163 protein-coding genes, 7 tRNA genes and 1 riboswitch are annotated in these 190801 nt (G+C 70.8%); of the genes, 50 read left to right on the forward strand and 120 right to left on the reverse strand.

Annotated features, from left to right (window positions below):
- Positions 1-390: 390 nt before the first annotated feature.
- Entirely contained in the window at positions 391-840 is a 450-nt protein-coding gene (locus AB0959_RS20195; protein WP_366827797.1) for a PTS glucose transporter subunit IIA, read from the forward strand.
- A 77-nt stretch (positions 841-917) separates the two neighbouring features.
- Positions 918-2588: a phosphoenolpyruvate--protein phosphotransferase gene (gene ptsP, locus AB0959_RS20200; RefSeq protein WP_366827798.1), complete on the forward strand. Its 1671-nt coding sequence runs from the start codon at positions 918-920 to the stop codon at positions 2586-2588.
- Between the two features lie 84 nt (positions 2589-2672).
- Here the strand turns inward: ptsP and AB0959_RS20205 are convergent, their stop codons facing one another.
- Positions 2673-3572, reverse strand: coding sequence for a hypothetical protein (locus AB0959_RS20205; RefSeq protein ID WP_366827799.1), 900 nt, complete (start codon positions 3570-3572; stop codon positions 2673-2675).
- A gap of 93 nt (positions 3573-3665) precedes the next feature.
- Positions 3666-5642 carry an acetoacetate--CoA ligase gene (locus tag AB0959_RS20210; RefSeq protein ID WP_366827800.1) on the reverse strand — a complete coding sequence of 659 codons (1977 nt, stop codon included), beginning with the start codon at positions 5640-5642 and terminating at the stop codon, positions 3666-3668.
- Between the two features lie 213 nt (positions 5643-5855).
- On the opposite strand from AB0959_RS20210, the gene AB0959_RS20215 reads away from it, so the two are divergent.
- Positions 5856-8222, forward strand: coding sequence for a TIM-barrel domain-containing protein (locus AB0959_RS20215; RefSeq protein WP_366827801.1), 2367 nt, complete (start codon positions 5856-5858; stop codon positions 8220-8222).
- A 1-nt stretch (position 8223) separates the two neighbouring features.
- Here AB0959_RS20215 and AB0959_RS20220 read toward each other — a convergent pair whose 3' ends face one another.
- Both AB0959_RS20220 and AB0959_RS20225 read right to left on the reverse strand, forming a co-directional pair.
- Complete coding sequence (locus AB0959_RS20220; protein ID WP_366827802.1) at positions 8224-8760, reverse strand: NUDIX domain-containing protein; 537 nt, start codon at positions 8758-8760, stop codon at positions 8224-8226.
- A 47-nt stretch (positions 8761-8807) separates the two neighbouring features.
- On the reverse strand, positions 8808-9632 hold the full coding sequence (locus tag AB0959_RS20225; protein WP_366827803.1) for a M15 family metallopeptidase: 825 nt from the start codon (positions 9630-9632) through the stop codon (positions 8808-8810).
- Positions 9633-9790: 158 nt separating this feature from the next.
- On the opposite strand from AB0959_RS20225, the gene AB0959_RS20230 reads away from it, so the two are divergent.
- The 6 genes from AB0959_RS20230 (at position 9791) to glpK (ending at position 17181) form a co-directional block, all read left to right on the forward strand.
- Positions 9791-10888: a class I SAM-dependent methyltransferase gene (locus AB0959_RS20230; protein WP_366827804.1), complete on the forward strand. Its 1098-nt coding sequence runs from the start codon at positions 9791-9793 to the stop codon at positions 10886-10888.
- Positions 10889-11093: 205 nt separating this feature from the next.
- Positions 11094-11540 carry a zinc ribbon domain-containing protein gene (locus AB0959_RS20235; RefSeq protein ID WP_366827805.1) on the forward strand — a complete coding sequence of 149 codons (447 nt, stop codon included), beginning with the start codon at positions 11094-11096 and terminating at the stop codon, positions 11538-11540.
- 4 nt (positions 11541-11544) lie between these two features.
- A complete protein-coding gene (locus AB0959_RS20240) occupies positions 11545-12747 on the forward strand; it encodes a lipid-transfer protein (protein WP_366827806.1) in 1203 nt (400 codons plus the stop codon).
- Positions 12748-12869: 122 nt separating this feature from the next.
- Positions 12870-14564, forward strand: coding sequence for a GGDEF domain-containing protein (locus AB0959_RS20245; protein WP_366827807.1), 1695 nt, complete (start codon positions 12870-12872; stop codon positions 14562-14564).
- A gap of 335 nt (positions 14565-14899) precedes the next feature.
- Positions 14900-15637: an MIP/aquaporin family protein gene (locus AB0959_RS20250; protein WP_366827808.1), complete on the forward strand. Its 738-nt coding sequence runs from the start codon at positions 14900-14902 to the stop codon at positions 15635-15637.
- Positions 15638-15660: 23 nt separating this feature from the next.
- Entirely contained in the window at positions 15661-17181 is a 1521-nt protein-coding gene (glpK, locus tag AB0959_RS20255; RefSeq protein ID WP_366827809.1) for a glycerol kinase GlpK, read from the forward strand.
- Between the two features lie 149 nt (positions 17182-17330).
- Here the strand turns inward: glpK and AB0959_RS20260 are convergent, their stop codons facing one another.
- Genes AB0959_RS20260 through AB0959_RS20280 form a run of 5 tightly spaced genes read right to left on the reverse strand, consistent with a single transcriptional unit; the run spans position 17331 to position 25247 of the window.
- Positions 17331-17936 carry an ATP/GTP-binding protein gene (locus AB0959_RS20260; protein ID WP_366827810.1) on the reverse strand — a complete coding sequence of 202 codons (606 nt, stop codon included), beginning with the start codon at positions 17934-17936 and terminating at the stop codon, positions 17331-17333.
- A complete protein-coding gene (locus tag AB0959_RS20265) occupies positions 17917-21549 on the reverse strand; it encodes a hydantoinase B/oxoprolinase family protein (protein WP_366827811.1) in 3633 nt (1210 codons plus the stop codon). Before AB0959_RS20265 ends, AB0959_RS20260 begins: the two co-directional genes overlap by 20 nt.
- A 24-nt stretch (positions 21550-21573) precedes the next feature.
- Complete coding sequence (locus AB0959_RS20270; protein ID WP_366827812.1) at positions 21574-21969, reverse strand: DUF742 domain-containing protein; 396 nt, start codon at positions 21967-21969, stop codon at positions 21574-21576.
- 18 nt (positions 21970-21987) lie between these two features.
- A complete protein-coding gene (locus AB0959_RS20275; RefSeq protein WP_366827813.1) occupies positions 21988-22419 on the reverse strand; it encodes a roadblock/LC7 domain-containing protein in 432 nt (143 codons plus the stop codon).
- Positions 22416-25247 carry a nitrate- and nitrite sensing domain-containing protein gene (locus AB0959_RS20280; RefSeq protein ID WP_366827814.1) on the reverse strand — a complete coding sequence of 944 codons (2832 nt, stop codon included), beginning with the start codon at positions 25245-25247 and terminating at the stop codon, positions 22416-22418. The genes AB0959_RS20275 and AB0959_RS20280 overlap by 4 nt, the downstream gene beginning before the upstream one ends.
- A 422-nt stretch (positions 25248-25669) precedes the next feature.
- On the opposite strand from AB0959_RS20280, the gene AB0959_RS20285 reads away from it, so the two are divergent.
- The gene (locus AB0959_RS20285; RefSeq protein WP_366827815.1) at positions 25670-26245 is read left to right on the forward strand and encodes a hypothetical protein; all 576 of its coding nucleotides are present in this window, start codon (positions 25670-25672) and stop codon (positions 26243-26245) included.
- 101 nt (positions 26246-26346) lie between these two features.
- On the opposite strand, the gene AB0959_RS20290 is transcribed toward AB0959_RS20285, so the two are convergent.
- The 4 genes from AB0959_RS20290 to AB0959_RS20305 form a co-directional block, all read right to left on the reverse strand.
- Positions 26347-31008, reverse strand: a complete 4662-nt coding sequence (locus AB0959_RS20290; RefSeq protein WP_366827816.1) for a hypothetical protein — start codon at positions 31006-31008, stop codon at positions 26347-26349.
- Between the two features lie 40 nt (positions 31009-31048).
- Positions 31049-31927 carry a hypothetical protein gene (locus AB0959_RS20295; RefSeq protein WP_366827817.1) on the reverse strand — a complete coding sequence of 293 codons (879 nt, stop codon included), beginning with the start codon at positions 31925-31927 and terminating at the stop codon, positions 31049-31051.
- 170 nt (positions 31928-32097) lie between these two features.
- Positions 32098-33624: a hypothetical protein gene (locus AB0959_RS20300; protein WP_366827818.1), complete on the reverse strand. Its 1527-nt coding sequence runs from the start codon at positions 33622-33624 to the stop codon at positions 32098-32100.
- Between the two features lie 192 nt (positions 33625-33816).
- A complete protein-coding gene (locus AB0959_RS20305; RefSeq protein WP_366827819.1) occupies positions 33817-34503 on the reverse strand; it encodes a GntR family transcriptional regulator in 687 nt (228 codons plus the stop codon).
- Between the two features lie 181 nt (positions 34504-34684).
- On the opposite strand from AB0959_RS20305, the gene AB0959_RS20310 reads away from it, so the two are divergent.
- The 5 genes from AB0959_RS20310 to AB0959_RS20330 all read left to right on the forward strand — a co-directional run bounded on the left by AB0959_RS20310 (position 34685) and on the right by AB0959_RS20330 (position 39226).
- Complete coding sequence (locus AB0959_RS20310) at positions 34685-36004, forward strand: MFS transporter (protein ID WP_366827820.1); 1320 nt, start codon at positions 34685-34687, stop codon at positions 36002-36004.
- Between the two features lie 89 nt (positions 36005-36093).
- Positions 36094-36918: a putative hydro-lyase gene (locus tag AB0959_RS20315; RefSeq protein ID WP_366827947.1), complete on the forward strand. Its 825-nt coding sequence runs from the start codon at positions 36094-36096 to the stop codon at positions 36916-36918.
- Positions 36919-36990: 72 nt separating this feature from the next.
- On the forward strand, positions 36991-37749 hold the full coding sequence (locus tag AB0959_RS20320) for a 5-oxoprolinase subunit PxpA (RefSeq protein WP_366827821.1): 759 nt from the start codon (positions 36991-36993) through the stop codon (positions 37747-37749).
- The gene (locus AB0959_RS20325) at positions 37746-38357 is read left to right on the forward strand and encodes an allophanate hydrolase subunit 1 (RefSeq protein WP_366827822.1); all 612 of its coding nucleotides are present in this window, start codon (positions 37746-37748) and stop codon (positions 38355-38357) included. Before AB0959_RS20320 ends, AB0959_RS20325 begins: the two co-directional genes overlap by 4 nt.
- On the forward strand, positions 38354-39226 hold the full coding sequence (locus AB0959_RS20330; protein ID WP_366827823.1) for a biotin-dependent carboxyltransferase family protein: 873 nt from the start codon (positions 38354-38356) through the stop codon (positions 39224-39226). The genes AB0959_RS20325 and AB0959_RS20330 overlap by 4 nt, the downstream gene beginning before the upstream one ends.
- 45 nt (positions 39227-39271) lie before the next feature.
- Here the strand turns inward: AB0959_RS20330 and AB0959_RS20335 are convergent, their stop codons facing one another.
- From AB0959_RS20335 to AB0959_RS20355, 5 genes are all read right to left on the reverse strand, one after another.
- Complete coding sequence (locus AB0959_RS20335; protein WP_366827824.1) at positions 39272-40117, reverse strand: SGNH/GDSL hydrolase family protein; 846 nt, start codon at positions 40115-40117, stop codon at positions 39272-39274.
- Complete coding sequence (locus AB0959_RS20340) at positions 40114-41283, reverse strand: glycosyltransferase (RefSeq protein ID WP_366827825.1); 1170 nt, start codon at positions 41281-41283, stop codon at positions 40114-40116. The genes AB0959_RS20335 and AB0959_RS20340 overlap by 4 nt, the downstream gene beginning before the upstream one ends.
- The gene (locus AB0959_RS20345) at positions 41280-42404 is read right to left on the reverse strand and encodes a glycosyltransferase family 1 protein (RefSeq protein ID WP_366827826.1); all 1125 of its coding nucleotides are present in this window, start codon (positions 42402-42404) and stop codon (positions 41280-41282) included. The genes AB0959_RS20340 and AB0959_RS20345 overlap by 4 nt, the downstream gene beginning before the upstream one ends.
- A 274-nt stretch (positions 42405-42678) precedes the next feature.
- Positions 42679-44097, reverse strand: a complete 1419-nt coding sequence (locus AB0959_RS20350) for a HEAT repeat domain-containing protein (protein WP_366827827.1) — start codon at positions 44095-44097, stop codon at positions 42679-42681.
- 300 nt (positions 44098-44397) lie between these two features.
- Positions 44398-44790 carry an ankyrin repeat domain-containing protein gene (locus tag AB0959_RS20355; protein ID WP_366827828.1) on the reverse strand — a complete coding sequence of 131 codons (393 nt, stop codon included), beginning with the start codon at positions 44788-44790 and terminating at the stop codon, positions 44398-44400.
- 340 nt (positions 44791-45130) lie between these two features.
- On the opposite strand from AB0959_RS20355, the gene AB0959_RS20360 reads away from it, so the two are divergent.
- Both AB0959_RS20360 and AB0959_RS20365 read left to right on the forward strand, forming a co-directional pair.
- Positions 45131-45325, forward strand: a complete 195-nt coding sequence (locus AB0959_RS20360; protein WP_152775053.1) for a hypothetical protein — start codon at positions 45131-45133, stop codon at positions 45323-45325.
- A 37-nt stretch (positions 45326-45362) separates the two neighbouring features.
- Entirely contained in the window at positions 45363-47051 is a 1689-nt protein-coding gene (locus tag AB0959_RS20365) for a hypothetical protein (protein ID WP_366827829.1), read from the forward strand.
- A gap of 22 nt (positions 47052-47073) precedes the next feature.
- Here the strand turns inward: AB0959_RS20365 and AB0959_RS20370 are convergent, their stop codons facing one another.
- Positions 47074-48582, reverse strand: a complete 1509-nt coding sequence (locus AB0959_RS20370; protein WP_366827830.1) for a PLP-dependent aminotransferase family protein — start codon at positions 48580-48582, stop codon at positions 47074-47076.
- Between the two features lie 102 nt (positions 48583-48684).
- On the opposite strand from AB0959_RS20370, the gene AB0959_RS20375 reads away from it, so the two are divergent.
- The 4 genes from AB0959_RS20375 to AB0959_RS20390 all read left to right on the forward strand — a co-directional run bounded on the left by AB0959_RS20375 (position 48685) and on the right by AB0959_RS20390 (position 52173).
- Positions 48685-49371: a hypothetical protein gene (locus tag AB0959_RS20375; protein ID WP_366827831.1), complete on the forward strand. Its 687-nt coding sequence runs from the start codon at positions 48685-48687 to the stop codon at positions 49369-49371.
- Positions 49368-50135 (forward strand): glycerophosphodiester phosphodiesterase, encoded by a 768-nt coding sequence (locus AB0959_RS20380; RefSeq protein ID WP_366827832.1) that lies wholly within the window; start codon positions 49368-49370, stop codon positions 50133-50135. Before AB0959_RS20375 ends, AB0959_RS20380 begins: the two co-directional genes overlap by 4 nt.
- A gap of 50 nt (positions 50136-50185) precedes the next feature.
- Entirely contained in the window at positions 50186-51532 is a 1347-nt protein-coding gene (locus AB0959_RS20385) for an MFS transporter (RefSeq protein ID WP_366827833.1), read from the forward strand.
- A gap of 266 nt (positions 51533-51798) precedes the next feature.
- Positions 51799-52173, forward strand: coding sequence for an RNA polymerase-binding protein RbpA (locus AB0959_RS20390; RefSeq protein ID WP_003977404.1), 375 nt, complete (start codon positions 51799-51801; stop codon positions 52171-52173).
- A gap of 325 nt (positions 52174-52498) precedes the next feature.
- Here the strand turns inward: AB0959_RS20390 and fxsA are convergent, their stop codons facing one another.
- The 4 genes from fxsA to AB0959_RS20410 form a co-directional block, all read right to left on the reverse strand.
- Positions 52499-53071, reverse strand: coding sequence for an FxsA family membrane protein (gene fxsA, locus AB0959_RS20395; protein WP_366827834.1), 573 nt, complete (start codon positions 53069-53071; stop codon positions 52499-52501).
- 91 nt (positions 53072-53162) lie between these two features.
- Positions 53163-53960: a polyprenol monophosphomannose synthase gene (locus AB0959_RS20400; protein WP_366827835.1), complete on the reverse strand. Its 798-nt coding sequence runs from the start codon at positions 53958-53960 to the stop codon at positions 53163-53165.
- Between the two features lie 705 nt (positions 53961-54665).
- Positions 54666-56270, reverse strand: coding sequence for an amidohydrolase (locus AB0959_RS20405; protein WP_366827836.1), 1605 nt, complete (start codon positions 56268-56270; stop codon positions 54666-54668).
- A gap of 143 nt (positions 56271-56413) precedes the next feature.
- A complete protein-coding gene (locus AB0959_RS20410) occupies positions 56414-56854 on the reverse strand; it encodes an Lrp/AsnC family transcriptional regulator (RefSeq protein WP_189859173.1) in 441 nt (146 codons plus the stop codon).
- A 268-nt stretch (positions 56855-57122) separates the two neighbouring features.
- Between AB0959_RS20410 and AB0959_RS20415 the strand changes: the two genes are divergently transcribed.
- Positions 57123-57560 (forward strand): hypothetical protein, encoded by a 438-nt coding sequence (locus AB0959_RS20415; RefSeq protein ID WP_366827837.1) that lies wholly within the window; start codon positions 57123-57125, stop codon positions 57558-57560.
- Between the two features lie 607 nt (positions 57561-58167).
- On the opposite strand, the gene AB0959_RS20420 is transcribed toward AB0959_RS20415, so the two are convergent.
- The gene (locus tag AB0959_RS20420) at positions 58168-59376 is read right to left on the reverse strand and encodes an acyl-CoA dehydrogenase family protein (protein WP_366827838.1); all 1209 of its coding nucleotides are present in this window, start codon (positions 59374-59376) and stop codon (positions 58168-58170) included.
- A 376-nt stretch (positions 59377-59752) separates the two neighbouring features.
- Between AB0959_RS20420 and AB0959_RS20425 the strand changes: the two genes are divergently transcribed.
- Positions 59753-60991, forward strand: a complete 1239-nt coding sequence (locus AB0959_RS20425) for a glycoside hydrolase family 18 protein (protein ID WP_366827839.1) — start codon at positions 59753-59755, stop codon at positions 60989-60991.
- Positions 60992-61105: 114 nt separating this feature from the next.
- Here the strand turns inward: AB0959_RS20425 and AB0959_RS20430 are convergent, their stop codons facing one another.
- From AB0959_RS20430 to AB0959_RS20440, 3 genes are all read right to left on the reverse strand, one after another.
- Entirely contained in the window at positions 61106-61744 is a 639-nt protein-coding gene (locus tag AB0959_RS20430) for a TetR/AcrR family transcriptional regulator (protein ID WP_366827840.1), read from the reverse strand.
- A gap of 128 nt (positions 61745-61872) precedes the next feature.
- Positions 61873-62013 (reverse strand): SCO1431 family membrane protein, encoded by a 141-nt coding sequence (locus AB0959_RS20435; protein WP_366827841.1) that lies wholly within the window; start codon positions 62011-62013, stop codon positions 61873-61875.
- A gap of 154 nt (positions 62014-62167) precedes the next feature.
- A complete protein-coding gene (locus AB0959_RS20440; protein ID WP_366827842.1) occupies positions 62168-63559 on the reverse strand; it encodes a peptidase C39 family protein in 1392 nt (463 codons plus the stop codon).
- 267 nt (positions 63560-63826) lie between these two features.
- Here AB0959_RS20440 and AB0959_RS20445 point away from each other — a divergent pair, with 267 nt between their 5' ends.
- Together AB0959_RS20445 and AB0959_RS20450 are read left to right on the forward strand one after the other, a co-directional pair.
- Positions 63827-64447 carry a hypothetical protein gene (locus AB0959_RS20445; protein ID WP_366827948.1) on the forward strand — a complete coding sequence of 207 codons (621 nt, stop codon included), beginning with the start codon at positions 63827-63829 and terminating at the stop codon, positions 64445-64447.
- A 433-nt stretch (positions 64448-64880) separates the two neighbouring features.
- Entirely contained in the window at positions 64881-66746 is a 1866-nt protein-coding gene (locus AB0959_RS20450) for an AAA family ATPase (RefSeq protein ID WP_366827843.1), read from the forward strand.
- A gap of 234 nt (positions 66747-66980) precedes the next feature.
- On the opposite strand, the gene AB0959_RS20455 is transcribed toward AB0959_RS20450, so the two are convergent.
- From AB0959_RS20455 to AB0959_RS20495, 9 genes are all read right to left on the reverse strand, one after another.
- Positions 66981-68069: a hemolysin family protein gene (locus AB0959_RS20455; RefSeq protein WP_366827844.1), complete on the reverse strand. Its 1089-nt coding sequence runs from the start codon at positions 68067-68069 to the stop codon at positions 66981-66983.
- Entirely contained in the window at positions 68066-69637 is a 1572-nt protein-coding gene (locus AB0959_RS20460) for a hemolysin family protein (RefSeq protein ID WP_366827845.1), read from the reverse strand. Before AB0959_RS20460 ends, AB0959_RS20455 begins: the two co-directional genes overlap by 4 nt.
- Positions 69638-69887: 250 nt before the next feature.
- Positions 69888-70352 carry a PH domain-containing protein gene (locus AB0959_RS20465; protein ID WP_366827846.1) on the reverse strand — a complete coding sequence of 155 codons (465 nt, stop codon included), beginning with the start codon at positions 70350-70352 and terminating at the stop codon, positions 69888-69890.
- Positions 70353-70383: 31 nt separating this feature from the next.
- The gene (hisG, locus tag AB0959_RS20470) at positions 70384-71241 is read right to left on the reverse strand and encodes an ATP phosphoribosyltransferase (protein WP_366827847.1); all 858 of its coding nucleotides are present in this window, start codon (positions 71239-71241) and stop codon (positions 70384-70386) included.
- Positions 71242-71352: 111 nt separating this feature from the next.
- A complete protein-coding gene (locus AB0959_RS20475; RefSeq protein ID WP_016434182.1) occupies positions 71353-71625 on the reverse strand; it encodes a phosphoribosyl-ATP diphosphatase in 273 nt (90 codons plus the stop codon).
- A gap of 33 nt (positions 71626-71658) precedes the next feature.
- A complete protein-coding gene (gene ribH / locus AB0959_RS20480) occupies positions 71659-72144 on the reverse strand; it encodes a 6,7-dimethyl-8-ribityllumazine synthase (protein ID WP_366827848.1) in 486 nt (161 codons plus the stop codon).
- A 65-nt stretch (positions 72145-72209) separates the two neighbouring features.
- Positions 72210-73499, reverse strand: coding sequence for a bifunctional 3,4-dihydroxy-2-butanone-4-phosphate synthase/GTP cyclohydrolase II (locus AB0959_RS20485; protein ID WP_366827849.1), 1290 nt, complete (start codon positions 73497-73499; stop codon positions 72210-72212).
- On the reverse strand, positions 73496-74131 hold the full coding sequence (locus AB0959_RS20490; protein WP_366827850.1) for a nicotinamide mononucleotide transporter family protein: 636 nt from the start codon (positions 74129-74131) through the stop codon (positions 73496-73498). The genes AB0959_RS20485 and AB0959_RS20490 overlap by 4 nt, the downstream gene beginning before the upstream one ends.
- On the reverse strand, positions 74128-74742 hold the full coding sequence (locus AB0959_RS20495; protein WP_366827851.1) for a riboflavin synthase: 615 nt from the start codon (positions 74740-74742) through the stop codon (positions 74128-74130). The genes AB0959_RS20490 and AB0959_RS20495 overlap by 4 nt, the downstream gene beginning before the upstream one ends.
- Before the next feature lie 150 nt (positions 74743-74892).
- Positions 74893-75023, reverse strand: a riboswitch (FMN riboswitch).
- Between the two features lie 439 nt (positions 75024-75462).
- On the opposite strand from AB0959_RS20495, the gene AB0959_RS20500 reads away from it, so the two are divergent.
- Positions 75463-76218, forward strand: coding sequence for an NAD(P)H-binding protein (locus AB0959_RS20500; RefSeq protein WP_366827852.1), 756 nt, complete (start codon positions 75463-75465; stop codon positions 76216-76218).
- A gap of 73 nt (positions 76219-76291) precedes the next feature.
- Here AB0959_RS20500 and AB0959_RS20505 read toward each other — a convergent pair whose 3' ends face one another.
- Positions 76292-77479: an ROK family transcriptional regulator gene (locus AB0959_RS20505; RefSeq protein WP_366827853.1), complete on the reverse strand. Its 1188-nt coding sequence runs from the start codon at positions 77477-77479 to the stop codon at positions 76292-76294.
- A gap of 176 nt (positions 77480-77655) precedes the next feature.
- On the opposite strand from AB0959_RS20505, the gene AB0959_RS20510 reads away from it, so the two are divergent.
- Positions 77656-78873, forward strand: coding sequence for an MFS transporter (locus AB0959_RS20510; RefSeq protein ID WP_366827854.1), 1218 nt, complete (start codon positions 77656-77658; stop codon positions 78871-78873).
- On the opposite strand, the gene AB0959_RS20515 is transcribed toward AB0959_RS20510, so the two are convergent.
- A complete protein-coding gene (locus AB0959_RS20515) occupies positions 78855-79979 on the reverse strand; it encodes a glycoside hydrolase family 6 protein (RefSeq protein ID WP_366827949.1) in 1125 nt (374 codons plus the stop codon). The genes AB0959_RS20510 and AB0959_RS20515 overlap by 19 nt on opposite strands.
- A 172-nt stretch (positions 79980-80151) precedes the next feature.
- Here AB0959_RS20515 and AB0959_RS20520 point away from each other — a divergent pair, with 172 nt between their 5' ends.
- Together AB0959_RS20520 and AB0959_RS20525 are read left to right on the forward strand one after the other, a co-directional pair.
- Positions 80152-80826 carry a DUF5995 family protein gene (locus tag AB0959_RS20520; protein ID WP_366827855.1) on the forward strand — a complete coding sequence of 225 codons (675 nt, stop codon included), beginning with the start codon at positions 80152-80154 and terminating at the stop codon, positions 80824-80826.
- 108 nt (positions 80827-80934) lie between these two features.
- A complete protein-coding gene (locus AB0959_RS20525) occupies positions 80935-81864 on the forward strand; it encodes an LLM class F420-dependent oxidoreductase (protein ID WP_366827856.1) in 930 nt (309 codons plus the stop codon).
- Between the two features lie 39 nt (positions 81865-81903).
- Here AB0959_RS20525 and AB0959_RS20530 read toward each other — a convergent pair whose 3' ends face one another.
- Entirely contained in the window at positions 81904-83616 is a 1713-nt protein-coding gene (locus AB0959_RS20530) for an NAD(P)/FAD-dependent oxidoreductase (RefSeq protein WP_366827857.1), read from the reverse strand.
- Between the two features lie 62 nt (positions 83617-83678).
- A complete protein-coding gene (locus AB0959_RS20535) occupies positions 83679-84488 on the reverse strand; it encodes a carbon-nitrogen hydrolase family protein (RefSeq protein ID WP_366827858.1) in 810 nt (269 codons plus the stop codon).
- A gap of 441 nt (positions 84489-84929) precedes the next feature.
- On the opposite strand from AB0959_RS20535, the gene AB0959_RS20540 reads away from it, so the two are divergent.
- Complete coding sequence (locus AB0959_RS20540; protein WP_366827859.1) at positions 84930-85478, forward strand: Repetin; 549 nt, start codon at positions 84930-84932, stop codon at positions 85476-85478.
- Here the strand turns inward: AB0959_RS20540 and AB0959_RS20545 are convergent.
- The 7 genes from AB0959_RS20545 to rpe form a co-directional block, all read right to left on the reverse strand.
- Positions 85462-86667 (reverse strand): MFS transporter, encoded by a 1206-nt coding sequence (locus AB0959_RS20545; protein ID WP_366827860.1) that lies wholly within the window; start codon positions 86665-86667, stop codon positions 85462-85464. The genes AB0959_RS20540 and AB0959_RS20545 overlap by 17 nt on opposite strands.
- A gap of 182 nt (positions 86668-86849) precedes the next feature.
- Positions 86850-87302 carry an Lrp/AsnC family transcriptional regulator gene (locus AB0959_RS20550; protein ID WP_366827861.1) on the reverse strand — a complete coding sequence of 151 codons (453 nt, stop codon included), beginning with the start codon at positions 87300-87302 and terminating at the stop codon, positions 86850-86852.
- 10 nt (positions 87303-87312) lie between these two features.
- Positions 87313-88779, reverse strand: a complete 1467-nt coding sequence (locus AB0959_RS20555; RefSeq protein ID WP_366827862.1) for an amino acid permease — start codon at positions 88777-88779, stop codon at positions 87313-87315.
- 244 nt (positions 88780-89023) lie between these two features.
- Entirely contained in the window at positions 89024-90466 is a 1443-nt protein-coding gene (locus AB0959_RS20560) for a GuaB1 family IMP dehydrogenase-related protein (protein ID WP_366827864.1), read from the reverse strand.
- Between the two features lie 133 nt (positions 90467-90599).
- A complete protein-coding gene (locus AB0959_RS20565) occupies positions 90600-90953 on the reverse strand; it encodes a barstar family protein (protein WP_366827865.1) in 354 nt (117 codons plus the stop codon).
- A gap of 252 nt (positions 90954-91205) precedes the next feature.
- A complete protein-coding gene (locus AB0959_RS20570) occupies positions 91206-92249 on the reverse strand; it encodes a sugar-binding domain-containing protein (RefSeq protein ID WP_366827866.1) in 1044 nt (347 codons plus the stop codon).
- Between the two features lie 225 nt (positions 92250-92474).
- Complete coding sequence (gene rpe / locus AB0959_RS20575) at positions 92475-93161, reverse strand: ribulose-phosphate 3-epimerase (RefSeq protein WP_366827867.1); 687 nt, start codon at positions 93159-93161, stop codon at positions 92475-92477.
- A gap of 71 nt (positions 93162-93232) precedes the next feature.
- Between rpe and AB0959_RS20580 the strand changes: the two genes are divergently transcribed.
- Entirely contained in the window at positions 93233-95419 is a 2187-nt protein-coding gene (locus AB0959_RS20580; protein ID WP_366827868.1) for an MMPL family transporter, read from the forward strand.
- A 38-nt stretch (positions 95420-95457) separates the two neighbouring features.
- Here the strand turns inward: AB0959_RS20580 and AB0959_RS20585 are convergent, their stop codons facing one another.
- On the reverse strand, positions 95458-96897 hold the full coding sequence (locus AB0959_RS20585; protein ID WP_366827869.1) for a transcription antitermination factor NusB: 1440 nt from the start codon (positions 96895-96897) through the stop codon (positions 95458-95460).
- A gap of 115 nt (positions 96898-97012) precedes the next feature.
- Complete coding sequence (fmt, locus tag AB0959_RS20590) at positions 97013-97945, reverse strand: methionyl-tRNA formyltransferase (RefSeq protein WP_366827870.1); 933 nt, start codon at positions 97943-97945, stop codon at positions 97013-97015.
- A gap of 292 nt (positions 97946-98237) precedes the next feature.
- Here fmt and AB0959_RS20595 point away from each other — a divergent pair, with 292 nt between their 5' ends.
- Positions 98238-98780: a hypothetical protein gene (locus AB0959_RS20595; RefSeq protein ID WP_366827871.1), complete on the forward strand. Its 543-nt coding sequence runs from the start codon at positions 98238-98240 to the stop codon at positions 98778-98780.
- Between the two features lie 260 nt (positions 98781-99040).
- Here the strand turns inward: AB0959_RS20595 and AB0959_RS20600 are convergent, their stop codons facing one another.
- Positions 99041-101200 (reverse strand): primosomal protein N', encoded by a 2160-nt coding sequence (locus AB0959_RS20600; RefSeq protein WP_366827872.1) that lies wholly within the window; start codon positions 101198-101200, stop codon positions 99041-99043.
- A gap of 325 nt (positions 101201-101525) precedes the next feature.
- Here AB0959_RS20600 and AB0959_RS20605 point away from each other — a divergent pair, with 325 nt between their 5' ends.
- The 4 genes from AB0959_RS20605 to AB0959_RS20620 are packed head-to-tail and all read left to right on the forward strand — an operon-like array spanning position 101526 to position 106608.
- Positions 101526-102845, forward strand: a complete 1320-nt coding sequence (locus AB0959_RS20605; protein ID WP_366827873.1) for a helix-turn-helix transcriptional regulator — start codon at positions 101526-101528, stop codon at positions 102843-102845.
- Positions 102846-102896: 51 nt separating this feature from the next.
- On the forward strand, positions 102897-103610 hold the full coding sequence (locus tag AB0959_RS20610; protein WP_366827874.1) for a toll/interleukin-1 receptor domain-containing protein: 714 nt from the start codon (positions 102897-102899) through the stop codon (positions 103608-103610).
- Complete coding sequence (locus tag AB0959_RS20615) at positions 103607-105496, forward strand: hypothetical protein (protein WP_366827875.1); 1890 nt, start codon at positions 103607-103609, stop codon at positions 105494-105496. Before AB0959_RS20610 ends, AB0959_RS20615 begins: the two co-directional genes overlap by 4 nt.
- Positions 105493-106608, forward strand: a complete 1116-nt coding sequence (locus AB0959_RS20620) for a hypothetical protein (RefSeq protein ID WP_366827876.1) — start codon at positions 105493-105495, stop codon at positions 106606-106608. Before AB0959_RS20615 ends, AB0959_RS20620 begins: the two co-directional genes overlap by 4 nt.
- A gap of 69 nt (positions 106609-106677) precedes the next feature.
- Here the strand turns inward: AB0959_RS20620 and metK are convergent, their stop codons facing one another.
- From metK to pyrR, 13 genes are all read right to left on the reverse strand, one after another.
- Entirely contained in the window at positions 106678-107886 is a 1209-nt protein-coding gene (gene metK, locus AB0959_RS20625) for a methionine adenosyltransferase (RefSeq protein WP_366827878.1), read from the reverse strand.
- A gap of 239 nt (positions 107887-108125) precedes the next feature.
- Positions 108126-109328, reverse strand: a complete 1203-nt coding sequence (gene coaBC, locus AB0959_RS20630; RefSeq protein ID WP_366827879.1) for a bifunctional phosphopantothenoylcysteine decarboxylase/phosphopantothenate--cysteine ligase CoaBC — start codon at positions 109326-109328, stop codon at positions 108126-108128.
- Positions 109329-109517: 189 nt separating this feature from the next.
- Entirely contained in the window at positions 109518-109790 is a 273-nt protein-coding gene (gene rpoZ, locus AB0959_RS20635; RefSeq protein ID WP_005319902.1) for a DNA-directed RNA polymerase subunit omega, read from the reverse strand.
- Between the two features lie 38 nt (positions 109791-109828).
- The gene (gene gmk, locus AB0959_RS20640; protein WP_366827880.1) at positions 109829-110386 is read right to left on the reverse strand and encodes a guanylate kinase; all 558 of its coding nucleotides are present in this window, start codon (positions 110384-110386) and stop codon (positions 109829-109831) included.
- Positions 110387-110422: 36 nt separating this feature from the next.
- On the reverse strand, positions 110423-110746 hold the full coding sequence (locus AB0959_RS20645; protein ID WP_003977346.1) for an integration host factor: 324 nt from the start codon (positions 110744-110746) through the stop codon (positions 110423-110425).
- 300 nt (positions 110747-111046) lie between these two features.
- The gene (gene pyrF / locus AB0959_RS20650; RefSeq protein ID WP_366827881.1) at positions 111047-111901 is read right to left on the reverse strand and encodes an orotidine-5'-phosphate decarboxylase; all 855 of its coding nucleotides are present in this window, start codon (positions 111899-111901) and stop codon (positions 111047-111049) included.
- A complete protein-coding gene (locus AB0959_RS20655) occupies positions 111898-113013 on the reverse strand; it encodes a quinone-dependent dihydroorotate dehydrogenase (protein WP_366827882.1) in 1116 nt (371 codons plus the stop codon). Before AB0959_RS20655 ends, pyrF begins: the two co-directional genes overlap by 4 nt.
- Before the next feature lie 76 nt (positions 113014-113089).
- On the reverse strand, positions 113090-116398 hold the full coding sequence (gene carB / locus AB0959_RS20660; protein WP_366827883.1) for a carbamoyl-phosphate synthase large subunit: 3309 nt from the start codon (positions 116396-116398) through the stop codon (positions 113090-113092).
- A complete protein-coding gene (gene carA, locus AB0959_RS20665) occupies positions 116391-117560 on the reverse strand; it encodes a glutamine-hydrolyzing carbamoyl-phosphate synthase small subunit (RefSeq protein ID WP_366827884.1) in 1170 nt (389 codons plus the stop codon). The genes carB and carA overlap by 8 nt, the downstream gene beginning before the upstream one ends.
- Complete coding sequence (locus AB0959_RS20670) at positions 117557-118126, reverse strand: hypothetical protein (protein WP_366827885.1); 570 nt, start codon at positions 118124-118126, stop codon at positions 117557-117559. The genes carA and AB0959_RS20670 overlap by 4 nt, the downstream gene beginning before the upstream one ends.
- Positions 118123-119409, reverse strand: coding sequence for a dihydroorotase (locus AB0959_RS20675; protein WP_366827886.1), 1287 nt, complete (start codon positions 119407-119409; stop codon positions 118123-118125). Before AB0959_RS20675 ends, AB0959_RS20670 begins: the two co-directional genes overlap by 4 nt.
- Positions 119410-119414: 5 nt before the next feature.
- Positions 119415-120410 carry an aspartate carbamoyltransferase catalytic subunit gene (locus AB0959_RS20680; protein WP_366827887.1) on the reverse strand — a complete coding sequence of 332 codons (996 nt, stop codon included), beginning with the start codon at positions 120408-120410 and terminating at the stop codon, positions 119415-119417.
- Between the two features lie 122 nt (positions 120411-120532).
- The gene (gene pyrR, locus AB0959_RS20685) at positions 120533-121105 is read right to left on the reverse strand and encodes a bifunctional pyr operon transcriptional regulator/uracil phosphoribosyltransferase PyrR (RefSeq protein WP_366827888.1); all 573 of its coding nucleotides are present in this window, start codon (positions 121103-121105) and stop codon (positions 120533-120535) included.
- 244 nt (positions 121106-121349) lie between these two features.
- Here pyrR and bldD point away from each other — a divergent pair, with 244 nt between their 5' ends.
- Positions 121350-121850: a transcriptional regulator BldD gene (gene bldD, locus AB0959_RS20690; protein WP_152772721.1), complete on the forward strand. Its 501-nt coding sequence runs from the start codon at positions 121350-121352 to the stop codon at positions 121848-121850.
- A 219-nt stretch (positions 121851-122069) separates the two neighbouring features.
- On the opposite strand, the gene nusB is transcribed toward bldD, so the two are convergent.
- The 21 genes from nusB to AB0959_RS20795 form a co-directional block, all read right to left on the reverse strand.
- Positions 122070-122507, reverse strand: a complete 438-nt coding sequence (nusB, locus tag AB0959_RS20695; RefSeq protein WP_366827889.1) for a transcription antitermination factor NusB — start codon at positions 122505-122507, stop codon at positions 122070-122072.
- A gap of 2 nt (positions 122508-122509) precedes the next feature.
- Positions 122510-123076 (reverse strand): elongation factor P, encoded by a 567-nt coding sequence (efp, locus tag AB0959_RS20700; RefSeq protein WP_280888353.1) that lies wholly within the window; start codon positions 123074-123076, stop codon positions 122510-122512.
- Between the two features lie 134 nt (positions 123077-123210).
- On the reverse strand, positions 123211-124320 hold the full coding sequence (locus AB0959_RS20705; protein ID WP_366827890.1) for an aminopeptidase P family protein: 1110 nt from the start codon (positions 124318-124320) through the stop codon (positions 123211-123213).
- Between the two features lie 564 nt (positions 124321-124884).
- Positions 124885-125745, reverse strand: coding sequence for a Pro-rich N-terminal domain-containing protein (locus AB0959_RS20710; RefSeq protein ID WP_366827891.1), 861 nt, complete (start codon positions 125743-125745; stop codon positions 124885-124887).
- Between the two features lie 169 nt (positions 125746-125914).
- Positions 125915-127006, reverse strand: coding sequence for a 3-dehydroquinate synthase (gene aroB / locus AB0959_RS20715; RefSeq protein WP_366827892.1), 1092 nt, complete (start codon positions 127004-127006; stop codon positions 125915-125917).
- Positions 127003-127530, reverse strand: a complete 528-nt coding sequence (locus tag AB0959_RS20720) for a shikimate kinase (RefSeq protein WP_366827893.1) — start codon at positions 127528-127530, stop codon at positions 127003-127005. The genes aroB and AB0959_RS20720 overlap by 4 nt, the downstream gene beginning before the upstream one ends.
- A gap of 8 nt (positions 127531-127538) precedes the next feature.
- A complete protein-coding gene (aroC, locus tag AB0959_RS20725) occupies positions 127539-128723 on the reverse strand; it encodes a chorismate synthase (protein ID WP_366827894.1) in 1185 nt (394 codons plus the stop codon).
- A 192-nt stretch (positions 128724-128915) separates the two neighbouring features.
- Entirely contained in the window at positions 128916-129374 is a 459-nt protein-coding gene (locus tag AB0959_RS20730) for a (2Fe-2S)-binding protein (RefSeq protein WP_366827895.1), read from the reverse strand.
- 21 nt (positions 129375-129395) lie between these two features.
- Positions 129396-131603, reverse strand: a complete 2208-nt coding sequence (locus AB0959_RS20735) for a molybdopterin cofactor-binding domain-containing protein (protein WP_366827896.1) — start codon at positions 131601-131603, stop codon at positions 129396-129398.
- Positions 131604-131736: 133 nt separating this feature from the next.
- On the reverse strand, positions 131737-132117 hold the full coding sequence (locus tag AB0959_RS20740; RefSeq protein ID WP_366827897.1) for a hypothetical protein: 381 nt from the start codon (positions 132115-132117) through the stop codon (positions 131737-131739).
- Between the two features lie 60 nt (positions 132118-132177).
- Entirely contained in the window at positions 132178-133017 is an 840-nt protein-coding gene (locus AB0959_RS20745) for a shikimate dehydrogenase (RefSeq protein WP_366827898.1), read from the reverse strand.
- On the reverse strand, positions 133014-134720 hold the full coding sequence (mltG, locus tag AB0959_RS20750) for an endolytic transglycosylase MltG (protein WP_366827899.1): 1707 nt from the start codon (positions 134718-134720) through the stop codon (positions 133014-133016). The genes AB0959_RS20745 and mltG overlap by 4 nt, the downstream gene beginning before the upstream one ends.
- A gap of 115 nt (positions 134721-134835) precedes the next feature.
- Entirely contained in the window at positions 134836-135300 is a 465-nt protein-coding gene (ruvX, locus tag AB0959_RS20755; RefSeq protein WP_366827900.1) for a Holliday junction resolvase RuvX, read from the reverse strand.
- A 35-nt stretch (positions 135301-135335) separates the two neighbouring features.
- Complete coding sequence (gene alaS, locus AB0959_RS20760; protein ID WP_366827901.1) at positions 135336-138008, reverse strand: alanine--tRNA ligase; 2673 nt, start codon at positions 138006-138008, stop codon at positions 135336-135338.
- Complete coding sequence (locus AB0959_RS20765) at positions 138008-138364, reverse strand: DUF6167 family protein (RefSeq protein WP_366827902.1); 357 nt, start codon at positions 138362-138364, stop codon at positions 138008-138010. The genes alaS and AB0959_RS20765 overlap by 1 nt, the downstream gene beginning before the upstream one ends.
- A gap of 3 nt (positions 138365-138367) precedes the next feature.
- Positions 138368-138811, reverse strand: coding sequence for a DUF948 domain-containing protein (locus AB0959_RS20770; RefSeq protein ID WP_366827903.1), 444 nt, complete (start codon positions 138809-138811; stop codon positions 138368-138370).
- Positions 138812-139032: 221 nt separating this feature from the next.
- The gene (gene rpsD / locus AB0959_RS20775; protein ID WP_322725212.1) at positions 139033-139647 is read right to left on the reverse strand and encodes a 30S ribosomal protein S4; all 615 of its coding nucleotides are present in this window, start codon (positions 139645-139647) and stop codon (positions 139033-139035) included.
- Between the two features lie 299 nt (positions 139648-139946).
- Positions 139947-141302 carry a replication-associated recombination protein A gene (locus AB0959_RS20780; RefSeq protein WP_366827904.1) on the reverse strand — a complete coding sequence of 452 codons (1356 nt, stop codon included), beginning with the start codon at positions 141300-141302 and terminating at the stop codon, positions 139947-139949.
- A 53-nt stretch (positions 141303-141355) separates the two neighbouring features.
- Entirely contained in the window at positions 141356-142036 is a 681-nt protein-coding gene (locus AB0959_RS20785) for a vitamin K epoxide reductase family protein (protein WP_366827905.1), read from the reverse strand.
- 198 nt (positions 142037-142234) lie between these two features.
- Complete coding sequence (gene hisS / locus AB0959_RS20790) at positions 142235-143497, reverse strand: histidine--tRNA ligase (protein WP_366827906.1); 1263 nt, start codon at positions 143495-143497, stop codon at positions 142235-142237.
- A gap of 12 nt (positions 143498-143509) precedes the next feature.
- On the reverse strand, positions 143510-144232 hold the full coding sequence (locus AB0959_RS20795) for an MBL fold metallo-hydrolase (protein ID WP_366827907.1): 723 nt from the start codon (positions 144230-144232) through the stop codon (positions 143510-143512).
- Between the two features lie 169 nt (positions 144233-144401).
- On the opposite strand from AB0959_RS20795, the gene AB0959_RS20800 reads away from it, so the two are divergent.
- Both AB0959_RS20800 and AB0959_RS20805 read left to right on the forward strand, forming a co-directional pair.
- A complete protein-coding gene (locus tag AB0959_RS20800) occupies positions 144402-145247 on the forward strand; it encodes a peptidylprolyl isomerase (RefSeq protein ID WP_366827908.1) in 846 nt (281 codons plus the stop codon).
- A 135-nt stretch (positions 145248-145382) separates the two neighbouring features.
- Entirely contained in the window at positions 145383-146612 is a 1230-nt protein-coding gene (locus AB0959_RS20805; RefSeq protein WP_366827909.1) for a DUF349 domain-containing protein, read from the forward strand.
- An 87-nt stretch (positions 146613-146699) separates the two neighbouring features.
- Here the strand turns inward: AB0959_RS20805 and AB0959_RS20810 are convergent, their stop codons facing one another.
- The 16 genes from AB0959_RS20810 to pgsA form a co-directional block, all read right to left on the reverse strand.
- Entirely contained in the window at positions 146700-149210 is a 2511-nt protein-coding gene (locus AB0959_RS20810; RefSeq protein WP_366827910.1) for a bifunctional (p)ppGpp synthetase/guanosine-3',5'-bis(diphosphate) 3'-pyrophosphohydrolase, read from the reverse strand.
- A gap of 239 nt (positions 149211-149449) precedes the next feature.
- Positions 149450-149872 carry a hypothetical protein gene (locus tag AB0959_RS20815; protein ID WP_366827911.1) on the reverse strand — a complete coding sequence of 141 codons (423 nt, stop codon included), beginning with the start codon at positions 149870-149872 and terminating at the stop codon, positions 149450-149452.
- Between the two features lie 294 nt (positions 149873-150166).
- Positions 150167-150706: an adenine phosphoribosyltransferase gene (locus AB0959_RS20820; protein ID WP_366827912.1), complete on the reverse strand. Its 540-nt coding sequence runs from the start codon at positions 150704-150706 to the stop codon at positions 150167-150169.
- On the reverse strand, positions 150703-151815 hold the full coding sequence (secF, locus tag AB0959_RS20825; RefSeq protein WP_366827913.1) for a protein translocase subunit SecF: 1113 nt from the start codon (positions 151813-151815) through the stop codon (positions 150703-150705). Before secF ends, AB0959_RS20820 begins: the two co-directional genes overlap by 4 nt.
- A 1-nt stretch (position 151816) precedes the next feature.
- Entirely contained in the window at positions 151817-153598 is a 1782-nt protein-coding gene (gene secD, locus AB0959_RS20830) for a protein translocase subunit SecD (protein ID WP_366827914.1), read from the reverse strand.
- A 143-nt stretch (positions 153599-153741) separates the two neighbouring features.
- Positions 153742-154236 carry a preprotein translocase subunit YajC gene (yajC, locus tag AB0959_RS20835; RefSeq protein ID WP_366827915.1) on the reverse strand — a complete coding sequence of 165 codons (495 nt, stop codon included), beginning with the start codon at positions 154234-154236 and terminating at the stop codon, positions 153742-153744.
- A gap of 164 nt (positions 154237-154400) precedes the next feature.
- Positions 154401-155495, reverse strand: coding sequence for a Holliday junction branch migration DNA helicase RuvB (gene ruvB, locus AB0959_RS20840; RefSeq protein WP_366827916.1), 1095 nt, complete (start codon positions 155493-155495; stop codon positions 154401-154403).
- Between the two features lie 31 nt (positions 155496-155526).
- On the reverse strand, positions 155527-156132 hold the full coding sequence (ruvA, locus tag AB0959_RS20845) for a Holliday junction branch migration protein RuvA (RefSeq protein WP_366827917.1): 606 nt from the start codon (positions 156130-156132) through the stop codon (positions 155527-155529).
- Positions 156129-156668 carry a crossover junction endodeoxyribonuclease RuvC gene (ruvC, locus tag AB0959_RS20850; protein ID WP_366827918.1) on the reverse strand — a complete coding sequence of 180 codons (540 nt, stop codon included), beginning with the start codon at positions 156666-156668 and terminating at the stop codon, positions 156129-156131. Before ruvC ends, ruvA begins: the two co-directional genes overlap by 4 nt.
- Positions 156669-156870: 202 nt before the next feature.
- Positions 156871-157623: a YebC/PmpR family DNA-binding transcriptional regulator gene (locus AB0959_RS20855; RefSeq protein ID WP_366827919.1), complete on the reverse strand. Its 753-nt coding sequence runs from the start codon at positions 157621-157623 to the stop codon at positions 156871-156873.
- Positions 157624-157672: 49 nt separating this feature from the next.
- Positions 157673-158281 carry a pyridoxal 5'-phosphate synthase glutaminase subunit PdxT gene (gene pdxT, locus AB0959_RS20860; RefSeq protein WP_366827920.1) on the reverse strand — a complete coding sequence of 203 codons (609 nt, stop codon included), beginning with the start codon at positions 158279-158281 and terminating at the stop codon, positions 157673-157675.
- 24 nt (positions 158282-158305) lie between these two features.
- Complete coding sequence (gene pdxS, locus AB0959_RS20865; RefSeq protein ID WP_366827921.1) at positions 158306-159229, reverse strand: pyridoxal 5'-phosphate synthase lyase subunit PdxS; 924 nt, start codon at positions 159227-159229, stop codon at positions 158306-158308.
- 194 nt (positions 159230-159423) lie between these two features.
- The gene (locus AB0959_RS20870) at positions 159424-159969 is read right to left on the reverse strand and encodes a hypothetical protein (RefSeq protein WP_366827922.1); all 546 of its coding nucleotides are present in this window, start codon (positions 159967-159969) and stop codon (positions 159424-159426) included.
- A 103-nt stretch (positions 159970-160072) separates the two neighbouring features.
- On the reverse strand, positions 160073-161233 hold the full coding sequence (locus tag AB0959_RS20875) for a glycosyltransferase family 4 protein (protein ID WP_366827923.1): 1161 nt from the start codon (positions 161231-161233) through the stop codon (positions 160073-160075).
- Positions 161230-162180 (reverse strand): phosphatidylinositol mannoside acyltransferase, encoded by a 951-nt coding sequence (locus tag AB0959_RS20880; protein WP_366827924.1) that lies wholly within the window; start codon positions 162178-162180, stop codon positions 161230-161232. Before AB0959_RS20880 ends, AB0959_RS20875 begins: the two co-directional genes overlap by 4 nt.
- Positions 162177-162902: a phosphatidylinositol phosphate synthase gene (gene pgsA / locus AB0959_RS20885; RefSeq protein WP_366827925.1), complete on the reverse strand. Its 726-nt coding sequence runs from the start codon at positions 162900-162902 to the stop codon at positions 162177-162179. The genes AB0959_RS20880 and pgsA overlap by 4 nt, the downstream gene beginning before the upstream one ends.
- Positions 162903-163211: 309 nt before the next feature.
- On the opposite strand from pgsA, the gene AB0959_RS20890 reads away from it, so the two are divergent.
- Together AB0959_RS20890 and AB0959_RS20895 are read left to right on the forward strand one after the other, a co-directional pair.
- Positions 163212-165407, forward strand: coding sequence for an elongation factor G-like protein EF-G2 (locus tag AB0959_RS20890; protein WP_366827926.1), 2196 nt, complete (start codon positions 163212-163214; stop codon positions 165405-165407).
- Positions 165408-165714: 307 nt separating this feature from the next.
- A complete protein-coding gene (locus AB0959_RS20895; protein ID WP_366827950.1) occupies positions 165715-167388 on the forward strand; it encodes a hypothetical protein in 1674 nt (557 codons plus the stop codon).
- A 96-nt stretch (positions 167389-167484) separates the two neighbouring features.
- Here the strand turns inward: AB0959_RS20895 and AB0959_RS20900 are convergent, their stop codons facing one another.
- The 4 genes from AB0959_RS20900 to AB0959_RS20915 all read right to left on the reverse strand — a co-directional run bounded on the left by AB0959_RS20900 (position 167485) and on the right by AB0959_RS20915 (position 171996).
- The gene (locus tag AB0959_RS20900; protein WP_366827927.1) at positions 167485-168045 is read right to left on the reverse strand and encodes an HIT domain-containing protein; all 561 of its coding nucleotides are present in this window, start codon (positions 168043-168045) and stop codon (positions 167485-167487) included.
- A gap of 73 nt (positions 168046-168118) precedes the next feature.
- Entirely contained in the window at positions 168119-170098 is a 1980-nt protein-coding gene (thrS, locus tag AB0959_RS20905) for a threonine--tRNA ligase (RefSeq protein WP_366827928.1), read from the reverse strand.
- A gap of 105 nt (positions 170099-170203) precedes the next feature.
- Positions 170204-171433, reverse strand: coding sequence for a hypothetical protein (locus AB0959_RS20910; protein ID WP_366827929.1), 1230 nt, complete (start codon positions 171431-171433; stop codon positions 170204-170206).
- The gene (locus AB0959_RS20915) at positions 171430-171996 is read right to left on the reverse strand and encodes a DUF4365 domain-containing protein (protein ID WP_366827930.1); all 567 of its coding nucleotides are present in this window, start codon (positions 171994-171996) and stop codon (positions 171430-171432) included. Before AB0959_RS20915 ends, AB0959_RS20910 begins: the two co-directional genes overlap by 4 nt.
- 165 nt (positions 171997-172161) lie before the next feature.
- On the opposite strand from AB0959_RS20915, the gene AB0959_RS20920 reads away from it, so the two are divergent.
- Positions 172162-172887, forward strand: coding sequence for a 3'-5' exonuclease (locus AB0959_RS20920; protein WP_366827931.1), 726 nt, complete (start codon positions 172162-172164; stop codon positions 172885-172887).
- Positions 172888-172987: 100 nt separating this feature from the next.
- Here the strand turns inward: AB0959_RS20920 and AB0959_RS20925 are convergent.
- From AB0959_RS20925 to AB0959_RS20965, 9 genes are all read right to left on the reverse strand, one after another.
- Positions 172988-173059: transfer RNA gene (locus tag AB0959_RS20925), tRNA-Val, on the reverse strand.
- Positions 173060-173098: 39 nt separating this feature from the next.
- Positions 173099-173557, reverse strand: coding sequence for an SRPBCC family protein (locus AB0959_RS20930; protein ID WP_366827932.1), 459 nt, complete (start codon positions 173555-173557; stop codon positions 173099-173101).
- 202 nt (positions 173558-173759) lie between these two features.
- A complete protein-coding gene (locus AB0959_RS20935) occupies positions 173760-176510 on the reverse strand; it encodes a Tat pathway signal sequence domain protein (protein ID WP_366827933.1) in 2751 nt (916 codons plus the stop codon).
- Positions 176511-176619: 109 nt separating this feature from the next.
- Positions 176620-177261 carry a hypothetical protein gene (locus AB0959_RS20940; protein ID WP_366827934.1) on the reverse strand — a complete coding sequence of 214 codons (642 nt, stop codon included), beginning with the start codon at positions 177259-177261 and terminating at the stop codon, positions 176620-176622.
- A 12-nt stretch (positions 177262-177273) separates the two neighbouring features.
- Positions 177274-178167 carry a carbohydrate ABC transporter permease gene (locus AB0959_RS20945; protein WP_366827935.1) on the reverse strand — a complete coding sequence of 298 codons (894 nt, stop codon included), beginning with the start codon at positions 178165-178167 and terminating at the stop codon, positions 177274-177276.
- Positions 178167-179171, reverse strand: coding sequence for a sugar ABC transporter permease (locus AB0959_RS20950; RefSeq protein ID WP_366827936.1), 1005 nt, complete (start codon positions 179169-179171; stop codon positions 178167-178169). Before AB0959_RS20950 ends, AB0959_RS20945 begins: the two co-directional genes overlap by 1 nt.
- Entirely contained in the window at positions 179171-180460 is a 1290-nt protein-coding gene (locus AB0959_RS20955; RefSeq protein WP_366827937.1) for an extracellular solute-binding protein, read from the reverse strand. Before AB0959_RS20955 ends, AB0959_RS20950 begins: the two co-directional genes overlap by 1 nt.
- A gap of 1057 nt (positions 180461-181517) precedes the next feature.
- A tRNA-Val gene (locus tag AB0959_RS20960) sits at positions 181518-181589 on the reverse strand.
- 87 nt (positions 181590-181676) lie between these two features.
- Positions 181677-182162: a TIGR02611 family protein gene (locus AB0959_RS20965; protein ID WP_366827938.1), complete on the reverse strand. Its 486-nt coding sequence runs from the start codon at positions 182160-182162 to the stop codon at positions 181677-181679.
- Positions 182163-182353: 191 nt separating this feature from the next.
- On the opposite strand from AB0959_RS20965, the gene AB0959_RS20970 reads away from it, so the two are divergent.
- Positions 182354-182767, forward strand: a complete 414-nt coding sequence (locus AB0959_RS20970) for an SsgA family sporulation/cell division regulator (RefSeq protein WP_004002642.1) — start codon at positions 182354-182356, stop codon at positions 182765-182767.
- A 532-nt stretch (positions 182768-183299) separates the two neighbouring features.
- On the forward strand, positions 183300-183860 hold the full coding sequence (locus tag AB0959_RS20975; protein WP_366827939.1) for a CGNR zinc finger domain-containing protein: 561 nt from the start codon (positions 183300-183302) through the stop codon (positions 183858-183860).
- 93 nt (positions 183861-183953) lie between these two features.
- Here the strand turns inward: AB0959_RS20975 and AB0959_RS20980 are convergent, their stop codons facing one another.
- Both AB0959_RS20980 and AB0959_RS20985 read right to left on the reverse strand, forming a co-directional pair.
- Positions 183954-184106: a hypothetical protein gene (locus AB0959_RS20980; RefSeq protein ID WP_189785967.1), complete on the reverse strand. Its 153-nt coding sequence runs from the start codon at positions 184104-184106 to the stop codon at positions 183954-183956.
- A gap of 180 nt (positions 184107-184286) precedes the next feature.
- Positions 184287-184739 carry a hypothetical protein gene (locus tag AB0959_RS20985; RefSeq protein WP_366827940.1) on the reverse strand — a complete coding sequence of 151 codons (453 nt, stop codon included), beginning with the start codon at positions 184737-184739 and terminating at the stop codon, positions 184287-184289.
- A 340-nt stretch (positions 184740-185079) separates the two neighbouring features.
- On the opposite strand from AB0959_RS20985, the gene AB0959_RS20990 reads away from it, so the two are divergent.
- Positions 185080-185610, forward strand: coding sequence for a DsbA family protein (locus tag AB0959_RS20990; RefSeq protein WP_366827941.1), 531 nt, complete (start codon positions 185080-185082; stop codon positions 185608-185610).
- Between the two features lie 72 nt (positions 185611-185682).
- On the opposite strand, the gene AB0959_RS20995 is transcribed toward AB0959_RS20990, so the two are convergent.
- The 3 genes from AB0959_RS20995 to AB0959_RS21005 all read right to left on the reverse strand — a co-directional run bounded on the left by AB0959_RS20995 (position 185683) and on the right by AB0959_RS21005 (position 188465).
- Positions 185683-186507: a GNAT family N-acetyltransferase gene (locus AB0959_RS20995; protein ID WP_366827942.1), complete on the reverse strand. Its 825-nt coding sequence runs from the start codon at positions 186505-186507 to the stop codon at positions 185683-185685.
- A 96-nt stretch (positions 186508-186603) separates the two neighbouring features.
- Positions 186604-187425 (reverse strand): aminodeoxychorismate lyase, encoded by an 822-nt coding sequence (locus AB0959_RS21000; protein ID WP_366827943.1) that lies wholly within the window; start codon positions 187423-187425, stop codon positions 186604-186606.
- Positions 187422-188465 (reverse strand): chorismate-binding protein, encoded by a 1044-nt coding sequence (locus tag AB0959_RS21005; RefSeq protein WP_366827944.1) that lies wholly within the window; start codon positions 188463-188465, stop codon positions 187422-187424. Before AB0959_RS21005 ends, AB0959_RS21000 begins: the two co-directional genes overlap by 4 nt.
- Before the next feature lie 157 nt (positions 188466-188622).
- On the opposite strand from AB0959_RS21005, the gene AB0959_RS21010 reads away from it, so the two are divergent.
- From AB0959_RS21010 to AB0959_RS21030, 5 genes are all read left to right on the forward strand, one after another.
- A tRNA-Gly gene (locus AB0959_RS21010) sits at positions 188623-188695 on the forward strand.
- A gap of 40 nt (positions 188696-188735) precedes the next feature.
- Positions 188736-188809 (forward strand) — tRNA-Cys (locus AB0959_RS21015).
- Between the two features lies 1 nt (position 188810).
- A tRNA-Val gene (locus tag AB0959_RS21020) sits at positions 188811-188882 on the forward strand.
- Positions 188883-188931: 49 nt separating this feature from the next.
- Positions 188932-189003: transfer RNA gene (locus AB0959_RS21025), tRNA-Val, on the forward strand.
- A 34-nt stretch (positions 189004-189037) separates the two neighbouring features.
- Positions 189038-189109, forward strand: a tRNA-Val gene (locus AB0959_RS21030).
- A gap of 82 nt (positions 189110-189191) precedes the next feature.
- Here the strand turns inward: AB0959_RS21030 and AB0959_RS21035 are convergent.
- Positions 189192-189488 carry a zf-TFIIB domain-containing protein gene (locus tag AB0959_RS21035; RefSeq protein ID WP_366827945.1) on the reverse strand — a complete coding sequence of 99 codons (297 nt, stop codon included), beginning with the start codon at positions 189486-189488 and terminating at the stop codon, positions 189192-189194.
- Positions 189489-189570: 82 nt separating this feature from the next.
- On the reverse strand, positions 189571-190515 hold the full coding sequence (locus AB0959_RS21040; protein WP_366827946.1) for an aminoglycoside phosphotransferase family protein: 945 nt from the start codon (positions 190513-190515) through the stop codon (positions 189571-189573).
- Positions 190516-190801: the final 286 nt, after the last annotated feature.

Genomic DNA, 190801 nt, shown 5'->3' on the forward strand with positions numbered 1-190801 from the left:
TTCTCAAGGAACGGACGCTTCCTTTGTACTCACCCGAGAGACTCTCTCGTGGCTTTCCTCCGGGCGCTTCCCTTCGGTGTTTCCGACTCTATCAGTGTTTTTCCGTCTCTCTGACCACCGTCCTGCGGACATGCAGGAGGACCCAGAGAAGGATCTGACAAGTTGGGTGCTGCCGGACTGGAACACTTGATCGTGTCGCTCGGCCCCAGGCAGGTGTACGACTCTACAACCGGGTCCGGAGCGGGCGCAAATCGATTACGCGGGGTCCCACGGCCGCCACCCCGTACGTCTCACGCGGAACCGGCAGTTCATATGACATACCCTGCTCCCCAGTGCGCCGTCCGGGACAGGCAGTGACGGCCCATATGAATCTCCCCTGGGAGGCTTCCCATGACCACCGTGACGTCCCCCCTAGCCGGGCGGGCCATCGGACTCGCCGCGGTACCCGACCCCGTCTTCTCGGGAGCGATGGTTGGACCCGGTACAGCAATCGACCCCGTGCGGGAGGCCTCCGAGGCCGTCGCTCCCGTGGACGGGGTCATCGTCTCTCTCCACCCGCACGCATTCGTCGTGGTCGACAGTGACGGCCACGGCGTGCTCACACACCTCGGCATCGACACCGTGCAGCTCAACGGTGAGGGCTTCGAGCTGCTCGTCACCAAGGGCGACACCGTGACGCGCGGCCAGGCCGTGATCCGCTGGAACCCTTCCGCCGTCGAGGCTGCGGGCAAGTCTCCGATCTGCCCGATCGTGGCGCTCGAGGCCACGGCCGACTCTCTCACCGGCCTCCGCGTCGAAGGGGACGTCAAGGCCGGCGACGAACTCTTCGGCTGGCAGTGACAGCGGCGCCGTACGAGACGGCGAGTCGGACAACCACCGCGGCGGTGGGACCCGCCGCACTATCGGAGACCGGTGAGATGGAAACAACGCTGAGGGGCGTCGGCGTGAGCCACGGTGTGGCGATCGGCGAGGTTCGGCATATGGGAACGGCGGTACTGGAGCCGCCCGCGAAGCAGATACCGACGGAGGACGCGGAGCGCGAGCAGGGTCGCGCCCGCAAGGCCGTGGAAGCCGTGGCGGCCGATCTGATGGCGCGCGGCAACCTGGCGGGCGGCGAGGCCCAGGCGGTGCTCGAGGCCCAGGCCATGATGGCGCAGGATCCCGAGTTGATGGCGGATGTGGAGCGCCGTATCGCGGTCGGCAGCACTGCCGAGCGTGCCGTGTACGACGCGTTCGCCGCGTACCGTGCGCTGCTCGCGGGTGCCGGTGAGTATCTTGCGGGTCGCGTGGCCGACCTGGACGACGTGCGGAACCGTATCGTCGCCCGGCTCCTCGGGGTGCCCATGCCTGGTGTGCCGGACAGCGACGAGCCGTACGTTCTTATTGCGCGTGATCTGGCGCCGGCCGACACCGCGCTGCTGGATCCGACGCTCGTGCTCGGTTTCGTCACCGAGGAGGGCGGGCCGACCAGCCACAGTGCGATTCTGGCTAGGGCGCTCGGGGTACCGGCGGTCGTCGCTCTGCCCGGTGCCGGTGAACTGGCCGAGGGCACGGTGATAGCTGTGGACGGCAGCACGGGTGAGATCTTCGTGGAGCCGAGTGCGGAGAGGAAGGCCGAGTTGGAGGCGGCTGCGGCCGAGCGCAAGGCGGCGCTGGCCGCTTCGACCGGCCCGGGTGCCACCTCTGACGGGCACAAGGTGCCGCTGCTGGCCAACGTGGGCGGGCCCGCCGATGTGCCGGCCGCCCTTGAGGCCGGGGCGGAGGGTGTGGGCCTCTTCCGTACCGAGTTCCTCTTCCTGGACGACAGCAAGAATGCGCCGTCGGAGGAGAAGCAATTCGAGGCGTACCGGCAGGTGCTCGAGGCGTTCCCCGAGGGCCGTGTCGTGGTGCGTGTGCTGGACGCGGGTGCGGACAAGCCTCTGGACTTCCTGACGCCGGCCGACGAGCCGAACCCGGCGCTGGGTGTGCGGGGGCTTCGGACTCTCCTCGACCACCCCGAGGTTCTGCGGACGCAGCTCGCCGCTCTGGCGAGGGCCGCGGAGGGGCTGCCCGTCTATCTGGAGGTCATGGCTCCGATGGTGGCGGACCGTACGGACGCCAAGGCGTTCGCGGACGCGTGCCGTGCGGCCGGGCTGCGGGCGAAGTTCGGTGCCATGGTGGAGATCCCTTCGGCGGCGCTGCGGGCGCGGTCGATCCTGCAGGAGGTCGAGTTCCTTTCGCTGGGGACCAACGACCTCGCCCAGTACACGTTCGCCGCGGACCGTCAGGTGGGCGCGGTGTCCCGGCTGCAGGACCCGTGGCAGCCCGCGTTGCTCGACCTGGTGGCGCTGTCCGCCGAGGCGGCGAAGGCCGAGGGCAAGAGCTGCGGTGTCTGTGGTGAGGCGGCGTCCGACCCGCTGCTGGCGTGTGTGCTGACCGGTCTGGGTGTCACCTCCCTGTCGATGGGCGCCGCGTCCATTCCTTATGTGCGGGCGACGCTGGCGAAGTACACGCTGGCGCAGTGCGAGCGTGCCGCGGCCGCGGCGCGTGCGGCGGACACCGCTGAGGAGGCGCGCAACGCGGCTCAGGCGGTGCTGTCCGGCGAGTGACACCGGCCTACGCTGCGCACCCGCCGACATGATCGGTGGTGGTCCAGGGGCGCTCCACGTTCGAGTGGAGCGCCCCTGGCGTGTTCAGTGGGTGTGGCCTCCCCTCGTCGTGTCCGTGTCGCCGAGGTCGGGTGGGGCGCAGTAGTCGACGCCGGATTCTGGGGAGACGAGGTCGCCGGATTCGATGTCCGTGCAGTAGGCGTCGAAGACCTCGCCGGCAGTCAGGGGCTCGAGTCCCTCGCCGCGCAGACGCCAGCCGTAGACGCGGTCGGTCGTCGTGTCGGGGGCGGTGGTGCGCATGACGAGGCCGCCGGCGGTCCGGGTGGCGAAGCCGACGGCCAGGATCGTGGTGAACTCGAGGCCTTCGGTTTCGTCGAGGTGGATGGTGCCGTCGGGCTTCTCCTGTGCCCACAGGGCGGCGACGAGTGGTTCGGGGGTGGCCGAGACGCTGCACACCAGGTGGCGTTCTCCCGGTCCCGCGGTGTCGAGGATGCGGGCGAGGAGATCCGTGGCCCGGAGGAAAGCGGCTCGCCCGATGTCCTCGCCGCAGGACGCGCAGGCGCCGATGCCGGCCAGGAGTGTGGTCGCGTAGTGCCATGTGGCCTGTCGGACGGCTTCGTCGACGAGGTCGGGCACGAGTGCGTCGAGGGGCTGCCCTTGGTAGGGGACGCTGGGGCCCAGGGCGGCCAGTTCGGCGGTGTAGCGGGTGCGGCTGGTCGGGGCGTCGGGGTCCAGACCGGTCTCGGCGCAGTACTCCGCGTACTCCTGGGGGTCGAAGAGGGCGACCGTGGTGTGGCTGCCCTGGGACGCGAGTGTCCTGAGCAGTGCCTCGACTTGGCGGAGATAGGTCGCGTGGTCGTCGAAGGTGAAGGTGCGGTAGCGGCGCATCGCCGTGAAGTCGTGCTCGTCCGTGAGCAGGCCGATGGTGCCGGCGATCTCGCGGCGCAGGACGCGTCGCATGGTCTGGTGCCGGGTGTAGGTCATTGTTCCCCCTGTGCGCAGTCGATCAATGCTCACTCACAGTAACCGGCGGCACTGACAACGCCCGTCGGGCAGGGGGAAGAAGGGTGGCGTGGGTCAGGCGCGTTTTCGGGCCAGGTCTTCGTAGAAGCGCAGCAGGTCGAGGTTGTCGATGGAGCCGGGGTTGACCGCCTTCTCCAGTGGGGTGCCCTGGAGGAGGCGTTTGACCGGGACCTCGATGCGTTTGCCGGTCAGTGTGTGGGGGACTCCGGGGACCTCGATGACCTCGTCGGGGACGTGGCGCGGGGAGAGCTGTTCGCGGATGCTCTGTTTGATGCGGTTCAGGAGGGTCTCGTCGAGGACGGCTCCGGGGGCGAGGTGGACGAAGAGGGGCATCCAGTAGCCGCCGTCGGGCTGTTCGATGCCGATGACGAGGGATTCCTTGATCTCGGGGAGCCTCTCGACGGCTTCGTAGATGTCGGCCGAGCCCATGCGGACGCCTTGGCGGTTGAGGGTGGAGTCGGAGCGGCCGTGGATCACGACGGAGCCGCGTGAGGTGACGGTGATCCAGTCGCCGTGGCGCCAGACTCCGGGGTAGGTGTCGAAGTAGCTGTCGTGGTAGCGGGTGCCGTCGGGGTCGTTCCAGAAGTGGATCGGCATGGACGGCATGGGGTTGGTGACGACGAGTTCGCCGACTTCGTCGGTGAGGGGTTTGCCGCTGGGGTCCCAGGACTGGAGGTCGGTGCCGAGGCCTGGGGCCTGGAGTTCGCCGATGTGGACGGGGAGCGTGGGGGCGGCTCCGGCGAAACAGGAGCACACGTCGGTGCCGCCGCTGACGGAGGCGATCCACAGGTCTGCTCCGGCCTCCGCGAACTCGTCGTGCAGCCAGCGGAACCCGTCCGGGGGCAGCGGCGAGCCTGTGGTGCCGACGCACTGAACGCGGGTGAGGTCGTAGTCGCGCGCGGGGTGGACGCCGGCCTTGCGGCAGGCCATGACGTATGCCGCGGAGGTGCCGAAGAGGGTGGCTCCGGTGCGTTCGGCGACGCGCCATTGGGCGCCTGTGTCCGGGTATCCGGGGCTGCCGTCGTACAGGACGATCGTGGTGCCGGTGAGCAGGCCGGAGACGAGGAAGTTCCACATCATCCAGCCGGTGGACGTGTACCAGAAGAAGCGGTCCTCGGGGCCCAGGTCGCAGTGGAGGCCGAGCTGTTTGAGGTGCTCGACCAGGATGCCGCCCTGGGACTGGACGATGGCCTTGGGAAGGCCGGTGGTGCCGGAGGAGTACAGGACCCACAAGGGGTGGTCGAACGGAACCTGTTCGAAGACCGGTTCCACGTCGGCGGAGGTGAGCGCGGACCACTCCAGGGCGCCGTCCGGGGCTTCGGTGCCCAGGAGCGGGATGTGGACGACGGCGCGCAGGGTGGGCAGTTCGCGGCGGAGTTCGGCGACGGTGTCGCGGCGGTCGTGCTCCTTGCCGCCGTAGCGGTAGCCGTCGACGGTGAACAGGACGACCGGTTCGACCTGCTGGAAGCGGTCGAGGACGCTTCGGGCGCCGAAGTCGGGTGCGCAGGAGGTCCAGACGCCTCCGACGGCGGCCGTGGCGAGGAGGGCGACGACGGCCTGGGGAACGTTCGGGAGGTAACCGCTGACGCGGTCGCCGGGGCGTACGCCGAGGGTGCGCAGCTCGGCGGCGAGGGAGGCGACCTGCCGGCGGAGTTCGGCCCAGGTCACCGGGCGCGGCTCGTGGGTCTCGTCGACGTGCAGGAGGGCCGGCTCGTCCGTGCGGGTGGCCGCGGCGCGGAGGGCGTGTTCGGCGTAGTTGAGGGTCGCTCCGGGGAACCACTGGGCGCCCGGCATGCTGCGATCGCCCAGCACGCGCGTGTAAGGAGTGGAGAACCGTACGTCGAACCACTCGGTGACAGCCTTCCAGAATGTCTCGAGTTCGTCGACGGACCAGCGGTGCAGGGTCGCGTATCCGCCCTGGGCCGGGGCGCCGTGGTGCTCGGCGGCCCATGCCTGGAACTTCGTGATCTGTGCCCGGGCGATGCGTTCCTGATCGGGCTGCCAGAGCGGTGCGGCGTTCGCTGAGGTCATGGGGCTGCTCCCGGGGCTCTGCGCGTCGTGTGCGGCTGTCGCGCACGGGCTGGGGTGTGCGCGTACGCGGCTGACACGGACGATGCCATGTGATCGACTTCTACACCAGGGTGCGCCGCACATGGTCGGCGCCGTGAAGATGTGCCCTCACCACGGGTGAACGGCAGTTGAACGACTCACCACGATGGGTGAGTCAGTGGCAGGGTGAGCAGCATGAACGGTCGTGACCTGGTGCGTTCGGTGAAGGCGGTCGGTTCGGCGGGGGCAGCGCAGGGTTTGCGCGCCGTGCGGGCCGCGTGGCGGAGGCGGCGTGCCGATGCCGCGGGGCTGCCCGAGCGGGGAGCCGAGCGGGCGAGGGTGCCCGGGCCCGTGCGGGAGGTGGAGCCGGGGCCCGGTGGTGGGGTCGTCCGGTTCGCGCGGTCCGAGCTGCGGGTCACGGTCACCACGGGCGGGGCCGTGTTCTGGGGCTGGGACGGCGCGGAACCGGAGCCCTCGTACGCGCTCGCGGACCGGTGCCCGGAGCCTGATCCGCGGGCCGTCCTGGAGCCGGACAAGGACGGTGCGTGGCGGGTGGTGGCGGAGCGCGTCACGGTCGTCGTGTCGCGGCACGGGGCCATCGAGGTGCAGACGCCCGGCGGGGTGCTCCTGCGGCGGGAGCTGCCGCCCCGCTGGTGGGAGCCGGCCGCCGGGGGCGGGGCGCGCTGGATGCAGCGTTCCGAGGTGTCGGCCGACGCGCGGTTCTTCGGTCTGGGCGGGCGCGCGTCGGGGTCTCGGCTGCGTGACGGAACGTACCGCTTGTGGAACACCGACCCCGGACACACGTTCGTTCCTGGTGATGATCCGCTGTACATCACCATGCCGGTGCAGATGGTGGTGGCCGACGCCGGCACGCACCTGGTGTTCCACGACACCTCGTGGGACGGCACGGTGGTGTTGCGGGAGGGTGAGGAGGGCGCCGGTTCCGGGCACGACCGGGCCGGGACGAGCGAGCTGCGCGTGGACGGCGGCCCGCTGCGCTGCTGGATGACGGTGGGCACCCCCGCGCGCGTGCTCCACACCTGGGCGACGCTCACCGGGGCGCCCGCCGTGCCGCCCGCGTGGGCGCTGGGGCACCATCATGCGCGGTGGGGCTTCGGCAGTGAGCAGGAGGTGCGGCGGATCGTCGCGGGTTACCAGGAGCACGATCTGCCGCTGGACGCGGTCCATCTGGACATCGACCACTACGACGAGCACCAGGTGTTCACGGTCGACAAGGAGCAGTTCCCGAAGCTGCCTGTGCTGGCCGAGGAGCTGCGCCGGGACGGGATCCGGCTGGTGTCGATCGTCGATCCGGCGGTGAAGGCCGAGCCGGGCAACGCGGTGTACGACAGCGGAACGGCCGAGGACGCGTTCGTGCGGGACGCGGCGGGCCGGCCCGTGGAGGGCGTCGTGTGGGCCGGGGAGTCGGTGTACCCGGACTTCACGCGCGCGCGTGTGCGCGAGTGGTGGGGCGGGCTGTACGAGGAGCGGCTGGCGCAGGGGTTCGCGGGGTTCTGGCACGACATGAACGAGCCCACGTCGTTCACGGCCTTCGGGGAGAACACGTTGCCCCGGTCCGCGCGGCACGATCTGGACGGCCGGGGCGGTGATCACCGGGAGGCGCACAACGTGTACGCGCTCTGCATGGCCCGGGCCGGGTACGAGGGCCTGCTGAGGCTCGTCCCCAAGGAGCGGCCGTTCGTCTTCTCGCGCTCCGGGTGGGCCGGCATGCAGCGCTACGGGGGCACCTGGTCGGGGGACGTGGCGACGGGCTGGCCCGGGCTGCGGGCGTCGCTGTCCCTGGTGATGGGGCTGGGGCTGTGCGGGGTGCCGTATTCGGGTCCTGATGTCGGTGGTTTCGACGGGAGTCCGTCCGCGGAGCTGTATCTGCGGTGGTTCCAGCTGGGCGCGTATCTGCCGCTGTTCCGTACGCACGCGAGTCTGCGGGCGGGGCGCCGGGAGCCGTGGGAGTTCGGCGAGGAGGTACTGGCCCACGCGCGCGTGGCGCTCGTCGAGCGGCGGCGTCTGCTGCCGTACTTCATGACGCTGGCGCATCTGGCACGGCGTACGGGGGCGCCGTATGTGCGGCCGGTGTGGTGGGGCGCGCCCGAGGACCGGGCGCTGCGTGACTGTGAGGACGCCTTCCTGCTCGGTGACGGTCTCCTGGTGGCGCCGGTGCTGAACCCGGGGGCCGACCGGCGCGCGGTGCAGCTGCCGCGGGGGCGCTGGTACGACACGGTGACCGAGGAGGCGTACGAGGGACCGGGGCAGGTGCTGGTCGAGGCCCCTCTGTCGCGGATCCCGGTGTTCGCGCGAGCGGGTGCCGTCCTTCCCGTCCGGGGCGCCGACGGCGGCCTGGAGCTGGAGGCGTGGGCGCCGGAGCACGGGCGGGCCGGGGGTGGGCTGGTGGTGGCCGACGCGGGCGACGGCTGGGACGAGCCCGAGGTCGAACGGTATGTGCCGCGCTGGAAGAAGCGGCGGGTGGTCGTGGAGCGGGAGGGGAACCGCGGACGGGGCGAGCCCCCGTACCCGGTGCGGGTGCGCGGGCTCGCCGGGTCGTGACTCAGACGTAGCGGCCCTCGAAGAACGCCTGGACCGCCAGTGTGTGCAGCGGGAAGGCGAGTTCGGCCGGCCTGTGCAGCAGGTGCCAGCCCTCCGTCTCGTCCGTGGCGGCGGACGGAGGGAGGCCGGCGGCCGGGCGCTCCGGGAGGAGCCCGAAGAGGAGCAGGTGGCCGTCGGGTGAGCTCATCGCGTCGGCGAGGCGGACATCCCGCTCGAGGGCGTCGATACCCGTCTCCTCCTTGAGCTCGCGGACGACGGCGCCGCGCCAGTCCTCGCGTTGATCGATGAACCCTCCGGGCAGGGCGATGCCCCCGCGCGCGGGGGCGATGGTTCGGGTGATGACGACCAGGGCGGTGCCTTTGGTGTCGTACACGGGCTGCAGCGCCACCGCGACGGGCAGCGGGTTGCGGTAAGCGACCGTGTGGCAGGCCGGGCAGGTGCGGGGCCAGCCGGAGACGCCCTCTCCGTAGGGCGCTCCGCAGCTCGAACAGTGGGAGTCCGGTGCGGAGTTGACGTTGGGGTGCTGAGTTGCGGACACGCGGCGGACTGTATCCGATCACGTTGAGGGCGTCTCCTGCGGGCGGCTCAATGTGCGTGGGTGAGGGATTTCGCGGTCACCGGGAAGTCGAAGTAGGTGTCCGGGTAGGACTCCGGCTTGTACGTGAAGTGCCACCATTCCTCGGGCAGGTTCACGAATCCGAGGGCTTCGAGGGTGTCTTTGAGGAGCTGCCGGTTGGCGCGTTGTGTGCCGGTGATCCGTGGGTCGTCCGTGTGGGAGAGGGTGTCGAAGCAGTCGTACCCCGTGCCCATGTCCACGGAGTTGTCGGGAAAACGCTCGCTCCGAGGGGCGTAGCAGGGCACCAGGGGCTCCCCCGGGTGGTACGGGCGGGTCGGCCTGGCGGGGAGTTCCACGAGTGTGAGGTCCATGGTCGAGCCACGGCTGTGGCCGGACTTCTCCGCGATGTAGCCGTCGGTGAACAGGCGGGTCTTGTCGACCTGGGGGTAGAACTCGGTTTTCATCAGCTGGTCGTCGAGGTCCTTGGCCCAGCGGACGAAGTGGTCCACTGCGCGCTGGGGCCGGTAGCAGTCGTACACCTTGAGCGTGTAGCCCCGCTTCAGGAGCTTCGTCTGGGCCTTGTGGAGTGCTTCGGCGGCGGGGCGGGTGAGGATGCACGTCGGCTGCTCGTAGCCGTCGACGCGCTCGCCCACGAAGTTGTGCCGGGTGAAGTAGCGGATGTCCTGGAGGATGGTCGGGTCGACGGTTCCGAGGGCGACGAAGTCCTTGGGGGCCTTGGGTTCGGATGCCGTGCGTTCGGGTGCCGCCTGGGCCGTGGTGGCCGTCAGTGTCAGGGCGAGCAAGGACATGGCGGCGGCGAGCAGGGGGCGCAACCTTACCGTGGGTCTCCTCATGCCCATCCATGTACCAGCCGACGGGGTTTTCCGACAGATGGCCTTGCGCGGAGGGCGCACGCCCGTTGTGCGTACAGCACGGTCGTGTGCTCTCGCGGGTGGTACGGCCCTGTGGGACGGTGGCGGTACCTGGCACGTCTGCGGAGGTCGGATCGATCATGAGCGTCCCACCGGAGCACACTCCCGATGCCGAACAGCTGGCAGAGGAGATCGTCTCGGGCCTTCGTGCGGCGCTGGAGGTCTTCACCGTCGACGTCGGTGTCCGCCGCGGTCTGTACGAGGCGCTGGCCTCGCACGGCCCCATGACGCCCCGCGACCTGTCCAAGACGTCGGGTGTCCACGCCCGGTACGCGCGCGAGTGGCTGGAGCAGCAGGCGGTGGCCGGCATCCTGACCGCCTCCGGGCCTGCCGGAGGCGACGGCTACGAGCGGCTCTTCGCGTTGCCCGCCGAGCACCGGCGCGTGCTGGTGGACCGGGACGACCCGCTGTATCTGGCCACGGGCCCCCAGTTCGTCGTCTCCCTCGCCGAGACCCTGCCCGAGCTGCTGGAGGCCTTCGCCACGGGCGCCGGCGTGCCGTACGAGCGCTACGGCCGGGGAACCCGCGAGGGCATCGCGGGGCTGAACCGGCCCATGTACCGGCCCGGGACGGTCGGATCCTGGATCGCCGCCATGCCGGATGTCCACCGGCGGCTCGCAGACGGCCCCCGCGCGCGGGTGCTCGATCTCGGCTGTGGGCTGGGCTGGTCGACGATGGCGTTGGCCCGCGCGTTCCCCGGTGCCCGGCTCACCGGCGTCGATCTGGACGCCGCCTCCGTGGACGAGGCGCGGCGCAACGTCCGGGAGGCTGGTCTGGACGATCGGGTGGCGTTCGCTCGCACGGACGCGGCCGGGATCGACATGGACGGTTCCGTGGACCTGGTCACCGTGTTCGAGGCGCTGCACGACATGGCCGATCCGGTGCGGGTGCTGGCCTCGGTGCGCCGGCTCCTGGCGCCCTCGGGTGCGGTGCTGATCGCGGACGAGAAGGTGAGCGAGGAGTTCACCGCCCCGGGCCCGGAACTGGACCGGATCAACTACGCCTTCAGTGTGCTGCACTGCCTGCCCGCGACCCGCGCGGAGGACGCCAAGGTGGAGGCCGGCACCGTCCTGCGGCCGGACACGGTACGCGCGTACGCGCGGGAGGCCGGGTACGGCAGTGTCGAGGTGCTGGACGTCGAGCACGAGTTGTGGCGCTTCTACCGGCTCAGTGTCTGATCCGCGGGCTACAGCGCCTGCGCCGCCGCCCGCCCCGTCGCGGACGGCGCGGAGGGACGGCCGGAACCACCCCCGTGGGCCCCGGCCGTCCCTCCTGATACTCCGACGCCGTTGAGGCGCGGTTGGTTCGCCGGGACGCCTGCCTAATTACGGTTGCCCATGGCACACTTCTGACGTTCCGTCAGATCCGGGCGTGGGAGGGGCTTTGGCGCGTACACGCACACCCGTTGTCTCGGGATGGTTCACCGGGGAGGGTGACGCCTTCCGACTCCTCGGCACACGCTGCTCGGCGTGCGCCTCGGTCTTCTTCCCGCGCGAGGACACCCACTGCCGCAATCCGGGATGCGGCGGAGGTGACATGGAAGAGGTGCCGCTGTCGCGACGCGGGCACGTGTGGTCCTACACGGACGGGCGCTACCGGCCTCCGTCACCCTACGTGTCCGATCCGGAACTTCCGTGGGAGCCTCGCACGTTGATCGCTGTGGAACTGGCCGCCGAGCGTCTGGTGCTGCTCGGGCAGGCTGCTCACGGGGTCACCGTCGCCGATCTGACGGTGGGTATGGAGGTGGAGGTCGTCCCTGGCGTGCTCAGTGAGGACGCGGAGACGACCTGGACGACGTGGCACTGGCGGCCGACGGGAACACGGGGGTGACGGCATGACGGGCGGGACGACGGGCGACGTGGCGGTCCTCGGCGCGGGCATGCACCCGTGGGGCAAGTGGGGCAGGAGCTTCGTCGAGTACGGGACGGTGGCCGCGCGCGCGGCGCTCACCGACGCGGGCGTCGACTGGCGGGAGGTCGGCTCGATCGTCGGCGCGGACACGGTGCGTGGCGGCTATCCGGGGTACGTGGCGGGGGCGACGTTCGCGAAGGCCCTGGGCTGGCAGGGGGCCCGTGTCACGAGCGTGTACGCGGCGTGCGCGTCCGGGGCGCAGGCCATAGCCACGGCACGGGCGCAGATCCTCGCGGGCCTGGCGGACGTCGTCCTGGTGGTGGGGGCCGACGCCGCGCCCAAGGGGTTCTTCCGGCCCGCCGGTGGGGACCGGCCCGACGATCCCGACTGGCTGCGCTTCCGCGTTCTGGGAGCGACGAACCCGACGTACTTCGGGCTGTACGCGCGCCGGCGGATGGCCGTGCACGGGGACACGGTGGACGACTTCGCGCAGGTCAAGGTGAAGAACGCCGCCTCGGGCGCGCTGAATCCCTACGCCCGCTATCGCAAGCGGGTCACCACCGAGGAGGTCGCCGCCTCCGCGGTGGTCGCCGATCCGCTGCGGTTGCTCGACATCTGCGCTACCTCGGACGGAGCCGCTGCGCTGGTCCTGTCCAGCATGGACTTCGCCCGCCGTCACGGGGCGGCCGACGCCGTACGGATCCGGGCGGTGTCCACGGTGACGCCGCGCTACCCCACCACGGTGCTGGACCTGCCGGACATCGCGACGGACTCGGCGGTCGCGGTGGAGCCCGTGCCCGAGACCTTTCGGGCGTCCATCGCGCGCACGGCCTATGAGGAAGCGGGGCTCGGGCCCGAGGACCTGTCGCTGGCCGAGGTGTACGACCTGTCCACGGCACTGGAGTTGCAGTGGTACGAGGACCTCGGGCTGTGCGGCGCGGGTGAGGCGGCGAAGCTGCTGCGGGAGGGCGCGACGGCCCCGGGCGGACGCATACCGGTGAACGTCAGCGGCGGGCTGGCCTCGTTCGGAGAGGCGGTTCCGGCGCAGGCGATCGCCCAGGTCTGCGAGGTGACCTGGCAGTTGCGGGGCGACGCCGGTGACCGGCAGATCGAGGGCGCCCGGGTGGGGATCACCGCGAACCAGGGACTGTTCGGGCACGGGTCGTCGGTGATCGCGGTGCGGTGACCCCTGAATGCCGACGCTGCTCGCGGGGACGCCTCGCGCACTCTCCGTGATGGGACGGGAATCCTGCGTGAACAGCTCATGAATCGCGCTTGGGCGTGCGCCGCCGGAGCCATCATGCTCCCGTGCACTCCTGGACGGACACTCTCCGCTTCGCCTTCCAGCCGGTCGTCAACCTGACGACCGGAGGGGTGGCGGCGCTGGAGATACTCGCCCGTCCGGAGACGGGTGACGTCCTCGCGCAGGCCCGCCGCGATCCCGAACTGGACGGCCGTCTGGCCGCGTTGGCGGTCCGTACGGCGGTCCGCAGGGAGACGCTTCTGCCCCTGCACGTCAATGTGTTCGCCGCGACACTCGCCGATCTGGGAGGTCTCGCCGCGCTGCGCGACGCCGTACGGGAGGCGGGGCGCATGCCGTGGGAGGTGACGGTCGACGTCGGTCCGCCGTACGCGCACGTGCCGCACCGGGCGCTGCTCGACGCGGTGGCGGTGGTGCGGGGTGAGGGCTTCCGTATCTGTGCCGATGGTGTCGGGGACGGCGACGTGCCGTTGCGGCTGCTCGTGGATCTCGCGCCCGATCTGGTGAAGCTCGACGCGTCCCTGCTGCGGAGGCCGACGGCGGTGCGGGCGATGAGGACGCTGTGCGAGCAGTCCGGCTCACTGCTGTCCGTGGAGGGCGTGGAGACGGAGACGCAGTGTGCCTCGGCGCTGGCGGCGGGCGCGCAACTGGCGCAGGGCGAACTCTTCGCGCCACCCGCGCGGTTGCCCAGGACGGACGTATATGTTCCGCCGCTGTCTCCCGTGGCCTTCGCACCCGTGTCGGGGCCGTCCGTGCGGCAGTTCGTGCGGCCGGCCGCACTGCTGCCCGTCACGGCGTCGGCGGGCGAGGTGCGGGCGCTGCTCACCGGCTCACCGGAGGTGTCCGGTGTGCTGCTCGTGGACGCCGCCGGGGTGCCGGTGCGGTCGGTGCACCGGTCGCGGTTCCTGCTGTCGCTGTCGGGACGGTACGGGCACGCGCTGTACGCCGACCGGCCGGCCGCGAAGCTGGGCGATCCGCCGCGCACGGTCGGCGTCGACGCGACCGCGTGGGAGGTACTGGACGTGGTCGCGGTCGGGGACCGGGACCGGACGTCCGACGACGTCGCCGTGGTCGACCGGTTCGGGCGGAGCGTGGGCGTCCTACGGCTGGCCGATCTCGTACGGGCACTCGCGGAGAGCCGTGTGGAGGAGGCCGCGGGGCTCAATCCGCTGACGAGACTGCCCGGTTCGGACGCCATCACCTGTGAGGTGGACCGGCGGATCGGGGACGGGCGCGCGTTCGCGCTGAGCTGGCTCGACGTGGACCATTTCAAGCAGGTCAACGACGGGGCGGGGTTCGCCGCGGGCGACGAGCTGATCCGTTCGGTGGCCAGGGCCCTGCGGCGCGCCGCGTCCGGAGCGACCCGGGTGGGCCACATCGGCGGTGACGACTTCCTGGTGCTGGCCGATCCGGACGGGCTCGATCCACTCGCCTCGGCGGTGCTCGACGCGCCCTGGTCGGCGGGTGGGCAGCAGGTCACACTCTCGCTGGCCACGGTCGTGTGCGGGCCCGGCAGCGTCACGGACCACCGTCAGGCCGCCGCAGCCCTGGCACCGCTCAAGAAGGCCGCCAAGGGCTTGTCGGGGGCCAGTTGGGTCGTGGGGCGCGCGGGTGTTGCTGGGCACCAGGTCCGGCGTGGGGCCGAGGTCGCCTCGGTGCGGGCCCTGTCACAACCTGCCGCCCCACAGCCGGAGTTGCCCCGAACCGGGTCCGGCGGCCGAACCCCGTCGCAAATGCCCTGAACCGCCGGAGGCCGACCCCGTCTCCCGCGCCGTCTCCCCCGCCGCCACCACCAACCGTTGTCGTCCGCGACCTTGACGCTCCCTGGGCGCCGGTGAACACTTCCGGGTGTCAGTCGGCATCGCCGCTTTCAAGTGACTTTGTGTACTGCGCCGCTCGGGCACCGCGCCTGCGTACGGGCCATCCCCCACGGGCGATTCGGCTGCGGTGGGACGCTCGTCACGGAGGCCGGGCGGGGCGCGAGATCCTCCCTGCCTTCGGCCGAAGCAGCCATGGGAAACGCACCCTGCACGGAGGACCGGGGTCGATCACCCCGGCCCAGGGCCTAGGAGCCGCCATGAGCAACGGAGACATTTTCGTCGGAGAACTCATCGGAACCGCGATCCTGATCCTCTTCGGCGCCGGCGTGTGCGCCGCCGTCACCCTCAGATACTCGAAGGCAAGGGCCTCGGGCTGGATCGTCATCGCCTTCGGCTGGGGCTTCGGCGTGCTGGCCGGGGCGTACACCGCCGCTCCCCTGTCGGGCGGCCAGCTCAACCCGGCCGTCACCATCGGCATCGCCGTGGACACCGGGAAGTGGGACAAGGTCTGGGTGTACCTGCTGGGTCAGATGGCCGGCGCCATGCTGGGCGCGGTCCTCGCGTACCTGGTCTACCTCGCGCAGTTCCAGGCGAACGTCCCCAAGGTGGGGTCGTCGGACGAGCCGTTGCCGACCCTCGGCATCTTCTCCACCATCCCGGAGATCCGGAACCCGGTCGCCAACCTCATCACGGAGACCATCGCCACGATCGCCCTCGTCCTTCCGGCCCTCGCGTTCGGACTCACCAAGGGCCTCGGCGAGTCCGGCACCCAGGTGCTGATCGTGTCCCTGCTGGTCGTCGGGATCGGTCTGTCGCTCGGTGGGCCCACCGGCTACGCCATCAACCCGGCGCGCGACCTCGGCCCGCGCATCGTGCACACCTTCCTGCCGATCCCCAACAAGGGCACCTCCGACTGGGGTTACGCCTGGATACCCGTCGTTGGACCGCTGCTCGGAGGGGCACTCGCGGGACTCATCTACAACGCAGCCTTCTGACGCATCTGACGTAAGGGGACGTCATGCCGGACAACGCCCAGAAGTACGTCGCCGCGATCGACCAGGGCACCACTTCGAGTCGCTGCATCATCTTCGACCAGGACGGCGCGATCGTCGCCGTCGACCAGCGCGAGCACCGTCAGATCTTTCCCAAGCCCGGCTGGGTGGAACACGACGCCACCGAGATCTGGTCCAAGGTGCAGGCGGTGGTCGCCGGTGCGATCGCCAAGGCGGGCCTGCGCGCCGACCAACTCAGCGCGCTCGGTATCACCAACCAGCGCGAGACGACGGTCCTGTGGGACCGTGCCACGGGCAAGCCCGTCCACAACGCGATCGTCTGGCAGGACACGCGTACGTCCGCGCTGTGCACCGAGCTCGGCGGCCCGGACGGGCAGGACCGTTTCCGTGAGCAGACGGGCCTGCCGCTGGCCAGCTACTTCTCGGGCCCGAAGGCGGCCTGGCTGCTGGACAACGTGCCGGGACTCAGGGCCCGTGCCGAGCGCGGTGAGATCGCCTTCGGCACGATCGACTCCTGGCTGATCTGGAACCTGACCGGCGGCACCGACGGCGGACGGCACGTCACCGACGTCACCAACGCCGGACGCACCATGCTGATGAACCTCTCGACTCTCCAGTGGGACTCCTCGATCCTCGCGGCGATGAACGTCCCCGAGGCGATCCTCCCGGAGATCCGCTCCTCCGCCGAGGTGTACGGCACCGCCGTGGGGCAGCTCGCGGGCGTGCCGGTCGCGTCGGCGCTCGGTGACCAGCAGGCGGCCGTGTTCGGGCAGGCCTGCTACGACGTGGGCACGGCGAAGAACACGTACGGCACCGGCAGCTTCCTGCTGCTCAACACGGGGAACCGGCCCGTGCCGTCGAAGAGCGGGCTGCTCACCACGATGGGGTACAAGATCGGCAGCGAGGCTCCGGTGTACTGCCTGGAGGGGTCGATCGCGATCACGGGTGCCCTGGTGCAGTGGTTCCGCGATCAGCTCGGCATCATCCGGACCGCCGACGAGATCGAGTCGCTGGCGGCGAGCGTGGACGACAACGGCGGCGCTTACATCGTGCCCGCGTTCTCGGGCCTGTTCGCGCCCTATTGGCGGTCCGACGCGCGCGGAGTCGTCACCGGACTCACGCGGTACGTCACGAAGGGACACCTCGCGCGCGCGGTGCTGGAGGCGACGAGCTGGCAGACGCGTGAGGTAGTGGACGCCATGTTCCAGGACTCCGGGGTGAAGATCACCACCCTGAAGGTGGATGGCGGCATGACCAAGAACAACCTCCTGATGCAGCACCAGGCGGACGTCCTCGACGTGCCGGTGATCCGCCCCATGGTGTCGGAGACGACCTGCCTGGGGGCCGCGTACGCGGCGGGGCTCGCGACAGGGGTGTGGAACGACCTGGACGAGCTGAAGTCGCACTGGCAGAAGGACGTCGAGTGGACGCCGGCCATGGAGGCGTCCGTCCGTGACCGCGAGTACCACATCTGGCGCAAGGCGGTGGAGAAGAGCTTCGGCTGGCACGAGGACGACGCGAGCTGAGAATCGAGGTCCACGCGCGCGTGCCGCTCGCGCACGCCCGTAACGCGGGTCCACGCGCGCGTGCCCAGGGCCCACGGCTCGTACCCCGGTCGGCGGGGGTACGGGCCGTGCTCGTGCGTCCGGCTCAGCCGTGGTGTCAGGCCATGGCCTCAGGTCGTGACGCTATGGCGGCGCTCGGCCGCCTGCGTCATGGCGTGCCGTACGACGGCGACGAGGACGTCCTTCACGGACTCCCGCTCACGTGCGTCGCACAGTACGACCGGGACGTGCGGGTCGAGGTCGAGGGCCTCGCGAACGGTTTCGGCCGGATAACGGGTGGCGGCGTCGAAGCAGTTGACGCCGATCACGAAGGGGATGGAGCGCCGCTCGAAGTAGTCGACGGCGGCGAAGCAGTCCTCGAGACGGCGGGTGTCGGCGAGCACGACGGCCCCCAGGGCGCCTGTGGCGAGTTCGTCCCACAGGAACCAGAAGCGGTCCTGGCCGGGTGTCCCGAAGAGGTACAGCACCAGGTCCTCGCGGAGGGTGATGCGCCCGAAGTCCATCGCGACGGTGGTCGTGTGCTTGCCTTCCACGCCGCTGATGTCGTCGACCGGGCGGCCCGCCTCGGTGAGCATCTCCTCGGTCCTCAGCGGTTTGATCTCGCTGACCGCGCCGACGCAGGTCGTCTTGCCCACGCCGAAACCGCCGGCCACCAGGATCTTGAGCGTGACGGGCTCGACCGGGGACTTGCCGCGCTCAGAACGCCCGAAGATCATCGGTCTCTCTTCCTGCTGGTTCGTGGTCACGCGGCGGGGGCCCGTAGCCTCCGCCGCCGGGGGTTTCGATGACTAGTACGTCGCCGGGGCCGACTTCCGCCGAATCACTTCCGCCGATTTGGACGACACCGCCGTCGGCGCGCTCCACCCGGTTGGCGCCCAGGGCTCCGGGTGCGCCGCCGGCCATTCCGTAGGGCGGGACCCTGCGGTGCTGGGAGAGCGTGGAGACCGTCATGGGTTCGTGGAAACGGATGCGGCGTACGGCGCCGTCCCCACCCCGCCAGCGTCCGTCGCCGCCGCTGCCGCGCCGGACCGAGAACTCGTCGAGCCGGACGGGCAGGCGCCACTCCAGGACCTCGGGGTCGGTGAGGCGGGAGTTGGTCATGTGGGTCTGGACGACGGGCGCGCCCGGGAAGCCGTCACCCGCGCCGGACCCGGAGGCGACGGTCTCGTAGTACTGGTGGCGCTCGTTGCCGAAGGTGACGTTGTTCATCGTCCCGGAGCCCTCGGCCTGGACACCCAGGGCGGCGTACAGGGCGCCGGTGATGGCCTGTGAGGTCTCCACGTTGCCCGCGACCACTGCGGCCGGGGATTCGGGGGCAAGCATCGAGCCGGGCGGGACGACGATGTCGAGGGGGCGCAGACAGCCGTCGTTGAGCGGGATGTCGTCGGCCACCAGGGTGCGGAAGACGTACAGGACGGCCGCGTTCACCACCGAGACGGGCGCGTTGAAGTTGGTGGCGAGCTGAGGGGACGTGCCCGTGAAGTCGACGGTCGCGGAGCGCTTTGCCCGGTCCACGCGTACGCGCACGCGGATGACGGCGCCGGAGTCGGTCTCGTAGGCGTAACTGCCGTCGTCCAGGGCGTCGATCACGCGCCGTACCGCTTCTTCGGCGTTGTCCTGGACGTGTTTCATGTACGCCTGGACCACGTCGAGGCCGAAGTCCTCGATCATGCGGGCGGCCTCGTCGACGCCCTTGTGGTTGGCGGCGATCTGGGCGCGCAGGTCGGCGAGGTTGGTCCCGGGGTTGCGGGAGGGGTGCGGGGCCTCGGTGAGCAGGCGGAGGGTCTCCTCCTCGCGGAAACGGCCGGCTTCGACGAGCAGCCAGTTATCGAAGAGGATGCCCTCCTCCTCGATGGTGCGGCTGTTCGCGGGCATGGAGCCGGGCTGGATGCCGCCGATCTCGGCGTGGTGACCGCGCGACGCCACGTAGAACAGGATCCGGTCACCCTCCGTGTCGAACACCGGAGTGATCACGGTGACGTCGGGAAGGTGGGTGCCGCCGTGGTACGGGTCGTTGACGGCGTACGTGTCGCCCTTGCGCATGCCCTCGCCGCGCCGCCGGATGACCTCCTTGACGCTGGTGCCCATGGAGCCCAGGTGGACCGGGATGTGGGGGGCGTTGGCGACCAGGTTGCCGTCGGGGTCGAAGAGCGCGCAGGAGAAGTCCAGGCGTTCCTTGATGTTGACGGACTGGGCGGTGGACTCCAGGCGGGCGCCCATCTGTTCCGCGATGGACATGAAGAGGTTGTTGAAGACTTCCAGCAGAACCGGGTCGACTGTTGTGTCGAGGTCGGAACTCTCCGTAACCGCCGTGCGTTCCATGACCAAGTGGCCGTCGCCGGTGACGGCCGCCTGCCAGCCGTCGTCCACGACCGTGGTGGCGTTGGCCTCGGTGATGATCGCGGGCCCGGTGACGGTCTCGCCGTGCGGGAGCTGCTCGCGGCGGTGCAGGGGTACGTCGCGCCGGGTGCCTCCCGTGTGGAGGCGGACTGTTTCGGGGGCGGAGGGCCGGGTGTCGGTGGTGGGGCCCTCGTAGGAGGCGAGGGCGGAGAGATCGGGGGGTTCGGTGATGCCGGTGGCTTCGACGGAGAGGGCTTCGACGACGACGGGGCGGTCGAGGGCGAAGGAGTACGTGGCGCGATGACGTTCTTCGAAGGCGCGCCGCATGGTGGTGGGCTCGGCGAGCTCGACGGTGAGGGTCGTGTCGGTCCCGTCGTAGCGGAGCTGGGCGCGGCGTGTGACGCGAATGCGGTCCTCGGGGACGTCCTCGGCGAGGAGTTCCTCGCGGGCAGCGCTCTCCAGGTCGTCGGCGGTCTTCAGGACGCCGGGCATCGAGGCGGGCTCCAGAGGGGCCTCGACGGACTGTTCGCGCATGGCCGTGGTGTCGGCGAGGCCGATGCCGAGCGCGGAGAGCACGCCGGCCATGGGTGGGACGAGGACGGACCGGATGCCGAGCGAGTCGGCGACCCTGCACGCGTGCTGGCCGCCCGCACCGCCGAAGGTGGTCAGCGCGTACCGGGTGACGTCGTGGCCCTTCTGGACCGAGATCCGCTTCACGGCGCCCGCGATGTTGGCGACGGCGATCTGCAGGTAGCCCTCGGCGACCTGCTCGGGCGTGCGGTGGTCGCCGGTCCGGTCGCGGATCTCACGCGCGAGGGCGTCGAACCGGTCGCGGACGAGAGCGTCGTCGAGGGGCTGGTCGCCGTCGGGGCCGAACACGCGCGGGAAGTGGCCGGGCTGGATGCGGCCGAGCATGACGTTGGCGTCGGTGACGGTGAGCGGGCCGCCGCCCCGGTAGCAGGCGGGCCCTGGGTCCGCGCCCGCCGAGTCCGGCCCTACGCGGTAGCGGGAGCCGTCGAAGTGGAGGATCGAGCCGCCGCCCGCCGCGACGGTGTGGATGTCCAGCATGGGCGCGCGCAGCCGGACCCCGGCGATCCGGGTGGTGAAGACGCGTTCGTACTCGCCCGCGAAGTGCGAGACGTCCGTGGAGGTGCCGCCCATGTCGAAGCCGATGACGCGGTCGAAGCCGGCGAGCTGCGACATGCGGGCCATGCCGACGATTCCGCCCGCGGGCCCGGAGAGGATGGCGTCCTTGCCGCGGAACTGACCGGCTTCGGCGAGACCACCGTTGGACTGCATGAACATCAGCCTTACGTCCCGGAGTTCGTCGGCGACGTGCTGGACGTAGCGGCGCAGCACGGGCGACAGATAGGCGTCGACGACGGCGGTGTCGCCGCGCGGGACGAGCTTCATCAGCGGGCTGACCTCGCTGGACAGCGAGATCTGCGGGAAGCCCGTGCGGTGGGCCAGCTCGCCGACGGCCCTCTCGTGGGCGGGGTGGAGGTGGCTGTGCATGCAGACAACGGCGACGGCGCGGATCCCGTCGTCGTACGCCTCCCGCAGGGGCCCCGCGAGAGCGTCCAGGTCGGGGGCGTGAAGCACGGTGCCGTCGGCGGCGATGCGCTCGTCGACCTCGACGACGCGTTCGTACAGCAGCTCGGGCAGTTCGATGCGGCGGGCGAAGATGCGGGGGCGGTTCTGGTAGGCGATGCGCAGGGCGTCGCGGAAGCCTCGCGTGATGACGAGGAGGGTGCGCTCGCCCTTGCGTTCCAGGAGGGCGTTGGTGGCGACCGTGGTGCCCATGCGGACGGTGTCGACGGGGTCCCGGGAGCCGTCGAGGAGTTCTCGGACGCCCGCGACGGCCGCGTCCGCGTAGCGCGCGGGGTTGTCGGAGAGGAGCTTGTGCGTGAGCAGGCGGCCGTCCGGGCGACGCGCGACGATGTCGGTGAAGGTGCCGCCTCGGTCGACCCAGAACTGCCAGCCCGTCACTTCTCCACTCCGCTTCCGCGCTGCTCAGAGCGCCCGGAGGCCGTTGATCACGTCGCGCAGAATACTCTCGTCGACCAGCTCGGCAGGGGGTACGGGGCGTGTCACGTGGACCATTTCCTCGTCCACGAGATCGCCCACGAGGACGCGTACGACCCCGACGGGCAGATCGAGCTCCGCGGCGAGTTCGGCCACCGACTGCGGGGTGTCACCGCAGAGCTCGACGATGCTCACGTGCTCCGGGGACAGCGAGTGGTCCGCCTCCTCGTCGTCCGCCCGGGTCTCCGCCACGACCACCGCGATGAGATCAAGGCGGTGCTGGACCGCGTGGCTGGTGCGGCCCCGCGTCATGGCGTACGGACGGACCACGGGTCCGGCGTCGTCGTCGAACCAGTGGCTTCTTCCCTGACCGTCTCCGCTCATGACATCCCACTACCCGTCCTAGGGCACATCGGTGCGCGGAGCGGCACCCAGATGTACACCGACGCGCTTCACGAGGAGCGTCATCTCGTACGCGATCTGCCCGATGTCCGCGTCGGCGTCCGCGAGGACGGCGAGACAGCTGCCGTCGCCCGCGGCCGTGACGAACAGGAAGGCGTCGTCGAGCTCGACGACGGTCTGCCGGACGTTGCCCGCTTCGAAGTGGCGGCCGACGCCCTTGGCCAGGCTGTGGAAGCCCGAGGAGACGGCCGCCAGGTGCTCGCTGTCCTCACGTGTCAGGTCCTTGGAGAAGCCGGTGGGCAGCCCGTCGCTGGAGAGCACGAGTGCCTTGCGGATGCTGCCGACCCGCTCCACCAGATCGTCCAGGAGCCAGTTCAGCTCCCTCGACTGCGAGCCGGCGGCGGTGGGCCCTGGGCCCTGCGGTGCGGTCATCGACCGTCCCCCTTAGTCGTTCCTCGTGCTGAGCCGTCCCGGGCGTCGTCGCCCGTGGCGTTCTCCTCGCGGCCGCGCCGCCAGCCCCGCTGGAGCGAGGCCATACGACTGCGTACCTCGTCTGCGTCGCGTTCGGCGACGTCCGCCCGGTCCTGGCGGTCCTTGTCGCGTTGCGCGCGCTGTGCGGGGCCGTCCTTCAACTGTGGAGCCAGGTTGGCCTGTCGTACGCGCCGGGGCAGCGGCCTTGTTCCCGATTCTGCCTCGCCGCCTGCGCTGTCCGCGCCCGGGGTGGCGCCGGCGGTGTGGGTCGACGAGGTCGTACGACGGCGCTGGGGCAGCGCGGGCGGCTCGTCCGTCGCGCGGGAGAGGGTTTCCCTGGGGTCGGCGGGCCGGAGAGCGGACGGCCCGGGGCGGTCGCCCCGTCGGGCCGGCAGTCGGTTCGGCTCCTCCAGGCCGCCCTGCGCCGGGTCGTGCCTCTCCGGGAACTCCTCGTCCTCGTGTCGGGGCCTGTCCGTGACGGGGCGGCCGTGGGAGCTGACGAGCTTGGGCACGCGCCGCCGTGGCAGCGCCGCGGGACCGCCCGGCTGGTCGGGCTCGGCGTCCGCGGGGCGGGCGGGTTCGCCCCGGCCCTCGCGACGCTGCGGCTGCTCGTTGGGGACACCGGCGATGGAGCGGCGTGGGCGGAAGAGACCGCCGTGTTCACGGTCCTCGTCGTCGAGGGCGCCCGGGAAGGCGCCGAAGGTGCGGTCCAGACCGACCGGGGCGTCGACGTCGACCGGTGCCTCCAGCTCGACCGGGCCGTCCAGCAGCGAGGCCGGGAGGCCGGGGAGCCGCACGGGGACGTCGGAGAGGGCCGCGCGGCGCTCCGCCTCGAGTTCGGCCTCCCTGGAGGGATGGGCCCGGTCGAGACGGAAGCCGATGCCGTTGGTGTCCGGGACGTCGTCCGTGAGCAGGGCGTCGGGGATGAAGACGACTGCCGTGGTGCCGCCGTACGGCGAGGGCTGCAGGGAGACGCGGACGTTCTGCCGCTGGGCCAGCCGGCTGACCACGAACAGGCCGAGCCGGTCGGTGTCGGACAGTTCGAACTCCGGGGTCTCGGCGAGCCGCAGGTTCGCCTCGAGGAGGGCCTCGGCGGCCATGCCCAGACCCCGGTCGTGGATCTCCAGGGTGAAGCCGTTGGCGACGCGCTCGCCCAGGACCTGGACGGCGGTGTGCGGGGGTGAGAACACCGTGGCGTTCTCCAGGAGCTCGGCCACGAGGTGGGTGAGGTCGGCGACCGCCGGTCCCGTCACCGCGACGCGGGGCAGTCGGCGGACCTCGATGCGCTCGTAGTCCTCGACCTCGGCGACAGAGGCGCGCACGATGTCCATGAGCTGGATGGGTTTGCGCCACTGTCGCGAGGGGGCGGCGCCCGAGAGGATGACCAGACCCTCCGCGTGGCGGCGCATGCGCGTGGTGAGGTGGTCGAGGCGGAACAGGTCGGCGAGTTCGTCGGTGTCCTCGGTGCGGCGCTCCATGGTGTCGAGGAGGGTGAGCTGCTTGTGGAGCAGGACCTGGCTGCGGCGGGCGAGGTTGACGAAGACCTCGGAGATCCCGTCGCGGAGTTCGGACTGCTTGACCGCGGCCTCGACGGCGGCGCGCTGGAGCGTGTTGACGGCCTGGCCGACCTCGCCCATCTCGGTCTTGGCGTACTCCAGGCGCGGGACCTCGGTCTCCACGTCGACCTTCTCGCCCGCGGACAACCGCCGCATCACGCTGGGCAGGCGGACACCGGCGGCCTCGTTGGCGTCCTGGCGCAGCCGACGCAGGTCACGGACGAGGGACCGGCCGATGCGAACCGACATGAACAGCGAGAACAGCAGGGCGAAGAGACCGAGGACGCCGGCGATGACGGCCTTGAGGACGACGTTGACGACGAGGGGTCGGACCCGTTCCTGGAACCGGTCGCCCGCCTGGACGTTGAGGTCCGCGAGTTCGTCGAGGACGTCACCCGCCGCGCTGTCCCAGGTCTTCGCGGTGACGCCGTGGGGTTTGCCGGGTTCGGCGTTGATGACGGACTGCTCGATCACCCGCAGCGGGCCGGTGCCCGCGTTGTTCCAGTAGCTCTCGAAGCGGTCGCGTTCCGTGGACGGCAGCAGCGGAAGGTTGGCCTCGTACATCAGCGTGCGCTGGGCGATCAGGTCGGAGACGTCCCGGATCTCGTCACGCGTGATGTTGCCCGAGACGAGCGCCGAGCTGAGAAGGGCGTCCTCGCGAGAGAGCAGTTCTCGGGCGAGGGCCACATTGACGAGGGCGCGGCCCTGTTTGTCCATCTCCACGTTGTCCAGGACGTGGAGGTTGGCCAGGAGGGCGTAACAGGGGTCCACGAGGCGGTTGTAGAGGTCGAGGGCCTGGGAGACGTTGACGGTGCCCTGCTCGACGCTGCTGCGCAGGGAGGTGAGGCCGTCGAGGGCGTCCAGGATCGCGGTGAGGCCCGTGGACGTGGCCTCATTCATCTCGCCCTGTATGTCGCCGTCCTCGGACTTCTCGCGGATGGTGGCGACGGTCTTGTCGGTGGCGGCCCGGCTGCGCTCCAGTGCGGTCAGCGCGTCCGAGGCGCGCGGGTCGGCGAGGTAGACGAGCGTCTGGCGGCGTTCCTCCTGGAGGACCTGGATGGTGTCCTCGGTGGGGTAGCCGACCTCCTCGACGACGTCCGAGACCGCGAAGAGCTGATTGACGTCGCGGACCGTGAGGTACGTGGCGAAAGCCCAGATGCCCGTCAGCGACAGCAGGGGCACGAGAAGCAGCGCCACGATCTTCCGGCGGATGGACTTCCCGCGAAAGCGCATGGCCTCCCCCAGCTCGGCCCCCACCGCACCGGGGGCACACACGTACGTCAACAAACTTGCGTGAGCCTACTACTGAGACACAGGTAACTCGAAGGCCAGTCCGGGTGCACGCCCTCTGTACGGGGAACGAGACATGGGGAGTTGTCCGTTCATTACGGGAGATTGCCTCCCGCTGTCCGGCTCTTGGGCCGATCACATCCCGTCGGGGAACTTTGTCTGTTGGCCGGAATTCTTCGTTCCCCGGGAATCTTCTTCGGACGTCGATCGTCTTTCTGTACAGGACGTGGGGGCGGAATCGGCCACAGGCGCCGCATGCCGCGCTCAGTCGGCGTAGATCAGCGCAAGCCGGGCAGCCAGAGGGGTGCCGGGGTCTCGTGATCCCGGAGAGAAAGCTGTGTGCCGGCGGTGGGGAGGACAGGTTGATGGGCACGGCGGAGCGGCGTGTGGCGCCCGGAGACGGCGTGACCGCGCCCGAGGCGGAAAACGGACCGGGGCCAGGCTCGGATCAGCGGATTCCGGCGGGTGTTGCGCCCCGGCGGGGCGGCCCGGCGGGCGAGGCGGCCCGCCGGCAGGACGAGGGGAGCGGGGGCGAAGAGCAGCCGTACTACCGGCCGTTGTGGATCGAGGAGCCCGCCCAGAAGCGCCGGTTGCCGGATCCGGTGCGGACGGCGGCCGTACGCGCGGTCCTCATCGCCGCGGTCACCCTGATCCAGGCGATGGTGGCGTTCCTGTGCACGATGGCGGGATCCTGGCTGGCGTTCCCCATGGTCCTCAGCAGTGTCGCCAGCACGGTCGTGGCGACCTGGGGCGTGCTGGACGTGTGGGTGACCCGACAGGTGTGGAACCAGCGCAACGGAGTGGTGTCGGCCCCCAGCAGCACGGCTCGTGCCCTGCGCCGGGAGCGCCGCCGGGTGCGGCGACAGGTCCGGGCGGCGGTGCGCAGTCAGGAGCGAATACGCCGGCGGCAGGGCAGGGCCGGGCAGTTGTCGCACTCGTAGGGCGCACGAGACCCGCGGGACCTACCGGCGAGACCCTCAAGGCCCCGCGGTCCGGCCGCCTGTGACCCCTCACGGAACTGCACGCCACGGAGGATCGGGGGCTACGGGGCGCCGGCCGGGCGTTTGAACATCCGGGTCGCCGTGATCTCGCTGTGGACCGCCTCTCCCGCCTGCGGCTGCTCGGGTAGTCCGGGGCGGAGGTGTTCCTCCACCCGGATGTACTTGAGGCCTGCTCGCAGATCGGCGTCGTTGCGCAGACGGATGACCAGGGGGAACTCGGCCAGCGCGGTCGTGTCGAAGAGTCCTGTGGTGTAGAGGAGTTGGACACCGAGGGCGTCGGACACGGCCCGCTGGAGTTCCAGCAGATACGTCGCGTTCGCTCGCCCGATGGGGTTGTCCAGGAACAGCGTGCCCGCGTGCCGGTGCTTGTCGCGTCCCCGGTCATTGCTTCGCAGGGCGGCCATCGTGCAGTACAGGGCGATGGCGGCCGTGAGCAGCTGACCGCCCGAGAACACGTCGCCCATCTGCCCGACGGGCACGCGCTCGGCGCGCAGCACGGCGTCCGGCTTGAGGATCTCGACGGCGACGCCCTTGGGCTGGAGGGCCGCGCTGACCCCCCTGAGCAGCAGGGACATGCCGTCGCGGCGCAGGTCGGAGTTCTTCTTGACGGCGGCGCGGGTGGCGTCGTCGATGACTTCGCCGAGGCGTTCGGTGAGGGTGGCCTGGTCAGGCTCGTCGAAGCGGATGCGCAGGAACTCCTGGCCGGACCACTCGCCGAGCCCCTCCGGCAGCCGGGACAGCCGCTGGGCGGACCGGAGGGTGGCCAGAGCCGACTCGACCAGCCCTCGCAGCCGGTCCACGATCGAGTCCCGGTTGCGCTCCAGCTGCTCCAACTCGTCCGTGAGGACCCGGAGTCGGGGGGCGAAGGCCACGGCCCACTTCTGGGCGTGCTCGGGGAGCGCGGACGCGGGCAGCTCACGGATCTGCTGGCGGGCGGGCGTGCGGACCTGCTCGTAGCGCGTGGAGTTGGCGTGCCGTACGAGCACGTCGCCGGCCTCGCGCACGGCGGTCTCGGCGGAGGACAGGTCGGCGGCACAGCCGCGCATCGAACGGCGGGCCTCCGCGGCCGCCTTGCGGGCCTCTTCCGGTCCGCCCGGGTACGGCTCGGGCTGTTCCTGCTCCTCGTCGGCCGCGTGCTCTCGCAGGAGGTCGCGGAGGAGGGCGGCCGTCTCGTCGAAGCCGCCGGCCGCGTCCTCGGCGGCGCGGTGGGCGTCGAGCAGTTCGGCATGGGCCTCGCGGGCCTGGGCCAACGCCTCGGTGTGGGAGGCGAGTTCCCCCGAGGCGGTGCGCAGCAGGGACTGGGCGTGGTCGGCGTCGCGCGGGACGAGTTCCTCGGGCAGCTCGGTGTGCGCCTCGCCGTCCTCGGGGGCGTGCCGCTCGGCCTCTCCGCGCAGCCGTCCGAGCTGCTCGCTCGCGGTGGACATGCGGGTCTCCAGGAGCTGCACCAGCTCCTCGGCGCGGGCGGCGGCGGCCTGCCGGGAGGGCCCGTCGGAGCCGTCGGGCGACTCTAGGAGCTGCTCGGCGCGGTTGCGGACCTTGTTGCTGAGCCGGTCGAGCTCCGTGCGTGCGGCGCTCTCGTCGCTTTCGGCCCGGGCCTGCTCGGCCCGCAGGTCGGCGCCGACGCCGACCTTCTCGTACACCTGGGAGGCGGCGCGGTACGCCTCGCGGAGGGCGGGCAGGGACGCCTTCGGCGCCTGTGTGCCGTCGTCCGGTACGTCGTCGGGTGCGCCCGCGATCTCGGCGCGCTCGGCGCGCAGGGCGCGGGCCGTGCGGCGGGCGTCGTCGGCGGCGCGCTGGGCTGCACGACGGTCCTCGTCGGCGGCGCGGGCGCGCTCCAGGCACACCTGGGCGCGGGTCTCGGACTCGGCGGCCTCGTCGGCGAGTTCGCGCACCTTGACCTGCCAGCCGGAGCGCTCGCGCAGCCGGTAGGCGAGGCCGGCGAGGGCGTCGGCGGAGCGGCGGGCCTTCTGCGCGGCCTCCTGTCGCTCGTCGCGCACCTGGGCGGCCTCGGCCGCGGCCTCCTCGGCCTCGACCCGCACGGTGCGGGCCTCGGTGAGCTCGGCCTCGGACTCCTCGGCGAACGCGCGCGTGTCCTGGGCGGCCGTGGCGAGCTCGGTGAGCCGTCCGGCCGGGCAGCCGGTGCGCCAGGAGGCGAGCCGTGCCGCCAGTTCGCGGTCCTTGCCGAGGCGCCCGGCGAGAGTGCGGATCTCCTCGTCCCGTTCGGTCGCCCGCGCGCGCAGTGCCTGCCGCTCCTCGTCGGCGGCGTGCTCGTCGTGCATGGCCGGGTTCGGCGGTACGAGGAAGACGCCGCCATCCCCCTCGTCGGGGGCCGGGGTCGGGGCGAGCAGCGCGGCGGCCGTGCCCACGGCCACGGCGGATCTCGGCAGCAGGGCCGCGTCGGAGAGCGCCGTGCGGGCCCGGGCGTGCGTGTCCGGGTCGGTGATGATCACGCCGTCGACGAGCTCCGGCCGCGCGGCCAGCACGCGCGCGTGATCGGTGGGGTCGACGGCCTGGGCGAGGTAACGCCAGCCGGGGAGCGCGGGGATGCCGTGCTCGCCGAGGAACTCGACGGTGGCCAGCACGTCCGGACCCGGCGGCAGGAGCCCGCCGTCACCGAGGGCGCCGAGGATCCGGGAATCGTCGGCGGCGGCCGTCCGCAGCTCGAAGAGGTGCCGCTCTGCGGAGGCGACGTTGTCGTCGAGCAGCTCGCGCAGTTCGTCTGCGCAGCGGTCCAGCTCTTCGGGGGTGAGGGCCCCTTCGTCAGTGGCGTGGAGCACGGGGTCCGAGGGGTCAGCCGGGCCCGCGGTCGTGATGTCGTCGCGCCGCTGCTGGGGCAGGCTCTTGCGCGCGCCCTTTCCGGCGCCGAGTCCCAGCAGCTCCGCCAGCCGCTCCTCCCCCGCCAGCGCTTCGGCGGTGCGCCGTTCGGCGTCGTACGCGCGCTCCGCGGCGGTCGCCGCGTCCGCCGCGCGGGCCGCGGTCAGCTCGGCCCGTGACTCGGCCGAGGCGGCTTCGCGGGCGTGCTCGGAGGCGCGGCGCGACGTCTCGCGCGCGGTGTCCCACGCGGCGACGGCCGTCTTCTCGGCGTCGCTCGCGGCGAGCGCGGCCCGCGCCGGATCGGCGTCCGGAGCGCTGTCGTCGAGCCAGCCCGCGCGGACGGCCTCGGCGGTCTCCTGCTCCACCTCGGTGAGCCGTTGCCGAAGGTGCCCGGCCTCGCTGCGGGCGCGCTGGGCCTCGGTGGCGGCGGCCGTCGAGTCCCGGTACGCGGCCTCGCTCACCTCCTGGAGGGCGGCGGACCGCTCCTCCTCCTCGTTGGCGTGGGTCTCGGCGCTCCCGGCGGCGCCGTGCAGGGCCCGTACCAGGTCAACAGCGGCCTTGGCGCGGGCGGCGAGTGCCGGCGCGGCGTCCCGCTCGGCCTCCTGGATCGCGGCGGCCACGCGCGCGACGCGGTCGGCTGCGGCGCGATGGCGCAGCACGGCCTCGGCGGCCTGCCAGGCGGAGTGCAGGGTGCGGGCGTCGGCGAGTTCGCGCTTCTGCGCGGCCGCGGACTTCTCGGCGGCGGCGAGCGCCAGCGACGCGTGCCGGTAGGCGAGTTCGGCCGCGATCAGCGCGCTGCGTTCGCGGGCGCCCTCGGCGTGCGTGACGGCATGGGAGGCGGCGGTGACCCGTTGGGCGAGGTGGGCGCCCCGCAGGCGCTCCTGGGCCGCTCGGGCGGACAGGCGCCTGGCCAGCGTCCGGGTGCGCCGCTCGGCGCCGGCGTGGATGTCCCGGGCGCGCTGCCGCGCCTCGGCGGCGTCGACGATCCGGCCGAGCAGGTCGACGGAGCCCGCCGTGAAGTCCCGCTCGGCGATCAGCTCGGCGCGCCGTCCCAGCTTGTTGCCGAAGCCGCTGACCAGGTCCGCGAGCCCGTCGGTGTCCCGCGTGTCGGTCACGGCCCGCAGCAGCAGGTCGGTGAAGTCGGAGTCCTTCTTGACCGCGAAGAGACCGGCGGCCTCGCCCTCGTCGGCGTTCATCTCCCGCTGGTAGCGGAAGAGTTCGGGGTCCAGGCCCAGGTCCGTCAGGTGTTCGTTCCAACGGTCGTGGATCTCCTCCCAGTGGACTTCGAGGTGCGGATACGCCTTGCCCGCCTCCGTGAGCGCGTCCCGGAAGCCCTTCATGGTCCGGCGCCGTCCCTTCGCGCCCGACTGGCCCTCGACGGGGGGCCGTACGGCGGTGGACTCGGCGACGGGCAGGTTGTCCAGGCTCAGCCCCGGCCCGGGCCGGAAGGAGTACCAGGCCTCGGCGAACTTCCGTGGGTCGTTGGAGACCTGACGCCCCCGCCACTCGCTCGCCTTGCCGACCACGACGCACTCACCGGTCAGCGTGTGCTGCCACTCCAGGGCGACGTGCCCGCAGTCGTCCGCGAGCAGGAACTTGCGCAGCACACCGGAGCTGGCACCGCCCAGCGTGTTGCGGTGGCCGGGCAGCATCACCGAGAAGATCAGCTTGAGCAGCACCGACTTGCCGCCGCCGTTCTCCAGGAAGAGCACTCCGGCGGGCGCCGGGCGGCGCGGCGGCCCGGTGGGCTCGTCCTCGAAGAACTCCGCCTGCTGGGGCGCGGGGTCGGGCACGGGCGCACCCACACCCCGCAGGTCCAGCACGGTGTCGGCGTAGCGCGCACCGGCCGGCCCGATGGAGTAGAGGCGGACCCGGGACAGCTCGTACATGGCGGCGGAACTCTCGCAGTCGTAACGGTGATTCGTGCGGTCAGGAGTGGAACGGCAGCCCGGCGTCGGCCACCAGCTCCAGGTCGTCGGTTTCCTCGGCGGGCATCAGTGTGGCCGTGCCGTCGGTCACCGGGACGACGCCCAGCTCCAGCAGTTCGGCCATGGCGGCGCTGCCCGCCATGTCGCGCACCTGGAGCTGGTAGCGGGCCGTCGTCCGGTACGTCCCGCCGTTGTCGTCACCGGTCCGCTGCAGGAACCCGGAGTCGGTGAGGAACGCGACCGCCTTGCCGACGATGCCGGTGGTCGAACCCGCCAGCCTTCGCGCGTCCTTGGTGGCACCGGTGGAGCTGCGCCTGACCCAGATCCGCCAGGCCGCCTCCAACCCCGGGGCGTCCGTGGCCGGGTCGGTGTTCTCCCCCTGCTCCTCGGCCCGCTCCTCCAGCCGCCGGCACGCCTGCCGCACGAAGGCGTCGACCCCGTTGACCGAGACGCGCCCGATGTAGCCGTCGTCGGCCAGGTCCTCCGGACGCGGGAACGCCAGGGCGGCGGCGGCGAGATGGGCCAGCCCGTGCAGGAACCGGTCCCCCGAGTCGGACGACGCACGACGCGCGTAGTCCCCCATGCGTACGGCGAACACGGAGTCCTCGGCCGCCGTGACGGCCATCCCCGCGCGCGGGGACACCTCCAGCACGACGAGCCCCAGTCCCGCGGCCACGGCGTCGGCGAGCCGCGCGAACGGCGGGTCCTCCCGGTACCGCCGCAGCAGCTCGCCGTACTCCTGGTCACGGGCGGGCTGCAGCTTGGGCTGCAGCCCGAACGCCACGAGCCGCGCCGCGTCGGCGGCGTCGGCGGGGGTGACGGCGGCGGGCGCCGGCGCGGCGACGGCTTCCGGCTCACTCCACTCGACGTGCTCGGTCACGGTTGGGGCTCCTTGGTCTGAGGTACCTGACATGCGGTGGTGAAGGGGGCGCGCCCCTCAAGGGGCGCGGGGCAGTGACATATGCGGCTCCGCCGCGTGGGCGCGAGCAGCCACGGACGCCCCGCAGCCAAGAAACAACCCGCACTCTCCCGGCTCTGTCGGCGGAGCGTTCACGCCGCCTCCGTACGATCCGCCGCCATCCCCACCGCGTCCAGCAGAGCGGTCCCCACGATCAGATCCGCCCCACCGAACTCCGGATCGTCCAGCTCGGTCCCGTCGTCCACGGCGAACAACAGCTTCTCCTCACCCTGCCGATACGCGGTACCGACCGGCGGACTGGCCGCGTGCACGGCCAACAATGCGACCAGGTAGGGCAGTTCGGAGTCCTGGCGTCGGGCCTCGGCGAGCAGCCCCGAAAGCCTGCGCGGCGCGTCCGCCGGCAAGTCCAGCAGCTCCATGGCCGCAGCCAGCTGCTCCTCGCTGAACCGGCTGTCGTCCGGCGTGGCGATGAGGTCCGGCTCCGGCATCTCCGCACCGAGGTGCTCCCGCTCGACCGGCGGGGTCAGCAACAGGTCGATGAGGTCCGCGACGCGCACGGAGGCCCGCGTGCGAAAGCCCGTACCGCGCCCGAAGAACGCGTCCGTGACTCGGACCGCCTGCTCCAGGGGGAGCGGGAGGACGGGTGCCACCAGGTGTCCGTAAAGGTCTATGCCCGACGTGGTCAGTGGTGTGGCGAAGGCCTGCCGGTCCTGCTCGGCACGGAAGAGCGGGCCGGCTTCCAGCAGCCTCGACTGCAACTGCGTGTGGCGGCGGATGCAGTCCTTCACGATGTCGACGAGCTCGGCGGCACGCCGCTTCTGCTCGGGGTCCTCGGACTCGTCGCGGGCCTTGCGGATGTTGGTGAGGATCGCGTTCTCGTGGCGGTACCGGTCGGCGACGTGGTCGAGGGCCTCGGCGATCATGTCGGGCACGGTCTGGAGCCAGTCCACCGCGCGTACGTTGCGCCGGGTGGCGTCCAGTGCCCTGCGCAGGGTTTCCGAGTACTGCACGGTGCGGTAGCGGGCCTGCTCGGCGGCCAGCTGGGCGTCGGCGAGCCGGCCGCGGCTGATCAGGACCTCCAGTTTGACCTCGGCGGCGATCTGCGCGCTGGTGACGTCGGTGTCGAGGGCGCCCACGAGGACGTTGACGGCCTCGTCGGTCGTACGGAGGTAGACGCCGCCCCCGTAGCCGGGGACCTCCTCGATCAGCTTGAAGTCGTAGTCACGGCGCACGTACGTGCCGTCGGGGGCGAACGTGCCGTACACGGCGCGGAAGCCTCGGTCGACACTGCCGACGTTGATCAGGTTCTCCAGGACCCAGCGGGCGACGCGCTCGTGCTCGGCGACGGGGCGCTGCGGGGCCTGGGCGGCGATGCGCGGGATGAGGCGGGCGACGATCTGGTCGTGGTCCGCGCCCGTGTCGAAGTCCATGTTCAGCGTGACCAGGTCGATGGCGGCGAGGGCGACCTCCGCCATGCCGTACACCGAGTACTCACCGGCGAGGTTGGCCTTGCGCGCGTCGAGGTCGTGCAGCGGCGCGGTGCAGGCGAGCGCGCGCAGGCGCCGCGCCAGGCCCTCGTCGGCGGCCGGGCCCGGAGCGGGGCGCGACCCCGCGCTGAGCTGGGGCGGAACACTGTCCGTCGATGCGGGTGAAGTCACGCTGCACAGATTAGGTCCTGGGTCTGACATCGACCCAAACGGTGGCGCTCCGCCGGGAGAGCCGGGGAACCGCGGGTCGTGGTGTACGTGCGGGTCCGTTGTGGCTGGTCGCGCCCACGAGGGGGGTCCCCCCGCTCGAGCGAAGCCGAGAGTGGGGGGGGAGGAGCCGCATATGTCACAGCCCCGCGCTCCTTACGGGGTCACCCTCCGCCCGTACACCTCGATCAGCCCCGTGCGTGAGTCGTCGAGGTAGGTCGCGAGCAGCCGCTCCGCCTCGTCGCGTTCCCCCGTCTGGAGGGTCTGCAGGATCTGGATGTTCCGTGCCAGGTACGGCTCGTGGAGGCCGCGGGGGTCGTCCACCACGTGGAAGGCCAGCCGGAGTTCGGCGAAGACGCTGCGCATCAGTTCGTCGGTGCGCTCGCTGCCGGCGAGGGCGACCAACTCGCGGTGGAAGTGGATGTTGGCCGTCGATACGCCTTTCCAGTCGCCTTCGCGCGCGGCCCTCTGCCCGTCCGCGACGGCCTTGGCCGGCCCCTCCACGGCGTACGGCGGCTCGCCGAGACCGCGGACGACGGCGCACTCGACGAGGCCGCGGACGCGGTAGATGTCCTCGACGTCCTCGACGGTCAGCACCCGGACGAAGACGCCGCGGTTCAGTTCGTGCACCAGCAGCCGTTCGTGGGTGAGCAGGCGGAACGCCTCGCGGAGCGTGTTGCGGGAGACGCCGAGCGCGCCGCCGATGCTGTCCTCGGACAGCCGCGTCCCTGGCGGGAAGAAGCCCTCGGCGATACGGCTGCGGAGGATGTCCGAGACCCGCTCGGCGGTGCTGGTGCGACCCAACAGCGCACGGTCGTCGGCGAGTCCCGTCAGTTCTGCCATGCCTCGAATTCAATCGCAGATACAAGAACGAGACAACATGGGTATTGAGGGATCGTTCAACGATCCTCTACCTTGCTGAGAGCGCGACGGCTCACCGGCCGCTCCACTCCGGCGTCCGTTGCCCGCGCACGGCACGGCTCGACTCCTCAACGCACCCTCCGTCCCTCATTGCGAGGTGCCCATGAGCACGACTCCTCCCTCTCAGGCCCTGACCGGTGACAATCACCCGAAAGCGGCCGAAATCGGCTCGGATGACGGCGCGTTCGCCTGGCTGCGGGCGCTCGGCCCCCGCGGCCGCCGTGCCTTCGCGGGCGCGTTCGGCGGCTACGCCCTCGATTCGTACGACTACTTCACGCTGCCCCTGAGCATGGTGGCGCTCGCGTCCTACTTCGGCCTGGACAGCGGCCAGACGGGCCTGTTCACCACGGTCACCCTGGTCGTCTCCGCGATCGGCGGGGCGGCCGCGGGCGTGCTCGCGGACCGGATCGGGCGTGTGAAGGCTCTGATGATCACCGTGATCACGTACGCCGTGTTCACGGTGGCCTGCGGCTTCGCGCCCAACTACGAGACACTGCTGGTCTTCCGGGCCCTCCAGGGACTCGGCTTCGGCGGTGAGTGGGCGGTCGGCGCGATCCTGGTCGCCGAGTACGCGAGCGCGAAGCACCGTGGCCGGACGCTCGGGGCGATCCAGAGTTCGTGGGCCGTCGGCTGGGGACTCGCGGTCGTCGTCTACACGCTGGTGTTCCAGTTCCTCGACGAGGACGTCGCCTGGCGCGTGATGTTCTGGACCGGCGCGCTGCCCGCACTGCTCGTCGTGTGGGTGCGGCGCCAGGTCAAGGACGCCCCCGAGGCGAAGGCGGCGCGTGAGAAGAGCAGCCAGAAGGGCTCGTTCAAGGCGATCTTCAAGCCGGCCACGGCCGGGGATCCGGGCATGCTGCGCACCACGCTCTTCGCCGTGCTGCTGTCCACCGGTGTCCAGGGCGGTTACTACACGCTGGCCACCTGGGTGCCCACGTACCTGAAGAGCGAGCGGGAACTGTCCGTCGTCGGCACCGGCGGCTACCTGACGTTCCTGATCTCCGGTGCCTTCATCGGCTACCTCACGGGCGGCTACCTCACCGACCGGCTGGGCCGCCGGCGGAACATCTGGCTCTTCGCGGTCCTCTCGGCGCTGTGCATCCTGGCGTACGCGAACATCCCCAGCGGCGCCAACACCCTGCTCCTCGTGCTCGGTTTCCCGCTCGGGTTCTGTATGTCGGCGATCTTCAGCGGCTTCGGCTCGTACCTGAGCGAGCTGTACCCGTCGGCCGTGCGCGGTACGGGGCAGGGCTTCACGTACAACACCGGCCGCGCCGTGGGCGCCGTCTTCCCCACCACGGTGGGCTTCCTGGCCGACAGCTGGGGTGTGGGTGGCGCGCTGGTCTTCGGCGCGATCGGCTACGGCCTGGCGGCGATCGCGCTGCTGGGGCTTCCGGAGACGCGCGGAAAGGAGCTCGTGTGAACCGCACCGCCACAGCCCAGGACCGGCCCACGGTCCTGGGCGCCCAGGACCACCCCACGACCCCGGTCACGCAGGACCGCCCCGCAACCCTGGTCGAGCAGGACCGACCTGTGACCCTCGTCGACGAGCACGCGCACGCGTGGACCCCCGGTGAGGCGCGCGCCCGGTTCCGTTCGGGCGTGTCGGGACCCACCGCCGGGGTGGCCGCCGGGCACACCCAGGCGAACCTGATCTCGGTGCCCGCCGACTGGGCGTACGACATGCTGCTGTTCTGCCAGCGCAACCCCAAGCCGTGCCCGGTGCTCGACGTCACGGACGCCGGCTCGTGGACGACCCCGCTCGCCGAGGGCGCGGACCTGCGCACCGACCTGCCGCGCTACCGCGTGTGGGAGCACGGCGAGCTGGTGGCCGAGCCCACGGACGTGGTGGACGTGTGGCGCGACGACCTGGTCTCGTTCCTGATCGGGTGCAGCTTCACCTTCGAGTGGGCGCTGACCGAGGCGGGCGTCCCGATGCGCCACATCGAGCAGGGCCGCAACGTCTCCATGTACGTGACCGGCCGCGAGTGCCGCCCCGCCGGTCGGCTGCGCGGCCCGATGGTGGTGTCGATGCGGCCGGTGCCGCCCGAGCACCTGCCGGCCGCGATCCGTGAGAGCAGCCTGCTCCCGGCCGTGCACGGCAGCCCGGTGCACTGCGGCGAGGCGTCGGGGCTGGGCATCGCGGACCTGTCCCGCCCGGACTTCGGTGATCCGGTGGACGCCGAGCCGGGCGACATCCCGGTGTTCTGGGCCTGCGGGGTGACACCCCAGGCGGCCGTGATGGCCTCGCGCCCGCCCTTCGCCCTCACCCACGCGCCGGGCCAGATGTTCCTCACCGACGCCCGCGACGAGCAGTACCGCGTGGCCGTGACCTGATACATGGCCCGATACGCGGCCTGGTACATGGCCTGATACACAAGGCGGACACACGGAGCAGAACGGAACACCATGACCTCGATCGACCTGAACGCCGACCTCGGCGAGGGCTTCGGCCGCTGGCGGCTCACCGACGACGAAGGGCTCCTGTCCGTCGTCACCAGCGCCAACGTGGCCTGCGGTTTCCACGCCGGGGACGCGGCCACGATGCGGTGGGTGTGCGAGCTGGCGGCCGAGCGCGGCGTACGGATCGGCGCGCAGGTCTCGTACCGCGACCTGGCCGGGTTCGGGCGGCGCGCGATGGACGTGCCGTCCGCCGAGCTGGCGGCCGAAGTGGCCTACCAGATCGGTGCGTTGGAGGTCTTCGCGCGGGCTGCGGGCGCCCGTGTGGCGTACGTGAAGCCGCACGGCGCGCTCTACAACCGTGTCGTGCGCGACGAGGAGCAGGCCGGTGCGGTCGTCGAGGGCGTCCGGCTCGCGGACGTCACGCTGCCCGTGCTGGGGCTGCCCGGCTCGCGTTTCCTCAAGCTGGCCGAGCAGGCCGGTCAGCCGGTGGTCACCGAGGCGTTCGCGGACCGCGCGTACACCGACGAGGGCACGCTGGTGCCGCGCGGCCAGGACGGCGCCGTGATCACGGACGCGGCCGCGGTGGTCGAGCGGTCGGTGGGCCTGGCGCGCGACGGGGCGGTCATGTCCCGGTCGGGGGACCGCGTCATGGTCCGCGCCCGCTCGTTGTGTCTGCACGGCGACACTCCGGGCGCGGTGGAGCTCGCCCACCGCGTCCGGGGCGCGCTCAAGTCCGCGGGCGTCCGCGTGGAGGCGTTCGTATGAGGGCGCTGCCGGTCGGGGACCGCGCGCTCCTGATCGAGGTCGAAACGGGTGAGGAGGCGCAGGCCCTGCACGCCGAGCTACTGCGCCGCCGTGCCACGGGAGACCTGGCGGTGGCCGAGATCGTCCCCGCGGCCCGCACGGTCCTCCTGGACGGCCTGCACGCCCCGTCCCGCCTCGCCGAGCGGCTCTCCTCCTGGGAGGTGCCGCCCGTGCCGCCACGCGCGGAGGACGTGGTGGAGATCCCCGTGCGGTACGACGGCCCCGACCTGGCGGAGGTCGCCGCACTCTGGGACATGGACGAGGCGGAGGTCGTCCGCACCCACTCCGCGGCCGAGTTCCGGGTCGCCTTCTGCGGGTTCGCCCCGGGCTTCGGCTACCTCACGGGCCTGCCTCGCGAGGTGCCGCGCCGGGCGACGCCGCGGACGGCCGTGCCGCCGGGGTCGGTCGCCCTGGCGGGTCCGTACACGGGCGTGTACCCGCGCTCCTCCCCCGGCGGCTGGCAGCTGATCGGCACGACGGACGCGGTGCTGTGGGACCACGCGCGCGTGCCGGCGGCTCTGCTGTCACCTGGTACCCGGGTCCGCTTCGTCCCGTTGGGGGCACCGTGACGGACCGCGCCCTCGTCGTCGTGCGCGCCGGGGCCCTCACCACCGTTCAGGACCAGGGGCGGCCCGGCCACGCCCACCTCGGCGTGCCGCGCTCGGGAGCACTGGACGCGCCCGCCGCCGCGCTGGTCAACCGGCTCGTGGGCAACGCCCCGGAGGCGGCCGTCCTGGAGACCACGCTCAACGGGTGTGCCGTACGGCCGCGTTCGACGGTCACCATGGCCGTCGGGGGCGCTCCCTGCACGGTCACCGTGGACGGGCGCCCGGCGGCCTGGGGCACTGCACTGCGGGTCCCCGGCGGGGCACTGCTCGACATCGGGCCCGCCCGGTCAGGAGTACGCGGCTATCTCGCCGTCTCCGGTGGCGTGGCCGTGGAGCCTGTGCTGGGCAGCCGCTCGACGGACCTGCTGTCGGGGCTGGGTCCCGCTCCGCTGACCGACGGCACGGTGCTGCCCCTGGGGCCGCCGACGACGGCCCACGCGCGCGTGGACGTCGTTCCGCACCCGGCGCCGCCCGCCGAGCTCGTCCTGCGCGTGACGCTCGGCCCGCGCGACGACTGGTTCACCACGGCGGCCGTGCGGGCGTTCACCACGCGCGCGTACACGGTGTCCACCGCGAGCAACCGCATCGGCCTGCGCACGGAGGGTCCCGCCCTGGAGCGGGCGGTTCCGGGCGAACTCCCCAGCGAGGGCATGGTGCTGGGCGCGGTGCAGGTACCGCCGGACGGCCGCCCGGTCGTGTTCCTCGCCGACCACCCGACCACCGGCGGCTACCCGGTGATCGCGGTCGTCCACCCGACGGACCTGCCCGCGGCGGCCCAGGCTGCGCCGGGTACACCGGTGCGCTTCGTCGCCGTACGCCGGCGGGGCTGAGGTCGCCGGAGGGGCCGAACCCCGCGCACATGGGCAGACGCACGCTCACGCCGCCTCCGGCCGCTCCCCCACCGTCAGCGCGGCCAGCGCCGACGCCACCGCGTGGGAGGCGCTGAGGTCCAGCCGGGCGCTGGTGCCACGGGCCTTGTGGCGGACCTCGGCCGCGGCGAGGGTGAGGAGCTGCGGCAGCAGGTCGGTGCACCGGCGGGCGACCCAGCCGGTGCCCTTCGTGGCGAGCCACCACAGGCCGGCCGACCGGGTGGGCACGGCGAACTCGGGCTCCGGAGACGGCTCGCTGCCTGTCGCGATGCCCGCCTCCGCGAGCAGTGCGTGGAAGCGGAGGGCGAGCTGCCGGTGCCCGCGTTCCCCCGGGTGGAGCCGGTCCGCGCTCCACATGGCGCGATCCGTGAGCCACGCGCCCTCGGAGGCGTGCAGATGAACCGCCTCGTACCGCTCGGACAGGGCGTGGACCACGGCGTTGACCGCGCGCTGCCGCCGGGCGAGCGGGCGGGCCAGGGCGCCGGGCAGACCGAGCATCGCCCCGGGGTCGGGCAGACAGGCGGTGAGCAGGAGGGCGCCCTGGGCGCGGAAGGCCGCGTACACCTCGTCGAGGCGGGCCGCGACGGCGTGGATGTCGAAGGTGCAGCGCAGGGTGTCGTTGACGCCGATGACGACGGAGACCACGTCCGGTCGCAGGGCCAGCGCGGCGGGGGTCTGCCGCTCCAGGACGTCGCGCGTCTGGGAGCCGCTGACCGCGAGGTTGGTGAAGTCCACGGCCGGGCCGAGCCCGCCGGCGAGGAGCGCGGCCCAGCCGCGCCAGCCGTCCCCGACGGGGTCCCCGATGCCCTCGGTCAGCGAGTCGCCGAGGGCCACGAACCGCAGGGGTCTCATCCCACGCCCTCCCGGACCGGGTCGGCACCCTCCCGAAGGGGCCACCGCGCGGCGGCGTCGTGCGCCTCGAGGAACGCCTCCACCGCGTTCTTCCACCCGAAGCACTCCGCACGCGCGCGTGCCGTCTCCCGGCGCTCGTGCTCCGGGCGCGCGAGGAGCATCTCCACGGCGTCGGCGAACGACGCCCCGTTGTCGGCGGCCGTGGCCCCGGCCGACCCGACGACCTCCGGGAGCGCGGACGAGGCGCTGGCCACCACGGGCGTACCGCAGGCCATCGCCTCCAGCGCCGCGAGCCCGAACGTCTCCGCGGGCCCCGGGGCCAGGCACACCTCGGCGGATGCCTGCAGGGAGCCCAGCATCTCCCGGTCGGCCACGTGCCCCAGGAAGGTCACCGGGAGCCCCTGCGCCCGCTGTTCGAGGCGGCTGCGCAGCGGCCCGTCCCCGGCGACGACCAGGGTGGCCCGTCGCCCGCGCCGCAGCAGCGCCTCCAGCGCCTCCAGCGCCGTACCGGGCCGCTTCTCGACGGACAGCCGGGAGCACATCACCAGCAGCACGTCTCCCGGGCGCGCGTGCCGGGCCCGCAGCCCCGGGTCCCGCAGCGAGGGATGCCGCCCCACCAGGTCGACGCCCAGCGGGGCCCGAACGACGTTGCGCGCCCCGATCCGCACGAACTCGCGCTCGGCGAACTCGGTGGTGCACACGACCTTCGAGTAGGTGTGGGCGGTACGGACGTTGAGGGCGTCGGAGGCTCGCCGTGCCATCGCCTCGGACATGCCCCAGGTCCGCAGCACGCCGTCGGCGGTCTCGTGGGAGACCATCACGGCGGGCACCCTGGCCCGGCGGGCCCACTTGCCGGTCCACCGCAGGGTGGTCCGGTCGGAGACCTCCAGGCGGTCGGGCGCGAGCGACTCAAGGAGCGCGGCCACGCGCCGCTTGTCGGCGAGGACGCGGTAGCCGCCGGTGCCGGGCAGCAGCGGACCGGGCAGGGTGATGACGCGGCCCTGCTCGGTCTCACGGTCGGTGTGGCGCTCGCCGGGCACGACGAGGACGGGTTCGTGCCCGGCCTGCTTGAAGCCCTTGCCCAGTTCGCGCAGCGCGGTGCGCAGGCCGCCCGAGGCGGGGGCGACGAAGTTCGCCAGCCGGACGATACGGAGCGACTCGCTCATGCCGCCACCACCGTCCGTGCGGACAGCACGTCGGCGTAATGCCCGATCAGCTGGTCACCGACGGCCTCCCAGGTGCGGCCCTCGACCATCGTCCGCCCCGCCGCGCCGTACTCGGTCCGCAGCACGGGGTCGGCGGCCAGGACCTCCACGGCGTCCCGTACGGCGTCCGCGTCGCGCGGCGGGACCAACAGGCCCGTCCGCCCGTGGGCCACCAGGTCCAGCGGTCCGCCGGCGGCCGGAGCGACGACGGGCACCCCGCTCGCCATGGCCTCCTGGACGGTCTGGCAGAAGGTCTCGAAGGGGCCGGTGTGCGCGAAGACGTCCAGCGAGGCGAAGATCCGGGCGAGGTCGTGGCCGGTACGGCGGCCCAGGAAGGCGGCGCCGGGCAGGGCCTCACGCAGGCCGGGATCGCTGGGTCCGTCGCCCACGACGACGACCCGGACACCGTCGAGGCCGCAGACCCCGGCCAGCAGTTCCACCTGCTTCTCGGGGGCGAGCCGGCCGACGTAACCGACGATCGTCTCGCCGTTCGGTGCCAGTTCGCGGCGCAGGGCCTCGTCGCGGTGACCGGGGCGGAAGCGGACGGTGTCCACGCCGCGCGGCCACAGCTTGACCCGGGGCACCGCGTGCGCCTCCAGGTCGTTCAGGGCCACGGTGGAGGGGGCGAGGGTGAGGTCGGCTGCGGCGTGCACGGAGCGGATGCGCCGCCAGGCGGCGTTCTCGCCCGCGTGCACGTAGGTGCGGGCGTAGCCCGCGAGGTCGGTCTGGTAGACGGCCACGGCGGGGATGCCGAGCCGGGCGGCGGCGGCCATGCCGCGGACGCCGAGGACGAAGGGGCTGGCCAGGTGGACGAGGTCGGCGCGGTGCTCGGTGATCGCCGCGGCGACGCGCCGGCTGGGGAGGGCGACGCGGACCTGGGGGTAGCCCGGGAGCGGAAGGGAGGGAACGCGGACGACGGGGCACGGCGCCTGGGCGTCGGCCGCGTCACCCGTGGCGGTGGCCGGGGCCACGACGAGCGGGGCGTGACCGCGCGCGGCGAGGTGCCGAGCGGTCTGCAGGGCGCAGTGGGCCACGCCGTTCACATCGGGGGGAAAGGACTCGGTCACGATGACGACACGCATACCCGTGTTGTCCTCGGGCTGGACGTGGCCGCGTCAACGTGGATCTTTCCGGGCGGGGAACGAAGCGTGAGCGTTACGCACCGCTCCCCTCCGGCTCCACACGCCTTTCCCCCAGGTCACCCGCTGTTCATACAGGTGTTCAATCATTCATGCGGTCGTTCGCCCGGTGGGTGTTGACAGATGCTCACGCAACCGGTGTTCACACGGCTGATCCTCACACAACCGGTGTTCACACGGCCTGTCCTCACGCAGCGGGTCTTCGCAGGGCGGGCGTTCACACGGTGGGTGTGTCCGGTCCGATCCGGCTCCGTACGGCTGTCTGGACCTCGGCCTCCTCGGCCGGATCGGCGGCGAGCCGGCGGAGCTGTTCGACGACGCGTGCGTCTCCGGTCTCCGCGTGCCGGGCGGCGATCTCGCGGGTGGACTCCTCGCAGTCCCACAGGCACTCGACGGCGAAGCCGGACGGGAAGGAGGGATCGGTGGCGGCGAGGGCGCGGGCGGCGCGGCCGCGGAGGTGGGAGGAGGCCGTCTCGCGGTAGATGTGACGCAGGACGGGTGCCGCGCACACGATGCCGAGCCGTCCGGTGCCGTCCACGAGGGTCCACAGCGTGGGGCCGTCGGGTCCTTCGCCGCGCACGGCCTCGCGGAGCGCGCCCAGGACGAGGTCGCTGTCCTGGATGCCGCCGCGGCAGGCGAGGGCGCGTCCGGCGGCGGCACCGAGCACATCGGGCCGGTGCACCCAGCGGCGCGCCCGCTCGACGGCCGCCATACTGCGCATCCGTTCGAAGGCGTCGACGGCGGCGTCCACGACGACCGCCGAACCGTCGGCCACGGCGTCCTCGATCAGATCGAGGACGTCGGGATCGTTGCTGTCGGCGAGGTAGCGCAGGGCGGTGCAGCGGGCGCCGTCGTTGCCGGCGCGGGCGGCTTCGAGGATCTCGGGACGGTCCTCGGGCCCGGCGACGGCCGTGAGACAGCGGGCGGCCGGCACGTGGAGCACGGCGCCGCGCTCGATGCCCTGCTGGGCCCACTCGAAGACGGCCCGCACGCTCCACCCCGGGCGGGGGCCGGACGGTCGCATCTGGCGCTGCCATCGGTCGAAGCTGCCGGTTTCCTGGGCGGCTCGCACGCGGGTGGCGATCGATTCGCGGGGGTCCTCGGCCCACAGCCGCCAGGGCCGTGGTTCGAAGGCGTCGCGGACGGTGGCGGCGAGCTCGGCCTCGCCCTCGGGATCGGTGGCGAAGCGCGCCAGCACGGGTGCGGCGAGGGCACGCAGGCCGGCGTCGTCGTCCCTGAGGGCGAGCTCGTCGAGGGCCCAGGCCCAGTTGGTGCCCGAGGCGGCGTACCTGCGCAGCAGGGCGAGCGCGTCCCGCCTGCCGTACGAGGCGAGGTGCCCGAGGACCGCGAGGGCGAGTCCGGTGCGTGACTCGCAGGTGTCGAGCACGTCCTCGGCGTCGAAGAGGTGCCGCTCGATCTCGTCCAGCTCGCCGTTCAGGTCGAGGTAGAGACGGGCGTAGTACAGGGAGCGGTTCTCCACCTGCCAGTCGTGGCGGGGGTCGCTCAGCACACAGTGGTTCAGTGCCGCGAGCGCCTCGGCCCGCGGGGCGGTGAGCGCGTGCAACGTACCGTCGCCGCGGCCCCGCTGGAGCAGGCCGAGCAGCGTACCGCTGGGTGCTATGAACGGTTCGAACATGGGAAACAGCCTCACATCAAGCGTCGACGCAACCGGGAATCCGCACTACCTGGCCGCGTGACAACACGTCGGAGCGCCCGCCGTCTCTTGCTTGCTGTAGACCATCTTCCTCTGCCTCTCGTCGGTGGCCCATGCGGACCGATCACGGCCCACGCGGTGCGGCAACACCTGCCCAGCCATCGTGTCCGTGAATCACGACGTCATGATGACTCGACGGTTCAACCTGCCGCGACCGAAATTTCCGGCGGCCCCGTACCGCCTCCCCCGTCTTCCGTGTTTTACCTGGTCAGAACAGTCGGATCAGTGTGCGCCGAACAGTTCGAGCAGTTGTGCCCTGCCGAACATCCGGGCGGTGTCGACGGCCGAGGGAGTGCCCGCGAGCGCGTCGGCGCCGCCCTCCAGGAGGACCTGGATGACCGCCTCCTCGCCCTTGAAAACCGCCCCCGCGAGCGGTGTCTGGCCCCGGTCGTTGACGTGGTCGGCCTCGGCGCCGCGCTCCAGGAGGGCGCGCACCGCCTCGGCGTGACCGTGGTAGGCGGCGAGCATCACGAGCGAGTCGCCGCGGTCGTTGGTGAGGTTGGCCGGAACGCCCGCGTCGACGTACGCCACGAGCGCCTCGGTCTCGCCCCGGCGCGCCAGATCGAAGATCTTCGTCGCGAGCTCCACGACCTCGGGGTCGGGGGCTTCACTCATGGGTCGGACCGCCTCTCACAGCGAGCGCGTTCGAGCCCGGGAGGGCTCCAGGGACAACTTCGGGCCGCGTACGACGGCGGATCGGTGCCCGCCGTACGAGTGAATCGCCAGAGTACTGGGCTTCGCGCGCACATGACCGGAGCCGCCCGAGGCAAAGTTCACAGCAGCCCCGTCAGGCGGAACGCCGCGGCTCGGACAACCCGGCGGGGACTGCGCCGCGGCTACACCGTTCGAGCGAAAACAGCCCCGAATAACCCATTTACCCCTTTTATCGTATAGATACATCTTGTGACCCTGGAAGAACTCATGGTGACTGTCCCCCTCGACCAGGAGAGCACACATGATTCTGTCCATCTCAGGCGTCGTCCTGCTCGGCACCATCGTCTTCCTCTACTTCCGGAAGGACAATCTCAAGGCCTCGCACGCCATCGTGGCCACGCTGTTCGGCTTCTACCTCGCCAGCACGGGCATCGCGCCGAGCATCGAGGCGGGCGGCGAGAGTCTCGCGAGCCTCCTTGGAGGCATCAAGTTCTGATCCCGACCCCGCCCGTACGCACCACGAGGAGACCGAAGTGGCCCGCCGCCCCCTCCCCCGCATCCTGAGCAACGGCAGTGCGCACCTCGCCCGAAGCCGGGAGCTGGCCCGGACGGCGGCCGACGGTGCCACCGACGTCCTCCACCCGCTGATCACGATCACCCGTGGACTGCGTCGCCTGGCGGCCGCCGGGCGACGCAAGTGGGCCGACACCGCGAAGGACCAACGGGCCTCGTTGTTCCTCGTGGCGGCGTCACTGGTGGTGGTGGTCGCCCTGGTGCCGTACGGACCGCTGCTCGCCGTCATCGCACTGATGGCGGCGGCAGCCTGGCACGGCCGCGAGGGTGCGGGGGCGCCCGCCGGCCCGGACGAGACACAGAAGCAGCGCCTCCAGGCGCTGTACGAGGCACTCGTGCCGTACTTCACGGCCGCCGAGGACCCCGCCCCCTTGTACGCCCACGGCGGCGACTGGCAGAAGGCGTTCCCGGAGTACGGCTTCGACGACTCCGGGCGCGTCCAGCGGCTGGAGATCCACTACCCGGCGTACTTCAAGGACGGCGAGGCCGAGTCCCGCGCGCGGATCGAGCAGGTGGTGCACTCCAAGTCGGGCCGCGGCCGCGAGTACCTGTTCGACTGGTACGAGGAGGGCAACCAGCTCACGGTCACGGTCCTGGCGCCGCTTCCCACCGACATCACCGCCCAGCGCTTCGTCACGGCACCGGGCGAACTGGTCCTCGGATTCACCGACGCGACCCACGTCCAGCGCACCCTGCCCGTGGAGCACCGCGAGGAGCGACGCGACGTCCCTCCGGTCGTCTGGCGCACGGGGACCCGCTCCACGGAACCGCACCTGCTGGCGGTGGGCGAGCCCGGCAGCGGAACGACGACATTCCTGCGCTCCCTCGCCCTCCAGGCCCTGCAGTACGGCGACGTCCTGGTCGTCGAGGGCACCGGCACCGACGAGTACGCGTGTCTGACCGGCCGGGAGGGCGTGCTGGCCGTCGAGTGCGGCCTCGCCGGGGCGCTGGCCGGCCTGGAGTGGGCGGCGCACGAGACGGAGCGCCGGCTGATCGCGGCGAACCGCGCCCGGCAGGCGGGCCACCCGCCACCGGAGGACACCAGGCGCCCCCTGTGGATCCTGCTGGACCGCCCGAGCGCACTGGGCCACGTGGCCGCGGCCGACGGCGGCCGGGACCCGCAGTCCCTGCTCCAGGTGCCGCTGCGCCACGGCCGCCCGGCCAACGTGACGATCGTCGTCGCCGAACAGTTCGACGGTCTGGACACCCTCTCCGAAGCGGTACTGCAGCACACACGCGCGCGCGTGCTCCTCGGCTCCGCCTCACCGGAGCAGATGGAGGAGGTCCTGGGCGGGCGCCCGCGCACCACGCCCACCCCGGACATCCCGCCCGGTCGCGGATACGCCCGCCTGGGCGCGGGTCCGGTCCACCGCCTCCAGGTCCCGGCCACCCCGGATCCGTACGACGACGCCACGACCGACAGCAACCGTCAGGCGGTGCTGGACCTGCTTCCCGCCCGCACCGCGCCGGTGGACGACGTGCCCGCCCGGACCGACGGGGCGCCGGCCGAGCTCGGAGCCGGGCTGGAGGCGGCACCGGCGGCGACCGGAGCAGCACAGGTGAAGACCGAAGCAGTGCGGGTGGGGACCGAAACGGTGCGGCTGGACAAGGACGTGATCCCGGCCAAGGCCGCGGTGGCCGAGGGCTGACCCACCACGTCGGGCGACGGCGTCAGGCCACGAACGTGCGCGGCGTCTCCGCGCCCCCGCCCGCCCCCTTCTCCACCAGCCGCGCCGCCGCCGCGAGACGCACGGCCGCCTCGTCCGCCACGGCACCGCCCACGGTGAACGGCAGACGCACATACCCCTCGAAGGCCCCGTCGACCCCGAACCGCGGCCCCGACGGCACGCGCACGCCGACCCGCTCCCCGGCCTCGGCGAGCCGCGAGCCCGACAGACCGCCGGTGCGCACCCACAGGGTGAGACCGCCTCGCGGCACCTCGAACTCCCAGCCGGGCAGTTCCCGGCGTACCGCGGCGACGAGCGCGTCCCGGTTCTCGCGCGCCTGGTCGCGCCGGATGTCCACGGCCTGCTCCCAACCTCCCGTGCTCATCAGCCAGTTCACGGCCAGCTGCTCCAGCACCGGGGTGCCGAGATCGGCGTACGCGCGGGCGGCGACGAGGCTGCGGATGACGTCGGGCGCGGCACGCACCCAGCCGATGCGCATGCCCGCCCAGAACGCCTTGCTCGCCGAGCCGACTGTGATCACGGTCGAGCCGGCCGGATCGAAGCCGCAGACCGGCCGGGGCATCGCGGCGTCGTCGAGTTCCGGGTCCAGACGCAGCTCGCTCATCGTCTCGTCGGCGACGAGCACGGTTCCAGCGGCCCGGGCCGCGTCCACCAGCCGCCGCCGCTGGTCCTCGTCGGCGAGCGCGCCCGTCGGGTTGTGGAAGTCGGCGACGACGTAGGCGAGCCGGGGCGCCGCGTCCCGCAGCACCTGCCGCCAGCGGTCCAGGTCCCATCCTTCGAGGCCCTTGGCCATGGCGACCGGCACCAGACGGGCGCCCGCCTCCCGCATCAGCTGGAGGATGTTGGCGTAGGAGGGCGACTCCACGGCGATGCGCTCGCCCCGCCCGGCGAAGAGGTGACAGATCGCGTCCATGGCGCCCATCGCGCCGGTGGTGACCATGACCTGCTCGGGCATGGTGGGGATCCCGCGCGCGGTGTACCGCTCGGCGATCATCGCGCGCAGCGCGGGCAGCCCGGCCGGGTAGTCGCCGTGCGTGTGCGCATATGGCGGCAGCTCCTGCAGCGCACCCTGCACGGCCTGGGTGAGCCAGGGCTCGGGGGCGGGCAGGGCCGCGCAGCCCAGGTCGATCAACGAGCCGAGTGCCTCGGGCGGCAGGGGTTCAAGACCGCGCGCGGGGAGCGGGTTCCCGGCGGGCACGGCGGTCCAGCTGCCCGCCCCCCTGCGGGACTCCAGGAAACCCTCGGCGCGCAGGGCCTCGTAGGCCGCCGCGACCGTCGTACGGCTGACGGAGAGGGACAGCGCGAGCTCCCGCTCTGCGGGCAGCCGGGCCGCGACCGGCACACGGCCCTCCAGCACCAGCACCCGGATGCCGTCGGCGAGGGCGCGGTAGGCGGGCGGACGGCGGGTGCCCGGGCCCGCGGGGCGCTCCTGCTGGGAGGTGAGCAGCCGCGCGAGCTGGGCCGCGCCCACCGCTGAAGTCCACTGAGTCATGGTTTCCAGTCCACCTTCCCCGAATTGGCCATGGATGGCGTGTCCCGCCAAGCCACAGGGTGTCATGAGTCAGGCCACCGCCACCACCTCAGGGGGAACGTCTTGTCCAGCGACCCGTCCACCGACCCGTCCAGCGCCCCGTCCACACAGCGTCGCCTGGGGCGACGATTGATCCAGCTGTACGTCGGTCTCGCGCTGTACGGCGCGAGCATGGCACTCCTCGTGGAGGCGGGCCTGGGCCTGGCGCCCTGGATCGTGCTGGACCAGGGGCTCTCCGAACTCATCGGGCTGTCGATCGGCGTGACGGTGATCCTCGTGGGGGTCGTCGTGCTGCTCCTGTGGATCCCGCTGCGCCAGCGGCCGGGGCTCGGCACGGTCTCCAACGTCCTCGTGATCGGCCTCGCGATGGACGCCACCCTCGCGGCGGTGCCCGCCGTGCGCACCCTGGCCATACGGGTTCTCGTGCTCGTCGCCGGCATCCTCCTGAACGGCGTGGCGACCGGCCTCTACATCGCGGCGCGCTTCGGGCCCGGCCCGCGCGACGGCCTGATGACGGGCCTGCACCAGCGCACCGGCTACCCGATCGGCCGGATCCGCACGGCGATCGAGGTGGCGGTCGTGGCGACCGGTTTCGCCCTCGGGGGCACGGTGGGCGTCGGCACGGTCCTGTACGCGCTGACCATCGGCCCGCTGGCCCAGCTGTTCCTGCGGGTGTTCGCCGTCCCCACGGCAACCGTCAGCACGGTCGTTGCCACCGGTCCATCCGAGCGAGCGATACTTCCCAGGTGACCACCTCGACACGCCACCCCTACCTCGACCACCCCGGTCCCATCGCCTTCGCCCACCGGGGCGGGGCGGCGGACGGGCTGGAGAACACCGTGGCCCAGTTCCGGCGCGCGGTCGAGGCGGGCTACCGGTACATCGAGACCGACGTGCACGCCACGGCCGACGGACGGCTCGTCGCCTTCCACGACGCGACCCTGGACCGCGTGACCGACGGCGCCGGCCGCATCGCGGACCTTCCGTGGAAGGACGTGAGCCACGCGCGCGTGGCGGGCGTCGAACCGGTGCCCCTCTTCGAGGAGCTGCTCGAGACGTTCCCCGAGGTGCGCTGGAACGTCGACATGAAGGCGGAACCGAGCCTCCACCCGCTGCTGAACCTGATCTCCCGTACCGGCTCCTGGGACCGCGTCTGCGTCGGCTCGTTCTCGGAGGCCCGCGTCGCCCGCGCCCAGCGCCTGGCCGGCCCGCGCCTGGCCACGTCGTACGGCACCCGGGGCGTCCTGGGGCTGCGACTGCGCTCGTGGGGCATGCCGGCGACGCTGCGCCGCTCGGCGGTCGCCGCACAGGTGCCCGAGTCCCAGTCGGGGGTCCCCGTGGTCGACCACCGCTTCGTACAGGCCGCCCACGCGCGCGGGCTGCACGTCCATGTGTGGACCGTGAACGAACCGCAACGCATGCACCGGCTCCTTGACCTCGGTGTGGATGGCATCATGACCGATCACATCGACACGCTGCGCAAGGTTCTGGAGGACCGGGGAACCTGGGTCTGACGCCGTTTCGGCCCTCGCGCGGCCCGTTCACGGGGAAGCGAGGGGCACGGGTGGGCACCGACACCGTGCGGACGGACTCGGCCGACGAGGCCGCCGGGCGACGGCGCGAACAACGCGGCTGGTACTTCTACGACTGGGCGTGCTCCGTCTACTCGACGAGTGTCCTGACCGTGTTCCTCGGCCCCTACCTCACCTCGGTCGCCGAGGCGGCGTCGGACGCGGACGGTTACGTGCACCCGCTGGGCATACCGGTCCGCGCGGGCTCCTTCTTCGCGTATTCGGTGTCCCTGTCGGTGATCCTCGCCGTCGTGGTGATGCCCCTGGTGGGCGCGGCCGCCGACCGGACGGGCCGCAAGAAGCCCCTGCTGGCGGCAGCGGCCTACGTGGGCGCGGCCGCGACGGCGGGCATGTTCTTCCTGGACGGCGACCGCTACCTCCTCGGCGGCCTCCTGCTCGTCGTCGCCAACGCCGCGCAGTCGGTCGCGATGATGCTGTACAACTCCTACCTGCCGCAGATCGCGCCCCCCGAGGAGCGCGACGCGGTCTCCTCCCGCGGCTGGGCCTTCGGGTACGCGGCGGGCTCCCTGGTCCTGGTACTGAACCTGGTGCTGTTCACCGCCCATGACAGCTTCGGTGTGTCGGAGAGCACAGCGGTCCGCATCTGCCTCGCCTCGGCCGGCCTGTGGTGGGGCGCCTTCACCCTCGTACCACTGCGGCGGCTGCGCGACCGCGCGGCCCCGGAGGGCAGGGCCACGGCTCCTGGTCTGCGCCAACTCGCCGCGACCATACGGGACATGCGTCGCCACCCGCTGACCCTGGCCTTCCTGTTCGCCTACCTCGTGTACAACGACGGCATCCAGACGGTGATCTCCCAGGCCTCGGTCTACGGCTCCGAGGAGTTGGACCTCGAGCAGTCGACGCTCATCGTGGCGGTGCTGCTGGTGCAGGTGCTCGCGGTGGCGGGTGCGCTCGGCATGGGCCGGCTGGCGAGGAAGTACGGCGCCAAGCGCACGATCCTGGGCTCGCTGGTGGCGTGGACGCTGACGCTGGCCGCCGGATACTTCCTTCCGGCGGGGGCACCGGTCTGGTTCTTCGTGCTCGCGGCCGGCATCGGCCTCGTCCTCGGCGGTAGCCAGGCCCTCTCCCGCTCACTCTTCTCCCATCTCGTTCCGCCCGGGAAGGAGGCCGAGTACTTCTCGGCGTACGAGATGAGCGACCGCGGCATGAGCTGGATGGGCCCGCTGCTGTTCGGTCTGACATACCAGCTGACCGGAAGTTATCGGGATGCGATCATCTCGCTCGTGGCCTTCTTCGTCCTGGGATTCGCCCTGCTCGCACGGGTTCCGGTACGGCAGGCGATCACTGCCGCGGGCAATCCGGTGCCGGAGAGGATTTAGCACCCGAGGCGAAAGGGCTGTAGTGTACGCGTTTGGCCTGCCAGGCGTACCGTTACTGCGCGTCAAAGATGCCGAAACGCTAGGTGACATCTGCTGTCAGATGTGACAAACAGGGCGCCGGTGGGTACAACAAGGGCGGCTACGACGGCGACGCATGACCCGGAACGGGACACGGGACGGGAATCTTTACCGCCGACCGGACGTTGACCGGATGACGACGACAGCGACACCTGTCCTGTGGGCGACAAGCCCGGGAGGCACGATTCATGAGTGAGCGAGCTCTTCGCGGCACGCGCCTCGTGGTGACCAGCTACGAGACGGACCGCGGCATCGACCTGGCCCCGCGCCAGGCCGTGGAGTACGCATGCGAGAAGGGGCACCGATTCGAGATGCCCTTCTCGGTCGAGGCGGAGATCCCGCCGGAGTGGGAGTGCAAGGTCTGCGGGGCCCAGGCACTCCTTGTGGACGGCGATGGCCCTGAGGAAAAGAAGGCCAAGCCCGCGCGTACGCATTGGGACATGCTGATGGAGCGGCGTACCCGTGAGGAACTCGAAGAGGTCCTCGAGGAGCGTTTGGCCGTTCTCCGCTCCGGTGCGATGAACATCGCGGTACATCCGCGGGACAGCCGCAAGTCCGCGTAGTCCCTCCGGGGGTTGGGCGGCATACACAGCGCAACCGAAGACCGCGGGCACCGTACGTGTTGTACGGGGCCTCGCGGTCTTCGTCATGTGCGGGTCGTCGTCCAGATGGCACCCGCTGGAGGCTGGCGGCGATGGGCCGCTTTTCAGGTGCGCGGGGAACTGCGCGGATTTCAGGGGCGCGGGGAACTGCGCGACCAGCCCCCACTCACCCGCACGCAACCCACCCACCCCAGACACCCCCACGGGGGCCTGAGGGGCGGAGCCCCCAGGGATGGGACGGGTAGGGGCGGCGGGGGCGGGAAAACCACCGCCAAACGCCACGAGCTCAACGGTTCAGCGGCGGCCGCGGGTCCCGCGGAGCGTCACCGGCGTCATCCCTGATCACCTCACCCGGCACCACCTTGCCGTCCGGCCGATGGATGCGGGCCTGCTGGAAGGCGTCACCAAGGCTCCCGGCATCCACTTCGCGGATCTTGCGCTCGAAGGCCCGCTCCGCATACCGCCCCAGCCCCTTCTGAAGCGGCGGAATCAGCAGGAGCAGCCCCACGGCATCGGAGACGAGCCCGGGCAGCATCAAGAGCAGCCCGCCCAGCATCAGAAAACCGTTGCCCTCGCTGCCGCCGCCGTCGGCGGGAACCTCACCACGCTGCTGCTGTTGCACCGCCTCGGTCAGCTTGCGGAACGCCCGCCGTCCGGCCCGCTTGACCACCACCGAACCGAGAACGAAACCGGCGACCAGCAGAAGGAAGACCGTGAAGCCGCCGGCCGCCCCCGCGACCAACGTCAGCAACCAGATCTCCAGCACCAGCCACGCGGCGATGCCCAGCGGCAGGAACGTACGCAGCCGTGACCGCCGCGGCCGGGCGGGGTACGTGGGACCAGGAGCTCCAGTCGTCATGGTCCCAGTGTGCCTGGCCCCGGCTCAGAGCGGGATAAGGGGCTGGTCGGAGCGGAGCGAACGTCGAAGCACCTTGATCCCGGGCCCGGACCTACGACGGCCTGCCGCCACGCCCCAGCACCTTGCCCACCCGCTCCCCCACACCCCACGCCGTGACCCGCCACAGTGCCTCCACCATGATGTCGCGGCTCATCTTGGAGTCACCGAGCTCCCGCTCGACGAAGGTGATGGGCACCTCGACGACGTGGTACCCCGCCTTGATCGCACGGCGGGCGAGGTCGACCTGGAAGCAGTAGCCCTGGGAGGCGACCTCGTCGAGGCCGAGGCCTTCGAGGGTCTCCCGGCGGAAGGCACGGTAGCCGCCGGTGATGTCGCGCAGCGGCAGATCGAGGGCGAGTCGCGAGTAGAGGCTGCCGCCGCGGGAGATGAACTCGCGGGACTTCGGCCAGTTCACCACGCGCCCGCCGGGCACCCATCGGGAGCCGAGCACCAGGTCGGCGCCCTTGAGGGCGGTGAGCAGACGAGGAAGCTCCTCGGGCTGGTGGGAACCGTCGGCGTCCATCTCGATCAGTACGCCGTAGCCGTGCTCGATGCCCCAGCGGAACCCCGCGAGGTAGGCGGCGCCGAGCCCCTCCTTGCCCTTGCGGTGCAGCACCTGGACGTGGTCGTCCTCGGCGGCCAGCTCGTCCGCGAGCTTGCCCGTGCCGTCGGGGCTGTTGTCGTCGGCCACGAGAACGTGCGCCTCGGGAACGGCCTTTCGCACCCGGCCGACGATCGCCTTGATGTTCTCCGCCTCGTTGTAGGTCGGGATGATCACCAAGGCCGTGCCGAGGGGACCGAACTGCCTCTCCTGGGCTCCTGCCGCGAGGGTCCCGTCGCCGTCGTTCACTGCCTGCCCCTTCATGTCCGTACGCAGGGGTCCACCATAATGGCCCTCGCCTGCACCGACGCGTCGGCACGTGCGGAGAGGGGTGTCGATTCCACGGGAGCCGGGTGAGACCGCTCCTTGAGCCTGCTGTGTGATGTCCAGGATGCGCCGTCGTGCTCCGGAATGCGCGCCCCGGATCGGGCAGGGCCGGGGGCCGCGGCCGAGTACGGGTCCTGGAGAGCCCACGCTACGGATCGGGGCCCGGCGCCCTTCGGGCCGACCTGGGGCCCGCTGGCTGCGGGTCGTCCGAAAGCCGTTGTCTACTGAGCGTCCGGGCCCCACCCGGGTCACACCGATCTCCCAGGCTCTCGGCGTCTCCCCCGCTCTCGGCTTCACTCGAGCGGGAGGGACCTCATGAGCAGGGAGGGACCCCCATTTCACTGAACATTCCCTCGCCGGGGCGGACTGCGCTGGGCCTGGCTCCCAGTGACGGTGCGCCGGTGCGGCACACCATCCCTGACCCAGCGGCGTCCCGACGACCGCGCGGAAGTTCCCCGGTCGGACGTCCGGTGGTGGACCCGGCCGAACCTACCCGCCCCCAGCCATTGGCTGTCAACAGCCGTTCGACCTGCGGCGTTTCAACGAAACCCCAGGTCAGCGCGGAGGATGCCCAGGTGGTACGACAGGGCGGCGGGCCTCCGATCGGGGCCGCGCCACCCCGGGAGATCACTCGCCCGGCCGTACGAACACCGTCCGTCCGCCCACGACCGTGCGCAGGCAGACGGGCAGGTCCGTGCCGGGGCTCAGGTCGGGCAGTCCGGGGGTGCCGGAGCGGGGGTCGGTGGACCAGCGGGCTACCCGGTCGTCGGGGGCCTGCACGACGAGTTCGCCGGTGCGCCAGACGGCGTAGTCGGCCGGCGCGCCCGGGACCAGAACACCCGCGTCGTCCCGTCCGACGGCCCGCCAGCCGCCCCGCGTGTGCGCCGTGAACGCGGCGCGTACGGACACCCGATGCTCCGGCGTACGGTGGAAGGCCGCCGCGCGGACCGTGCCCCACGGGTCGAGCGGGGTGACCGGGCTGTCGGAGCCGAAGGCGAGGGGGACACCGGCCCGCAGCAGGGCTGCGAACGGGTTGAGCGTACGGGCCCGCCGGTCGCCCAGGCGCTGGGCGTACATGCCGTCCTCGCCGCCCCACAGCGCGTCGAAGGCGGGCTGCACGGAGGCGGTGAGGCCGAGTTCGGCGAAGGCCGCGACCGTGTCGGGGGTGAGCATCTCGGCGTGCTCGACGCGATGCCGGGCGGCGCGGACGCGGGCGAGGCCGGCCTTCTCGGCGGCGGCGCGCACGCCCTCGACGACGGCGGTCACGGCGGCGTCCCCGATGGCGTGGAAGCCCGCCTGCAGGCCGGCCTCGGTGCACGCGACGACGTGGGCGGCCACGTCGGCGGCGTCCAGGTACGCGGTGCCCGTGTGGTCGGCGTCGGCGTAGGGCTCGTGCAGGCACGCCGTGTGCGAGCCGAGCGCGCCGTCGACGAAGAGGTCGCCCGCGGCGCCGACCGCCCCCAGGGCACGCGCCTTCTCGACGTCCCGTTCCGCCCAGTAGCCCACCACCCGGGGCCCCGGGTGGTGGGCGGCCAGTCGCAGCAGCCCCGTGAAGTCGTCCTCGGAGGAGATCTCCGGCCCCGCGCACTCGTGAACGGAGCCGATACCGAGCGAGGCGGCATGGGCGAGCGCCACGCGCTGGGCCTCGGCGCGCTGGGCGGGACCGACGGCGCCCAGCGCGGTGGCGCGCACGGCGTGGTGGTCGTCACGGGTGAGCGGTGCGTCCGCAAAGGCGCGGCCACCGGGGACCAGGTCGAGCAGCGCCGTCGTGACGACCGCCGAGTGCACGTCGATCCGCGAGAGATACAGCGGGCGGCCGCCGGCCGCCTCGTCGAGCTCGGCGCGCGTCGGGGGCCTGCCGCCCGGCCAGCGGGACGCGTCCCAGCCATGGCCGAGGAGAACGCGATCGCCTGGGCGGGCGGCCGTGAACTCGCGTACGAGGGTGAGCGCCGCCTCCAGCGAGGGCGCGTCGGACAGGTCGAGCCCGGTCAGCGCGAGACCGGTGGACGTGGTGTGCACGTGTGCGTCGGTGAACGCCGGGGTCACCAGGGCGCCGTCGAGGTCGATCACCTCGTCGACGCCCTCCGCGAAGGCGTCGGCCGCTCCCTCGGAACCGACCCAGGCGATCTGCCCGCGTTCCACGACCATCGCGGTGGCGAACGGGTCGGCGGGGCTGTGGACTTCTCCACCGCGCAACAGCACGGTGTCCGACGAAGCGGTGCTCTCACTCATGGGAACAGTCTCGCGCCTCGGTCGCACGGCCCGGCGCACGGGGCGTCCCAGCACCGGCGCACGCCCTCACAGCCGCCGTCACACGCCCCTACAGACGCGGACGCGGTCGCACGCGCCCTCGCGGACACCGCCGCACGCGCTCCTCAGATGCGCGGCGGCCGCGCCTCGTACGGCGTCGACAGGACCACGGTCGTCCGCGTCGAGACCCCTGCCAGGGTCCGCAGCCGCGCCAGCAGTTCCTCCAGTTCGTGCGGGGTCGCCACACGCACCTTGAGGATGTAGTTCTCGTCGCCCGCGACGCTGTGGCACGCCTCGATCTCCGGGACGCCGGCGAGGCGTTCGGCGATGTCGTCGGGGGCGCTGGGGTCGAACGGTTTCACCGAGATGAACGCGGTCAGGGGCAGCCCGACGGCCTCCGGGTCGACGACCGCGGCGTACCCGCGGATGACGCCACGCTGCTCGAGCCGGCGCACCCGCTGGTGCACGGCGGACGTGGACAGGCCCGTGGCCTTGCCCAAGTCGGTGTAGCTCATCCGCCCGTCCTCGACGAGCAGCTGCACGATCTGTCGGTCCAGCTCCTCCATGGCGCAAGAACCTACAGGGCGGGTGATCTCCTCGGATACCTGAGCGGCGCAGGTCATACCCGGTTTGTGATGTGGCTGAGAGCTCTCTGTGAGCCGCCCGGGTGATGAGCCGGGCCCAAAGGGCATCTGCGATTGGCATGTGACGAACGCCACAGTGCGCGAACAGGCTTCGTGATGTTCTCGTGATTACCGCCGAGACGGGACGGGAAGTGCTTGCTGTGGTCGAGGCCGCAGTGCCGTCCCGGCCCAGCCCGAGGGGGAGTTACCCATGCAGAGTCTTAAGCGCCCTGGTCGTACCGCGCCCAAGCGCCAGCAGCCGGTCGTCGAGCCCGAGCCGGAGGGCGTCGAACCGGACGACGAGTTCGACGCGTACGACACCTTCGAGATGTACCGGGTGATCTGCCCGGACTGCGCGCAGCCCATCGCGCTCCTCGCGGACGAGGAGGTCCTGCCCGAGCACGCGCTGTGCGCCTCGCCGTGGAACCCGTTCGGGCTCACGGTCTGCGCCGGTACGGGCCGCGCGGCGGCCGAGGCCCGGTCCGCCGACGAATCCGAGGAGCCCCAGGAGCAGGACACGGCCCTCCTGTTGACGCTCCCTCAGGGGCTCGACTGGCGGACGCAGCCCTTCTCGCACGTCGGTGGTCCGGGCTCGCGCCCTATCCGCGTTCCGGTGATGCGCCGGGTGGACCACCGCCAGGCCGCCTGAGCGCGGAAGTCGGCGCGAGAGCCGACGTGAGGGCTGTTCAGCCCGCCTCTTCCGAGTGACTGCCCCTGCACCGTGGCGCGCGAATGCCGTGGTGCAGGATCAGTGTGTCCGTGGCCACGGTTCATCGAACCGGGCGCCGCGCGCTCGATGAAGGATGACGGTGACAGCCCGTCAATCACTCATGTTCGCTGGGCGGGTTGAGCCACGCTCCTTGATGCCCTCGCCGGATACCCCGTACGTGACCGCAGTGGACACACACCCGATTCCGGGGAGTGGTGACCGGACCGCCCGCATCCGCGTTGCCCGGGTATGACCCCCACCTCCTCCACGACCGGGCGTCACCGTCACCTCTTCGTCCCGTCGCCGCCGGGAGAATCGGTTCCCCGGCGCCTCCCCCAGCCCCAGGACCCGCCCATCTACAGCGCCCTGATGCGGATCTGGGCGGACCGGGGCCGCACGCTGCCGGGGCGCCGCGACCCGGAGTGGACCCGGCTGGCGACACCCCCGGGCGGACTCGGCCAGTCCACCCGGCTTACGGACCCGTTCGGCGCGACGCGTGATCCGTTCAGCGCGACGCGTGATCCGTTCGGCGCGACGCGTGATCCGTTCAGCGTGACTCCGGACCCGCGAGGTGACGGGCGATGACGATCCGCTGGATCTGATTGGTGCCCTCGACGATCTGGAGCACCTTGGCCTCGCGCATGTACCGCTCGGCCGGGAAGTCCGCCGTGTAGCCGTACCCGCCGAGGATCTGGACGGCGTCCGTGGTGACCTTCATCGCGGTGTCGGTGCAGTGCAGCTTGGCCATGGCCGCCTGCTTGGAGAACGGCCGGTCGGCGTCGCGCAGCCGGGCGGCCGCCAGGTAGAGCGCCCGGCCCGCCTCGATCTGCGTCGCCATGTCCGCCAGCATGAAGCGCAGCCCCTGGAAGTCCGCGATCGGCCGGCCGAACTGCTGCCGCCCGGTGGCGTACTGGACCGCCTCGTCCAGCGCCGCCTGGGCCAGGCCGATCGCGCAGGCCGCGATGCCGAGCCGCCCGGAGTCGAGCGCGGACAGGGCGATGGCGAAGCCCTGGCCCTCGTCGCCGATGCGCCGGGCGTCGGAGATCCGCACCCCGTCGAAGTGGACCTGGGCGGTGGGCGAGCCCTTCATGCCCATCTTCTTCTCGGGCGCCGCGGCGCTCAGCCCCTCGGCGTCGCCGGGGACCAGAAAGGCCGTGATGCCCCGGGCGCCCTCGGCGCCGGTGCGCGCCATGACCGTGTAGAAGTCGGCGATCCCGCCGTGGGTGGTCCAGGCCTTGGTGCCGGTGATCACCCAGTCTCCCCCACTCTCGGCTTCGCTCGAGCGGGAGGTGCCCCCACCCTCACGCACGGCCTTCGTCCGCAGGGACGCCGCGTCCGAGCCCGAGGACGGCTCGGAGAGGCCGTACGCGCCGAGCAGGCCGCCGCCGAGCATCGCGGGCAGGTGCTCGACCTGCTGCTCCTTGGTGCCGTAGCGGGCGAGCGCGTGACAGGCCAGGGAGTGGACGCTGACGCCGAGGCCCACCGTGAGCCGGGCCGCGGCGAGCTCTTCGAGGGCCTGGAGGTAGACCTCGTAGGGCTGGTCGCCACCGCCGTACTCGGAGTCGTACGGCAGGCCGAGCAGGCCCGACTCCGAGAGCAGGGTGAAGAGTTCACGGGGAAAACGGCCGGCGTCCTCCTCCTCGGCCGCGTGCGGGGCGATCTCCCGCTGGGCGATCTCCCGGACGAGCGAGATCAGATCCCGGGCCTCGTCCGTGGGCAGTTGACGGTCCACCGGCTGCGGGGCGCGGTCGGGCATGGCGACGCTCTCCTCCCTGTCGGGCACTGCGGCGGACTCACCGGGGATGGGGTGACGCCACCGGGTCTCACTTGCCACAGCCGATGGTCGTCTTCCGGGTCACGGAAGCCGCTGACCAGCGGCTGCGGCGCTTGGAGTATGCCCGATCCGGCAGAGCAAGTCACTTGTTAACGGTCGTTCATTACAACACATTCGAGTGATCGCCCCCGGCGCCCCGCAAGGGTCATCCCACCCCAAACCAAATTGGTCCGAACCATTGACCTCACTGGTCTAGTCCTCCTACCGTTCCCCCCACAACGCATCTCCGCGTTCATGCCCATTGGCACAGCAGGTCCAGGCACGCCCCTCTCTCAGCTCCCGTCTCCACGGAGTAACGATGCACAGACCGCACCGCTCCCGTGTCCGCTTCCGGACGCCGCTCGCCGTCGCCTCCTGCGCCGCCCTCGGCGCCGGGCTCCTCGTCGCCGCGGGTACCGCGACCGCCACGCCCGCGAAGCCCTCCCCCACGGCCGGCGCCGCCGGCTCGAAGGTCGTCGGCTACTTCACCGACTGGGGTATCTACGGCCGCCAGTACTACGTCAAGAACATCGAGACGTCCGGATCGGCGGACAAGCTCACCCACATCAACTACGCCTTCGGCAACGTCGTGGACGGCAAGTGCGCGATCGGCGACTCCTGGGCGGACACCGACAGGCCGTTCAGCGCGGACGAGTCCGTGGACGGCGTGGCCGACACCGCGGACCAGTCGCTGAGCGGCAACTTCAACCAGCTGCGCAAGCTCAAGAAGCTCCACCCGAACCTCAAGATCATCTGGTCGTTCGGCGGCTGGAGCTGGTCCGGCGGATTCGGTGAGGCGGCCAAGGACCCGGGAGCCTTCGCGAAGTCCTGCTACGACCTCGTCGAGAACTCCAAGTGGGCGGACGTCTTCGACGGCATCGACATCGACTGGGAATACCCCAACGCCTGCGGCCTCACCTGTGACACCAGCGGCCCTGACGCGTTCAGGGACCTGATGGCGGCGCTGCGCGGCCGGTTCGGCAAGAACAACCTCGTCACCGCGGCGATCACGGCCGACGCCTCCAGCGGCGGCAGGATCGACGCGGCGGACTACGCGGGCGCCGCGAAGTTCGTCAACTGGTACAACCCCATGACGTACGACTACTTCGGCTCCTGGGACAACACCACGGCCCCTCACTCGCCACTGACCGCCTACCCCGGCATTCCGAACAAGGCGTTCAACACCGCGGCGACCATCGCGAAGCTCAAGAGCCTCGGCATCCCGTCCTCCAAGTTGCTGCTCGGCCTCGGCTTCTACGGTCGCGGCTGGACCGGTGTCACCCAGTCGGAGCCCGGCGGCACCGCGACCGGCCCGGCGCCCGCCACGTGGGAGGACGGCAACGAGGACTACAAGGTGCTCAAGAACACGTGCCCCCCGACCGGCACGGTGGGCGGCACCGCCTACGCCAAGTGCGGGGACCAGTGGTGGAGTTACGACACCCCGGAGACCATCAAGGGGAAGATGAAGTACAAGGACGCCCAGGGTCTGGGCGGAACCTTCTTCTGGGAGCTCAGCGGTGACACCCCGGACGGCGAGCTGATCAACGCGATCAACTAGCCGCGGGGACACGGCACTCGGGGTGGGACCGGTCGGCGGGTCCCACCCCGTCTCCGTCTCCGTCTCGGTCTCTGGCTGCGGCTGCGGCTGCGGGCACCCGGATGCCGTCGGCGCTCAGAGAGCGCGGCGGGCCGGCTCCGGGGCCAGGTACGCGGGGTCCAGCTCCTCGATGGCGCGCAGGGTGCCGCCCAGCGTCTTCACCAGCAGCTCCCGCATGGTGTCGCGGGGCAGGTCGGACCGGTCGATCCAGTCGAGGGTGGCGCCCTCGACGCTGCACACCCAGCCGAGCAGGCCCATACGGGCCAGCGGCGCGATCTCGCGCCGGCCGTACGCCCCCTCGGCGATGGTCGCGACGATCGCCTCGCGGACGCCGTCCCGGATGGCGTGCACCTGCGTGTCGAAGCCGACGCCGCCGCTGACGATCGTGCGGTACGCGGCCTGGTTGGCCTCGGCGTAGCGGAGATAGCCGTCGAGGGTGCGTTGCACCCGCTCCTCCGGCGGGAGTTCGAGACCGCTCGCCGCGAAGGCGACCAGATCGGTCACCGAGTCCTCGACGATCGAGAGGTAGTAGCCGCGCTTGGACTTGAAGTAGTAGTAGATCAGTCCCTTGGCGACATGCGCCTGGCGCGCTATGTCGTCCATCGACAGCGCGTCGTAGGAGATGTCGGCGAATAACCTCCGCCCGATGGCTATGAGTTCGGCGCGGCGGGCGAGGGAGCGGTCGGTACCGCGCGTCCTCGGGCGACCGACCACGTGTGTATGGCTGCTACTCAATTTCGGCCCAAGTCTCCAGCTGCCAGCGGGACATGCGCAGTATTGCAGACCGGTGCCACCTGCCTGTTCGACTCCGATCGACAGAGACAGGGCCGGAGTGGACCGGTTCAGAGCAGGCCGAGCCCCGTGAACAGCATCGCCAGGACGATGACGAGGACCCAGCCCGCGATGTGCTCGACGATCTTCGGTCCGTCGCCCCTGGGGCCGCCGGTGCGCGCACCGGCCGTGGGTGCTGTTGTCGCTGTCATGGCTTCTCGCTGGTGTCGGCGTGAACGGTGGACGTCCCCCGCCCTTGTGTCCACCACCTTGCCAGGGGGCGCGACGGCCGCCGCCGAGACGTTGCTCACACACCACGGCCCCCGGCGAACCGGGGGCCGTGGTGCACTCGTGCGGCGCCCCGCCTCAGCGCACCCCCACCGCGGCCAGCGCCTTGCGCTGCCGGGCGGTCGGGTGGGCCGGGAAGTACAGGTAGCAGACGCCACCGGTGCCGGAGACGACCTTGCCGGAGGCGTTGTACCGCTTGGTACGGAGCCAGATGTTCTCCCACTCGCGCCGCTTGTAGACCCGCCGTACCGCCTCGTTGGTCGGGGAGTTGGGGTCGTTGGCGATCACGTCACCGTCGGCGGTGAAGCCGATCACGGTCATCAGATGGCCGGCCGTTCCGTAGCCCGCCCCGGTCAGCTCGGTCGCGAGGAACGACTGTGACGTTATGGCCGGGATGCCCGCCGCGATCAGGGTCTCCAGGTCGGTGAGCGATCCGAGCCGGGTCACCACGCCCTGGAAGTCCTGGTACGTGGCGGCGTACGCGGCGTTGAAGGGCCAGTTGCCGCAGCCCTCGTACTGGTAGTCGTACGTGTACCGGGCCGCGTGGCACACCTGCGGGTCGGCGTAGTCGGGGTTGACCCAGGAGAGGTCCTGGGCGGTGGGCCTCCGTCCCCAGTACTCGATGATCATCTGCGAGGAGGTGGGGCTGCACCAGGCCTCACCGCCGTTGTCGTACTCGGGGTACTGGCCCTTGTGGGTCTCCTGCGAGTAGCGCGGGACGACCAGTTCCTTCACGAGCCCGGGGGTGGACTCCGGGACGGTGAAGCGGTCCGGGACGTCGGAGCCCATCGCGCCGAGCCGCCATACGGTGGGGGTGAGCTTGGTGCCGGGCTTGCGGTAAAGGGTGAGCCGCAGGCGGTACGAGGCCAGCCGCAGGCCCGTGGCCGGATCGTCCACGGCGAAGGTGTCCGTCCACACGCTGCTCTTGCCGTCGCTCTGGTCGTCGACGGAGGTGCGCCGGATGTCCTGGTCGCCGGCCGCCCACCGCCCCAGCACGTACCACGGCGTGGCCGTGCCGTCGGAGTACGCGCCCTTGAGCTCGACCTGGATCCAGGTGCCGGCCGGGGTGCGGGCGTTCCAGGAGGCGATGGCCTCGGTCGACGGGACGGCGAGCCGGTGGACGGCGGACGTCCAGGTCGCGTACTCCCAGGTGGAGGTCTTTCCGGTGTGCGGATCGGTGTAGTCGGTCGTACCGGCCGGCGCGGCGATCACCAGGCCGGGCCGCTTCCCCGCCACCGCGCGTGTGCCCTTCGCGCTGCCGCCGCGCCAGTCGTCGTACGAGGTCCAGGCGCGGTTGTCCACGAGGGATGCCGGTGCTTTCGCGGGGAGGTCGGAGTCCTTCGCGGGCAAGGCACCGCCCTGCTCGGGACGGTGCGGCGCGGCGGCGGCCGGGCCGGCGGCCCCCGCCGCGGCCGCTGCCACAGCGGCAGCCAGGACGGTTCTGCGGGACGGCTGTGAGGCTCTGGTCATGAGCGGATGACCCCCAGTGGTCCGAAGCACGGTTGGGACGACGGCTGTGGGCCAACTATGGACGCCGGAAGCCGACTTCTGCCAGCACCACGCGCCCCGCCGAACCCTCCAATATTGGTCGGGACCACTGACATCACCCGCGCGGCGGTAAGCCTCCTGGAGCGGCCCAGCCGCTCGTCGGCAGTAGAGTCGGCGACCGTGGCGCGCCCACCCGGGCCGCCTTCGGACCCACGTCGCACCGCCCACGCACCTCACCGGGAAATCGCCATTCACGCCCTAGCCGAAAGCCTGCGCGGACTGCCGCCCTCCTGCGGACCGGTTCGTCTGATCGGAATCGACGGCCACGCGGGCTCCGGGAAGACGACCTTCGCCGGGCGGCTGGCCGCCGCGCTCGACGACGCTCCCGTGCTGCATCTGGACGACATCGCCACGCACGAGGAACTCTTCGGCTGGACCGGGCGGCTGCTCAGCCAGGTGATCGAACCGCTCGACCGCGGCGAGACGGCGCACTATCTCCCCTACGACTGGCGCGCGCGGAACTTCGGCGCACCCCGCCCGTTGCCGCCCGCACCGGTCGTCCTGGTCGAAGGGGTGGGCGCGGGCCGCCGCGCGCTGAGGCCGTACCTGGCGCGGCTGCTGTGGCTGGAGGTGTCGAACGAGGAGGCATGGACACGGGGGCGCTCACGGGACGGGGAGGAGCAGCGGGAGTTCTGGGCCGGGTGGGTCGCAGCGGAGCGTCTGCATTTCACCGAGGATCCGTCCCGGCCCCATGCCGACCTTCTGGTTCAGCAGCGACCAGAGGGGTACATGTTGCTGCCGGGACCTGCCGGGACTGCAGAATCGACCTTGTTCCTCACGCACGGTAACGGCCCGTCCGCAGTGTGCTGAACTCGTGAAGAGCCTTGCGGAGGAACTTGTCCGAGTGCTTCAACTCGGCTTGACCCGGGGCCCGTACAGGACTTACGTTCTCAATGTGCGGTCATTCGAGACCGCCTCAGACGCGAAGCCCCCGGTTGTTCCCCCGTGATCGGGGGCTTCGTTCTGCCCGCACCCCTCCCTTCCGGGCCGCGCAGAACACAACTTGTTCACCCTCGGTCACCGAGCGCAGTGGGCACCCGTCCGCCCCCACCTCGCAAGACGGGCCGTGCGGCACCCTTCGATGGGCGACCGAGCCGCAGGTACGATGCCATCGGTGCGACCTTCGGACGGCTGCAGAAACGCACCGATGCAACTCCCGTCCGCGGCACAGCGGTTCGACGAAGGCTGCCACGGGCACCGGCCCGGCGGCATACCGACGGGGGCACGGTTTGTGGGGGACGTGATGGATTTCGGCACGCGGGGCCCCGAGGCCCCGGCCGACCTCGCCTGGCTGCGAGGTGTGGACGCCTACACGATGGGCGCCTATCCGCAGGCCGAGGAGGAGTTCCGCGCCGCGGTGCGGATGGATCCCGGGATGGCCGACGGCTGGCTGGGGCTCCACGCGCTGCGGGTGGACACGACGACCGCGCTGCTGAGGATGTTCCGGCACCGGGAGCGCTTCGGGGAACAGCGCGCCCGGCACCGGCGCACCCTCAACTCCTGGTACTGGCTGGGCTGGTGGGTGCAGCCGGTCCTGGAGAGCCCTCGCGATCTGTTGCTGGCCCACGCCTCGCACTGGCTGGACGGCCGCCACGTCCCGGAGCTGGACCGGGCGCTGGCCGGGCTGCCGCCGGTGGACACCGACACCCAGGTCCGCTTCCTGCACGCGTGCCGCGCCTATCTCGTCAAGGACTGGGAACAGCTGGTCCGGCACACGGACCCCTTGATCAATGACGCCATGCTCGGCATCGAGGCGGGACTCTTCGGCGGCATGGCCCGGGTCCGTCTGGAGATGTACGGCCAGGCGGAGCCGCTGCTGTCCACGGCGCTCATGCGCTGTCGCAGCGAACAGCCGCAGCGCAAGGAGCTGCGGTACTGGCTGGCGCGGGCGCACGAGGGGACGGGCCGGTCCGCCGCCGCACTCCCCCTGTACCGGGCCGTGCACCGGGTGGACCCCGCGTTCATGGACACCTCCGCCCGGCTCGCGGCGATCGCGGAGGGGGACGGGTACGACGACGCGACGGACCTCGCGGCGATGGCGCTGACCGGGGTCGGGGACATGATGGACGGGCCGGACGGCGTGGACCCGCTGTTCGGGGTCGACGGCCGGGACATGAAGCTCTCGGAGCCGGATCTGCCGCCGCCCGGTGGACTGCCGCCCGAGACGGTCGACACCGTGGTGCGGGAGAAGGCCGTGGTGCCCGTGCAGCCGCTGCCGGCCGGACCGACCGATCCGGCACTGCTGGAGGAGGCGCTCGCCGAGCTGGAGCGCATGGTGGGGCTGGAGCCGGTGAAGCGCCAGGTCAAGGCGCTCTCGGCGCAGCTGAACATGGCGCGGCTGCGGGCGGGGCAGGGCTTACCCGTCCAACCTCCCAAACGCCACTTCGTCTTCTCCGGCCCCTCGGGGACGGGCAAGACGACGGTCGCGCGCATCCTGGGCCGGGTCTTCTACGCCCTCGGTCTGCTCGGCGGCGACCATCTGGTGGAGGCCCAGCGCGCCGATCTGGTGGGCGAGTACCTGGGCCAGACGGCGGTGAAGGCCAACGAGCTGATCGACTCGGCGATCGGTGGCGTGCTGTTCGTGGACGAGGCGTACTCGCTGTCCAACTCCGGCTACGGCAAGGGGGACGCGTACGGGGACGAGGCGCTGCAGGTGCTGCTGAAGCGTGCCGAGGACAACCGCGACCACCTCGTCGTGATCCTCGCGGGCTATCCGGAGGGCATGGACCGGCTGCTCGCCGCCAACCCGGGTCTGTCGTCCCGCTTCACGACCCGCGTCGACTTTCCCTCCTACAGACCCTTGGAGCTCACGTCGATCGGTGAGGTGCTCGCCGCGGAGAACGGTGACGTGTGGGACGAGGAGGCGCTCGACGAGCTGCGCTCCATCAGCGGGCACGTCGTGGAGCAGGGGTGGATCGACGAGCTCGGCAACGGGCGGTTCCTGCGCACGCTCTACGAGAAGAGCTGTGCGTACCGTGATCTGCGCCTGTCGGGGTATCCGGGCATGCCGACCCGCGACGACTTGTCGACACTTCGGCTTCCGGATCTGATGCAGGCGTACGGGGAGGTTCTTTCGGGGCGGGGGCCTCAGGATCCGTCGGCGATGTGAGTGTGGCGGGGTGGGGGCCCCGCTCTCGGCCTGACGGCCTCGTCCTCAAACGCCGGAGGGGCTGGATTTTCCAGCCCCTTGGGGGCACCTCCCAGCGGTAGCTGGGGGAGTTCGAGGAGCGGGGTCCGGGGCGGAGCCCCGGATGGGGGTCCCCCCGCTCGAGCGGAGCCGAGAGTGGGGGAGGGACGGGTAGGGGCGGCGGGGGCGAGGAAAACCTCCGGCCGCCCCCGGCCGTTACGCCGTCAGCGCCCCCTCCGGGGCACCGCTGGGGCGGGGTTCCGTCACACGGGGCGGGGCCAGATCACGGTGGGCCGGATCCCGCACCTCGCCCACCAGCAGCTCCAGTACGTCCTCCAGAGCGACCAGCCCCACGATCCTCCCCGACGGATCGGCCACCTGGGCCAGATGCGTGGCAGCACGACGCATGACCGTGAGGGCGTCGTCCAGAGGGAGTTCGGAACCGAGCGTGGTCATGGGACGCCACACCTTCTGCGGAACCGCCCGGTCGGAGTCCTCCAGATCGAGGACGTCCTTGACGTGCAGGTAGCGGCCCATGAAGGCACCGTTCTCCGCCACCACCGGGAAGCGCGAGTAGCCCGTACGGGCCGTCAGCGCCACGATCTGTGCCGCTGTCACCGACGGACCCACCGTCACCAGGGACTCGCCGTTCAGCAGGACGTCCGTGACCGGGCGGGAACCCAGCTCCAGGGCGTCCTCCAGCCGCTCCTGCTCCTCGGGATCCAGCAGACCCGCCTGCCCGGAGTCCTCCACCAGACGGTTGAGCTGCTCGCTGGTGAAGACCGCCTCCACCTCGTCCTTGGGCTCGACGCGGAAGAGCTTCAGGACGACCCGCGCACAGGCACCGAGCCCCGCCGTCACCGGCCTGCACAGACGCGCGAACGCGACGAGCCCCGGGCTCAACCACAGCGCCGTCTTCTCGGGCGCCGCCATCGCCAGGTTCTTCGGCACCATCTCACCGATGACGAGGTGCAGGAAGACGACCACGGCGAGCGCGATCACATAGCCCAGAGGGTGGATCATGCCGTGAGGGAGGTGGATCGCCTCGAAGACGGGCTCCAGCAGCCGCGCCACCGTCGGCTCGGCCACCGCGCCCAGTGTCAGCGAGCACATGGTGATGCCGAACTGTGCGGCGGCCATCATCTGCGGCAACCGCTCCAGGCCGTACAGCACCTGCCGCGCCCGCGCGGTGCCCAGCGGTTCGATCTGGCTGCGGCGGACGGAGACCAGGGCGAACTCCGCGCCGACGAAGAATCCGTTGGCGAGCACGAGCAGCAGGGCGAAGAGAAGTTGGAGCACGCTCATCGGGCCGCCTCCGCGACAGGAGCGGGGGCGGGGGCCGGGGCGGGAGCGCTGTCCGTGACAGGCTCGGTGTCCGTGACGGGTTCGGTGTCCGTGACAGGCTCTGCGTCAGTGTGAGGAGCCGCATTCCCCGTGGAGGTCGTTCCGACGGCGGAGGCGCCCTCCGCAACAGGCGAAGCCTCCGCAACCAGGCCCTCCTCAGCCGACCCCTTCTCAGTCGATGCCCCTCCAGCCGGTCCAACCACAGCAGGCCCCTCCTCCGTGGCCGACGCCGTACGGACGAGCCGTACCCGCTCCGCCCGGTAGTGGTCGACCTGTCGCACCGACAGCCGCCAGCCGGGCAGTTCGGCCCTGTCGCCGGGGGCCGGGATACGGCCGAGCAGGTCGGCGACGAGGCCCGCCACCGTCTCGTAGGGGCCCTCGGGGACATCCAGGCCTATGCGCTGGAGCACGTCGACGCGGCAGCTCCCGTCGGCGTCCCACGCGGGGCGCCCGTCCTCGGGCGGGGCTACGGCGAGCTCGGGCAGGTCGTGGCCGTCGTGCTCGTCGCGCACCTCGCCCACCAGTTCCTCGACGATGTCCTCCAGGGTCACGACGCCGGCCGTGCCGCCGTACTCGTCGACGACGACGGCGATGGGTTGTTCGCTGCGCAGCCGGGCCAGGAGCGGCTGCACGGGCAGCGTCTCGGGAACCAGGAGAGGTGCTTGCGCGATGCGTCCGACCGGGGTGCGCAACCGATCCTGCGCGGGGATCGCGAGCGCGTCCTTCAGGTGCGCCATGCCGACGATCTCGTCGATGCGCTCCCGGTAGACCGGGAAGCGGGACAGACCCGTGGCGCGAGTGAGGTTGACGACGTCCTCGGCCGTGGCGGAGGACTGCAGCGCGCTCACCTTCACGCGCGGCGTCATCACGTTCTCCGCGGTCAGATCGGCCAGGGACAGCGTCCGTACGAAGAGGTCCGCCGTGTCCTGTTCCAGCGCGCCGGCCTGAGCCGAGTGCCGGGCCAGGGAGACGAGCTCGCCGGGGGTGCGCGCGGAGGCCAGCTCCTCGGCGGGCTCGACGCCCAGGGCGCGCACCAGCCGGTTGGCGACCGCGTTGAGTCCGGCGATCACCGGACGGAAGAGGCGGGAGAAGACGTGCTGGGGGCCCGCGACGAAGCGGGCGACCTGCAGCGGCCGGGACACCGCCCAGTTCTTGGGCACGAGCTCGCCGACCACCATCTGCACGGCCGAGGCCAGCAGCATGCCGACGACCACGGCGACACCGGAGACGGCGCCCTCGGGTATGCCGATCGCGGTGAAAGGGCCGTGCAGCAGCTCGGCGAGCGCCGGTTCGGCGAGCATGCCGACCACGAGCGAGGTGATGGTGATGCCGAGCTGGGTGCCGGAGAGCTGGAAGGACAGCTCCTTGAGCGCGCCCACGACCTTCTGGGCCCGCCGGTCGCCCTCGGCAGCCGCCTGCTCCGCGTCCGGCCGCTCGACCGTCACGAGGCCGAACTCGGCCGCCACGAAGAAGCCGTTGGCGAGAATCAGCAGGAACGCCGCTCCGAGGAGCAGCAGGGGGGTGGTCATGATGCCGCCGCCTCCGCACAGCCGATACGGACGCGGTCCGTGCTATGTCGGGAGGGGGCGGCGCAGGTACTGCAGGACGATCCGTCCATCGCCGGAGGGAGTCACTCCTCGGGTAGCAGGAACCCCTGCACGCCGGGCGGCGCTACAGGGGCGGTGGCGCAAAGGACACGCCTCCGCCACCAGATTAATCAAGACATGGGGTTGTACGGCAGGGGCGAATCCCCCAAGGCGACCCTGAACGTGCCATGAATTACCCCTGACGTGTCTCGCGGTCCCCGATCGTGCGGGCTTCCGCGAGCGCCCGCAGCGTGCGGGCGTCCTCGATCGCGCGCTTCTTGGCGATGCCCGGCTGGATGCCGAGCGCGGGCAGGCTGGTGCCGTCGCTGAGGTTGAGGAACACCCACGGGTCGCCGGGGCGGAGGTTCACCTGGACGATCTCCGCCCACGCCAGGCGCCGCCTGCCGACGATGTTGACCACGGTGACCCCGGACTCGTCGGCGACGACCTTGGGCCGGGACAAGAGGACCAGCACGCCGCCGAGCAGCGCGCCGGTGAAGACGAAACTCATCCGCTCCCCCGGACTGAGCTGCTCCAGCAGCATCGCGATCACCGTGATGACGGCGAAGATCGCGATGCTCGCCGTGAGCAGGACGGCCCGGGTGCGGCCCGGGCGGAACGTGACCGGGAGAGCGGGACGGTCTGGCAGATCCGACATCGTCAACGGGTCCTTCAACGGGTCCTCGAGGTCACAGACGGCAGGCGTGGATGGCCGTGGTCAGAATGGCCCGCGCGCCGAGGTCGTACAGGTCGTCCATGATCCGCTGGGCCTCCTTGGCGGGGACCATCGCGCGGACGGCGACCCAGCCCTCGTTGTGCAGCGGCGAGACGGTCGGCGACTCCAGGCCGGGGGTGAGCGCGACGGCCTTCTCCAGCTGCTCGACGCGGCAGTCGTAGTCCATCATCACGTACGTCCGGGCCACGAGGACGCCCTGGAGGCGGCGCAGGAACTGCTGCACCTTGGGCTCCGCCTCCCCCTCGGAGTCCGCGCCGACGCGGCGGATCACGATGGCCTCGGACTTCATGATGGGCTCGCCGAAGACCTCGAGACCGGCATTGCGCAGTGAGGTGCCGGTCTCGACGACGTCCGCGATGACCTCGGCGACACCGAGTTCGATGGCGGTCTCGACGGCGCCGTCGAGGTGGACGACGGAGGCGTCGATGCCGTTGTCGGCGAGGTGCTTGCCGACGATGCCCTCGTAGGAGGTGGCGACCGTCATGCCGTTCAGGTCCGCGAGGCCACTGGCCGCGCCCGGCTTGGAGGCGAAGCGGAACGTGGAGCGGGCGAAGCCGAGGGGGAGGATCTCCTCCGCGTTGGCGCCGGAGTCGATCAGCAGGTCGCGGCCGGTGATGCCGATGTCGAGCTGGCCGGAGGAGACGTAGATCGCGATGTCGCGGGGGCGGAGGTAGAAGAACTCCACCTCGTTCTCCGGGTCGACGATGCGCAGTTCCTTGGACTCGCGGCGCTGCTGGTAGCCCGCCTCATGGAGCATCTCCGCCGCAGGGCCGGAGAGTGAACCCTTGTTGGGGACGGCGATGCGCAACATGAGATGGCTTCCTTCGCGTGGTGCTGGACGGGGATGTGGTGCGGGTACGGCTCAGAGGCGGGCGGCTCGACGGTGGGCGTATCAGAGGCGGTCGTAGCAGCGGCGGTCGTATCAGAGGTGCGCGTAGACGTCGTCGAGGGAGATCCCGCGCGCGACCATCATCACCTGGACGTGGTACAGCAGCTGCGAGATCTCCTCGGCGGCGGCTTCCTTGCCCTCGTGCTCGGCGGCCATCCAGACCTCGGCGGCCTCTTCGACGACCTTCTTGCCGATGGCGTGGACGCCCTTGCCGACCAGTTCGGCGGTGCGTGAAGTGGCGGGATCGCCGTGGGCGGCCTTGTGCTGGAGCTCGGTGAAGAGCTCCTCGAACGTCTTCTTGGACATGGTGGCGCCCACTTTACGCGTGTGCCGCCGGACCTAACGCCAGGGTTCGGATACTGAGCGGAGCGTGGCGGCGGTCGCCACGGCCGCCGTGACCGCCTCGTGCCCCTTGTCCTCGTTGGAGCCCTCGATGCCGGCGCGGTCCAGGGCCTGCTCCTCGGTGTCGCAGGTCAGTACGCCGAAGCCGATGGGGACGCCGGTGTCGACGGAGACCTGGGTGAGGCCCTGGGTGACGCCCTGGCACACGTAGTCGAAGTGGGGGGTGCCGCCGCGGATGACGACGCCGAGGGCGACGATCGCGTCGTAGCCGCGGCCCGCGAGGACCTTGGCGACGACCGGGAGCTCGAAGCTGCCGGGGACGCGCAGGACGGTCGGCTCGTCGATGCCGAGCTCGCCGAGGGCGCGCAGGGCGCCGTCGACGAGTCCGTCCATGACCTTCTCGTGCCACTGGGCGGCGATGACCGCGACGCGCAGGTCGCCGCAGTTCTTCACGCTCAGTTCGGGTGCGCCCTTGCCGCTCACGTCTCTCCTCGGTGCCTTGCTCGGTACGACTCGTGTGGTTCTTCTGGGTACGGCTCTGGTGATGGTTACTGGTTGCCGCAGCTGGACACGGCGGGTGTGTCCAGCCAGGGCAGGTCGTGCCCCATCCGGTCCCGCTTGGTGCGCAGGTAGCGGAGGTTGTGCTCGCCCGCCTTCACGGGCATCGGCTCGCGGTCGGTGATCTTGAGTCCGTGGCGGGTGAGCGCGTCGGTCTTCTCGGGGTTGTTGGTCATCAGCCGCACGCCGTGGACGCCGAGGTCCTGGAGGATCTGGGCGCCGGCGCCGTAGTCACGGGCGTCGGCGGGCAGACCGAGTTCCAGGTTCGCGTCGAGCGTGTCGCTGCCGCGCTCCTGGAGTTCGTACGCGCGCAGTTTGGACAGCAGGCCGATGCCGCGGCCCTCGTGGCCGCGCAGGTAGACGACCACGCCCCGGCCCTCGGCCGCGATGCGCTCCAGCGACGTCTGAAGCTGTGGACCGCAGTCGCAGCGCAGGGAGTGCAGGACGTCACCGGTGAGGCATTCGGAGTGGACGCGGACGAGGACGTCCTCGCCGTCGCCGATGTCGCCGTGGACGAGGGCGACGTGCTCGACGCCGTCGACGGTGGAGCGGTAGCCGTAGGCCGTGAACTCGCCGAAGGCGGTGGGCAGGTGGGTCCTCGCCTCGCGGCGGACGGTGGGCTCCGAGGAGCGGCGGTAGGCGATCAGGTCCTCGATGGAGATGATCGACAGGCCGTGCTTGCGGGCGAACGGGATGAGTTCGGGCAGGCGCAGCATGCGGCCGTCCTCACCGGCGATCTCGACGATGGCGCCCGAGGGGCGCAGTCCCGCGAGCCGGGCGAGATCGACGGCGGCCTCGGTGTGGCCGTTGCGCACGAGCACGCCGCCGGGCCTGGCGCGCAGCGGGAAGATGTGGCCGGGGCGGACGAAGTCACTCGGCTGCGCCGTGCCGCTCGCCAGCAACTGGAGGGTGGTGGCGCGGTCGGAGGCGGAGATGCCCGTGGTGACGCCGTGCTCGGGTCCGGCGTCGACGGTGACCGTGAAGGCGGTGCGCATCGACTCGGTGTTGTGCTGCACCATCTGGGGCAGTTCGAGCCGGTCCAGCTCGTCGCCCTCCATGGGCGCGCAGATCATGCCCCGGCACTCGCTCATCATGAAGGCGATGATCTCGGGGGTGACCTTCTCGGCGGCGATGACGAGGTCGCCCTCGTTCTCCCGGTCCTCGTCGTCGACGACCACGACGGGGCGGCCCGCCGCGATGTCGGCGATGGCCTGTTCGACCGGGTCGAGCGCGAAGGACTCGATGGTGTCGGTGCGGTAGAGGATCGGCGCCGTGGTCATGCGGGTGCTCCTTCCAAGGTGGGCTGCCGGGAGCGCAGCCACCAGTCGCGCATGCCCCACAGGACCAGCGCGCCGTAGAGGACGTAGACGAAACCGGAGAAGGCGAAGCCGTTGGCGAAGTTCAGGGGCACGCCTACGAGGTCGACGAGCAGCCAGGCGAACCAGAACTCGACCATGCCGCGCGCCTGGGCGTACATGGCGACGATCGTGCCGACGAAGATGTACGCGTCCGGCCAGGGGTCCCAGGACAGGGTCGGGTAGGCGGTGAACAGGCCGCCGACGGCAAGGGTGCCGAGGGCGGCGGCCGCCGCCAGGTAGCCGCGCTCGCGCCAGGTGGCGAACCGTACGGCGATGGAGCCGTCCTGGGCCTGTCCCCTGCCGCGGTTCCACTGCCAGAAGCCGTAGACGGCGACGAGCATGACGACCACCTGCTTGCCGGCGCTGCCGGAGAGGTGGGCGGTGGCGAAGGCCGCGAAGAGGATGACACCGGACAGGAACTGCGCGGGCCAGGTCCACAGGGAGCGGCGCCAGCCGAGCGCGAGGGCGATCAGGCCGATCACGTTGCCGATCATGTCCGACCACTTGATGTGCTGGCCGAACAGCGCGAACGCCTCGGAGTTGAGCCAGTTCACCGGTCGGCCCCCTGACTGGTCCCGCGGTCGCCGAGGAGCCGCTCGACGTACTTGGCGATGACGTCGACCTCGAGGTTGACCGGGTCGCCGGCCTGCTTGTGGCCGAGGGTGGTGAGGGAGAGGGTGGTCGGGATGAGGCTGACCGTGAAGTAGTCGGGGCCGGCGTCGACGACGGTGAGACTGATGCCGTCGACGGTGATGGAGCCCTTCTCCACGACGTACCGGGAGAGGTCGGCCGGGAGTGAGATCTTCACGATCTCCCAGTTCTCGGACGGCTTGCGTTCGAGGACCGTGCCCGTGCCGTCGACGTGTCCCTGGACGATGTGGCCGCCGAGGCGGGCGCCCACCGCCATGGGGCGTTCGAGGTTGACCCGGGAGCCGACGGCCAGGGCGCCGAGGCTGGAGCGTTCGAGCGTCTCGGCCATGACGTCGGCGGTGAACCAGTCGTCCCCGTACTCCACGACCGTGAGACAGACGCCGTTGACGGCGATGGAGTCGCCGTGCTGTGCGCCCTGCGTGACGACGGGGCCACGCAGACGGAAGCGGGAGGAGTCGCCGAGATTCTCGACGGCGGTGACCTCACCCAGCTCTTCGACGATTCCGGTGAACACTTCCCGGGTCCTCCTGCCTCGTGGGGCACGGACTCCGGGGCTGTCGAAGACGACAGATAGAGCGGACTGCGGCACGGAGAGCGACGCCGCGTGGGACCCGTCCCGAGGACGGACCACAAACAGACGGCGGCGCGCACGTATGCCCGCCCGCCGCGCACTGCCTCCCATCCGGACTTTAACCGTCGGTCCAGGAATTTCACCTGGTCAACCGATCACTGGAAGCGATCGGGTCGCGGACTGTAACCGCCGGTTCGGACTTTCACCGACCCCGGAGTGCGCTGCTTCTGGTACAGGGCCAGTGTGCCACGCCTGATCGTCACTCATGCGGCCGAATCATGTGGGGTGGCTCACAGGCACCCGTTCTGGACTTCTCGGACGCCTCACCAGAGGGCCCAACTTCCGGACTTCAACACTCCGTTGAATTGGTACAGACCTCTTGACCGCCTGGTCTAGTCCTCTTAGGGTCTGCGATCACGGCGTCCGCCCGAAGAGCCACCCGGCGGCGGTGACGACGGCCCTTGCCCCGCCGCCGGGTCTGCCGGGTCTGCCGGGTCTGCCGGGTCTGCCGGGTCTGCCGGGTCTGCCGGGTCACGCTCGGCCCTCCCGCAGTCGCCAGGACATTTCCGGTCGACGATGTCACATTTTCCCCAGGCTGTTCGGTCCCAGCTGTTGCAGGGCGTTCCACGAGGGTGCGCCCGATGCCCGAAGGGACGGAACAGCATGACCACGATCCTGGTGACCGGCGGAACCGGAACGCTCGGCCGACTCGTCACGGAGCGGCTGCGCGGGAAGGGGCACGAGGTGCGCGTCCTCAGCCGCCGCACCCAGCCGTACGCCGTCGACCTGCGCGAGAGTGGCCCCGGACTGGACGCGGCCGTGGCGGGCGTGGACACGATCGTGCACTGCGCGAGCACTCCGCGCGGGGGCGACGAGCAGGCGGCGGCGAACCTGATCCGGGCCGCGCACAAGGCGGGCGTCGCCCATCTGCTCTACATCTCGATCGTCGGCGTCGACCGGGTGCCGTTCGGCTACTACCGGACCAAGCTGGCCGTGGAGCAGCAGGTCGAGCGGTCGGGGCTCGGCTGGACGGTCCTGCGCGCCACCCAGTTCCACGACCTGCTCGTGACGCTCTTCCAGGCGCTGTCCAAGTCGCCGGTCATACTCCTGCCGGCCGGGGTGAGCGACCAGCCGGTCGCCGTCGCCGAGGTCGCCGACCGCATGGCCGAGCTGGCCGCGGGCGGCCCCGCCGGGCGGGTCGAGGACATGGGCGGGCCCGAGGTCCGTACGCTCCGGGAGCTGGCCCACGCCTACCTGGCGGCCACCGGTCGCCGTCGGCCGATCATGAACGTCCCGCTCGCGGGGCAGGCATACCGCGACTTCCGGGCGGGCGGTCACCTGACCCCGGAACGGGCCGTGGGGAAGGGCACGTTCGAGGCGTACCTGGCCGACCGGTTCGCCACGGGACCGCGGAAGTGAGGGGGCTCGCCGACGCGACCCCTTGCTCCGACAGGACCCCTTGCTCCTCCAGACCCCCTCGTTCCAGGACTCCCTAGCGCACGGACGGCGACCCGAACAGCTCGTCCTGAGCGGCTTCCCGCGCCATCAGCAGCGCACCACGCACCACGGCATCCCCGCCGAGCGCACTCGCCCGCACCTCGGTCGGCAGCGGCGACATCCGCCCGAGCCGCTCGCCGACCCGGGCCGCGAGCGCGGCCCCGCCCGCCTGACCGACCTCGCCTCCGAGCACCACGCACCCTGGATCGAGGACGGCGACGACCGAGGCCACGCCTACGGTGAGCCGGTCGGCCAGGGCGTCGAGGAAGCGGGAGGCCTCTGCGGGCTCCTCCCCCACGGCTCGCCGAACGAGGGTCGCCGCGCGCACGCCGGCGCCCCTCCCCTCTTCCACCAACCCGAACTCACCGGCCAGTGCCACCACGGCCGCGTCGCCACCGAGCGAGTGGAAGCCCCCGGCACAGTCCGTGGCCGAGGGGAGCGTGGCCGTGCCGGGTACCGGGAGGAAGCCGATCTCGCCGGTGCCGCCGGAGGCGCCGCGGCGCAGGCGGCCGTCGAGGACGACGGCCGCACCGGTGCCGAGGCCGAGCCACAGCAGGACGAAGGTGTCGCCGGCCTGGGCGGCGCCGTCGCGCTGTTCGGCGAGCGCGGCGAGGTTCGTCTCGTTCTCGACGATCAACCGGGCCGGGAGGCGTTCGCCGAGAGCCGCGACCAGGCGGCGGTGCCACTCCGGCAGTCCGGACGAGTCGCGCAGCTCGCCCGTGGCGGGGTCGATGAGGCCCGGGGCCCCGATGGCCACGGTGTGCAGCGGGTCTGCCCCCGCCTCCTTGGCCGCGCGCTCGACCAGCGCGACCGCCTGCTCCACCGCGGGTCCGGTCCCGGTGTCGTCCGCGATCGGCAGGGACGCCCGGCCGAGTTCCCTGCCGAGCAGGTCGGCGATGACGACGGTCACTCCCTCGGTGCGCACGTCGAGGGCCGCCAGGTACGCGCGGTCGGCGACGATCCCGTACAGACGCGCGTTGGGTCCGCGGCGCTGCTCCCCCGACTCGCCCACGACGTCGATGAGTCCGGCCGCGGAGAGGCGCTCCACGAGGTCGGCGACAGTGGGCCGGGACAGTCCGGTGAGCTGCTTCAGCCGCCCTGCCGTCAGCGGGCCCTCCTGCTGCAGGAGTCTCAGGGCCAGCCGGTCGTTGATGGCCCGGGCTGTGCTCGGTGATGCGGGCATGCCGGGATCCTCCCAGATCACTGGCGGGCGCGACCCGTGGCCTTCCGAGCGCCCCAATTGACGCCTATCTATCAGGCAAGGTTCCTGATAGTTTACGCGGCGCGGTGAGGGCTGGGTAAGTGAGTGGGTTCGGTGAGAGCGGGTGCGGTGTGCACCGGCCCGGGAAGGGGACGAGGATGGGCGAGGTGGTCTACGACCTGCGCGAGGTGCGGCGGGCCCGGTACGCCGTGGCCGCCGTGTTCGCGGTGCACGGCGCCGTCACCGGGTCCTTCGCGACCCGTGTGCCGTGGATCCAGGACCACGCCGGCCTCAGCGCGGGGCAGCTCGGGCTCGCCCTCGCCTTCACGGCGTTCGGCGCCTCCTGCTCCATGCCGCTCGCCGGCCGGATCAGCCACCGCTTCGGCAGTCGCACCGCGCTGCGCGGCCTGATGACGCTGTGGACCCTGGCGCTGGTCCTGCCCTCGCTCGCGCCGAACATGTACACGCTGTGCCTGGCCATGTTCACGTACGGCGCCACGGCGGGCATGGCCGATGTCGCCATGAACGCCCTCGGTGTCGAGGTCGAGCAGCGGCTCGACAAGTCGATCATGTCCGGACTGCACGGCATGTGGAGCGCCGGCGCCCTGGTCGGCTCGGCGGCCGGCACGCTCGCCGCACATCTCGGTTCGGACGCGCGCCTGCACTTCGCACTCGCGGCCGTGTGCCTCACCACCTTCGCCGTGCTCGCCTGCCACTGGGTGCTGGACCTCAAGCCCGCCGAGGACGAGGAGCCGCCGCCCAGGTTCGCGCTGCCGCCCAGGTCGGCGCTGCTGATCGGCGCGGTCGGGTTCTGCGCGGTGTTCGCGGAGGGGGCGAGCCTCGACTGGTCGGCGGTCTATCTGCGCGACCAGCTGGGTACCTCGGCCGGGCTCGCGGCGGCGTCGACGACCGGGTTCATGATGACCATGGCGATCGCCCGGATCGCGGGCGACGCGGTGGTGAACCGCTTCGGCGCGGTGCGAACCGTCCGCGCCGGGGGCGTGTTCGCCGCCCTCGGCGGCCTGCTGATCGTCGTCTCCGGTCACCCGGCGGTGGCGATCAGCGGATTCGCGCTGCTCGGCCTCGGGATCGCCGTCGTCGTGCCGCTGTGCTTCGCGGCGGCGGGCCGCAGCGGCCCCAACCCGAGCCAGGCCATCGCGGGCGTCGCCACCATCACCTACACCTCGGGGCTGATCGCCCCCAGCGTGCTCGGCGGGATCGCACAGGCCACCAGCCTGGTGGTGTCGTTCGGACTGGTGACAGTGCTGGCCTGCGGGCTCGTGGCCTTCGCGAACGTCCTGCGCGCCGGCGACCGCGACCGGCCGAAGGTCACCGCGCCGGGCGGCGACCCGGCGGCTCAGCGCGCCAGGTCGTAGGCGTACCCAGGTGAGAACGTCCCGGCCGCGCCCTTGCAGCCGTCCGACTCGCCCGGCAGCTTGACCCACAGGTAGGCGTCGATACGCGCCTCACCGGTGCCGAGGGTCGGTGGCTGCCCGACCTTGCGGCCGGCCGGATCGCACCACTGTCCGTCGGCCGGGGCGCCGTTGCCGTTCCGGCTGGTGTCGATGACGGCGCCCAGACCGCGGGGACCGCCGAGGGCGTCCAGCACCGCCCGTGTGTAGGCGACCTCGGCGCTCGTGCGGTTGAAGTTGGACACGTTGCTGAAGACGCCGTCGGAGGACGCGGCCGAGGCGGCTCCCGCCTTGCCGAGCAGCGCGGCCTGTTTGTCCGGCGCGTTCCACTGGGAGTGGCCGGCGTCGTAGTACACCCGGGCCCTCGGGTTCGCCGCCTTCAGGACGCGGCCCGCACGGGCCAGCGAGGCGAACCGGTCGACGCGCTGTCCGGACGACAGGCAGTCGGACTGGGCGATCGAGTCGGGCTCCAGGATCACGATGACCTCGTCGGAGCCGAGCCCCGCGGCGAACCTGTCGATCCACGCGTCGTAGGCGTCGAGGCCGGGCGCCCCGCCCTGCGAGGCGCCGCCGCAGTCGCGGTCCGGGATGGCGTACGGCACGACGACCGGCACCCGTCCCAGCGCCGCCCCGCCCGAGGTGACCGCCCTGACCCGGGTGGCGATGGTGGACGGCGTGTAGTCGGCGAACCAGACGGCGGCCGGCTGGTCGGCGATCCGGGACTTGATGACCGCGAGCCGGGGGTCGGTCGGGTTTCCGGCGAGCCAGTCGAGGATCTGCGAGTCGGGGTGCCGGTAGAGACGGGCCGGCGCGGCCACGGTCTTCGTCGTCTCCTCCTCGTCGGGCTTCGGGCTCGGCGTCGCGGACGTCCGCGACGGAGACGGCGAGGCCGAGGAGGCCGACGAGGGTGACGGGGAGGGCGTCGGCGTAACGGCGGGCAGCGGCCGCAGGCTGGGTGAACGGGTCACCAGGGGGCGCGCCTCGTCCGGCCGGTGGTCGTCGTCGTTCAGCGCCGAGACCATCCCCGTGATGGTTCCGACGACGGCGACGACCGAGGCCGCGGCGGCCATGACGCCGCGCCGGGCGGTGCGCCTGCGCTCGGCCCTGCGTGCGGCCAGGCGCTGGGCACGTAAGCCTGACACGTGGTGCTCCCCCCTTTTTCCGCCGTGGGCGTTACCCCGTTCCGGGGACATGCCCGGCCCGGCGGTCCTGGCGTCAGCGTAGGGCTGGGACCCTGCCCCTATGGCGCAGTTGGAACATTTCACCACTCCCGTCGACGGGGTCGTCGCCCGTATGCGCGCCCTGGACGTGACCTTGCCGAGACAGGACGGGGTCGCCGTCTTCAACCGCGTCTACCTCGCCGTCACGGAGGCGATCGACGAGTGCGTCGACTCCGGCGGATTCCCGGACGCCCGGGCCGCGATCACGCTGGACGTGCGGTTCGCCGAGCGCTATCTGGGGGTGGCCGAGGGAGGGCGTCCGCCCGCCTGCTGGCGGCCGCTGCTGCTGTTCCGGCGTCATCCCGGCGTACGGCCACTGCAGTTCGCGCTCTCGGGCATCAACGCGCACATCGGGCACGATCTCGCGCTCGCCGTCGTGGACGCCTGTCGTACGCTCGGCTGCGAACCCGCCGAGCTGGAGGACGAGTTCGAGCGCGTGGGTGCCCTCCTCGTCTCGCTGGAGGAGCGCATCCGCGAAGAGCTGATGCCGGGCCCCGATCTCCTCCAGCTCACCGATCCGCTCACGCACCTCTTCGGCTCGTGGAGCCTGGAGCGGGCCCGCGACGCCGCGTGGTCGGCGGCCCGCGCGCTGTGGGCGCTGCGCGGACTGCCCGATCTCGCCGAGGAGTTCGCCGAGCGGCTGGACGCCGCCGTGGGGTGCGCGGGACGGATGCTGCTCACGCCGCTGCCGAACTGATTCGGCCACTCCTGTTCCGATCGCGCGCCGGGCTCCAGAACTCCCTTGTGAACGTTGTACGTTCAACAAGAGAACTAGTGCATCCCCTCTTGCAAAGGAGCACAGGGCATGGCGACGCGACTCGGACTCGGCCTTCCGCAGATGCGCCAGTACGACATCGGCAAGGACGTACCGGAGGTGGCGCGAACCGCCGAACAGATCGGTTACGAGAGTCTGTGGGTCTTCGAGCGGGCCCTCTTCCCCGAGCCGGCCACGCAGGGCCTGTACGGCATCGAGGGCCTGCCCTGGCCCGACCAGTACCGTCACGTGGCCGACCCTCTGGTCACCCTCACCCTGGCCGCCGCGGCGACCGAGCGCGCCCGGCTCGGCTCCAGTGTCCTGGTGGCCCCGCTGCACGTGCCGTTCCAGCTCGCCAAGTCCCTCGCCACACTGGACGCGGCGAGCGGCGGCCGGGTCATAGCGGGCCTGGGCACCGGCTGGTCGGTCGACGAGTACGCGGCCTCCGGGGTACGCCCCATCGAGGAGCGCGGCCAGGTGCTGGACGAGATCATCGAGGTCTGCCGCGCGGTGTGGGGCGCCGACCCTGTGTCGTACGACGGGCGGATCACGAAGATAGCCTCCGCCGAGGTCGGCCCGAAGCCGGCCCGGCCGATACCGATCATGCTCGCCGCGAGCAACAAGAAGGCCCAGCAACGGCTCGTCGACCACGCCGACGGCTGGCTGCCGGTGGGCATGGGCGTCGAGCAGATCGCCGCGCAGTGGCGCCAGTTGCAGGACCTCGCCGCCGAACGCGGGCGCAAGGAGCCGATCCAGACGGTGCTGCGCGTGAACGCCGTCCACACGCCCAAGGCCTACGACGGCGCGGACCGCCAGCCCTTCCAGGGTGACGTCGCGCAGATCGTCGAGGACCTCGTGGCCCACGCCGAGATCGGCCTGGACGAGATCCTCCTCGAACTGCAGGCCACGCCGCGGGACGCCGAGGAACTCAAGGACCTCGCCGCCGAGGTGTACGAGAAGGCGCGGGCGGCGGGGGTGTGAGACGGGGGATGTAAATCCCGTCAGTCCTCGGGGAGTTCGTCAGTCCTCGGGGAGTTCGACGGGGGCGATCTCGTCGAACACGTCGCCAGGCCCGGGGTTGGCCGGGTCCGTCGCCCCGCCGAAGTGGTGCATGACGCCCCAGACCGCGTTGAGCGCGGTCTGGACGGCGCCCTCGGCCCAGCCCGCCGTCCAGGAGATGTCGTCGCCGGCGAGGAAGACGCCCCGCTTGTCCTCGGGCAGCCGGTCCTGCACGAAGTGCGTGAACAGGCGCCGCTGATAGCGGTAGTGGCCGGGCAGGTTCGCCTTGAAGGCGCCCATGAAGTACGGCTCGTTCTCCCAGGACACCGTCACCGGGCTGCCGATGATGTGCTTCCTGATGTCGACCTTCGGGTAGATCTCGCCGAGCGACTTCAGCATGACCTCCATCCGCTCGTTCGCCGACAGCGGCAGCCACTTGAGGCTGTCGTCGCACCAGGTGTAGGAGAGGCAGATGACGGCCGGCTTGTCGGGGCCGTCATCAAGGAGGTAGGTCCCGCGGGTCATGCGGTCGGTGAGCGTCATCGACATGACGTCCCGGCCGGTGTGCTCGTCCTTGTCGAGCCAGAAGGGCCGGTCGACGGGCACGAAGAGCTTGCTGGACTCCATGTAGTGAGTGCGCTCGATGGCGGTCCAGTGGTCGATCGGGAAGAGCGAGTCGTCGCAGTCGATCTTCGACAGCAGCATCCAGGACTGCGCGGTGAAGACCGCCGCCTGGTAGGTACGGATGTCGCCGTCCGCGTCCGTCACGGTGATCCGGTTGCCCGCGGTGCGGTGCAGCCGGGTCACGGCCGGTCGTGGGTCGCCGTTCTCGTGCAGGGACTTGAGGGACGTCCCGTACGGCCAGTGCACGATCTTCTCCGGCTCACGCTCCCACAGCCTGAGCGGCAGCTGCTGGGAACCGCCGACGATGCCCCGGTGGTGGTCGTCGGCCTCGGTGTAGACAACGCGCAGGATCTCCAGGATGGAGTTCGGGAAGTCGGTGTCCCAGCCGCCCGTCCCGAAGCCGACCTGGCCGAAGATCTCCCGGTGCCGGAAGGACCTGAACGCCGCGGAGTCGCAGAGGAAGCCGTAGAAGGTCTGGTTGTCGAGCTTCTCGACGAGCTGCGACCAGATCTCACGGATGCGGGGCACGTCCCGCTCCCGCATGGCCCGGTTCATGTCGGAGAAGTCGGCGCCCTCTTCAAGACACTTGTTCCAGGCCTCGGCGACGTCACGGTAGACCTGCGGGAGGTCGTCGATCGTCTCGGCGTAGTGGGACTCGCCCTTGAGGTCGACGACGGTCGAAGGGGTGGCGTCCGCAAGGGGGTTGGGGAAGGGGCGGGTCACGAGTCCCACCAGGTCGATGTAGTGCTGGAGCGCCGTGGAGGACGGCGGGAAGCGCATCGCGCCCATCTCGGCGGTGAGTCCTTCGGCGCCGGGGCCGTCGAAGCCGACGGTCCGCAGCCGCCCGCCGATCCGGTCGGCCTCGTACACGACGGGCCTCAGTCCCATCTTCATCAGCTCGTACGCCGCGACGACGCCGGACAGACCGCCGCCGATCACCGCGACCTCGGTGCCGTGCTCGGTCGCGGGGATCTGGCCCAGGCCCGCCGGATGGGCGAGGAAGTCGTCGTAGGCGTACGGGAAGTCCGGTCCGAACATGGTGATCGGCGGCTGCTGCTCGCCTGTGTGCTCGGCTGCGTGCTCGACGGCGTTGGGCACGGTGGACGTCATGGGGTACGGACTCCTTGCGGCAAATGAAGATCAGGGGTTGCTCGGGCCAGGCGCCGGGATGCTCAGGCCAGGGGCCGGGTTGTTCGGGTCAGGGGCCCGTAGAGGCCGGGGCGGCGGTCCTCCAGGTACGGGTTCGCCTGTCGGGAGGCGGCGAGGAAGGCGGGGTCTGCTTCGGCGAGGAGGAGTTCCTCACCACGTCCGCCGCGGGCGCGCGCGACCCCGTCGGGGCCGGCCAGTGTGGAGATCCCGACGAAGTCGAACTCGCCTTCCTGGCCGACACGGTTGACGTACGCGACGTACATCTGGCTCTCGAAGGCGCGCACCGGGACCAGCGACTCGGCGACGAACTGGAACGGATGCATCTGAGCCGTGGGCACCAGGAGGAGGTCGGTGCCGGCGAGGGCGTGGGCGCGCACGTTCTCCGGGAACTCGACGTCGTAGCAGATCATGACGCCGACGCGAAGGCCGCCCAGTTCGGCCTGGACGACCGGCTGCTCCCCCGGCGTGAAGTGGTCGCGCTCGAAGCAGCCGAAGAGGTGCGTCTTGCGGTAGTTCGCCAGCCGGACGCCGTCGGCGGATATGAGCTGGGCCGAGTTGAAGACATGATCTCCGGCCCGCTCGGGATAGCCGTACGCGACCGCGAGACCGTGCCGTCCGGCGGTCTCCGCGATGGCGTCGGCGGAGTCGCCGTCGGCGGGCTCGGCCAGCCGCGCGATGTCGTCGCCGATCGCGTATCCGGTCAGGAACATCTCCGGCACCACCAGCAGCCCGGCTCCCGAGGCCGCCGCACGCCCCGCGGCCTCGTCGAGAACCTTGAGGTTCCCGGCGACCGAGCCGGGGCGGCCGGAGCTCTGGAGCAGGGCGGTGCGCATGCGTGTTCCTCACCGGGACGAAGGGAGTTGGGGGGCCGAGTGGGAAGTCGGGAGCCGACTGCCGGGCCACTTAGACGGTACGGTCGGCCGGCCCGGCCGGACAAGCGGGAGCCGTTGCGCGCCGATGAGCGAACCGTTGCGTGCCGCGCGGGTTCGGCGGCGATTCGTTGTGCACCTCGCGAGTGAGGGTGCTCCACCCGTGGGTGCAGGTGGGGGCCGTGCGGTCCCCACCCGGGGGCGGAGGGGCGATGCACTCCGTAGCGGGATGTGGCGAGGGGTGTGCCACCGGGAGAGTGGGACATGTCCGATCAACCGCAGAAGGGGCTCCCAGTGAACCGTCCGACTCTTCCGAACCGTCCCGGACTTCCGCACGGTTCGGCTCATCCCAACCGTTCGGCTCGTCCCAACCCGACCCTCCGTGCGAAGGTCTGGAAGGTCGGTGTGCTCGGGGCCGCCGCCCTGCTGCTGGCGACCGGCGCGGCTGCTTCCGCAGCCGCGACGGGCTCCGACTCCGGCTCCGGCTCCGGCTCCGGCTCCGGCTCCGGCTCCGGGCACGGACAACACAAACGGCGCGAGGCCGCCGCCCTGACCGGCACCGCCAAGCTCCAGCGGCCCGGTGAGGACATCACGTTCTCCATCGACGCGCACCTGGCCGCGAAGGACAAGGCCGACTGGACCAGGGCCACCGGCACGTTCCACTGGAGCCACTACATGGGTGACAGAGGCGGCTGGGCGAAAGCACGCGTCGACTGCCTCGTCACCGGCGGCAAGGTGGCCGTGGTCTCGGGCGTCGTCACGGCCACCAATGTGCCCAACCTCAAGCACCACCGGGTGGGCATAACCGTCCACGACACCGGCCGCGTCGACCGCGTCGGCTACAGCTGGGCGGTGACCGAGGACATGGGCCCGAAGGACCTGCCGAAGTGCGTCAGCTCGGCGCCCTTCGAGAAGGTCAGGAAGGGCACGGGCGACTTCAACGTCGTGCCGTAGCAGCCGGACTTCGAGCCGTCAGCAACAGCGCGGTCACCAGGTACGGCACCGCGAACACGGCGAAGACCGTGCCGGGCACGTGGGCCGAGCCGAGCAGCGCGTACGCGCCGTACACGGTGATCGTGGCGAGTTCGGTACCCATCCCGGCGACCGAGGTCAGGGTGGCCCGGCCCGAGCTGTCGATGCGCTGCTGGAGCCGGACGTCGGCCAGCACGGTCGACAGCTGGAAGCCGCCGAAGGCGAGGGCCACGAGAGCGATACCGGACGGTGTTCGCGCCACCGCGCCCGCGGCCAGGGCCAGCGCCGAACCGGCGAGCAGCAGGGCGAGCCCGGTCCTGCCCAGGCGTTCGCCCACTGCGGCCAGCAGGCTTCCGGCCGTGGCGCCCGCCCAGATCAGCAGAAGCAGGTAGGGAACCGTCTCCTCGGACACACCGGTGTCCTTCGCCAGCAGCGGTGTGTACTCGTCGAGCGCGCCCCACACGGCGCTGACGGCCGGAACGAGCAGGAGCGCTCCGCGCACGGATCGATCGCGGCGGGCTTCCGCGAGCCCCGTCCGCAGCGTGGTGAGGGTCGTGGCCCAGCTGTCGTCCCCGGCGGTGGGGGTCCGGTGTTCCGGGAACCGGATCGCCACCGCGGCGGTCAGCAGACAGGCCAGCACGGTGGCCAGCCCCACGGCCGGGTATCCGCCGAACTCGAGCACCGGACCGGCGAGCGCCGTGGCCGTCACGACTCCGACCAGCCCGGCGGCGTGGGCCCGGCCCATGACGCGCGCGTAACGCTCGGCCGCGCCGAGGCGGTCGAGCTCCTCGTACACGAGCGCCTCCAGCGCACCGGAACCGAGGGCTCCTCGGACACCCCAGAGCACGAAGCCGGCGGCGAACGCCTCGTACGAGGGGACGAGCACCCACAGGCCGAAGCCGACGGCGCCGAGAAGCGGTCCGAGCCACAGCAGCGTCCGCCGGGAGACGGCGTCGGCCCAGGCACCGGACGGGACCTCGACGAGGACGCCCGTCAGCGACCAGAGCACGAACAGGGAGGAGATCTGCCAGACCGAGAGACCGGTGTCGACGAACAGCAGCGCGTACACCGGGTAGAGCAGGACGAGATCGTCGAGGAACGAGTAGCCGTACAGCGTGGCCGTGAGCCGCCGGACACCGGTGGCGGGCACACGCGCAGGTGAGAGTGTCATGAGGCCTTCCCGCAGGGACAGTTCGGACGCCGGATGAACGGCGTCCGAGGCGGCCCTCGGGAGGCACGGCTACTGAATCGGCTACTGGATCAATGTCGCCAGGTCATGACACAGATGTTAGACGGGAAAACGGCGGACCAGTAGGTGCGCCCGGGAAGGGGCGTGCTGCGCCGACCGAGCTCCTAGGCAGGCGCCCCGGAAGAGAACCTCCGCAGCAAGGGAGACAGCACCAGCACGGACTTCGTCCGCTCCACGAACGACTCCCCCGCGATCCGCTCCAGCACCCTCTCGAAGTGCCGCATGTCGGAGGCGAAGACCTGCACCACCGCATCGGCCTCGCCGGTGACCGTGGACGCCGCCACGACCTCCTGATACCGCTCCAGCCCCCGCTGGATCGTCTCCGGCGAGGTGTTGCGGCGGCAGTAGATCTCGACGAACCCCTCGGTCTCCCAGCCGAGCGCGGCGGGATCGACCCGCACCGTGAAGCCGGTGATCGCCCCGGTCGCGCGCAGCCGGTCCACGCGCCGTTTGACGGCGGGCGCGGACAGGCCGACCAGGTGGCCTATGTCGGCGTAGGAGCGGCGGGCGTCCTCGGCGAGGGCGTGCACGATGCGTTCGTCGAGATCGTTCAGCACTGCGGGTGGATCACTTCTCTGGAGTCGCGAGACGGGAACGGCGGTAGCCGTAACTGAAGTAGAACACGAGCCCGGCGGCCATCCAGACCCCGAAGACCACCCATGTGACGGCGTCGAGGCTGCCCATCATCCAGAGGCAGAAGAGGAGGCCGAGCGCGGGCAGCACCGGCGACAGCGGCACCCGGAATGTACGCGGCATGTCCGGCCGGGTCCACCGCAGCACCACGACCGCCACGTTGACCAGCGCGAAGGCGAACAGCGTGCCGATGCTGGTGGCGTCGGCGAGCTGGCCGAGCGGGATCGCGGCGGCGAGGACGCCGCAGAAGAGGGACACGATGACCGTGTTGGCGCGGGGCGTGCCCGTCTTCGGGTGGACTCGGGAGAACACCTTGGGCACGAGCCCGTCGCGGGACATGGCGAACAGGATGCGGGTCTGGCCGTACAGCACGGTCAGGACGACGCTGGCGATGGCGATGACGGCTCCCGCCGCGAGCACGGTGCCCCAGAAGGCGTCGCCGGTGGTGTCCTTCATGATCCCCGCGAGCGCGGCTTCCGAGCCGTCGAACTTCTGCCAGGGGCGCGCTCCGACGGCGACCGCGGCGACGAGGACGTACAGCGCGGTGACGATGACCAGCGAGAGCATGATGGCGCGCGGCAGGTCGCGCTGGGCGTTCTTGGCTTCCTCGCCCGCCGTGGAGGCGGCGTCGAAACCGATGTACGAGAAGAAGAGCGTGGCCCCGGCGGCGCTGACGCCGGCCATGCCGAGCGGCATGAAGTTTTCGTAGTTGCCGGAGCGGAAGCCCTGGACGCCGATCACGCAGAACAGCAGCAGCGCGGCGATCTTCACGGCGACCATGACCGTGTTTGCGCGGGCGGACTCGCGGGCGCCGCCGAGCAGGAACACCATCGCGAGCAGGACGACGATCAGCGCGGGCAGGTTGAAGATCCCGCCGTCGCCGGGTGGGGCGGACAGTGCGTCGGGGATGGTGACGCCGATCGTGCCGTCGAGCAGCTCGTTGAGGTACTCGCCCCAGCCGACCGCGACCGCGGCCACCGACACGCCGTACTCCAGGACCAGGCACCAGCCGCACACCCAGGCGACCAGTTCACCCATCGTTGCGTACGCGTACGAGTACGAGGAGCCGGCGACCGGGATGGTGCCCGCGAGTTCGGCGTACGAGAGGGCCGAGAAGAGCGCGGTGAGGCCGGCGATCACGAAGGAGAGGGTGACGGCGGGACCGGCGTCGGGGACGGCTTCGCCGAGCACCACGAAGATACCGGTGCCGAGCGTGGCACCGATGCTGATCATGGTGAGCTGCCACAGCCCGAGGGAGCGCCGCAGTCGGCCGCCCTCGCCCTGGCCACCCTCCTCGACCAGCCGTTCCACGGGCTTGCGGCGCATCGGCCCGGCGGCTGTGCCGGAGGGAGGGGGTGTGGGGCGGGCGGGGGACGGTGGGGGTGCGCCGTGGTCGAGCACGCGTCGGCTCCTTCATCGCTGCCGGTCAGGGCGGGTGAGGACCGGCGGCACCCCGAAGCAGGGACCCACCGAGCAGGAGGTCCCCGCCACGCCACGTACAGGGCATGAGCCTACTGATCTTTTCTTCGCGGGCGTAACGCAGCAACCTTGCACACGTCCGCAAGATCGTTGCGCGCATCGGGGCCGCGTGCACGTTCGTTGCGCGACGGCTCTCGACCATTGCGCGCGACCCCTTCCGGCCCGCTCAGTTCCAGCTGGCGTGCAGCGGCTGGCCCTCCGCGTAGCCGGCGGCGCTCTGGATGCCGACGACGGCCCGTTCGGCGAACTCCTCCAGGGAGGAGGCGCCCGCGTAGGTGCAGGAGGAGCGGACGCCCGCGATGATCGAGTCGATGAGATCCTCGACTCCCGGGCGGGCCGGGTCGAGGAACATGCGCGAGGTGGAGATGCCCTCCTCGAACAGGGCCTTGCGGGCGCGGTCGTACGCCGACTCGTCCGACGTGCGGTTGCGGACGGCTCGCGCGGAGGCCATGCCGAACGACTCCTTGTAGAGGCGGCCGCCCGCGTCCTGCTGGAGGTCGCCCGGCGACTCGTACGTCCCCGCGAACCAGGACCCGACCATGACGTTCGACGCCCCGGCCGCGAGGGCCATCGCGACGTCGCGCGGGTGCCGCACACCGCCGTCGGCCCACACGTGCTTGCCGTACTTCCGTGCCTCGGCAGCGCATTCCAGGACGGCCGAGAACTGGGGGCGGCCCACACCGGTCATCATGCGGGTGGTGCACATGGCGCCGGGGCCCACACCGACCTTGACGATGTCCGCTCCGGCCTCGATGAGGTCGCGCACGCCCTCGGCGGCGACGATGTTGCCCGCGGCGATCGGCACGGTCGGGTCGAGCGCCCGGACCGTCCCGATGGCGCTGATCATCGACTCCTGGTGGCCGTGCGCCGTGTCGATGACGAGGGTGTCGACGCCGGCGTCGAGGAGTTGCTTGGCCTTGCCCGCGACGTCGCCGTTGATGCCGACGGCGGCGGCTATGCGCAGCCTGCCGCCCGCGTCCGTGGCCGGGGTGTAGAGCGTGGCGCGCAGGGCGCCCTTGCGGGTCAGGATGCCGGCCAGCCTGCCGTCGGCCTCGACGGCGGGGGCGTAGCGGCGGTTGGCGGCGTCGAGGGTGTGGAAGGCCTCGCGCGGGTCGATCGTCGCGTCGAGGAGCAGCAGGTCCCGGGACATGACCTCGGAGAGCTGTGTGAAGCGGTCGACGCCGGACAGGTCGGTGTCGGTGACGACGCCGACGGGCCTCTGCTCCTCGTCCACGACCACACCCGCGTTGTGCGCGCGCTTCGGCAGCAGGGCGAGGGCGTCGGCGACGGTCTGGTGGGGGCCGAGCACGATCGGGGTGTCCAGCACGTGGTGGCGGCCCTTCACCCAGGAGATGACCTCGGTGACGACCTCGATCGGGATGTCCTGCGGGATGACGACGAGTCCGCCGCGCCGGGCGACGGTCTCGGCCATACGACGGCCCGCGATGGCGGTCATGTTGGCCACGACGATCGGGATGGTGGTACCTGACCCGTCCGGCGAGGTCAGGTCCACGCCCTGGCGGGATCCGACCGCGGAACGGCTCGGCACCATGAAGACGTCGTCGTACGTCAGGTCGTACGCGGGCTGGATGTCATTGAGGAAACGCACGTGCTGCACATCCCAGTCGATCAGAGGTGGCCCCCCGACAGGTCAGCCAGGGGGAAGAGAGCACGTACTTCATTTTCCCATGGTGGCCGGTTTGAGTGGCCCGGACAGATCGTCCAGAGTGGCCGGGGTCGTCCTAGGAGGATCCTCCGAGAGCGAGCATCACCCGCAGCGGGGTCTCCGTGCCGCGCCAGCGGTCGCCGGCCTCGGCGAACACCTCCTGCGCGATACCCCAGTCGTGCGGCACCGCCAGGGCGAACTCCTGCCATCCGGTGACCACGACCAGCCGCCCCCGCGCGGCCGGGGCCCACGACAGGTCACCGAGGCAGTCGGCGAGGGCGTCCCAGTTCCGCCCGAAGTAGTCGGGCAGCCCCAGGGCACGGGCGCAGCGGTCCATGAAGGCGGGCTTGTCGGTGACACCGGCGAGGTCGAGCTCGACGTACCACCAGTCGGCGGCCCCCAGCGCGTCAGCCAGCGTGCCGTCACTCATCCGAGCACCGTCCCGATCGAGTCGTAATGATCATCGATTAGTACACCTCGCCGCCCTCACCGCCGCCAGTGCGCCGGACCTGGAGGCGTGCCGGCCGATGGGGTGCGCCCCGTAAGGGGCGCGGGGAACTGCGCGACCAGCCACAACGAACCCACAGCCGCTGACGCACCCCACCCAGGCAGACGAGACTCACCGGCCCGACACGGAGCGACCCGCAGACGAGACGACCCGCTGAACCCGCGGAGCGAACCGTCACGCCCCGTCCGGATCCGTCCGACTGAGCGCGGACTTCGGCGCCGGCCCCGCCATCAGCAGGGCGTCCGCCGCCGCCGTGTCCGTGACGAGGCTGGTGACCAGCCCCGACCGCAGTACCGCGTCAATGGCGGCAGCCTTCCGCTGCCCGCCCGCGATCGCGACGACCTCGGGGATACGGCGCAGCTGGTCGGCCTTGACGGTGATGCACCGCTCCCCCAGGTCCCGCCCCACCCGGCGGCCCTCGGTGTCGAAGAGGTGCGCGGACATCTCGGCGGCGACACCGAGGGACGCGTAGTGGGAGCGCTCCTCCTCGGTGAGCATGTCGTGCACCGTCGAGATGCCCGCCTCCCAGGACCCGATGGAGACGCAGGCGACCGTGACCTTGTCGAAGTACTCAAACGCGCGTGCGATCCCGGTCTGGTGGCGCAGCGCCTCCGCGGTCGCCGCGTCCGGCAGCAGCATCGGCGCGTAGATGGGGTGGGCGTCCCCGCCGGAGACCTGGGCGGCCCGGCGGACGGCCTCCACCGAGCCGCGCTCTGCGGTACCGGCGTCGTACACGCCCGTCAGCTGCACCACCGTGCACGGCGGCAGCCGGTCGAGAGCGGCCGCCATGTGGATGGTGGAGCGGCCCCAGGCGAGCCCGAGGACGTCGCCCTCGGTCACCAGTTCGCCGAGAAGGTCGGCGGCGACCTCACCGAGGTTCTCCGGGTCGGGCGACTCCTCCGCCTCGGCGGGCGACTCGACCACCACGGCGTGCCGGAGGCCGTAGCGGGCGCGCAGCGCGTCGGAGCGCTCGGCGTCCAGCTCGGCGGGGACACGGATCTCGATGCGTACGAGATCCCGTTCGAGAGCGGTCTCCAGGACCCGGGCCACCTTGAAGCGGCTGACACCGAACTCCTCGGCGATCTGGATCTTGGATTTGCCCTCGAGATAGAAGCGGCGGGCCATCGCCGCCGCCTGCACCAGCTCAGCGGGTCCCATCCGCATGGCTGACCGGCCCGCCGACATACCCGACACGGCCTTCTCCTCACTGCTGTTCACACTCTGGATACGCCGTTCATCCTTGCAGATCCGGCATGTTCGATCAGCCCGGACGGGTGGCGTTCACGATGTCTTGGCCCAGTGGTCGCACGTCACCGGCTTCCTGGGCCCCACTGGTCGGACGTCCCCGCGGCTTCACGGGGTTCCTGATCAACGCTCCGGGGCCCCTGTGAGGTTCCTGAACGCGGCCGTGTTCCCGCGGCTCCCGGTCGTCCCGTCGGGTGTTCAGTGGGAACATGCCCAGGCCGCCGTGGCCGTCGCCGCCTCGGCCTGCGCGCGCAGGGCCCGTACCGCCTCGGCCGGATCCTCGGCCCCGTACACCGCCGAGCCGGCGACGAAGACGTCCGCGCCCGCCTCGGCGCAGCGCTCGACGGTGGAGGCCGAGACCCCGCCGTCGACCTGGAGCCAGAGCTCGAGACCGTGCTTGGTGATCAACTCGCGGGTGCGGCGGATCTTGGGGAGCATGATGTCGAGGAACGCCTGGCCTCCGAAGCCCGGCTCGACCGTCATGATCAGCAGCATGTCGAGCTCGGGAAGCAGGTCCTCGTACGGCTCGATGGGTGTCGCGGGCTTCAGCGCCATGGAGGCCCGGGCGCCCTTGGCACGGATCTCACGGGCGAGCCGCACGGGCGCGGCGGCCGCCTCGACGTGAAAGGTGACGGAACCGGCGCCCGCCTCGATGTACTGCGGTGCCCACCGATCGGGGTCCTCGATCATCAGGTGGCAGTCCAGCGGGGTCTCCGTCGCGCGGGCGAGCGACTCCACCACCGGCACACCGAGCGTGAGGTTCGGGACGAAATGGTTGTCCATCACGTCTACATGGAGCCAGTCGGCCCCTTCGACGGCCTTTGCCTCCTCGGCGAGCCGGGCGAAGTCGGCGGACAGGATGCTGGGGTTGATCTGCGCGGCCATGTCCTAAGCCTCCCATGCCCGGCACCGCTTGTTCCCCCCAGTCCGAGCCCGGCCACCGGCTGGAGGCGCCCATGACGGAGTCCCAGGGCCCGCTTGAGGACCGGCAGCCGAAGGACCGGCCGCGCAAGGGCATCGCGCACCTGGCCTGCGGCCGTCGCGCCAAGTGGCTGGTGCTGGCGCTGTGGCTGGTGGTGCTCTTCCTGACCGTGCCGTTCGCGCAGAAGCTCAGCAGCGCCCAGGACAACGACGCGGCGTCGTGGCTGCCGGGCTCCGCCGAGTCCACCCAGGTCCTGCGGATCTCCGAGGGCTTCAGGCCCGAGCAGATCCCAGCGGTCGTCGTCTACGCCCGCGACAGCGGCCTCACCGCCGCGGACCGGGCGAAGATCGAGGCGGACGTACGGCAGATCAAGGCACTGCGCGACCACGGCATCCGCGGCGCGGAGACCCGGGGGCCGGTCTACGACCGCGCCACCGATCCGCGGGCCGCCGAGATCCTCGTCCCCATCACGGTGACCGAGGAGGGCTGGGAGCGCATCGCGCCCGCGGTCGACTCGATCCGCGACCAGACCGGAAAGAGCCAGGGCGGGCTGGCCGTCCACATCACGGGTCCGGGCGGTACGTCGGCCGACTTCTCGAAGGCGTTCGAGGGCATCGACTCCACGCTGCTGTTCGCGGCGATGGGCATCGTCATCGTGATCCTCCTGTTCACCTACCGCAGTCCGACCCTCCTGCTGGTACCGGTGGTCTCGGTGGTCGCCGCCCTGTTCACCGCCCAGGCGCTGATCTACTTCCTGGCGCAGTACGGGGGCCTGACCGTCAACGGCCAGAGCGCGGGCATCCTCACCGTCCTCGTCTTCGGCGCCGGCACCGACTACGCGCTGCTGCTGGTCGCCCGCTACCGCGAGGAGCTGCGCCGGCACGAGGACCGGCACGAGGCGATGGCCCTCGCCCTGCACCGCGCGGGCCCGGCCGTGATCGCGTCCGGCGCCACCGTCGTCCTCAGCATGCTCGTCCTGCTGACAGCCGAGATGAACTCGACGAGCGGCCTCGGCCCGGTCGCCGCCATCGGCGTCGCCGTCGCCCTGATCGCGATGATGACGCTCTTCCCCGCCCTGCTGGTGATCTTCGGCCGCTGGATCTTCTGGCCGGCGATCCCGCACCTCGGCTCGGCCGACCCCACCGCGCGCGGCTTCTGGGCCCGTACCGGACGCGGCATCTCCGGCCGCCCGCGCATGACCTGGTGCATCACGGCGGCGGTCCTCGCCCTGTGCTCACTGGGGCTGATCCAGCTGCGGGCCGAGGGCATCAGCAACGCGGACGCCTTCACCGGCAAGCCGGACTCGACCGTCGGCCAGGAGGTGTCCGCACGGTACTTCCCGGCGGGCAGCGGTGACCCCCTCGTGATCATCAGCAACCGGGCGCAGGCCGAGGACGTGGGGCGCACGGTCGCCGGGACCCGCGGAGTCGTCCCGGACTCGCTCGGTCTGCCGCCCGGCACGAAGCCCGAGCACAACGGCCAGGTCCTGTTCGAGGCGACCATGACCGACCCCTCCGACAGCGAGGCCGCGAAGCACACCGTGGAGCGCGTCCGCGACGCCGTGCACGCGGTGCCCGGCGCCGACGCCAAGGTCGGCGGCGGTACGGCGGCCCTGCTCGACATGGACAGGGCGACGACCCACGACAACATCCTGATCATCCCGCTCGTCCTGGCCGTGGTGCTGCTGATCCTGGGTGCCCTGCTGCGGGCCGTGGTCGCGCCGCTCCTGCTGATCGGGACGGTGGTGCTGTCGTTCGCCGCCGCGCTGGGCATCAGCGCGCTCGCGTTCCGGTACGCCTTCGACTACGCGGGAGAGTCGACGGACTTCCCGCTGTTCGTCTTCGTGTTCCTGGTCGCCCTGGGCATCGACTACAACATCTTCCTGACCACCCGCATCCGCGAGGAGGCGGTCCGCCAGGGCACGCGTCCCGGTGTGGTGACGGGCCTGGCGGCGACGGGCGCGGTCATCACGTCCGCCGGCCTGGTCCTGGCCGGCACCTTCGCCGCCCTCGGCACGCTCCCGTTGATCGCCTTCGCCGAGATCGGCTTCGCGGTCGCGCTGGGCGTGCTGCTGGACACGTTCGTCGTACGGTCCGTCCTGGTGACGGCGCTGTTCCTGGACGTCGGACCGAAGGTGTGGTGGCCCCACCGGCTGTCCCACGAGGACGGCGGAGGCACGGCGCGGGAACCGGCGGTGCAGGCCACACGGCGAGATGGCTGAGGGCCCGCGCGCCTGATGAGCCACACGTGTACCGGGCTTCAGGCCAGCCTGCGGATCAGGGCCAGATACATCGCGTCCGTCCCGTGCAGATGCGGCCACAGCTGCACATCCGGGCCCTCGCCCAGGTCCGGTACGCCCTCCAGCAGCGGCCGGGCGTCGATGAGTTCGGCCGAGGAGCCGTACTGCTTGAGCACGTCGTCGACGACCGCGCGGGTCTCGGCGAGGTGCGGCGAACACGTGGCGTACCCGACGACACCGCCGGCACGCACCGACTCGAGCGCGTTGCGCAGCAAGGCGCGCTGGAGCGGCCCGAATCCGTCCAGGTCCTCGGGCCGCCGCCGCCACCGCGCCTCGGGCCGCCTGCGCAGAGCCCCGAGTCCCGTGCAGGGCACGTCCATCAGCACCCGGTCGAAGGTGCCCGGCCGCCACGGCGGCCGCGTCCCGTCGGCGGCGATGACCTGATACGGCCCGGGGTTGCCGTCCAGTGCCTTCGCGACGAGCCCGGCCCGGTGCGGCTGCTTCTCGGAGGCGAGCAGCACGGCGCCCCGCTCCGCGGCGAGGCCGGCAAGAAGGGCGGCCTTCCCGCCGGGCCCGGCGCACCCGTCCAGCCACGCCTTGTCGGGGCCGTCCAGGGGCATGTTCGCGAGGGCGAGCGCGACGAGTTGGCTGCCCTCGTCCTGCACGCCCGCACGGCCCTCCCGTACGGCGTCGATGGCGCCCGGCTCGCCACCCTCGCTGAGGGCCACGGCATACGGCGACCAGCGCCCGGGCGTCGCGGCCTCGTCCCCGAGGGCGTCGAGCAGCTCACCGGCGGTGGCCCGCCCGGGACGGGCGACGAGGGTGACTTCGGGGCGCTCGTTGTCGGCTTCCAGGAGCCGCTCGATGCCCGCGCGACCACCGCCGAGGGAGTCCCACAGCGCGGAGACGACCCAGCGGGGATGCGAGTGGACGACGGCGAGATGGTCCTCCGGGTCCTCGTCGTACGGCGGCGCGATCCGCTCGAGCCAGCCGTCGAGGTCGTCCTGCGCGACCTTCCGCAGCACGGCGTTGACGAACTTGGCGCGCCCGTCGCCGAGGACGACGCGCGCGAGTTCGACGGAGGCGGAGACGGCGGCGTGGCTGGGGATCCGGGTCCCGAGCAACTGGTGCACCCCGAGACTCAGCACGTCCAGCACGGGCGGGTCGACCTCCCTCAAGGGCCGGTCGACACAGGCCGCTATGACGGCGTCGTACGTCCCCTGCCGCCGCAGCGTCCCGTACACCAGCTCCGTGGCCAGCGCCGCGTCACGCCCGTCGAACTTGTCGGGTCCCTCCTTCTCCCGCGCCTTGCGCAGCAGCGGCGGCAGCACGAGGTTCGCGTACGCGTCCCGCTCGTCCACGGCCCTGAGCGCCTCGAAGGCGAGGATGCGGACGGGGTCCTTCTGGGGGCGGCGGTAGGGCTTGCCCGGCCTGCGCGGCCGACGTGACTGCTCACTCACGAAAAAGGTGCTCCGGAAATCAGGGTGGGGACACGCATAAGCGACGCGTCAAGCCTACGTCCCGCCCGGCCGGCGGCTGAGGCGTGCTGCAGAGAGGCCGTGCTCAGGCGCTTCCCTACGCCCCGAGGGTCTCCCCGTCGGCATTGCGCACTCCGCGGGCCCAGTCCGCCGCCCGCATCGGCTTCTTGCCCTGGGCCTGCACCCACAGCAGCTCGACGGCGTACGACCCGGTGCCCACGTACACGTTGTTCTTGCCGACGGCCAGGGCGCCCGGAGCGAGGTCGTCACGGTCCGGCACGAGGGCGACCTGGATGAGCTTGAGCCGCTCGCCACGGAGCGTCGTCCACGCGCCGGGGGCGGGCGTGCATCCGCGCACCACCCGGTCGACGCGCAGGGCGGGCGCGGACCAGTCGACGTGCGCGTCCTCGACGGTGATCTTCGGCGCGAGGGTGACGCCCTCGGTGGGCTGCGGAACGGCCTTGAGCGTCCCGTCCGCGATCCCGTCCATCGTCGCGGCCAGCAGCCCGGCCCCGGCGAAGGCCAGCCGGGTGAGGAGGTCACCGCTGGTGTCGGTGGGCCGGATCTCCTCGGTGACGGTCCCGTAGACGGGCCCTGAGTCCAGACCCTCCTCGATCAGGAAGGTCGACGCCCCGGTGATCCCGTCCCCCGCCATCAGGGAGTGCTGCACGGGAGCGGCTCCGCGCCAGGCGGGCAGCAGGGAGAAGTGCAGGTTGACCCAGCCGTGCGCGGGGATGTCGAGGGCGACGCGGGGCAGCAGCGCGCCGTACGCCACCACGGGGGCGCAGTCCGGCGCGATCTCCCGCAGCCGGGCCAGGAACTCCTCGTCCCTGGGCCGGTTCGGCTTCAGCACCTCGATGCCCGCCTCCTCCGCCCGCTGCGCGACGGGGCTCGCGACCAGCCGCCGCCCGCGCCCCGCCGGCGCGTCCGGCCGCGTGACGACGGCGGCCACCTCGTGCCGCCCGGAGGCGATCAGGGCGTCCAGGGCGGGAACGGCGACCTCGGGGGTACCGGCGAAGACGAGCTTCATGGGTGACTGTCGGCCTCTCGGGCGGGAGTTCGGATCGGCCCCGGCGTCTTTGGCATTCGGCAACGGGTGTGCGGGGCAGCACACCAGTCTATGGGGGCGTCGGTTGAGAGCCGACAACCCACCCGCGCGGGCCGCCGAGTGCGGGAAACGCGACCTCAGGGGGCGTACGAATATGCCCTTACGCCCCCGCAGCGTGACCACAAACCCGTAGACGCGTTGGTCAAGACAGAGTTGACCAAACAGGCCGCAATCGCGGCCCATCCTTTTCAACGCCGGTTCGAGAGGCTTGTTCATGGCCGACCACGCAACCCACGACGCCCAGGCTCGGGCCAGCCTGCACTTGCTGGTGCGGGACATCGAGCGGGTCCGCCGGCAGGTGGACGCACTACGCACCCTGACCGCCCAGTTGGGGAACGTCTACCGCCCGCGCCGCTCCGGCCCTTCCACGGGCTTCGTCGTCTACGGACGTGCTCCCGCCCCGACCGTCCGCCTCGCCCAGGAGCTGCGGGACAGCGTCGAGACCCTGGTCACGGCCGCCGTGGACTTCGACCGCTCACTGGGCTTCTCGTGGGACGCGGTGGGCTCGGCGCTCGGAGTCACCAAACAGGCCGTGCACCGCCGTTACGGCGCCCGCCGCGCCGCCGCCCAGGCCGCGGCGGAGTCAGAGCGCGCCGCGGAACCGTCGGGCACGCGCACGGTCAATGTCGGAACCGGCATCCCCGCGGTGCCCACGGTCCCGGCCGCCCGGTCGATGCCGACCCAGCCCACGGCGGGCAGCCCGACGCTCCGCGAGGAGGCAAGGCCCACGGCCTTCCCGAGCCCGCGCAACGGCTGACCAACTCCCGTCGGCTGCCTCCCGGTTCCGGAACCGGGAGGTAGTGCCATGTCCGAACAACGGCACCACGCCAAGTCCGGACCTCGGCACCACGCCAGGCCCCGGGCCGTCCCTGGACGCCGACGCCGGGCACCGCTCGGTCCATCGCCTCGCACCGCTCCGCCTCCCGAGGCTCTCCGTCGCCGGTCTCGGCCGAGGCTTTCCGTCCCCGGTCGGCCGAGGCTCTCCGTCGCCGGTCGGCCGACGCTTTGCGTTGCCGGTCAGCCGATGTCGAGCGGATCGATGCGGATGCGCACCGCCTCGCCCCCGCTCCCCCCTCGCGCCATCCGGGCCGCCAGCGCGCTCTTCAACGCGGCGGCCAGCGCGGCCCCGCTCCCCGGTGGAACGCGGACCAGCGCCCGCTCCCACCGCTCCCCCGCCGGCGGCGCCCCTGTCCTCCGGGGCCGCCCGGCATCCGTGACGGGCAACGGAACAGGGCCCAGCACCTCGGCATCCCGCGGTAGCTCGGCGCCGGTCAGGAACTCGGCCACCGCTTCCGCCGTACCCGACACCGCCGCCATCCGCGACACCGGCGGGAACCCCAGCTCGGCCCGCTCGGCGAGTTCCCGCACGGCGTGCCCGACGGGGTCCCACCGTACGAGGGCCTGCACGGGCCGCAACGTGGGTTCGGCGACGACCACCACCGTGCCGCCCGCCCCCTGCTCCCGTACGAGCGCGGCGGCACCGATCCACCGCCGCAACGCCTCCTCCCCGGCCCGCAGATCAGGGCGGCCGAGCATGGCCCAGCCGTCCAGCAGCAGGGCGGCCGCGTACCCGCCCTCGGCGACCGGCTCGGCGCCCGGAGTGCTCACCACCAGGGCGGGCGCCGCCGACACCGTGTCCAGGACCTGCTCCCGCCCCGAGGTCCGCACCGGCACCGCCGGGAAGGCCCGCCCGAGCTCCTCCGCCGTCCGCCGCGCCCCGACGACCTGCGCCCGCAGCCGGAAGCCCCCGCACTCCGCGCAGTGCCAGGCACCCTCCTCGCGCCCGCACCACGCACAGCGCAGAGCACCGCCTCCGGCCTCCTGGGCCTCCAGCGGTCCGGCACACCGCCGGCACCGCGCCGGCTCACGGCACCGCGCGCAGGCCAGCCGTGGCACGTACCCCCGCCGCGGCACCTGCACGAGCACCGGCCCGTGCCGCAGCCCGTCCCGGACCACCTGCCAGGCGAGGCTCGGCAGCCGGGCCGCCCGCGCGGCCTCGTCCCGCGCCAGCTCGGCGTCGCCCACGGTCCGCACCAGTGGCGCAGTGGCCCGCACCCGCTCACGATCGGCGACGAGCGGAGCGGCCCAGCCACTCTCGACGAGCTGCGCGGCCTCCACGGTGCACGTCCAACTCCCCAGCAGAAAGGCGCACTTGTCCCGGGAGGCCCGAAGCTCCAGCACCTCGCGCACATGCGGAAACGGCGCGCGGTCATCGCTGTGACTGGCATCGCCGTCGTCCCAGACGACCACGAGCCCGAGATCCCGCACGGGCGCGAACATGGCGGCCCGCGTCCCCACCACGGCCCGCACGGCCCCCCGCCGCACGGACAGCCACTCCCGGTACCGCCGCTCCTGCCCGGCATCGGCCGTGAGCACGGCATGGTGCCCCTCGCCCAGCAGCTCCCGCAGCGCCGCGTCCACCCGCGCGACCGGCCGCCCGGCCGGCAGGACGACGAGCGCGCCCCTCCCCGAGGCGAGCGTGGCCTGCACGACCCGCGCGATCTCCTCGGCCCACTGGGGTCCGGGCAACGCGGTCCACACGGCCCGAGGCGCCCCGCCCGAGGCCAGGGCGTTCAGGAAATCCGCTCCCCTGCCGTACCGCTGCCAGGACCCCGGCTCCGGCGCCGCGGGCGGAGCGGGCGGCGTACCCGTCTCCCGGGCCTCGGCCCGCCCGTGCCGTGGCGGAACGGCCAGCTGCAGAACATCCGCCAGGCTCCCCGCGTACCGGTCTGCGACGGCCCGGGCGAGCCCCAGCAGTTCGGTCCCGAGGACGGGCTCGGGCGACACGACCTGGGCCAACGCGGCGAGCGGGCCCGCGTAGTCGGACTCGGCCACCCGCTCGACCAGGAACCCGTCGATCAGCGACCCGCCCTCTCGCCTCCCGTCGCGCACAGTCCGCCCCCCGGCCCCGAACCGCACCCGTACCCGCACCCCTGGCTGGGCCACGGCATCCAGCTCCTCGGGCACGGCGTAGTCGAAGTACCGATCAAGATGCAGCACCCCCTTGTCCACCAGCACCCGCGCAACCGGCAACTCCTTGGCCAGCGCGGCCCCCCGCCACGTCCGCGGCTTCGCCTTCGGCGCCTTGTTCTTCCGCACGGCCTCCCGAATGAGCGCGAGCTGCTCCGGCCCCGCCTCCTGGGCGCCGCCGCTCCCCTGCCCGTTGTCGCTGCTCACACCTGCATTCTTACCAAACACCGCTGACAGCGGCCGCCCACCAAGATCACGCCGGCGGCCACAGCGAACAGGAAGCGCCCCAACCACACTTTTCACACCACGAGCTCACGACCACACCGGCCCACAAGCCCGGCCCACCAGCCATTTCCACCGCCGATTCGGCCTACACGCCCCACGCGGGCTTTCCCGGCCCTCCACCCCGGTATCAGAACTGGAAACGGGAAACTCCGCCGACCGCCTTGCTCGCCCCACCGCGCCCGGCAGACGCTGATGCGCGACGACAGGCGTCCCAAGGCATCGGCGGCGTCGGCATGAGGGGGTTCACGTGCTGAAGCAGCCGCAGGTGTTCGGTCCGGAGCTGCGTCGGTTACGGCTGGCCGCCGGACTGACGCTGACGCAGCTCGCGTCGTCCGTGCACTACAGCAAGGGCCAGCTCAGCAAGATCGAGACCGGGAGGAAACGCCCGACCCCGGAGTTCGCGCGCCTGTGTGACGCGGCGCTCGACGCGGGTGGCGCCCTGGCGGGCCTGGTGCCCGTGGTTCCGCGCCGTACCCGGTCCTCCGTCCCTGACGAGGAAGGAAGCATGCCACCACCGGATCCTTACGCACACCCCGATCAGGGGCACCCGGGCGGATCGCCGTGGAGCGCGCCGTCCCGCCGGCAGATGATGGCGGCCGGAGCGGCCTCCGTGCTCGGCATTCGAGCCGGTGAGCACGCTCCTGCGCCGAGCGCCCCGGTGGAATCCGGCTCACTGACGAGCGCGTACCGTGAACTGCTGGCCCAGTACCGCCGCATCGGCCAGATGTCCCCGCCAGGGGCTCTTCTGCCCGCCCTGGCGGAACAGACGCGAGCACTCCAGACGCTCTCGGCGCGCAGCGATGCCCGAACCGGCCGGAATCTCCTGGCGCTGTCCGCGCGCTTCGCGGAGTTCACGGGCTGGATGGCTCAGGAGGCCGGTGACGACGCGGCGGCACTGCGCTGGACGGACCACGCCGTGGATCTCGCCGCCGCCTCGGGGGACGAGCACCTCGCCCAGTACGCCCTGGTGCGGCGCGCCCTGATCTCGTACTACCGAGGGGCGGCCACCGAGACCGTCGACCTGGTCGACGCCGCGCTGAGTGACCGACTCCCGCCCCGCATCCGAGGCCTGGCCGCACAGCGAAGGGCCCAGGGACACGCCCTCGACGGGGACTACGACGCCTGTATGCGCGGCCTCGACCAGGCGCGTGCCCTCCTCGCGCGCGCCACCGCGGAAGCCTCCACGGCCGACGCTCCCGTCCTCGGCTCGACGCACCTCGACGACCCGGTCTCCATGATCACCGGCTGGTGCCTGCTGGACCTCGGCAGGCCCGGGCAGGCCGCCGCGGTCCTGGACGAGCAATGCGCGCGCCTGCCCGTCGGCGCCCTCCGCACCCGGGCCCGCTACGGCGCCCGCCACGCCCTCGCCCATGCCATGGCGGGCGAGATCGAGCACGCCTGCGAACTCACCGCCGACCTCCTCGCCACGACCACAGCCGTGGGGTCGGCCACCATCGCCACCGATCTGCGGCGTCTGTCGCGCGCTCTGTCGCGCCACGCGAGCCGTCCCGCATGCCGGGCCATCGCGCCCCAGCTCACGGCGGCGCTGGCACCGCACTCACGCTGAGCTTCGTTCCGCCTTCTCTCCCACCCGTTGCAGCAGAAGGGTTGATTCGTCATGCCCGATGTCTTCATCAACTACCGCACCGGCGACGGCCACCAAGTCGCGACCACCATCGAACGCGCCCTGTCCACGCGCTTCGGCTCGACGCGGATCTACCGCGCCAGCAAGTCGATCCCGCCCGGCACTCCCTTCGACGCCCACCTGATCCACGGCGTGCGCCGCAGCGGCGTGCTCCTCGCGCTCATCGGCGACCAGTGGGCCCGCCATCCCTCCCTCCAGGACACCGGCGACTGGGTCCGCAGGGAGATCGAGGAGGCCTTCCTCTGTGACATCCGGGTCATCCCGGTGCTGATCGGCCGCAGGACCGAGCGCCCCACCAAGGACGACCTGCCCATGTCCCTGACCAGGCTCGCCGACTGCCAGAGCCTGCGCTACGACCACCAGAACGACGAGTACGACCTCAAACACATCGGCGACGCCCTGGCCACCCTCGTGCCCGAGCTGGCGGCGGCGGACACTCAGGCGCCCGAGGAACCGGAGCCGAGTGCGCAGCGCAACACCATGGGTGACGTCCACGGCACCGCCGTGGCGGGCACCGTCAACGGTGACATCGGCAGCGTCAAGGGGGCGCACGGCTCCGTCCACATCGGTCCCAGCAACCGGACGATCCACCAGTCCGGGGCCGCCAACTACGTGGAGGGCACCAATGAGAGCGGCATACGTCAGTACTTCGGTCAGGTGCCGAAGGGTGAGGACGACGGGCGGTGAACCAGACCGGAGGCGACACCTACCAATTGATCCTGGGCGGCCTCCTGCAAGACCCGCCCAAGACACCCCGCCTGGTCGCCCGGGACCAACTCACCCGACTCCGACAGCAGTTCGCGCGGCCCAGGGGCATCAACGCCGCGTACGACGCCCTCGAAGCAGAACACACGGTCTTCCTCACCGGTGAACCGGGCAGCGGCAGGAGCTCCGCGGCGAGGGTCCTGCTGTGCGAACTCCCGCACGCCAGGGGCACCTACCACGAGCTCACTCCCGAGGACGGTGCCGAGGACACGAGCCTGCCGCCGGATCTCATCGGTGAAGAGGACCGCATACTGCTCGACCTGTCCGCGGCGGACGGGAAACTGTGGCTCAGGGTGCTGCGGGATCTCTCGGCCTTCCGCCACGAACTGCTGCGCAAGAGGGCGTTTCTGGCTGTGGTGGTGCCGCAGCGGTTCGCGGACCACCTGCCCTCCGAGTTCATCCGCAGGAGGATCCACCGCCCCGACGGAAGAGAGGTGGTCGTACGCCACCTGCGCAGTCACGAGGTGGACGACTCCGTCTGGCGACCCCTGCCCCGGCACGTGCGCGAACATCTCGACGGCCGTCCACCGATGCGCGAACTCGCCCGGCTCGTCGAGCGCATCGTGGCGGCCCGTGCGGCAGTACACGGCAACGGGACGTTCACCGAGTGGTGCGAGACGGCCCTCACGGCCGAGAAGGACCGCACACGCGAAGTAGCCGAGTTGCTGCCCCGGCTGCGCAAGGGACGGCAGCGGGCCCTGCTCCTCACCACGGCGATGCTGCACGGCGCCCGCATCGAAGCCGTGCACCACGCCACTCCCCTGCTACTGAAGGAGGTGGACTCCACCGACAGTGTCCTGCCTCCCTTGGAGCGCAAGGGTCTCCTGGAGCGTCTCGAGGCCATCGACGCGGAGATGGCCCCCGACGCGCGCGTGCACTTCAAGCAGCCCGACTTCGACGAAGCCGCCCGCCGCTACCTCTGGGCGAACCTGCCGGATGTCCGCGCCCCGCTCGGCGCGTGGCTGGGCAAGGTTCTCAAGCTGCGCGAACTCACCGATCCCGACCTCGAGTCGGTCGTGAAGCGCTACACCGGTCTGTGCCTCACCTCGGGGGACACCGACCCCCTCTTCAGCCTCGTCGAGAACTGGACCCGCGACAACGCACCTCGCAGGACCGAGATGCGGGCAGCCGCCCACGTACTCCAACGCGGTGTCGAGGACGAGAACTTCGGTGGCGAGTTCCGCAGCAGGATCTACGACTGGAGCATCCGCCGCCCTCCAGACAACTTCCGCCAGGTCCTGGTGGAGGTCTGTGAGAAGGCGATGTCCGTCCAGCATCCGGAGCCGGCCCTGGTACGGCTCCACCACCTCGCCCGGAACGAGTCCCGACCAGGCGTCGCACGGGAAGCCCTGCGGCGCTACGTGAGTCAGGACACGAGGCTTCAGCGCCGCCTGCTGGCGAGGCTGGCCACCACCCAGAACAGTCGGTATCACCGAGCCGACGCCGACCTGTTCCTCGATCTCTCGGCCTTCCCGGACGACTTCCTGCTCAGGGCCCCGACCCGGCAATGGCTCACCGACTGCTGGAGCATGGCCTTCGAGCTGACCGCCCCGCACCGCTGGGCACCCTGTGCCCGTCACTGGCTGGCCACCGCGGACGCGGTCGACCACGCGCTCCTCGCCGATGCGGCCCTCGACATCCTGGTCAACGCCGCAGCCGCGCAGTACCCGGTCCTCAGCCGCGTCTACGCCGACGCGCGCCGTGCCGTCTCGCCCGAACTGGCGTCGCGCCTGTTGGAAGCGATCAACAAAGCCCAGAGCGTCCGCCTGGCGAAGCGGTCCGAGAAGCTGGAGATGTTCCCCATATGAGTTCCGGTCAGAAGACGGTTTTGGCGTTCCTCAGTCTGATCTACGGTCTGGTCATCCTCATCCTCGGACTCTTCCTGAGCTGGCCACTGTGGGTGTGGCTCGGCGCCGTCGCCCCGCTGCTCACCGGTTGGATCACGGTCCCGGTGCTCGCGGCGCGTGTCCGACAGCGCGACCCGTTCCCGCCCGGCACCCTGATCGAGCAGCCCGCTCCGCCCGTCGTCGAGCGGCGCGAACTCCACATCACCAGGGTTCCGTTGCCCAGCAGCGTTCCCGACTACGACTTCCTCTTCTCCGCCCGGGTGCGCTGGTGTCCGGTGGACCCCACCTCCATTGACCAGCTGACCAACCCCGGGGCGCTGGCGGTGGACGCCGTGCTGGCCCGTGCCCGCATGCTCACAGGGACTGTCGAACCGTTCCGGAGCTCTCTCCTGCAGCATGAACTCAACGGTGCGCTGGGGGTCATGGCTCCGGATCGCGAGAACCGAGTCCAGACGATGGCCCTGGATGTCGTCCTCAGTCTCTCGGACGCGGACCAGGACCGGCTCGACCGGCTGGCGGCGATCCGCAAGGACGAGGCGGTATGGGAGCACCAGCGCCGGTACGAGCAGAACAAACGCGAGTACCTGAGCGGTGATGTCCTCACGAGCACGGGCAGCGCGGTCGTGTGGTGGCTCGCGAGGAACGACGACCACGTGGAGAAGGCCGTCAAGGACATCGGCCTTCTGGCCCGGCTCTCGTCGGCGGCCAACAACACGGAGGTCTCCGAGCCCTTCCGGCATCTCGTCCCGGAGGCCTTCCCGACGCCTCCCGTACCCGAACAGCCACCGGTCGCCCTCCAGCCCGAGGAGCCGTCGGGCTTCGGATCACGCGACGCGAATGCCGCGGACCTGATCACCGAGGCCTTCCGGCGTGTGGGGATCCGCCCCGGGGAGGACGACAGCGTCCTCATCGCCGATCAGCTGGCGGAGGCGATCGCTCCCAGGGACGCGGTGACCGCGGAGGAGATACGCCGTCGCTTCGCAGGTCCGGTCACGGCATCGCACACACACCCCAATGGCTCGGGGCCCACGGGGACGCAGAGCGCGCCGGAGAGCCCTTTCCAGCCCCTCTGACGCACCGAGGCCCGGTGCCCCCCCGCCAAGGGGACACCGGGCCTCGTGAAGTCGGCGGAGTGCGGTGGCCTACAGGCCCACGGCCTTCCGCAGAGCCTCCACCCGGTCCGTCCGCTCCCACGTGAAGTCGGGGAGCTCACGGCCGAAGTGGCCGTACGCCGCGGTCTGGGCGTAGATCGGGCGCAGCAGGTCGAGGTCGCGGATGATCGCGGCCGGGCGGAGGTCGAAGACCTCGGAGATGGCGGCCTCGATCTTCTCGGCGTCGACCTTGGCGGTGCCGAAGGTCTCGATGAAGAGACCGACGGGCTCGGCCTTGCCGATCGCGTAGGCGACCTGGGCCTCGCAGCGGGAAGCCAGACCCGCCGCGACCACGTTCTTGGCGACCCAGCGCATCGCGTACGCCGCGGAACGGTCGACCTTGGACGGGTCCTTGCCCGAGAAGGCGCCGCCGCCGTGGCGGGCCATGCCACCGTAGGTGTCGATGATGATCTTGCGGCCGGTCAGGCCGGCGTCGCCCATCGGGCCGCCGATCTCGAAGCGGCCGGTGGGGTTGACCAGCAGCCGGTAGCCCTCGGTGTCCAGCTTGATGCCGTCGTCCAGCAGCGCCTTCAGCTCCGGCTCGACCACGAACTCCCGGACGTCGGGGGCGAGGAGGGAGTCCAGGTCGATGTCGGAGGCGTGCTGCGAGGAGACCACCACCGTGTCGAGGCGGACGGCCTTGTCACCGTCGTACTCGATGGTGACCTGGGTCTTGCCGTCGGGGCGCAGGTAGGGGATCGTCCCGTTCTTGCGGACCTCGGAGAGGCGCTTCGACAGGCGGTGCGCCAGGAAGATCGGCAGCGGCATGAGCGTCGGCGTCTCGTCCGTCGCGTAACCGAACATCAGGCCCTGGTCACCGGCACCCTGCCGGTCCAGCTCGTCCTCGTCACCCTCGACCCGGGACTCGTACGCGGTGTCCACGCCCTGCGCGATGTCCGGGGACTGGGCACCGATGGAGACCGAGACACCACAGGACGCGCCGTCGAAGCCCTTCTTCGAAGAGTCGTAGCCGATCTCGAGGATCTTCTCGCGGACCAGCTGGGCGATCGGCGCGTACGTCTTGGTCGTGACCTCGCCGGCCACGTGCACGAGGCCGGTCGTGATCAGCGTCTCGACCGCGACCCGGGAGGTCGGGTCCTCGCGCAGAAGCGCGTCGAGAATCGTGTCGCTGATCTGGTCAGCGATCTTGTCGGGGTGGCCCTCGGTGACGGACTCCGAGGTGAACAGGCGACGGGACACAACGCTCCCTGGGGTTGCAGCGGCTGCTGACTGATCATTGGCGGACGAGACGGGGGCTGCGCCCGGCGTCGTCCGAGAACAGTTTATCGGTCGGACTCTGCCACGGGCCCAGGTGTCTCGCCTCTCGGGAGTGCTGTGACCTGCGACACCCGCATTCTGCCCATAGGGGATCGGTGTTCGCCAGGGTCGCCACGCGCCATTGTGCGGCGATTAAGGGAACCTTGACGTGGATGAAACCCTCAGTTCAGACGGGACGCCACCAGGTCCCACACGGTCTCGGCCAGCGCTTCCTTCGGTCCGTACGGCACGGGGGTCTCGCTGCCGTCGGCCCCGAGCACCACGGCCTCGTTCTCCTCTGAGCCGAACGTCTTGCGCTCGCCCACCTCGTTCACTACGAGGAGGTCGCAGCCCTTGCGCTCGAGTTTCGTGCGTCCGTTGGCGAGGACGTCGTCCGTCTCGGCGGCGAAGCCGACGATCACCTGGCCGGGGCGGGGGCGCTCGGCCGATATCTCCGCGAGGATGTCGGGATTGCGGACGAGGACGATCGGGTCGGGGTCCTGACCGTCCTTCTTCTTGATCTTTCCGGCCGCGTAGGCCGCCGGGCGGAAGTCCGCCACCGCGGCCGCCATCACCACGGCGTCCGCGTCCGGGGCCGCCTTGAGGACCGCTTCGCGCAGCTGGACCGCGGTGCCGACCTGCACGACGTCGACGCCCGCAGGGTCGGGCATCCCGGTGTTCGCGGCGATCAGCGTGACCCGGGCGCCCCGGGCTGCGGCCGTACGGGCCAGGGCGTACCCCTGCTTGCCGGAGGAGCGGTTGCCGAGGAAGCGGACGGGGTCGAGGGGTTCGCGGGTGCCTCCGGCGCTGACGACCACATGGCGGCCGGCCAGGTCGGGCTCGGCCACCCCGCGCGCCAGCACCCTGCGGCAGACCTCGAAGATCTCGGCGGGCTCGGGCAGGCGCCCCTTGCCGGTGTCGACTCCGGTGAGCCGGCCGACGGCGGGCTCGACGACCACGGCCCCGCGGCGGCGCAGCGTCGCCACGTTCTCCTGGGTGGCCGGGTGCTCCCACATCTCGGTGTGCATGGCGGGGGCGAAGACGACCGGGCAGCGGGCGGTGAGCAGCGTGTTCGTCAGCAGGTCGTCGGCCAGGCCGTGAGCCGCCTTCGCGAGTGTGTCGGCGGTGGCCGGGGCCACGACGACGAGGTCGGCGTGCTGGCCGATGCGGACGTGCGGGACCTCGTGGACGTCGTCCCACACCTCGGTGGAGACGGGGTTGCCGGAGAGGGCCGACCAGGTTGCCGCACCGACGAAGTGCAGGGCGGACGCGGTGGGGACGACCCGCACGTCATGCCCTGACTCGGTCAGCCGGCGCAGCAGCTCGCACGCCTTGTACGCGGCGATGCCACCGCTGACCCCCAGAACGACCTTCGGCTTGCCCACCGGGCCTCCCCGCACTCGTCGGTCACGTGCACGCCACGACTCTTCGGCGTACGACTCAATGCTGCGTCATTGCGGGGACGACCCCCGCACCCCCGAGCAGACCACAGGCCCGGCAGTCGCGCTGCCGGGCCTGTGGAAAAGTCAGCCGAAGGCTGAAAATACTACTGCTGCAGTTACTGCCTACTGCTCTTACTGCGCCGGGCCCTCGATGGCCTCGGAGGTCAGCAGACCCGCGTTGATCTCGCGCAGGGCGATCGAGAGCGGCTTCTCGTGGACGTGGGTGTCGACGAGCGGACCGACGTACTCGAGGAGGCCCTCGCCGAGCTGCGAGTAGTACGCGTTGATCTGGCGGGCACGCTTGGCCGCGTAGATCACGAGGCTGTACTTCGAGTCGGTGGCCTCGAGGAGCTCGTCGATCGGCGGGTTGATGATGCCCTCGGGCGCGGTAATGGAAGAGGACACGCTCTACCTTCCGAAAGAGGGGATGGGATCGAAAACGATCACACTACGTCCACCAAGGCTAGCAGCTCACGCGCCACGTCCTCGACGGAGGTGTTGACCAGGGTGACGTCGAACTCCGGCTCGGCCGCGAGTTCGACCTTGGCCGCGTCGAGGCGGCGCTCGATCACCTCGGGCGGTTCGGTGCCCCGCCCGGTGAGTCTGCGCACGAGCTCCTCCCAGGAAGGAGGAGCCAGGAACACCAGCTGAGCCTCGGGCATGGACTCACGGACCTGCCGGGCGCCCTGGAGATCGATCTCCAGGAGCACGGGCTCGCCCGCCTCCAGCCGTTCGAGCACCGCGCCACGCGGGGTGCCGTAGCGGTTGCCGGCGAACTCGGCCCACTCCAGCAGCTCGCCGTTGGCGATCAGCTTGTCCATCTCGTCGTCGGTGACGAAGAAGTAGTGGACTCCGTGCTGCTCGCCCGGGCGGGGCTTGCGGGTCGTCGCCGACACCGAGAGCCAGACCTCGGGATGTTCCTTGCGCATATGGGCGACGACCGTGCTCTTGCCGACCCCTGAGGGGCCGGAGAGCACGGTCAGCCGCGGACGTTCACTCATGCAGCGATTATTCCAGCAATCCCTGGTGCTCAGGAATCAGGAGCCGGTGCTGCCGAACTCGCGCTCCAGGGAGGCGATCTGGTTGGAACCGAGGCCACGCACACGGCGGCTCTCGGAAATACCGAGTCGCTCCATGATCTGCTTGGCGCGGACCTTGCCCACGCCCGGCAGGGACTCAAGGAGAGCGGAGACCTTCATCTTGCCGATGACGTCGTTCTCCTGGCCCTGCTTGATGACCTCGTGGAGAGAGGCGCCGGAGTGCTTCAGTCGATTCTTGACCTCGGCCCGCTCCCGGCGAGCCGCGGCGGCCTTTTCGAGCGCGGCTGCGCGCTGTTCAGGGGTAAGGGGCGGAAGAGCCACGCCTACGTCACCTCGGATGTCGAACTGTCGGATACGGACCGGTGAGGAACCTAGTCGCCCCACACCTGGGGAGCCACGAGCAACACGCTTGCCCGTCCTCCCCCACTACCTTGAGGGCGTGGGAGGTGCCCTCACTCGTCGGAGACTAGCGGCCAAGTGCGTCTGAGTCAGCGAGAACAGCGGAAAAGTCCTGGTCAGCCTCCCTGGAGTCGGACATAACAGGCGTATTGCCCCGGATTTGAGAATGTATTCAGACTCAAGCCCGGACTCAGACCGTCCGCGAGGCACTCATCGGAGGACTCAGGAAGCCGCCACGGCGGCACCGATCTCCGCCGCGAAGCCCTCCGCGGACGCGCGCAGCGCCGTGACATCCGGACCGTGACGAAGAACACCCCTGCTGACGTTCGGGACGACATGCCGCACGGCCGCCCCGAAGACCCCCGGAAGGTCCGCCGGAGTGGCTCCCTGGGCCCCGATCCCGGGTGCCAGGAGCGGTCCGTTGATCTCCAAGTCGTACGACGACAGGTCACCCAGAGTGGCCCCGACGACCGCGCCGAAGGACCCCATGGGCGCCTCCCCGGCGTTCTCGGCCGCGAGGTGGGCGAGCACGGTCGCTCCGACGTTCCGGCCACCGCCGTCCTCGGCGCGGACCGCGTGCTGGACCTCGCGCCCCTCCGGGTTGGAGGTCAGCGCCAGCACGAACAGACCCGCGCCGCTCCGGCGCGCGAGATCCACGGCCGGCTTCAGGGACCCGTAGCCGAGGTACGGCGACACGGTCAGGGCGTCCGAGAAGAGCGGCGCGCCCTTGCTCAGGAAGGCCTCCGCGTACGCGGCCATGGTCGAGCCGATGTCGCCGCGCTTGGCGTCCATGACGACCAGGGCACCGGCGGCCCGGGCCTCCTCGACCGACTTCTCCAGGACGGCGACACCGCGCGACCCGAAGCGCTCGAAGAACGCGCTCTGCGGCTTCAGCACGGCCACCCGGTCGGCCAGCGCCTCCACGACGGTGCGGCTGAAGCGCTCGAGCCCCGCGACGTCGTCGTTGAGACCCCAGTCGGCGAGCAGCGACGCGTGCGGGTCGATGCCGACGCACAGCGCCCCGCGCTCGTCCATGGCGCGCCGCAGCCGGGCGCCGAAGGGTTCCGGAGAGCTCATGCCGTCTTCCTTGCCTTCCTTGTGTCGGCGCCGACCGCGTCGGCGATGGTGGCGTACGGGCTGGTGCGGAGGCGCGCGGCGAGGCCCTTGTGGAGGGCGCGGCTCCAGAACGGGCCCTCGTAGATGAAGGCGCTGTAGCCCTGCACCAGGGTTGCGCCGGCGAGGATGCGCTGCCAGGCGTCCTCGGCGTTCTCGATGCCACCGACGCCCACCAGGGTGATCCGGTCGCCCACGCGCGCGTAGAGGCGGCGCAGCACCTCCAGGGACCGCGCTTTCAGCGGTGCGCCCGAGAGGCCGCCGGTCTCCTTCACGAGAGAGGGGTCGGACTGCAGGCCGAGTCCCTCGCGCGCGATGGTGGTGTTCGTGGCGATGATGCCGTCCAGGCGCAGCTCCACGGCGAGGTCGGCGACCGCGTCGACGTCCTCGTCCGCGAGGTCCGGGGCGATCTTCACCAGCAGCGGGACCCGTCGGTCGGTGACCCGGCGGTCGGCGGCCTCCCGGACGGCGCTCAGCAGGGGACGCAGCGCCTCGGTGGCCTGGAGGTTGCGCAGTCCGGGCGTGTTGGGCGAGGAGACGTTCACGACCAGGTAGTCGGCGTACGGCGCCAGCCGCTCCGTCGACTTCACGTAGTCCCCGACGGCCTCGTCCTCCGGGACGACCTTGGTCTTGCCGATGTTGACGCCCACGACGGTCCTGAAGACGGGTTCGCGGGAGGCCAGCCGCGCGGCCACCGTCAGCGAGCCCTCGTTGTTGAAGCCCATGCGGTTGATCAGCGCGCGGTCCTTCACCAGCCGGAACAGCCGCTGCTTCGGGTTGCCGGGCTGCGGCTCCCCGGTCACCGTGCCGATCTCGACGTGGTCGAAGCCGAGCATCGACATGCCGTCGACGGCCACCGCGTTCTTGTCGAAGCCGGCGGCCAGCCCGAACGGGCCGTGCATACGGAGCCCGAAGGCCTCCGTCCGCAGCTCCTTGTAGCGGGGGGCGAGCGCGGCGGCGACGAACGTGCGCAGCACGGGGACACGGACGGCGAGGCGGATCCAGCGGAAGGCCAGGTGGTGCGCCTGCTCCGGGTCCATCCGTTGGAAAACCAGACGGAAGAAAAGCTTGTACATGGTCATGTCCTCTTAGGGCCCCACCAGGGGCCTCACGAAGAGGGGGACACCGTTTCCGGTGTCCCCCTCGTGGCTGCTAGTCGCGGGCCGCGGTCAGGTGTTCCGCGTGTTCCTGGAGTGAACGTACGCCCACTCCCCCGTGGTTGAGTGCGTCGATGCCCTGGACGGCCGCGGCGAGCGCCTGGACCGTCGTCAGGCACGGCACCGAGCGCGCCACCGCCGCCGTACGGATGTCGTAGCCGTCGAGGCGGCCACCGGTGCCGTACGGGGTGTTGACGATGAGGTCGACCTCGCCGTCGTGGATGAGCTGGACGATGGTCTTCTCGCCGTTCGGGCCCTCGCCGTCGGAGTGCTTGCGCACCACGGTGGCGTTGATGCCGTTGCGCTTGAGCACCTCGGCCGTGCCGGAGGTGGCGAGCAGCTCGAAGCCGTGGGCGACCAGTTCACGAGCGGGGAAGATCATCGAGCGCTTGTCGCGGTTGGCGACCGAGATGAACGCGCGGCCCTTGGTCGGCAGCGGACCGTACGCGCCCGCCTGCGACTTGGCGTACGCCGTGCCGAAGACCGAGTCGATGCCCATGACCTCGCCCGTGGAGCGCATCTCCGGGCCCAGCACCGTGTCCACGCCGCGCCCGTGGGTGTCGCGGAAGCGCGACCACGGCATGACGGCCTCCTTGACGGAGATCGGCGCGTCGAGGGGCAGGCTGCCGCCGTCGCCGTTCGCGGGCAGCAGGCCCTCGGACCGCAGCTCGGCGATGGTCGCGCCCAGCGAGATCCGGGCCGCCGCCTTGGCCAGCGGCACCGCCGTCGCCTTGGAGGTGAAGGGGACCGTGCGGGACGCGCGCGGGTTGGCCTCCAGGACGTACAGGATGTCGCCGGCCATCGCGAACTGGATGTTGATCAGTCCACGGACGCCGACGCCCTTGGCGATGGCCTCAGTCGAGGCCCGCAGCCGCTTGATGTCGAACCCGCCGAGGGTGATCGGGGGCAGGGCGCACGCCGAGTCGCCGGAGTGGATACCCGCCTCCTCGATGTGCTCCATGACGCCGCCGAGGTACAGCTCCTCACCGTCGTACAGGGCGTCGACGTCGATCTCGATGGCGTCGTCGAGGAACCGGTCGACCAGGACGGGCCGGGAGGGGCTGATCTCGGTCGACTCGGCGATGTACGCCTCCAGGCGTGTCTCGTCGTACACGATCTCCATGCCGCGCCCGCCGAGGACGTACGACGGCCGCACCAGGACCGGGTAGCCGATCTCGTCGGCGATGGCCTTGGCGCCCTCGAAGGTCGTCGCCGTTCCGTGCTTCGGCGCGGGGAGCCCCGCCTCGGCGAGCACCCGTCCGAAGGCGCCGCGGTCCTCGGCGGCGTGGATGGCCTCCGGCGAGGTGCCCACGACCGGTACGCCGTTGTCCTTGAGGGCCTGCGACAGGCCCAGCGGGGTCTGGCCGCCGAGCTGGACGACGACGCCCGCGATCGGACCGGCCAGCGACTCCGCGTGGACGATCTCCAGCACGTCCTCGAGCGTCAGCGGCTCGAAGTACAGCCGGTCGGAGGTGTCGTAGTCCGTGGAGACGGTCTCCGGGTTGCAGTTGACCATGACCGTCTCGTAGCCCGCGTCGCTCAGCGCGAAGGAGGCGTGGACGCAGGAGTAGTCGAACTCGATGCCCTGGCCGATGCGGTTCGGTCCGGAGCCCAGGATGATGACGGCCGGCTTGGTCCGGGGCGCGACCTCGCTCTCCTCGTCGTACGAGGAGTAGAAGTACGGCGTCTTCGCCGCGAACTCCGCGGCGCAGGTGTCGACGGTCTTGTACACCGGGCGCACGCCGAGCGCGTGGCGGACCTCGCGCACGACGTCCTCGCGCAGGCCCCGGATCTCGCCGATCTGCTGGTCGGAGAAGCCGTGCCGCTTGGCCTCCGCCAGCAGGTCGACGTCCAGGCGCTCGGCGGCGGCCAGCTCGTCCGCGAGCTCCTTGATCAGGAAGAGCTGGTCGACGAACCACGGGTCGATCTTCGTGGCGTCGAAGACCTCTTCCTGCGTGGCACCCGCGCGGATGGCCTGCATGACGGAGTTGATCCGCCCGTCGGTCGGCCGGACGGCCTCTTCCAGGAGGGAGGCCTTGTCGCCGGGCTCGCCGACGAAGGTGAACTGGCTGCCCTTCTTCTCCAGCGACCGCAGCGCCTTCTGCAGCGCCTCGGTGAAGTTGCGGCCGATCGCCATGGCCTCGCCGACCGACTTCATGGTCGTGGTCAGCGTCGAGTCGGCCTGCGGGAACTTCTCGAAGGCGAACCGCGGCGCCTTCACGACCACGTAGTCGAGCGTCGGCTCGAAGGAGGCCGGGGTCTGCTCGGTGATGTCGTTCGGGATCTCGTCGAGCGTGTAACCGACGGCGAGCTTCGCGGCGATCTTGGCGATCGGGAAGCCGGTCGCCTTGGACGCGAGGGCCGACGAACGCGACACACGTGGGTTCATCTCGATGACGATGACACGGCCGTCAACGGGGTTCACAGCGAACTGGATGTTGCAGCCGCCCGTGTCGACGCCGACCTCGCGGATGACGGCGATGCCGATGTCCCGCAGGATCTGGTACTCGCGGTCGGTGAGCGTCATCGCGGGCGCGACCGTGATCGAGTCACCGGTGTGGACGCCCATGGGGTCGAAGTTCTCGATGGAGCAGACGACCACGACGTTGTCGTGCTTGTCGCGCATCAGCTCCAGCTCGTACTCCTTCCAGCCGAGGATGGACTCCTCCAGGAGCACCTCGGTGGTCGGGGACAGCGTGAGGCCCGTGCCCGCGATGCGGTGCAGCTCCTCCTCGTCGTACGCGAAGCCGGAGCCGGCGCCACCCATGGTGAAGGAGGGGCGGACGACGACCGGGTAGCCGCCGAGCTCGTCGACACCCTTGAGGACGTCGTCCATGGAGTGGCAGATCACCGAACGTGCACTCTCGCCGTGCCCGATCTTGCTGTGAACCGCGTCAACCACCAGCTTGAACTGGTCGCGGTCCTCGCCCTTGTGAATCGCCTCCACATTGGCGCCGATCAGCTCGACGCCGTACTTCGTCAGGACGCCGTTCTCGTCGAGGGAGATGGCGGTGTTGAGGGCCGTCTGACCACCCAGGGTGGGCAGCAGCGCGTCCGGCCGCTCCTTGGCGATGATCTTCTCGACGAACTCGGGCGTGATCGGCTCGACGTACGTCGCGTCGGCGATCTCCGGGTCGGTCATGATCGTCGCCGGGTTGGAGTTCACCAGGATGACGCGCAGGCCCTCGGCCTTGAGGACGCGACAGGCCTGGGTGCCGGAGTAGTCGAACTCGGCGGCCTGGCCGATGACGATCGGGCCGGAGCCGATGACCAGGACGGACTGGATATCGGTGCGCTTAGGCACGCTGGCCCTCCATCAGGGATACGAAGCGGTCGAACAGGTAGGCGGCGTCGTGCGGGCCGGCTGCCGCTTCGGGGTGGTACTGGACGCTGAAGGCCGGGCGGTCGAGGAGCTGCAGCCCCTCCACCACGTTGTCGTTCAGGCAGACGTGGGAGACCTCGGCGCGGCCGTAAGGGGTCTCGGAGACCTTGTCGAGCGGGGCGTCGACGGCGAAGCCGTGGTTGTGCGCGGTGACCTCGACCTTGCCGGTCGTACGGTCCTGTACCGGCTGGTTGATGCCGCGGTGGCCGTACTTCAGCTTGTAGGTGCCGAAGCCGAGCGCGCGCCCCAGGATCTGGTTGCCGAAGCAGATGCCGAACAGCGGCGTGCCGCGCTCCAGGACTGCCTGCATGACCGAGACCGGGTGGTCGGCGGTGGCCGGGTCACCGGGGCCGTTGGAGAAGAACACGCCGTCCGGGTTCACGGCGAACACCTCCTCGACGCTCGCCGTGGCCGGGAGCACGTGCACCTCGATGCCGCGCTCGGCCATGCGGTGCGGGGTCATGCCCTTGATGCCGAGGTCGACGGCGGCGACGGTGAACTTCGCGGTGCCGACCGGGACGGCTTCGCCGTCGGGGCCGATCGCCGGGACGACGTACGTCTCCTTCGTCGCGACCTCGGCGGACAGGTCGGCGCCCTTCATCTCGGGGGCCTGGCGCACCTCGGCGAGCATGGTGCCCTCGTCGGGCAGCGCGTTGCCGGAGAAGATGCCGACGCGCATGGCGCCTCGCTCGCGCAGGTGCCGGGTGAGCGCCCGGGTGTCGATGCCGCTGATGCCGACGACGCCCTGGGCGCGCAGCTCGTCGTCCAGGGAGCGGCGGGAGCGCCAGTTGGACGGCACGCGCGCGGGGTCGCGTACGACGTAACCCGAGACCCAGATCCGCTTCGACTCGGGGTCCTCGTCGTTGACGCCGGTGTTGCCGACGTGCGGGGCCGTCATCACGACGACCTGGCGGTGGTACGAGGGGTCGGTGAGGGTCTCCTGGTAGCCGGTCATACCGGTGGAGAACACGGCCTCGCCGAAGGTCACCCCCACGGCCCCGTAGGCGCGGCCGCGGAAGGTGCGGCCGTCCTCCAGGACGAGTACGGCGGGAGCCCTGGTGGCTCCGCGAGTGGAGGTCGTCATCGTTCGGCGCCTTCCGTGGTGATCGTCTTGTTCATGGAGTTGAGGGCCTCGACCCACTCGTTGTGCTCGGCCGCGCGGTCGGAGCGGAAGCCCGAGTCGATCAGCCGGTCGCCGTGCTCCCAGGTGACGACGAGCAGTCCGCCCTCGGTGAGGACCTTGCCGGCGATGCCCTTGTCGAGCCGGGCCTCGCGCAGCTGCTCGGCGGGGACGAAGAAGTCGGTCGCTCCGGGGCGCACGACGTCCAGTCCCGCGTCCGTCAGCGTGAGCTCGGCCCGGCTGCGGGTGCCCAGCCCGTGCGCCACGATGCGGTCGAGCCACTGCCCGGCGGTGGTGGAGCCGTGGTAGCGCCCGCTCATCGTCAGTGTGACCTCGCCGGGGGACTCGGGCGCGGTGGGCAGCTCCGGCAGGTCGCCCTGGAGGGTGCCACGCCACTTCCAGCCCTCGCGCATCAGCCAGTAGACGAGCGCGACGAAGAGGAGGAGTCCGACCACCCAGCCGATGCGGGCGGCCCAGTCGGTCACTTCGGCCGACTTCTGTTCGGCGGCGATCGAGATGAGTGGTGTCACGTGAGCTTCCCGTCGACGAGCGTGGCCTTGCCCCGGAGCCACGTGTGCGTGACACGGCCCGGCAGCTCGCGGCCCTCGTAGGGGGTGTTGCGGCTGCGCGAGGCGAAGCCCGCGGGGTCCACGGACCCACGGTATGCCGTGTCGACGAGTGTGAGGTTGGCGGGCTCACCTGCCGAGACGGGACGGCCGTGACCGACGGCCCGGCCGATCTTCGCCGGCTTGTACGACATGCGGTCGGCGACGCCCGCCCAGTCGAGCAGCCCGGTGTCGACCATCGTCTCCTGGACCACGGACAGGGCGGTCTCCAGCCCGACCATGCCCATGGCGGCCGCGGCCCACTCACAGTCCTTGTCCTCGTGCGGGTGCGGGGCGTGGTCGGTGGCCACGATGTCGATCGTGCCGTCGGCGAGCGCCTCGCGCAGGGCGTGCACGTCGCGCTCGGTGCGCAGCGGCGGGTTGACCTTGTAGACCGGGTTGTAGCTGCGGACCAGCTCGTCGGTGAGGAGCAGGTGGTGCGGGGTGACCTCGGCGGTGACGTCGATGCCGCGGGACTTGGCCCAGCGCACGATCTCCACGGAGCCGGCGGTCGACAGGTGGCAGATGTGCACCCGGGAGCCGACGTGCTCGGCGAGGAGGACGTCCCGGGCGATGATCGATTCCTCGGCCACCGCCGGCCAGCCGCCGAGACCCAGCTCGGCGGAGACGACGCCCTCGTTCATCTGGGCGCCCTCGGTGAGCCGCGGCTCCTGCGCGTGCTGGGCGACGACTCCCCCGAAGGCCTTCACGTACTCCAGCGCCCGGCGCATGATCACGGCGTCGTCCACGCACTTGCCGTCGTCCGAGAACACGGTCACGCCCGCCGCCGACTCGTGCATCGCGCCGAGCTCGGCGAGCTTCCTGCCCTCCAGACCGACGGTGACGGCGCCGATGGGCTGCACGTCGCAGTACCCGTGCTCCTGGCCGAGTCGGTAGACCTGCTCGACGACACCGGCGGTGTCGGCCACCGGGAAGGTGTTGGCCATGGCGAACACGGCCGTGAAGCCGCCGCTCGCCGCCGCCCGCGTACCGGTCAGCACCGTCTCGGAGTCCTCGCGACCGGGCTCGCGCAGATGGGTGTGCAGGTCGACCAGCCCCGGCAGCAGCACCTTGCCGCCGGCCTCGACGACCTCGGCGCCCTCGGCGGACAGCCCGGACCCCACCTCGGCGACGGTCTGGCCGTCGATCAGCACGTCCTGCGGCTCGCCGCCGAGCACCTTCGCACCACGGATCAGGATCTTGCTCATGTGTCTTACTTCTCCTCGGTACGGATCTGGGGGGCGGTGGGCGCGTTCTTGGACTCGAACACGGCACCGCCGAGCAGCAGGTACAGCACGGCCATGCGGGTGGAGACCCCGTTGGCGACCTGCTCGATCGCGGTGCAGCGCTCGGAGTCGGCGACCTCGGCGGTGATCTCCATGCCGCGCACCATCGGACCGGGGTGCATCACGATGGCGTGCTCGGGCATCCGCGCCATGCGGTCGCCGTCGAGGCCGTAGCGCCGGGAGTACTCGCGCTCGGTCGGGAAGAACGCGGCGTTCATGCGCTCGCGCTGCACGCGCAGCATCATCACCGCGTCGGACTTGGGCAGGGTGGCGTCGAGGTCGTAACTGACCTCGCAGGGCCAGGACTCGATGCCGACCGGCAGCAGTGTGGGCGGCGCGACCAGAGTGACCTCGGCACCGAGGGTGTGCAGCAGGTCGACGTTGGAGCGGGCGACCCGTCCGTGCAGGATGTCTCCGACGATCGTGATGTGCTTGCCGGCGAGATCCTGGCCGAGCCCCGCATCCCGGCCGACGAGTCGGCGGCGCATGGTGAAGGCGTCCAGCAGTGCCTGGGTGGGGTGCTGGTGGGTGCCGTCACCGGCGTTGATGACGGCCGCGTCGATCCAGCCGGAGTTCGCCAGTCGGTACGGGGCCCCCGAGGCACCGTGCCGGATGACGACGGCGTCGACGCCCATGGCCTCCAGGGTCTGGGCGGTGTCCTTCAGGGACTCGCCCTTGGAGACGCTCGATCCCTTCGCGGAGAAGTTGATCACGTCCGCGGAGAGGCGCTTCTCCGCGGCCTCGAAGGAGATCCGGGTCCGGGTGGAGTCCTCGAAGAAGAGGTTGACGACGGTGCGGCCGCGCAGGGTCGGCAGTTTCTTGATCGGCCGGTCGGCGACCCGGGCCATCTCCTCGGCGGTGTCGAGGATCTGGATGGCGTCGTCACGGGTGAGGTCGGCGGCCGAGATGAGATGGCGCTGCATCTTTCAGGCTCCGTAAGGCAGTTCAGGTCGGGAGGCGGGACCCCGCCACGAGGGCGCGGCCGGGCATACGGGCGCGCACGAGCGCACTGGGTGGGCGTACGGCAGCGCCGTACGCGGGAGCGCTAGTGCGGTGCGCCCGGGGCGGTCCGCTTCGCACCGAGCAGGACGGTGTCCCGACCGTCCTCCTCGGCGAGCTGGACCTTGACCGTCTCCCGCAGCGACGTGGGGAGGTTCTTGCCGACGTAGTCGGCGCGGATCGGGAGTTCGCGGTGCCCGCGGTCGACGAGGACCGCGAGCTGCACCGCGCGCGGGCGGCCGATGTCGTTCAGCGCGTCGAGCGCGGCACGGATGGTGCGACCGGAGAAGAGCACGTCGTCGACGAGGACGACGAGCCTGCCGTCGATGCCGTCACCGGGGATCTCCGTGCGGGCCAGCGCACGAGGGGGCTGCATGCGCAGGTCGTCGCGGTACATGGTGATGTCGAGCGAGCCGACCGGGATCTTGCGGTCGGTGATCTCCTCGAGCTTGGCGGCGAGCCGCCGGGCGAGGAAGACGCCCCGGGTCGGGATGCCGAGGAGCACCACGTCGTCGGCGCCCTTGGCGCGCTCGACGATCTCGTGGGCGATGCGGGTCAGCACCCGCGCGATGTCGGGGCCCTCGAGCACGGGCCTCGGATCCTGCACTTGCGAGTCCATACGAAACGGACCTCCTTCTCCGCCTCACGGGACGGACCTTAAAGGACGTCGGATTTGCGCCACCAACGGTAGCAGGCCGTATCAACGGCCCTGATCACACCCCTGGCCTAACGGACGGGGGGCTACCACGGAAGAGTCGGTCCGGACCATTCGGCTTGACGGGGCAGAGTAACGCTGCGTAACCTCACAGTGAGTCACCAGCCGTGCGGCACCACCGCACGTCGACACAGCGTCCGGGAGCTATATGTCCAGCGAATACGCCAAACAGCTCGGGGCCAAGCTCCGGGCCATCCGCACCCAGCAGGGCCTTTCCCTCCACGGTGTCGAGGAGAAGTCCCAGGGACGCTGGAAGGCGGTCGTGGTCGGTTCGTACGAGCGCGGCGACCGCGCCGTCACCGTGCAGCGCCTCGCCGAACTGGCCGATTTCTACGGGGTTCCGGTGCAGGAACTACTGCCCGGCACCACTCCCGGCGGGGCCGCCGAGCCGCCGCCGAAGCTCGTGCTGGACCTGGAGCGCCTGGCTCATGTGCCGGCCGAGAAGGCGGGCCCGCTGCAGCGCTATGCGGCGACGATCCAGTCCCAGCGCGGTGACTACAACGGCAAGGTGCTGTCGATCCGCCAGGACGACCTGCGCACACTCGCCGTCATCTACGACCAGTCGCCCTCGGTCCTCACCGAGCAGCTGATCAGCTGGGGAGTCCTCGACTCGGACGCGCGCCGGGCGGTCTCCCACGACGAGAGCTGAGAGCCTCCGGCTCCCAGCAGAAACGTGCCGCCGGGGTGGCCGGAACCGTATGGTTCCGGCCACCCCGGCGGTTTTCGTCCAAGGGCACGGTGCCTTGTCGGAGTGCGGGGGTGGGCCCCGGTAAGGGGCGCGGGACTGTTTCGATATGCGGCTCCGCCGCATGGGCGCGAGCAACCACACACGACCCGCAGACAACCCCGCGCAGGCACCCCTACGGCGCTATTCCGACTCTTTGCGGAGCAGCCCCGGCTTCAGTTCCTTCAGGCGCCCCAGCAGACCGTTCACGAACGCGGGCGACTCGTCCGTCGAGAACTCCTTCGCCAGCTGCACCATCTCGTCCAGCACCACGGCGTCCGGAGTCTCGTCGACCCAGATCAGTTCGTACGCACCGAGACGCAGGATGTTGCGGTCCACGACCGGCATTCTGTCGAGCGTCCACCCGACGGCGTACTGCGCGATCAACTCGTCGATCCGCTGCGCACGCTTCGCGTAGCCCTCGACCAGCTCCATCGTGTACTCGCTCACGGGAGGCTGGCGCGAGTCGGTCCGGCTGTGCCGGACCCAGTCCGCGAGGACCGTCAGGACGTCAGCCCCGCGCTGGTCGGCCTCGAAGAGGATCTGGAAGGCACGCTTACGGGCCGTGTTACGGGCAGCCACGGTTAGCTGTTCACCCGGCCGAGGTAGTCGCTCGTACGGGTGTCGACCTTGATCTTCTCACCGGTGGTGATGAAGAGCGGGACCTGGATCTGGTGGCCGGTCTCCAGCGTGGCGGGCTTGGTGCCGCCGGTGGAGCGGTCGCCCTGGACGCCCGGCTCGGTCTCCTGGACCACGAGCTCGACGGCGGCCGGCAGCTCGACGAAGAGCACCTCGCCCTCGTGCTGCGCGACGGTGGCGGTGAAGCCCTCGATGAGGAAGTTGGCGGCGTCGCCGACGGCCTTGCGGTCGACCATGAGCTGGTCGTAGGTCTGCATGTCCATGAAGACGAAGTACTCGCCGTCCATGTACGAGAACTGCATGTCGCGCTTGTCGACGGTGGCCGTTTCGACCTTGACACCGGCGTTGAACGTCTTGTCGACGACCTTGCCGGAGAGCACGTTCTTGAGCTTGGTGCGCACGAAGGCGGGGCCCTTGCCGGGCTTGACGTGCTGGAACTCGACGACGGACCAGAGCTGGCCGCCCTCGAGCTTGAGCACCAGGCCGTTCTTGAGGTCGTTCGTGGAAGCCACGGTTGCGGAATCTCCTGGACTGACGTGACGACCAGAAGACACGCGCGGAGCGGCGCCGGGGAAGTACGGGTGCGTTCCCGCGCCCGCCGCGGCAGCGGCTTGTGCGGGGACGTGCCTGAACTTCCCTGGTGTCGCTAGAGCGCGAGCAGCTCCTTGGTCGTGATGGTGAGTAGCTCGGGTCCGCCGTCCGCCTCGTGGCGGACGACGAGCGTGTCATCGATCCGGACGCCGCCCCGGCCCGGGAGGTGAACCCCCGGTTCGACGGTGACCGGCACGCAAGCGTCCAGTTTACCCATGGCCGCGGGGGCCAACTGCGGGTCCTCATCGATTTCGAGTCCGACACCGTGACCTGTCAGCGATGGGAGGCCCTCCGTGTACCCCGCGGAGTCCAGTACCTGACGGGCCGCGCGGTCCACGTCACGGTAGGCCGCCCCGGGTGCCAGCGCCTCGCGTCCGGCCCGCTGGGCGGCGAAGACCAGGTCGTACAGCTCGATCTGCCAGTCGGCGGGAGACGTGCCGATGACGAAGGTCCGGCCGATCTCGCAGCGGTAGCCGCGGTACGTCGCGCCCAGGCAGACCGAGAGGAAGTCGCCCTCCTCGACGCGGCGGTCCGTGGGCCGGTGCAGACGGCGGCCGGAGTTGGGGCCGGTCGCGACGGAGGTCGCGAAGGCGGGGCCGTCGGCGCCGTGGTCGACGAGCCGGCGCTCCAGTTCGAGGGCGAGGTGGCGTTCGGTACGGCCGACGAGGATCGACTCCAGCAGCTCGCTCAGCGCCTGGTCGGCGATCTCCGCGCCGATCCGCAGGCAGGAGATCTCCTCCTCGTCCTTGACGACGCGCAGCTGTTCGACCGCGCCGCCCAGGTCGGCGAGGCGCAGCCTGGGGGCCACCGAGCGGAGGGCTCGGTGGCGGGTGACCGTGAGGTGGTGTTCCTCGACCGCGAGCGACTCGGCGCCCTCGGTGACGGCGAGGTCGGCGGCCGCGACCGCGGGGTCACCGCCCGCGCCGGGGAGCGGGTGCACGCGCAGCGTCTCGTCGGGGCGTGTGGCGTTGTCGCGTCCGCCACCGGGTGAGGTGCCGCAGAGCAGCAGGTCCTCTTCCCGGCCCATCAGCAGGACGGCGCCCTGTGGTGCCGCCCCGGCGAGATAGCGCACGTTGGCCGGGCGGGTGACGAGCGCGGTCGCGCTGCCGCCCGCGTTGCAGTACTCCCGTAGCCGGGCCCGGCGGGCCGCGTACACCTCTGACATGTCCCGAGCCTACGAGTGGTGGCCGGAAACCGCCGGTCGAGAGGGCCGGATGGGGTGCGGTGTGGGTGGGGCCGTGCTACGAGGGGCGCGTGCGCGGTCCCGGCGGCGGGTTCGGGGCTTCGTGCCCCTCGCCTCGGGAGGGGCACGCCTCCCGCCCTGCGGCTCGCTCCGGGGCTTCTCGCCCCCGCCGCCCCTACCCGTCCCATCACCAGGGGCGCTGCCCCTTCGACCCCGGCCAAGGGGACTGCGCCCCCTTGCCCCCCCGCCCTTCCGGGGCTCCGCCCCGGACCCCGCTTCGGGGGGCCGACCCCCGGCCCCCCGCTCCTCAAACTCCCCCAGCTACCGCTGGGAGGTGCCCCCAAGGGGCTGAATGTGCGCCGCGGGGTGCTGCGCGGCATTTAGGGGCGCGGGGAACTGCGCGACCAGCACCCGCTCACCCGCACGCGACCAACTCGCCCGAAGACCCTCGTGGGGGTCTGGGGGCGCAGCCCCCAGGGACAGGATGGGACGGGTAGGGGCGGCGGGGGCGAGGAACCCCGTGGGCCCCAAGAGTCTTCCCGCGCCCTACCACTTCGGCGGGCTCGCGATCGATCGGGCCAGGACGTCGTCCAGGACCTGAGCGGTCGACGGCACGTCGAGGTGGGAGTTGTCGATGATGGGCAGCCCGGAGCCGTACCAGCCGGCCATGCGGCCGTGGATGCGGGCGACCTCTTCGTCGGTGAGGCGGCGGTTGCCCGTGCGCTCCGCGTTGCGCTCGAGGACAATCTCCAGGCCGGGCAGGAGGACGACCGGCAGCAGGCCGGGGCCGACATGCCGTTTCCAGCCACCGAGGCCGACGACCGGGCGGTCGGGGAAGACGGCGTCGTCGAGGATGCAGGAGATGCCGTTCGCCAGGAAGTTGCGCGCCGCGAACCCGCAGGTACGGCGGGCGAGACGGTACTGCGCCTCCGAGTGGTCGTTCCACCCCGACTGAGGGTCGGCGAAGCCCGAGCGCACCCATTCACGGACGTCGTCCAGGCTGATGTGGGCCGTGGGCACCCGGCGGCGGTCCGCCCAGTACTTGGCCACGCTCGTCTTGCCCGCGCCCGCCGGACCGATGAGCAGCACAGCGAGCGTGGTGGCCGTGGCGTCGGGCGCGCCCGTGGCGGGCGGTGCGCTCGGCATGGCGACGGGGCCGCCGGGCGGCAGTTGCACGTGTCCGGTCGTGTCCCTGGACGGCGGGGCCGAGGCCGGCTGCGGCGGTGCGTGGTGCGGGACCTGTGGGGCACCCGGAGGGACCGGTGCTCCGACGAAGCCCGGCGGGGGCGGGGGCGACGGTGCGGGGCCCGGGGGTCCCGGGTGCTGTCCGGCCGGCGACCAAGGGGTCGACGGTCCCTGCCCCGGCTCGTGGGGCGGCGGCAGCGGAGCTCCCACTGCGTGCTGCATCCGGTGCCACTCCGTCTCGTACAGTCACATTGGCGCTGGCAGGCGGGGCATTGGCACCCCGTTCCCTACCGAACGGTACCGCCCCCGGCGGGCGTTTGGTGAACGGCCGGGAGCGGTCCGAAGTGCCCGTGCCACAAGGCGAATCGGGTCTTTGCGGGGCGAGCGGGTGTTACTGCCCCACTTCGCCGTAGGCGGCGAGGAGGACGGCCGGGTCCGGACCCTCCAGGACGGTGGGCTTGGCCAGTCCGTCGAGGACGATGAACCGCAGCAGGTCGCCGCGGGACTTCTTGTCGACCTTCATCGTCTCCAGCAACTTGGGCCACTGGTCGTGGCGGTAGTGCAGCGGCAGTCCGACGGATTCCAGGACGGTACGGTGGCGGTCCGCCGTCGCGTCGTCCAACCGGCCCGCGAGACGCCCGAGTTCGGCGGCGAAGTGCATCCCGACGGAGACCGCCGCTCCGTGGCGCCACTTGTAGCGCTCGTTCTTCTCGATGGCGTGCCCGAGGGTGTGCCCGTAGTTGAGGATCTCGCGCAGCCCGGACTCCTTCAGGTCGGACGAGACGACCTCGGCCTTGACCTTGATGGACCGCTCGATCAGCTCGGCGGTGTGCGGACCGGCCGGGGTGCGGGCGGCCTGCGGGTCGGACTCGATGAGCTCCAGGATCGCCGGGTCGGCGATGAACCCGGCCTTGATGACCTCGGCGAGCCCTGACACGTAGTCGTTGACGGGCAGCGAGTCCAGCGCGGCCAGGTCGCACAGCACACCGGCCGGCGGGTGGAAGGCGCCGACGAGGTTCTTGCCCTCGGCGGTGTTGATGCCGGTCTTGCCGCCGACGGCAGCGTCCACCATGGCCAGCACGGTGGTGGGGATGGCGATCCAGCGCACCCCGCGCAGCCAGGTCGCGGCCACGAACCCGGCCAGGTCCGTGGTGGCGCCGCCGCCCACGCCCACGATGACGTCCGTACGGGTGAACCCGGACTGGCCCAGCGCCTTCCAGCAGTAGGCGGCGACCTCGGCGGTCTTGGCCTCCTCCGCGTTCGGCACCTGGATGGCGACGGCCTCGTAGCCCTGCTCGGCCAGGTCCGCCCGCAGCGCCTCCCCGGTCCCGTCCAGCGCCTCGGGGTGGATGACGGCCACCCGCTTGACCCTGTCCCCGATCAACCCACCCAGCTCACCGAGGAGTTGCCTGCCGACCAGGACCTCGTACGGGTCGGTGCCCGCCGTGCCGCCGACCTGGATCCGGGTGACTGCCTGGCTCATGCTTCCTTCAACTCCAGTGCGTCGAGGACGGCTTGGGTGACCTCTTCGGGCGTGCGGTTGTCGGTGGGTACGACCGCGTGGGCGACCTCGGTGTAGAGATGGCGGCGGGCCTCCATCAACTCCCGCCACTGCCGCCGCGGGTTGACCGCGAGCAGCGGGCGGGCCGCGTTGAGGCCGGTGCGCTTGACGGCCTCCTCCACGTCCATCGACAGGTAGACCACGCGCAGGCCGGCGAGTGCGGCGCGGGTGTCGGCGTCGAGGATGGAGCCGCCGCCGAGCGCGAGGACGCCGTCGTGCTCGGCGAGCGCGGTGCGCACCGCCTGCTTCTCGATGGCCCGGAAGGCGGGCTCGCCAGAGTCGACGAAGATGTCCGCGATCGTGCGGCCCTGGGACGCGACGATGTCGTCGTCGGTGTCCCGGTAGACGCAGCCGAGCCGCTCGGCCAGCAACTGCCCGACGGTGGACTTGCCCACGCCCATCGGGCCGACCAGGACGACCAGCGGGCCGTTCGTCGAACCGTTCATCGCACCGCTCATCGAATCGCCAGGTTCTCGAGGTACGACCGCACGTTGCGGCGGGTCTCGGTGACGCTGTCGCCGCCGAACTTCTCCGCCACCGCGTCGGCGAGCACGAGCGCGACCATCGCCTCGGCGACGATGCCGGCGGCCGGGACCGCGCACACGTCGGAGCGCTGGTGGTGGGCCTTGGTCTCCTCACCGGTGACCACGTCGATGGTGGCCAGGGCCCGGGGCACGGTGGCGATCGGCTTCATCGCCGCCCGTACGCGCAGCAGCTCGCCGGTGGTCAGTCCACCCTCGGTGCCGCCCGAGCGGCCGGTGGCGCGCCGGACGCCCTCGTCGGTCCGCACGATCTCGTCGTGCGCCTGCGAGCCCGGTACCCGGGCCAGGTCGAAGCCGTCTCCGACCTCGACGCCCTTGATGGCCTGGATGCCCATCAGCGCACCCGCGAGACGGGCGTCAAGGCGCCGGTCCCAGTGCACGTGCGAGCCGAGGCCCACCGGCACCCCGTACGCGAGCACCTCGACGACACCGCCGAGGGTGTCGCCGTCCTTGTGTGCCTGGTCGATCTCCGCGACCATCGCCTTCGACGCGTCCGCGTCCAGGCAGCGCACCGGGTCGGCGTCCAGTTTCTCGACGTCCGCGGGCTTGGGGTAGACGCCGTAGGGGGCCTTCGCCGCCGCGAGCTCCACCACGTGCGAGACGATCTCGATCCCGGCCGTCTCCTTCAGGTACGACCGCGCCACCGCACCCAGGGCCACCCGGGCCGCGGTCTCCCGCGCGCTCGCCCGCTCCAGCACCGGACGCGCCTCGTCGAACCCGTACTTCTGCATGCCCGCGAGGTCCGCGTGGCCGGGCCGGGGCCGGGTCAGGGGCGCGTTGCGCGCGAGGCCGTCCAGGATCTCCGGATCCACCGGGTCGGCCGCCATGACCTGCTCCCACTTCGGCCACTCGGTGTTGCCCACCATGATCGCCACCGGGGAGCCCATGGTCAGGCCGTGCCGCACACCGCCGATGAAGGTGATCTCGTCGCGCTCGAACTTCATGCGCGCACCGCGTCCGTAGCCGAGCCGCCGCCGCGCCAGGTGGTCCGCCACCATCTCGGTGGTGATCGGCACGCCGGCGGGAAGTCCCTCCAGCGTCGCGACGAGTGCGGGACCGTGGGACTCCCCCGCGGTCAGCCAGCGCAACCTGCTCAACGGTGCTCCTCAGTGCTCGCGCCCTGGTACTGCGTACTGCCTTTGCCTACGCGTGTCCTCGCGTACGGCGTCGGCGCCACCGGGTGCGCGGCCCCGGCCCGCCACCTCCGATCCTCCCACGTCCGGGGCAGGGGCAGGTCCCAGGTCCATCTGGCGGACGTGAGGTGACCGGTTCCGCGCTCTGCTCGTGTGTCACGCCATCCGGTCCGCCGCGCTCTTGATCGCCTCGCGGATGCGGAAGTACGTGCCGCACCGGCAGACGTTCGCGATCTCGTCGATGTCGGCGTCGGTGGGGTTCTTCGTGTGCTTGAGGAGAGCGACGGCGGCCATGATCTGGCCGGGCTGGCAGTAGCCGCACTGGGCGACGTCCTGTTCCAGCCAGGCCTCCTGGACGGGATGGAGCCGGTCGCCGTCGGCGAGCCCCTCGATGGTGGTGACCTCGCGGCCGGCGGCCTCGGAGACCGGGACCACGCAGGGGCGGACGGCCTCGCCGTCGAGGTGGCTGGTGCAGGCCTTGCAGACGTCGATGCCGCAGCCGTACTTGGGGCCGCGGATGCCGAGCAGGTCGCGCAGCGCCCACAGCAGGGGCAGGTCGTCGGGGGCGTCGACGGTGACGGTCTCCCCGTTGACGGTGAAGGTGTGGGAGGGCACGGACGGCTCCTTGCGGGGTGCTCAGCGCGGGAAGGGGGTGAAGTCGACGTCGAAGGTGACGGGGAAGCTGCGCGGCCGGGTGCCGGTGGCGCGGGCGTAGGCGTTGGCCACGGCACCGACTGCCGCCGGGACACCGAGTTCGCCGGCGCCGCCGGGTTCGCCGGCTCCCTCGACGACGAAGATCTTCACGTCCTTCGGGGAGTCCTTCTGGCGCGCGTAGTGGAACTGCGAGTAGCTGCCCTCCATCGGGAGCCCCTTGTCGATGTGGAGCCCGGCTCGCAGGGTGGTGGAGATGGCGTCCGTGAGGCCGCCGAGCAGTTGCGCCTCCAGTCCGCGCGGGTTGATCACACGGCCCACGTCGGCCGCGATCACCGCCTTCGTCACCCGGGGCTTCTTCGGGTCGGTGGCGTCGATCTCGACGAGACAGGCGGTGCAGGACTTGTACTCCTCGTGGAAGCCGATGCCCTGGGCCCGGCCGTCGGGCAGGCCGCGGCCCCAGTCGCCCTCCTCGGCGACCTTGTCGAGGACGGCTCGCTGGCGGGCGGTCTTGAGGAACTCGCGCCGGAAGGCGACGGGATCCTTGCCGAGTTTCGCCGCGAGTTCGTCGACGATGATCTCCTCGGCGCCGCGTGTGTTGGCCGAGTACACGGACCGCCACGATCCGGTGTGCATCTTCAGCGGCACCTCGGTGAGCGCCTGTGTCGTCACGCCGAAGTTGTACGGGGACTTCACCGTGGTGAGGAACAGGGTCTGCGCGAAGGTCGCGTTGCCGAGGCCCGGCGGCAGACCGGCCGCGGCGGCGGTGATCGCGTCTCCGAGGCCGTGCCGGAAGTCGGTCTCCACGGCCGCCACCTGGTGCTGGAAGGTGAGCACCTGCCCGGCCGCGTAGCTGGCGCGGACCCGGTGGTGGGTGGCGGGCCGCATCCGCCCGTGCCGCATGTCGTCGACGCGCGACCACATCAGCCGTACGGGACGGCCGCTCTTCTTCGACACGGCGGCGGCCTCGAGGGCCGCGTCGTAGAACAGCCGCCGCCCGAAGGAGCCGCCCGACTGCAGAACGTGCACCTTCACCTTGGAGACGGGCAGCCCGATGGCCTTGGCGATGGCGGCCTGGGCGGCGATCGGTGACTTCAGCCCCGACCAGATCTCGGCACGGTCCGAGCGGACGTCCGCGACGGCCGAGTTGGTCTCCATCGGCGCGTGGCTCGCGAACGCGAAGTCGAACTCGGCGTCCACCTTCTTCACCAGGGCCCCGAGGATGTCGAGCGACGGGGTCGCCGCCTTCAGCTTCGCCCGGATGTCGTCGTCCGAGAGCGCGTCCACGGTCCCCGGCCCCCAGGTGACGTCCAGGGCGTTCTTGGCGTCGAGGGCCTGTCCGAACGTCTCGGCGACCACGGCCACGCCGGTGTCGATGGTGACGAGGTCGAGCACGCCCGGCATGGCACGTACGGCCGCTTCGTTGTTCACCGACTTCACGGTGCCGTTCACCGTCGGCGGGCGGCGCACCATGCAGGGCTTGGCGCCGGGGACGTCGAGGTCGAGGGTGTACGGGTGCTTGCCGGTGACGAGGGCACGGGCGTCGATGCGCGAGGTGGGGGTGCCGACGAGGGTGAGCTCGGACTCCTTCTTCGGCGTGACGGTCAGCGCGCCCAGGTCGAGAGAGGCCGCCGCTGCCGACAGCGAACCGTACGACGCGGTACGGCCGTCGGGCGCGACGACCACGCCCGCGCGCACCGTCAGGTCGCTCGCCCTCAGCCCCCATCGTTCGGCCGCGGCGCCCACCATCCGGGCCCGCGCGGCCGCCGCGGTGTGACGCACCGGGTCGTACAGCGAGCGGATCGAGTTGGAGCTGCCGGTGAGTTGGTTGAAGAGCAACTCGGGTCGGGCGTCGTCCAGTTGGACGCGGACGCGGTCGAGCGGAGTGTCCAGTTCCTCGGCGACCAGCATGGCCACGGCGGTGGTGAGCCCCTGGCCCACCTCCTCGCGTGGCAGCCGGAAGTGGACGTCGCCGTCCTCGTCGACGCTCAGCTCGAGCATGGTCGCGGTGGGCTTCCCGGCCAGGATCAGCAGGTCACCGAGGTCGACCAGATCGGCCGGTGCGGGCGGCGTGGGAATCGCCGCGTCGGCGCTGCCTGGCGCGTAGGCGTCCAGACCGATCTTGGTCGCTACGGCGAGGGTGGGCGCGGCCACCAGGTAGGTGAGAAACCTGCGCCGGGCGTGACGTGTCATGGCGGCTCCGTTCGGCGGTCCGCCGACGTCGCCGGGCCGCCCGGAGATGATGTCCGGCGGTTACTCCCTGGTACAGGGGTTTCACAGGATCACCACTCGTCGTCATGCGTCCCACCCGACGCTCGCGCGGGGATCAGGCCGAGTTGTCCCCCGGCCGCCGCTGAGGGGCGTAGGAGCCCAGGAAGTCCGCGCCGCTGACCTGCTGGGCGGGCCGAACCTGTGGCTGAGTGTCTGGCTGGGCGGCGGCCTGCGCCGGCTCCGCCTGCTGGGGCGCGTAAGCGCCCAGGTAGTCGGCTCCGCGCCCCTGCCCGTACTGCGCCGCGGCGTGGAGAGGCTGTCCGCTCCGCACGGCACGCCGATAGGCCAGCTTGCGCTTCAGTTTGACGATCCACGACCCGACGACGGCGAGCACGATCAGGGCGAGCACCGTGATCTGCACCCAGTCGGGCAGGAATCCCAGCACGGCCTCGAATATCTGGCTCTTGACGGACGCCAGGGTCACACCTGTGGACATGGACTGCTTCCCCCCGGTAATGCTTCCCCCGGTTCCGCCCCCTGCGGAACCAAGCGGATATTACCGGTCGGTCAGGGCGTGTTCCCCTGCTTTTCGCATGACGTCCAGCGGCGCCGGGACACGACCCGTCATCTGCTCGACCTGGAGCACCGCCTGGTGCACGAGGAGGTCCAGCCCGCTGACGACAGCGCCGCCGTACGCGGACCAGCGCGCCGCGAGCGTGGTCGGCCACGGGTCGTAGAGCACGTCGAACAGCGTGGCGGGCCGCTCGGGAACGGCCGCTGCCAGGGCGTCGGTGGTCCCGGCCGGGGTGGTGGCGATGACGAGCGGGGCGCGCAGGGCCTGCTCCGCGTCCGCCCAGTCCGCCGTGCGTACGTCGACATCGAGCCGCTCGCCCCACTGACGCATCTCGGCGGCGCGGGCCTCGCTCCGAACGTACGCGACGACCTCGCCGGTACAGATCCGGGCGAGTGCCGCCAAGGCGGAGGACGCGGTGGCACCCGCGCCGAGGATCGCGGCGGAGTCCACCTGCTCGATGCCGTGCTCGCGCAGGGCGTTCACCATGCCGGGGATGTCGGTGTTGTCACCGACGCTCCGCCCGTCCTCGGTGAACACGACGGTGTTGACGGCCTCGACGGAGGCGGCCGTCTCGCTGGTCTCGTCGAGCAGCGGGATGACGGCCCGCTTCAGCGGCATGGTCAGCGACAGCCCCGCCCATTCGGGTCCCAGCTTGCCGAAGAACTCCGGCAGCGTCTCCTCGTCGACCTCGTAGCGGTCGTAGGACCAGCCGTCGAGCCCCAGCGCCGCGTACGCGGCCCGGTGGAGCACCGGGGAGAGCGAGTGGGCGATCGGGGAGCCGAGAACGGCGGCTCGGCGCTTGCTGTCGCTGCGGGTCATCATCCGTTCTTCTGCTCTTCGAGGTACTTCTGGCGATTGCGGTTCTGCTCTTCGTTGGTCTCGGCGAAGAGTGTCTCGTCCTCGCTGACCGAGACGAAGTAGTACCAGTTTCCCTTGGCCGGGTTGAGGGCCGCCCTGATGGCCACCTCGCCCGGATTGTTGATCGGTCCGGGCGGCAGGCCCTTGAACTTGTAGGTGTTGTACGGGTCGTTGATCTGCCGCAGCTGGTCGACCGACCCGGTGGCGAGCTTGGACTCGCCGCGCAGGTAGTTCACCGTGGAGTCGAAGTCGAGCAGGCCGAAGGTCTCGGTGTTGTTGGTCTTGAGCCGGTTGTAGACGACCCTCGCGACCTTCTCGAAGTCGTCCTTGGACTTGCCCTCGGCCTGGACGAGGCTCGCCACGGTGAGGACCTGGAGCGGATTGTCGAGGTCCAGCGACTTCGCCTTCTTCTCCAGCCCGAACTCGGCGTACTTCTGCTTGGAGAGGTCGACCATTTCCTTCAGGACGTCCTTGGGCTTCATGCCCTTGGACACGGGATAACTGGAGGGGTAGAGGAATCCCTCCAGCGGCTCCTTGATGTCACCGTTGTCGTTCGCCCAGGCCGGAAGGCCGAGGGACTTCCAGTCGTTCTTGGCGACCGACTCGGTCGTGCCCGCCTTGACTTCCAGGCGCTTGTCGATCAGTTCGTAGATCGCCTTGTTGCGCTGCCCCTCGGCGATCACCAGGTTGTTGCGGCTCTTGTCGCTGAGCATGAGGGCGACGGCGCTCGCGGCGGACATCTGCTTCTTGAGCGTGTAGACGCCCGCCTGGATCGTGTCACCATTGGCGTTGTTCGCCTGCGCGGTCACGAAGGCGTCGACGCTCTTGACGACCCCGGCCTTCTTCAGCTCCTGCCCGATCGCATAGCCGCCCGCGCCCTTCGGAATGGTGACGGTCACCGACTCGCCTGTGCCGTCCCCCGCCCAGTCGGGAGCCGCGGCGAAACGATTTTGGTACCACTGGTAGCCGAAGTAGCCGACTCCGCCCACACCGCCGCCGAGAACGACGACGACCATCAGGCAGGCAAAGCCGTTGCGGCGCTTCTTGCCGCCCGCGCCCGCCTTGCCGCCGCCCTTGCCCTTCCGGTTCGCGCGTCCGCCGCGGCCGTCCGGATCGTCGGAGTCGTCGTCATCGTCGTCGTTGCCGCCGGCGAAGAAGGCGTGCTCACCCTGGTCCGGGCCGGGGTCCCAGTCGGTCTGCGGCGGCTCCGGCTCGGTCCGGCGGCCCGGCTGGGGCTCCAGTCCCGGCTCGTGCTGCTGCTGCTGCGGCTGCGGCTCCTGCTGCGGGTACGCGTCGGAGGCGCCGTAGTAGTCGTGCTGCCCACCGCCGTAGCCGGCGTTCTGCCCGCCGTACGAGTCCTGCGGGTAGGAGTCCCCGTGGCCGCCGGGATACTGGCCCTGGGCGTGCTGCTCGTGCGTACCGGTGTCCCAGCCGCCGCCCTGGTACTGCTGCTGCCCCTGACCGTAGTGGGCCTGCTGGCCGGTGCCCCAGTCACCGTACGGCGACTGCTGCGGCTGCTGTTGCTGCTCCGGATAGTGCTGCGGCTGGCCGCCGTAGGGAGGCTGCTGACCCGCGTGGGTCTGCTGTCCTCCCCATCCACCGTCCCCGTACAACGGGTCCTCGGGATGCCACGGTTCGGAGCCTGGGCCCCGGCCATACTCAGTCATCGATCCCCTAGAGCCGCGAGGCGGCGGTCGCGCGGCTCCGCTTCCGTCCCGCCTCGATCTGTGCGGCAGCTGTTCGAACGCTGCCGCATCGCGCCGGAACGTTACCGTATCGCGATCAGATGACCACTTCGATGCCGTCGCCGGGTGCTGTACCTGACACTCGCTCGGATTCGAGGGCCTGTTGCAGGATGATCACGGCCGCTGCCTGGTCGATGACCGATCTGCCCTTCTTGGACTTCACACCGGACGCGCGCAGTCCCTGACTGGCCGTCACCGTGGTCATCCTCTCGTCCACGAGCCGCACCGGCACGGGGACGATGGTACGGGCCAACTCCTCCGCGAAGCCCCTCACTTTGACCGCCGCCGGTCCCTCGCCCCCCTTCAGGGAGCGAGGGAGGCCGACGATCACCTCGATGGGTTCGTACTCCTCGACGAGTTGCCTCAACCGGCGCTGCGCGGCCGGGACATCACGTCCCGGAACCGTCTCGACGGGTGTCGCGAGGATCCCGTCGGGGTCGCACGATGCGACCCCGATCCGGGCGTCCCCGACATCGATCGCCAGCCGACGTCCTTTGCGCATACTCACAGCCGATTCTTACCTTGTCCCTACAGGCCCTACTTGACGGTCTCGCCGACCATGCGCTCGACCGCGTCGACGGCCTCGCCGACGGCGGCCGGGTTCTGGCCGCCGCCCTGGGCGACGTCCGGCTTGCCGCCACCGCCGCCGCCGAGGGTCTTGGCGGCCGTACGGACCAGGTCGCCGGCCTTCAGACCGCGCTCGCGGGCGGCCTCGTTGGTGGCGATGACCGTCAGCGGCTTGCCGTTGTTGACCGTGAACAGGGCGACGACCGCGGCCCGTCCGCCCTGGATGCGGCCGCGCACGTCGAGGACCAGCTTGCGCAGATCGTCCGGGGTCGTGCCGTCCGGGACCTGACCGGTGACCACGGCGACACCGCGAACGTCCCTGGCGGACTCGGCGAGCCCGGCGGCGGCCTGGAGGACCTTCTCGGCGCGGAACTTCTCGATCTCCTTCTCGGCGTCCTTCAGCTTGCCGAGCATGGCGGAGACCTTCTCCGGGAGCTCCTCGGAGCGGCCCTTGATCAGCTCCTGGAGCTGGGCCACGACCGTGTGCTCACGGGCCAGGAAGTTGTAGGCGTCGACGCCGACCAGGGCCTCGATACGGCGCACTCCGGAGCCGATCGAGGACTCACCGAGGAGCTTCACCAGGCCCAGCTGGGCGGTGTTGTGGACGTGCGTGCCGCCGCACAGCTCCTTGGAGAAGTCGCCGATGGTCACGACGCGGACGCGGTCACCGTACTTCTCGCCGAACTCGGCGATGGCGCCCTGCTTCTTGGCCTCGTCGATGCCCATGACGTCGGCGCGCACGTCGAGATCGCGGGCGAGCACCTCGTTGATCTTCTGCTCGACGTCGGTCATCACGGCCGTCGGCACGGCGGACGGCGAACCGAAGTCGAAGCGGAAGCGGCCCGGCTGGTTCTCTGAGCCGGCCTGGGCGGCCGTCGGGCCGAGGGCGTCGCGCAGGGCCTGGTGCGTGAGGTGGGTGGCCGAGTGGGCGCGGGCGATGGCCTTGCGGCGGCGGTCGTCGATCGAGGCGTGGACCAGGTCGCCCACAGCCACCTCGCCGACCTGGACGACGCCCTTGTGGACGTACACACCCGGGACCGGCTTCTGGCAGTCGCGGACCTCGACGACGGCGCCGGAGGCGACCTTGATCCGGCCGGTGTCGCCGATCTGGCCGCCGCCCTCGGCGTAGAACGGGGTGCGGTCCAGGACGACCTCGACCTCGTCGCCCTCGGTGGCGGCGGGCGAGGGCACGCCGTCGACGAGGATGCCGACGACCGTGGACTCGCCCTGGGTGTCGGCGTAGCCGATGAAGTCGGTCTCGCCGGACTTGTCGGCGATCTCGCGGTAGGCGCCGAGGTCGGCGTGACCGGTCTTCTTGGCCTGGGCGTCGGCCTTGGCGCGCTCCCGCTGCTCCTTCATCAGGCGGCGGAAGCCGTCCTCGTCCACCGACAGGCCCTGCTCGGCGGCCATCTCGAGGGTGAGGTCGATCGGGAAGCCCCAGGTGTCGTGGAGCAGGAAGGCCTTGTCGCCGGGCAGGACGGTGGAGCCGGCGTCCTTGGTCTCGCTCACGGCGGTGTCGAGGACGTTGGTGCCGGAGTTGAGCGTCTTGAGGAAGCGGGCCTCCTCGGCGAGGGCGACCTTCTCGATGCGCTCGCGGTCGGTGATGAGCTCGGGGTACTGCTGGCCCATCATCCCGATCACGGTGTCGATCAGGTCCTGCACGACCGGACCGGTGGCGCCGAGGAGCCGCATGTTGCGGATGGCGCGGCGCATGATGCGGCGCAGGACGTAACCGCGGCCCTCGTTGCCGGGGGTGACGCCGTCGCCGATGAGCATCACGGAGGTGCGCATGTGATCGGTCACCACACGCAGGGACACGTCGGAGACGTGGGCGTCGCCGTAGCGGACGCCGGTGAGCTCGGTGGCCTTGTTGATGACGGCCATGGAGGTGTCGATCTCGTACATGTTCTGCACACCCTGCAGAATCATGGCGAGACGCTCCAGGCCGAGGCCCGTGTCGATGTTCTTGCTCGGCAGGTCGCCGAGGATCTCGAAGTTCTCCTTGCTGGTGCCCTCGCCACGCTCGTACTGCATGAAGACGAGGTTCCAGATCTCCACGTACCGCTCGTCGTTGACGGCGGGGCCGCCCTCGGCGCCGAACTCGGGGCCGCGGTCGTAGTTGATCTCGGAACAGGGACCGCAGGGGCCGGGGACGCCCATGGACCAGTAGTTGTCCTTCATGCCCAGGCGCTGGATGCGCTCCTTGGGCACGCCGACGACGTCGTGCCAGATGCGCTCGGCCTCGTCGTCGTCCTTGTAGACGGTGATCCAGAGCTTCTCCGGGTCCAGGCCGTAACCGCCCTTGTCCTGGGGGCTGGTGAGCAGCTCCCAGGCGTAACCGATGGCGCCTTCCTTGAAGTAGTCGCCGAAGGAGAAGTTGCCGCACATCTGGAAGAACGTGCCGTGCCGGGTGGTCTTGCCGACCTCCTCGATGTCCGGCGTGCGCACGCACTTCTGGACGCTGGTGGCACGCTGGTAGGGCGGCGTGGTCTCGCCCAGGAAGTAGGGCTTGAAGGGCACCATACCGGCGTTGACGAGGAGCAGAGTCGGGTCGTCCGCGATGAGCGACGCCGAAGGGACGACGGTGTGACCGCGCTCCTCGAAGAAGCTCAACCAGCGGCGGCGGATTTCAGCCGACTCCATCAGTGGTCCTCATTCCGGTTGTACGAGTATGTCGTCCCGTCGACGACGTACGTCTTCGGCTTGTTGCGGTTCTCGATCGCGGCGTAGTGCCGGGGGGCCGGGAGTTCGGGGTCGACGGACGCGTTCAGACCGAGCGCGTCGCCGAGTTCGGCCTCGCGCTGGGCCATGCCGTCACGTACGTCGAGTGCGAAGCCGACCGCGCGGTCCTTGAGCCGGTGGCCCGTCTCGAGCGCCTTGTTTGCCGCGGTCGCGGCGAGGTTCTCGGGGGTCAGCTGCTTGAGCTTGCGGTTGACCTTGGTGGTGGCCCACACGCCCGCGGCTGCGCCGGCGGTGAACCAGAAGGTACGGCGGAACATCGGTCAGTCCTTCTTGTCCCGGGGGTTCCGCTTGCCTCGCCGCTTGGACGGGACGGTGCGGCCGACGATCACAGTGCTTCGGGGCGCCTTGGCGGGCGCGTCCTCGCGGCGGCCGATGGCCCGGCGCACGCCGTAGCCGAACGCCGCCACCTTCACCAGGGGGCCGCCGAAGGTGGACGCGACGGTGGTGGAGAGCGCCGACGCGTTAGAGGTGACCTCCTGGACGTCCGACGCGATCGCGTCGACCCGCTCGATCTGGGTCTGCGCGGAGCGGACCGCCGTGGAGGCGTCGGCGAGAAGCGGGACCGCCTGATCGGTCACGTCCGCGACGAGCTTGGTGGTCGCCTTGAGCGTCTGGGCCAGCCTCGCCAGTGCGACGGCGAGGAAGGAGACCAGGATCGCCCAGAAGACGGCCACCAGGATCCCGGCCACCTCTCCACCGGACACTTGTGCACCCGCTCCCTGGAACATGTCGGAGAACATGTCGGAACATGCCTGAACGTCGAAAAGTCGTGCCCCCGAGCCTATCGCGCCGGGGCTGCCACTCCGTACCGCATTACCTGGCTGCGGCTGGAGATGCGAGAGCCCGCCGTCCCGTCCGCCACGGAGGCGGGGAGACGACGGGCTGACACACGGGACGTACTACGTCCGCTTGCGCCGTGGGGCGATCAGCGGGCGTAGTACTCGACGACGAGCTGCTCGTCGCAGATCACCGGGATCTCCTTGCGGTTCGGCTCACGGTCCAGGCGGAACGCCAGGGCCTTGAGGTTCACCTGGAGGTAGCGCGGGGTCTCGCCGTCGGCGGCGAAGCCACCCTCACGGGCGACCTCGAACAGCGGCTTCTGACGGCTGCGCTCACGGACCATGACGACGTCGTCCGGCTTGACGCGGAAGGACGGCTTGTCGACCTTGTGGCCGTTGACCTCGATGTGGCCGTGGACGACCATCTGGCGGGCCTGGTAGATCGTGCGGGCGATGCCCGAACGCAGGACCAGGGCGTCGAGACGGCGCTCCAGCTCGATGATCAGGGCCTCACCGGTCTTGCCCTGAACCTTGGAGGCACGGTCGTAGGCGCGGACGAGCTGGCGCTCGGACACGTCGTACTGCGCGCGCAGACGCTGCTTCTCGAGCAGACGGACCTTGTAGTCCGAGTTCTGCTTGCGGCCGCGGCCGTGCTCGCCCGGCGGGTAGGGGCGGGCCTCGAAGTACTTGACGGCCTTCGGGGTCAGCGCGATGCCGAGGGCACGCGACTTCTTGACCTTGGGGCGGGACTGGTTCGCCACTTCTTTTCCTTTTCCTATTCGGCTGCCTCAGGGTTACGGGAGGTCGCATCCGCAGCCGGGGATTCCCGCCAGGTCCACGAGGGACCCGTCGGGCAGCCGCTCCCCTGGTCTGGGCACATACGTGCAGCACACGAACGGCCCACCGACCGGTCCCGGGACTCCGAGTGGTGGTGGGCTGCCCGCGACACCTACGACGGTGCGCGACACTCCTGGATCAAAGATCCGGCTGGTTGTCCCGCCTGAGGCGCCGACCGGAGCCGGACACGGGACTCAGCACTGTGGAGAAGTCTACAGGGTGGTCAGGACCGCTTCCGACCGAGGTTCTTCCTGGTCCACTCCACCGCGTCCGCGTAGCGCGCCTCGGCGCCGTGCCGGGTCGGGGTGTAGTACTCGCGGTCCTTCAAGTCGTCCGGGGCGTACTGCTGGGCGGCGATTCCCTCGGGCAGGTCGTGCGGGTAGACGTACCCCTGCGCGTGCCCCAGCTTGGCCGCGCCCTTGTAGTGCCCGTCCCGCAGGTGCGGCGGCACGGGACCGGCCAGGCCCTTGCGGACGTCCTCCATGGCCGCGCCGATCGCCATGGTCGCCGCGTTGGACTTGGGGGCCAGGGCGAGCGCGATGGTGGCGTGGCTGAGGGTGAGCGCGGCCTCGGGGAATCCGATCATGGCGACCGCCTGGGCGGCGGCGACGGCTATGGGCAGTGCGTTCGGATCGGCGAGGCCGATGTCCTCGCTGGCGGAGATCATCAGTCGGCGGGCGATGAAGCGGGGGTCCTCGCCGGCCTCGATCATGCGGGCCAGGTAGTGCAGGGCCGCGTCGACGTCGGAGCCGCGGATGGACTTGATGAGGGCGCTCGCCACGTCGTAGTGCTGGTCGCCGGAGCGGTCGTACTTCACGGCTGCGCGGTCGACGGTCTCTTCGAGGGTCGTGAGGCCGATCTCCGTCTCGCCCTTGTCGAGGGCGGCTCCGGCGGCGGCCTCCAGGGCGGTGAGCGCGCGGCGGGCGTCGCCTCCGGCGATCCGCAGCAGATGCTCCTCGGTGTCGTCGGGGAGGGTGACGGCGCCCTTGAGGCCCCGCTCGTCGGTGAGGGCGCGGTGCAGGAGACCGCGCACGTCGTCGTCGGTGAGCGGTTCGAGCGTGAGGAGCAGGGAGCGGGACAGGAGGGGGGAGATCACCGAGAAGTACGGGTTCTCCGTCGTCGCCGCGATCAGGGTCACCCAGCGGTTCTCGACGGCCGGGAGCAGGGAGTCCTGCTGGGCCTTGCTGAAGCGGTGGATCTCGTCGAGGAAGAGGACGGTCTCCTTGCCGAAGCCACCCGTGGCGCGCCGGGCGCCGTCGATGACCGCGCGGACCTCCTTGACGCCGGCGGTGATCGCGGAGAGCTCGACGAAGCGCTTGTTGGTGGCCTTGGAGACGACGTACGCGAGGGTCGTCTTGCCCGTGCCGGGCGGGCCCCAGAGGATCACCGAGGACGGGCCGGCCGGGCCGCCGCCGGACTCGCCGACCAGTCTGCGCAGGGGTGAGCCGGGCTTGAGCAGGTGCTGCTGGCCCACAACCTCGTCGAGGGTGCGCGGGCGCATGCGCACGGCCAGGGGGCTACCGGTCGGGTCCTTCTCCTGGCGTTCTTCGGCGGCTGCGGTGAACAGGTCGGGCTCCACGCTGAAACCCTAAATCACGGCACTGACAGTCCGGCTCCCGCCGTCGGCTGCCGTCAGCTCGTCCAGAAGTCCCACCAGCGGGTCAGGATCAGCATGCCGATGATGCCGACGTGCATCGTGGGCAGGACCCAGGTGAACTCGCCGAAGAAGCCCTTGAGCCAGCTGGGCGCGGGCAGGAAGCCGTTGCGGACGTTGAACGACGTCACGTACCAGAACATGACGATCGTGGCGACCCAGGCCAGGCAGCACCACAGGCACAGCGAGTTGATGTTGTACAGCGACTGGTACTGCAGCCAGGTCACGAATCCCACGCCGAAGAGCGTGCCGGCGTTGAAGGTGAGCCAGTACCAGCGCGGGAAGGTGGCACGGGCGAGGAGGCTCATGCCCACACAGATCACGATGCCGTAGGCGACGAGGCCGAGCATCGGGTTGGGGAACCCGAAGACGGAGGCCTGGTCGCTCTTCATGATGTTGCCGCAGGAGACGACGGGGTTCAGGCTGCACCCGGGCGTGAAGCTCGGGTCCTCCAGGAGCTTGAACTTGTCGATCGTGATGACCCAGGAGGCCAGCAGTCCGGCCGCGCCGGTGATCAGCAGGAGGATCGCGAAGGCGCGGCTGCCGCCCACGCCGCGCGGAGCGTCGGTTCGTTCGCGCTCCATGGGGACGTCCTTGACTGTCGTCTTGCTCATCACGTCGTATCCGTAGCTTGTGAGGGGCATTTCGGGCACGGTCATTGTGCCGTACACACTCGCCCGTCCACCGTTCGTTGGACATAAGGAAGTACGCCTGGTCGTCCCGAAGCGTTCGGTTCTGGACGACTCTGGTGGCGCTCACGCGCCGGAATCGTCCAACAGGGCGAATCCGCGTTCGCCGGGTTGACGTTGTCTGCTGGACCGAGGGTTCCTCCCCCGCCCCTCAACAAGCGACCGCCCTCAGCCCAGCCGGGACTCCAGTTCCGCCACGATCTCGTTCACGCCGATGGCCACCTGCTCGCCGGACTCCATGTCCTTGAGCTGGACCAGGCCCTCGGCGAGATCACGCTCGCCCGCGACGAGCGCGTACCGCGCGCCGCTGCGGTTGGCGTTCTTCATCGCGCCCTTGAGTCCCTTGCCGCCGTACGAGAAGTCCGCCGCGACACCGACCTTGCGCAGCTCCGTGACCTTGGCGAAGAGGACCCGGCGGGCCTCCTCCCCCAGCGGGACGGCGTACACGCTCGTGGGCGCGGGGAGCGCCAGCTCCACGCCCTCCGCCTCCAGGGCGAGGACGGTGCGGTCGACACCGAGCGCCCAGCCCACCGACGGCAGCGCCGGACCGCCGATCATCTCCGACAGACCGTCGTAGCGGCCGCCGCCGCCCACCGCGGACTGGGAGCCGAGACCGTCGTGGACGAACTCGAAGGTGGTGCGGGTGTAGTAGTCCAGGCCGCGCACCAGCTTCGGGTCGTCCTCGAAGGACAGACCCGCCGCCGTGATCAGCTCGCGGACCTCCTCGTGGTACGCCTTGCAGGCGTCGCACAGGTAGTCACGCAGGAGCGGGGCTCCCGTCAGCTGCTTCTGGACCGACTCGCGCTTGTCGTCGAGCACCCGGAGCGGGTTGATCTCGGCGCGGCGGAAGGTGTCCTCGTCCAGGTCCAGGCCTCGGAGGAAGTCCTGGAGGGCCGCCCTGTACACCGGACGGCACTCCTTGTCGCCCAGGGAGTTGAGCAGGATACGGAAGTTCCTGAGGCCCAGCGAGCGGTACGCCTGGTCCGCCAGGATGATCAACTCGGCGTCCAGCGCCGGGTCCTCGGCGCCGATGGCCTCGGCACCGACCTGGGAGAAGTGGCGGTAACGGCCCTTCTGGGGACGCTCGTAGCGGTAGTACGAGCCGGAGTACCAGAGCTTGACGGGAAGGTTGCCCACCTTGTGCAGGTTGGCCTCCAGCGCGGCCCTCAGGACCGAGGCGGTGCCCTCGGGGCGCAGGGCCAGCCTGTCGCCGCCCTTGGTCTCGAAGGCGTACATCTCCTTCGTCACGATGTCCGTGGACTCGCCGACACCGCGCGCGAAGAGCTCCACGTTCTCGAAGCCGGGTGTCTCGATGTAGCCGTAGCCGGAGTTGCGGAGCGGGGCCGCGATCGCCTCACGCACGGCGAGGTACGTGGCGCTGTCCGGCGGAATCAGGTCGTACGTGCCCTTGGGGGCCTGGAAGGTGCTCACGGAGATCTCTCGTCACATTCCTCGTCGGGGAGGGGTGTTCGCACCCTCACCGCGATCTTGGCGGCCTGCGGCCACTTCCCGCAGATACGGGTTGGTGGCGCGCTCCTGGCCGATGGTCGTCTGGGGGCCGTGGCCGGACAGCACCACGGTCGAGTCGTCGAGCGGCAGGCACACGCGGGCCAGCGAGTCGAGCATCTCGGCCATGTCACCGCCGGGCAGGTCGGTGCGTCCGATGGAGCCGGCGAAGAGCAGATCGCCCGAGAAGAAGACCGACGGGATGTCCGCCGTCTCGGGCATCTGGAAGGTCACCGACCCCTTGGTATGGCCGGGCGCGTGCGCGACGGACAGTTCCAGACCGGCCAGTTCCAGCTTCGAGCCGTTCGCCAGTTCCCTGACGTCGTCGGGCTCCCCCACGGTCAGCTCGCCCATCAGCGGCATCCCTATGGAACGGCCGAGCGCCTTCTCCGGGTCGCTCATCATGAACCGGTCGTCGGGGTGGATCCACGCGGGTACGTCGTGCGCGCCGCACACCGGAACCACCGAGGCGACGTGATCGATGTGGCCGTGGGTGAGGACGACGGCGACGGGCTTGAGCCGATGCTTCTTCAGCGCCTCCTCGACTCCCTGGGCGGCCTGGTGGCCGGGGTCGATGATCACGCACTCCTCGCCTGCGGCGGGGGCGACCAGGTAACAGTTGGTCCCCCAGGCCCCGGCGGGGAACCCGGCAATGAGCACGATCGTCCTTCGGATTGGGGAGTACGGGCTGGAATGCTGCGCGTCAGAGCCTACCGGCGCTGCCGTTTCCTCAGCGAACCCATATACGGTACGGGGCACACACAAGCGGTCGGCTCACCAGTCGCACGCGTACCCGTTGACGCACGAAGACGCATGAGGAGAGAACCCGGTGGTCAGCCAGGAGCAGCGGCGGCGTCAGCTCGCCCGGGAGAAGTTCTTGCGGCAGCAGCAGCGGCGCACGGCCGCCCGACGCAAGGCACACGCCCGCAATGCCGTGATCGCGTCGGTCCTCGGCGTCATCCTGATAGGCAGCGTGGCGCTGTACACGACCGGGGTACTCAAGGACGACGGCAAGAAGGAGAACGCGAGCGCGGAGGTGACGCCGAGCGCCTCGCCGAGCAAGGCCCCGGACCCCTGCGAGAAGCCGGCCGCGGGCAAGGTCGAGAAGCTCTCGTACAAGAAAGAGCCCGCGATCACCGTCGACAAGACCGCGAAGTACACGATGGATCTGCGGACCACCTGCGGTGACATCCCGATCGCCATGGACGCGGCGAAGACCCCGCACACGGTGAACTCGTTCAACTTCCTGGTCAACAAGGGGTACCTGGACCACACGAAGTGCCACCGGCTCACCACCCAGAACATCTACGTGCTCCAGTGCGGCGACCCTCAGGGCACCGGTATGGGCGGGCCGGGATACACGATCCCGGACGAGAACCTGAAGGACAAGAGCCTGAAGGGCGGGGTGTACCCGGCGGGCACCGTGGCCATGGCCAATCAGTACAACGCCCAGACGAAGCAGGGCCGCAACACCGGCGGCAGCCAGTTCTTCCTCGTCTACCAGGACAGTCAGCTCCCGGCCGACTACACACCGTTCGGCACGATTTCCGAATCGGGTATGAAGGTCCTGAAGAAGATCGCCGCCGCAGGCGCGCAGGCCGCCGACCCTCAGACCGGCAACACCGCGCCCAACGCGACGGTCGTGATCAACAAGGCGACTGTCAAGGAAGACTGACCGCCCACCGCGTAATTTCGGTCGCGCGGGATGCGGACAGCCGCCCCGCCGGTCGCCTATGTTGGCCGTGACGAAACTGTGGACGATGCCCGGGGGTGCTACAGCCCTTCGCAGGCATCATGTGGAGGAGGCGCTGTGAGCAGCGACCCGTGGGGCCGCGTCGACGAGACGGGGACCGTGTACGTGCGTACGGCCGACGGCGAGCAGGTCGTCGGTTCCTGGCAGGCCGGCTCTCCCGAGGAGGCGTTGGCCTACTTCGAGCGCAAGTACGAGGGCCTGGTTGTCGAGATCGGCCTCCTCGAAAAGCGAGTGAAGACCACCGACCTGTCGGCGAAGGACGCGCAGGTCGCCATCGACCACATCCGCGAGCAGGTCGACGCGCATCACGCGGTCGGCGACCTGGACGCCCTGCGGACGCGGTTGGACAAGCTGGTCGAGTCCGTCGACGCGCGCCGTGAGGAGCGCAAGGCGCAGCGGGCGAAGCAGTCGGACGAGGCACGCCACGCCAAGGAGGCCCTGGTCACCGAGGCGGAGGAGCTGGCCCAGTCCGACCAGTGGCGGGCGGCCGGTGAGCGGCTGCGCGCGCTGGTGGACACCTGGAAGGGGCTGCCTCGGCTCGACCGCAAGTCGGACGACGAGCTGTGGCACCGTTTCTCGCACGCGCGCTCGGCGTTCTCGAAGCGTCGCAAAGCGCACTTCGCGCAGCTGGACGCGCAGCGCGAGGAGGCCCGTAAGACCAAGGAGCGGCTGGTCGCGGAGGCCGAGTCGCTGTCGGACTCGACCGACTGGGGGCCGACGGCGGCCCGCTACCGCGAGCTGATGTCCGAGTGGAAGGCCGCGGGCCGCGCCCAGCGCGAGCACGAGGACGACCTGTGGAACCGTTTTCGCGGTGCCCAGGACGTCTTCTTCGCGGCGCGCAGCTCGGTCTTCGCGGAGCGTGACGCCGAGCAGGCCGAGAACCTCAAGCTCAAGGAGGAGCTGGCCGAGGAGGCGGAGAAGCTGCTGCCGGTCACGGACCTGAAGACGGCCCGTGCCGCGTTCCGCTCCATCAACGAGCGCTGGGAGGCCATCGGCCACGTTCCGCGGGACGCCCGCCCGAAGGTCGAGGGCCGGATGCACGCCGTGGAGCGGGCCCTTCAGGACTCCGAGGAAGCGGAGTGGCGTCGTACCAACCCGGAGGCCCGCGCCCGGGCCGAGGGTCTGACGGGCCAGCTCCAGGCGGCCGTGGACAAGCTGAACGGCCAGATCGAGCAGGCGCGCGCCCAGGGCAACAACGCCAGGGCCGACAAGCTCGAGCGGGAGCTGGAGGGCCGCCAGGCGCTGCTCGACCAGGCCCTGAAGGGTCTGCAGGAGTTCGGCGGCTGACCTGTAGCCGACCTATAGCCGCTGCCACGAGGGCCGCCGTACGCCATGTACGGCGGCCCTCGTCGTGGTGCGGTGCGTGCGGTGGGGTTACGGCCTGCGCGCCGACGTCACCCGGTACACGTCGTACACGCCCTCGACGCCCCGTACGGCCTTCAGGACGTGGCCCAGGTGCTTCGGGTCGCCCATCTCGAAGGTGAAGCGGGACGTGGCCACGCGGTCGCGGGACGTCTGGACCGCGGCCGACAGGATGTTGACGTGCTGGTCGGAGAGCACGCGCGTGACGTCCGACAGGAGACGGGAGCGGTCCAGGGCCTCGACCTGGATGGCGACCAGGAAGACCGAGGACTGGGTGGGCGCCCACTCGACGTCCAGGATGCGCTCGGGCTCGCGGGACAGGGACTCGACGTTGACGCAGTCGCTTCGGTGAACCGATACGCCGCTGCCGCGCGTCACGAAGCCGATGATCGGGTCGCCGGGGACGGGCGTACAGCAGCGGGCGAGCTTGACCCAGACGTCGTCGACGCCCTTGACCACGACCCCGGGGTCCTGGCTGCTGCGCCGCTTGCGGCTGCGGCCGCGGGACGGCGGTACCGCCTCGTCGATCTCCTCGGTGGCCGCCTCCTCGCCGCCGAGGGCCTGGACGAGCTTCTGCACGACGTTCTGCGCGGCCACGTGGCCCTCGCCGATCGCCGCGTACAGGGACGAGATGTCCGGATAGCGCATCTCGTGGGCGAGGGTCACGAGGGAGTCGCCCGTCAGGATGCGCTGGATCGGCAGGTTCTGCTTGCGCATCGCGCGGGCGATGGCGTCCTTGCCCTGCTCGATGGCCTCGTCGCGGCGCTCCTTGGAGAACCAGGCGCGGATCTTGTTGCGGGCGCGCGGGGACTTCACGAAGCCGAGCCAGTCGCGGGACGGGCCCGCCCCGGTCGCCTTGGAGGTGAAGACCTCCACCAGGTCGCCGTTGTCCAGAGTGGATTCCAGCGGGACCAGGCGTCCGTTGACGCGGGCGCCTATGGTGCGGTGGCCGACCTCGGTGTGGACCGCGTAGGCGAAGTCGACGGGGGTCGCGCCGGCCGGGAGCGCTATGACGTCGCCCTTGGGCGTGAAGACGAAGACCTCGTTGCGGGACAGGTCGAAGCGCAGCGACTCCAGGAACTCGCCCGGGTCCTCGGTCTCCTTCTGCCAGTCCAGCAGCTGGCGCAGCCACGCCATGTCGTTGAGGTGGTCGTCCTTCTTCCCGGACGACTTGGGCACGTCGGTGCGGACCTTGGAGGCGCCCGCGACGGCCTCCTGCTTGTACTTCCAGTGCGCGGCGATGCCGTACTCGGCGCGGCGGTGCATGTCGAACGTGCGGATCTGGAGTTCGACCGGCTTGCCGTTGGGCCCGATGACCGTCGTGTGCAGCGACTGGTACATGTTGAACTTGGGCATCGCGATGTAGTCCTTGAACCGCCCCGGAACCGGGTTCCAGCGGGCGTGGACGGTGCCCAGGGCCGCGTAGCAGTCCCTGACCGTGTCCACCAGGACGCGGATGCCCACCAGGTCGTAGATCTCCGCGAAGTCACGGCCGCGGACGATCATCTTCTGGTAGACGCTGTAGTAGTGCTTCGGGCGGCCGGTGACGGTCGCCTTGATGCGGGCGGCGCGCAGGTCGGACTGGACCTCGTCGGTCACTATGGCCAGGTACTCGTCACGCTTCGGTGCCCGCTCGGCCACCAGCCGTACGATCTCGTCGTACATCTTGGGGTAGAGGATCGCGAAGGCGAGGTCCTCCAGCTCCCACTTGATGGTGTTCATGCCCAGGCGGTGGGCGAGCGGCGCGTAGATCTCCAGGGTCTCGCGCGCCTTCTTCTCCTGCTTCTCGCGCTTGAGGTAGCGCATGGTGCGCATGTTGTGCAGGCGGTCGGCGAGCTTGATGACCAGGACGCGGGGGTCCTTGGCCATGGCCACGACCATCTTGCGGACGGTCTCGGCCTGGGCCGCCTCGCCGAACTTGACCTTGTCCAGCTTGGTGACGCCGTCGACGAGCAGCGCCACCTGGTCGCCGAAGTCGCGGCGGAGCTGGTCCAGGCCGTACTCGGTGTCCTCGACGGTGTCGTGCAGGAGGCCGGCCATGAGCGTGGCCGGGTCCATGCCGAGCTCGGCGAGGATCGTGGTCACCGCGAGGGGGTGCGTGATGTACGGGTCGCCGCTCTTGCGCTTCTGGCCGCGGTGCCAGCGCTCGGCGACCTGGTAGGCGGTCTCGATCTTGCGGAGTGTGGCCGTCTCGATCTTCGGGTCGTTGCTGCGCACTATCCGCAGCAGCGGCTCAAGGACCGGGTTGTACGGGTTGGACCGCTGGACGCCGAGGCGGGCGAGGCGGGCGCGCACGCGGTTGGAGGAGCCGGAGCGCGCGGGCTGGCCCGCCGCGGTACGGGCCGGGGGCGTGGGAGGCGAGGGCTTGGGGCGCGCCGACTCGGCGGCCTTGTCGGCGGGCGCGGACTGGGCGTGCTCGACCGAGCCCTGCGCGGCGCTCTTCTCGCTCGGCGCGGGCGTGGCCGCGGCTCCCGAGGCGGACTCGGGCTTGGCGGCGGTCAGTGGCTGGGCCTCGTCTGGCAAGAGGACTCCTCGTGCGCGATCCGGGTCCCCCGGTCAGGCTCCGGAGACCCCATGGTAGCGATCCTCGGCTCCCGACTCGCCTTCGGCCGGTGAGACGGTCCGCTGCCCGCGTAACGCAGGAGGCGGGCGCCGGATTCCTCCGGGCCCGCCTCCACGTCGCGTCACGGTCGTCACGAGTACCGGAGAAGCTCGGCTGAGCGCTTGCCGATAACCGTGTCGCCCCTCAGGAACCGCACTGGTCAGGCGACGGTGTCATCCTCTTCGCAGTGCCTCGGCGCGTACCCGGCCTTGGTGTGGCAGACCTTGAGGGTCACCTTGGTGTTCTCCGCGAGGTTGCCCGTCTCCCAAGCGCTGCAGTCACCCGAGGGTTGACCACTGGTCGTGGCCTTGCGGTCCCAGGTCCCGTTGCGGTTGACGTCCAGCCAGGCCGTGACTCCCCACCCGTCCGCCGTCATGTCACAGGCCCGGATGGCGTCCCCGGGCACGTCCTGGCTGGTGCCAGGGTGATCCACCGGGTCCTGGTTGAAGTTGCCCCAGTCGTCGGAGCCGGTGGGGTGCACCCCGAGGAGCAGACCCGTGCCCGCCTGTGCGGGGCTCGCTGCGGCACCGAGGAAGGTGGCGGCGGCGATGGCCGTGATAACCGGAAGCGCTCTCAGACGCATGTCGAAATTCCCCCTTGGAATCGTTCACCACAGTCCTGGGGGCATCACGAAAGGACACCTCATGGAGGCGTATGTCGAATTCGCGGATCTCCCCCGCGCCCGGACCAGTGGTCAGTTGGCCGAAACGGCGCTTGATCATCCAAGCTTGCTGATCTGCGCATGTCAACCCGATACGGAAAGTGTTCTGCGTTCTGACCGGGGCGGTAACTCCGGGGGCGAAGAAGCACGAAGCCTCCGCGGTGTACACCGAGGTGCGCACACCGCAGAGGCATCGTTGCGTGCTCTGAAGGCTGTTCAGACCAGGATGAGCGATTCGAGCGGAGCGCCGTTCAACGCGGCCTCCAGCCGTGCTCGGCCCGCGAGGAAACCCAGTTCCATGAGAACCGCGACGCCCGCGACCTCGGCTCCCGCCCGGCGGATGAGCTGGACGGAGGCCTCGGCGGTGCCGCCGGTGGCGAGGACGTCGTCGATGACCATGACGCGGTCGCCCGCCGACAGGTCCTCGGCGTGCACCTCGATCTCGGCGGAGCCGTACTCCAGGTCGTACGTCTGGCCGAGGGTCGCTCCAGGGAGCTTGCCCGCCTTGCGTACGGGGATGAAGCCGACCCCGGAGCGGACCGCGACGGGCGCGCCGAGTATGAACCCGCGGGCCTCCAGGCCGACGATCTTCGTCGCACGGTGCTGGACGACGAGCTCCGCGAGCGCGTCGGTGAGCGCCGTGAACGCCGCCGGGTCGGCCAGCAGCGGGGTGATGTCCTTGAACATCACGCCCGGCTCCGGATAGTCGGGGACGTCACGGATGCGGCTGAGCAGCAGGTCCCTGACGGCGGTCACCGGCGCTTCCCCGAAGGGCGACCACGGCCGCGGCTGCGGGACGCGGGCTGGTTGCGCGGACCGACGACCGCGGGGGTCGCGTCCTCCGGCTCGTCTCCGTACGCCTCGTCCTCGCCCTGTGCCTCGGCGGGCTGGCCCTGGGCGGCCTGGGCTCGCTTGGCCAGGACGCGCTTCTTGAGGGCCTTCATCTGCGGCTCGCGCTCCTTGAGGTCGGCGACGAGCGGCGTGGCGATGAAGATCGAGGAGTACGCACCGGCGGCGAGGCCGACGAACAGCGACAGCGAGATGTCGTTGAGCATGCCCGCGCCGAGGACACCGCCACCGATGAACAACAGGCCCCCGACCGGCAACAGCGCGACCACCGTGGTGTTGATCGAACGCACCAGGGTGCTGTTGATCGAGCGGTTGGCGACGTCGCTGTAGGTCCAGCGGGTCTGCTTGGTGATGTCCTTCGTCTGTTCCTTGAGGCTGTCGAAGACGACGACCGTGTCGTAGAGCGAGTAACCGAGGATCGTCAGCAGGCCGATCACGGTGCCCGGCGTCACCTCGAAGCCCACGAGGGCGTAGATGCCGACCGTGATCGTGATGTCGTGGATCAGGGCGACGAACGCGGCGATCGCCATGCGCCACTCGAAGGCGATCGCCAGGTAGATCACCACGAGGACCAGGAAGATCCCGAGGCCCTGCCATGCCTTGTTGGCGATCTGGTCACCCCAGCTGGGGCCGACCAGGTCGGCGTTGATCTTCTCCGAGTCGACCTTGAGGTCCTTGGCCAGCTCTTCCTTGACCTGGTCGGACTTGCCGGTGTCGACGCCTGAGATCTGGATGCGCAAGCCCCCGCTGCCGAGCTCCTGCACGATCGCGTCGTGGCCGGCGGCCTCTTCCGCGTACGTCTCGGCCTGGGCGACCGAGACGCTCGTCTTCGGGGTGGTGAAGACGGCGCCGCCCTGGAACTCGATGCCCATGTTCAGGCCCCGCACCGTCAGGCCGAGGATGGCCGTGATGGTGATCAGGATCGAGATGCCGTACCAGAGCTTGCGGTTGCCGACGAAGTCGTAACCGACCTCGCCGCGGTGGAGTCGGGCGCCGAGGTCGCCGAGTTTCGACATCTCAGGCCTCCTTCGGGTCGGCGGGGGCGGCGGGACGGCGGGTGCGGCGCAGCGGCGGCCGGGCACCCAGTCGCTTCGGGTCGAGGCCGGACCAGCTGTGGCCGTTGGCGAAGAACTTCCTGCGGGCGAGGAGCGTCAGCAGCGGCTTGGTGAAGAGGAACACCACGACCACGTCGAGGACGGTGGTCAGACCGAGCGTGAACGCGAAGCCCTGGACCTTGCCGACGGTGACGACGAACAGCACCGCGGCGGCGAGGAACGACACGAAGTCGGAGACCAGGATGGTGCGCCGGGCTCGCGGCCAGGCCCGCTCGACGGCGGGGCGCAGGGAGCGGCCCTCACGGATCTCGTCGCGGACGCGTTCGAAGTACACGATGAACGAGTCCGCTGTGATGCCGATCGCGACGATCGCTCCGCAGACCGCCGGAAGGTTCAGCGCGAAGCCGATGGTCGGGCCGAGCAGCGACATGATCACGTAGGTCAGCGCCGCGGAGACCAGCAGCGAGGCGATGGCGATGAGCGACAGGCCGCGGTAGTAGACGACCAGGTAGAGCACGACCAGGCCGAGGCCGATCGCACCGGCGATGAGACCGGCGTGCAGCTGCTCGCCGCCGAGTGCCGCGGTGACGGTCGTGACGCTCGCCTCCTTGAAGGTGAGCGGGAGCGCGCCGTACTTCAGCATGTTGGCGAGGCCCTGGGCCTCTTCCTGGGAGAAGCTGCCGGAGATCTCGGCGTTGCCACCGGTGATCGACTGGCTGACCGACGGGTCGGAGACGACGTTACCGTCGAGGACGATCGCGAACTGGTTCTGCGGCTGCTGGTTCTTGGAGAGCTGACCGGTGATGTCGGCGAACTTCTTGGCACCACCGGACGTGAACTTCATCGTGACTTTCCAGCCCGCGGCGCTCTGGGTGTCGAAGACCGCCTGGGCCTCGTCGACGTCCGTACCGGCGACGGCGGCCGGGCCGAGGATGTACTTCTGCCACTGCTTCTGCGAGTTCTGGCCGCAGGCGAGGGTGGGGTCGCCGGGCTGGGCTCCGTCACCGGCCTTGGCGCGCTGCGCCGGCTTGGTGCAGTCGAGGGCGGCGTACGCGGCCTGGAGCTTGGCCGTGTCGTCGTTGGCCGTGCCACCGCTCGCGCTCGCCGACGGAGAGCCGCTGGCCTTCGCGGAGGCGGAGCCGCTCGGCGTGGGGTCGGCCTTCAGCGCGTCGGTGACCGCGCGGCCCTGCGAGGTGGCGGTGGAGGACGGCGTGGCGGAGGAGGGCGAGGTCGCCTTCTCGTTCTCGCCGGCCTTGTCGCCGGCCTTGCTGCCGGAGGGCGAAGCGCTCGGGGAGCCACTGGGGCTGGTGCTCGGGCTGGGGGTGGCGCCCTTGCCGGACACCTCGGTGGTCAGCACCGGACGGAAGTAGAGCTTGGCGGTGGTGCCGACCTGGTCCCGGGCCTGCTTGGAGTTCGTGCCCTTGGGGATGTTGACGATGATGTTGCTGTTGCCCTGGGTCTGGACCTCGGCCTCGGTGACGCCCAGACCGTTGACACGGCGGTTCATGATGTCGACCGCGGTGTCCATGTTGGTCTTGTTGATCGCGTTCGGCTGGCCCGGCTCGTTCTCCGCCTCCAGCGTGATGCTGGTGCCACCGGCGAGGTCGATGCCCAGCCGCGGAGTGGTGTGTCCGGAGGCGAACATTCCCCCGGTGAGCGCCGCGATGGCGATCAGGATGAGGGCCAGTGCGCGGCCTGGTTTGCTCTGGGCGCTCGCGCTCCGGCCCTTCTTCGGTGCTGCCACCTTCTCGTAACTCCCTCTCGGGCCGCCTCAACGCCGGTCGAGCGTCTGGGCCGGCCATGACATGGTGTCGGGACTCCGTGCGAGAACGACACGGCCCGGGTGGCGCGGCACGAACTGGTCGCGCCGCGCCCCCGGGAGCGTGGCTACTTCGCGTCGGACTCGCCGTCGGTCTTCTTCGGCTCCGTGTCGTCGGCCTTCGCCTCGGCAGGCTTGTCGGCCGCGTCGTCGTCCGCGTCCTTCTTACCAAGGTCGATGGGCTTGTCGTCGGAGGCGGCGGAAGCGTCGGCGGCGGGCTCGTCGGTCTCGGTGAGGGAGGAGGCGTCGTCCGGCACGAGGTCGGACTTCAGGTCGTGCTCGATGCCGTGGACGATGCGGTTGTACTCGTCGTCGGTGAGGACGGCACCGATCGCGTTCTTCGCGAAGAGCAGGTCCACGCCGGGTCCGGCGTCGAGGAGGACCGTGTCCTCGTTGACCTCCTTGACCGTCGCGTACATGCCCCCGATGGTGCGGACACCGCTGCCGGGCTGCATATCGTTCCGCATGTTCGCGGCCTGCTGCTGCTTCTTCTTGGCCGAGCGGGTCATCAGGAACATGGCCCCGATGAGCACGATGAACGGGAGGAGGGTCACGAGACTCACGGGTCGGAACTTCCTTCACACGACCGCGATGGTGAGCGGCCTGATGGTTGGGGGTATGTGCGCCGCCGACAAAGGCGGCATCGGCGGAGTCTAAGCGAGTCCGCGCGCAAGGAACAACGCTCAGCATCGCACCCGGGTTCCTGACCCGGCCAATGCCCTCGCCGTCACGCGCCGAACAGGTCCCCTTGTCCGTTCGTCCCGGTGGCCCCGCGGGGCGGGGTGAGGCCGAGGTGCGCCCATGCCGCGGGGGTCGCGACCCGTCCGCGCGGGGTGCGGGCGAGCAGTCCCTCGCGGACGAGGAAGGGCTCGGCGACCTCCTCGACCGTCTCGCGCTCCTCCCCCACCGCGACGGCGAGGGTGGACAGGCCGACGGGGCCTCCGGCGAACAGCTTGAGCAGGGCCTGGAGGACGCCGCGGTCGAGGCGGTCGAGGCCGCGGGCGTCGACCTCGTAGACGGCGAGGGCGGCCGCGGCGATGTCCCTGGTGATGACTCCGTCGGCCTTGACCTGCGCGTAGTCCCGCACCCGGCGCAGCAGGCGGTTGGCGATACGGGGCGTGCCCCGGGAGCGGCCCGCGATCTCGGCGGCGCCCTCGGCTCCGATCTCGACGTCGAGCAGGTGCGCGGAGCGGTGGATGACGCGCTCCAGCTCGGCGGGCTCGTAGAACTCCATGTGCGCGGTGAAGCCGAAGCGGTCGCGCAGCGGGGGTGGCAGCAGGCCCGCGCGCGTGGTGGCGCCGACCAGCGTGAACGGGGGCAGTTCGAGGGGGATGGCGGTGGCTCCCGGGCCCTTGCCGACGATCACGTCGACGCGGAAGTCCTCCATCGCCATGTAGAGCATCTCCTCGGCGGGCCGGGACATGCGGTGGATCTCGTCGAGGAACAGGACCTCGCCCTCCTGGAGCGAGGACAGGATCGCGGCCAGGTCGCCGGCGTGCTGGATGGCGGGGCCGCTGGTGATGCGGATGGGGGCGCCCATCTCGGCCGCGATGATCATCGAGAGGGTGGTCTTGCCGAGACCGGGGGCGCCGGAGAGGAGGACGTGGTCGGCGGTCGCTCCCCGCGCGCGTGCCGCCCGCAGCACGAGGTCGAGCTGTTCGCGGACCTTCTCCTGGCCGATGAACTCGTCCAGGTCCTTGGGGCGCAGGGCGGCCTCGACGGCCTGGTCCTCACCGTCGGCCACGGAGTCCACCAGCCGCTCCGCGGCGGGGCCGACGAGCCGCTCGGCGCCGTCGGTGTCGGTCGTGTCGTCCCAGTTCACTGAGATCTCCTAACTGGGGTGGCGCAGGTGGTCAGCGGGCGCGGTTCAGGGTCTGCAGGGCCGCCTTCAGCAGCTGGCCGACCTGAGGCGTGCCCCCGGCGGCCTCGGCCTGCGGTGCCACGGCGGTCACCGCTTCGTCGGCCTCCCGCGTGGCGTACCCCAGGCCGATCAGGGCGGCGTGGAGCTGGTCGCGCCAGCCCTGGGTGACCGGGGCACCGACCACGGGGGCGCCGATCGGCTCGCCGAGCCGGTCCTTCAGCTCCAGCAGGAGCTTCTGGGCGCCCTTCTTGCCGATGCCGGGGACGGCGATCAGCGCCTTCTCGTCACCGGTCGACACCGCGCGGCGCAGGGCGTCGGGCGTGTGCACGGCCAGCATCGCCTGGGCGAGGCGGGGGCCGACCCCGCTCGCCGTCTGGAGCAGTTCGAAGACCTGGCGCTCGTCGTCGTCCACGAAGCCGTAGAGGGTCAGCGAGTCCTCTCGTACGACGAGGGAGGTGGCGAGCTTGGCCGGCCGGCCGAGCCTGAGCGTGGACAGCGTGTTCGGCGTGCACTGCACGGCCATGCCGACCCCGCCGACCTCGACCACCGCGGCGTCGGGAGCGAGTGCGGCGACCGTGCCGCTGACGAAGGCGATCATGCCGTACGGCCTTTCGTTGCGTTGGCCGTGTGCCGGGCGACGGCCTGCTGGAGTCGGTTCTGGGCGGGGGCGCGCCAGATGTGGCAGATGGCGAGTGCGAGGGCGTCGGCGGCGTCGGCGGGCTTCGGTGGCGCGTCCAGCCGCAGCAGCCGGGTGACCATGGCGCCGACCTGGGCCTTGTCGGCGCGTCCGCTGCCGGTGACGGCGGCCTTGACCTCGCTGGGGGTGTGCAGGGCGACGGGGATGCCGCGGCGGGCGGCACACAGCATGGCGATGGCGCTGGCCTGGGCGGTGCCCATGACGGTCCGTACGTTGTGCTGGCTGAACACCCGTTCCACCGCGACGAATTCGGGCCGGTGCTCGTCCAGCCACTGCTCGATGCCCTGCTCGACGGCGACGAGGCGGTGCCCCAACTCGGCGTCCGCGGGCGTCCGTACGACACCGACGCCGAGCATCGTCAACGGGCGCCCGGCGACGCCTTCGACGACACCGACACCACACCGGGTCAGTCCCGGGTCCACCCCCAGTACGCGCACCAGGCCCTCCCTTCTTCGCGGCTGAACCGCCGCCGCTCTCGCGGACCTGGCTGAGCACCGTCGGGGTTCCTCAATTACCGGTTGCGGTCCGTGGATGGTGATCTTTGAAGTCCCGCCAGGCTATCGGCTGCCACCGACAACAACGGCGGGCCGGTAGGACGTGTCCCTCCGGCCCGCCGACACGGCTGAGTTCGCGGCAGCGTTACGCGTCGACCTTCGCCATGACGTCGTCGCTCACGTCGAAGTTGGCGAAGACGTTCTGCACGTCGTCGCTGTCCTCCAGGGCGTCGATCAGCTTGAAGATCTTCTTGGCGCCCTCCTCGTCCAGCTCGACCTGCATGGTCGGGACGAAGTTGGCCTCGGCGGAGTCGTAGTCGATCCCGGAGTCCTGGAGGGCGGTGCGGACGGCGACCAGGTCGGTGGCCTCGCTGATGACCTCGAAGTTCTCACCGAGGTCGTTGACCTCCTCGGCGCCCGCGTCGAGCACGGCGCCCAGGACGTCGTCCTCGTTCAGCTCGCCCTTGGGGACGATGACGACGCCCTTGCGGTTGAAGAGGTACGAGACGGAGCCCGGGTCGGCCATGGAGCCGCCGTTGCGGGTCATGGCGACGCGGACGTCGGAGGCGGCGCGGTTGCGGTTGTCGGTGAGGCACTCGATGAGCACCGCGACACCGTTCGGACCGTAGCCCTCGTACATGATCGTCTCGTAGTCGGCGCCACCCGCCTCGAGACCGCCACCGCGCTTGATCGCCGAGTCGATGTTCTTGTTCGGAACCGACTGCTTCTTCGCCTTCTGCACGGCGTCGTACAGCGTCGGATTACCTTCGAGGTCCACGCCGCCCATGCGCGCCGCGACCTCGATGTTCTTGATCAGCTTCGCGAAGAGCTTGCCGCGCTTGGCGTCGATCACGGCCTTCTTGTGCTTCGTCGTGGCCCATTTAGAGTGGCCGGACATCTGCCTGTCTCCTTCGCGTAACCCGTCTCTGAAACGAACTCCAGAGATCCTACAAGGCGCCCGGTGTCCGGTACTCGCGCACCATCTCGGCGAACAGCGCGTGCAGACGGTGGTCGCCGGTCAGCTCCGGGTGGAACGACGTGGCGAGCGCGTTGCCCTGGCGCACGGCGACGATGTGGCCGTCGTGCTCGGCGAGCACCTCGGTCCGTGCGCCGACGGACTCGACCCAAGGGGCCCTGATGAAGACGCCCTCTACAGGATCGCCCTCTACGCCCCTTACGTCGACCGCCGCTTCGAAGGACTCGTTCTGCCGTCCGAAGGCGTTGCGGCGCACGATCATGTCGATGCCGCCGATCGTCTCCTGGCCCGAGCGCGGGTCGAGGATCTTGTCGGCGAGCATGATCATGCCGGCGCAGGTCCCGTAGACGGGCATGCCGCCGCGCACGCGCGCGCGAAGGGGCTCCATCACTCCGAAGAGGATGGCCAGCTTGGAGATCGTGGTGGACTCGCCGCCGGGGATGACGAGGCCGTCCACCTCGGCGAGCTCTTCGGGGCGCCGCACCGGCCTGGCCACGGCGTCGGCCGCGGCCAGGGCGATGAGGTGCTCCCGTACGTCGCCCTGGAGGGCCAGGACGCCTATGACGGGTGCGTCAGTCATGGATGTGCAGTCCTTGGACGGGGATTACCAGCCGCGGTTGGCGTAGCGCTCGGCCTCGGGGAGGGTGTCGCAGTTGATGCCGACCATGGCCTCGCCCAGGTCGCGGGAGGCGTCGGCGATGATCTTCGGGTCGTCGTAGAAGGTGGTGGCCTTCACGATGGCGGCGGCGCGCTTGGCCGGGTCGCCGGACTTGAAGATGCCGGAGCCGACGAAGACGCCCTCGGCGCCGAGCTGGCGCATGAGCGCGGCGTCGGCGGGGGTCGCGACACCGCCGGCGGAGAACAGGACCACCGGCAGCTTGCCGAGTTCGGCGACCTCCTTGACGAGCTCGTACGGGGCGCGCAGCTCCTTGGCGGCGGCGTACAGCTCGTGGTTGTCGAAGCCCCTCAGGCGGGCGATCTCGTTCTTGATCTGGCGCAGGTGGCGGACGGCCTCGACGACGTTGCCGGTGCCGGCCTCACCCTTGGAGCGGATCATGGCGGCGCCCTCGGCGATACGACGCAGGGCCTCGCCGAGGTTGGTGGCACCACAGACGAACGGGGTCGTGAACGCCCACTTGTCCGAGTGGTTGACCTCGTCGGCCGGGGTGAGGACCTCGGACTCGTCGATGTAGTCGACGCCGAGGGACTGGAGCACCTGGGCCTCGACGAAGTGGCCGATCCGCGACTTGGCCATCACGGGGATGGAGACCGCGTTGATGATGCCCTCGATCATGTCCGGGTCGGACATGCGGGCCACGCCGCCGTCCTTGCGGATGTCCGCGGGGACCCGTTCCAGGGCCATGACCGCGACGGCGCCGGCGTCCTCGGCGATCTTCGCCTGGTCCGGGGTGACGACGTCCATGATCACGCCGCCCTTGAGCTGCTCGGCCATGCCGCGCTTCACGCGTGCGGTGCCGGTCGCGTTGTTCTCGTCGGGCTGGGCGGTGTGGGAGAGCGTGCTGGACACGGTTCGACCTCGCTCGGGGAAGAGGGGTTTTTCTGCAGCACCGAGGAAACGTGAGGGGTGCAGGCCACGGCAAGGGCCAATGGGGAGCCGGTGGATCGTTTTCGCCCCGGCCGCCCCTACCTGTCCCTTACCGTCCCGTCCGCGGGGCTCCGCTCCGGACTCCCCTCCTCAAACGCCGGAGGGGCTGGTTGTGCTCACGCGCTCGCGCGGTCCGCCAGCGCCGCCGGAGGCTCGTCGTCCATCTCGAAGGCCATGGGGAACGGGGCGTGCCCCGCGAGACGGAACCAGCGCACCTTGCGGTGGCGCCGCAGCGCACGCGCCGCCCGCACCGCGTCGTTGTGGAAGCGACGGGCCATGGGCACACGGCGCACCGCCTGACCCAGCTCCTTCGCCGCCTCCTCCCCACCCGGCGCCTCCCGTACCGCCTCCACCTGCTGCGCCTCCGCGAACACGGCCCGCAACGCCTGGCTCAACTCGCTCTCGGCGACCTCCCGTTGCTCCTCCTCCGCCTGCCGTGCCGCGTGGGCCGCCTCGTACAGCACGATCGAGGCGGCCGGATCGAGGACCCCGGAGGTGGCCAGTTCCTGGGCGACCGACGCGCGGCGCAACAGCTGCGCGTCCAGGGCGGCTCGGGCGGCGTCGATGCGCGCGTGCAGCCGGTCGAGGCGGCCCGCGGTCCAGCTCAGGTAGAGGCCGATCACGACCAGGCCGACGAGGATCCAGATGAGGGTTGCCGTCACGGGCGGCAAGGCTAGCGGCAAGGCCACCCGTGCGCGGTCACGCCCCCGCACGTCCCGGGCGGCCCATCCCCTCAGTCCGGTACCAAGTCAGCCCCGTACAAGGTCAGTCCCGTATCAAACCGAACCGCGCACGCAGTCCCGTGCGTTCGTCGGCGGCGACGGCGGCCGCCCCGTCGGTCACCGTCTCGTACACGGACAGGATGTCCGCGCCGACGGTCGACCAGTCGAAGCGGCGTACATGTGCGCTGCCCCGGGTACGCAGTTCCTCGCGCCGCTCCGGGTCGCCGAGCAGCCGTACGGCCGAGGCGGCCAGTGCGTCGGCGTCCTCGTTGGCGAACAGCTCTCCCGCCGCGCCCTGGTCGAGGACCTGGGCGAAGGCGTCCAGGTCGGACGCGAGGACCGCTGCGCCCGCCGACATGGCCTCGACGAGGATGATGCCGAAGCTCTCGCCCCCGGTGTTCGGCGCGACGTACAGGTCGACGCTGCGCAGGAAGCGCGCCTTGTCCTCGTCGCTGATCATGCCGAGGAACTCGACCCTGGAACGCATGTCCTTGGGCAGGTCCTCCACGGCTTCCTTCTCGTCGCCGCGCCCGGCGACCAGGAGCCGTGTCCGCGGGCGTTCGGCGAGGATCTTCGGCAGCGCCTTCATGAGCACGGGCAGGCCCTTGCGGGGCTCGTCGATGCGCCCCATGAAGCCGATCGTGTCGCCCTGCCACTCGGGCCTGGGCTTGGCGCCGGCGAAGAAGTCGACGTCCACGCCGTTCGGGATGACGACGGCGTCCCCGCCGAGGTGCTCGACAAGGGTGCGCCGGGCGTACTCGCTCACCGCGATCCGGGCGCTGATCTTCTCCAGGGCGGCCTGGAGGATCGAGTACGCGGCGACCATGGCCCGCGAGCGAGGGTTCGACGTGTGGAAGGTGGCCACTATCGGGCCCTGCGCGGCCCAGCAGGTCAGCAGGCCCAGTGACGGCGAGGCCGGTTCGTGGATGTGGATCACGTCGAACGTGCCGTCGTGCAGCCAGCGCCGTACGCGGGCCGCCGACAGGAAGCCGAAGTTGAGGCGGGCCACCGAACCGTTGTACGGCACCGGGACCGCGCGGCCCGCGGAGACGACGTACGGCGGCAGCGGCGTGTCGTCGTCCGCGGGGGCGAGCACGGACACGTCGTGCCCGAGGCGGATGAGGTGGTCGGCCAGGTCACGGATGTGGAACTGGACGCCGCCGGGCACGTCCCAGGAGTACGGGCAGACGATGCCGATCCTCACGGTGTCTCCTTCCCGGAAGCCCGTACCGCGTCCCCGTTCTCGGGAGCCTTGGCGGGATCCAGGTCGGCGAGCCACAGGCGCTGCAGCATGTGCCAGTCCTCCGGATGGTCGGCGATTCCCGTGGCGAAGGCGTCTGCCAGCGCCTGTGTCATGACAGACGTCTTCTCGGCGCGTGTACCTGACTCGGGTACCGCGATCGGGGGATGCACTCTGCCCCGCATCACAGGGGACTCGTCGTACCAGAGCGTCACGGGAAGCAGCAGCGCGCCGGTCTGCTGGGCGAGGAGGGCCGGTCCGGCGGGCATCCGGGTCTTCTCGCCGAAGAAGTCGACCTCGACGCCGGACGCGGACAGGTCGCGGTCGGCGACCAGGCAGACGAGCCCGCCGTCGCGCAGCCGGCGGGCCAGCGTGCCGAACGCGGAGCCGCCGTTGTGCGGCAGGACCTCCATGCCGAGACCCTCGCGGTAGGCGACGAAACGGTCGTAGAGCGTCTCGGGCTTGAGGCGTTCGGCGACGGTGGTGAAGGGCGTCTCGAGCTTGGTGGTGACCCAGGCCCCGGCCAGGTCCCAGTTGCCCAGGTGCGGCAGGGCGAGTATGACGCCCTTGCCGGCGGCGAGGCCCCCGGTGAGGTGGTGCAGGTCCTGCGGGTCGAAGCCGTGCTTGATCCGGTCCTCGCTCCACGCGGGGAGACGGAACGACTCCATCCAGTAGCGCAGGTACGAACGCATGCCCGCCCGGGACAGCTCCGCGAGGCGCTCGGGGGACGCGTCCGGCACCACGCGCGCGTAGTTGCTCTCCAGCCGCTGGACGCCCTTGCCGCGCTGTTTCCAGGCGAAGTCGGCGATGGTGCGGCCGAGGCGCACGGCCACGGGTTCGGGAAGCTTCTTGACCGTGCTCCAGCCGAGACCGTACAGGGCGTCCGTCAGCCGCTCCTGCGCGTTGCTCACGACGTCGCCTCACTCCCCTGCGAGGCGTTACTCCCGCGCGAGGCGTTCTCGTTCTTGGAGGCGTTCTCGTCCTCGGCGGCGGCGGCCTCGGCGGACTCCGCCTCGGCGGACTCGCGACGCACCGTGACGACCCGCTGGATCAGCGTGACGAGGCTGCCGACGGCGACGATCCACAGGGCGATGGGCAGCAGGTACTGGATGCCCGGCACACCGAACTTGTGCAGGCCCGCGAAACCGGCCGCGACCAGGGAGACCACCAGCCGCTCGGCGCGCTCCACCAGCCCGTTCACGGCGACGGGCAGGCCGATCGACTCTCCCCGCGCCTTGGTGTACGACACGACCTGGCCGCTCGCCAGGCAGAAGATCGAGACCGCGCACAGCACGTTGTCGTCGCCCTGGCCCGCGTACCAGAGGGCGAAGCCGCCGAAGATCGCGCCGTCGGCGACCCGGTCGAGCGTGGAGTCCAGGAAGGCACCCCAGCGGCTGGAGCGGCCCAGCTGGCGGGCCATGTTGCCGTCGACCAGGTCGGAGAACACGAACAGCGTGATCACGACCGTGCCCCAGAAGAACTCGCCCCGGGGGTAGAAGACCAGCGCGCCCGCGACCACTCCGGCGGTGCCGAGGAGCGTGACCGTGTCGGGGCTGACCCCGCGACGGATGAGAAACGCGGCGAACGGTGTGAGAACACGCGTGAAGAAAGCACGCGCGTACTTGTTCAGCATGGCCTTCCCGAGGGTCGGTGGGCCGTGCGGCCCCTGCTGGCCACCGGCGGGCCCATCGTAGCCACGCGGGTGCGTGCGTGACGGCCGGGCACCCGCGGGCCCGTGTCACGTCCTGGCGGCGGCCTGGTCACGCCGTGGTGGCGCGCGCCTGTCACCGAGCCGGAAGCGGCACGATCACGTCCGTCGTATGGACGCACCGTGACGGGAGTGGAAAGCTCGAAGGACCGCGGGCGTCATCGGAGCCGCCATCGCACGCGGATCCGCATGTCCGCGCCCACAGTGACCTCACCGTGCACGGGAGGCAGGATCATGGGCGACAAGGCGAACGCACACCCCGGAGCCGCCGGCAGGGCTACGGCGGCCGACCACCCCGCGTCCGTACGGAATGTGGTGCTGGTCGGCCACTCCGGATCGGGCAAGACGACTCTGGTGGAGGCTCTCGCGCTGACCGCGGGAGCGGTGAACCGGGCGGGCCGTGTGGAGGACGGCGGCACCGTCTCCGACTACGACGAGATCGAGCACCGGCAGCAGCGCTCGGTGCAGCTCTCCCTGGTGCCCGTCGAATGGGACGGCATCAAGATCAACCTTCTGGACACTCCCGGATACGCCGACTTCGTCGGGGAACTCAGGGCCGGTCTGCGAGCGGCGGACGCGGCCCTCTTCGTCGTCTCGGCCTCGGACGGGGTGGACGGCTCGACGCGGATGGTGTGGGAGGAGTGCGCGGCGGTCGGCATGCCGCGCGCCATCGTGATCACCCACCTGGAAGCGGCCCGGGCCGACTTCGACGAGATGACCCGGACCTGTGCCGAGGCCTTCGGCGCGGACGACCCCGATGCCGTGCTGCCGCTGTACCTGCCGCTGCACGGACCGCAGGGGCCGGACGGGCACGCTCCGGTGACGGGCCTGATCGGGCTGCTCTCGCAGAAGCTGTTCGACTACTCCTCCGGCGAGCGCAAGGAGTCCGAACCGGGCTCCGACCAGCTGCCGTTCATCGACGAGGCGCGCAACCGGCTGATCGAGGGGATCATCTCCGAGAGCGAGGACGAGACCCTCATGGACCGCTATCTCGGCGGCGAGACGGTCGACTTCAAGACGCTCGTGGAGGACCTGGAGCGGGCCGTCGCGCGCGGTGTCTTCTTCCCCGTGCTGGCCGCCGCCCCGGCGGCCGACGGCTCACGGCAGGGCCTCGGCACCGTGGAGCTCCTCGAACTGGTCACCGGCGGCTTCCCGACCCCGCTGGAGCACGATGCGCCGACGGTCACCACACCGGACGGAAAGCCCCGCGAGGTCAGGGTCTGCGACCCGGACGGGCCGCTGGTCGCCGAGGTCGTGAAGACGGCCAGCGACCCCTACGTGGGCCGGCTGTCCCTGGTCCGGGTCTTCTCGGGCACCCTGCGTCCCGACGAGACGGTGCACGTCTCCGGGCACGGGCTGGCCGACCGCGGCCACGAGGACCACGACGTGGACGAGCGGATCGGCGCCCTGTCCAGGCCGTTCGGCAAACAGCAGCGCTCCCTGTCGCACTGCATCGCGGGCGACCTGGCGTGCGTGGCGAAACTGAACCGGGCGGAGACCGGCGACACGCTGTCCGCGAAGGACGACCCGCTGCTCATGGAGCCGTGGGAGATGCCCGACCCACTGCTGCCGCTCGCCATCCAGGCGCACAGCAAGCAGGACGAGGACAAGCTCTCCCAGGGCCTCGCCCGACTGGTCGCCGAGGACCCCACCATGCGCCTGGAGCAGAACCAGGACACCCACCAGGTGGTGCTCTGGTGCCTGGGCGAGGCGCACGCCGACGTGGCGCTGGAACGGCTGCGCAGCCGGTACGGCGTCCAGGTCGACGTGGTCCCGCACAAGGTCTCCCTGCGGGAGACGTTCGCGGACAGGTCGGAGGGCCGGGGCCGTCATGTGAAGCAGTCCGGCGGGCACGGGCAGTACGCGATCTGCGAGATCGAGGTGGAACCGCTGCCGGGCGGCTCGGGCATCGAGTTCGTGGACAAGGTCGTCGGCGGTGCCGTGCCGCGGCAGTTCATCCCCTCCGTCGAGAAGGGCGTGCGCGCCCAGGCCGCCAAGGGAGTCGCGGCCGGCTACCCCCTCATCGACGTACGGGTCACGCTGCGCGACGGTAAGGCGCACTCCGTGGACTCCTCGGACGCGGCGTTCCAGACGGCCGGTGCGCTGGCGCTGCGCGAGGCTGCGGCCGACACGAGGATCCACCTCCTGGAGCCGGTCGCCGAGGTGACGGTCCTGGTCGGCGACGACTACGTGGGGCCCGTCATGAGCGACCTGTCCGGGCGGCGCGGCCGCGTCGTGGGCACCGAGCAGGCCGGCGGCGGGCGGACGCTGGTACGGGCCGAGGTGCCGGAGATCGAGATCGGGCGGTACGCCGTCGACCTGCGCTCGATCTCCCACGGCACCGCGCGCTTCAACCGCAGCTACGCACGGCACGAGCCGATGCCGGCGCAGATCGCCGACAAGGTCCGCGAACAGGAGAAGGAGGGCTGACAGTTCGGCGACGAGCCTCCGCCGCTCCGGGCCCGCGTTCGGGCCCGGGGCGCCCGGCGGTTCGGGGGCCGGGCGACGCGTGGTTCGAGGGCCGGGCGACGCGTGGTTCGGAAACGGGTGACCGGGATTCCTGTCAACTGCCTGGGGGAGGACGGCTTTCGGCACCCGATGACGGATGTCGGTGGGTGCGGATACGCTGATCACCTGATCGCGCTGTGGCCCGATCATGCCGCGATCCTGGCGATGACCTGATCAACAGGTGTGCGGAGCACGGAAGTCGGGAAGGCCGCAGAAGCGAACGGTGGCGATGGGGGCGGCGGTGGCGAACGACGGATTCGATTTCTCACCCGGTGCGCAGGTGCCGCTCACGGGCACCGCGGGCCAGACGGCGGCGACCTTCGCGCTGGCGTCCGCGGCCTACCGGGACAGCGAGGTCGCGGAGATCCTCAAGGCCAACAACGAGTGGCACCAGTCCACGGTCAAGACGGGCCGCAAGTGGGCGACGATCTTCCGGCCCAACCTCGGCGAGGCCTTCTCGGTGGCGGTGCGGGACCGCATGCTCGGGGCAGGGCGCAAGTCGCTCATCCAGTCCTTCGGGATGGAGCCGCAGGTGGTCGTCGAGCACTGCCTCGCGGCGAACCGCATCCGCCGCGAGCGGGACAACTGGCTCACGGCGGTGATGGTGCTGTGCGGCCTGCTGTTCCTGCCCGGGCTCCTGCTCTGGCTCCTGGTCTTCCAGATCCGCACGACGGTCGCCAAGCAGGAGAACAAGCGCGTCGGCGCCCTGGGCACCACCCTGCTCGTCGCCATGGGCGCCCTCGCCGTGGTCGCTCTGATCAAGTTGCCATTCGCCGGCTTCTGGATGTGGTACGCACGCGCGTGCCTCGTCATGCCCGTCGTCGGCTGGTTCTGGGCCAAGCAGATCTGCGAGCGCACGGCCGCGGACCTGCGCGACCGCTGGGCGGGCCTGCTGGCCGGCGGTGGCGTGGGCGCGAAGATCCCGGAGGCGGTGCCCGGCAGCCCGAACGAGGGCAAGGCCGAGCAGCTGCGCAAGGAGCTCCACCGGCTCAGCGCGGAGCAGCGGTCCAACCTGGCCTTCTACGCCGGCCCCAAGGGTGTCCTCGGTATGGGGACCCGCTGGGGCAGCTGGCAGCTCGCCGAGGATCTGGTGCCGGCGGACTCCGACAAGGAGATCCACCCGTTCCGCAGCTGGGACGTCATACGGTCCATCCACGACCAGCTGCGCATGCTGGAGCGCGGGCCCCTGAACACCGGTGGCTTCCCGCCCCCGTCGATCAGGCACTGGATCGTCAGCCCGATCGGTGAGGGCGCCGGAGAGGTGTCGCGGCCCGAGAACACGGACGTCGAGGCGTACCAGTTCAAGACCCACGCCATACAGGAGATCTGCAACAAGCAGCAGTTCGGCAGCGGGAACCGGCACTACCTGGGTGTGCAGTGGACCCTCTGGGACGGCCAGTTGATCATCACGATGATGATCACCGTGACCGTGCTGCACCACACGCTGCGCATCGAGGTGACCGGCCATGCGCTGGGGCCGGTGCACGGCCTGTTCACCACCAAGCCGGCGGCCAAGGAGAAGGAAGTCCAGAAGTCGCTCAGGTTCTGGGAGACCCGGAAGGTGAGGCTCCCCCTGGTCGACCCGGACGAGGTCGTGCGACTGACCGCGCGGGCACCGCTGACCTGGTATCCACCGTTGCTGAACTGGCTCGGCGGATCGATGGCGCTGCCCGAGCCCTTCGGACTGCGGCATGCCTGGGCCGACCAGCCGTGGCGGCACCGCTTCATGGCGGACGACGCGCTGCGTGCCGCGACGCCCGTGCTGCGGGTGGTGCACTCGGCGGCGATCAAGGTCCTCGAGGAGAACGGCGTGGACACCGAGAAGTTCGGCGCCCGCTCCTCGTTCCTCAGCACGGCGGTCCAGGACCCGACCCCCAGGAAGGCAGACCTGTACGACGCGTAGAGCGCCCCGTAAGGGGCGCGGGAACTGCGCGACATGCCGCAACGGACCCGCAGCCCACCTGGGACAGAACCCGGCGGACGAGACGGAACAAACCCGTCAGTCTGCCGGCCAGGCCTCCGAAAGCATCTTCCACGTATCGGCGAGAAGCTGCGGCAGCACCTTCGTATGACCGACCACCGGCATGAAGTTGGTGTCCCCGCCCCAGCGGGGCACCACGTGCTGGTGGAGATGCGCGGCGATGCCCGCACCCGCGACCGTGCCCTGGTTCATGCCGATGTTGAACCCGTGCGCGCCGGAGGCGGTACGCAGCGCGGTCATGGCCTGCTTGGTCAGCTCGGCGAGCTCGGCGGTCTCCGGCACCGTGAGGTCCGTGTAGTCGGCGACGTGACGGTAGGGCACGACCATGAGGTGGCCGCCGGTGTACGGGTACAGGTTGAGCACCGCGTACACCTGCTCGCCGCGCTGGATGATCAGACCGTCCTCGTCGGACTTGGCCGGGATCGAGCAGAACGGGCAGCCGTCGTCGGCCCCCGGACCGGTGGGCTTGTTCTCGCCCTGGATGTACGCCATCCGGTGGGGCGTCCACAGGCGCTGGAACGCGTCCTGCGTCCCCACTCCGATCTGCTGCTCCGGCTCACTCGTCATGCTGTGCAGCATATGGCTTCACCCGGACGGAGCGTGTCGAGGCCCCCGGAGCGGTGAGCTCCGGGGGCCTCCCGACGCGTACGGGTCAGACCTGGACGCGGTCCTGCACGACCTGCAGGATCTTGGCGATCGCCTCGTCGATCGGGATGCCGTTCTCCTGGGAGCCGTCGCGGTAGCGGAAGGAGACGGCGCCGTTGGTCATGTCCTCGTCGCCAGCGATGACCATGAAGGGCACCTTCGCCTTCTGGGCGTTGCGGATCTTCTTCTGCATGCGGTCGGAGGAGGAGTCGACCTCGACGCGCAGGCCCGCGGCCTTGGCCTTCTTGGCGAACTCCGCGAGGTACGGCACGTGCGCGTCACCGATCGGGATGCCGACCGCCTGGACCGGCGCGAGCCAGGCCGGGAACGCGCCCGCGTAGTGCTCCAGGAGCACGGCGAAGAACCGCTCGATGGAGCCGAAGAGCGCGCGGTGGATCATGACCGGCTGCTGCTTGGAGCCGTCGGCCGCCGTGTACTCCAGCTGGAACCGCTTGGGCTGCTGGAAGTCGACCTGGATGGTGGACATCTGCCAGGACCGGCCGATCGCGTCCTTCGCCTGGACGGAGATCTTCGGGCCGTAGTACGCGGCGCCGCCGGGGTCGGGCACGAGCGGGAGGCCCTGCTTCTCGGCCGCCTGGCGCAGGGCCTCGGTGGCCTCCTCCCACTCCGCGTCCTCGCCGATGAACTTCGGGGAGTCGTCGCGGGTGGACAGCTCCAGCTCGAAGTCGGTCAGGCCGTAGTCGCGCAGCAGGTCCAGGACGAAGGTGAGCAGTGAGTCCAGCTCGCCCGCCATCTGCTCCTTGGTGCAGTAGATGTGCGAGTCGTCCTGGGTGAAGCCGCGCGCGCGGGTCAGGCCGTGCACGACGCCGGACTTCTCGTAGCGGTACACCGTGCCGAACTCGAACAGCCGGAGCGGCAGTTCGCGGTACGAGCGGCCGCGCGCCTTGAAGATCAGGTTGTGCATGGGGCAGTTCATCGCCTTGAGGCGGTAGTTCTGCCCGTCGAACTCCAGGGGCGGGAACATCGCCTCCCCGTAGTTCGGCAGGTGCCCCGAGGTCACGAAGAGGTTTTCCTTCGCGATGTGCGGGGTGTTCACGAACTCGTAGTTCGCGTCCTCGTGCTTCTGCCGCGAGTAGGTCTCCATCTCACGGCGGACGATCCCGCCCTTGGGGTGGAACACCGCGAGACCCGAGCCGAGCTCCTCGGGGATCGAGAACAGGTCCAGCTCCGCGCCCAGCTTGCGGTGGTCACGCTTCTCGGCCTCGATCAGGAAGTCCAGGTACGCCTTCAGCTCGTCCTTGGACGGCCACGCGGTGCCGTAGATGCGCTGGAGCTGCGGGTTCTTCTCGCTGCCGCGCCAGTAGGCGGCGGCCGACCGCATCAGCTTGAACGCCGGGATGTTCCGGGTGGTGGGCAGGTGCGGACCGCGGCAGAGGTCCTTCCAGCACAGCTCGCCGGTCTTGGCGTCGAGGTTGTCGTAGATGGTGAGCTCGCCGGCGCCGACCTCGGCGTCCGCGCCCTCCGCGGCGTTCGCCGCGTTGCCCTTGAGGCCGATGAGCTCCAGCTTGTACGGCTCGTTCGACAGCTCGGCGCGGGCGTCCTCGTCGGTGGTGACGCGGCGTGCGAAGCGCTGGCCCCGCTTCTGGATCTCCTGCATCTTCTTCTCGACGCGCTTGAGATCCTCGGGGGTGAACGGCTCGGCCACGTCGAAGTCGTAGTAGAAGCCGTCCTTCACAGGCGGCCCGATCCCCAGCTTGGCCTCGGGGAACAGCTCCTGCACCGCCTGCGCCATCACGTGCGCGGTGGAGTGGCGCAGGATGTTCAGGCCGTCCTCGGAGGAGATCTCCACGCTCTCGACGGTCTCGCCGTCCTTCACCTCGTACGCGAGGTCCTTGAGCTCGCCGCCCACGCGGGCCGCGACGATGGTGCGCTCGCCGGAGAAGAGGTCGGCGGCCGTAGTGCCCGTCGTCACCACGCGCTCTTCCCGCTCGGAATCGCGTTGGATGATCACACGGACGTCTGACACCGGTCTCTCCTGCCTGATGGGTGAGCGCGCACGCGTCCGCGTGCGCAGACAGGAATCGTACCGAGCCGGGGGCGCCCTCTGCTAAACGGTTATCCGCAGCGGGCCTCACTCCTCACTGCACGCCTCCTCGAGGAAGGCCATTGTCTCGGCGGTCTCCTGGAGGGATTTCATCAGCCGGTCGCGTTCCGCCTCGTCGACCTGCACGGGGGCGAGCCTGGAGGCGTCGGTGAGCCGCCGGAACCCGCCCCGGCTCTCCAGCCTTCCGTGCACGCGCACGGGCAGCCCGAGGAGGTGGGCGTGGCCCGCTGTCCGGTACGACTCCTCGTCCAACGTCATGCGGACGTGCGGTACGTCGGCCCCGGCGAGGACGCGGAGGCGTACGGTCCCCGCGCCACGAGGGCCCGAGCGGCGCATCCGTACGACGGCTCCGGTCAGGCGCACGGGCACCGAGGGCTCCTCGCGCAGGTAGCGGGCCCCGGCCTCGCGCAGCACGGGCAGGTCGCCCGGGGTGAACTCGACAGGCTCGGCCGGTGCGGCGCATCCCTCGGGGACCCCGGCCGCCGGTGCCCATTCGACCGCGATGCGCGCGCCCTCGGTGCCCCGGACGAGGGTGACGAGGGACTCGGTGAGTTCGTGGCTCACGCCCGCCTCGACGGCGCTGTCGAAGGCGTCCATGCCTCCGGTGGCCCGCTGGTAGTCGACGGCCTCGCGGGCCGCGTACAGCGCGTGGTGAAGGCGTACGGCCAGGGGGCGACCGGTGGCGACGGGCACGAAGGCGGTGAGGCGGCGGCCGTCGGGGGCCGCTCCGACGAGGACGTCCTCCAAGGACGCGGCTGCCGGGCGGCGGTGCCGGGCACCGTAGTAGCCCGCACGGGCGCGCGTGGCGAGGGCGCCGGCGAGCAGGATCTTGCGGGCCGCGGTGCGCAGTTGGTCCTCGACGGCCCAGGGGGCGGCGCCGACGGGTCCGGTGGGGACGTCCCGCCACCAGCGGATCTCGTCGCTGGGGACGGAGAGGGCGAGGAGGATGTCACGGGCGGACGGGGACGCGCTGCGGGACAGCGCGTCGAGCGCCTCGCCGAGCAGGTCGTCACTGTCGGGGAAGGCGCGGCTCTCGGGCACGAGCAGGCTCGTACCGGCGCTGCCGGGCCCTGGTGGCGTCCAGCGGCCGTACCGTCCGGCGGCTCCGCCGCGCCGCTGCCAGCCGTGCCGCTGGAGGAGGGCACCCAGGACCGCCGGATCGACCTGGGACGGCTCGGGCTGCCGCCGGCTCCAGTGCGGGTCGGCCGGGTGGGGCCGGACTGGGCCGGACGGCTCGCTGACGGGGCGGTGCGTCACGGTTTGCCTCCCGTTCCGACCCGCGTCATGATCTCGCAGAGCGCACGGTCGTCGAAAATGCGCGAGGTCGGTATGCGCACGTTGGTCCTGCTCCTGCCCGTTATGCGATGCCCGGCCAGGTTGATCCAGTAGCAGCAGTGCCGCAGGTCCAGGCGGTCGTGGCTGGCGCGCAGCCAGTCGTCCTGGGAGCGCGGCACGAGCATCACGACCAGGATCTTGTGCACCGAGACAGGGGTGCGGGCGAGCTTCGCCAGGTGCTCGTTGTCGAGCGTGAAGGAGAAGGCCGGGCCCGGGGGGTTCGGCGGGATCTGGTACGTGCACTTGAGCTGCACCTTGATGGTGACTTCGTCGTCGACCGTGTGCCCGGGGGCGCTGTGGCTGACGTGCCAGTCGATGCCGTTGTCCGGGAAGGGCTGCGAGAGCGAACAGCCCGCAGCCGCCGCCACGGCGTGCAGATAGCCCACTTGGAGTGTCTCCATGCACGCGGTGGTGGCGAGTGTGCCTCGATAGGGAGCGGTCCGCTGCGACAGCAGCCCGCCTTGTTCGGGCTGCGCGATTGCCACGACAACAGCCTTCCAGAGCGCGTAGTTCCTGACACAGGCCGCTGAACTGCAAAGACCCGTACTTCTGTTGTCTCCTTCCGGCGTATGGCGCAAACAGCCCGGGTATCACCGAATCGGGCAGTGACGGAGCATCAACTGCCGAGGTGAACGAGGAGTTGTGTGCGTATGGCGTACTGGTACGAGGGCCCCCTGGCCGCGTTCGACACGGAGACCACAGGAGTTGACGTCGAGACCGACCGGATCGTGTCGGCGGCCGTCATCGTCCAGGATGCGCCCGGGGCCCGGCCAAGGGTGTCGCGATGGCTGGTGAATCCGGGTGTGCCGGTGCCCGCCGCGGCGACGGCGGTGCACGGACTGACAGATGATCACGTACAGCGCAACGGGCGCTGGCCGTCACCGGTGATGGAGGAGATAGCCAAGGAGCTCGCGGAGCAGGCCGTGCGGGGCCGGCCTCTCGTGGTGATGAACGCTCCCTTCGATCTGACGCTCCTGGACCGGGAGTTGCGCCGCCACCGCGCCTCCTGTCTCGCCCAGTGGTTCGAGTCGTCGCCGCTGCGCGTCCTGGACCCGCGCGTTCTGGACAAGCACCTGGACCGCTACCGCAAGGGCCGCCGCACCCTGACCGACCTGTGCGGGCACTACGGCGTCACTCTGGAGGGCGCGCACGACGCGGCCGCGGACGCGCTCGCCGCGATGGACGTCGTACGGGCGATAGGGCGCCGTTTCGCGGCCCGGCTCGAACGCCTCTCCCCCGCCGAGCTGCACACCCTGCAGGCGGTGTGGCACGCGGCACAGGCGCGCGGCCTGCAGGCGTGGTTCGCGCGCAGCGGTACGGAGGAGGAGGTGGATCCGGCGTGGCCGCTGAGGCCGGATCTGCCGGCGGCGGCCTGAGCGGCCGTGCAGGCCACGCTTCTCGCGGCGAGGCCTCGCAGAACACGACGATGGCGACCCGGCCTGCGCAGTGTGCAGGCACGAGTCGCCATCGGCATCGTGGGCGATACTGGGTTCGAACCAGTGACCTCTTCGGTGTGAACGAAGCGCTCTCCCGCTGAGCTAATCGCCCGGGAACGGACTGAACAATACAGGCCCCCGAGCGTTTGGTTCAAACCGCTTGATGGCCCTTCTCCAGGTAGGCGAGGAGCCCCCGCCTCCCCGCCCGCATCATCAGCGCGTGGTTGGCGCGGAAGACGAGCCGCCCCGGCACGGCGAGCCTCCGCATCAGGGGCTTGGTGACGTGGACCTCCTGGTCGTAGCGGGCGAGGGTGCCGCTCCCGTCGGGCGTGAGCGTCCAGCGCGCCCAGCCGTCCAGGTCACCGGTCATCTCGATCTCCAGCACCCCGGCCGCCGGATCGCGCCTCACCTCCCGGCCGGTGAACCTCAGGTCGTACGGCAGCACGGACCGGATCCGCACCACCCCGGTCGCGTCGTCGAGGCGGGTCACCTCGCGCACCTGGGGCCACCACCGGGGGTAGTCCTCGGCCCGATCGAGCACCTCGTACGCGGTGGCCGGCGGGACGGGCAGGGCCCACAAGGTGCGGAAGCGGTAGTGGCTCCAGTCCATGGTCAGAGTGTGCCCACCGGGAGAGGCTCCCAGCGGTATCCGATGCCTCTGGGCGTTGGATACCTCCCGCACTCGCCGGTCTGGCGCTGCTCGCACCAGGTGCCGTACGAGCAGCGGCTTTGCGACGCACGACGAGTGCGGGAGGTGCTTTATGGGAGGTTCGGAGCGGCCCACACGGTTACTCACCGCCCCCAGCGGAGCGTCACGGCATCCGGCCGCCCACCAGGGCCAGGTTCTGGATCGCCGCCAGCCCGTACAGTGCCGTCGCGTTCGTGGACACCCACGCCGCCTCGCTGCCGGGGACGAGACCCGTCGGGCCCTCGATCTTCTTGGTGGACCAGTCGGTGGACTCCTTGTAGTCCCAGGTGTCGGCGCTGTTGTAGAACTGCCGCCACGCACGGGCCGCCAGCTTGTCGTCCTCGGCCTCGACGGCCGCGTAGGCGTCGAGCCGCGAGTGGCCCTGGAAGAGCAGCAGGGAGCCGAAGTCGGAGCCGTAACGGGCCTTCTGCTCGGCCTTCGTGGCGTTGAAGTAGCGGCAGTAGTCGAGCCACGCCTCCTTGAACTTCGGCATGTCGATCTGGTCGAGCAGTTCGGCGTTGAGCTCGACCAGGCCGAACATCGAGGACAGGTGAGAGACACTCACCACGGCCTTGTCGGCGACGGCGAACTTGCCCGTGTCCAAGTCGTACAGCGCGCTGCCCTGGACGAAGCCGTTGGGCTGGGCGGCGATGGTCTCCATGGTCGACAGGACCCTGGCCTTGGCCTTCTCCCACTTGGGGCCGCGTCGTTCCCACTCCGTGAGCCAGGCCGAGACCAGGCCGCTCCAGTCGGTGCCGAAGCCGATCGAGAGGGCGTTGCGGTCGGGGGTGTAGGGCTCGGTGCGGATCTTGCGGATGGGGTCGAGGACGAGGAACGTCTCGTCGGAGTCGACGTTGGCGTGCATGAGGTCGCCGACGCGTTCGTCGGCGGTGAGGAAGTAGTAGTAGCGGCGGTAGGTGGTGTTGGCGATGCGCTGCTGCTTGGCGCTGTCCGCGTAGTGCTGGACGCCGTGGCGGGTGCCGAGGCCGGCCCATTTGCCGAGGTGGTAGACGTCGACCTCGCCGGTGTGGCGGGTCATGGCCTCGGCGAAGCGGAAGATGTCGGCGCGGCCGGAGCGCATGTACGCGAACCACAGCCACAGGTCGGGTGAGAGTTCGGAGTTGTCCCAGGCGTAGCCGCCGACGTCGTAGCACCACTGGTGCCGGCTCGGGTCGTAGGTGTGCATGATGTCGCCGTAGTCCCAGAAGCCGTACCAGCGGCGCTGCTCCACCTGGTCCTTGTAGTAGGTGAAGAGGAAGTCGAGGTGGTCCTCGATCTTCGCCTTGGCCGTAGTGGAGCGGTCCGGCTCGGAGAACAGCCTGCCGAAGACGCCCGCCTTGATGAGCTGCTTGGGCGGGGCGGCGAGCTGCGGGGGCGTGCGCACGGCCTCGACCTGCTGGGCCATGTCCTCGGCGCCGGGCGTGGACTCGTGAGCCCAGAAGAGGAGTTCGCTGGTGCGGGCGATGCCGTAGGGGGTGCCGAACTCGGGTTCGTAGTCCTCGTAGGTGATGTTGAGGCCTTCGAGCTGTTCGGGGTAGGTGTCCTGGCCCATGCCGTCGTGGTAGAAGCGCAGGTCCATGGGCTGCGCCTCGGGCGACCAGAGCCAGAGGGTGACCTCGGCGGTGTCGGTGTGGGCGCCCCGGATGTCGAGCTGGGCGGGGAACTTCTCCCAGAAGTCCCTGAGGCCGAAGGCGAACCCGCCGCTCGCGCCGCCCACGTATCCGAAGCCGCTCGCCCGCCGGCCACCGCCCGCCCCGATCCAGCCGTGGCCCTTCTTGGTGCGCTTGCGGACGGTGAAGCCGTCGGCGGAGAGCTGCGAGAGGGTGTAGTCGCCCCACTCGGGGATGTACTGGAGCCGGGTGGTGACCCGCTGGTCCCAGGTGGAGGGGTCGGGCAGCTTCCCGCCCTCGAACTGGGCCGTGCGCACGGCCGCTCCCGGATCACGGCGCAGGCCGGTGATGCCCTTGACGGCCTCGCGCAGCAGACCGGTGCCCTCGCCGCCGATGCGGATGTGCCGGTCGTACGCCGCGTCGCGCATCGGCACCTTGAAGCGCACGCCGATACCGCGGATGAAGTCACCGCTCGCCTTGCCGGGCTCCTGGTCGCCGTCGTACGTGATGGTGTGCACCATCCGGAACGACTCGGCGCCCGCGTAGAAGTAGAGCCGCACCGAGAACGGCAGCCAGCCGCGGTCGCCCTTGCGGTGCTTGCCGTCGATGCGGACGACCGCGCGGACGGGGCCCTCCTGCTCGACCTCGACGTCTGCGATGACGCTCTCGAAGCGCTCGTACTTCTCCGCTCCCTGGTCGCCGTCCTCTATCTCGGGCTGGCGCAGGAGCACCAGACGGCCGGTGTGGGCGACCTCGGTGGAGCCCCGCCGGACCGACTTCACGAGGGTGGAGCCGCTCTTGCCGATCTTCGCGGTGATGACTCCGGTCGACACGTCGATGGAGCCGCCGCTCTTGTCGACGGTGACCCTCTTGCCCGGGGCGGCGGGAGTGCCCGCCTTGAGGGTGAGCTTCGCGGAGCCGGCGCCCGCGCCGACCGCGTGGGCGGTCCACTTCAGGGAGCCGTCGGGCCAGTAGCCGGTGGGCCAGGACTGGACGGGGACCTCCTTGCCGTCCGCGTCCGTCAAGGAGAACGACTGGTCCTTGTCGTAGGCGCCCTTGGGCCACGGCACACCCACGGTCGACCCGGGCGCGGCGCCCAGCCCGCCGTCCTCCAGCCAGTCCAGGGTCACCGGGTCCGCGTCCGCCGTCCCTGCCTCGGCTCTGGGGGCGGCCTGCGCGTTCGTGCCGAGTGCCCAGCTGAACTGGGCGGCGGCTCCGGCGACCGCGGCCGCCTTGAGGAGGGACCTGCGGGGGATGGGAGACATCAGAGTTCAGCCTTTCCTTTCCGGGCCGGCAGCTTTTCGTTCATTCGTCAGGGGCATGACAGTGAGACGTACGACGCTCAGGGCGCCGGACTTGTGCGGACACCGTGGATCAGCGGCGCTGGTACCGCTCCTCCACAGCGATGGCCGCCGCCGCGACGGCCCCGAGCACCGGGACCGCCAGCGGCGCGACGAACCAGGCGGAGCCGGCCACCACGGCCAGTCCGCCGACGAGCAGGAAGGATCCGGCGGGGTCGAGCACGGTGCGCCGCCCGGCATCGGCGAGCAGCACCCGCCAGGAGGTGCCGGGTCGCCACACCGCCGCCGCACGCAGCCCGGCGACGGCGAGACCGATCAGCGCGAAGACACCGACGGCACCCACGAGCGGCCCGCCCGGGATCCCGGCCCGTACGGCCTGGACGTCCACCCAGACCGCGGCCGCGGCGGCCCAGCCCAGGAGCCCGGCGAGCCACCCGCCGCGCACGGCCGTCCGGAAGTCGGCCACGAACTCGCGCCAGCCGCCGCCCTCATGGGCGATACTCCGCCGCAGATGCCGCGCCCCGGCGGCGAACGCGGCGGGGTACGTCACGATCGGCAGCGAGGCCAGCGCGATCCACACACCGGTGAGAAGACACTCGGCGAACAGCGCGAACCGTGCAGCAAGCGGGGACTCACCACGTGCCGTTGAGTTCTCGGCCTCGGCCTCGGCCTCGGCCTTGGCCTCGGTGGACGTCTTCGCGGATGCCCGGACCATGGTCAGCTCACCTCAGCCCTTCAGACCGGATGTGGCCATACCGTCGATCAGATACCGCTGGAAGGCGAGGAAGAAGGCGAGGACCGGCAGGAGGGCGACGAGGGACATGGCGATCATGCCGCCGTAGTCGGCCACGCCCTCCTGGTCCACGAACATCTTCAGACCGAGGGAGACCGTGTACTTGTCCGGCTCGTTGAGGTAGATCAGCGGGCCCATGAAGTCGTTCCACGCGTTGATGAAGGTGAAGATCGCGCTGGTGATCAGGGCCGGGCGGCACAGCGGGAGCACGATCGACCAGTAGATGCGCAGGTGCCCGCAGCCGTCGAGGCGGGCCGCCTCGTCGAGCTCCTTGGGCAGGTTGCGCATGAACTGCATCATCAGGAAGACGAAGAACGCCTCCGTGGCCAGGTACTTCGGCAGCAGGAGCGGGGTGTACGTGTTGATCAGTTCCATGTTGCGGAACAACACGTACTGCGGGATCAGCAGCACGTGGTACGGCAGCAGGAGCGTGCCGATCATCAGTGTGAACAGCAGGTTCCGGCCCGCGAACCTGATCCGCGCGAACGCGTACGCCGTCAGCGAGCAGGACACCAGGATCCCGATCACCGAACCGATGGCGAGCGTGAGCGAGTTGACGAAGAAGGTGGAGATCGAGATGTCCGCGATGCCCTCGGTGAGCCGCGTGTAGTTCGAGGTGATCGGGTCGCCCGGGAAGAGGTCCAGGCTGCCGACGACGTCCTCGCTCTTCTTGAACGAGCCGCCGATGACCCAGATCACCGGGTAGAGGATCACCGCGAGGACCGCTAGGGAGCCGATGTGCCAGGCGACGGAACCGGGCAGCCTGCGCCGGAGGCCGCCCGCTCTCGTGGAGGCAGCCGGCGTGATGTCGGTGGCCTGTGCGCTCATCAGGCGCCCTCCTCGTAGTGCACCCAGCGCTTCTGGGACCAGAACAGCACCGCCGTGACCAGGGCGACCGCGACGAGCAGCATCCAGGCCATGGCGGAGGCCAGGCCCATCCGGCTGTTCTCGAAGCCCTGGACGTAGAGGTAGCAGGTGTAGACCATCGAGCCGTCCGCGGGACCACAGGCGTTGCTTCCGGCGCCGCCACCGACGATGTACGCCGAGCTGAAGATCTGGAAGGAGTGAATGGTCTCCAGCAGGACGTTGAAGAAGAGAACCGGGGAAATCATCGGCAGCGTGATGTTCCAGAACCGCCGCAGCTTGCCCGCCCCGTCGACCTCGGCCGCCTCGTACAGCTCACGCGGGACCTGTTTGAGGCCGGCCAGGAAGATCACCATGGGGGCGCCGAACTGCCAGACGGTGAGCGCCACCAGGCTGTAGATGATCATGTCCGGGTCGCCGGTCCAGCCGCCGACGTCCACCCCGAAGAGCTTCTGCGTACGGTCGACGATCGCGTCGTCCGAGAAGATCGCCTTCCAGACGATCGCGATGGAGACGCTCGCCCCGATCAGCGACGGTGCGTAGAAGGCGGCCCGGTAGAAGGCCTGCCCGCGCCGCTTCTGGGCCAGGAGCAGAGCCACCCCGAGGGCCGCGAGCAGCTTCAGCGGCGTACCGACGACCACGTACCACAACGTCACCCGAACCGAGTGCTGCCAGCGCGGATCGCCGAACATCTCGGAGAAGTTGTCGAGGCCGATCCACTTGGGCGCGTCGAAGAGGTTGTAGTCGGTGAAGGCGAAGTAGAGCGAGGCGGCCATCGGGCCCGCTGTCAGCAGCAGGAACCCGGCGATCCACGGAGACATGAAGAGATAGCCGGCCAGGTTCTCCCGGCGCCGCCGCCGCTTGAGGGCGGCGGGGCGCGGGGAGTCCACCGGACCGTGCCGCGGCTCGGAGCCCTTGTCCTTGGACAGGCCCTCCATCGCAGGGGCGTGTGTCACGGTGGTTCCCATCAGCTGCCGAGAGCCGTCTTCGACTCGGTGAAGAACTGCTTGACAGCCTCGTCCACGGAGCGCTTGCCCAGGCCGAGCTCCTCGCCGATGCGCAGGAAGGCGGCCTCACAGATGTCCGCGCCGTTCGGGTGCGGGGTGATGGGCTCCAGGACGCCCGCCTTGACGAGGGACTCCTCGTAGGCGGCGATCGCCTTGTTGACCTCGTCGGTCGGCTTGAACGCGTCGTACTGGGCCTGCGTCGCGGGCACACCGCGGTCGTAGCCCATGATCTTGGCGACCTCGGGGTCGTGCACCATGAAGTCGATGAACTGGGCGACTTCCTTGGGGTGCTGGGTGCGCTTGGAGGCGCTCAGCATGAGGGATCCGAGGTACTGGCCGGTCTTCTTGCCGTCCGTGGTCGGTATGGGAGCCAGGCCGTACTCGCTCTTGCCCTCGGAGGTGTAGCGGACGGTGAAGTTGTCCCAGGTGAACTCGCCGGCGGCGAGTTCCGCTGCGACCGCCGACTTGGGCTTGATCTGGGCGACCTTCTTCGGGTCGGCGTAGAGGCCGTCCTCGACACCCTTCTTCGCCTTCGTCCACCAGTCCTTCAGGTCCGCCTCGGTGAAGCCGAGCCCGTCCTCGGTGAAGAACGCCTTGCCGTTCTGGCGCAGGTAGAGGTCGTAGAGGTACATCACGCCGTACATGCCGCTGTCGCCGGCGCGGCCCGTCTTGTCGCGGATCTTCTTCATCGCCGCGTCGAATTCGTCCCAGGTCCAGCCCTGCTCCGGCTTCACCCCCGCCTTGGTGTAGACGGGCTTGTCGATCACCAGGGCCATAGAGTTGGAACCGACCGGAACGCCGAGGAGTTTGCCGTCGATCTCGCCGAACTTGTCCAGTCCGGCACGGAAGCCGTCCATGGAGAGATTTCCCGCCTTGACCTGCTCGCTGAGGTCGAGCAGTACATTCTTCGCGTCGTATTTGCGAAGGAACCCGATGGCATTCTGGAAGACGTCCGGCGGATTTCCCCCGGAGGCCTGGGTGTTGAACTTCTTCCAGAAGTCGACGTAGGGCTGGAAGTCCGTTTTCACCTTGATCTTCGGGTACTTCTTGTGGAAGAGGGCGATGGTCTTGTTGATTCTCTCCGCCCGGTCATCGGCTCCCCACCACGCGTAACGGATCGTCACCGTCCCGTCCCCCGAACCGCTGTCGCCGCCGCAGGCCGTGGCCGTCGCCCCGAGCCCCGCGACAGCCAGTGAGGCGCCGGCCGCCTTGAGGATAGTTCGCCTCTCAACTTTCCGGTCGTGCTGCATGGTTGAGCCTCCCCGCGACGGTGCGTCCGCCTCATGAATCGTTTCAAGTAAGCGCTTGCTGGCACAAGGTACGGACGCCCTGACGGCACGTCAATGATTCGGACAGGAATTGATGGAAAGCGGAGGGTGCGCGCGCGAGCGCCTCGGGTGTGGTGCGACGGGGATGCGCTGCGGGCGGGCTCGGGAGTGCGCAGGTCGGAGGTCTGTGGCCGGTGGGTCGAACGAGGTTGGAGATGAACGGGGTTTCCGGCGGGTGGAGTTGCGTGGCGGGAAGTCGGCACCTGCGGCGTGGGTGCGGTGCGGGGTTGGGAAGGGAACCGGCGGGGGTCACCCGGAGAAGGAAGGTTGGACTGGCGGTGCGCTTTGGCGGCCAGGAGAGGGTGGGGCGAGGGGTCAGGGGGCGAGGCGCACTCGCCTGGGCGACAAAGGCAGCCGTCGGCACGCTGGTGAGCGTTCGCGGGCCCCGCAGTGGGGCACGCCGCCCAGCAGGGGAACGGTCACGTCACTGCCGGTCGCGAAGCACGGCGAGGTGGTCGACCCCGGAGAAGGGCGAGCCGGACCGAGGGACAGCCCGGAGGTGCGACGGCCAACGAACACGATCGGCAGGTCAGCACGCGGCAGCCGCATCGGGGCCGAGGCAGAGCAGGCACGACCCGAGAGGCACCTGACCGCATGCCTCAGGCCCACGCTCCAGGCCCAGCGCGAGAAGGCGACCGGCTACACCGTTGCCGGTCGTGGATTGCCAGCAAGGTGATCGGCCCGGAAGAGGGCAGGCCCGGCCGAGGAGAGGACCACCCTGGGCCAGATGAGGCCACGACGACCGAAGCCGGAGCCGACACCAGAACAATCACGACCCAAGACGGCCGCTGACGGCTTCAGCGGCCCTTCGGCCACCAGTCGTCCATCGCTCCTCGACCGGCCTTCCCTCGGCCTCCCGATCACCCGGCTACCGGGCGACCAAACGAGCCTCGCGCCCTCGATACCCTGCCAGCTCTCGTATCGCAAACGCGACGACCCGGTCCACGGAAACCGTGGACCGGGTCGCTTGCCGATCATGTGGGCGATACTGGGATCGAACCAGTGACCTCTTCGGTGTGAACGAAGCGCTCTCCCGCTGAGCTAATCGCCCGGGTGCAGGAAGAACATTACCCCATGTCAGGGGATGCCCCGACCAGCACCGGAGTACCACTTGGAGTATCGCTGGACGGCGGCTCGATCACTGGTCCTTGATGTTCCAGGGCATTTCGAAGCCGAACTTCCACACGTAGATGCCGACCAGCACCGCCACGATCACCAAGCCGATCGTCGTCAGGATGATGTTGCGGCGCCGCACCCGGGGGTCGAGGGCCTTCTGCGCGGCCTCGGTCACCTTTCGCTTCGTCCAGCGGAGCACGAGCTGCGCCCAGACGAACTCGGTCGCCCAGATCGCCATACCACCGAAGATCACCACCCAGCCGGGACCGGGCAGCGGGAGCATGATCACGCCCGCCACCACCACCGCGAGTCCCAGGATGAAGACACCCACCTGCCAACTCAGGTGGAGCGCGCGCCGCGCCTTGATGAATTCCGGCGCACGGGACCCGAGAGCCGCCTCCTCGTTCGCCTTCGCATCGGTCTCGCTCTTGGGTGTGCCGGTCATGTCGCTCTTCGCTCCGTCGGCCGCCACGGCGACCTCCCCCGCGTCGTGACTCCCCGTATTCATACGACCAAACCCTACCCGAGAGAAACCGGTCACCGGAATGGCCGTACCGGACGAACGCACCCTCCGCCGGATGAGCTACCAAAAGCTATGCAAAACACGCAGAGGGGTTTACAACGGCACCGTAGGTGGCATGTCGATTTCGCCGACGTGCGAATCCCCGAGCGCACACTGAGCGAAAGGCCCTGGCGCTTATGAACACCACGGTCAGCTGCGAGCTGCACCTGCGCCTCGTTGTGTCGAGCGAGTCCTCACTGCCTGTTCCCGCGGGACTGCGGTATGACACGGCCGATCCCTACGCCGTGCACGCCACCTTTCACACCGGAGCCGAGGAGACCGTCGAGTGGGTGTTCGCCCGCGACCTCCTCGCCGAGGGGCTCCACCGGCCCACCGGCACCGGCGACGTCCGCGTCTGGCCGTCCCGGAGCCACGGTCAGGGCGTCGTCTGCATCGCCCTGAGCTCTCCGGAGGGCGAGGCCCTGCTCGAGGCCCCGGCGCGGGCCCTGGAATCGTTCCTGAAGCGGACGGACGCCGCCGTGCCTCCCGGCACGGAGCACCGGCACTTCGACCTCGATCAGGAGCTCTCGCACATCCTGGCGGAAAGCTAGGGCGAGGCTCCCACACACAAGCTGCCCGGCGCCGTCCACTCGGGGAGACGGCTCGGGCCCGGACAACCGCATAGGGCACGCACCGGCGCCGTCGCCGCGGACCTCCGCACGGCGGTTCCGGTGTGTCCACGCGGTTGCCTTTCCGGTCTCGCGACGGGCGCGTACGGCATGCACGGGGTCACCGTACGTACCGACGTCGCGCACCGATGGCGCGCGGAGGGCCGGTCCGGCTACCGGCCGCCGGTAGCGGTCCGTGTCGAAAGGGACGGGGCCCGGCTCTCGGCGCGGCGGCCATGCCCTTGTCCGGGTCCGGGTCCGGGTCCGGGTCAGGTGAAGCGTTGATGTCGAGGCCGGTGGGAGACGCCCCTGCGGGACGGGGGCGTCTCCCCGCGCTCCCCGCGCACCAGGTGTCTTCCGGACGTCACGGCGCTGCTCCAGGCTCGTCCCGTGCCGGTCGAACGGTCCATCGAGCCATTACCATCGGCCAGCATCGGCGGGCGCCCCGCCCGACCTTCAGGCCAGGGAGCGAAACGTGCTGATCACCCACGACACCCGGTGCGCCCTAGACACCGTGGTGGATCTGGTGAACACCGCGCCGGACGACGACACGACGGCGGACGGGCTCGTGGATGTCCCCGCCCTCGGCGTTTTCGTACGAAAGCACGAGATCAGCGACGTCGGGGCGCTGTCGGAGTTCGACCTCACCGCGGTGCGCAAGGTCCGGGGCCGGTTCGCCGAGGTCTTCGCCGCCTCTGACGCGCGCTCGGCCGCCGGGGTGATCAACGATCTGGTCGCCGCCGCCGGCACCACACCGCGGCTCACCGACCACGACGGCTACGACTGGCACGTGCACTACTTCGCGCCCGGCGCCTCCGTCGCCGACCACCTCGCGGCCGACTGCGGAATGGCGCTCGCCTTCTTCGTGGTCGCCGGGGAGCAGGAGCGGCTGCGCCGCTGTGAGGCACCCGACTGCCGTCGCGCCTTCATCGATCTCTCCCGCAACCGCTCCCGCCGCTACTGCGACAGCCGCACCTGCGGGAACCGCCTCCACGTGGCCGCTTACCGGGCGCGCCGCAAGGAGGCCGCGGGCTGAGGGCTCACGGTCCGCGGCGGCAGGAAATGGCCGACTGGGTGCGCCTGGACTGACGGAGCTTTCGGCGGGTGGCGCCTGGGCTCCGTTTACGGCTCAGAGCATCAGCAGGTCGTGCAGTGATGCCATGAGCAGCAGGCAGCCGATCACCGCTAGGAAGATCATCAGCGGTGGCTGGGAAAGCGCGAAGAGACAACCTCGCCGCTCCTCGGGCGGAGCCGCGGTGTCGCTCTGGGTTGTGTCGAGCATCTCGCGGGCGATGATTGCGCAGCGGACACCCCCACCGCGATCAACACATCCGGAATGACCGGGAGTTCGCCAATATCCTCTTACGTGGGAGCGATCGTGATCGCTTCCGACCTCTCGGCGGATCCACTGTGTCGTTTCAGTCAGGGCCGTTCATCCGCGATCATCCGGACCGCGATGCCGTCATATGCCGTGCTTCTTGAGGATGGCCTCGATGTCACTGAAGTCGTCCCCGGAGTCGGTCGAGCCGGCGGCCCGGGGCGTGGTCGCGGGGCGGGCGGCAGGCCGGGGCCCCTGCCCCAGGGAGGGCGCGGAGGCCGCCGGGGCTATCGCCTCTCGCTGCGCGGCCTGGGCCGCCTTGCGCTCCTTGCGGGTCCCCCCGCCACGCCGCTCCACGGCGCGGGTGGCCGCGAAGAGCAGCCAGGAGGCGCCCAGCACGCCGACACCCGCCCAGGCGGTCGGGCTGAAGGCGGTGTCGGCCAGCCACTGGACGACCCCGGTCATCACCAGGCCGATCGGCACGAGTGAGTACGCGGCGATGCGGGCCGCCCTGAGGAAACGCTTGCGGTAGGCCGTGATCGCGGCGATGCCCAGCCCGGCGGCGGACACGGCGGCACAAACGGTCTCGGCAATCATCCGGTCCTCCATGCGATGCGCGGTCGGGCAGGGTCGGTTCGTCCCTTCCATCCTGCACCGTTCCGCGCCCGGCATGCCACGGTCCGACCGGACCTCAGGGAGATCTCGGGGTCGCCTCGGGGTCGTCTCCACCCCTGGTACCAGGCGCCTCGTACCGGCCAGGGCTGACAGCCCGTTCGCGCCCCACCGCTGGGAGGAGGCGGGAGCCCCGGAACGCGGCCCCCGCCCCTCCCACGCCGCAGCCCCATGCCCCCGGCCCCAGCCCCAGCCCCAGCCCCACGACCGCTGAGCCGTGCGTCCCGGATTGGGCCCGCGACGGCCCGGCTGGGAGACTGAGCCCATGAGCGACTCCTCCCCCGCACGTCCCGCCCCCGTGGTGCTGGACGTCTGGTGTGAACTCCAGTGCCCGGACTGCCGCAGCGCCCTCGACGACATCCGCGCGCTGCGTGCCCGCTACGGCGACCGGCTCGAACCGCGGCTGCGGCACTTCCCGCTGGAGAAGCACAAGCACGCCTTCGCCGCCGCCCAGGCCGCCGAGGAGGCCGCGGAGCAGGGCAAGGCGTGGCCGTACGTGGAGGCCGTGCTGGAGCGGGTCGAGGAGCTGGTCCGCGAGGGCGAGCCCTTCCTGGTGAAGGTGGCCCGTGAACTCGGCCTCGACGCCGAGGAGTTCGACACGGCGCTGATCGACGGCCGGCACATCCTGATCGTCGACGCCGACCAGGCCGAGGGCAAGGCGATCGGCGTGACCGGCACCCCGACGTACGTCATCGGCGGCGAACGCCTCGACGGCGGCAAGAGTCAGGAGGGGCTGCGCGAGCGCATCGAGGAGATCGCCGACCGCCTGCTGGCCGAGGGGACGCCGGCCACGTAGCGCTCAGGGCGCACGAGCCCCGGGCTTCCTCGCGAGGCCCCCACGATCCCGACCACCGGTCGCGCGTACGCCTCAGAGCAGCTCCTTGTACAAGTGGTGTGCCGCCGTCCGGTAACCCAGCGCCTCGTAGAGGCGCTCGGCCGGAGTGTTGCCCGAGAACACGTTGAGCGTCACGCGGTCCTTCCCGCCCATCACGGCCTGCTGCTCGGCCAGGAGCATCAGGGCGCGGCCGTGACCTCGGCCACGGTGCTCCGCGTCGACCTCTATGTCCAGCACGAACGCCGTCTCGGGCCACAGTCCCAGCCAGAGGACACCGACCCGCGTCCCTTCGTGCTCCAGGACGCTGATCAGGGTGTTCTCGGTGGCCGGCCCGTCCGGGAGGTACTTCGCGTGCCCCTCGTCCGTCCTGGTGTACGCCTCGGCGGCCGGCATGCCCTTCTCGATCAGGCTGCGCGCGAACTCCTCGCGCTCGTGTGCGAGCCAGGGCCCGTACTCGGCCTCGGTGATGGGGCGGGCGGCGCTCCCCGCGGGCAGCTCCCGCGGCGTGCCGTCGAGGGGCTTGACCATGTGGCGGCTGCTGGGCAGGTAGCCGAGCGCCGTGGCGAGCCGCAGGGCCGTGTCCGCGTCGCCTGGCACGGACACCTCGACGCGCCGGCACCCCCAGCCCCGTACGACTTCCTCGGCGGCGAGCGCGGCCACCGTGCCACGACCACGCCCGCGGTCCGGCTCGTCGATGTGCAGGTCCTCGATGCGAGCGACGTCCGGACCGAACTCCGGGCGCACGACGAGGCGTATACCGCCCACGGGACGGCTGTTCACGCACACCCGGTAGGTGCGCGAACGCGTTCCGTCCGCGGCGTGCTGAAGCGGCTCGGTCGGCCGCAGGGTGGTGGTCATCACCGGTGTTCTACCCGTACCGCGGCCCTTCGTCATCCGAGAATCGCGCCCGTCGTCCGGCCGTCCTTCGCCGCCACGGATCCTCGCGGCCAGGACCTACGGATCGAGGTCGTTCCCGGCCCGCTCCTGGAAGATCCGCAGCGCCTTGGCCGTCACCGGGCCCGGGGCGCCGGGGAGTCCGCGGGAGTCGACCCGGTGCACGGCCTGCACGTCACGCAGGGTCGACGTCAGGAAGACCTCGTCGGCGCGTTCCAGGACGTCCAGCGGCAGATCCGTCTCGTGGGCGCCCGTCCACTCGGCGGTGAGCGCGCGCGTGATGCCGGCGAGGCAGCCGGAGGCGACCGGCGGGGTGTGGATCTCCCCGTCGAGGACCACGAAGACATTCGAGCCCGTGCCCTCGCACAGCTGCCCGACCGTGTTGGCGAACAGCGCCTCGGACGCGCCCTGTTCGTGAGCGCGAGCCAGCGCGACGACGTTCTCGGCGTACGAGGTGGTCTTCAGGCCCGCCAGGGCACCGCGCTCGTTGCGCGTCCAGGGGACCGTGATCACGGCCGTCGAGTCGGGGCGGCGGGTGGTCTCGCCGAGGGCGACGACGAGGGTGGGGCCGTGGTCGCCGCGGTCGGAGCCGAGCGGGGAGACGCCCCCGGTGTAGGTGATGCGCAGGCGGCCGAGGGCCATGGGGTTGGCGTCCACGACGGCCGCACACGCACGGCGCACCTCGTCGAGGTCGGGTTCCGGCAGCCCGAGGCCGCGCGCCGAGCGGGCCAGCCGGTCGAGGTGACGGGTCAGCGCGAACGGCTGCCCGTCGGTCGCCTTGACGGTCTCGAAGACGCCGTCGCCCACGGTCAGTCCGTGGTCGAGGACGGAGACGCGGGCGGCCTCGATGTCCTGCAGACCACCGTCGAGCCAGATCTTCACGTAACGGTCCTCCCACTCACCTCGTACTCCCCCGACGCTACCGCGAGCAGTCTGGCCGCCTTCAGCTCGGTCTCCCGCCACTCCCCCTCGGGGTCCGACCCCCAGGTGATGCCGGCGCCGGTGCCGAAGCGCAGCACGCCTTCCGCGCGGTCGATCCAGAAGGTGCGGATGCCCACGGCCAGCTCCCCGGTACCCCGGTCCGCGTCCACCCAGCCGATGCCGCCGCAGTAGGGACCGCGCGGTGCCGTCTCCAGGGCGGCGAGGATGCGCAGGGCGCTGGACTTGGGGGCGCCGGTGACGGAGCCGGGCGGGAAGGCGGCGGTCAGCAGTTCGGACCAGCCGGCTCCGTCGCACAGCTCGCCGCGCACGGTGGAGACGAGGTGGACCAGGCCCGGGTGCTTCTCGAGGACGCACAGCTCGGGGACCGTCACCGAACCGGTGGCGCAGACGCGGCCGATATCGTTGCGGACCAGGTCCACGATCATCACGTTCTCGGCGTAGTCCTTCTCCAGGAGGTCCGCCTCCGTGCGGCCGGTGCCCTTGATCGGTCCGGACTCGACGACGCGTCCCTGGCGGCGCAGGAAGAGCTCGGGGGACGCGGTGGCGATCTCCACACCGTGGCCGGGCAGGCGAATCGTTCCTGCATACGGTGCCGGGTTGCCGCGCGCCAGCTGCGCGGTCAACGCGTCCACGTCGGCGTCGGGCGTGACGGGCGCGGACAGGACCCGGCAGAGGTTGGCCTGGTACACCTCGCCGGCAGCGATGTGCTCGCGTATGCGCCGCACACCCCGCGTGTACGCCCCGCGGTCGAGCGACGACGTCCAGTCACCGACACGCGGACCGCGCCACGCCCCCGGCACGGCGGCGGGCACCGGCTCGCGACGTACGTCACTGAAGCGCGCGCACACCAGGCGCCCCTCGTAGTCGGCCGACACGGCCCAGAAGCCGGAGGAGTCAAGGGCCGTTGGATCGCTGGTCACGTCGGCGAGGCCGGTCGCGACAAGGCCGCCGAAGCGGGCGAGAGGAGGCAGGTCGGGCACACAGTCGAGTCTAGGACGGACGCCGCGCGGGCCGCCCTGACCAGGTCCTGGACCGGACGTACCGCAGCACGCTGCACAAACGCGTTTTTGTGCTGGCCCCGGAATCCGCTAGAGTTCAACTCGTCGCCGCGACGCGCAAGCGAAACGGAAACGACAAGCGGACGTAGCTCAGTTGGTAGAGCGCAACCTTGCCAAGGTTGAGGTCGCGAGTTCGAGCCTCGTCGTCCGCTCGAAGGAAACCAGGGGATCTTCCCGAACCCCTGCACTCCTGGTGGAGTGGCCGAGAGGCGAGGCAACGGCCTGCAAAGCCGTCTACACGGGTTCAAATCCCGTCTCCACCTCCAAGGACGATTAGCTCAGCGGGAGAGCGCTTCCCTGACACGGAAGAGGTCACTGGTTCAATCCCAGTATCGTCCACTGGATCTTTCGGCAGGTACGACGAGTACGTACGACAAGATCCGAGCCCGCGCGATTAGCTCAGCGGGAGAGCGCTTCCCTGACACGGAAGAGGTCACTGGTTCAATCCCAGTATCGCGCACGCAGCACCTACGGCCCTCGGGCCGTGGTCCCGAGGACGATTAGCTCAGCGGGAGAGCGCTTCCCTGACACGGAAGAGGTCACTGGTTCAATCCCAGTATCGTCCACACACCGAAGCCCCCGGCCGTCCCGTACGGCCGGGGGCTTCTTCGTGCGCTGCTCGGCTGAGGAGCGGAGCAGCCGCGGAGCTCAGCTGGAGAACAGCATGTGGCCGAAGCTCTTGTGACGGCTGTGGCCGTAGTGACCGCCGTGGTGGCCGCCGTGGCCTCCGTGCGGGGCGCCCCAGGCGGGGGCGGGAGCCGCGGGGTACGCCTGCGGGGCGGCCGGGGGCGGCGGAGCGGGCTGTGACCACTGGGACTCCAGGCGGGTCAGCGACTCCAGCTCGCCGTAGTCGAGAAAGATCCCACGGCAACCGCTGCACTGCTCGATCTGGACGCCGTTGCGGTTGTACGTGTGCATCGGCGCATGGCACTTCGGACACTGCATGGTTTCAGCTCAACTCCTCGCCGGTCGGTGCTGCTTCGCGTATCGCCAGGACAGACACTGCCCGGCTTCGGTCGGTTGCACCCTACTTCGTGGATCCTTGGGGCAACTCAGGCGGGACGGCGGCCATTCGGTCACAGGCGTCGATCACGGCCTGCTGCACCTCGTCCAGAGGCCGGTGCGCCGCCACGGATTTCGCGACCGCCAGGGCCGCCGTCTGCACGGTGAGCGCTCGGGCCGGGACGTCCAGGGCGGGCCAGGGGTCGCCGTCGGGCGGGACCGCCGGACCGCCTTCCTGCTGGTACGCGGTGAGGAACCGGGTCCACTCGTCGGGCGGGAGCAGGCCGCTGGCGTACCAGGCGGCCGGGCGGGCCAGGTCCCACGCCGGTACGCCGACTCCCAGGTCGTCCACGTCGATCAGCCGCCAGGGGCCGGTCCGTGCGGGGTGCCGTACGAGCTGGCCGAGGTGAAGGTCGCCGTGGCACAGGGTCGTGATGTCCGGCATCGGGGCCCCGTCCCTGGCCCAGGCGGGCAGGGTCTCCCACGCGCGCCGGATCGGGGCGGCGGCCGGGTGCGGGCCGGCCGCTTGGAGCCGGGTCATCGCCCGGGCCGCCTTGGCCGGGCCGCGCATGGGAGGAAGGCGGGGCGGCGCGGGCGCCTTGTGCAGGCGGGCGAGGAGGACGGCCGCGTCCTCCCAGGGGGCGTCCTCGGGGGTCTCGGGGTCCACGGGGGTGCCGTAGGGCCAGAACGTCACCAGGCGGCCGTGGAGGTCTGCCGGGGTGGGGTGGAGGGGGGCCAGGAGGATCTCGGGGAGTTCGGTGGCAGTGGCGAGGCGGGGGGAGAGGTCCGCGAGGTTCGTGTCCGGGGCGTGTGCCTTGGCGACGGTGTTTGCGTGTCGTACGACTGTGCCGTCGTCCCGCTGGGCGAGCACGGTGTCGGGGTGGCCGCAGGGTCCGCCTCGGGGGTGTGCGACGACTCGCGTCCTGGCGGTCAGGGTGGGTAGTACGTCTGGTCGTACGTCTGCGGTCACGGGGCTCCCCTGGGCGGCGGACAGCGCTTGGGCTTGAGCGTACGTGGGCTGGGGTGGGGGCTGGTGGGGAGGTGGATGGGTGGGGTGCGGGTGGGTGGGGTGCGGGTGCGAGTGGGGTGCGCGTGGAGGAGGTCGCCCCCGCCGCCCCTACCCGTCCCGTCCCCAGGGGCTCCGCCCCTTCGACCCCGGCCAAGGGGGCTGCGCCCCCTGGAACCCCCCCGCCCTATCGGGGCTCCGCCCCGGACCCCGTTTCGGGGGCCAGCCCCCGGACCCCCGCTCCTCAAAC

It is taken from the genome of Streptomyces sp. NPDC046862, from assembly GCF_040704615.1.
GTDB lineage: Bacteria > Actinomycetota > Actinomycetes > Streptomycetales > Streptomycetaceae > Streptomyces.

What these genes read in the sequence shown, in the direction of transcription:
- AB0959_RS20195 (WP_366827797.1), top strand. Translation starts at nt 391, where the DNA reads ATGACCACCGTGACGTCCCCCCTAGCCGGGCGGGCCATCGGACTCGCC.
- ptsP (WP_366827798.1), top strand. Translation starts at nt 918, where the DNA reads ATGGAAACAACGCTGAGGGGCGTCGGCGTGAGCCACGGTGTGGCGATC.
- AB0959_RS20205 (WP_366827799.1), bottom strand. Translation starts at nt 3,572, where the DNA reads ATGACCTACACCCGGCACCAGACCATGCGACGCGTCCTGCGCCGCGAG.
- AB0959_RS20210 (WP_366827800.1), bottom strand. Translation starts at nt 5,642, where the DNA reads ATGACCTCAGCGAACGCCGCACCGCTCTGGCAGCCCGATCAGGAACGC.
- AB0959_RS20215 (WP_366827801.1), top strand. Translation starts at nt 5,856, where the DNA reads ATGAACGGTCGTGACCTGGTGCGTTCGGTGAAGGCGGTCGGTTCGGCG.
- AB0959_RS20225 (WP_366827803.1), bottom strand. Translation starts at nt 9,632, where the DNA reads ATGAGGAGACCCACGGTAAGGTTGCGCCCCCTGCTCGCCGCCGCCATG.
- AB0959_RS20230 (WP_366827804.1), top strand. Translation starts at nt 9,791, where the DNA reads ATGAGCGTCCCACCGGAGCACACTCCCGATGCCGAACAGCTGGCAGAG.
- AB0959_RS20240 (WP_366827806.1), top strand. Translation starts at nt 11,545, where the DNA reads ATGACGGGCGGGACGACGGGCGACGTGGCGGTCCTCGGCGCGGGCATG.
- AB0959_RS20250 (WP_366827808.1), top strand. Translation starts at nt 14,900, where the DNA reads ATGAGCAACGGAGACATTTTCGTCGGAGAACTCATCGGAACCGCGATC.
- glpK (WP_366827809.1), top strand. Translation starts at nt 15,661, where the DNA reads ATGCCGGACAACGCCCAGAAGTACGTCGCCGCGATCGACCAGGGCACC.
- AB0959_RS20260 (WP_366827810.1), bottom strand. Translation starts at nt 17,936, where the DNA reads ATGATCTTCGGGCGTTCTGAGCGCGGCAAGTCCCCGGTCGAGCCCGTC.
- AB0959_RS20270 (WP_366827812.1), bottom strand. Translation starts at nt 21,969, where the DNA reads ATGAGCGGAGACGGTCAGGGAAGAAGCCACTGGTTCGACGACGACGCC.
- AB0959_RS20275 (WP_366827813.1), bottom strand. Translation starts at nt 22,419, where the DNA reads ATGACCGCACCGCAGGGCCCAGGGCCCACCGCCGCCGGCTCGCAGTCG.
- AB0959_RS20280 (WP_366827814.1), bottom strand. Translation starts at nt 25,247, where the DNA reads ATGCGCTTTCGCGGGAAGTCCATCCGCCGGAAGATCGTGGCGCTGCTT.
- AB0959_RS20285 (WP_366827815.1), top strand. Translation starts at nt 25,670, where the DNA reads ATGGGCACGGCGGAGCGGCGTGTGGCGCCCGGAGACGGCGTGACCGCG.
- AB0959_RS20290 (WP_366827816.1), bottom strand. Translation starts at nt 31,008, where the DNA reads ATGTACGAGCTGTCCCGGGTCCGCCTCTACTCCATCGGGCCGGCCGGT.
- AB0959_RS20305 (WP_366827819.1), bottom strand. Translation starts at nt 34,503, where the DNA reads ATGGCAGAACTGACGGGACTCGCCGACGACCGTGCGCTGTTGGGTCGC.
- AB0959_RS20310 (WP_366827820.1), top strand. Translation starts at nt 34,685, where the DNA reads ATGAGCACGACTCCTCCCTCTCAGGCCCTGACCGGTGACAATCACCCG.
- AB0959_RS20320 (WP_366827821.1), top strand. Translation starts at nt 36,991, where the DNA reads ATGACCTCGATCGACCTGAACGCCGACCTCGGCGAGGGCTTCGGCCGC.
- AB0959_RS20325 (WP_366827822.1), top strand. Translation starts at nt 37,746, where the DNA reads ATGAGGGCGCTGCCGGTCGGGGACCGCGCGCTCCTGATCGAGGTCGAA.
- AB0959_RS20335 (WP_366827824.1), bottom strand. Translation starts at nt 40,117, where the DNA reads ATGAGACCCCTGCGGTTCGTGGCCCTCGGCGACTCGCTGACCGAGGGC.
- AB0959_RS20340 (WP_366827825.1), bottom strand. Translation starts at nt 41,283, where the DNA reads ATGAGCGAGTCGCTCCGTATCGTCCGGCTGGCGAACTTCGTCGCCCCC.
- AB0959_RS20345 (WP_366827826.1), bottom strand. Translation starts at nt 42,404, where the DNA reads ATGCGTGTCGTCATCGTGACCGAGTCCTTTCCCCCCGATGTGAACGGC.
- AB0959_RS20350 (WP_366827827.1), bottom strand. Translation starts at nt 44,097, where the DNA reads ATGTTCGAACCGTTCATAGCACCCAGCGGTACGCTGCTCGGCCTGCTC.
- AB0959_RS20355 (WP_366827828.1), bottom strand. Translation starts at nt 44,790, where the DNA reads ATGAGTGAAGCCCCCGACCCCGAGGTCGTGGAGCTCGCGACGAAGATC.
- AB0959_RS20360 (WP_152775053.1), top strand. Translation starts at nt 45,131, where the DNA reads ATGATTCTGTCCATCTCAGGCGTCGTCCTGCTCGGCACCATCGTCTTC.
- AB0959_RS20370 (WP_366827830.1), bottom strand. Translation starts at nt 48,582, where the DNA reads ATGACTCAGTGGACTTCAGCGGTGGGCGCGGCCCAGCTCGCGCGGCTG.
- AB0959_RS20390 (WP_003977404.1), top strand. Translation starts at nt 51,799, where the DNA reads ATGAGTGAGCGAGCTCTTCGCGGCACGCGCCTCGTGGTGACCAGCTAC.
- fxsA (WP_366827834.1), bottom strand. Translation starts at nt 53,071, where the DNA reads ATGACGACTGGAGCTCCTGGTCCCACGTACCCCGCCCGGCCGCGGCGG.
- AB0959_RS20405 (WP_366827836.1), bottom strand. Translation starts at nt 56,270, where the DNA reads ATGAGTGAGAGCACCGCTTCGTCGGACACCGTGCTGTTGCGCGGTGGA.
- AB0959_RS20410 (WP_189859173.1), bottom strand. Translation starts at nt 56,854, where the DNA reads ATGGAGGAGCTGGACCGACAGATCGTGCAGCTGCTCGTCGAGGACGGG.
- AB0959_RS20415 (WP_366827837.1), top strand. Translation starts at nt 57,123, where the DNA reads ATGCAGAGTCTTAAGCGCCCTGGTCGTACCGCGCCCAAGCGCCAGCAG.
- AB0959_RS20420 (WP_366827838.1), bottom strand. Translation starts at nt 59,376, where the DNA reads ATGCCCGACCGCGCCCCGCAGCCGGTGGACCGTCAACTGCCCACGGAC.
- AB0959_RS20425 (WP_366827839.1), top strand. Translation starts at nt 59,753, where the DNA reads ATGCACAGACCGCACCGCTCCCGTGTCCGCTTCCGGACGCCGCTCGCC.
- AB0959_RS20435 (WP_366827841.1), bottom strand. Translation starts at nt 62,013, where the DNA reads ATGACAGCGACAACAGCACCCACGGCCGGTGCGCGCACCGGCGGCCCC.
- AB0959_RS20440 (WP_366827842.1), bottom strand. Translation starts at nt 63,559, where the DNA reads ATGACCAGAGCCTCACAGCCGTCCCGCAGAACCGTCCTGGCTGCCGCT.
- AB0959_RS20450 (WP_366827843.1), top strand. Translation starts at nt 64,881, where the DNA reads ATGGATTTCGGCACGCGGGGCCCCGAGGCCCCGGCCGACCTCGCCTGG.
- AB0959_RS20455 (WP_366827844.1), bottom strand. Translation starts at nt 68,069, where the DNA reads ATGAGCGTGCTCCAACTTCTCTTCGCCCTGCTGCTCGTGCTCGCCAAC.
- AB0959_RS20460 (WP_366827845.1), bottom strand. Translation starts at nt 69,637, where the DNA reads ATGACCACCCCCCTGCTGCTCCTCGGAGCGGCGTTCCTGCTGATTCTC.
- AB0959_RS20465 (WP_366827846.1), bottom strand. Translation starts at nt 70,352, where the DNA reads ATGTCGGATCTGCCAGACCGTCCCGCTCTCCCGGTCACGTTCCGCCCG.
- hisG (WP_366827847.1), bottom strand. Translation starts at nt 71,241, where the DNA reads ATGTTGCGCATCGCCGTCCCCAACAAGGGTTCACTCTCCGGCCCTGCG.
- AB0959_RS20475 (WP_016434182.1), bottom strand. Translation starts at nt 71,625, where the DNA reads ATGTCCAAGAAGACGTTCGAGGAGCTCTTCACCGAGCTCCAGCACAAG.
- AB0959_RS20485 (WP_366827849.1), bottom strand. Translation starts at nt 73,499, where the DNA reads ATGACCACGGCGCCGATCCTCTACCGCACCGACACCATCGAGTCCTTC.
- AB0959_RS20500 (WP_366827852.1), top strand. Translation starts at nt 75,463, where the DNA reads ATGACCACGATCCTGGTGACCGGCGGAACCGGAACGCTCGGCCGACTC.
- AB0959_RS20505 (WP_366827853.1), bottom strand. Translation starts at nt 77,479, where the DNA reads ATGCCCGCATCACCGAGCACAGCCCGGGCCATCAACGACCGGCTGGCC.
- AB0959_RS20510 (WP_366827854.1), top strand. Translation starts at nt 77,656, where the DNA reads ATGGGCGAGGTGGTCTACGACCTGCGCGAGGTGCGGCGGGCCCGGTAC.
- AB0959_RS20515 (WP_366827949.1), bottom strand. Translation starts at nt 79,979, where the DNA reads ATGGCCGCCGCGGCCTCGGTCGTCGCCGTCGTCGGAACCATCACGGGG.
- AB0959_RS20520 (WP_366827855.1), top strand. Translation starts at nt 80,152, where the DNA reads ATGGCGCAGTTGGAACATTTCACCACTCCCGTCGACGGGGTCGTCGCC.
- AB0959_RS20525 (WP_366827856.1), top strand. Translation starts at nt 80,935, where the DNA reads ATGGCGACGCGACTCGGACTCGGCCTTCCGCAGATGCGCCAGTACGAC.
- AB0959_RS20530 (WP_366827857.1), bottom strand. Translation starts at nt 83,616, where the DNA reads ATGACGTCCACCGTGCCCAACGCCGTCGAGCACGCAGCCGAGCACACA.
- AB0959_RS20535 (WP_366827858.1), bottom strand. Translation starts at nt 84,488, where the DNA reads ATGCGCACCGCCCTGCTCCAGAGCTCCGGCCGCCCCGGCTCGGTCGCC.
- AB0959_RS20545 (WP_366827860.1), bottom strand. Translation starts at nt 86,667, where the DNA reads ATGACACTCTCACCTGCGCGTGTGCCCGCCACCGGTGTCCGGCGGCTC.
- AB0959_RS20565 (WP_366827865.1), bottom strand. Translation starts at nt 90,953, where the DNA reads ATGAGTGACGGCACGCTGGCTGACGCGCTGGGGGCCGCCGACTGGTGG.
- rpe (WP_366827867.1), bottom strand. Translation starts at nt 93,161, where the DNA reads ATGGCCGCGCAGATCAACCCCAGCATCCTGTCCGCCGACTTCGCCCGG.
- AB0959_RS20580 (WP_366827868.1), top strand. Translation starts at nt 93,233, where the DNA reads ATGACGGAGTCCCAGGGCCCGCTTGAGGACCGGCAGCCGAAGGACCGG.
- fmt (WP_366827870.1), bottom strand. Translation starts at nt 97,945, where the DNA reads ATGAAGCTCGTCTTCGCCGGTACCCCCGAGGTCGCCGTTCCCGCCCTG.
- AB0959_RS20595 (WP_366827871.1), top strand. Translation starts at nt 98,238, where the DNA reads ATGGCCGACCACGCAACCCACGACGCCCAGGCTCGGGCCAGCCTGCAC.
- AB0959_RS20610 (WP_366827874.1), top strand. Translation starts at nt 102,897, where the DNA reads ATGCCCGATGTCTTCATCAACTACCGCACCGGCGACGGCCACCAAGTC.
- AB0959_RS20620 (WP_366827876.1), top strand. Translation starts at nt 105,493, where the DNA reads ATGAGTTCCGGTCAGAAGACGGTTTTGGCGTTCCTCAGTCTGATCTAC.
- gmk (WP_366827880.1), bottom strand. Translation starts at nt 110,386, where the DNA reads ATGAGTGAACGTCCGCGGCTGACCGTGCTCTCCGGCCCCTCAGGGGTC.
- pyrF (WP_366827881.1), bottom strand. Translation starts at nt 111,901, where the DNA reads ATGAGCTCTCCGGAACCCTTCGGCGCCCGGCTGCGGCGCGCCATGGAC.
- AB0959_RS20655 (WP_366827882.1), bottom strand. Translation starts at nt 113,013, where the DNA reads ATGTACAAGCTTTTCTTCCGTCTGGTTTTCCAACGGATGGACCCGGAG.
- carA (WP_366827884.1), bottom strand. Translation starts at nt 117,560, where the DNA reads ATGACGACCTCCACTCGCGGAGCCACCAGGGCTCCCGCCGTACTCGTC.
- AB0959_RS20675 (WP_366827886.1), bottom strand. Translation starts at nt 119,409, where the DNA reads ATGAGCAAGATCCTGATCCGTGGTGCGAAGGTGCTCGGCGGCGAGCCG.
- AB0959_RS20680 (WP_366827887.1), bottom strand. Translation starts at nt 120,410, where the DNA reads ATGCAGCGCCATCTCATCTCGGCCGCCGACCTCACCCGTGACGACGCC.
- pyrR (WP_366827888.1), bottom strand. Translation starts at nt 121,105, where the DNA reads ATGGACTCGCAAGTGCAGGATCCGAGGCCCGTGCTCGAGGGCCCCGAC.
- bldD (WP_152772721.1), top strand. Translation starts at nt 121,350, where the DNA reads ATGTCCAGCGAATACGCCAAACAGCTCGGGGCCAAGCTCCGGGCCATC.
- AB0959_RS20705 (WP_366827890.1), bottom strand. Translation starts at nt 124,320, where the DNA reads ATGTCAGAGGTGTACGCGGCCCGCCGGGCCCGGCTACGGGAGTACTGC.
- AB0959_RS20710 (WP_366827891.1), bottom strand. Translation starts at nt 125,745, where the DNA reads ATGCAGCACGCAGTGGGAGCTCCGCTGCCGCCGCCCCACGAGCCGGGG.
- aroB (WP_366827892.1), bottom strand. Translation starts at nt 127,006, where the DNA reads ATGAGCCAGGCAGTCACCCGGATCCAGGTCGGCGGCACGGCGGGCACC.
- AB0959_RS20720 (WP_366827893.1), bottom strand. Translation starts at nt 127,530, where the DNA reads ATGAACGGTTCGACGAACGGCCCGCTGGTCGTCCTGGTCGGCCCGATG.
- AB0959_RS20735 (WP_366827896.1), bottom strand. Translation starts at nt 131,603, where the DNA reads ATGACACGTCACGCCCGGCGCAGGTTTCTCACCTACCTGGTGGCCGCG.
- AB0959_RS20740 (WP_366827897.1), bottom strand. Translation starts at nt 132,117, where the DNA reads ATGTCCACAGGTGTGACCCTGGCGTCCGTCAAGAGCCAGATATTCGAG.
- AB0959_RS20745 (WP_366827898.1), bottom strand. Translation starts at nt 133,017, where the DNA reads ATGATGACCCGCAGCGACAGCAAGCGCCGAGCCGCCGTTCTCGGCTCC.
- mltG (WP_366827899.1), bottom strand. Translation starts at nt 134,720, where the DNA reads ATGACTGAGTATGGCCGGGGCCCAGGCTCCGAACCGTGGCATCCCGAG.
- ruvX (WP_366827900.1), bottom strand. Translation starts at nt 135,300, where the DNA reads ATGCGCAAAGGACGTCGGCTGGCGATCGATGTCGGGGACGCCCGGATC.
- alaS (WP_366827901.1), bottom strand. Translation starts at nt 138,008, where the DNA reads ATGGAGTCGGCTGAAATCCGCCGCCGCTGGTTGAGCTTCTTCGAGGAG.
- AB0959_RS20765 (WP_366827902.1), bottom strand. Translation starts at nt 138,364, where the DNA reads ATGTTCCGCCGTACCTTCTGGTTCACCGCCGGCGCAGCCGCGGGCGTG.
- AB0959_RS20785 (WP_366827905.1), bottom strand. Translation starts at nt 142,036, where the DNA reads ATGACCGTGCCCGAAATGCCCCTCACAAGCTACGGATACGACGTGATG.
- AB0959_RS20815 (WP_366827911.1), bottom strand. Translation starts at nt 149,872, where the DNA reads ATGCGTCTGAGAGCGCTTCCGGTTATCACGGCCATCGCCGCCGCCACC.
- secF (WP_366827913.1), bottom strand. Translation starts at nt 151,815, where the DNA reads ATGTCGAAACTCGGCGACCTCGGCGCCCGACTCCACCGCGGCGAGGTC.
- ruvA (WP_366827917.1), bottom strand. Translation starts at nt 156,132, where the DNA reads ATGATCGCCTTCGTCAGCGGCACGGTCGCCGCACTCGCTCCCGACGCC.
- AB0959_RS20855 (WP_366827919.1), bottom strand. Translation starts at nt 157,623, where the DNA reads ATGTCCGGCCACTCTAAATGGGCCACGACGAAGCACAAGAAGGCCGTG.
- pdxT (WP_366827920.1), bottom strand. Translation starts at nt 158,281, where the DNA reads ATGACTGACGCACCCGTCATAGGCGTCCTGGCCCTCCAGGGCGACGTA.
- pgsA (WP_366827925.1), bottom strand. Translation starts at nt 162,902, where the DNA reads ATGCTGAACAAGTACGCGCGTGCTTTCTTCACGCGTGTTCTCACACCG.
- AB0959_RS20890 (WP_366827926.1), top strand. Translation starts at nt 163,212, where the DNA reads ATGGGCGACAAGGCGAACGCACACCCCGGAGCCGCCGGCAGGGCTACG.
- AB0959_RS20895 (WP_366827950.1), top strand. Translation starts at nt 165,715, where the DNA reads ATGGGGGCGGCGGTGGCGAACGACGGATTCGATTTCTCACCCGGTGCG.
- AB0959_RS20900 (WP_366827927.1), bottom strand. Translation starts at nt 168,045, where the DNA reads ATGCTGCACAGCATGACGAGTGAGCCGGAGCAGCAGATCGGAGTGGGG.
- AB0959_RS20920 (WP_366827931.1), top strand. Translation starts at nt 172,162, where the DNA reads ATGGCGTACTGGTACGAGGGCCCCCTGGCCGCGTTCGACACGGAGACC.
- AB0959_RS20930 (WP_366827932.1), bottom strand. Translation starts at nt 173,557, where the DNA reads ATGGACTGGAGCCACTACCGCTTCCGCACCTTGTGGGCCCTGCCCGTC.
- AB0959_RS20935 (WP_366827933.1), bottom strand. Translation starts at nt 176,510, where the DNA reads ATGTCTCCCATCCCCCGCAGGTCCCTCCTCAAGGCGGCCGCGGTCGCC.
- AB0959_RS20940 (WP_366827934.1), bottom strand. Translation starts at nt 177,261, where the DNA reads ATGGTCCGGGCATCCGCGAAGACGTCCACCGAGGCCAAGGCCGAGGCC.
- AB0959_RS20945 (WP_366827935.1), bottom strand. Translation starts at nt 178,167, where the DNA reads ATGAGCGCACAGGCCACCGACATCACGCCGGCTGCCTCCACGAGAGCG.
- AB0959_RS20950 (WP_366827936.1), bottom strand. Translation starts at nt 179,171, where the DNA reads ATGGGAACCACCGTGACACACGCCCCTGCGATGGAGGGCCTGTCCAAG.
- AB0959_RS20955 (WP_366827937.1), bottom strand. Translation starts at nt 180,460, where the DNA reads ATGCAGCACGACCGGAAAGTTGAGAGGCGAACTATCCTCAAGGCGGCC.
- AB0959_RS20965 (WP_366827938.1), bottom strand. Translation starts at nt 182,162, where the DNA reads ATGAATACGGGGAGTCACGACGCGGGGGAGGTCGCCGTGGCGGCCGAC.
- AB0959_RS20970 (WP_004002642.1), top strand. Translation starts at nt 182,354, where the DNA reads ATGAACACCACGGTCAGCTGCGAGCTGCACCTGCGCCTCGTTGTGTCG.
- AB0959_RS20980 (WP_189785967.1), bottom strand. Translation starts at nt 184,106, where the DNA reads ATGCTCGACACAACCCAGAGCGACACCGCGGCTCCGCCCGAGGAGCGG.
- AB0959_RS20985 (WP_366827940.1), bottom strand. Translation starts at nt 184,739, where the DNA reads ATGATTGCCGAGACCGTTTGTGCCGCCGTGTCCGCCGCCGGGCTGGGC.
- AB0959_RS20990 (WP_366827941.1), top strand. Translation starts at nt 185,080, where the DNA reads ATGAGCGACTCCTCCCCCGCACGTCCCGCCCCCGTGGTGCTGGACGTC.
- AB0959_RS20995 (WP_366827942.1), bottom strand. Translation starts at nt 186,507, where the DNA reads ATGACCACCACCCTGCGGCCGACCGAGCCGCTTCAGCACGCCGCGGAC.
- AB0959_RS21035 (WP_366827945.1), bottom strand. Translation starts at nt 189,488, where the DNA reads ATGCAGTGTCCGAAGTGCCATGCGCCGATGCACACGTACAACCGCAAC.